138 protein-coding genes and 1 pseudogene are annotated in these 162,199 nt (G+C 68.3%); 73 read left to right on the top strand and 66 right to left on the bottom strand.

Translation table 11 applies throughout. The features are described from left to right. Positions 1-20,601 (top strand): non-ribosomal peptide synthase/polyketide synthase (locus ACFXN1_RS07555; RefSeq protein ID WP_379463523.1); only part of this gene is annotated, 20,601 nt, incomplete at its 5' end. A 312-nt stretch (positions 20,602-20,913) separates the two neighbouring features. Further along, entirely contained in the window at positions 20,914-21,813 is a 900-nt protein-coding gene (locus tag ACFXN1_RS07560; RefSeq protein ID WP_379437863.1) for a hypothetical protein, read from the top strand. Between the two features lie 82 nt (positions 21,814-21,895). On the opposite strand, the gene ACFXN1_RS07565 is transcribed toward ACFXN1_RS07560, so the two are convergent. Then, complete coding sequence (locus ACFXN1_RS07565) at positions 21,896-22,198, bottom strand: putative quinol monooxygenase (RefSeq protein ID WP_379437862.1); 303 nt, start codon at positions 22,196-22,198, stop codon at positions 21,896-21,898. Between the two features lie 195 nt (positions 22,199-22,393). Between ACFXN1_RS07565 and ACFXN1_RS07570 the strand changes: the two genes are divergently transcribed. The 4 genes from ACFXN1_RS07570 to ACFXN1_RS07585 all read left to right on the top strand — a co-directional run bounded on the left by ACFXN1_RS07570 (position 22,394) and on the right by ACFXN1_RS07585 (position 26,706). Further along, complete coding sequence (locus ACFXN1_RS07570; protein ID WP_379437860.1) at positions 22,394-23,554, top strand: epoxide hydrolase family protein; 1,161 nt, start codon at positions 22,394-22,396, stop codon at positions 23,552-23,554. 131 nt (positions 23,555-23,685) lie between these two features. Further along, entirely contained in the window at positions 23,686-24,255 is a 570-nt protein-coding gene (locus ACFXN1_RS07575) for a Uma2 family endonuclease (RefSeq protein ID WP_379437858.1), read from the top strand. A gap of 130 nt (positions 24,256-24,385) precedes the next feature. After that, the gene (locus ACFXN1_RS07580; RefSeq protein ID WP_379397238.1) at positions 24,386-25,153 is read left to right on the top strand and encodes an ABC transporter ATP-binding protein; all 768 of its coding nucleotides are present in this window, start codon (positions 24,386-24,388) and stop codon (positions 25,151-25,153) included. Continuing rightward, positions 25,138-26,706, top strand: coding sequence for a hypothetical protein (locus tag ACFXN1_RS07585; protein ID WP_379437857.1), 1,569 nt, complete (start codon positions 25,138-25,140; stop codon positions 26,704-26,706). Before ACFXN1_RS07580 ends, ACFXN1_RS07585 begins: the two co-directional genes overlap by 16 nt. Positions 26,707-26,810: 104 nt before the next feature. On the opposite strand, the gene ACFXN1_RS07590 is transcribed toward ACFXN1_RS07585, so the two are convergent. Beyond that, on the bottom strand, positions 26,811-27,938 hold the full coding sequence (locus tag ACFXN1_RS07590) for a GDSL-type esterase/lipase family protein (RefSeq protein ID WP_379437855.1): 1,128 nt from the start codon (positions 27,936-27,938) through the stop codon (positions 26,811-26,813). Positions 27,939-28,048: 110 nt separating this feature from the next. On the opposite strand from ACFXN1_RS07590, the gene ACFXN1_RS07595 reads away from it, so the two are divergent. Together ACFXN1_RS07595 and ACFXN1_RS07600 are read left to right on the top strand one after the other, a co-directional pair. Then, the gene (locus tag ACFXN1_RS07595) at positions 28,049-28,519 is read left to right on the top strand and encodes a MarR family winged helix-turn-helix transcriptional regulator (RefSeq protein WP_379397244.1); all 471 of its coding nucleotides are present in this window, start codon (positions 28,049-28,051) and stop codon (positions 28,517-28,519) included. A 100-nt stretch (positions 28,520-28,619) separates the two neighbouring features. After that, on the top strand, positions 28,620-29,462 hold the full coding sequence (locus tag ACFXN1_RS07600) for a patatin-like phospholipase family protein (protein WP_379437854.1): 843 nt from the start codon (positions 28,620-28,622) through the stop codon (positions 29,460-29,462). Between the two features lie 7 nt (positions 29,463-29,469). Here ACFXN1_RS07600 and atzF read toward each other — a convergent pair whose 3' ends face one another. The 5 genes from atzF to ACFXN1_RS07625 all read right to left on the bottom strand — a co-directional run bounded on the left by atzF (position 29,470) and on the right by ACFXN1_RS07625 (position 36,167). After that, complete coding sequence (atzF, locus tag ACFXN1_RS07605; protein WP_379437852.1) at positions 29,470-31,083, bottom strand: allophanate hydrolase; 1,614 nt, start codon at positions 31,081-31,083, stop codon at positions 29,470-29,472. A gap of 42 nt (positions 31,084-31,125) precedes the next feature. Next, entirely contained in the window at positions 31,126-33,060 is a 1,935-nt protein-coding gene (locus tag ACFXN1_RS07610; RefSeq protein WP_379437871.1) for a 5-oxoprolinase/urea amidolyase family protein, read from the bottom strand. A 74-nt stretch (positions 33,061-33,134) separates the two neighbouring features. After that, positions 33,135-33,752, bottom strand: coding sequence for an urea amidolyase associated protein UAAP2 (locus ACFXN1_RS07615; RefSeq protein ID WP_379437851.1), 618 nt, complete (start codon positions 33,750-33,752; stop codon positions 33,135-33,137). Continuing rightward, the gene (locus tag ACFXN1_RS07620) at positions 33,749-34,495 is read right to left on the bottom strand and encodes a DUF1989 domain-containing protein (RefSeq protein WP_379437849.1); all 747 of its coding nucleotides are present in this window, start codon (positions 34,493-34,495) and stop codon (positions 33,749-33,751) included. The genes ACFXN1_RS07615 and ACFXN1_RS07620 overlap by 4 nt, the downstream gene beginning before the upstream one ends. Before the next feature lie 91 nt (positions 34,496-34,586). After that, positions 34,587-36,167, bottom strand: coding sequence for an amino acid permease (locus ACFXN1_RS07625; RefSeq protein ID WP_379437848.1), 1,581 nt, complete (start codon positions 36,165-36,167; stop codon positions 34,587-34,589). Positions 36,168-36,393: 226 nt separating this feature from the next. On the opposite strand from ACFXN1_RS07625, the gene ACFXN1_RS07630 reads away from it, so the two are divergent. Further along, a complete protein-coding gene (locus ACFXN1_RS07630) occupies positions 36,394-37,083 on the top strand; it encodes a helix-turn-helix domain-containing protein (protein ID WP_379437846.1) in 690 nt (229 codons plus the stop codon). A gap of 6 nt (positions 37,084-37,089) precedes the next feature. Here ACFXN1_RS07630 and ACFXN1_RS07635 read toward each other — a convergent pair whose 3' ends face one another. Then, positions 37,090-38,409 carry a TerD family protein gene (locus ACFXN1_RS07635; RefSeq protein WP_379437845.1) on the bottom strand — a complete coding sequence of 440 codons (1,320 nt, stop codon included), beginning with the start codon at positions 38,407-38,409 and terminating at the stop codon, positions 37,090-37,092. A gap of 173 nt (positions 38,410-38,582) precedes the next feature. Here ACFXN1_RS07635 and ACFXN1_RS07640 point away from each other — a divergent pair, with 173 nt between their 5' ends. Then, positions 38,583-40,211: an MFS transporter gene (locus ACFXN1_RS07640; protein WP_379437843.1), complete on the top strand. Its 1,629-nt coding sequence runs from the start codon at positions 38,583-38,585 to the stop codon at positions 40,209-40,211. Here the strand turns inward: ACFXN1_RS07640 and ACFXN1_RS07645 are convergent. From ACFXN1_RS07645 to ACFXN1_RS07660, 4 genes are all read right to left on the bottom strand, one after another. Further along, entirely contained in the window at positions 40,199-40,687 is a 489-nt protein-coding gene (locus ACFXN1_RS07645) for a hypothetical protein (protein WP_379397262.1), read from the bottom strand. The two genes, ACFXN1_RS07640 and ACFXN1_RS07645, sit on opposite strands and share 13 nt — an antisense overlap. 114 nt (positions 40,688-40,801) lie before the next feature. Continuing rightward, positions 40,802-41,197 carry an NUDIX domain-containing protein gene (locus ACFXN1_RS07650; protein WP_379397264.1) on the bottom strand — a complete coding sequence of 132 codons (396 nt, stop codon included), beginning with the start codon at positions 41,195-41,197 and terminating at the stop codon, positions 40,802-40,804. Between the two features lie 64 nt (positions 41,198-41,261). After that, a complete protein-coding gene (locus ACFXN1_RS07655) occupies positions 41,262-41,708 on the bottom strand; it encodes a hypothetical protein (protein WP_379437842.1) in 447 nt (148 codons plus the stop codon). 163 nt (positions 41,709-41,871) lie between these two features. Beyond that, complete coding sequence (locus tag ACFXN1_RS07660) at positions 41,872-42,402, bottom strand: hypothetical protein (RefSeq protein ID WP_379397267.1); 531 nt, start codon at positions 42,400-42,402, stop codon at positions 41,872-41,874. 87 nt (positions 42,403-42,489) lie between these two features. Here ACFXN1_RS07660 and ACFXN1_RS07665 point away from each other — a divergent pair, with 87 nt between their 5' ends. Both ACFXN1_RS07665 and ACFXN1_RS07670 read left to right on the top strand, forming a co-directional pair. After that, a complete protein-coding gene (locus tag ACFXN1_RS07665) occupies positions 42,490-42,867 on the top strand; it encodes a glyoxalase (RefSeq protein WP_379437840.1) in 378 nt (125 codons plus the stop codon). A 113-nt stretch (positions 42,868-42,980) separates the two neighbouring features. Next, a complete protein-coding gene (locus ACFXN1_RS07670) occupies positions 42,981-44,351 on the top strand; it encodes a serine hydrolase domain-containing protein (protein WP_379437839.1) in 1,371 nt (456 codons plus the stop codon). A 24-nt stretch (positions 44,352-44,375) separates the two neighbouring features. Here the strand turns inward: ACFXN1_RS07670 and ACFXN1_RS07675 are convergent, their stop codons facing one another. After that, positions 44,376-44,966: an isochorismatase family protein gene (locus ACFXN1_RS07675; RefSeq protein ID WP_379437837.1), complete on the bottom strand. Its 591-nt coding sequence runs from the start codon at positions 44,964-44,966 to the stop codon at positions 44,376-44,378. A 129-nt stretch (positions 44,967-45,095) separates the two neighbouring features. Here ACFXN1_RS07675 and ACFXN1_RS07680 point away from each other — a divergent pair, with 129 nt between their 5' ends. Continuing rightward, positions 45,096-46,082: a GlxA family transcriptional regulator gene (locus ACFXN1_RS07680; protein WP_379437835.1), complete on the top strand. Its 987-nt coding sequence runs from the start codon at positions 45,096-45,098 to the stop codon at positions 46,080-46,082. 20 nt (positions 46,083-46,102) lie between these two features. Here the strand turns inward: ACFXN1_RS07680 and ACFXN1_RS07685 are convergent, their stop codons facing one another. The 5 genes from ACFXN1_RS07685 to ACFXN1_RS07705 all read right to left on the bottom strand — a co-directional run bounded on the left by ACFXN1_RS07685 (position 46,103) and on the right by ACFXN1_RS07705 (position 49,752). Beyond that, positions 46,103-46,900, bottom strand: coding sequence for a family 1 encapsulin nanocompartment shell protein (locus ACFXN1_RS07685; RefSeq protein ID WP_354836349.1), 798 nt, complete (start codon positions 46,898-46,900; stop codon positions 46,103-46,105). A gap of 40 nt (positions 46,901-46,940) precedes the next feature. Further along, a complete protein-coding gene (locus tag ACFXN1_RS07690) occupies positions 46,941-47,951 on the bottom strand; it encodes a Dyp-type peroxidase (RefSeq protein ID WP_379437834.1) in 1,011 nt (336 codons plus the stop codon). Between the two features lie 62 nt (positions 47,952-48,013). Then, a complete protein-coding gene (locus ACFXN1_RS07695; protein WP_354836345.1) occupies positions 48,014-48,340 on the bottom strand; it encodes a cupin domain-containing protein in 327 nt (108 codons plus the stop codon). A gap of 105 nt (positions 48,341-48,445) precedes the next feature. Further along, positions 48,446-48,949 (bottom strand): dihydrofolate reductase, encoded by a 504-nt coding sequence (locus tag ACFXN1_RS07700; RefSeq protein ID WP_379437832.1) that lies wholly within the window; start codon positions 48,947-48,949, stop codon positions 48,446-48,448. Continuing rightward, a complete protein-coding gene (locus ACFXN1_RS07705) occupies positions 48,946-49,752 on the bottom strand; it encodes a thymidylate synthase (protein ID WP_379397283.1) in 807 nt (268 codons plus the stop codon). Before ACFXN1_RS07705 ends, ACFXN1_RS07700 begins: the two co-directional genes overlap by 4 nt. A gap of 20 nt (positions 49,753-49,772) precedes the next feature. Here ACFXN1_RS07705 and cobF point away from each other — a divergent pair, with 20 nt between their 5' ends. Both cobF and ACFXN1_RS07715 read left to right on the top strand, forming a co-directional pair. Further along, entirely contained in the window at positions 49,773-50,546 is a 774-nt protein-coding gene (cobF, locus tag ACFXN1_RS07710) for a precorrin-6A synthase (deacetylating) (RefSeq protein WP_379437830.1), read from the top strand. A 68-nt stretch (positions 50,547-50,614) separates the two neighbouring features. Next, the gene (locus ACFXN1_RS07715; RefSeq protein WP_379437829.1) at positions 50,615-51,481 is read left to right on the top strand and encodes an Fpg/Nei family DNA glycosylase; all 867 of its coding nucleotides are present in this window, start codon (positions 50,615-50,617) and stop codon (positions 51,479-51,481) included. Between the two features lie 3 nt (positions 51,482-51,484). Here ACFXN1_RS07715 and ACFXN1_RS07720 read toward each other — a convergent pair whose 3' ends face one another. Further along, the gene (locus ACFXN1_RS07720) at positions 51,485-52,174 is read right to left on the bottom strand and encodes a pyridoxamine 5'-phosphate oxidase family protein (RefSeq protein WP_379437827.1); all 690 of its coding nucleotides are present in this window, start codon (positions 52,172-52,174) and stop codon (positions 51,485-51,487) included. Positions 52,175-52,253: 79 nt separating this feature from the next. Here ACFXN1_RS07720 and ACFXN1_RS07725 point away from each other — a divergent pair, with 79 nt between their 5' ends. The 4 genes from ACFXN1_RS07725 (at position 52,254) to ACFXN1_RS07740 (ending at position 56,388) form a co-directional block, all read left to right on the top strand. Beyond that, positions 52,254-52,949 (top strand): DUF4184 family protein, encoded by a 696-nt coding sequence (locus ACFXN1_RS07725; protein WP_379437826.1) that lies wholly within the window; start codon positions 52,254-52,256, stop codon positions 52,947-52,949. A 70-nt stretch (positions 52,950-53,019) separates the two neighbouring features. Beyond that, the gene (locus ACFXN1_RS07730) at positions 53,020-54,414 is read left to right on the top strand and encodes a PLP-dependent aminotransferase family protein (RefSeq protein WP_379437869.1); all 1,395 of its coding nucleotides are present in this window, start codon (positions 53,020-53,022) and stop codon (positions 54,412-54,414) included. Continuing rightward, positions 54,411-54,656 (top strand): DUF2630 family protein, encoded by a 246-nt coding sequence (locus ACFXN1_RS07735; RefSeq protein WP_354836333.1) that lies wholly within the window; start codon positions 54,411-54,413, stop codon positions 54,654-54,656. The genes ACFXN1_RS07730 and ACFXN1_RS07735 overlap by 4 nt, the downstream gene beginning before the upstream one ends. Positions 54,657-54,774: 118 nt before the next feature. Beyond that, positions 54,775-56,388: a carboxylesterase/lipase family protein gene (locus tag ACFXN1_RS07740; RefSeq protein WP_379437824.1), complete on the top strand. Its 1,614-nt coding sequence runs from the start codon at positions 54,775-54,777 to the stop codon at positions 56,386-56,388. 7 nt (positions 56,389-56,395) lie between these two features. On the opposite strand, the gene ACFXN1_RS07745 is transcribed toward ACFXN1_RS07740, so the two are convergent. Together ACFXN1_RS07745 and ACFXN1_RS07750 are read right to left on the bottom strand one after the other, a co-directional pair. Next, positions 56,396-57,655 (bottom strand): hypothetical protein, encoded by a 1,260-nt coding sequence (locus ACFXN1_RS07745; protein ID WP_379437822.1) that lies wholly within the window; start codon positions 57,653-57,655, stop codon positions 56,396-56,398. 86 nt (positions 57,656-57,741) lie between these two features. Further along, a complete protein-coding gene (locus tag ACFXN1_RS07750; protein ID WP_379437821.1) occupies positions 57,742-58,503 on the bottom strand; it encodes a crotonase/enoyl-CoA hydratase family protein in 762 nt (253 codons plus the stop codon). 65 nt (positions 58,504-58,568) lie between these two features. On the opposite strand from ACFXN1_RS07750, the gene ACFXN1_RS07755 reads away from it, so the two are divergent. The 6 genes from ACFXN1_RS07755 (at position 58,569) to ACFXN1_RS07780 (ending at position 64,979) form a co-directional block, all read left to right on the top strand. Then, complete coding sequence (locus tag ACFXN1_RS07755) at positions 58,569-59,219, top strand: TetR/AcrR family transcriptional regulator (RefSeq protein WP_379437819.1); 651 nt, start codon at positions 58,569-58,571, stop codon at positions 59,217-59,219. A gap of 12 nt (positions 59,220-59,231) precedes the next feature. Next, complete coding sequence (locus ACFXN1_RS07760; RefSeq protein ID WP_379437817.1) at positions 59,232-60,854, top strand: acyl-CoA dehydrogenase family protein; 1,623 nt, start codon at positions 59,232-59,234, stop codon at positions 60,852-60,854. Between the two features lie 253 nt (positions 60,855-61,107). Then, positions 61,108-61,584 (top strand): hypothetical protein, encoded by a 477-nt coding sequence (locus ACFXN1_RS07765; protein ID WP_364614348.1) that lies wholly within the window; start codon positions 61,108-61,110, stop codon positions 61,582-61,584. An 80-nt stretch (positions 61,585-61,664) separates the two neighbouring features. Next, positions 61,665-63,047 carry a DUF1731 domain-containing protein gene (locus ACFXN1_RS07770; protein ID WP_379437816.1) on the top strand — a complete coding sequence of 461 codons (1,383 nt, stop codon included), beginning with the start codon at positions 61,665-61,667 and terminating at the stop codon, positions 63,045-63,047. 91 nt (positions 63,048-63,138) lie between these two features. Next, on the top strand, positions 63,139-64,743 hold the full coding sequence (locus tag ACFXN1_RS07775; RefSeq protein ID WP_379437868.1) for a cytochrome bc complex cytochrome b subunit: 1,605 nt from the start codon (positions 63,139-63,141) through the stop codon (positions 64,741-64,743). After that, positions 64,740-64,979, top strand: a complete 240-nt coding sequence (locus ACFXN1_RS07780) for a hypothetical protein (RefSeq protein ID WP_379437814.1) — start codon at positions 64,740-64,742, stop codon at positions 64,977-64,979. The genes ACFXN1_RS07775 and ACFXN1_RS07780 overlap by 4 nt, the downstream gene beginning before the upstream one ends. Here ACFXN1_RS07780 and pcrA read toward each other — a convergent pair whose 3' ends face one another. Further along, positions 64,980-67,427, bottom strand: coding sequence for a DNA helicase PcrA (pcrA, locus tag ACFXN1_RS07785; protein WP_379437813.1), 2,448 nt, complete (start codon positions 67,425-67,427; stop codon positions 64,980-64,982). Positions 67,428-67,770: 343 nt separating this feature from the next. Between pcrA and ACFXN1_RS07790 the strand changes: the two genes are divergently transcribed. Further along, complete coding sequence (locus ACFXN1_RS07790; RefSeq protein WP_379437811.1) at positions 67,771-68,076, top strand: chorismate mutase; 306 nt, start codon at positions 67,771-67,773, stop codon at positions 68,074-68,076. A gap of 217 nt (positions 68,077-68,293) precedes the next feature. Here ACFXN1_RS07790 and ACFXN1_RS07795 read toward each other — a convergent pair whose 3' ends face one another. Next, a complete protein-coding gene (locus tag ACFXN1_RS07795; protein WP_379437809.1) occupies positions 68,294-69,745 on the bottom strand; it encodes an NAD-dependent succinate-semialdehyde dehydrogenase in 1,452 nt (483 codons plus the stop codon). Between the two features lie 154 nt (positions 69,746-69,899). On the opposite strand from ACFXN1_RS07795, the gene pgi reads away from it, so the two are divergent. Then, positions 69,900-71,540, top strand: a complete 1,641-nt coding sequence (pgi, locus tag ACFXN1_RS07800) for a glucose-6-phosphate isomerase (protein ID WP_379437808.1) — start codon at positions 69,900-69,902, stop codon at positions 71,538-71,540. Between the two features lie 383 nt (positions 71,541-71,923). On the opposite strand, the gene ACFXN1_RS07805 is transcribed toward pgi, so the two are convergent. Then, a complete protein-coding gene (locus ACFXN1_RS07805) occupies positions 71,924-72,901 on the bottom strand; it encodes a M23 family metallopeptidase (protein WP_379437866.1) in 978 nt (325 codons plus the stop codon). A gap of 813 nt (positions 72,902-73,714) precedes the next feature. Here ACFXN1_RS07805 and sucC point away from each other — a divergent pair. The 6 genes from sucC (at position 73,715) to purH (ending at position 81,100) form a co-directional block, all read left to right on the top strand. Beyond that, positions 73,715-74,881, top strand: coding sequence for an ADP-forming succinate--CoA ligase subunit beta (gene sucC, locus ACFXN1_RS07810; RefSeq protein WP_379387302.1), 1,167 nt, complete (start codon positions 73,715-73,717; stop codon positions 74,879-74,881). Between the two features lie 14 nt (positions 74,882-74,895). Next, positions 74,896-75,810, top strand: coding sequence for a succinate--CoA ligase subunit alpha (gene sucD, locus ACFXN1_RS07815; protein WP_379437806.1), 915 nt, complete (start codon positions 74,896-74,898; stop codon positions 75,808-75,810). Between the two features lie 290 nt (positions 75,811-76,100). Then, positions 76,101-77,096 (top strand): DUF5336 domain-containing protein, encoded by a 996-nt coding sequence (locus tag ACFXN1_RS07820; protein ID WP_379446764.1) that lies wholly within the window; start codon positions 76,101-76,103, stop codon positions 77,094-77,096. 123 nt (positions 77,097-77,219) lie between these two features. Continuing rightward, positions 77,220-78,791, top strand: a complete 1,572-nt coding sequence (locus tag ACFXN1_RS07825) for a DUF6350 family protein (protein WP_379463524.1) — start codon at positions 77,220-77,222, stop codon at positions 78,789-78,791. 105 nt (positions 78,792-78,896) lie between these two features. Then, positions 78,897-79,529, top strand: coding sequence for a phosphoribosylglycinamide formyltransferase (gene purN / locus ACFXN1_RS07830; protein ID WP_379397730.1), 633 nt, complete (start codon positions 78,897-78,899; stop codon positions 79,527-79,529). Continuing rightward, entirely contained in the window at positions 79,526-81,100 is a 1,575-nt protein-coding gene (purH, locus tag ACFXN1_RS07835; RefSeq protein ID WP_379442268.1) for a bifunctional phosphoribosylaminoimidazolecarboxamide formyltransferase/IMP cyclohydrolase, read from the top strand. The genes purN and purH overlap by 4 nt, the downstream gene beginning before the upstream one ends. 122 nt (positions 81,101-81,222) lie before the next feature. Here the strand turns inward: purH and ACFXN1_RS07840 are convergent, their stop codons facing one another. Next, a complete protein-coding gene (locus ACFXN1_RS07840; RefSeq protein ID WP_379442266.1) occupies positions 81,223-81,684 on the bottom strand; it encodes a hypothetical protein in 462 nt (153 codons plus the stop codon). A gap of 215 nt (positions 81,685-81,899) precedes the next feature. Here ACFXN1_RS07840 and ACFXN1_RS07845 point away from each other — a divergent pair, with 215 nt between their 5' ends. Continuing rightward, positions 81,900-82,460, top strand: a complete 561-nt coding sequence (locus ACFXN1_RS07845) for a LysM peptidoglycan-binding domain-containing protein (RefSeq protein WP_379442265.1) — start codon at positions 81,900-81,902, stop codon at positions 82,458-82,460. A 220-nt stretch (positions 82,461-82,680) separates the two neighbouring features. Here the strand turns inward: ACFXN1_RS07845 and rpsR are convergent, their stop codons facing one another. From rpsR to rpmB, 4 genes are read right to left on the bottom strand one after another with little or no spacing between them, the layout of a single operon-like run. Then, positions 82,681-82,935, bottom strand: coding sequence for a 30S ribosomal protein S18 (gene rpsR / locus ACFXN1_RS07850; protein ID WP_011211513.1), 255 nt, complete (start codon positions 82,933-82,935; stop codon positions 82,681-82,683). Positions 82,936-82,968: 33 nt separating this feature from the next. Beyond that, a complete protein-coding gene (gene rpsN, locus ACFXN1_RS07855) occupies positions 82,969-83,274 on the bottom strand; it encodes a 30S ribosomal protein S14 (RefSeq protein ID WP_379397327.1) in 306 nt (101 codons plus the stop codon). A 1-nt stretch (position 83,275) separates the two neighbouring features. Continuing rightward, positions 83,276-83,446 carry a 50S ribosomal protein L33 gene (gene rpmG / locus ACFXN1_RS07860; RefSeq protein WP_354836290.1) on the bottom strand — a complete coding sequence of 57 codons (171 nt, stop codon included), beginning with the start codon at positions 83,444-83,446 and terminating at the stop codon, positions 83,276-83,278. 11 nt (positions 83,447-83,457) lie between these two features. Further along, the gene (gene rpmB / locus ACFXN1_RS07865) at positions 83,458-83,694 is read right to left on the bottom strand and encodes a 50S ribosomal protein L28 (protein ID WP_354836567.1); all 237 of its coding nucleotides are present in this window, start codon (positions 83,692-83,694) and stop codon (positions 83,458-83,460) included. Between the two features lie 111 nt (positions 83,695-83,805). Here rpmB and mrf point away from each other — a divergent pair, with 111 nt between their 5' ends. Genes mrf through rpmF form a run of 3 tightly spaced genes read left to right on the top strand, consistent with a single transcriptional unit; the run spans position 83,806 to position 85,560 of the window. Beyond that, complete coding sequence (gene mrf / locus ACFXN1_RS07870; RefSeq protein ID WP_379442263.1) at positions 83,806-85,095, top strand: ribosome hibernation factor-recruiting GTPase MRF; 1,290 nt, start codon at positions 83,806-83,808, stop codon at positions 85,093-85,095. 4 nt (positions 85,096-85,099) lie between these two features. Then, a complete protein-coding gene (locus ACFXN1_RS07875; RefSeq protein ID WP_379442262.1) occupies positions 85,100-85,384 on the top strand; it encodes a type B 50S ribosomal protein L31 in 285 nt (94 codons plus the stop codon). 2 nt (positions 85,385-85,386) lie between these two features. Beyond that, complete coding sequence (gene rpmF, locus ACFXN1_RS07880; RefSeq protein WP_379397333.1) at positions 85,387-85,560, top strand: 50S ribosomal protein L32; 174 nt, start codon at positions 85,387-85,389, stop codon at positions 85,558-85,560. A gap of 326 nt (positions 85,561-85,886) precedes the next feature. Here rpmF and ACFXN1_RS07885 read toward each other — a convergent pair whose 3' ends face one another. Further along, a complete protein-coding gene (locus ACFXN1_RS07885) occupies positions 85,887-86,906 on the bottom strand; it encodes a DUF1906 domain-containing protein (protein WP_379387312.1) in 1,020 nt (339 codons plus the stop codon). Between the two features lie 217 nt (positions 86,907-87,123). On the opposite strand from ACFXN1_RS07885, the gene ACFXN1_RS07890 reads away from it, so the two are divergent. Continuing rightward, a complete protein-coding gene (locus ACFXN1_RS07890; RefSeq protein WP_379397335.1) occupies positions 87,124-87,924 on the top strand; it encodes a VOC family protein in 801 nt (266 codons plus the stop codon). A 103-nt stretch (positions 87,925-88,027) separates the two neighbouring features. Here the strand turns inward: ACFXN1_RS07890 and ACFXN1_RS07895 are convergent, their stop codons facing one another. From ACFXN1_RS07895 to ACFXN1_RS07915, 5 genes are all read right to left on the bottom strand, one after another. Beyond that, complete coding sequence (locus ACFXN1_RS07895) at positions 88,028-88,861, bottom strand: hypothetical protein (protein ID WP_379442261.1); 834 nt, start codon at positions 88,859-88,861, stop codon at positions 88,028-88,030. A 47-nt stretch (positions 88,862-88,908) separates the two neighbouring features. Beyond that, positions 88,909-89,520 carry an ATP/GTP-binding protein gene (locus tag ACFXN1_RS07900; protein WP_379397732.1) on the bottom strand — a complete coding sequence of 204 codons (612 nt, stop codon included), beginning with the start codon at positions 89,518-89,520 and terminating at the stop codon, positions 88,909-88,911. A 64-nt stretch (positions 89,521-89,584) separates the two neighbouring features. Continuing rightward, on the bottom strand, positions 89,585-89,962 hold the full coding sequence (locus ACFXN1_RS07905; RefSeq protein WP_040812792.1) for a DUF742 domain-containing protein: 378 nt from the start codon (positions 89,960-89,962) through the stop codon (positions 89,585-89,587). Between the two features lie 11 nt (positions 89,963-89,973). After that, positions 89,974-90,381, bottom strand: a complete 408-nt coding sequence (locus ACFXN1_RS07910) for a roadblock/LC7 domain-containing protein (protein ID WP_154789962.1) — start codon at positions 90,379-90,381, stop codon at positions 89,974-89,976. Continuing rightward, positions 90,378-93,347, bottom strand: a complete 2,970-nt coding sequence (locus tag ACFXN1_RS07915) for an ATP-binding protein (protein WP_379442259.1) — start codon at positions 93,345-93,347, stop codon at positions 90,378-90,380. Before ACFXN1_RS07915 ends, ACFXN1_RS07910 begins: the two co-directional genes overlap by 4 nt. Before the next feature lie 330 nt (positions 93,348-93,677). Between ACFXN1_RS07915 and ACFXN1_RS07920 the strand changes: the two genes are divergently transcribed. From ACFXN1_RS07920 to ACFXN1_RS07955, 8 genes are all read left to right on the top strand, one after another. After that, a complete protein-coding gene (locus ACFXN1_RS07920) occupies positions 93,678-94,367 on the top strand; it encodes a response regulator transcription factor (protein ID WP_354836271.1) in 690 nt (229 codons plus the stop codon). Positions 94,368-94,456: 89 nt separating this feature from the next. Further along, positions 94,457-95,842 carry an ATP-binding protein gene (locus tag ACFXN1_RS07925; RefSeq protein ID WP_379387503.1) on the top strand — a complete coding sequence of 462 codons (1,386 nt, stop codon included), beginning with the start codon at positions 94,457-94,459 and terminating at the stop codon, positions 95,840-95,842. A gap of 461 nt (positions 95,843-96,303) precedes the next feature. Then, the gene (locus ACFXN1_RS07930; RefSeq protein ID WP_379442270.1) at positions 96,304-97,758 is read left to right on the top strand and encodes a trypsin-like peptidase domain-containing protein; all 1,455 of its coding nucleotides are present in this window, start codon (positions 96,304-96,306) and stop codon (positions 97,756-97,758) included. Between the two features lie 98 nt (positions 97,759-97,856). Continuing rightward, a complete protein-coding gene (locus ACFXN1_RS07935; RefSeq protein WP_354836561.1) occupies positions 97,857-98,351 on the top strand; it encodes a MogA/MoaB family molybdenum cofactor biosynthesis protein in 495 nt (164 codons plus the stop codon). A 98-nt stretch (positions 98,352-98,449) separates the two neighbouring features. Then, the gene (locus ACFXN1_RS07940) at positions 98,450-98,596 is read left to right on the top strand and encodes a hypothetical protein (protein WP_379397343.1); all 147 of its coding nucleotides are present in this window, start codon (positions 98,450-98,452) and stop codon (positions 98,594-98,596) included. A gap of 327 nt (positions 98,597-98,923) precedes the next feature. After that, positions 98,924-99,610, top strand: coding sequence for an MspA family porin (locus ACFXN1_RS07945; RefSeq protein ID WP_379442258.1), 687 nt, complete (start codon positions 98,924-98,926; stop codon positions 99,608-99,610). A gap of 300 nt (positions 99,611-99,910) precedes the next feature. Beyond that, positions 99,911-100,588, top strand: a complete 678-nt coding sequence (locus tag ACFXN1_RS07950; RefSeq protein ID WP_379442256.1) for an MspA family porin — start codon at positions 99,911-99,913, stop codon at positions 100,586-100,588. A 66-nt stretch (positions 100,589-100,654) separates the two neighbouring features. Beyond that, positions 100,655-101,335 carry an MspA family porin gene (locus ACFXN1_RS07955; protein WP_379442255.1) on the top strand — a complete coding sequence of 227 codons (681 nt, stop codon included), beginning with the start codon at positions 100,655-100,657 and terminating at the stop codon, positions 101,333-101,335. 89 nt (positions 101,336-101,424) lie between these two features. Here ACFXN1_RS07955 and mscL read toward each other — a convergent pair whose 3' ends face one another. The 5 genes from mscL to ACFXN1_RS07980 form a co-directional block, all read right to left on the bottom strand. Then, positions 101,425-101,823, bottom strand: a complete 399-nt coding sequence (gene mscL / locus ACFXN1_RS07960; protein ID WP_379397351.1) for a large conductance mechanosensitive channel protein MscL — start codon at positions 101,821-101,823, stop codon at positions 101,425-101,427. Between the two features lie 78 nt (positions 101,824-101,901). After that, the gene (locus tag ACFXN1_RS07965) at positions 101,902-102,549 is read right to left on the bottom strand and encodes an SAF domain-containing protein (protein ID WP_379442253.1); all 648 of its coding nucleotides are present in this window, start codon (positions 102,547-102,549) and stop codon (positions 101,902-101,904) included. An 87-nt stretch (positions 102,550-102,636) separates the two neighbouring features. Continuing rightward, entirely contained in the window at positions 102,637-102,936 is a 300-nt protein-coding gene (locus ACFXN1_RS07970; RefSeq protein WP_354836259.1) for an FmdB family zinc ribbon protein, read from the bottom strand. A gap of 70 nt (positions 102,937-103,006) precedes the next feature. After that, positions 103,007-103,591, bottom strand: coding sequence for a 5-formyltetrahydrofolate cyclo-ligase (locus ACFXN1_RS07975; protein WP_379442252.1), 585 nt, complete (start codon positions 103,589-103,591; stop codon positions 103,007-103,009). 23 nt (positions 103,592-103,614) lie between these two features. Continuing rightward, positions 103,615-105,270 carry a fibronectin type III domain-containing protein gene (locus ACFXN1_RS07980; RefSeq protein WP_379442251.1) on the bottom strand — a complete coding sequence of 552 codons (1,656 nt, stop codon included), beginning with the start codon at positions 105,268-105,270 and terminating at the stop codon, positions 103,615-103,617. Between the two features lie 199 nt (positions 105,271-105,469). On the opposite strand from ACFXN1_RS07980, the gene ACFXN1_RS07985 reads away from it, so the two are divergent. The 4 genes from ACFXN1_RS07985 (at position 105,470) to glpR (ending at position 109,893) form a co-directional block, all read left to right on the top strand. Further along, the gene (locus ACFXN1_RS07985; protein WP_364614446.1) at positions 105,470-106,432 is read left to right on the top strand and encodes a UTP--glucose-1-phosphate uridylyltransferase; all 963 of its coding nucleotides are present in this window, start codon (positions 105,470-105,472) and stop codon (positions 106,430-106,432) included. A gap of 97 nt (positions 106,433-106,529) precedes the next feature. Beyond that, positions 106,530-107,789: a gephyrin-like molybdotransferase Glp gene (gene glp / locus ACFXN1_RS07990; RefSeq protein WP_364614449.1), complete on the top strand. Its 1,260-nt coding sequence runs from the start codon at positions 106,530-106,532 to the stop codon at positions 107,787-107,789. Between the two features lie 64 nt (positions 107,790-107,853). Beyond that, positions 107,854-108,522 (top strand): GNAT family N-acetyltransferase, encoded by a 669-nt coding sequence (locus ACFXN1_RS07995; RefSeq protein ID WP_379442249.1) that lies wholly within the window; start codon positions 107,854-107,856, stop codon positions 108,520-108,522. Between the two features lie 273 nt (positions 108,523-108,795). Then, complete coding sequence (gene glpR, locus ACFXN1_RS08000) at positions 108,796-109,893, top strand: gephyrin-like molybdotransferase receptor GlpR (protein WP_379442248.1); 1,098 nt, start codon at positions 108,796-108,798, stop codon at positions 109,891-109,893. 225 nt (positions 109,894-110,118) lie between these two features. Here the strand turns inward: glpR and ACFXN1_RS08005 are convergent, their stop codons facing one another. Further along, the gene (locus tag ACFXN1_RS08005; RefSeq protein WP_379442246.1) at positions 110,119-111,171 is read right to left on the bottom strand and encodes a hypothetical protein; all 1,053 of its coding nucleotides are present in this window, start codon (positions 111,169-111,171) and stop codon (positions 110,119-110,121) included. Beyond that, on the bottom strand, positions 111,171-111,917 hold the full coding sequence (locus ACFXN1_RS08010) for a ParA family protein (RefSeq protein ID WP_379397364.1): 747 nt from the start codon (positions 111,915-111,917) through the stop codon (positions 111,171-111,173). Before ACFXN1_RS08010 ends, ACFXN1_RS08005 begins: the two co-directional genes overlap by 1 nt. 299 nt (positions 111,918-112,216) lie before the next feature. On the opposite strand from ACFXN1_RS08010, the gene ACFXN1_RS08015 reads away from it, so the two are divergent. Next, positions 112,217-113,128, top strand: a complete 912-nt coding sequence (locus ACFXN1_RS08015; RefSeq protein WP_379442245.1) for an NlpC/P60 family protein — start codon at positions 112,217-112,219, stop codon at positions 113,126-113,128. Here the strand turns inward: ACFXN1_RS08015 and ACFXN1_RS08020 are convergent, their stop codons facing one another. Further along, positions 113,129-114,628: a family 20 glycosylhydrolase gene (locus tag ACFXN1_RS08020; RefSeq protein WP_379442243.1), complete on the bottom strand. Its 1,500-nt coding sequence runs from the start codon at positions 114,626-114,628 to the stop codon at positions 113,129-113,131. 165 nt (positions 114,629-114,793) lie between these two features. Between ACFXN1_RS08020 and ACFXN1_RS08025 the strand changes: the two genes are divergently transcribed. After that, positions 114,794-115,744, top strand: a complete 951-nt coding sequence (locus tag ACFXN1_RS08025; protein WP_379442242.1) for an SMP-30/gluconolactonase/LRE family protein — start codon at positions 114,794-114,796, stop codon at positions 115,742-115,744. On the opposite strand, the gene ACFXN1_RS08030 is transcribed toward ACFXN1_RS08025, so the two are convergent. Then, on the bottom strand, positions 115,693-116,346 hold the full coding sequence (locus ACFXN1_RS08030; RefSeq protein ID WP_379397372.1) for a TetR family transcriptional regulator: 654 nt from the start codon (positions 116,344-116,346) through the stop codon (positions 115,693-115,695). The genes ACFXN1_RS08025 and ACFXN1_RS08030 overlap by 52 nt on opposite strands. Positions 116,347-116,478: 132 nt before the next feature. Between ACFXN1_RS08030 and ACFXN1_RS08035 the strand changes: the two genes are divergently transcribed. Next, on the top strand, positions 116,479-117,561 hold the full coding sequence (locus ACFXN1_RS08035) for a substrate-binding domain-containing protein (RefSeq protein ID WP_379397374.1): 1,083 nt from the start codon (positions 116,479-116,481) through the stop codon (positions 117,559-117,561). 236 nt (positions 117,562-117,797) lie between these two features. Beyond that, a complete protein-coding gene (locus ACFXN1_RS08040; RefSeq protein WP_379442241.1) occupies positions 117,798-118,508 on the top strand; it encodes a helix-turn-helix domain-containing protein in 711 nt (236 codons plus the stop codon). A 55-nt stretch (positions 118,509-118,563) separates the two neighbouring features. Here the strand turns inward: ACFXN1_RS08040 and ACFXN1_RS08045 are convergent, their stop codons facing one another. After that, positions 118,564-118,827, bottom strand: coding sequence for a hypothetical protein (locus ACFXN1_RS08045; RefSeq protein WP_379397378.1), 264 nt, complete (start codon positions 118,825-118,827; stop codon positions 118,564-118,566). 53 nt (positions 118,828-118,880) lie between these two features. Continuing rightward, positions 118,881-119,756, bottom strand: coding sequence for an alpha/beta fold hydrolase (locus ACFXN1_RS08050; protein WP_379442239.1), 876 nt, complete (start codon positions 119,754-119,756; stop codon positions 118,881-118,883). A 187-nt stretch (positions 119,757-119,943) separates the two neighbouring features. Here ACFXN1_RS08050 and ACFXN1_RS08055 point away from each other — a divergent pair, with 187 nt between their 5' ends. Continuing rightward, positions 119,944-120,900 carry an undecaprenyl-diphosphate phosphatase gene (locus ACFXN1_RS08055; RefSeq protein WP_379387505.1) on the top strand — a complete coding sequence of 319 codons (957 nt, stop codon included), beginning with the start codon at positions 119,944-119,946 and terminating at the stop codon, positions 120,898-120,900. A 91-nt stretch (positions 120,901-120,991) separates the two neighbouring features. On the opposite strand, the gene ACFXN1_RS08060 is transcribed toward ACFXN1_RS08055, so the two are convergent. The 3 genes from ACFXN1_RS08060 to ACFXN1_RS08070 all read right to left on the bottom strand — a co-directional run bounded on the left by ACFXN1_RS08060 (position 120,992) and on the right by ACFXN1_RS08070 (position 125,514). Next, positions 120,992-122,647, bottom strand: a complete 1,656-nt coding sequence (locus tag ACFXN1_RS08060; RefSeq protein WP_379442688.1) for a cutinase family protein — start codon at positions 122,645-122,647, stop codon at positions 120,992-120,994. Between the two features lie 247 nt (positions 122,648-122,894). Further along, on the bottom strand, positions 122,895-123,995 hold the full coding sequence (locus tag ACFXN1_RS08065) for a hypothetical protein (RefSeq protein WP_379442686.1): 1,101 nt from the start codon (positions 123,993-123,995) through the stop codon (positions 122,895-122,897). Positions 123,996-124,110: 115 nt separating this feature from the next. Then, positions 124,111-125,514 carry a lipase family protein gene (locus tag ACFXN1_RS08070; protein ID WP_379442684.1) on the bottom strand — a complete coding sequence of 468 codons (1,404 nt, stop codon included), beginning with the start codon at positions 125,512-125,514 and terminating at the stop codon, positions 124,111-124,113. Between the two features lie 184 nt (positions 125,515-125,698). Here ACFXN1_RS08070 and ACFXN1_RS08075 point away from each other — a divergent pair, with 184 nt between their 5' ends. Next, on the top strand, positions 125,699-126,517 hold the full coding sequence (locus ACFXN1_RS08075; protein WP_379442682.1) for an SDR family oxidoreductase: 819 nt from the start codon (positions 125,699-125,701) through the stop codon (positions 126,515-126,517). A gap of 166 nt (positions 126,518-126,683) precedes the next feature. Beyond that, complete coding sequence (locus ACFXN1_RS08080; RefSeq protein WP_379442680.1) at positions 126,684-127,223, top strand: DUF4822 domain-containing protein; 540 nt, start codon at positions 126,684-126,686, stop codon at positions 127,221-127,223. Between the two features lie 170 nt (positions 127,224-127,393). Here ACFXN1_RS08080 and ACFXN1_RS08085 read toward each other — a convergent pair. The 4 genes and pseudogenes from ACFXN1_RS08085 to ACFXN1_RS08100 all read right to left on the bottom strand — a co-directional run. Continuing rightward, positions 127,394-127,759, bottom strand: a pseudogene (locus ACFXN1_RS08085) (alpha/beta fold hydrolase); the annotation flags it as partial. Positions 127,760-127,767: 8 nt separating this feature from the next. Continuing rightward, positions 127,768-128,220 carry a MaoC family dehydratase gene (locus ACFXN1_RS08090; RefSeq protein ID WP_379442678.1) on the bottom strand — a complete coding sequence of 151 codons (453 nt, stop codon included), beginning with the start codon at positions 128,218-128,220 and terminating at the stop codon, positions 127,768-127,770. A 10-nt stretch (positions 128,221-128,230) separates the two neighbouring features. Beyond that, entirely contained in the window at positions 128,231-129,940 is a 1,710-nt protein-coding gene (locus ACFXN1_RS08095) for a PHA/PHB synthase family protein (RefSeq protein ID WP_379442676.1), read from the bottom strand. Between the two features lie 131 nt (positions 129,941-130,071). Then, on the bottom strand, positions 130,072-131,346 hold the full coding sequence (locus ACFXN1_RS08100; protein WP_379442674.1) for a PucR family transcriptional regulator: 1,275 nt from the start codon (positions 131,344-131,346) through the stop codon (positions 130,072-130,074). Positions 131,347-131,513: 167 nt separating this feature from the next. On the opposite strand from ACFXN1_RS08100, the gene ACFXN1_RS08105 reads away from it, so the two are divergent. The 3 genes from ACFXN1_RS08105 to ACFXN1_RS08115 are packed head-to-tail and all read left to right on the top strand — an operon-like array spanning position 131,514 to position 136,238. Continuing rightward, positions 131,514-132,971 carry a class I adenylate-forming enzyme family protein gene (locus tag ACFXN1_RS08105; RefSeq protein WP_379442672.1) on the top strand — a complete coding sequence of 486 codons (1,458 nt, stop codon included), beginning with the start codon at positions 131,514-131,516 and terminating at the stop codon, positions 132,969-132,971. Between the two features lie 31 nt (positions 132,972-133,002). Then, on the top strand, positions 133,003-134,823 hold the full coding sequence (locus tag ACFXN1_RS08110; RefSeq protein ID WP_379442670.1) for a DUF3556 domain-containing protein: 1,821 nt from the start codon (positions 133,003-133,005) through the stop codon (positions 134,821-134,823). Then, positions 134,820-136,238 carry a phytoene desaturase family protein gene (locus tag ACFXN1_RS08115; protein WP_379442668.1) on the top strand — a complete coding sequence of 473 codons (1,419 nt, stop codon included), beginning with the start codon at positions 134,820-134,822 and terminating at the stop codon, positions 136,236-136,238. Before ACFXN1_RS08110 ends, ACFXN1_RS08115 begins: the two co-directional genes overlap by 4 nt. A gap of 18 nt (positions 136,239-136,256) precedes the next feature. On the opposite strand, the gene ACFXN1_RS08120 is transcribed toward ACFXN1_RS08115, so the two are convergent. Further along, on the bottom strand, positions 136,257-136,511 hold the full coding sequence (locus tag ACFXN1_RS08120; protein ID WP_379442666.1) for a hypothetical protein: 255 nt from the start codon (positions 136,509-136,511) through the stop codon (positions 136,257-136,259). A gap of 3 nt (positions 136,512-136,514) precedes the next feature. On the opposite strand from ACFXN1_RS08120, the gene ACFXN1_RS08125 reads away from it, so the two are divergent. From ACFXN1_RS08125 to ACFXN1_RS08135, 3 genes are all read left to right on the top strand, one after another. Next, the gene (locus tag ACFXN1_RS08125; RefSeq protein WP_379442664.1) at positions 136,515-136,721 is read left to right on the top strand and encodes a hypothetical protein; all 207 of its coding nucleotides are present in this window, start codon (positions 136,515-136,517) and stop codon (positions 136,719-136,721) included. A 124-nt stretch (positions 136,722-136,845) separates the two neighbouring features. Next, complete coding sequence (locus ACFXN1_RS08130; protein ID WP_379442662.1) at positions 136,846-137,238, top strand: hypothetical protein; 393 nt, start codon at positions 136,846-136,848, stop codon at positions 137,236-137,238. A gap of 168 nt (positions 137,239-137,406) precedes the next feature. Beyond that, the gene (locus ACFXN1_RS08135; protein WP_379442660.1) at positions 137,407-138,600 is read left to right on the top strand and encodes an MFS transporter; all 1,194 of its coding nucleotides are present in this window, start codon (positions 137,407-137,409) and stop codon (positions 138,598-138,600) included. Here the strand turns inward: ACFXN1_RS08135 and ACFXN1_RS08140 are convergent. The 3 genes from ACFXN1_RS08140 to ACFXN1_RS08150 all read right to left on the bottom strand — a co-directional run bounded on the left by ACFXN1_RS08140 (position 138,569) and on the right by ACFXN1_RS08150 (position 139,891). Continuing rightward, positions 138,569-138,880 (bottom strand): hypothetical protein, encoded by a 312-nt coding sequence (locus ACFXN1_RS08140; RefSeq protein ID WP_379442659.1) that lies wholly within the window; start codon positions 138,878-138,880, stop codon positions 138,569-138,571. The genes ACFXN1_RS08135 and ACFXN1_RS08140 overlap by 32 nt on opposite strands. Beyond that, positions 138,877-139,434, bottom strand: coding sequence for an RNA polymerase sigma factor (locus ACFXN1_RS08145; protein WP_379397412.1), 558 nt, complete (start codon positions 139,432-139,434; stop codon positions 138,877-138,879). Before ACFXN1_RS08145 ends, ACFXN1_RS08140 begins: the two co-directional genes overlap by 4 nt. Before the next feature lie 202 nt (positions 139,435-139,636). Further along, positions 139,637-139,891, bottom strand: coding sequence for a hypothetical protein (locus tag ACFXN1_RS08150; RefSeq protein WP_379442657.1), 255 nt, complete (start codon positions 139,889-139,891; stop codon positions 139,637-139,639). A gap of 834 nt (positions 139,892-140,725) precedes the next feature. On the opposite strand from ACFXN1_RS08150, the gene ACFXN1_RS08155 reads away from it, so the two are divergent. The 4 genes from ACFXN1_RS08155 to ACFXN1_RS08170 all read left to right on the top strand — a co-directional run bounded on the left by ACFXN1_RS08155 (position 140,726) and on the right by ACFXN1_RS08170 (position 143,753). Next, a complete protein-coding gene (locus tag ACFXN1_RS08155) occupies positions 140,726-140,872 on the top strand; it encodes a hypothetical protein (RefSeq protein WP_379442692.1) in 147 nt (48 codons plus the stop codon). Between the two features lie 29 nt (positions 140,873-140,901). Continuing rightward, complete coding sequence (locus ACFXN1_RS08160) at positions 140,902-140,979, top strand: 50S ribosomal protein bL37 (protein WP_379463528.1); 78 nt, start codon at positions 140,902-140,904, stop codon at positions 140,977-140,979. A gap of 219 nt (positions 140,980-141,198) precedes the next feature. Further along, positions 141,199-141,624: a hypothetical protein gene (locus ACFXN1_RS08165; protein WP_379463525.1), complete on the top strand. Its 426-nt coding sequence runs from the start codon at positions 141,199-141,201 to the stop codon at positions 141,622-141,624. 224 nt (positions 141,625-141,848) lie between these two features. After that, positions 141,849-143,753: a potassium transporter Kup gene (locus ACFXN1_RS08170; RefSeq protein ID WP_379442690.1), complete on the top strand. Its 1,905-nt coding sequence runs from the start codon at positions 141,849-141,851 to the stop codon at positions 143,751-143,753. 15 nt (positions 143,754-143,768) lie between these two features. On the opposite strand, the gene ACFXN1_RS08175 is transcribed toward ACFXN1_RS08170, so the two are convergent. The 6 genes from ACFXN1_RS08175 to ACFXN1_RS08200 form a co-directional block, all read right to left on the bottom strand. Continuing rightward, positions 143,769-143,975, bottom strand: coding sequence for a hypothetical protein (locus tag ACFXN1_RS08175; RefSeq protein WP_379397422.1), 207 nt, complete (start codon positions 143,973-143,975; stop codon positions 143,769-143,771). 141 nt (positions 143,976-144,116) lie between these two features. Then, entirely contained in the window at positions 144,117-144,680 is a 564-nt protein-coding gene (locus tag ACFXN1_RS08180; RefSeq protein ID WP_379442652.1) for a dihydrofolate reductase family protein, read from the bottom strand. Between the two features lie 29 nt (positions 144,681-144,709). Beyond that, entirely contained in the window at positions 144,710-145,072 is a 363-nt protein-coding gene (locus ACFXN1_RS08185) for a DUF1048 domain-containing protein (protein ID WP_379442650.1), read from the bottom strand. Between the two features lie 2 nt (positions 145,073-145,074). Then, positions 145,075-145,404, bottom strand: coding sequence for a PadR family transcriptional regulator (locus ACFXN1_RS08190; protein ID WP_379387362.1), 330 nt, complete (start codon positions 145,402-145,404; stop codon positions 145,075-145,077). A 319-nt stretch (positions 145,405-145,723) separates the two neighbouring features. Continuing rightward, positions 145,724-146,575, bottom strand: coding sequence for an LLM class flavin-dependent oxidoreductase (locus ACFXN1_RS08195; protein ID WP_379442648.1), 852 nt, complete (start codon positions 146,573-146,575; stop codon positions 145,724-145,726). Between the two features lie 776 nt (positions 146,576-147,351). Beyond that, positions 147,352-148,248 (bottom strand): LysR family transcriptional regulator, encoded by an 897-nt coding sequence (locus tag ACFXN1_RS08200; protein ID WP_379442647.1) that lies wholly within the window; start codon positions 148,246-148,248, stop codon positions 147,352-147,354. A 48-nt stretch (positions 148,249-148,296) separates the two neighbouring features. Here ACFXN1_RS08200 and ACFXN1_RS08205 point away from each other — a divergent pair, with 48 nt between their 5' ends. The 4 genes from ACFXN1_RS08205 (at position 148,297) to ACFXN1_RS08220 (ending at position 152,973) form a co-directional block, all read left to right on the top strand. After that, complete coding sequence (locus tag ACFXN1_RS08205) at positions 148,297-149,022, top strand: SDR family oxidoreductase (RefSeq protein ID WP_379442645.1); 726 nt, start codon at positions 148,297-148,299, stop codon at positions 149,020-149,022. Between the two features lie 72 nt (positions 149,023-149,094). Continuing rightward, complete coding sequence (locus ACFXN1_RS08210; RefSeq protein ID WP_379442644.1) at positions 149,095-150,018, top strand: NADP-dependent oxidoreductase; 924 nt, start codon at positions 149,095-149,097, stop codon at positions 150,016-150,018. Positions 150,019-150,970: 952 nt separating this feature from the next. Next, the gene (locus ACFXN1_RS08215; protein WP_379442642.1) at positions 150,971-151,546 is read left to right on the top strand and encodes a hypothetical protein; all 576 of its coding nucleotides are present in this window, start codon (positions 150,971-150,973) and stop codon (positions 151,544-151,546) included. A gap of 59 nt (positions 151,547-151,605) precedes the next feature. Continuing rightward, positions 151,606-152,973, top strand: coding sequence for a hypothetical protein (locus ACFXN1_RS08220; protein ID WP_379442641.1), 1,368 nt, complete (start codon positions 151,606-151,608; stop codon positions 152,971-152,973). A 557-nt stretch (positions 152,974-153,530) separates the two neighbouring features. Here ACFXN1_RS08220 and ACFXN1_RS08225 read toward each other — a convergent pair. Further along, entirely contained in the window at positions 153,531-154,133 is a 603-nt protein-coding gene (locus ACFXN1_RS08225; protein ID WP_379442640.1) for a hypothetical protein, read from the bottom strand. Positions 154,134-154,682: 549 nt separating this feature from the next. Here ACFXN1_RS08225 and ACFXN1_RS08230 point away from each other — a divergent pair. After that, positions 154,683-156,032 carry a restriction endonuclease gene (locus tag ACFXN1_RS08230; RefSeq protein ID WP_379442638.1) on the top strand — a complete coding sequence of 450 codons (1,350 nt, stop codon included), beginning with the start codon at positions 154,683-154,685 and terminating at the stop codon, positions 156,030-156,032. Positions 156,033-156,573: 541 nt separating this feature from the next. Here the strand turns inward: ACFXN1_RS08230 and ACFXN1_RS08235 are convergent. After that, positions 156,574-159,645 (bottom strand): tetratricopeptide repeat protein, encoded by a 3,072-nt coding sequence (locus ACFXN1_RS08235; RefSeq protein ID WP_379463526.1) that lies wholly within the window; start codon positions 159,643-159,645, stop codon positions 156,574-156,576. 24 nt (positions 159,646-159,669) lie between these two features. Beyond that, positions 159,670-160,065: a hypothetical protein gene (locus tag ACFXN1_RS08240; RefSeq protein WP_379442635.1), complete on the bottom strand. Its 396-nt coding sequence runs from the start codon at positions 160,063-160,065 to the stop codon at positions 159,670-159,672. A 679-nt stretch (positions 160,066-160,744) separates the two neighbouring features. Here ACFXN1_RS08240 and ACFXN1_RS08245 point away from each other — a divergent pair. Beyond that, the gene (locus tag ACFXN1_RS08245; protein ID WP_379442634.1) at positions 160,745-161,722 is read left to right on the top strand and encodes a hypothetical protein; all 978 of its coding nucleotides are present in this window, start codon (positions 160,745-160,747) and stop codon (positions 161,720-161,722) included. Positions 161,723-162,199: the final 477 nt, after the last annotated feature.

The raw sequence follows: 162,199 nt of genomic DNA on the forward strand, positions 1-162,199 counted from the left end.
GTCACCTGGACCGCGGACGGCGAGCTGGAGTACATCGGCCGCACCGACTTCCAGGTCAAGCTGCGCGGTCTGCGCATCGAGCTCGGCGAGATCGAATCCGCGCTCACCGCACTGGATTCCATCGCGCAGTCGGTAGTCGTGGTGCGCAGCGACGTGCACACCGGCGATCAGCTGGTCGCCTATGTCATCCCGGCGGCGGACCACACCGTGGACGTCGAGAAGGTGCGCCTGGAGATCGGCGAGAGCCTGCCCGCGTACATGGTGCCGTCGGTCGTGATGGCGCTCGACGAGTTCCCGCTCAATGCCTCCGGCAAGCTGGACCGCAAGGCGCTGCCCGCACCGGTGTTCGAGGCCGCGGTGTTCCGCGCTCCCGTCACCCCGGTCGAGCAGATCGTGGCCGGCGTGTTCGCCGAGATCCTCGGCCTGGAGCGGGTCGGCCTCGACGACGACTTCTTCGCGCTCGGCGGCAACTCGCTCATCGCCACCCAGGTGGCGGCGCGCCTGTCGGCCGCGCTGGACACCCACCTGGGTGTGCGCGAGATCTTCGAGGCGTCGACCGTGGCCGCCCTGACGGCGCGCGCCGAAACCCATTCCGGCGCGGGCACTCGCCAGGCGCTGATCGCGCAGCAGCGGCCGGAGCGGCTGCCGCTCTCGCTGGCTCAGCAGCGCATGTGGTTCCTCAACCGGTTCGATCCCGAATCGGCCGTGGACAATATCCCGGCGGCCGTGCGCCTGTCGGGTCTGGTGGACCGCCAGGCCCTGCAGATCGCCGTCGCCGACGTGCTGGCGCGGCACGAGTCGCTGCGCACCCGCTACCCGGAGATCGACGGCCAGGCGTTCCAGGAGATCGTCCCCACCGCACAGGTCATTCCTGACCTGACCCCGGTCGAGGTCTCCGAAGCCGAACTGCCGCAGGCGCTCTCGGAGCTGGTGCTGAGCGGCTTCGACGTCACCGTGGACGTGCCGTTCCGGGCCCGCCTGTTCGAGGTCAGCCCCACCGAGCACGTGCTCGCGCTGGTGGTGCACCACATCTCGGCCGACGGCTTCTCCATGGGCCCGCTCACCCGGGACGTCATGACCGCCTACGGCGCTCGCGTCGAGGGCGGCGAGCCCGGCTGGCAGCCGCTGGATGTCCAGTACGCGGACTACGCGCTGTGGCAGCGCGCGGTGCTCGGCGACGAGACCGACGCCGAATCCGTGATCTCCCAGCAGATCTCGTACTGGCGCGACTCGCTGCGCGGCCTGCCCGACCAGCTGGACCTGCCCGCCGACCGGCCGCGTCCGGCCGTCGCGTCGGGCCGCGGTGCGACGCACGTCTTCACCGTCGATCCCGACACCCACGCCAAGCTGACCGAACTGGCCCGTACCCGCGGCGCCACGCTGTTCATGGTCATGCACTCCGCCCTGGCTGCGCTGCTGTCGCGGCTGTCGGGTGAGGCGGACATCGCGATCGGCACCCCGGTCGCCGGTCGTGGTGAACGCGCCCTCGACGACCTCATCGGCATGTTCGTCAACACCCTGGTGCTGCGCACCGAGGTGGACGGCGGCGCCGGCTTCACCGAGCTCCTGGACACGGTGCGCGCCACCGACATCCAGGCCTTCGGCCACGCCGACCTGCCCTTCGAGCGCCTGGTCGAGATCCTCAACCCGGCCCGCTCGCAGGCGCGGCACCCGCTGTTCCAGGTCATGCTGTCGTTCCAGAACACCGGCATCACCGAACTGGAACTGCCCGGCCTGACCGTGAGCGCCGTCGATCTCCCGATCGATACCGCCAAGTTCGACCTGCAGCTGGTCCTCACCGAGCAGCTCGGCACCAGCGATGTCGCGGGCAACGGCCACGGCGCGACCCCGTCCGGCATCACCGCCGAACTCATCTACGCCACCGACCTGTTCGACGCAGCCACCATGGAGCGGTTCGCCGACCGGTTCGACCGGCTGCTGAAGGCCATTGCCGCACAGCCGGAACGGGCCATCGGCGATATCGACCTGCTGATCTCCGGCGAGCGCACCCGGGTGCTGCGCGACTGGAACCGCACCACCGCCGACGTCTACTCGGTGCTGGCGGAACTGACCTCGGGCACCCTGTCGGGCGAGACCACCGCCGAGGGCGAGATCGTGCGCAGCGCCTCCGGCGACGCGGGCGAGACCCTGGTCGCGCTGTTCGAGGCCCAGGCCGAGCGGACCCCCGAGGCGACCGCGGTCAGCTTCGAAGGGACAGGTCTGTCCTACGCCGAGTTCGCCGGACGGGTGCATCAGCTGGCCCGCAAGCTCATCGAGGCCGGGGTCGGCCCGGAGAGCCTGGTGGGCTTGGGCATTCGCCGTTCGGTGGACCTGGTGGTCGCGATGTACGCGATCGTCGAGGCCGGTGGCGCGTACGTGCCGCTGGACCTGGACCAGCCCGCCGACCGCATCGACTACGTGCTCGAGACCGCTCGGCCGGTGTGCGTGCTCACCACCGAGCGGGACGGATTCACCCACGCGAGCGTCCCGGCCGTCGCGGTCGACACCGTCGACCTGTCGGGTTACTCCGACGCCGTGCTGACCGACGCGGATCGCAGTGCGCCGCTGCGTGCTTCGAACACCGCCTACGTGATCTTCACCTCGGGTTCGACCGGTCGCCCGAAGGGTGTGGCGGTGCCGCACTCGGCGATCGCGAACCGCCTGGTGTGGATGCAGGCCGAGTACGGCCTGACCGCCGCCGACGTGGTGCTGCAGAAGACTCCGGCCACCTTCGACGTGTCGGTGTGGGAGTTCTTCTGGCCCTTGCAGATCGGCGCGAAGCTGGTCGTGGCCAAGCCCGACGGGCACCGGGATCCGGTGTACCTGGCCGAGACCATTGCCCGCGAAGGCGTCACGACCGCGCACTTCGTGCCGTCGATGATGGCCGTGTTCGTCTCGGAACCGGCCGCCGCGGACTGCACGAGCCTGCGCCTGGTCTTCGCTTCCGGTGAGGCGCTGCCCGCGACCACCGCCCAGCAGCTGCGCCGGGTCACCGGCGCCGCCCTGCACAACCTGTACGGCCCGACCGAAGCGGCCGTCGACGTCACCTATCACCAGGTCACCGACGCCGACACCGAGACCGTGCCGATCGGCCGCCCGGTGTTCAACACCCAGGTGTACGTGCTGGATTCGCGCCTGCACCCGGTCGCGCCGGGCATGGCGGGCGAGCTCTACCTGGCGGGTGTGCAGCTGGCGCGCGGCTACGTGGCGCGCCCCGACCTGTCGTCGGATCGCTTCGTGGCCAACCCGTTCACGCCGGGCAAGCGCATGTACCGCACCGGTGACCTGGTCACCTGGACCGCGGACGGCGAGCTGGAGTACATCGGCCGCACCGACTTCCAGGTCAAGCTGCGCGGTCTGCGCATCGAGCTCGGCGAGATCGAGGCCGCGCTGACCGCCCACGAGTCGGTCGCCCAGGCCGTCGTGGTGCTGCGTTCCGATGCCCGCACCGGTGACCAGCTGGTCGCGTACGTGGTTCCGGCGCAATCGGCTTCGACCGAACCGGTCGCTCTCGGCGCGGACGCCCTCGACGTGGAGGCCGTGCGCGAGCATCTGGCCGCGCAGCTGCCGTCCTACATGGTCCCCGCCGCCTTCGTGGCCCTGGGCGCGTTCCCGCTCAGCGCCAACGGCAAGCTGGACCGCCGCGCGCTGCCCGAGCCGGAGTTCGCCGCCCGCGAATTCCGTGCCGCCGCAACGCGTGCCGAGGAGATCGTGGCCGGCGTCTTCGCCGAGGTGCTCGGACTGGCGAGCCCGGTCGGCGCGGACGACGACTTCTTCGAGCTGGGCGGCAACTCGCTGATCGCCACCCAGGTCGTCGCGCGACTGGGCGCGGCGCTCGACACCCGCATTCCCGTCCGCGCCCTGTTCGACGCCCCGAGCGTGGCCGCCCTGGCCGCGCGGGTGGAAGCGCAGGCGGGCACCGGTGGCCGCCGCGCGCTGGTGGCCCAGGACCGGCCGGACGAGATCCCGCTGTCGCTGGCCCAGCAGCGCATGTGGTTCCTCAACCGCTTCGACACCGCCTCGGCCGTCAACAACATCCCGCTCGCGGTGCGCCTGACCGGCGACCTCGACGTGGACGCCCTGCTGGCCGCCGTCGGCGACGTGCTGGAGCGGCACGAGGTGCTGCGCACCGTCTACCCGGAGAACGCCGAAGGCCGTGGCGTGCAGGTCATCCTGCCCGCCGACCAGGTCCGCCTGGACTCGGCCGCCAATGCCGGCATCCACGGCGGCGGCGCCGGCCTGGCCCCGGTCGAGGTGGCCGAGGCCGACCTGCGCGAGCGCATCGCCGAGCTGGTCCTCACCGGCTTCGACGTGACCGCCGCGGCCCCCGTACGCGCCGGACTGTTCCGGGTCTCGGATGCCGGGCAGCCCACGCACGTACTGGTTTTCGTGGTGCACCACATCTCCGGCGACGGCTGGTCGGTGCGCCCGCTGGCCCGCGACGTCATGGTCGCCTACGCGGCCCGCGCCACTGGTGAAGCGCCGCACTGGGCGCCGCTGCCGGTGCAGTACGCCGACTTCGCGCTGTGGCAGCGCGAAACCCTCGGCGACGAGGACGACGCGGACTCGCTGATCGCCCAGCAGGTCTCCTACTGGAGCAGCGAACTGGCCGGGCTGCCCGACCAGATCGACCTGCCCTCGGATCGCCCGCGCCCGGCGGTGGCGTCCAATGCCGGTGGGGTGCACGAATTCTCGATCGACGCCGACCTGCTGACCGGACTCAACGGCCTGGCCCGTGAGCACGGCGCCTCGCTGTTCATGGTCGTGCACGCGGCCTTCGCGGCCCTGCTGGCGCGCCTGTCCGGCGGCGAGGACATCGCCATCGGCACCGCGGTCGCGGGCCGTGGCGAGCAAGAACTCGACGACGCCATCGGCATGTTCGTCAACACCCTGGTGCTGCGCACGGCCGTCGACTCCGGGGAGAAGTTCGCCGAGCTGCTGGCCCGCACCAAGGACACCGACCTGGCCGCCTTCGGCCACGCCGATCTGCCCTTCGAGCGCCTGGTCGAGATCCTCAACCCGGCGCGCTCGCAGGCGCGGCACCCGCTGTTCCAGGTCATGCTGTCGTTCCAGAACACCGGCGCGGCGACCTTCGCCCTGCCCGGGCTGGAAGTGGCGGGCGTGCCGCTGGACGTGGTCACTGCCAAGTTCGACCTGCACCTCAACCTGACCGAGCGGGCCGACGGCGACGGCATGACCGCCGAATTCGCCTACGCCACCGACATGTTCGACCCGGCCACCATCGCCGCCTTCGGTGAGCGCCTGGTGCGCCTGCTGTCGGCCGTGGTCGACGAGCCGACCGCGCTGGTCGGCGATATCGAGCTGCTGGACGCGGCCGAGCGCCGCCAGGTGCTGCGCACCTGGAACGCCACCGAGTACGACGTCAAGCGGGTCGCCCTGGGCGGCAAGAAGATCGAGGCCGAGGTCACCCTCGCGTCGATGTTCCAGACCCAGCTGAAGCAGACCCCCGACCTCACCGCGCTGGTGTTCGAGGGGACGAGTCTGTCCTACGGCGAGTTCGCCGCTCGCGTGCACAAGCTGGCCCGCCACCTCATCGCCGAGGGCGTCGGACCGGACACCTATGTGGCCCTGGGCATGCGCCGCTCCTTCGAGTTGCTGGTCGGCATGTACGCCGTCACGGTCGCCGGTGGCGCGTACGTGCCGCTGGACCCGGACCACCCGGCCGAGCGCAACCAGTACGTGCTCGACACCGCGCAGCCGGTGTGCGTGCTCAGCACCGGCGGGGACCGGTTCGAAACCACCACGCGCACGCTGCTGATCGACGAGCTGGACCTGTCGGGCTACTCCGACGCCCCGATCACCGACGCCGACCGGACCGCCCCGCTGCGCGGCGACAATGTCGCGTATGTGATCTTCACGTCGGGTTCGACCGGCCGCCCGAAGGGTGTGGCGGTGAGCCACACGGCCATCGTCAACCGCCTGGTGTGGATGCAGACCGAGTACGGCCTGTTCGACGACGATGTCGTGCTGCAGAAGACCCCGGCCACCTTCGACGTGTCGGTGTGGGAGTTCTTCTGGCCCCTGCAGATCGGCGCGGCCCTGGTGATCGCCAAGCCGGACGGCCACCGCGATCCGGGCTACCTGGCCGACCTGATCATCGAGACCGGTGTCACCACCGCGCACTTCGTGCCGTCGATGATGTCGGTGTTCGTGGCGGAGGAGAAGGCCGCCGAATGTGTTTCGCTGCAGCAGGTCTTCGCCTCCGGTGAGGCGCTGCCCGCGCCGACCGCGCAGAAGCTGCGCGAGCTCACCGGTGCGCGCCTGCACAACCTGTACGGCCCGACCGAGGCGGCCGTCGACGTCACCTACCACGAGGTGGAGGACACCGACACGCTGTCGGTGCCGATCGGCGCGCCGGTCTTCAACACCCGTGTGTACGTGCTGGATTCGCGCCTGCACCCGGTCGCCCCGGGTGTCGCGGGTGAGCTGTACCTGTCGGGCGTCCAGCTGGCGCGCGGCTACGTCGCCCGCCCGGAGCTGACCGCCGATCGCTTCGTCGCGGACCCGTTCCACGACGGCGAGCGCATGTACCGCACCGGCGACCTCGTCAAGTGGACCGGTCGCGGCGAGCTGGAGTACCTGGGCCGCACCGACTTCCAGGTGAAGCTGCGCGGTCTGCGCATCGAGCTCGGCGAGATCGAGGCCGCGCTCACCGCCATCGACGCCATCGCCCAGTCGGTGGTCGTGGTCCGCAGCGACGAGCGGCTCGGTGAGCAGCTGGTCGGCTATGTCATCCCGACCGCCGGCCACAGCGTCGACCTCGACGCCGTGCGCGCCGAACTCCAGGACGGCCTGCCCGGCTACATGGTCCCGACCTCCTTCGTGGTACTGGACGCCTTCCCGCTCAATGCCTCCGGCAAGCTGGATCGCAAGCGGCTGCCCGCGCCGGTGTTCGAGGCCAAGGTCTTCCGCGCCCCGTCCACCCCGATCGAGGAGATCGTGGCGGGCATCTTCTCCGACGTGCTCGGCGTCGGACGGGTCGGCCTGGACGACGACTTCTTCGAGCTCGGCGGCAACTCGCTGATCGCCACCCAGGTCACCGCCCGCCTCGGCGCGGCCCTGGACACCCAGCTCGCGGTGCGCGATCTGTTCGAGGCGTCCACGGTCGCGGCGCTGGCCGCGCGAGTGGAGCGCAATGCCGGTTCCGGCCGGCGTCCGAGCCTGGTCGCCGGCGAGCGGCCCGCGCACCTGCCGCTGTCCCCGGCGCAGCAGCGCTACTGGTTCCTCAACCAGTTCGACACCAGCACCTCGGCGGTCGACAATATTCCGCTCGCGGTCCGCTTCACCGGCGCGCTCGACCTCTACGCCATGAAGCAGGCCATCGGCGACGTGATCGCCCGCCACGAGGTGCTGCGCACCGTGTACCCGCGCTCGGCCGCGGGCCCGCACCAGGTCGTGCTGCCCGCCTCGCAGACCGATCTGTCGCTGGTGCCGGAGGAGGTGACCGAGGGCGATCTGCTCGGCAAGGTCATCGAATTCGCCATGACCACCTTCGACGTCACCGTCGAGGTGCCGCTCGCGGTCAAGATGTTCCGTATCGCGGACAGTGAGACCACCCAGCACGTGCTGGCCTTCACCGTCCACCACGTCTCCGCCGACGGCTCCTCCATGGGCCCGATGGCGCGCGACATCATGGCCGCCTATGTGGCCCGGGTGAACGGCGATGTGCCGCAGTGGGCTCCGCTGCCGGTGCAGTACGCCGACTACGCGCTGTGGCAGCGCGAGGTGCTCGGCCGCGAGGACGACGCGGAATCGCTTGCCGCCAAGCAGGTCTCGTACTGGACCCGGACGCTGACCGGGCTGCCGGACCAGCTGGAGCTGCCCACCGACCGGCCGCGCCCCCCGGCGCAGTCGTTCCACGGCAAGGCGCTGCGCTTCGATATCGACGCCGAGCGTCACGCCAAGCTGCACGAGCTGGCGCGGGCCAACAACGCCTCGCTGTTCATGGTCGTGCACGCCGCCCTGGCGGTGCTGCTGGCCCGCCTGTCCGGCACCGACGACATCGCGGTCGGCACCCCGATCGCGGGTCGCGGTGAACGCGAACTCGACGACATGATCGGCATGTTCGTGAACACCCTGGTGTTCCGGACCCAGGTCGACGGCGCCGCGAGCTTCGCCGACCTGCTCTCCGAGGTGCGCGAGCGCGACCTGGAAGCCTTCGCCAACGCCGACGTGCCGTTCGAGCGCCTGGTCGAGGTGCTCAACCCGGTCCGCTCCACCGCGCGCAACCCGCTGTTCCAGGTGGGCCTCTCGTTCCAGAACCTGGCCGAGACCGCCTTCGAGCTGCCGGGCCTGCACGTGGCCGCGGTCGAATTCGACTCGCAGCTGGCCAAGACCGACCTGCACGTCACGCTCTACGACCGGTACACCGAGGACGGCACCCCGGCCGAGATCCTCACCGAATTCGGTTATGCCACCGACCTGTTCGACGAATCGACCGTGCGGTCCTTCGCCGACCGGTTCGTGCGGGTGCTGGACGCCATCCTGGCCGACACCACCGTCGCGGTCGGCGACCTCGACCTGCTGGACGAGGACGAGAACGCGCGAATCCTGCAGCGGTGGAACAACACCGCGCAGGACCTGGAGTCGGTCATGGACGGCGATTCCGAGGCCACCCTGGTCTCGCTGCTCGACCGGTCGGTGTCCGAAGACCCGAAGGCCGTTGCCATCGTCGCCGACACCGCCGAGGGCACCGAGCAGCTGACCTACGCCGAGCTCGACGTCCGCGTGAACCAGCTCGCCCGCGAGCTCATCGCGCGCGGCATCGGCGCGGAAGACCGGGTGGCCCTGGCCATTCGACGGTCCACCGACCTGGTGGTCGCCATGTACGCGGTCGCCAAGTCCGGTGCCGCCTATGTGCCGATCGATCCGGATCAGCCCGCCGAGCGTGTCGGCTACATCCTGGAGACGGCCGCGCCCAAGGCCGTACTCACCACGGCGGCAGTCGGTTTCGAATCCGAGCTGGCCGAGGTGCTGCGCATCGACGAGCTGGACCTGTCCGGCCACTCGGCCAAGCCGATCACGGCCGCCGAGCGGGTGCGCGAGCTGACGGCCGCGAACACCGCGTACGTCATCTTCACCTCCGGTTCCACCGGCCGCCCCAAGGGTGTGACGCTGCCGCACGGCGCGGTCGTGAACCAGTTGCTGTGGAAGGTCACCGAATTCGGCCTCGACCCGGCCGACGCGGTGCTGCTCAAGACCGCCGCGACCTTCGACCTCTCGGTCTGGGAGTTCTGGTCCGCCGCCGCCTGCGGTGGCCGCATGGTCATCGCCGCGCCGGACGGCCACAAGGACCCGGCGTACCTGAACGAGCTCATGGCCCGCGAATGGGTGACCACCCTGCACGTGGTGCCGTCCATGCTGGACGCGCTGCTCGCCGACGGGCTGCCGGATTCGCTGTGGCGCATCCTGGCCATCGGTGAGGCGCTGCCCGGCCCGCTGGCGCAACGCGTGCTGCGGGAGCGGCCGCGCACCGAGCTGTTCAACCTGTACGGCCCGACCGAGGCCGCGGTGTCCATCACCAACCACCGGGTCACCACCCGCGACGAGCTGTCGGTGTCCATCGGCTCGCCCGAGTGGAACTCCCAGGTGTACGTGCTGGATGCGCGCCTGCGGCCGGTGCCGGTGGGCGTCTCCGGCGAGCTGTACCTGGCCGGCGCGCAGCTGGCGCGCGGCTACCACGGCCGCCCGGACCTCACCTCCGACCGGTTCGTGGCGAACCCGTTCGCCGACAACGGTTCCCGCATGTACCGCACCGGTGACCTGGTGGCCTGGCAGGAGAACGGGGAGCTGGAGTACCGGGGCCGCACCGACTTCCAGGTGAAGATCCGCGGTTTCCGCATCGAGCTCGGCGATATCGAATCCGCGCTGCTGCGCCTGGATTCCGTCGCCTCGGCGGCCGTGGTCGCGCACACCGATCCGGTGCTCGGCGACCGCCTGGTGGCCTACATCGTCGGCAGCGACGGCGACCCCGACAAGCAGCAGCTGCAGTCGGCGCTGGCCGCCGAACTGCCGTCGTACATGATTCCGTCGGTCTTCATGCCGCTGACCGCGTTGCCGCTCAACGCCAACGGCAAGCTGGACCGTAAGGAGCTGCCGCAGCCCACCTTCGAGAAGGCGGTCTTCCGCGCCCCCGTCAGCCCGATCGAACAGATCGTGGCGGGAGTGTTCGCCGAGGTGCTGCGTGTCGAATCCGGCCGCATCGGCCTGGACGACGACTTCTTCGCGTGGGGCGGCAACTCGCTGCTCGCCACCCAGGTGGCCGCGCGGCTCGGCGAGGCGCTCAACACCCGGGTGCCGGTGCGACTGATGTTCGAGGCGTCCACCGTGGCCGCGCTCGCGGCCCGCGTGGAACGCGACGCCGGCGCCGGTGGCCGCAAGGCGCTCACCGCCGGACCGCGGCCGGACAACATTCCGCTGTCACTGGCCCAGCAGCGCATGTGGTTCCTCAACCGCTTCGACACCGCCTCGGCCGCCTACAACGTGCCGGTCGCGGTGCGGTTGTCGGGCCTGCTGGACGAGGACGCACTGCGTGCCGCCATCGCGGATGTGGTTGCCCGCCATGAGATCCTGCGGACCATCTACCCGCAGACCGAGGACGGGCCGGTGCAGGTCATCCTGCCGCCGGCGCAGGCCGTGCCGGAGCTCGAGGTGCGCACCGTCACCGCCGACGAGGTGGTGGGCGCGGTGGTCGAGCTGACCACCACCGCCTTCGACGTGACCGTCGAGGTGCCGATCAAGGTGGCGCTGTTCAAGATCGAGGGTGAGGTCCCGGCTCCCGCGGCCGAGTCCGGTGCCGCGACGCGCGGGCCGTCGGAAGCCGCGGCGCACGCGGCGGCCTACACCTTCGACTTCGCCGATATCGAGCCCACCGGCCAGTTCCCGGTCGTGGACCCGGACGGCCCCGCGCCCGCGGAATACGTGCTGGCCCTGGTGATCCACCACATCTCCGGTGACGGTTCCTCGGTGGCCCCGCTGACCCGCGACCTGATGACCGCCTACGCGGCGCGCTCCATCAAGCAGAAGCCGGGCTGGACCCCGCTGGCGGTGCAGTACGCGGACTACTCCATCTGGCAGCGCGAACTGCTGGGCAGCGAGGACGATCCGGAATCGCTGGCGTCGAAGCAGGTCGCCTACTGGGCGCAGGCGCTCGCCGGCCTGCCGGATCAGCTGGACCTTCCGGCCGACCGGCCGCGTCCGGCGGTGCAGACCTTCGCGGGCGGCAAGATCGACGTCCGCATCGACGCCGAATTGCACGCGGCGCTGGTCGAATTGGCCCGCACCGAGGGCGCGACGCTGTTCATGGTCGTGCACACCGCGCTGGCCGTGCTGCTGTCGCGCCTGTCGGGCTCCGACGACATCGCCATCGGCACCCCGATGGCCGGTCGTGGCGAGGCCGTCCTGGACGACCTCATCGGTATGTTCGTCAACACCCTGGTGTTCCGCACGCTGGTCGACGGCGGGCAGCCGTTCGCCGAGCTGCTGGCGCGCCAGCGCGAGACCGACATCCAGGCCTACGCCAATGCCGACGTGCCGTTCGAGCGCCTGGTCGAGGTGCTCAACCCGGCCCGCTCGACCGCGCGGCACCCGCTGTTCCAGGTGGGTCTGTCCTTCCAGAACCTGACCCGCTCCACCCTGGAACTGCCGGGCCTGAGCGTGTCCGGCCTGGACGTCGACACCGAGCTGTCGCAGTTCGACCTGCACCTGATCGTCTCCGACCTCTACGGCGAAGACGGTGCGGCCCAGGGCATCACCGGCATCCTGACCTACGCCACCGATATTTTCGACCGGGACACCGTGCGCGACTTCGCGGATCGTTTCGTGCACCTGCTGCGCGAGATCGTGACCGCACCCCGCACCGCGGTCGGCGAGATCGAGCTGCTGGCCGGGGCCGAGCGGACCGAGATCCTGGAGCGGCGCAATACCACCGCGCACCAGGTGGATTCGGCCGCGACGCTGGTGTCCATGCTCGATGCGACGGTGGCGGCCAAGCCGACCGCCATCGCGCTCATCGGACCGGACAGCGAGACGCTTACCTACGCCGAACTCGGCGCCCGGGTCAACGGCCTTGCCCGCCACCTGATCTCGCTGGGCGTGGGCCCGGAGGCGCGGGTCGCGCTGGCGCTGCGGCGCTCCGTCGACCTGGTCGTGGCCATGTACGCGGTCTCGGTCGCCGGTGGCGCGTACGTGCCGGTGGACCCGGACCAGCCGGCCGAGCGGACCGGGTACATCCTGGAAACCGCCGCGCCGGTGTGTGTGCTGACCAATGCCGCGGCCGAGTTCACGACCGATATCGCGCCGCTGGTACGGATGGACGAGCTCGCGCTGTCGGGTGCGAACCCCGGCCCGGTCACCGATGCCGAGCGGGTCGCCCCGCTGCGGCCCGAGCACACCGCCTACGTCATCTTCACCTCCGGCTCCACCGGTCGCCCGAAGGGCGTGGCGCTGCCGCACGCGGCCATCGCCAACCAGTTGCATTGGAAGAGTGCGGAATTCGAGCTCGGCGCGGACGACGCGGTGCTGCTCAAGACCGCCGCCACCTTCGACCTGTCGGTCTGGGAGTTCTGGTCGGCCGCCGTGTCCGGTGGCCGCCTGGTGATCGCCGCGGCCGACGGGCACCGGGATCCGGCGTACCTCAACGAGCTGATGGCGCGCGAGCGGGTCACCACCCTGCACGTGGTGCCGTCCATGCTGGACGCGCTGCTCACCGCGGCCGAAGGGACGCTGAACGATTCACTGCGGCGGGTCCTCGCTATCGGTGAGGCGCTGCCCGCGACAGTGGCGCAGCGCTTCCGCGCGGGCAATCCGGACGCCGGGCTGTTCAACCTGTACGGCCCGACCGAGGCTGCGGTGTCCATCACCAGCCACCGGGTCACCGATGCCGATCAGGGTTCGGTGTCCATCGGTGCGCCGGAATGGAATTCGCGGGTCTACGTGCTCGACGCGCGCCTGAACCCGGTGCCCGACGGCGTCTCCGGCGAGCTCTACCTCGCCGGTGCGCAGCTGGCCCGCGGCTACTTCGCGCGTCCGGACCTGACCGCGGATCGCTTCGTGGCCAACCCGTTCGCCGTCGGCGAGCGCATGTACCGCACAGGTGACCTCGTCGCCTGGTCCGCCAACGGCGAGCTGGAGTACCGGGGCCGCACCGACTTCCAGGTGAAGATCCGTGGTTTCCGTATCGAGCTCGGCGAGATCGAGGCGGCGCTGCTGGCACTGCCGGAGATCGCCCAGACCGCGGTGCTGGCCAAGCAGGATGCCAAGACGGGTGACCGGCTGGTGGCCTACCTGGTGCCGTCCGGCTCGGGTGTCGATGTGCCGCTGGTGAAGTCGGCGCTGTCGGCGGCGCTGCCGTCGTACATGGTGCCGTCGGCCTTCGTGGTGCTGGATGCCCTGCCGCTCAATGTGAACGGCAAGCTGGACCGGAAGGCGCTGCCGGAGCCCGAGTTCGAGACCACCGCCTTCCGGGCGCCGTCCACCCCGATCGAGGAGATCGTGGCGGGCGTCATCGCGGAGGTCCTGGGCGCCGAGCGCGTGGGCGCGGACGACGACTTCTTCGCCCTCGGCGGCAACTCGCTGCTCGCCACCCAGGTCGCCGCGCGCATCGGCGCGGCCCTGGACGCGCGGGTGCCGGTGCGCGCCGTGTTCGAGGCGTCGACCGTCGCCGGGCTGGCCGCCAAGGTCGAGCAGCACGCCGGCGCGGGAGACCGCAAGGCGCTCACGGCCGCACCGCGGCCCGACACTGTGCCGCTGTCGCTGGCACAGCAGCGCATGTGGTTCCTCAACCAGTTCGACACCGCGTCGGCCGCGTACAACGTCCCCGTGGCGGTGCGCCTGACCGGTGCGCTGGATGTGGAGGCGCTGCAGCAGGCCGTCGCCGACGTGATCGGCCGCCACGAGACGCTGCGCACCGTCTACCCGCAGGTGGACGGCGCGGCCGCGCAGGTGATCGTGCCCGTGGCGCAGGCGGTTCCGGATCTGACGCCGGTCGTCGTTTCGGCCGAGTCGGTGACCGAGCGGATCGCCGCGCTGGTCACCACCGGCTTCGACGTGACCGCAGAAGTGCCGTTGCACGCCAAGCTGTTCCGCGTCGAAGGCGTCGAAACGGAGTCCATTGACGGCACCGCCGCCGTCGAGCATGTTCTGGTCTTCGTCACCCACCACATCGCCGCCGACGGCTGGTCCATGGGCCCGCTCACCCGCGACGTCATGGTGGCCTACGCCGCCCGGGCCGCCGGTGTCGCGCCCGGCTGGGCGCCGCTGCCGGTGCAGTACGCGGACTTCTCGATCTGGCAGCGCGAGGTGCTCGGCTCCGAGGACGACGCGACCAGCCTGATCGCCGCGCAGGCCGAATTCTGGCGCACCGCACTGGCGGATCTGCCCGACGAGCTGAACCTGCCCTCGGATCGCCCGCGCCCCACCGCGCAGTCCTTCCGCGGCGGCCGGGTGCTCTTCCCGATCGGCAAGGACCTGCACCGCGGACTCCAGCAGATCGCGCGCACCAACAACGCGACCATGTTCATGGTCGTGCACACCGCCCTCGCGGTGTTCCTGGCGCGCCTGTCCGGCACCTCCGACATCGCCATCGGCGCGCCCATAGCGGGCCGCGGCGAGGCCGAGCTGGACAACCTGATCGGCATGTTCGTCAACACCCTGGTGCTGCGCACCGAGGTGAGCGGACAGGCCGGCTTCACCGAGCTGCTGGCCAAGGCCAAGGACAGTGACCTGCAGGCGTTCGCGCACGCGGACATTCCGTTCGAGCGGCTGGTCGAGCTGCTCAACCCGGAGCGGTCCACCGCGCGGCACCCGCTGTTCCAGGTGGCGCTGTCGTTCGAGAACCTGCCCGACAGCTCCTTCGAGCTGCCCGCGCTGCGGGCCGCGGCGGTCGACTTCGAGAACGAGATCGCCAAGTTCGACCTCATGCTCACCCTGACCGAGGCTCCGGCCGACGCGGACGCGGGTATGTACGCCGAATTCGGTTACGCCCGTGACCTGTTCGACCAGGAGACGGTGGAGGGCTTCGCGGAGCGGTTCCTCCGCCTGCTCGGCGAGATCATCGCCGCGCCGCGCACCGCGGTCGGCGACCTGGAGATCCTGGCCGCCGACGAGCGCGCCGACCTGATCTCCCGCACGGGCGGTCCGGCCATCGAACCGCGCGTGCTGCCCGAGCTGCTGGCCGAGGCCGTCGCCAACAACCCGGTCGGCGAGGCGGTCGTGTTCCAGGGCCAGGCCCTGGGCTACGCCGAACTCGACGCGGCCTCCTCGCGCCTGGCGCGCGTGCTCATCGAGCGCGGCGCCGGACCGGAAACCCGTGTCGCCGTGGCCATCCGGCGTTCCTTCGAATCGGTGCTGGCCATCTGGGCCGTCGCCAAGTCGGGTGCGGCCTTCGTGCCGGTCGATCCGTCCTACCCGGCGGACCGCATCGCGCACATGGTCAACGACTCCGGCGCGGTGCTCGGCCTCACGGTCGACACCGAGCTCGAGGGGCTGCCGCCGGTCAAGAGCCTGGCCGGCTGGATCTCGCTCGACGATCCCATGGTGCAGGCCGAGATCGCCTCGCACTTCGCCGAACCCGTCACCGACGCGGAGCGGTGGGCGCCGGTCCGGCCGGACCACGTGGCCTACGTGATCTACACCTCGGGTACCACGGGCATGCCGAAGGGCGTCGTGGTGACGCACTCCGGTCTCGCCAACTTCGCGACCGAGCAGATCGTGCGCTACCACCTCGACTCCGGTTCGCGGGCACTGCATTTCGCCTCGCCCTCGTTCGACGCGTCGGTGCTGGAGTACCTGCTCGCCATCGGCGCGGGCGGCACCCTCGTGGTGGTCCCGCCGGGCGTCTACGGCGGCGAGGAACTGGCCGAGCTGATCAAGCGCGAGCGGGCCACGCACGCCTTCATCACCCCGGCCGCGCTCGCCACCCTCGACCCGAAGGGCCTGGACTCGCTGCGGGTGCTCGTCGCCGGTGGTGAGGCCGTGCCGGCCGACTTGGTCGAAAAGTGGGCGATTCCGTTGGAGAACCGCACGATTCGTGCGTTCCACAACGGCTACGGCCCGACCGAGACCACGATCATGACCAACATCAGCGATGCGCTGGTGCCGGGCGATCTGGTCACCATCGGCGGTCCGATCCGCGGTATGCAGGCCCTCATCCTGGACGCGCGCCTGCGTCCGGTGCCGGTGGGCGTCGCGGGTGAGCTGTACCTGTCGGGTATCCAGCTCTCGCGCGGCTACCACGACCGCCCGGGCCTGTCGGCCGAGCGGTTCGTCGCCAACCCGTTCGTGGCCGGCGAGCGTATGTACCGCTCCGGTGACGTGGTCCGCTGGACCCCCACCGGCGAGGTGGAATACGTGGGCCGCAACGACTTCCAGGTGAAGGTGCGCGGTTTCCGCATCGAGCTCGGTGAGATCGACGCCGCGCTGGCCTCGCACGAGACGGTCGACTTCGCGGTCACGGTCGGTCACAAGACCGAGGCCGGGGCCACCATCCTGGCGGCCTACGTGCTGCCGGTGGCGGGCCGGACCGTCGACATCCCGGCGCTGACCGAGCATGTCGCGGGCCGCCTGCCGGAATACATGGTGCCGACGGCCATCACGATCCTGGACGCCATCCCGCTGACCCCGGTCGGCAAGCTGGATCGCCGGGCGCTGCCCGAGCCGGTGTTCACCGCGCGGGACTTCCGCGCGCCGGTCACCGAACTGGAAGCGACCATCGCCGAGGTCTTCGCCGACGTGCTCGGCGTCGACCAGGTGGGTGCGGATGACTCGTTCTTCGCGCTCGGCGGCGACTCGATTCTGTCCATCCAGCTGGTCTCACGGGCCAAGGCGCGCGGCATCGTGTTCTCGCCGCGCGATGTGTTCGAGAAGCGGACCGTCGCGGGGCTTGCCGAGGTCGCCACGCTGGGCGGAGACACCGCACAGCAGAAGCTGGCGGAACTGCCGGGCGGCGGGGTCGGCGACATTCCGCTGACGCCGATCATGCACGCGATCCTGTCGAGTGGGTCGTCGTACGAACGGTTCTCGCAGACCATGCCGCTGCGGCTGCCGGACGGCATCACGCGGACGGTACTGGTCGGGGCCATCGGTGCGCTGTTCGACCACCATGATGTGCTGCGGTCGCGACTGCGCGGCAGTGCCCATCCGAAGAACGCAACGGAGGGCTTCGAATTCGAGGCGCTGCCGCGCGGGGCCGTCGACGTCGACGCGCTGGTGCACCGGGTCGAGCTGGCCGCGGACATCTCCGACGAGGAGCTGACCCGGGTCGGCAGCATCGAATTCGATGCGGCGCTGGGCCGTCTGGATCCGGCGAATGCCGCCATGGTGCAGTTCGTCTGGTTCGCCTTCGCCCCCGAGGGTTCCGACGAGGCACGCGTCCGCCGGGACGTGCTGCTCATCGTCGCGCACCACATGGTGGTCGACGGCGTCTCCTGGCGCATCCTGATTCCGGACCTGGGCCTGGCCTGGTCGCAGGTGGCGTTCGAGCAGCCGCTGGCGCTGCCCGAGACCGGCACCTCCATGCGGCGCTGGGCGCACGCCCTGGTCGAAGAGTCGCGCAGCGAGGCGCGGGTCGCGGAACTGCCGTTCTGGCAGCGGGTTACCGAGACGCCGGATCCGCTGCTCGGGTCGCGGGCGTTCGACCCGAAGGTCGACACCTTCGCCACCGTCGAGCGGATCGAGGTCACGGTGCCGGCATCGGTCACCGAGGCCGTGCTCACCGCCGTCCCGGGCCTGTACCGGGGTGGCGTCAACGACGGTCTGCTGTCGGCGCTGGCCCTGGCGGTCGCGCGCTGGCGCGGGGAGACCACCGGCGGCTCGGCGCTGATCAAGCTCGAGGGCCACGGCCGTGAAGAGGACATCGTTCCGGGCGCGGATCTTTCGCGCACGGTCGGCTGGTTCACCGCCGCCTTCCCGGTGCGACTGGACCTCAACGACGCGGATCTCGCCGATGCCTTCGAGGGCGGAAACGCCCTGGGCGACATCGTGAAATCGGTCAAGGAACAGCTGCTGGCGCTGCCCGACAAGGGTCTGGGCTGGGGTCTGCTGCGCTACCTCAACCCCGAAACCGCCACGCAGCTGCGCGATGTCGGCCAGATCAGCTTCAACTACCTGGGCCGGATGTCCGCGGGCGAGGTGCCCGAGGGCATGGCCGAACTGGGCTGGGTGCCGGTCGACGACCTGGGCCGCCTCGACGGCGACATGGACGCCGACATGCCCGCCAACGCCACCCTCGACATCAACGCCATCGTCACCGACGGCGCGGACGGCCCGGAGCTGGGCGCGGCCTTCTCCTACCCGAGTGGGCTGCTCGAGCGCGAACGGGTGCAGGAGTTCGCCGACCTGTTCGTGGCGGCGCTGACCGCGCTGGCCGCGCACGCCAAGCGGCCGGAGGCAGGCGGCTTCACGCCGTCCGACCTGCCGCTGGTGCGGGTGGAGCAGTCCGACATCGAGGTGTGGGAGCGGACGTACCCGGCGCTGTCCGACGTGTGGCCGCTCTCGCCGCTGCAGTCGGGTCTGCTGTTCCACGCGCTGCTCACCCAGAACACGGTGGACGTCTACACCATTCAGACCGTGCTCGACCTGAGCGGTGTGGTGGATGTGGATCGGCTGAAGGTGGCCGCGCAGGCCATCCTGGACCGGTACCCGAGCCTGCGGACCGCGTTCGTCACCGACGCCGACGGCCAGGCCCACCAGGTGGTGCTGGACAAGGTCGAGGCGCCGTTCACGGTCATCGATCTCACGGATCTGCCGGAGGCCGAACGCAATCCGCGCATGCGGGAGATGATCGAGGCCGATCGGGCCGATCACTTCGATCTGTCCGCGGCGCCGCTCATGCGGTTCAACGTGTTCCGGATCAGCGACGACCTGGTGCACCTGGTCATCACCACCCACCACATCCTGGTGGACGGCTGGTCCATGCCGCTGCTCATGCAGGACCTGCTGGTGCTGTACGCGGTGCGCGGCGACATGTCGGTGCTGCCGCGGGTGCCGTCGTTCCGGAACTACCTGGCCTGGCTGGCCGGACGGAACCGGGACGAATCGCTCGCCGCCTGGCAGCGCGCCCTCGCCGGAGTGAGCGAGCCGACCCAGCTCGCGCCCGCCGCGACCCGCGACGAGAACTACGAAATCGGCCGCTACACACTGGATATCGACGCCGACCGCACCCGCGCGCTCACCAAGCGCGCCGGGGAGCTCAATGTCACGCTGAACACGCTGATCCAGACCTCGTGGGCGGTGCTGATCGGCCGCCTCACCGGGCGCAGTGACGTGGTGTTCGGCGCGACCGTCTCCGGTCGCCCGGGCGATCTGCCCGGTGTCGAGTCCATGGTGGGTCTGTTCATCAACACGGTGCCGGTGCGCATCCGGGTCGACGACCGGCTGACCATTGCGGGGCTGCTGCAGCGGGTTCAGCACGATCAGGCCGATCTGCTCGAACACCACCACATCGGGCTCACCGAGATCCAGCGATTGGCCGGTGCCGGAGCGGAATTCGACACCATCATGGCGTTCGAGTCCTACCCGGTGGACAAGGACGCCATCGCCGCGGCAAGCTCCATCGACGGCATGTCCGTCAGCGGTGTGGGCATCAACGACAACACCCACTACCCGATGAGCCTGGTCATCATGGCGGGCGAGACCATCGACATCTCCATGCGCTACCTGGGCAGCCGGTTCACCGCCGACGAGGTCGCCATCCTCGCCGCGCGCTTCAACCGGATCCTGGACGCGCTGGTCGGGGACGCCGAGGGCCTGGTCGGTGACATCGACATCCTCGATGCCACCGAGCGCGCCCGCATCCTGGCCGAAAGCGCCGTCACCCCCGCCGATTCCGCGGCGGACGCGGCGCGCGTCGGCACCGCGACCGTGGCCAATGTGCTGGCCGAAGTGGTCGAAGAGGACCCGCAGGCGCCCGCCCTGCTGTCCGACGGCCAGGAGATCGCGTACGCCGTCCTGGACCGCCGCAGCTCCCAGCTGGCGCGCCTGCTCATCGAGCGCGGTGCGGGCCCCGGCGACGTCGTCGCCGTGGCCCTCCCGCACATGGTGGACGCGGTGGTCGCGGTCTGGGCGATCCACAAGGCCGGTGCCGCGGTGCTCTTCGCCGACGGCCTCTCCTTCGGCGACATCCTCGCCGCCGGAGCCGGTTTCGGCATCGCCCAGGAACCGGCCGCCAGCTCGGTCCGCTGGCTGGTCCCGTCGGACCCGAAGGTCCAGTCCGACCTGGCCACCCGCCCCGCGCACCCGGTCTCCTACACCGACCGCGTCCGCCCCCTGTCCGAATCCGACCCCGCCTTCGTCTACCGCGACGCCGACACCTGGGCCACCCTCACCCAGTCCGAGGCCCTCGACCGCGCAGCCACCCTGCGCGCCGACAACGACGTCGACTACGAGTCCACGACGTACACCACCGCCTCCACCGACCAACCCGCGATCGACGAATTCCTGGCCTCCGCCACCGCAGGCGCCCTCTCCGTCCTCCCCACCGGCAACACCCCCGCCGACCTGGAAGACGGCGAAGTCACCCACTGGTTCACAACCCCGGCCGACCCAACAGCCGAAGCAGGCGAGGACATCCACCTCATCAACTAACCCCGCCCCGCCGGTGACGAACACCCCGTTCGTCACCGGCGCCAAGCGCTGGCCGAGGCGAAGGAAATGCCCGGGTCGCGACCCGTACGGTCTTCGGTGACCTGAACGTGGAACAGGTCAACGCTGTCGGACCTGCTGTCCCGAATCATCAACGCGCCCTGGCGAACTCGAACCGCGGTCCCGGACCGCCCGGGATGCGGTGAGGATCCGAGTATTCGTCTGTGGGACACGCCGGACGTCGGGCACGCGGGCGAAACGGACAGTTTGCTGGAACTCGAAATACGCACTCGGGCAAGGCGATACGTTGCTGTGGTGCCGTCCATCCGCCACGAAGTTCCGCTGCAACTGCTGCGTCACAGACCCGAGGTGGCACCCCGGATCGCCCGCAACGTGCTCGGCCTGCCGGTACCGGATCTGCCGTGCTGGCGACCAGGACCCGAGACAGTCACCCTGCTCTCTCCCGGCGAACTGCATCTGGACATCGTCCTCGTCGGCACCACCGCCGACAAACCGGAGTTCGCCATCATCCACGAGGTCCAAAACTCGGGTTGCACGGACGAACTGGAACGTATCGCCCTGAGCTGGCCTGCCTACGTCACCCACGTGCGTCAGCGCCTCGGTTGCCCGGTCGTACTGCTGGCGTTCTGCCCCGACGAACGGATCGCCCTCAAGGTGGCCACACCTGTCGAAACCGGGCATCCCGATTTCGTTTTCCGAGCACGGACCTATTGGCCGGGCATGTTGCCGGCGATCACCACGGTCGCCGAGGCGGACCAGTGGCCGGAGTTAGCACTGCTGTCAGCACCGGGCCATCTCGGCGATGCCGAGCGTCGCCGCGTGCTCACAATGGCCCTCGAGGCCATGCAACACCTCGAGCCGGACCTGCGTGTCCACTACCATGACTACATCAGCAAATGCGTACCTTCCCGGTACCGGAAGGAGTGGGAGGAGCTCGTGGCCATCGCAATCGAGAACTACCACTGGGAGAGCGACTTCGCCCGCGAACACCAGGCCATCGGCCGGGCCGAGGGGCGGACCGAGGGCCGGGCTGAAGCGCTGGCCGGGTCGGTGTTGCGGATTCTCGAACGTCGTGGGCTGGCTGTCGACGCTGCCGTTCGAGCGCGCATCGTGGGCTGTTCGGATCCCGATCTGCTCGCCCATTGGCTGGATCGGACGCTCGAGGTGGATTCCGCCGAGCAGGTTTTCGACTGATTCAAGATCAGGGAGCTCTGGGCGTGGGTTTGTCTGGATTTCCGCGCTCAGGGCTCCCTGATCTTGGTTGGTGGGTGGAGAGTTACGACCGGGGGTCTTCGATTCGGGTGCCCTTGATGAGCCAGGTGGGGCCGGTGGCGAAGGAGTTGATGATGTCGAAGAAGCGGGCGAAGTGGGGGCCTTTGGCGTGGAGGTTGAAGGCGGGCTCGTCGTCGTAGGCCTCGTTGAGGTAGAAGCGGTTGGGGTTGTCGGCGTCGGTGATCAATTCGAAGCGGCGGGTGCCGGGTTCGTCGGCGGCGGAGTTGCGGCCGTCTTCCAGGGCGGCGGCGATGAACTCATCGCGGCGGTCGGCGGGGACGTCGAAGCTTACGGCGATGTGGTACATGGTGTTTCGTCCTCTGCGGGTGGTCGGGATGCGGTGACGAATCGATATTGCGGCGGCGGGGCTCGCCGACCCGGTGCCGAGCCGAGCCTAGGCATCGGATGCCTACCGAGTTGGGCTGTCGCGGGTAGGTGCGGCGCGGGGAATAACGAATTGTCGTGATGTGGAGGGCCCCTCTTTATCGGAAAACTCGATGTCATGAGCGACACCGGCATCCGCCCCTTCCGCATCGACATCCCGCAGGCCGACCTCGACGACCTGAACCAGCGCCTGACTCGCACCCGGTGGATCGACGAGGTCCCGGGCACGGGCTGGGAACGCGGCGTCCCCACCTCCTACCTGCGTGAACTCGCCACCTACTGGGCCGAGAAGTTCGACTGGCGCGCCATCGAAGCCAGCCTGAACGCCCACCCGCAGTTCTCCACCACCATCGACGGGCAGCACCTGCACTTCCTCCACATCCGCTCCGAACGGCAGGACGCGACGCCGCTGCTGCTCATCCACGGCTGGCCCGGCACCCCCGCCGACTTCCTGGACATGATCGGCCCGCTGACCGATCCGGCCGCCCACGGCGAGGCCGACGCCCCGGCCTTCCACCTGGTCATCCCGACCCTGCCGGGGCACGGCTGCTCCGGGCCGCTGACCGAAACCGGTTGGGACGACGGGAAAGTCGCTGCCGCGCTGGCCGAGCTCATGACCCGGCTCGGGTATGTGCGGTTCGGGGTGCACGGAGGCGACCACGGCGCATTCGTCGCGCCGCGCGTGGCCCGAGATTTCAGCGACCGCGTGATCGGGGTGCACGTCAACGCGCTGGTCACCTTCCCCACGGGCGACCCGGCCGACATGGCCGCGCTCACCGAGGCGGAACAGCAGCGGCTGGCGGCGATGAAGCAGTTCCAGGACGACGGCTCCGCCTATATGAACCTGGCCGGGTCGCGGCCGAACACGATCGCGCAGCTGCTGGCGGATTCGCCTGCGGGACAGCTGGGTTGGATCGTGGAGAAGTACAAGGAGTGGACCGACGCCGGCCACGAGCTGCCCGAGGACGCGATCGATCGGGACAAGATCCTGACCACCGTCGCGATCTATTGGCTCACCGACACCGCCCGCAGTGTCGCCAACTACTACTACGAACGCTTCCACGACTACACGATGTTCGCCCCGAAGCCGAAGGGCACGGTCCCGACCGGCGTCGCGGTGTTCACTACCGCGGACTTCGCCATCCGCCGCTTCGCGGAGAAGGCCCACAACATCGTGCACTGGTCGGAGTTCTACTCCGGCGGCCACTTCCCCGCCCTGGAAGTCCCCGACCTGCTCACCGGCGACATCCGCGAATTCTTCACCACCCTCACCCGCTGATCGGAGCGCGCCGCAACTCGCCGTCGGGGTCGAGCTACCGTTCAGCCTTGTTGGCGGTGGTGTGCAACCAGATTGGGGAAAAGGGGGTGTTTGCCTTGGCGATGCCGGTACTCGAGCCAGACAATTCGTCTATGCATGTGCCTGCTTCCGATCGTTGGACCGCGGCCGATCTCGATCACCTTCCCGAGAACGGACTCCGGTACGAGGTCGTGTATGGGCAGCTTGTCGTGAATGCCGCGCCGAAACCCATCCATCAGCTGATGGTGTCCCAGCTGGGGCGGATACTCGATTCGGCGCTACCGGACGGGCTCTTCATGATCCCCGGGGTCGGGGTGCTCATCGGCGACGACGAGCCGATCCCGGACCTGCTGGTGTGTGCGGGCCCGGTTCCCTGGGACGAGCGGGGGATACCTGCGGCGCAGGTCGTACTGGCGGTGGAGGTCGTCTCGCGCTCGACCGCCGCCATGGATCGCCGGATGAAACCGGACCTCTACGCAGACGGCGGGATCCCGAACTTCTGGCGGATCGAGACCAATCGCTTCAAGGGGCAGTTGTCCAGCGAAGAGCTCCCGGTCCTGTTCGCGTACGCGCTGACGGAGAGCGGCGAATACGAATTGGTCGCTCGGTGCCCGGCCGGCCGGGTTGCCGCCCTGAACCTCCCCTTCGACATCGCCTTCGACCCCGCATTGCTGCGGCCGTAGCGCGCCCTGATGCGCGAGCGCCGGATTCGAGCTCCCGGTTGCGGTGGAGTGCGGGTTGAGCGATATGTCTGGCAGTGGAGCAGCATGCTTATCGTGAAAGGGCGGTAGGTGGGGGTTCCGAGGAGGGCATATGACTGTCGATGGGCAACTGGCGCTCGAGCTGGACGGGCTCTACAAGAAGTTCGGCGGGCCCTGGGTGGTCGAGGGGGTGAGCCTGGCGGTGCCGCCAGGATCGTTCTTCGGGTTGGTGGGGCCGAACGGGGCGGGGAAGACGACGACGTTGTCGATGGCGGTGGGGTTGTTGCGGCCGGATCATGGGGCGGCCCGGATCTTCGGGCACGAGGTGTGGGCGGATCCGGTGCGGGCGAAGACCGTGGTGGGGGTGTTGCCGGATGGGTTGGCATTGCCGGAGCGGCTCACCGGGCGGGAGTTGTTGAATTTCACCGGGTTGCTGCGCGGGATGGACAAGGCGACCGTGGTCGGGCGAGCGGACGAGCTGCTGCACGTGCTCGAGCTGGATGGCGCGGAAAACACGGTGGTGGTTGATTATTCGGCGGGTATGCGGAAGAAGATCGGCCTCGCCACCGCTCTGCTGCACGCACCGAAACTGCTGGTGCTGGATGAGCCGTTCGAGGCGGTGGATCCGGTGTCGGCGGGAACAATTCGAACGATCCTGCAGCGGTTCGTGGCCGCGGGCGGATCGGTGGTGCTGTCGAGTCATGTGATGGCACTGGTGGAATCCATCTGCGACCGGGTCGCCGTGATCAACCGGGGACGGGTGGTGGCGGGCGGGACGCTCACCGAGGTGCGCGGCGAGGGCACCCTGGAGGAGGCCTTCGTGCGGCTGGTGGGCGGACGCGTGGGCGGCGAGGAGGGGCTGTCGTGGTTGGCGTCCTGATCCGCATGCGGTTGCGTATCACCGCGCGGCACATGCGGGAAGGCCGTGCGGCACTGAACTTCTGGACCGGCAGCATCTTCGGCCTGATCGCCGCGGTGGCCACCGCGCTCATCATCGCCCGCGCGCACGAGACCGTGCACGGGGGAGTGACGGTGGCGGCGGCGATCTTCGCGGCCTGGACCCTCGGCTGGATCTGCGGCCCGGTGCTCACCGGCAGCAGCGACGAGACCCTGCAACCCGAGCAATTCCGCCTGCTGCCCTTGACGACTCGGCAACTGGCCTATGGGCTCGGCGCGGCGGCCTTCGTCGGGCCGGCACCCATCGTGAACCTGATCGCGTTCGGCGGCCTGGTCCTGCTCGCCGCGCCGATCGGCCTGGGCGCCACCGCGATCGCGGCGCTCGGCGCGGTCCTGCAACTGGTATTCGTGGTCCTGCTGTCGCGGGTCGTGGTGGCCTGGCTCGGCGCGGCCATGCGGTCCCGGCGCGGCAAGGACCTGGGCGTGCTCTTCGCCGCCCTCATCGGCCTGGCGTATTACCCACTGAACCTGCTGGTTTCGGCCGTCGGCCCGAAACTGGAGGGCGACCACAGCGGTCTGTCGGTGACGCTGCGCGCGGTCCCGTCGGGCTGGGCGCCCTACGCCGTCGAGGCCGCGGCCCGCGGCAATTACCTGCTCGCCCTGCTGCCCCTGCTGGGCCTGGTGCTGCTGTCGCTGATCCTGTGGCAGTCCTGGGCGGTCCTGCTGGAACGCCGCCTCACCACCCCGGCCGCACCCGCCGGCCAGGTGGTCGACACCGGTGGCGGTCTGCTCGACCGTTTCATCCCCGCCACCGCGGTCGGCGCCGTTGTCGCCAAGGAGCTGCGCACCTGGTGGCGCGACGGCCGTCGCCGGGCCGCGCTGCTGCCGCTGCTGCTCATCGGTTTCGTGCTGCCGATCTTCCTGTCGCTCCGCACCGGCGGTAGCGGAACCATCCCGTTCTCGGGCGCTTTCGTGGTGTGGCTGGCCACCATGTCCAGCACCAACCTGTACGGATTCGACGGCACCGCGATCTGGCAAACACTGGTGACGCCCGGCGCGCCACGCGCGGATGTCCGCGGCCGCGCCTATGCCTGGCTGCTCCTGGTCACCCCGCCGTCGGTGCTCGCCACCCTCATCCTGCCCGGCGCGCTCGGCCGGCCGTACCTGTACGTCTGGGCGCTGTCGACGCTGCCGGTGCTGGTCGGCGTCGGTGCGGGAGCCGTGGTGTTCCTGTCCACGCATGCCGCCTTCGCCCTGCCCCCGCAGCGCGGCAACCCGTTCGCGGGCTCGGGCAATCCCGGCTGCCTGAAGATCCTCATGCAGTTCGCGGTGGGCCTGGTGCAGTTGCTGACGGCGGCCCCGGTCCTCGCAATACTGGGAATCGGTGTGGCACTCCACAACTCGCTGCTCCAGTGGGCGGCATTGCCGATCGGCATACTGCTCGGCGGGGTGGGAGCCGCACTCGGAATCCGCTGGGCGACCACCCGGTTGGAGGCCCGTGGACCCGAGCTGCTCGCCGAGGTCAAACCGCGCTGAACGGCGTGTGCGGCTGGGCCGGGATGTGGCGGATGACCTGTGGGCCAGTGGATTACGGCAGGATCAGGCCGCCGGGCCGCGCCTGTCCTGACCCGCCCGGCCGCTCACCGGAAGGCGGGCGGCAGCGCGGTGAGATCCACCGCCTCCGCCATGGCCCGGGCCCCGTCGTCATTGAGATGCATGCCGTCGCCGCTGTCGAACTCGGGCCGGATGAAGTCCGGATCCGCCGGATTCTCCACGGCCGCGGCCACATCGAAGACGGCGTCGAACACCGTGGTGGTGCGCAGCCACTCGTTCACCGCGCGCCGCACCGGAGTGCCCTCGGCCACCGCCAGGCCCGGGTAGATGGCCCCGCCGAACGGTCCGATGGTGTTGGCGTAGATCGGCAGTCCGGCCGCGTGCGCCCGCTCGGCCAGCGCGGTGAAGCCGGCGATGAGCGCCCCGGCGGTCGCGGTGCCGGCCAGGATCAGGTCATTGATGCCGAAGTTGGCCCACACGGCCGCGACCCCCGGCACCGACGGCACGTCCCGCTCGAACCGGGCCAGCCCGTGCTCGCCGATCTCGTCGGTGAGCAGCCGGTTGCCGCCGATGCCCTGATTGACCGCCCACCCGGTGGCCAGCCGCCGGTTCAGCACATCCACCGACCGGCGGTTCGCGCCGTGGGTCGAGCCGAAGCCTTCGAACCACGAGTCGCCGAAGGCCACCAGCACCGGAACCTCGGAGTCGACAGCGACGTCGATTCCGGTGAGGAGGAACCGCGCCGCGGTCTCCTCGGCATCGGACGGAGCAGCGTCGCCCGTCCGATCGCCCGCGCTGATCCAGCTGCTCTCGACCGGGAACTGCGCGAACGCGGGCAGCGCCGGTTCGGGCAGGTACACGCTCAGCGCGAGTTCGGTTCCCGCCTCGACGGCCAGGTCCACCGGGTCGCTGACGATATCGGCCCCGGCCGGGATCCGGATGGACGCGGACCCAGCGAACCGCACCGCGGTATCGGTCTCGGGCACGATCTCGACACCCGTCTTGCGCACGGCGATCCGCGCCGCGCCGATCACGAGTTCGTCCGTGCCGTAGCGATTGGTCAGGCGCACACGCAGCCGTGACCCGCCGCCGGCCACCCGCACCACCTGCCGCACGGTCTCGCCGGCGAAGGCCCGCGGCTCCGCGAGCTTGATCTCCTCGGCCGGATTCACCAGCGGCGCACGGAATCCCGCCACCCAGCGCTCGGTCGTCATCGGAACCTCCATGTAGTTGCATTGCGGAATATTGCGTCAGCAACAAGATATCGAAAATGTTCCGCATGTCAACTATCCGCACTGAAAATGTCTGGTCTAGGCTGGTCACCGTGGATCCCAATCTCTTCGACGACCCCCGGCTGACCGCGATCGGCCTGCTCTACGAGGCTCACGACGGGCTCATCGCCCGGCTCGAGGAGACCTGGAAGCGCAATGGCCTCTCGGGACTCGACCTGAATGCCCTGCTGCGCCTGAGCCGTTCATCCGGCCGCAAGCTGCGCATGACGGATCTCGCCACCCAGACCAGCCTGTCCACCTCCGGCGTCACCCGGCTGGTGGACCGCCTGGAGCGCAACGGCTTCGTCCGCCGCGAGGCCGATCCCGCCGACCGGCGCAGCTCGTACGCGGTGCTCACCGCCGCCGGGGCCACCCGCGTGGCGCGCGTGCTGCCCGCGTACCTCGACGGCGTGGACCGCTGGTTCACCGGCCTGCTCAGCCCCGAGCAACTCGACCAGCTCACCGCGAGCCTGCGCATCATTCGCGACGCCACCAATCCCGACGCGACGCACGTCTCGGAATGAGTGGTGGAAATCAGGGCCATCGCCGCCGTTCCGGCGGCCCAGCCGGTAGTTTTCGTACCGCAGGGTGTCTTTCTCAGCGGGTAGGAAAGTGAGAGCGGGTATGACGACGGAACGTGCGCTGGTGATCGGCGGCGGCGGGGTGGCCGGGATCTCCTGGGCGACGGGCATTCTCGCCGGGCTGGCGGATGCGGGCACCGACGTGACCGGGGCGGATCTGCTGCTCGGCACCTCCGCCGGATCCAATGTGGCCGCCCAGGTGGGCAGCGGGCTCGAACTCGCGGAACTGGTTCGGCGGCAGGTGGATCCGGCGGTACAGAGCCGCGAGATCGTGCCCTCGATGGAGAAGTTCGCCGGGCTCTGGGAGACGCTGGCCGCCATCATCGAGGAACTGCAGGTGGATTCGGTCGAGCGCCGCCAGCGCATCGGCGCGCTCGCGCTGCAGGCGGAGTCGGTCCCGGAGCCGGAGCGGCGGGCCGTCATCGAGACCCGGCTACCGGTGCACGAATGGTCCGATCGGGATGTCCGGATCACCGCGGTGAACGCCGAGACGGGCGAGCTGCGGGTCTTCGACAAGGATTCCGGTGTCGCACTGGTCGACGCGGTGACCGCCAGCTCCGCGGTGCCCATGGTGTGGCCCTGCGCCACGGTCGACGGCGCGCGCTACACCGATGGCGGCGTCCGGACGTCGGTCAACGCCGATCTCGCCACCGGCTACGCCCGGGTGCTGGTGATCGCGCCCATGCCGGACGCGGAACTCGAGGCCCAGGTGGCGGGCCTGGTCGCGGCCGGCGCCCGGGTCGAGGTGATCGCCCCGGACGAGGCGGCCACCGCGGCCTTCGGCCTCAACCCGCTCGACACCGCCACCCGGGTCCCGTCACTGGAAGCCGGTCGCGCGCAGGGCAAGGCGGACGCGGACCGCGTCCTGGCGCTCTGGCAGAACTGACGGACCGTCAGCTCACCGCCCCGGCCGCCAGCGCCGCGCGCCAGCCGCCGTATTCGCTGATGTCCTTGGCGGATTCGGCGGCCGCGCCGGTGCACCCGAACCCGGTGTGCCAGGTGCCGTCGGCGAGTTCGACCGCGCCCAGCTGCATGGGGGCGGGCAGGGCCGCGAGGAATCGGCCGAGGGCGGCGGGCGAGAGCAGCCAGCGTTCCCCGGCCACCGCGACACCGGATTCCATTGCGGGGACCCGGGTTACGGCCGGTTTGGGCGGCACCGTGTCCAGCGCGCCCAGGCGGTAGTGCGGAGCGGTCTCGACCGGGCCGCACCAGCGCGCGCCCAGGTCGGTCAGCTGGTGTTCGAGGGGCTGGCCGCGCAGGTGCGCGCCGAAGACGATCAGATCGTGCGCGGCCGCGGCCGTCACGGGCCAGCACGGCTCGCCCGGGTCGAGCGGGGCGCCGGTGACAAGGGCCGCGATATCGAGCGCGACAGCATCCTCGAAGGCGCGGGCCAGCACGGTCACGCCGAAATGCGGCTCATCCGTGGGGATTGCGACCGCGCAGAGGTCGAAGAGATTGCAGAAGTTGGTGTAGGTGCCGAGCCGGGTATTCACGGCAATGGGATCGGCGGCGACCTCGGCAATGGTCGGGTGGGCCGGTGCGGTCGGGGTCAGCAGCGCGTCCGCCCCCGCGAGGCTCGCCATGGCGGTCGCGCGCAGGCGTTCGAGCGCGGCCAGATCGGTGACCAGTCGATGCGCGGGTAGCTCGCGGGCGGCACGGATGATGGATCCGACTGTGGGATCGGCCGATTCGGGGTGCGCGTCGATGAATTCGCCCACCGCCGCATAGCGTTCGGCGACCAGCGCGCCGTCGTACAGCAGTCGGGCGGCGGCCAGGAAAGGCTCCGGATCGACTTCCATGATGGTCGCGCCCCGATCGCGCAGTGTCGCGACCGTCCGCTCGAAGGCGCTGTGCCACTGCGGATCCAGCTCCGGCAGCGCGCTGAACACCGCGATCACCGGCTGCGGCGGCGCGGCCAGCCGGGCGTCGGCGGGCCACGGCCGGCCCGGCGCACCCGCGGCCATGACGCCCATGGCCCGACTTGCCAGGCGCAGATCGGCGGCGAAGATCGTCACACAGTCATAGGAGCGGCAGGCGGGGACGACGCCCTCGGTGGAGATCACGCCGACGGTGGGCTTGATACCGGCCAGGCTGTGGAACGCGGCCGGAACGCGCCCGGACCCGGCCGTGTCGGTGCCGATGGCGATATCCGCCTCGCCGGTCGCGACCGCGACCGCCGACCCGGAACTCGAACCGCCCGGGACATATCCGGGTCGCAGCGCGTTCTCGACGACGCCGTAGGGCGAGCGGGTGCCGACCAATCCGGTGGCGAACTGATCGAGATTGGTCTTGCCGACCACCACCGCACCGGCCGCGCGCAGCGCGGCGACCGCGGGCGCGTCCCGATCCGGCGTATACGCGAAGTCGGGACAGGCGGCGGTCGTCGGCAGGCCCGCGACATCCACATTGTCCTTGACGGCGAGGCGCAGTCCGGCCAGAGCGCCTGCGGCGGTGGCGATTTCGGCGTCCACCTCGGCGTCCGGGCGGTGGTGGATCCACACGGTCATGGGGTCTCCTAGATCTGGGATGGAGCGAACAGGCCGAGGCGCTCAGGGTGTTTCGGCGAGTTCGCCCGCCTCGCGCCAGGAATTGCGTTCGGCGGCGAAGGCGTCGGCCTGCCGGGCACGGAACTCGTCGATGGATGCGGCATTGTCCGACAGGAACTTCCGGTAGTCGACGAGACGGAACTCGCCGTCCTCGGCCGGCAGCGCGCCGCGGCCCGCAGCGGTGTCGGCGCGCAGGTCGAGCAGCTCCTCGGCGCTCACCGGATACCAGCTGATGCGGTCGAAATACCGCAGCAGCCACGGGTCTTCGCCGACACCGCTGGAGCGGTGGTTCCACACCTGGGTGGTGCGCCCGACGAACTGGTAGCCGCCGGGACCCTCCATGCCGTAGATGCAGAGGTAGGCGCCGCCGATGCCGACCGCGTTCTCCGGCGTCCAGGTACGGGCCGGGTTGTATTTGGTGGTGACCAGCCGATGCCGCGGATCGGTCGGCGTGGCCACGGGCGCGCCCAGGTACACGTCGCCCAGACCGAGGACCAGGTATTCGGCCGCGAACACGGTATCGAAAACCTCGTCCACGGAGGCCAATCCGTTCATCCGGCGGATGAACTCGATATTCCACGGGCACCACGGGGCATCCGCGCGCACGCCGTGTATATAGCGGGTGATGGCCTCGCGGGTGGATGGGTCGTCCCATGACAGCGGCAGCCGCACGGTGCGGCTGGGGACCACCAGCTCGTCGGCGGGCGGCAGCTCGGCCTCCACCTCGGCGAGCAGGCCCAGCAGGGTACGGGTGGGCAGCCGGCCGGGATCATGGCGCACCTGCAGCGATCGCACGCCCGGGGTGAGTTCGGTGATCCCCGGTTCGGACCGTTCCAGCAGCGCCTGGTGCAGGGCGTGCGCGCGGGCGCGCAGCTCCAGATCCAGTGTCATGTCCCCGTATTCGACGAGCAGGCCGTCATTGCCCGCGCGCCGATAGGTGACCGCGGTGTCCGCGCCGTCGCGGCGGGCCAGGACGCCGTCGTCACCGTCGCCGCCCGTGGACAGCACGACCGGCCAGGCGGCCCGGCGCTCGGCCCCGAGCTCGCGCAGCGAGGCCGCGTGCTCGGCGCGGACCGGGACGAAGCGCACGCGGTCGCCCGGCGTGAGCTGGCCCAGCTTCCAGCGCTCGGCCGCCACCACGGTGACCGGGCAGACGAAGCCGCCCAGGCTGGGGCCGTCCGGGCCGAGCAGGATCGGGGTGTCGCCCGTGAAGTCCAGCGCGCCAACGGAATACGCGTTGTCGTGGATGTTGGACGGGTGCAGTCCCGCCTCGCCGCCGTCCCGCCGCGCCCACTGGGGTTTCGGGCCGATGAGCCGCACCCCGGTCCGATCGGAGTTGAAGTGCACCTCGTAGTCGGTGCCGATGATGGTGTCGAAATCGCTGCGGGTGAAGAACTCCGGTGCGCCGTGCGGTCCCTCGGTGACCGCCAGCTCCCAGCGCCGGGTCAGCACGGGCTGATCGTCGCCGGTCACCCCGGCCGTCACCCGCCCGGGCGCCCCGAGCGCGAACTCATCGCCCGCCGCCAGCGCCCGGCCGGTACCGCCGCCGAACTTGCCGAGGGTGAAAGTCGCACGGCTGCCCAGGTATTCGGGCACCTCGATACCGCCGGCCACCAGCAGGTAGCACCGCATTCCCGGCCCGCGCACCATGCCGATGTCCAGCACGCCGCCCGCCGGCACCAGCACACTGCGCCACTGTCGCGCCGCGCGGCCGTTCACGCTCACGGGCACCGGCGCACCGGTGACGCACACCCAGGTGGCGGCGTCGAAGCGCAGGGCCGGTCCGCCCAGGGTGCACTCCAGCCCGGCCGCGCCCTCCGGATTGCCGAGCGCCCGATTGCCCAGCCGGAACGACAGGTCGTCCATCGGGCCGGACGGCGGCACCCCGACATGCCAGTAGCCCACCCGGCCCGGCCAATCCTGCACGGTCGTCTGCATGCCCGGCCGGATCACCTGGAATATCGCGGCGGGGGACGAGTGCTCGGGTGCGGTGAGGTCCGGCAGCACGGCGGTCATCGGGTCACCACCATGCGCACCGGGGTGGGGTCGAAGCCATTGCAGGGGTTGTTGATCTGCGGGCAGTTGGAGACCAGCACCAGGGTGTCGTTCTCGGCGCGCAGCGTGATCTTCTTGCCGGGCGCCGAGAGCCCGTCCACGATGCCGAGCGTGCCGTCCGCCTCGACGGGAACGTTCATGAACCAGTTGATGTTCGAGACCAGATCACGCTTGCCCAGCCCCCACTTCAGACCCTCGGCCAGGAAGTTCTCCACACAGGCGTGCTGGTGGCGGGTGTGGTGGCCGTAGCGCAGGGTATTGGACTCCTGCGAGCACGCCCCGGCCACGGTGTCGTGATTGCCGACCTCGTCGGCGACCACCGTCATGAGCGGGGTGCCCGCCTCGGTCAGCAGGACGCTGCCGGTGGTCAGGAAGATATTGCGCTGGGCCGTGATCGTCGCCTGCGCGCTGTACCGGTCGGTGTGATCGGCGGCGTTGTAGAGGAGGCAGTCCACCGCCTGATTGCCGTGCAGATCGATGATGTCCAGCTGGTCTCCCGCGCGTACCACGGCCGACCAGGGGGCGCGGGCGGGGACGGTCTCGTCGAGTACGACGGTGCGGGCGGTGGTGATCATGCGCGGGCCTCCAGAGTGCGTGCGTGCCAGTCCTGTTCGGTGTTCTCCACCGCGCGCAGGTATTCCGGGTCGGTACCGTGGGCGAGCGCGAGCTCTTCCGGGGCGGACCACGCCACGAGGTCGAGCTCGGTCGGCGGAGTGGGGTCGAGCGGGTGTTCGGCATTGGCGACCAGCAGGGTCACCGGCAGCTGCACGAGCAGGTCGACCGCCGCGCCCGCGGCCGCGCCGCCGGTGATCGTCAGCGCGCCATCGGATTCCACGCGCACACCCCGGAAGAACGACACCGTCGGGCCGATATCCCGCGGCTCGAGCCCCTGCTTGACCCCGGCCAGCCGCAGGCCCTGGCGCGCGGCGGGCGACGGACCGCACAGGGTGTCGTGACGGCCGGAGGAGTCCGCGATCACCGTGGCCAGCACCCGCCCCTGATCGGAGAGCAGCGGGTGGCCGACGCCCAGATACGCCTGCCACGGCACCTTCACAGTGTCGGCGACATTCAGCCGTTCCCAAGGCGATTCGGCTCGCAGCAGCAGCAGATGCGCACACGCCGCGCCGAACGGATCCGACAACCGCACCCGGGTACCACGCGCGAGCACCACATTCGCGTATCCACCCGCCGGAATCCGCTGGGCGAACGTGATTTTCGCGATGTCGACGTCCACGGGGAGCTCGGGCCCGACGCGTTCGGCGGCGGCCGCCTGGGAGCGGGCATGATCCCGCGCGCCGGTGGTGTTGGCTGTGCTCATTGCTACTCCGTTTCTCGGGAATCGCCGGAGGCCCCGCCGGCGGTGCAGGCGTTGGCCGGGCTCCGGCGGTGTCATCGGAATGTCCTGTGGATCAGGCGATTTGGGGAATGGGATCGGTGACTACGCCGCGCGCGGGGGTCACCACCCGGTGCACCACCGCGCCGACCGCCACCGTGAGCAGCACGAACAGCGGTGCGGCCCAGAGCATCCACCAGCCGCCGCCGGTCGGGGTGTAGACCGCGGCCCGCGGCCAGGCCAGGTTCACCGCCATGGCGATGCCCCAGATCACCGCGAGCGCATTGATCGCAATGCCATAGCGGCCCAGCGCGAACAGCTTCGTGCCGGCGGCGTCGCCGGCGATATCGGCGGGCCAGCCCTTGACCCGGCGCACCAGCAGCGGCACCGTGACCAGTAGGTACGCGAGGTAGAGCATGACGATGCAGACACTGGCCAGCGTCGCGAAGATGGCGGCATTGCCCAGGTTCACCACCAGCAGGCCGATACCCAGCACGCCGATCACCACAGCGGGCCACACCGGAGTGCCGAAGCGCGGATGCACCGTCGACAGCGGCTTGGCGAACGGCAGCCGCCCGTCGCGGGCCATCGAGAACAGCAGCCGCGAACCGGCCGTCTGAATCGCCAGGGTGCACACCGTGATCGCGCACGCCACGCAGGCCAGCACCACCTTGCCGGGAACGCTGGTCAGCTTGGCCTCGATCACGTACGCCAGCCCGCCACTGGCCAGCGAGCCGTCGGACAGGCTCGGTGCGGCCATGAGCGCGCCCAGCAGGATGAGCCCGCCGCCCAGCGCGGACACGGCCAGCGCCGACAGAATGGTGCGCGGCGCGACGTGCCGCGGATTCCTGGTCTCCTCGGAAAGCTCACCGGCGGAATCGAATCCGACCATGACGTAGGCGGCCATCAATCCGGAGGCCAGGAAGGCGGCCCAGTACGGCCCGGCCGCGGCTTGATCGGTGTGCGTGACCACGCCCGGCCCGCGGTCGGTGTGGGTGAAGAACACCGCGATCACCGCGATCACACCGATGATCTCGATGGTCACCCCGAGCGAGTTGATGCGCGCCATCCAGTCGATGCCCACCACATTGATGAGGGTGGTGATCACCAGCAGCACGCTGCCCAGCAGCACCGCGTTCGACGCCCCGTCGCGGGAGGTGAGATCGCTGTTCGTGCCGATGAGCTGGAATCCGGTCCAGATGGTCGGCAGTACCACCTGCAGCGCGATCGCGGCCGCCGCGGCCGTGACGATCTGGGCGATGATCATCATCCAGCCCGCGAACCAGCCGACGACCTCCCCGGCCAGCCGGCGCGACCACTGATAGATGCAGCCCGAGATCGGGTAGCGGGCGGCCAGTTCCGCGAAGTTCGGCGCCACCAGGAACTGGCCCGCGAACACGATTGGCCAGGTCCAGAAGAAGGCCGCGCCTCCGAAGGAGTAGCCGAAGCCGAAGAACTGGAAGATCGTGGTCAGGATGGAGACGAAGGAGAACCCGGCCGCGAAGGAGGCGTAGCGGCCGAGCTTGCGGTGCAGCACCGGCTGATAGCCGAAGCGCGCCAGATCGGCGCTGTCCGAGCTGGTTTCGGCGCTGCTCGTGCTGGTTTCGGCGGTGACCGGCGGGGGCTGGGAAATGATGGCGTCGGCGGAGGCAACCATGGCGGTGAGTCTTTCGCGAGGCGAATATCTATCGCTTGAAAGTTTTCCGGTCGCGATCGCGGCTCAGGTGACGCCGCTGTATCGGTCGGATGGCCCGCCGTAACTTCTGCATTGCCGGTATTTCTGTCAAATGACAGGAACCTCACTGTGCAGGTCGGCCGCGCGGGTAGGCGGGCCGACTATGCGCGTAAGCGGGCCGATGGTGCGGGTAGGACAGAATGGCAGGGTGACCCAACTCGGACCCGGCCGTCCTCGCCTCGAACCGCGCCGGCGCGCAGGCCAGACGCCGCGCGCCGAAATCCTCGACGCCGCCGCCGAGTTGTTCACCAGTCACGGCTACGGCAATACCTCCACCCGCGCGGTCGCCGACGCCGTCGGCATCCGGCAGGCCTCGCTGTACCACCACTTCGCCGCCAAGGACGACATTCTCGACGCCCTGCTCGCCGAAACGGTCACCACGCCACTGGAATTGGCGGGCGTGCTGGCCGGGCGGACCGAGCCCGCGGCCGTGCGGTTGTACGCGCTGGCCTGGTACGACGTCAGCCAGCTGTGCGCCAGCCGCTGGAATCTCGGCGCGCTGTACCTGCTGCCGGAACTGCGCAGCGAACGCTTCGCCCGCTTCCGGGAACGCCGCGACGAGCTGCGCGGCCACTACGAGACGCTGTCCGCCGCCGTGATCGCCGAGGCCGGGTCCGTCATCGCTGCGGCCGGCGCGGGCGCGGTGGCCGGGGCCGAACTGCTGCCGTTCCGGCTGGTGGAGTCGGTCATCAATATGCGCTCCGACGAGGGCGCGGCGCCGGAGTACGCCGAGCAGCTCATTCCCGACGCCATCCTGCGGCTGCTCTGCTGGCCCGGTTCGCTGGCCGAAACCCGGGTCGCCGCACTGGAATTGGCGCGGCGACTCGCTCCGGAGTGATCCGCGTCAGGACTTGCCCTTCGAGGTGCCCCACTTGAGGCCCCAGCCGTAGGCCTGGTCCACCGCCAGCTTGCCCCAGAACCGGCGGCCCTCCGGCGGGCGCACGAACCGGCCCTCGCGCCGCACCACCAGCTCGCCGTGCACGTTCTCGATCAGCGCCAGCACCATCTCGCGCGAATCATCCTGGCAGCCACCGACTTCCATCTCGATCGGCGGCGTATTGCGGGGGAACAGGGTCGCGGTGGCGTGCACGCCACGGAAGTCCTGCGCGCCCTCGTAGAGCGAGGCGAATACCAGGATGCGGCGGAAATCCGCGATGTGATCGAGGTTGATGGACAGGTTCTCGCCGGTCGCGCTGCCGCCGGTGCGATCGTCGCGATCCAGCGCGATGAACGGTGGCTTGTGCAGATCGCCGAAGGTGTCCAGCGCGCTGACACAGCCCCTCGACCCGTCGGCCAGCTCCCAGAACGCGCACAGATCCAGGTCGAGGCCGCCGTTCGCCCGCTTGCGCCCGAACAGACCGCCCGAACTCGGCACCGACCAGTTCAGGTTGACCCGCATGATCCCGCCGGTCGCGCCCTGCTTGGTCAGCGAGACCGCCGGAGCCTCCTTGGTCAGCGAGATCTTGCCCGTATCGGGCCGGGGCGCAGGCGTCGGCGGCGGCCCGAAATTGTGCTGCTGCTGCGCCGGCACCGGCTGCGGGGGAGCGATCGGCGGCGGGGCGGCCGCGGGCTGGAGCGGGGTGACCGGGGGTGGGGGTGCGAGCGGCTGCGAGGGAGCGACGCGCTGCGGAGTATTCGGCTGCGGGGCAGGCGCTTCATCGACCGAGATGCCGAAATCGGTTGCCAGCCCGGCCAGTCCGGAGTCGTAGCCCTGACCGACCGCGCGGAACTTCCAGCCGCCGTCGCGGCGATACAGCTCGCCGAGCACGAAGGCGGTCTCCGAGGTGGCGTCGGTGCTGTCGAAGCGGGCCAGCTCCACGCCGCCCATATCCACCAAACGCACGTGCAGGCCCCGGAATTGGGCGAAGGTGCCGCCGTCGGCCGAGGCCGCGAGCACGATGGCGTCGATCTGCGGTTCCACCCGGCCCAGGTGCACCGAGAGGGCGTCCACGATCACCGGTCCCGTCTGCTTGCCGTGGTGGCGGACTGCGCCCGAGGCGTGCAGCGGCTGGTTGTAGAAGACGAAATCGGCGTCCGAGCGCACCCGGCCGCTCGACAGCAGCAGTGCGGAGGCGTCGGCGTCGGGAACCCCGGGTCCCGACTGCCACCCCAGTTCGATCCGAATCTCGGACACCACCACCGGAACGTTGGAACCCTTCAGCATCGACACACGATTCAAGGTATCCGATTCGGACATCCGCCGTTCAGAGGTCGCCTGTCGGCAAATATTCGGCTGCCCAGCCGCCTCGACATACACTGTTGAACGGACAATTGGCGCATAGGCGGCTAACGGATAATCGGACTCTTCGGACGGCTGTTCAGCGGCGGGAGCGACGAATGACGGAAACGCAGCTCGACCTGGGTCGCAACAAATGGACCACCCTCGGTGTCCTGGCGCTGGGACTGTCCATGGTGGTGCTGGACGGCACCATCGTCGCGGTCTCCCTGCCCGTCATCATCGACCAATTGCAGTTGAATTTCACTCAGGCGCAATGGATCAACAGCATCTACGCGGTCGTGCTGGCCGCGCTGCTGATCACCAGCGGCCGCCTCGGCGACCGGCTCGGACGGCGCAGGATGTTCGCCCTGGGCGTGGTGATCTTCGTAGTCGGCAGCGTGCTCTCCGCAGCGGCGCACAGCGCCTGGCCCCTGCTCCTGGGACGCACCGTGCAGGGCATCGGCGCGGCCGGTGTCCTGCCCGGCACGCTGGCCACCATGAACGCCCTCTTCCGGGGCCGTGACCGGGTGATCGCCTTCGCGGTCTGGGGCTCGGTCATCTCCGGTGTCGCCGCCATCGGCCCGCTGCTGGGCGGCTGGCTCACCACCTACTTCACCTGGCCGTGGATCTTCCTGGTGAACCTGCCGCTGGGCGCGGTGGTGCTGATCGGGCTGGTGCGGTACGTCCCGGAGACCCGCATGGGCAAGGCCGCGCCGGGCCTGGACGTGGACGGATTCCTGCTCAGCGCAGCGGGTTTCGCGCTGCTGGTGTTCGCGCTCATCGAGGGTCAGACCTACGGCTGGGGGAAGCCGCTGCGGGAATTCCCGCTCGTGGGGTGGAACTGGCCGGCGAGCGCGCCGGTCTCGCTGATCCCGATCCTGCTGGTGCTCGGGGTGGTGGCGCTGTACCTGTTCATCCGCTGGGAGCAGCACCGCCGTCTGATCGGCCGATCGGCGCTGCTGGATCCCGCGCTGTTCCGGATCCCCAGCTTCCGCTGGGGCAATATCACCGCGTTCCTGGTGGCGCTGGGCGAATTCGGCCTGCTGTTCGTGCTGCCGCTGTTCATGGTGAACGTGCTCGGGCTGTCCACCCTCGGCGCGGGCTATGTGCTGGCCGCCATGGCGGTCGGCGCGTTCCTGGCCGCGGGGCTCGCCGAGGGGCTGGTGCGCCGGTTCGGGCCGGTGCGAGTGGTACAGCTGGGCCTCGTCTTCGAGGCCGTCGCCGTGGTGCTGGCCGCGCTGTTCGTCACCCCGCACATTTCCGGCTGGTGGCTGGCGGTGCTGCTGATCGGGTACGGCATCGGGCTGGGGATGGCCTCGGCGCAGTTGACCGGGACCGTGCTCGCCGATGTGCCGCCTGAGCATTCGGGCCAGGGATCGGCCGCCCAGTCCACGGTGCGGCAGATCGGTTCGGCCTTCGGTACCGCGGTCATCGGTGCGCTGCTGTCGGCGGCGCTGGCCCACGATCTGCCCAAACGGCTCGCACACGTGCCCGATCTGCAGAAGCCGGCCGCCGACACCCTCGCCACCGCGACCCGGCAGTCGGCCGGTGGGGCCATCAGCGGGTTGCGGGACCACCACGGCGCCGCGGCCATCGTGGACGCGCTGAGCCGGGCCTTCACCGACTCCACCCGGACCGCGCTGCTGGCCGCGGCACTGTTCCTGCTCGTCGGCCTGGCCTCGGCCGCCCTCATCCCGAACCGGCCCTACCCGGCGGCGGACGAGGACGAGGATGCTCAGAGCAGCTGACCGTCGAGGCACATCCCGGACGAGCGGGTCGACGTCTTCGGTTGCACCACACCGGGGTCGAAGGTCCACTGCGAGACCGGGCCGGCCGACTTCCACAGCAGGCCGCCGCTGGTCGGGACCGCCTCGAAGACGTCCCCGACACCGGGGATGAGCTGATCGCCGACGCAGTAGTCGTCGTAATCGGTCCCGGGCTGGCGTGCCCCCGCGCTGAAGCGCCCCGCCGGATTGGCATCCGCCCCGGGATTCGGCACGGTGCTCCCGCCTGCCGCGCCGCCCCGGTACCAGTGCGGACCGGCCGCGTCGCTGCCGCAGGTGAAGGCCGAGCCGCCCGCCACCACCTGCGACCCCTGCGGGTGCGTGCCGCCCGCCCACAGGCAGTCGGCGCCGGAGTCGAAACGGGTGTCCGCCACGGTGCCGAAGCCGAGGCCACCCGCGGCCATCACGGCCGTCGCGAGCAGAGTAAGCGGTTTGATCACTGCAATCACCCTTGATTCGGTGCGATCCGGAATCCGGACCGGCACATCTCGGGGCGCGGATCCGGTTGGCGTAGTTGCCATTCAGAAATAGCGCGGGTGGTTACAGTGCGAGGGTCAGTCGATCAGGCCGAGCGCGTGCAGCCGCCGGAAGACCAGCAGCGAGCCGGGGGCGACCGCGTTCATGGCGGCGTATTCGCCGAGGGTGAACCAGCGCAGTTCGGCGATCTCCCCGGAGGGGCGCGGCTCGTCGGTGAGCTCGCCGAGGAAGCAGGTCATGTGCAGGCGGGTGCCGGGCGCGTGCCCGTAGGCCTCCGCCTCGAACACGCCCAGTTCGCTGACGCCGGTGGCGGCCACCCCGAGTTCCTCGTGAATCTCCCTGTGCAGGGCCATCTCCGGGGTCTCACCCGGATCGATCTTGCCGCCCGCCATATAGAAGACGTCCTTGCCGGTGGACCGGGTCTGCAACATGCGACGATCCCGGATATGCGCCAGTGCCGCGGTGCGAATCACCCGTCCCACCCTAGCCAGCGGCGGTAGCGCGGGAGGCGCGGGCGCCCTTGTCGTCGGGCCGGTGTCAGCAGGCCACGGTCCGCAGCCGCGCCCGGTCGCTGGCCGCGACGGCGCGCACGGCCGCGGCGATGGCGACCACCGGCGGCACCCAGCGCGCCTCGTGGGGCATGACGCTCCACGCGGTCCCGCGGCCCGGCTGCGGCAGCGGGACCCGGTCACCGTCGGTGTGCACGGTCGCCCCCGCGGCGCGCAGGCTCTCGATGGCCCGCGCGGCCTTGGCCACGCCGACGACCAGATGGATTTCCCGCCGCTGCGGACCCGGGACCTCGATGACCGGGCCGGAGAGGTTGTTGGCGCGCAGGTATCGGCGCACCCCGGCAGCGACGGACCCGGTGAGTTCGATGGCCGCGATCTGCTCGCCGGTGATCAAGTCGACGCCGTCGCCGGTCGTCTCGATCGTCCATCCATACTGGCGGAAGTCCTCCGCCACAACGCTCAACGCCACGATCATCACCCTCACACCTGCGGCTGTGCATCCGATCCGCCGTGGCTGTGAGGTTCCGTAGAGGACGCTGCGATCACCAGCCACACCAAGGATTCTCGGGCTGTGACCGGGGCGGATGCATCGTCCTGTGGTCGCCGGTCGCTCCGGGAGATCCCCTAGGTGTGCGGGCTCAGCGGGTGGGCGGGGCGATCTTCCAGTGCCGCTGTAGGGCATCGGCGATCTCCGGCAGGATGGTCACCGGAATCCGCCTGTGCCGCAACATGGTTCGAATCTCGTCGACCTGTTCACGCTTGCGCATGTCGTAGGCGCTGGCGATGGGCCGCTGCACCGGCGGGATGGACAGCAGCACCAGTTCCCGATGCGGCTCGTCGCCGCCGTTGAGATCCAGTGCGAGGGTCCAGCGGCCCTTCTCGTCCAGCGCGAACCGTCCGGCCACCACCCGATCCCACGCCACCGTCGAGGCACCCCACGGGGTCCGCCGCACGATCGCATCCTCGGTCAGCTCCACCCGGTCCCGCCCGAACAGCGCGACCATCAGCCCCACCGCGGCGGCCGCGCCGAAGAACAGCCCGGTGAACACTCGATTCAGCCCGAAAACCCCGACGGTGCCCGCACAGACGACGGCCACCACGAGTATCCCCGCGGCCACGTACCCGGCCATGCGCCGCCCCGGCACCACGCCCGCCCGCACCATCGTCATTCCGCCTCCCGAAACCGACTGCCGGTCACCGTACCCGCCGGTGCGCATCGCCGATGAATTCGACGCGGACGGATCGTCTTCATTCGCATGACGCAATCGACCTTCACCGCCGTCGTCAATATCGCGGTGCCCGTGACCGATCAGGACCGGACCAAGGCGCTGCTCGAGCGGCTCGGGCTGGCGACCCGCATGGACGCCGAACTGCAGCCGGGCTTCCGCTGGATAGAGATGTCGCTGCCCGGCGGGACGGCCTCCTTGGCGCTGGTGCGCGCGTCCGCGGAACTGCCCGCGGGCATCGACACCGGGATCCGGCTCGCGACCACGGATGCCCGCGCCGCCCATGCCGCGCTCGCCGGCCTCGGCCTCACCGTCGGCGCGCTGCTGGACTGGGATTCCGCGCCGCTCATGTTCGCCTTCCGGGACCCCGACGACAACCGCTTCTACGTCATGCAGATGGACTCCTGAGGGGGGTCGAAACCGGAGGATTCCCAGCCGATCTCGACATCGGCACCCTTGTCGACCTACCGTGCCTCTACCACCGCCTACCGGTGGTCCCGCAGCACCTGAAGGAGCGACCGATGCCGCACGCCGTCGACCTCGAGCGCCGACTGGCCGACTCGATCGAGGAGCACGGAGTCCCCGGCGCGCAAGTGGCGGTGCTGGTCGGCGGCGAGATCAGGGACGCGGCGGCCGGGGTGCTGAACACCGCGACAGGTGTTGCGGCGACCACGGATTCGGTGTTCCAGATCGGCTCGGTCACCAAGGCGTGGACCGCGACGCTGATCATGCAGCTTGCCGCCGAGGGGCTGATCGAGCTGGACGCCCCGGTGCGCCGGTACCTGCCCGAGTTCCAGGTGCGCGACGCGGCGGCCGCGGCGGTCATCACGGTCCGGCAGTTGCTCGGCCACACCTCGGGCATCGACGGCGACCTGTTCCTGGACACCGGGTGCGGTGCGGACGCGGTGGAGAAGTTCGTGCCCGCCATCGCGGACGCCGGGCAGGTGCACCGGCCCGGCGACATGTTCTCCTACTGTAACAGCGGCTACGTGCTGCTCGGCCGAATACTGGAAGTGTTGCGCGGCAAGCCTTTCGACGCGGTGTTGCGGGAGTGGCTGGTGACCCCGCTCGGGCTGACCCGGGTGGCCACCGACGCCGACGAGGCCATCCTGTTCCGCGCCGCGGTAGGGCATATCGGTTCCGCGCCGGGCGCCGGCCCGGAACCCACGCCGGTCTGGGCGCTTCCGGCCTCCAATGCTCCGGCCGGCGCGCGGCTGGCGATGTCCGCGCGCGATCTGCTGGGATTCGCCCGGCTGCACCTGTCCGGCGGTCGCACCGTGGAGGGCGTCCCCATCCTCCCGGAGACCGCGGTACAGGGGATGACCCGGCCGCACGTCGAGGTGCCCGATATCGGCTACGGCACCCACTGGGGCCTGGGCTGGCAGCTGTTCGATCCCGCCGGAACCGGATTGTTCGGGCACGACGGCAGCACTATCGGCCAGAACGCCTTCCTGCGCATCGCGCCCGCCGCCGGCGTCGCAATCGCCTTGCTGGCCAACGGCGGTGACGCGTTCGCGCTCTACCAGGATCTGGTCGGAGACCTGCTGTGGGTGAACGCGGGTATCCGGTTGCCCGCCCGGCCCGTGCCGCCCGCCCGGCCCGAACCGGTGGATGCGGCGCGGGTCAGCGGACGGTACCGCTCGGTCATGTACGAGCACGCCATCGACGTCGACCCCGATGGCCGGGCCTGGCTGTCCACGATTCCCCTGACGGCGGAAGCGGCCCTGGTCTCCGCCCCGGACCGCATGGAACTTCTACATCTCCGCTCCGACGCCCTGATCGCGGCGCGCCCCGTCCGTGGCCGCCACGCCGTGTACGGCCTGATCAACGGAGACGGTGACCCCGCTGCCCGCTACCTGCACACCAGCCGCGCGATGCCCCGTCAGCCCTGACGCGGCACCCGGCGGGCCCGAGGGTCAGTTCAGCTCGGCGGCGGAGGCCACGACGACACCGTAGAGGTCGGCGATGGTGGCCAGGGCGCTGTCGTGCAGCTGTCCGGCAGTCACCTCGCCGACGGCCGACTTCAGGGGGCGGGTGGCGCAGGCATCGGCCACGACGGTGGGGTGGTTGCCGCGCAGGAAGGCGCCCTCGGTGGTGAAGGTGACGCACATGTGGGTCATGAAGCCGGCGATGATCAGGTTCTTGTTGCCCGCGGCGTCCACCCGGGCCGCCAGGTCGGTGTCGTGGAAGGCGTTCGGAACCTGTTTGACGACAACGGGTTCGCCGTCGACCGGGGCCACGGCGGGGTGGATCGCGCCGATGTCGGCGGTGATGTCGTAGGGGGTGCCGGGGCCGCCGTCGTTGACGATGTGGATGATCGCCGAGCCGGCCCGGCGGGCGCGGGCCAGCAGGTCGGCGGCGGCGTCGAGGGCGGGCTGCCAGCCGGTCAGCTCCATCACGCCGCGGGTGTAGGTGTTCTGGTAGTCGACGAGGATCAGGGTCGCGTCGGCCAGGGTGGCCGGGGTCTGATCGAAGCCGCTGAGGTCACGCAGGGTCTGCGCGGGCATGGAGATCCTCCTGGGTTTGCACATCCGAACCGCCCTGTGCGGTGGACGTTTTCCACGCTATGGGCCGGCGGGAGTGTCGGAAATGTCATGTAGCCTGCAGATTCGGACATGCCGAGGGAGGGAGGAACCGTGGCTGCACCGGCGCGATTCGTCGTCATCGTGCTGTTCGACCGGGTCGATCTGCTGGATGTGACCGGGCCACCGGAGGTTTTCGCGCTGCTCCAGCGAGAGATGAACGGGGACACCGGGTATCAGGTGGCGCTGGCCGCCGAGACCCTCGACCCCGTCACCACCTCCGCCGGAGTCCGAGTGCTGCCCGACATCACCTTCGCCGACCTCGCCGGGCGCGCGATCGACACGCTGGTGGTGCCCGGCTCGGTGGAGGTGGACGGCGACGGCCGGGTGCGCGCGCTCAGCGACCCGCGGGTGGTGGCGTGGGTGGCGAAGCTGGCCGCCGACAGCCGCCGCGTCGCCTCGGTCTGCGTCGGCGCGCACATTCTCGCCGCCGCCGGGCTGCTGGACGGCAAGCGCGCCACCACACACTGGTCCACCGCACAGCAGCTCGCGGCGGAACATCCGGCCGTCACCGTGGACGCCGATCCGATCTTCATTCGCGACCAGAACGTCTGGACCGGTGCGGGACTCACCGCCTGCCTGGATCTGGCCCTGGCACTGGTCGCCGACGATTTCGGCGACGCCCTCGCACTGCGCGTGGCGCGGCAGCTGGTCATGTTCCTGAAAAGGCCGAGCGGGCAGAGTCAGTTCAGCGTGTCACTCGAACCCATCTCGACCACGCGCCGGATCGACGACCTGCGCCACCACATCGCCCGCCATCTCGCCGAGCCGTTGACGGTCGCGGATCTGGCGGCGCAGGCCCATGTCAGCGAACGGCAGCTGACCCGCATCTTCAAGACCGATCTCGGCGCCACCCCGGCGGCCTATATCGAGTCCGCCCGAGTCGAATTCGCGCGCAATCAGCTCGAAACGTCCGATCACACGCTCGAACGGGTGGCGACCCTGAGCGGTTTCAACACCACCGACACCCTCACCCGGGCCTTCCGGCGCGTACTGGACACCACGCCGACGGAGTATCGAAACCGCTTCCGGCTCACCTAGTCTCGCCTCGGATCAGCTGGTCACGCCTCGAGCGGGACCGCCGCCTCGGCCGTGTACACCAGGAACGTCAGGCTCTCCTGGAAGTACAGCTGCACCGTCTCGGCATCGTGCGAGAGATAGCCGATGGACAGATCCTGGCCGATCTGCAGATCGAAATCGCCGCCGCGCGTGGACAGGACGAATGCGCCGTCGATGGCCGGCGCCCAGATGATGTCACCGTCGATGAGCCGCTCGATATGGGTGCGGATCGGGTGCCCGTGATCGGAGGTCTCGCTCACCGCGGTGTACAGATCCGCCGACAGCAGCACCGAGTACGGCCCGTCCACACCCGCCAGCCGCAGCTTGCTCAGCGCCTGCGCCACCGCCTCCGGGGCCAGGCGCGGGTCGCCGGGCAGCTTCACCGGCTCGCAGGAGGTGGAGGCCCGGACGCCGATGATCCCGGCCGCCGGATAGCCCTCGAAAATGGCGCGGTCCTCGGCGAAGGCGATCTTCTTGGCCGCGGTCTTCACCGGATCCAGATCGGCGTCGTGCGCGCCGCGCTCGATATTGTCCAGCTCCTCGCGGGAGAGCGTGAACGGCACCCGCAGCTCCACCAGCGGCAGCACCACGCGCTGGCGGGCCTGTACACCGTCACCGGGGGAGGTGATGGTGGAGGTGCGGCCCAGTCCGGCGGCGGAGTAGTCGGTGCCGTGCGGGCCGGACAGATCGACCACGCGGCGACCGGCGATGTGCCGCTTGAAGGTTCGCGTCGCCTCCTCCTCGATGGCCGACCAGGCCTCCGAGGTGATGGGCGCGAGTTCGCGATGCAGGTTGTTCATGCGTCAGCTCCGTTCGGTTCAACGATTCCGTAGCGCCGGTTCAACGATTGCGTAAGGCTCCGATGCCCAGGGACCCGTCCCCGGACGCAACGCCATTGCCGTCGGGGGATTCCCGCTGGGTGGCCGCCGCCGGCGCGGGTGCGTCCGGCAGCGCGTCGAAGAATCCCGCGGGCGGGGCGAAGAACGAGGTGCCGGTGACCGCGGTGGAGAAATCCAGGATGCGGTCGTAGGCGGCGTCGGCCGTGCCCAGGAACATGCGGACCAGCATGTTCTCGGTAATGGCCGGGTCGTCGGCGTAGGCGATGTAGTAGGTGCCGAATTCGCCGTCCTGGATCGAGCCGAACGGCATATTGGCACGCACGATATTGCCGATCTCGTCCTGATCGTTCACGGCCACATGCGAATTCGCGGGCTTGTCGGCGTCGGAAAGTTCGAAGTCGTCGAGTTTCGTTCGCCCGATGACCTTTTCCTGTTCGGTGGTGGACAGCGCCTTCCACGAGCCCAGATCGTGCAGGTACTTCTGCACGATGACGTAACTGCCACCGGCGAACTCGGGATCCTCGTCGCCGACCAGCGCGGCGGTGGCGGCGAGCTGTCCCTCCGGATTCTCGGTGCCGTCCACGAATCCGAGCAGATCACGCTGCTCGAAATAGCGGAAGCCGACCGTCTGATCCACGATGGTGGCCGCGCCGGACAGCCGCTCGGCGATCTTCATCGCCAATTCGAAACAGGCGTCCTGGGTTTCGGCCTTGAGGTGGAACAGCAGGTCGCCCGGCGTGGCGGGGGCCTGGTGCCGCTCACCGATGAAACCCGGAAACTCGTGCAACTGTGCGGGTTTCGGCCCGGAGAAGAGGCGGTCCCAGGCGGCGGACCCGATGCTGGTGATGCACGCGAGGCCGGATCCGGGCACCCGGAATCCGACGGAGCGACGCAACCCGGGCAGATCTGCGAGCAAATCCCGCGCCACCGTCTCGCCACCCTCGTCGATGGTGACGACGAGGAAGATCGCGGCCGGTGTGAGCGGGTCGAGGATCGGCTGTGGCTCACCCATGGGCACCACCTTATGCGCTGCGGCCGACCACCGACCCGTCCGGTATGCCCGCGTCCCCCGGGCTACTTGGCGACGGTCAGCAGAAATGCCACGTCATCGATGGCTTTCACGCTGTGGCGGGCGTTGGGGATCACAATCAGGTCACCCGCCGAGCCCTTCCACTCGTTGGTGCCGCTGATCACCACCAGCACCCCGCTCAGCACCACGAGGGTTGCCTCGCCCGGATTCTCGTGCTCGGCCAGCGTCTGTCCGGCCGTCATCGCGATGACCGTCTGGCGCAGGGTATGGGTGTGGCCGCCATAGATGGTCAACGAACTGCGCCCGCTCGAGGCGGTGGCCGCCAGCTTCAGTTGCTGGCGGGCAACCGCGGTCAGCGATTTCTTGTCCATGGACTGCCTTTCGCCGGAATATCGCTGAGTATGCCGGACGCACCCGGGCCGATCGGCGGTTTCGGGGCGGTGTTTGCAGGAATTGCCGGACTAGGAATACAGGCGTTACCGCAAGCCCGGGGCGGCGCGGCGATAACGGCGGAAGCGATACCGCAGACCCGTCGACGACTCGCGCCAGTCGGCCGCATCCGTCTGCCACGCGCGATCGATGGCCGGCGCCAGAGTGTCGCCGTCGATGTCGGCGTCGATCTCGGTGACCATCAGCTCGGTCGCGAAAGGCATTGCGGCACGGTAGATCTCGCCGCCGCCCATGATCCACACCGACTTCTCGCCGGTCATGTGCAGGGCCTCGGAAAGCGAGCCCGCCCGCTCCGCCCCGGCGTCGGACCAGTCCGGCTGCCGGGTCACGACGATATTGCGGCGGCCGTCGAGCGGACGGAAGCGCACCGGCAGCGAATCCCAGGTCTTGCGGCCCATGATCACCGGATGCCCGAAGGTGACGTCCTTGAAATGCGCCATGTCCTCGGGCACGCGCCACGGAATCGTGTTGTCCCGCCCGATGATTCCCCGCGGCGTCTGGGCCCAGATCAGCCCGATGGTCCGGTTCATACCGCGACCGGCGCCTTGATGGCCGGATGATGCTGGTAGCCCTGGATTTCCACGTCCTCGTACGCGTAGTCGAACAGCGTGGGCGCGGGCCGCAGGTGCAGCTGCGGGAACGGGTAGGGCTCGCGGGTCAGCTGCTCGCGAACCTGGGCCAGGTGATTGTCGTAGATGTGCACATCGCCGCCGGTCCAGATGAAGTCACCGGGCAGCAGCTCGGTCTGCTGGGCCACCATGTGGGTCAGCAGCGCGTAGCTGGCGATATTGAACGGCACGCCCAGGAACAGGTCCGCGCTGCGCTGATACAGCTGGCACGACAGCTTGCCGTCGGCCACATAGAACTGGAAGAAGGCGTGGCAGGGGGCCAGCGCCATTTTGTTCAACTCGGCCACGTTCCACGCCGAGACGATGATGCGCCGCGAATCCGGATCGGTGCGCAGCGTCTGCAGCACCTGCGAGATCTGATCGATGTGGGTGCCGTCCGGGGTCGGCCAGGACCGCCACTGCACGCCGTAGACCGGGCCCAATTCGCCCTGCGCGTCGGCCCATTCGTCCCAGATGGTGACGCCGTGCTCCTGCAGCCACCGCACATTGGAGTCACCGCGCAGGAACCACAGCAACTCGTAGACGATCGACTTGAGGTGCACCTTCTTGGTGGTGATCAGGGGAAAGCCCTGCGACAGGTCATAGCGCAGCTGATGCCCGAAAATGCTGCGGGTGCCGGTTCCGGTCCGATCCGCCTTGGGCGTGCCGGATTCCAGCACCAGTCGGAGCAGGTCCTCGTACTGGGTATCTCGGGCGCTCTCCACGCCTGGCAAGCTTACGCATCGTGCGGAAGTTGTTTGTGATCGGAATCGGGGCGGGGGACCCGGACCAGGTGACGGTGCAGGCCATCAAGGCCATGTGCCAGGTAAACGTGTTTTTTCTCATCGGCAAGGGGGCCGAGAAGCAGGAGCTCACGGATGTGCGGTCGGCCATCCTGGCCGAGTACGCGCGCCAGCCGCACTCGATAGTAGAGATCATCGACCCGCCGCGCGACCGGGGCGTGCCCGCCAGCGGCGCGGACGCCGTCTACCAGGGCGCGGTCGCGGACTGGCACGAGGCGCGGGCCGAGCTGCTGGAGCGGGCCTTCGCCGAAACCGACGGGGTGGGCGGCATTCTCGTGTGGGGCGACCCGTCGCTGTACGACAGCACGCTGCGCATCGTCGAGCGGGTGCTCGAACGCGAGCGCATCCAGTTCGAGTACGAGGTGGTTCCGGGCGTCACCAGCGCGCAGGCGCTGGCCGCCGCGCACCGCATCGTGCTGCACGAGATCGGCGAACCGCTGCACATCACCACCGGGCGGCGGCTGCGCGAGGAGGGGCTGGTCCCGGGGCAGTCCACGCTGGTGATGCTGGACGGCGAGTGCTCGTTCACGCAGGTGCCGGGCGACGACGTCTACATCTGGTGGGGCGCGTACCTGGGCATGCCCGACGAGGTGATCGTGGAGGGCCCGCTGCGCGTGGTCGAGGGCCGCATCGCCCGCCGGCGGGCGGCCCTGCGCGAGGCCAAGGGCTGGATCATGGATATCTACCTGCTGCGGCAGGCGGGCGCCGCGCGCTGAATCCGCCGGGTGTCGGGGTGTGCGGTTAGGGTGGACGACGGAAATGGTCGCCCATTGGAGGAGATCCGTTGCCCGAACTACCGGAGATTGTGGCGCTCGAGCAGTTCCTGGCCGAGCATGCGGTCGGGGCGGTGGTCGGGCGGGTCGACGTGGCGGCCCTGAGCGTGCTGAAGACCTTCGATCCGCCGGTGACCGCGCTGTCGGGGCGCGACGTGACCGGGGTGGGGCACTGGGGCAAGCACCTCGGATTGGATTGCGACGGGCTGTGGTTGATCACACACCTGTCGCGCGGCGGCTGGCTGCGGTGGATCGACGAGCCCGGGGTCGATCCGCCCAAGCCCGGCAAGGGACCGCTGGCCCTGCGCGTGCATTTCTTCACTCCTGAAGGCGCCACCCCCGCTTTCGATCTCACCGAGGCCGGTACCAAGAAGCGGCTGGCCGTGTGGATCACCGGCGATCCGCTCTCGGTGCCCGGCATCGCGCGGCTGGGGCCCGACGCCCTGGCCGTGAGCGAACCGGAATTCGCCGAGATCCTGCGCGGCACCTCGCAGCGCGTGAAGAACGCGCTCACCGATCAGAGCCTGCTGGCCGGCATCGGCAATGCCTACTCCGACGAAATCCTGCACACGGCAAGGCTTTCGCCGTTCGCCAGCTCCGGCTCGCTGGACGCCGGACAGGTGGCGCGCCTGTATGCGGCCATGCGTGCCACGCTGTCCGACGCCATCCTGCGCTCGGTGGGCCAGGACGCCGCCCGCCTCAAGGGCGAGAAGCGTTCCGGCTTCCAGGTGCACGCCCGCACCGGCCTGCCGTGCCCGGTGTGCGGCGACACCGTTCGAGAGGTCTCTTACGCGGACAAGTCGTTCCAGTACTGCCCGACCTGCCAGACCGGCGGCAAGATCCTGGCCGATCGCCGCATGTCCCGGCTGCTGAAGTAGCCCCTAGACCACGGCCACCACATCGGTGCGGCGGTCCAGCACGTGCGCCGGAATCTCCACTCCCGCTTCCAGATCCGCGGCCGGGATCGGGGCGTCGAAGACCTGACGCAGCGGCAGGACGCCGGCCCAGACGCCACCGGTGTCGATATCGGCCTGCTCGTCGCGCGGGCCGCCGGTGCGGACCTTGACCGAGGCCTCGGTGAGGTCGAGGGCCAGGACCATGGTCGCGGCCATCTCCTTCTTGTTCGGCGAGCGGACCGCGTCCCACGCGCCGGGTGCGGCCTGTTCGACGATGACGCGCAGCGCGCGCATGCGCTCGTCCGGGTCGGTCAGCTCGACCGGCCGGGCGTGGATGACCGCCGAGCGGTAGTTCATGGAGAAGTGCATGGCGGAGCGGGCGTAGACGATGCCGTCCACGTGCGTCACGGTCAGCGCGACGTCGCCGGTCATGGCGGCCCGCAGATTGCCGGAGCCGGTGGAGCCGTGCAGGTACAGCGTGTCGCCGTCGCGGCCGTAGATGGTCGGGAGGACCACCGGGCTGCCGTTCAAGACCACGCCCAGGTGGCAGATGAGCCCGGCGTCGAGGACCGCGTCCAGTTCGACGCGGTCGGTGCGACCCCGCTCCCTGGACCGGGTGAGGCTGCTGCGCGGGGTGGGTGACAATGGGGTCCGGTTCGAAGCTGTCTCACTCATGGGACCAGTTTCGAGCGGGAAATGGCATTCCTGAATAGCCAATTCTCCGCAAGATCTACAGACCACTTCGGGGGGATCCGTGCCGTTCACGCTCGCACATCCGGCCGCCGTGCTGCCCATGCGTCGGGTCCTCTGGTTTCCAGGACTTGTCGCGGGGAGCATCGCGCCCGACATTCCGTACTACCTGTGGATCGGTGTGGACGGCGAGCTGACGCATGCGCTGCGGGGGCTTCCGGTGGACGTGCTGCTGGGCGCGATCCTGGTGGCCATCGGGTGGGCGCTGCGCGGCACCGTCTCGGGCATGATCGGCAAGGAGATCATCGCGCGCAGGCCGGGACCGGTGGCGGCCGTAGCGGCTCTCCTCATCGGGGCGCTCACCCACCTCGCCTGGGATGCCTTCACTCACACCGACGGTCCCGCCGTGCGCCACTGGGACGTGTTGCGGGAGTCCGTGATCGGACCGCACCGGGTGTACAACGTGATCGGCTACATCTCCTCGATCGGCGGAATATTGTTGCTCGCGGGCTTTTTCGCCGCTTGGTACCGGCGAGCCCGGCCGGTCGCGCCGGATCCCCGGCGCGTCCTGGCGCTGGCTGCGTTGCTCGCGGTGGCGGTGCTCGCCGGTCTCGTCGCCCGAACCGATCCGGTGGCGCACGTCGGTCTCTACGACTGCGTTCGGCACATGCTGGTCTACGCAATCACCAGCGCTGCAACGGGTTTCGTGGTGTATGCGTTCGTTTCCGCGGCAGCTTCGGCCGCCAGGGGACATCGTTGATCGCACTGTCGTGCGCGGAGTGGCATTCTGATATCCACCAGTTGCCGGATGATCAGGAGGCCACTTGCGGGTGAATCGGCTGGTCGACGATGATCTACCGTTCATCGTCGAACGGGACAGCGGCGTGCCGCTGGCTGTTCAGGTGGCCGACGGACTGCGCCGGGCCGCGACCACCGGTGCGCTGCGCGGCGGTGATCGGCTGCCTTCCTCCCGTGAGCTGGCCAGTCGGCTGGGGGTGAGCCGGACCGTCGTCACCGCCGCCTACGACCAGTTGCACGCCGAGGGCTGGCTGGACGGGCGGCACGGCTCGGGCACCTACCTGACGGCCGCGCCCGCACCGGTGGGCGCGCAGACCGGCGGGCCCGAACTGCCCGAACCGCTGGCGGGACTGCTGGATCTCGGCGCGGGCGCGCCGTCCATCGAGGCCATCGACCCGGCCGCCTGGCGGCGGGCGTGGCGGGCCGCCTCGGATCGAATGCCGTTGATCCGCAAGGACCGGCGCGGCGAGACCGACTATCGGGAGGCCGTCGCCGAACACCTGCTGCGGCATCGCGGGCTGGGCGCGGGCAGTGGGACCGCGGTGCTGGCCACCGCCGGAACCAGCGCGGCCGCAGGCGAACTCGCGGCGGCTCTGCTGCGGCCCGGCGACGTGGTGGCCATCGAGGATCCCGGCTATCAGCGGGCGGCCGGGGCGTTCCGGGCGGCGGGCATGCGGCTGGTCCCGGTGCCCGTGGACGCCGAGGGCCTGCGGGTGGAGCTGCTGCCCGAGGATGCGAGCCTGGTGTATTGCACTCCCGCGCACCAGTTTCCGCTCGGCGCGCGCATGCCCGCCGCCCGCCGGGTCGAGCTCATCGAATTCGCCCGCCGCACCGGCGCACTCGTGGTCGAGGACGACTACGACGGCGAATTGCGGTACGACACCGCGCCGCTGCCACTGCTGGCCACCCTGGCCCCCGATGTGGTCGTGCATCTGGGCACCACCAGCAAGATCCTCACGCCCACCCTCGGTATCGGCTGGCTGGTGGCGGATCCGGCCGTCGCCGCGGCGGTGCTCGCCCATCGCGAACTCACCGGCACCGGCCCGGCCCCGGCGGGTCAGCAGGTGGTGGCCGAACTGGCCCGGCACGGTGACCTGGCCCGCCATCTGCGCCGCCTGCGCCGCGACATGCCGGCCCGCCGCGCCCTGGTGGTGGACGAGCTGCGCGGCCGCGGCCTGGACGTGCGCGGCGACGACGCCGGATCACACGTCTTCGTCCCGCTCGCCACCCCGGAGCAGGAGGACCGCGCGGTGGCCGCCGCCCGTGAGCTCGGCGTCCACCTCGACGCGCTGGCCCGCCACCATCTGGGCGCCCGGCACACCTTCGGCATCGCCCTCGGATATGCCGCGCTGCCTGCGGCGGAGCTGCCACGCGCGGTTCGGTTGGCGGGGGCGGCGCTGGCCCGGGTCGTAGAGTGGTCCGCATGACCGAAAAGGACATCCACGCGCGCATCAAGGAACTCGTGGATCGTGAGCACGAGCTCCGGGCCAAGACCACCGGTGGCGAACTCGACCCCGAGGCCGAGCGCCGCCAGCTGGCCGAGATCGAGGTCCAGCTCGACCAGTGCTGGGACCTGCTGCGTCAGCGCCGCGCCCGCATGGACCAGGGGCGCAACCCCGACGAGGCCCAGGTCAACCCCGCCCGCCAGGTCGAGGGCTACCTGCAGTAACCGCCCATCCGCCGTCCGGCCGTTCCCGCCCGGCCGGCGGGTCGGCCGTTCCCGCCACCTTCGGGGTCCGTGGTCCGAGACCCTGGGAGCCCCCGAGAGTTGGGACTACCCTTTGTGAATGGTGGCAACGACAGACATCACGACCGCGGACGGCACGGTTCGCGGACTCCGGGGCCGCCGCGTTTCACGCTGGCGGTCCATTCCTTTCGCGGCGGCTCCGGTCGGGGAGTTCCGTTTCCGGGCACCGCAGCCGGTGCAACCATGGAGCGGGGTGCGCGACGCCACCGACTTCGGTTATGCCGCAATGCAACACCGGAACGGCGCGCGGATCGGGCCGCGGCAGGCGCAGCCGACCGGCGAGGATTGCCTCACGCTGAACGTGACCGCGCCGAACGCGCCGTCGGCCACGCCCCGCCCGGTCATGGTGTTCATCCACGGTGGTGGCTACATGATCGGAACCTCCGCGCTGCGGCTGTATTCCGGCGCCCGGCTGGCGCTCCGCGGCGATGTCATCGTGGTGTCGGTCAACTACCGGCTCGGCGCCTTCGGCTACGTCGACTTCGGTGAATACTCCACGCCCGACAGCCGATTCGACTCCAACCTGGGCCTGCGCGATCAGGTCGCGGCCCTGGAGTGGGTGCAGCGCAATATCGCCGCGTTCGGCGGCGACCCGAACAATGTCACCATCTTCGGCGAATCGGCCGGGGCGCACGCGGTGCTGGCCCTCATGGCCACCCCCGCCGCGGCCGGGCTGTTCCACCGCGGCATCGCCCAGAGCGCGCCCGCGGACTGGGCCCCGAGTCAGACCGAAGCCCGGCTGTTCGCCCGCCGCTGCCTCGACGACCTCGGCATCGCCCCCGGGGACGCCGCCAAGGCGCTGCGCACCGCCGGTGCGAACGACATCCGCAAGGCCGTCGATCACGCGGTCGCCCGGATCATGCACCAGCAGCCGGGCCTGTTCCCGCTGGCCCCGGTGGTGGACGGCGAATTCCTGCCCGCCGCACCACTGGCCGCGTTCGCCGATGGCACCGCGCACCGGGTGCCGCTCATCATCGGGACCAACCGGGACGAGGCCACCTTGTTCGTGCGCTTCGACGACACCCTGCCCACCACCCCCGATCGCATGCGCTGGCTGCTGCGCCATGTGGACCAGGCCCTGGGCGAGGGCGGCGACAGCCCCATCTTCACCAGACTCGGCCAGTCCATGCCGACCTCGCAGGAGCGCCTGCACGAGACGCTGTCCGAGTTCGGCGCGGCCGTCGAATCCCGGGTCACCGCGGCCTATCCCGGTTTTCCGGGCAAGCGGGCCTCCGTCCGCATGGGCGGCGACTTCACCTTCTGGCGGCCCTCCGTCCGCGTCATGGAGGCGCACAGCCGATACGCGCCGACCTACGCGTACCGCTACGACTTCGCCCCGCGCGCAATCCATCTGAGCGGTTTCGGCGCCACGCACGCCCTGGATCTGATCCCCGTCTTCGGCGCGGTCGATTCGTCCTTCGGCCGTGCCATGACCGCGCTCGGCGGCCACCGCGGCTTCCGTGAGGTGTCGAGCCAGTTCCAGGACAACTGGCTGGCCTTCGCCCGCACCGGAACTCCGCTGCCGGCCTGGCCCGCCTACACCGAGGAGCAGCGCGCGACGCTGATCATCGATTCGCCCGGCCGCGTCGAACTCGACCCGGACCGCACCAAACGCCTGGCGTGGCAGGGGGTTCGGATCCCCGCCCTCACCTGAGCGGCGGTCACCAGGCCGTGCAGGACAGGCCGAGCGCGGACAGTTCCGTCTCGGCCAGCGCGGTGAGCGCGGCTGAGGTCGGGATGGCGTTCGGATCCAGGCCGATCAGCGACAGCGTGTAGGTGTCGGCGATCCGGGTCAGGTACCCCGAGAGCCGGGTCCGGGGCAGGGCGTCGGGCCGGAGCCCGGGGTGGATGGCGCGGGCCGCCACCCCGGTGCACGAGTGCGGGCCCAGCGCCAGCAGCGACTCGGGCAGGTTGCCGATATTGGAGCACAGGACATCTCGCTCGCCCGCGCCCCGCGCCAGCCGATACGCCCACCGGTCGGGCATGACCTGGAGGATCTCCTCGGGGATGCCGCCCGGGCTGGTCATGCGGTGCTCGTAGGCCGCACGGGCCTTGCGGCGCAGGGTCGCCGGGGTGTCGTCGCGGGTGATGGCGACCTCGGTCATGGACATGTCGTTGTCCACGCGCGGCTCGTCGCGGGTGTCGACCGGGAGGCTGGCGGCAATGGTGTCGGCGGGAAAACCGCTGGACCACAGCATCTTCGCGATCAGATGGACGAACAGGCTGTTGGCGGTGCCCGCGTGCGCGACCGCGACGCGGTTCCAGTCCCGGGCCGGGATCTCGAGCACCGTCCCGCAGGTGGTGGCGGTTCCGGGAAGCGCCGGGGCATTCGAGGTGCCCGGTACCGCCTTTCGCACCTCGGGTGCGGCCGGGCGTGTGGGAATGCCGTGCCGCAGCGCGCGAGCGGTCCCTCCCAGAACCGTGGCCCACATCCGCCGGGCATCGGCCCAATCCGAATGTCCCGCAAGGGGTGCCGCAAGGGGGATGCCGGACAGCGCGTTGTCGATGGCCAGGGTCAGCGCGCGGCCGTCGGCCAGCGCGTGCGAACAGGTCAGCGCGACCAGGCAGCCGCCGTCGGCGAGGCGTGCCGCCGACAGCCGCCAGCCCGGCCCGGCCTCGGGATCGAGGTCCGCGCCCTGGCGGTCGGCCCAATCCAGGACGGCCGCACGCGGAATCGGCTCCGGCGTCATGGTGAACGGGTGCGCGGTCTCGTTCGGCTGCCAGCGTGGCCGTGCCCCGGGAACCCGCGAGCGCACCACCCGGCGGCCGAGCGGCCCGGTGCGCAGATCGCGGTGGACCCGCCAGAGCAGGGCCGGATGAACCGGTTCGGCGGTACGCCAGAGTCCCTGCAGGACGATCGGGGTGCCCATGCCCCGATGCGACCGCAGGAAGATCTCGTCCAGCACGCTCAGCCGATCCATCGAACGGCTAGCGTACCGATCGGTTCCATGGCGTGCTGCCGCGCGTATTCGGGGCTTTCGCGCGACCGATCGAACCGGAGCCCGAATCAGGCCGGGCGGCCGTGGCGGCCCTCGCCCGAGGCGAAGCGCTGCGCCCCGTCCAGCGCACCGTCCATCAGGGCCTTCATGCCGTGGCGCAGCTCGTTGGCGATGGCCTCGGACTCCTCCAGGCCGTTCTGCTCCAGCACCGACATGCGGTCCGAGCGCAGGCAGGTCTGCGGCAGCGTGGCCAGCTCGAGCGCGAGTTCCTCGGCGGCGCGGCGGGATTCGCCGTTCGGCACCACCCGGTTGACCAGTCCGATCTGCAGCGCCTCGGTGGCGCCGACGGCCCGGCCGGTGAGAATCAGGTCCATGGCGCGGCCCTCGCCGATGATGCGGGGCAGCCGCACGGTGCCGCCGTCGATGAGCGGCACGCCCCAGCGGCGGCAGAACACGCCGAAGGTGCTGTCCTGCTCCGCGATTCGCAGATCACACCAGAGCGCCAGCTCGATGCCGCCCGCGACCGCGTACCCGGAGACCGCGGCGATGACCGGCTTGGACAGCTTCATGCGGGTCGGGCCCATGGGTCCGTCGCCGTCCTCGGTGACCTGGTTGGAGCGTTCGGTGCCGAGGGCCTTGAGGTCGGCGCCGGCGCAGAAGGTGCCGCCGTCGCCCCACAGCACGGCGACCGCGGCGGTGGGGTCGGCGTCGAAGTCACGGAAGGCGTCGGCCAGGGCTTTCGCGGTGGGGCCGTCGACCGCGTTGCGGGCTTCGGGGCGGTGCAGGATCACGGTGTAGACGGGTCCGTTGCGCTCCACTCGTACTGTCACGACGCCGACAGTACGCCGTAAACCGGGGCTTGCGTCAAGAAATGAATCAGTGGTTCACTTCTTGTATGGCCTATCGCAGAACCCCCGCTGTCCAGGCCCGGCTGGATGCTCAGGCGGGGTCGATCGTGCGGGCCGCCATGACCGTGCTGTCCCGGGACGGGTTCGCCGGACTGTCCATGGCGGCGGTCGCCGCCGAGGCCGGAGTCGCCACCGGGACGGTGTACAAGAACTTCAGCGGCAAGGCCGAACTCGTCACCGCCGTCTTCCGCGAGGTCGTCACCCGAGAGGTCGACGCGGTCGCCGCGGCCGGAGCTGCGGGGGAGGGGCGCACCGCCCCGGACCGGGTCACCGCCGCCGTCGAGACCTTCGCCGGCCGCGCCCTCAAGAACCCCAAACTCGCCTACGTGCTGCTCGCCGAACCGGTGGACGCCGCCGTCGACGCCGAACGCCTGCGCTTCCGCCGGGCCTTCGCCGAGACCTACGTGTCCGCCATCTCCGACGGCATCGCCAGCGGTCAACTGCCGCCGCAGGATCCGCGCACCTCCGCGACCGCGCTGGTCGGGGCCATCGGCGAGGTGCTCGTCGGCCCGCTCTCCGAACAACTCCAGAGCGAATCGGTGCTGCCGGAACTGGTCGCCTTCGCCCTGCGCGCCCTCGGTGTCCAGCCGGCCGCCCCCGGCGACCACCCCGAATCACGCGGCGTCCCACACGAATAGGAGTCACCCGCAATGCACACGCACGACGTCTTCAACCAGGTGCCGCCCATCGTCCCCTTCGACAATTCGCGCAATCCCGCGCTGCTCGAGGGCCTGCACCGGGAAGGCGCGGGCTGGGCCGAGGCCGAGGTGCGGGAGCTGGGCGTGCTCGCGGGCGGCGCGGCCGCGCAGGAGTGGGGCCGGCTGGCCAACGAGAACCCGCCGATCCTGCACACCCACGACCGCTACGGCAACCGCATCGACGAGGTGGAGTTCCACCCGTACTGGCACAACCTCATGGACACCGCGGTGTCCCACGGCCTGCACGGTTCGCCCTGGCAGGACGACCGGTCCGGCGCGCACGTGGCCCGCGCCGCCAAGTTCTTCACCTGGGGCCTGGCCGACGCCGGGCACATGTGCCCGATCTCCATGACCTACGCCGTGGTGCCCGCACTGCGCCACAATCCCGAACTGGCCGCGAAGTTCGAGCCGCTGCTGGCCTCCCGCGTCTACGACTTCGGCCTGCGCGAGCCGTCCGGCAAGGCCGGTCTCATCGCGGGCATGTCCATGACCGAGAAGCAGGGCGGCTCCGACGTCCGCGCCAACACCACCACCGCCACCCCGCTCGCCGACGGCACCTACCGCATCGTCGGCCACAAGTGGTTCACCTCGCACCCCATGGGCGACCTGTTCCTGACCCTGGCCCAGGCGCCGGGCGGCCTGTCCTGCTTCCTGCTGCCCCGGGTGCTGCCCGACGGCACCCGCAACGCGCTGCGCATCCAGCGGCTCAAGGACAAGCTGGGCAACAAGTCCAACGCCTCCTCGGAACTGGAGTACGAGAACGCCATCGGCTGGCTGGTCGGCGAGGAGGGCGCGGGCGTGAAGACCATTATCGAAATGGTCAATATGACCCGGCTGGACTGCGTGATCGGCTCGGCCACCGGCATGCGGGCCGGGGCCGTCTACGCCACCCACCACGCCCGGCATCGCCAGGTGTTCGGCAAGTACCTGGTCGACCAGCCCGCCATGCGGAATGTGCTGGCGGACCTGGTGATCGAATCCGATGCCGCGACCACCGTCATGATGCGCCTGGCCGGGGCCACCGATCGCGCCGGCACCGATCCCGCCGAGGCGGCGCTGCGCCGCATCGCGCTGGCGGTCACCAAGTACTGGGTATGCAAGCGCGCCCCAGCGCACGCGGCCGAGGCGCTGGAATGCTTCGGCGGCAACGGTTATGCCGAGGAGTCCGGCATGCCGCGGCTGTACCGCGAGGCCCCGCTCATGTCCATCTGGGAGGGCTCGGGCAATGTGGCCGCGCTGGACGCGCTGCGCGCCATGGGCCGGCAGCCGGAGACGGTCGAGGCGTTCTTCACCGAGCTGAACCTGTCCCGCGGCGCCAACCGCCACCTTGACGAGGCCATCGACCGAATCGGCAAGGAGCTCACCGACTTCGCCGATATCGAGTACCGCGCGCGCCGCGTGGTGGAGCTGATGGCGCTGGTGCTGCAGGGCGCGCAGCTGGTGCGGCACGGCCACCAGGCCGTCGCGGACGCCTTCTGCAGCACCAGGTTCGGCGGCGACTGGGGCATCGCCTTCGGCACGCTGCCGACCGGCGTGGACACCGAGGCGATCATCCAGCGCGCCTACGTCGACTGAGCCGACACGAGGTCATGGCCGTGGGCGGCGATCGATAGTCGCCCACGGCATCAGCCGAACCAGATCTGTGCCTCTGTTGTTCGGAATGCGTCTGCGGCGCACGACTATTGTGCTCCACCTTCGGGAGGTGCGGGGACATTCATCAATTAGTGAATCGGGTGGATCGAGAAGCCTCGTTAATCGATGTCCGAATTGCGAAATACGCGAATTCGCGCTGGTGCCAAGCGGTTCCGGTGGTCTAGGGTCGATGATCATGAACGTGCGTAGTGTTATCGGCAGTGCGATGGCAGCGGTCGCGCTCACAATTCTCGGCACCGGCGCCGCCTCGGCGGACTCGGGTGTCATCGAGGCGGACAACTCGGATTTCCTGGTGGGCGACACCCTGTATTTCAATGATTTCGCCACCCAGTGCGCCATTCACGCGAATGGCGATGTCGCCTGCGATCTCGGTCAGGGAAACAAATTGTGGGGCCTGATTCCCATCTCCGACATCGTGATCGACGGCTCCTTCCTGCCCGCCCACCCGACCTTCGGCCTCGGCGGCCAGCACGGCAATCCGAATGCCCGTCAGCTCTGGGACGTGCCGCGCCCGCCCGGAAACGTGTACGCCGGCACCCAGTTCGACTACGCGGGCGCGACCTGCCTCGGTGGGCGTCCGCACGGCGGCGGCATGACCTGCACCTCGCACGGCCACACCTTCACCCTCGGCACCCAGACCAGCATCGGCTGACACCCGCCCCGACGACACCGCGCGGGCTGCGACCAAGACCACGCTTCCCGCCGCAGCCCGCCGGTAATAGCGTCGGAATCATGCCTCGTACAACGACGTACACCCAGTGGATCGCCCTCCCGCCGCAGCAGCTGTGGGCCGTCCTCGGCGATCCCGCCCGCTGGCCCGAGTGGAATCCCGCCGTCACGGCGGTGGCACTGCACGGCACACCCGCGGCGGGCGTCACCGGCGACTACCTGCCGCGCGGGCGCGTCACCGAGGCAGTGCACGGGCGGCTGGCGAAACCGTTCGTCGTCTCCACCTTCGTGCCCGACCGCGAAATCACCTTGGAGCAGCCGGAACCCGCCGGCACCATGCGACTGCGCTGGGTGCTCACCCCGCGTGACGGCGGCACCGAACTCCGCCAGCAGCTCACCTTCACCGGCGCCTCGGCCGCGGTCATGCGCAAGGTCGTCGGGGACCTGCCGCAGACCGACACCCACACCTGCTTCACCCGCCTGGCCCAGCTGGCCGGGCTGCGGCCCGCCGCGGACGCGCTCACCGTCGTGATCGCCGGCGGCACCGGCGCCCTGGGCCGCACCCTGGCCGCCGACCTCACCTGCCGGGGCCAGCGGGTCGTCATCCTCACCCGGCGCACCGCGCTGGAACTGCCCTACCCGCAATACGAATGGGACGGCCGCACCGTCGGCACGTGGGCCGACGCCCTGCGCAATCCGGGCCGCACCGCGGTGATCAACCTCGCCGGCAAGCTCGTCGACTGCCGGCCCACCGCCCGCAATATCGCCGAATTGCGCCGCAGCCGCGTCGATTCCACCCGCGCGCTGGTGGGAGCGTCCAAGACACTGGATCGGCCCGTCGACTACTGGATCCAGGCGAGCACCACCGCCATCTGGGCCGATGCCGGGGAACTCCGCTGCACCGAGGGCACACCCCTGCCCGAGCCCGGACTGCCACAGATGACCGGCGTGGCCGCACCCTGGGAGGCGGCCTTCGCGGGGGCGAATGCCACGCACTGGACCATCCTGCGCACCTCCATCGTGCTGGACCCGGATGCTCCCGCGCTGCGGCGACTGGTGGGCCTGACCAAGGCGGGCCTGGGCGGCAGTGTCGGCAGCGGCCGGCAGTGGTTCAGCTGGATCCACGTCGAGGACTGGCTGGCCATCGTGCGCGCCGGGCTGGGCCTGGACCCGCGGGTCGGGCTGCCCACCGGCGTGGTGGTCGCGGCCACCGACTTCCCGGTGCGCAACAAGGAGCTCATGACCACCCTGCGCAGGCAGCTGCGCCGCCCGTGGTCGCCGCCCACCCCCGCAGCCGCCCTCACCGTGGGCGCGGTCCTCCTGCGCACCGATCCGGCGCTCGGGCTGACCGGCCGGCACGCCACCTCGGAGGTGCTGCGGCACAGCGGGTTCCGCTTCCGCTACCCGACCCTCGACGAGGCGCTGTCGGACCTGCTGCCGCGCTGACCCGGCAGCCCCGGACCATGCCCAGGGTGTGATCCAGGACAACCCCTCGATCCAGGTGTCACGTTTCGGCCCGCTCCGGCGTCTCATGTTCATGAACGCCACCGCGAACCGCGCCGATGCCGCCGACCAGCGGTATCACCTGGCCGCGGGCCTGAAACGCTCCATCAACAAGGTCTTCCCGACCCACTGGTCGTTCCTGCTCGGGGAGATCGCGCTCTACAGCTTCATCATCCTGCTGCTGTCCGGGATCTACCTGACGCTCTACTTCGAGCCGTCCATGACCGAGGTGACCTACAACGGCAGCTACCAGCCGCTGCGCGGCGTCCAGATGTCGGCCGCCTACCGCAGCGTCCTGGACATCTCCTTCGACGTGCGCGGCGGGCTGTTCGTGCGGCAGGTCCACCACTGGGCCGCCCTGCTGTTCGCGGCGTCGATCATCATCCACATGTTCCGGGTGTTCTTCACCGGCGCCTTCCGCAAACCCCGCGAGGCCACCTGGGTGATCGGCGCGGTCCTGCTGATCCTGGCCATGTTCGAGGGCTACTTCGGCTACTCGCTGCCCGACGACCTGCTCTCCGGCACCGGCCTGCGGTCACCGCTGGGCGGCATCACCATGGCGGTCCCGGTGGTGGGCACCTGGCTCCACTTCTTCCTCTTCGGCGGGGAATTCCCCGGCACCGTCCTGATCCCGCGGCTCTACATCACCCACGTGCTGCTGTTCCCGGGAATCATGCTGGCGCTCATCGGCGCTCACATCGCACTCGTCTGGTACCAGAAGCACACCCAGTTCCCCGGGCCCGCCCGCACCGAGCGAAATGTGGTGGGCGCGCGCATCGTTCCGGTGTTCTCCCTGGACCAGGGCGCGTTCTTCGCCTTCACCCTGGCCACCGTCGCGCTCATGGGCGGGCTCTTCCAGATCAACCCGATCTGGAATCTGGGGCCCTACAACCCCGCCCAGGTGTCGGCCGGATCCCAGCCCGACTTCTACATGATGTGGACCGACGGCCTGGCCCGGCTCATGCCGCCCTGGGAGATCTACCTGGGCCGCTACACCATTCCCGCGCCCTTCTGGGTGGCGGTGGTGATGGGCATCGTGCTGGCGGTGATCCCGCTGTACCCGTGGATCGAGAAGCGGCTGACCAAGGACACCGCGCACCACAATCTGCTGCAGCGGCCGCGAGATGTGCCGGTGCGCACCGCGATCGGAGCCATGGCCATCGCCTTCTACCTGGTGCTCACCTTCGCCTGCGTGAACGACATCATCGCGCTGAAGTTCGACGTCTCCCTCAACGCGACCACCTGGTTCTTCCGGATCGCGCTGCTGACCCTGCCGCCGCTGGCCTACGCCGTGGCCTACCGGTTCTGCCTGGGCCTGCAACGCAGCGATCGGGCGGTGCTCGAGCACGGCATCGAGACCGGCATCATCAAACGGCTGCCGCACGGAGAGTACATCGAGGTGCACCAGTCGCTCGGGCCAGTGGACCGGCACGGTCATCCGATTCCCCTGGAGTACCAGGGCGCGGCTGTCCCGAAGAAGATGAGCAAGCTCGGCTCCGCGGGCAAACCCGGACCCGGCGGGTTCCTCACCGCCGACCCACCCGAGGAGCGCGCGCTCCTCGCCGCCCGGCATCATGATGACGAGTACGCACAGCTCACCATGCTGAAAGCCAAGCAGGACAACGGGAGTCGAGGATGAAACTCCGGACACGCACCGACGACGAGGAATACGGGCTGCTGGTGCCCGCCGCCACCGTCTACGACATGCAGTCCGCGCGCGCCGTCCAGCAGCTGCTGCACTCCCACGGGGTACGCGCCACCATGGGCCGGGCGCGCATCCATCGCTGGCGAAATATCAAGGACCGCTTCCGGATCCTGGTCTTTCCCGAGGACGCCGTGCGCGCCTACGACGTCCTCAGCGGCCACACCAGCTGATCAGAGTTTGGTCAGGGTCCGGCTGTACTGCGGGATCAGCCGGATCTTGCCGGCCGTGCCGAAGTCGATGGTGACCGTCGCCAGCGAGCCGAAGCCCTCGGCGGCGATCACCCGGCCCAGGCCGTACTTGTCGTCGTTGACCCGGTCGCCGACGGCCAGCACCAGACCGGTGTTGTTGCGCTTGACCCCCGCGGCGGCCGGCGCGGGCCGTCGCTCGCCGCGATCGCGCAGACCGGGGCGCGGCTCCGACCAGCCGTCACCGCGGGTCCAATCCCGTTCCAGCCCTTCGTCTTCGCCGCGCCGGCGGAAACCGCGCGAGGTCTGCGACGGGGCCGGCTCCAGCCGCCGCCAATCCATCAGATGGCCCGGAATCTCCTGCAGGAAGCGGGATTCCGGATTGGAGACCGGCTGCCCCCAACCCGAACGGACCACGGCGCGGGTCAGATACAGGCGCTTGCGGGCGCGCGTGATGCCCACATACGCCAGCCGACGCTCCTCCTGCAGCTCCGTCGGATCGCCCAGGGCGCGCATGTGCGGGAACTGGCCGTCCTCCCAGCCGGTCACGAACACGACTGGGAACTCCAGGCCCTTGGCGGTGTGCAGGGTCATCAACGTGACCACGCCGGAACCCTCTTCGGGAATCTGGTCCGCGTCGGCCACCAGCGAGACCCGCTCCAGGAACGCCGCCAGCGAACCCGGTTCCGGTTCGCCCTCGGCCTGCTCGGGCAGCATGCCCTCGGCCCGCGCGGCCTCCACATTGTTGCGCGCCTCGGAACTGAATTCGCGTGCGACGCTGACCAGTTCGTTGAGGTTGTCCAGGCGCGCGCCGTCCTGCGGATCGTCGGAGGCCTCCAGCTCGGCGCGATAGCCGGTGCGGTCCAGTACCGCCTCCACCACCGAACCCACATCCGGGAAGTCCATGTCGGCCTGCGCGCCCGCCGCCCGGATCTCCTCCAGCAGCTCCAGGAAGCCGGCGATGGCCCGCTGCGAGCGGCTGTTGAGCAGAGCCACCTTGCCCGCGGCCGCGTCCCGGAGCGCCTGCGCGAAGCCGATATTCCGCTGCTCGGCGTGCACGGCCACGCAGGCCTCCGCACGGTCGCCGATGCCGCGGCGCGGGGTGTTGAGCACCCGCCGCAGGCTCACCGCGTCATCCGGGTTCTCCAGGACGCGCAGGTAGGCCACGATGTCGCGAACCTCCTTGCGCTCGTAGAAGCGCACCCCGCCGACCACCTTGTAGGGCAGTCCCATGCGGATGAAGATCTCCTCCAGCGCCCGCGAATTGTTGTTGGTGCGGTAGAAGACCGCCACATCCGCGTAGTTGGCGTCGCCCTGGTCCACCAGCCGGTCGATCTCGCGGGCCACGAACGAGGCCTCGTCGTGCTCGTTGTCGGCCACATAGCCGACGATCAGATCGCCGTCGCCCTGATCGGTCCACAGCTTCTTCTCGCGCCGGCCCTCGTTGCGGGCGATCACCGCGTTGGCGGCGGTCAGAATGTACTGGGTGGAGCGGTAGTTCTGTTCCAGCAGAATGGTTTCCGCATCCGGGAAGTCGCGCTCGAACTCCTCGATATTGCGGATGGTGGCGCCGCGGAAGGCATAGATGGACTGGTCCGCGTCACCCACCACGCACAGCTCCGAGGGCGGCACCCGATCCTCGGCAGCGGCATCGTCGCCCCGCCCGTCCCGATGGTGGCCCACCAGTTCACGCACCAGCACGTACTGCGCGTGGTTGGTGTCCTGGTACTCGTCGACCAGCACGTGCCGGAAGCGCCGCCGGTAGTACTCGGCCACCTGCGGATGCCGCTGCAGCAGCGACACCGTCTCACCGATCAGATCGTCGAAGTCGAGGGCATTGGCCGCGCGCAGCCGCCGCTGGTACTCGTCGTAGACCCGGGCCACGATGCGCGGCAGCTCGCTGTCCTCGGTCTCGGCGTCGGCCGCGGCCTGTGGCGGGTCGATGAGCTCGTTCTTGAGATTCGAGATGGCGGTGGCCAGCAGGCGCGGCGAATACTTCTTCGCGTCGATCTCGAAGTCGCGAATGATCATGCCCAGCAGCCGCCGGGAATCGTCCGCGTCGTAGATGGAGAAGTTGGAGTTCAGCCCCGCCAGCAGCGACGCCTGGGTACGCAGGATGCGCACGCAGCTGGAGTGGAAGGTGGACACCCACATGCCGGCCGCGCGCGGGCCGACCAGCCCGGCCACCCGTTCGCGCATCTCGGCGGCGGCCTTGTTGGTGAAGGTGATGGCCAGCACCTCGCCGGGCCGCACCCCGCGAGCGTCGAGCAGATAGGCGATGCGACGGGTGAGGACAGCGGTCTTTCCGGACCCGGCCCCGGCCACGATCAGCAGCGGGGTGCCGGTGTGCATCACCGCGGCGCGCTGTTGCGGATTCAATCCCTCGAGCAACCGCTCGGTCTTCTGCTCGTCCTGTGCCACCGTCGTATTCATCGCCCATCCACGCTACCGGCGCGCACCGACAGGCGGCGGGGCGGACCGCGCAGGTGTCCGATAAGTGCCGGTCCGGCGAACATCCGGTGAACCGCGCCCGGTCGGGAAACTCAGGAGATTCACAAACGTACCTGTTTTGCATAGGTCCCTATGCATGGCACACTCGTCGCATGACCGGCTCCAAGGCGACGCATTGCACCTGAGCCCGATCCCGGGGGGACAATGTGGTGCAGTCCCAGGGGGACAATGTATGGCCAACAGGTCTGATTCTTGGTGAAGAACCGATCGGTAACAGGTTGGGTCCACCCGCCGATCGACGTTCTGGACCACGAGGAGTTGAAGAATGAGCATCTCGACGACGGGACATTCCGAGTCTGCCACCGACTCGGACTCCGCCCTGCCCTCCGAGGCTGAGATCGACAAGCTGCGCTTGGAAATCGACAAGCTGGACGCCGAAATCCTCGCCGCTATCAAGCGCCGCACCGAGGTCTCGCGCATGATCGGGCGAACGCGTATGGCGAACGGCGGGCCCAAGCTCGTCCACTCCCGCGAGATGAAGGTGCTCGAGCGATTCAGCGAGCTGGGCCAGGAGGGTCACACCCTGGCGATGTTGCTGCTGCGCCTGGGCCGCGGCCGCCTCGGACACTGACAACTCTCGTAAGGCCCTCGGAGGCCGGCCGCGCCCCCGAAACCCTCGGACCTGCCGCCTTCGGCACGGCCCGTTAACGCCGGGCACCGCATGCTCGATACAACATGCGGTGCGTCGCGAAGTGCGGCCCCACACAGACCGCGCTGCATGCGTGCCACGGATGCAGCCTCCCCAAGGCCGCCCCGGGTGTCTCGACCCCGGGGCGGTTCTTTCCTGTCTAGGGCAGGGCGATGTACTTGGTGTCGAGGTATTCCTCGATGCCCTCGAAGCCGCCCTCCCGGCCGAAACCGGATTCCTTCACGCCGCCGAAGGGCGCGGCCGGGTCGGAGATGACGCCCCGATTGACCCCGACCATGCCGCTCTCCAGGCCCTCGGCCACCCGCAGCGCCCGGTCCAGACTGCGCGTGTACACGTATGCGACCAGGCCGAATTCGGTGTTGTTGGCCGCGGCCAGACCCTGCTCCTCGGTGTCGAAGCCGACGATCGGGGCGACCGGGCCGAACACCTCCTCGCGCAGGATGCGGGCCTGCGCCGGGATATCGGTGAGCACCGTGGCCGGATAGAACCAGCCCGGGCCGCCGGGGGCCTTGCCGCCCAGCTTCACCTGCGCGCCCGCCGACACCGCGTCGTCGACCAGCTCGCTCACGGTGTCGAGCTGGTTCTCGTTGACGAGCGGGCCCAGCGTGGTGTCCGGGTCCACGCCATTGCCGAGCCGGTACTCCGCCATGGCCGCCACCAGCTTGTCGGTGAATTCCTGGCGAACCGAATTCTGAACGTGGAAGCGGTTGGCCGCGGTGCACGCCTCACCGCCGTTGCGCAGTTTGGCCAGCAGCGCGCCCTGCACGGCGGCATCCACGTCGGCATCGTCGAAGACCACGAACGGGGCATTGCCGCCGAGCTCCATCGAGGTGCGCAGCAGGCCGTGCGCGGACTGCTCGACCAGCTTCTTGCCGACCGGGGTGGAACCGGTGAAGGTCAGCTTGCGCAGCCGCGGGTCGTTCAGCAGCGGCGCGGTGACCGCACCCGAGTGCGAGGTGGTGATGACCGACAGCACGCCGTCGGGCAGGCCGGCCTCGCTGCAGAGCTGGGCCAGCAGCAGCATGGTCAACGGGGTCTCACCCGCGGGCTTCACGATCATGGTGCAGCCCGCCGCCAGCGCCGGGCCGATCTTGCGGGTGCCCATGGCCAGCGGGAAGTTCCAGGGCGTGATGGCCAGGCACGGGCCGACGGGCTGCTTGTGCACCAGGATTCGCCCGGTCCCGGCCGGGGCGGGCTGGTAGCGGCCGTGGATGCGGACGGCCTCCTCGCTGAACCAGCGGAAGAACTCCGCGCCGTAGCGGACCTCATTGCGGCTCTCCGGCAGGGCCTTACCCATTTCGAGGGTCATGAGGAGGGCGAACTCCTCGGCCCGCGCCGTGATCGCCTCGAACACCGCGCGCAGGATCTCCCCGCGCTGCCGGGCCGGGGTGGCGGCCCATTCGGCCTGCACGGCCGTGGCCGCGTCGAGGGCGCGCATCGCGTCCTCGGATGTCGCGTCGGCGACCTGGGCGATGACCTCACCCGTCGCCGGATTGTGCACCGGGAAGGTCGCGCCACCGGTGGCATCCACCGGTCCGCCGATCCAAAGTCGCGTGGGAATGGACGAGAGTAGGGCGCTTTCGGTCACCATGAGACGAGCCTAGGCGCGTGTGCGTCCGAGCCGCCGGAGTCCGTGGAATCCGCACCCCCGCGGCCGGCCGAAAATCGCTCTGCGCTGGGAGAATCCCGCGAACGACCTCTTGTTACCTGCGCGTCGCAAGGTGAAGGTTGTAACCTCGGCGATCGTGAGCAGCGACATCACCGCATCGGCGGTCTGGCGGAAACTGCACGATCACCACGCCTCTCTCGCCGGGCGGCATCTGCGTGAGTTCTTCGCCGAGGATCCCGAGCGTGGTCGTGAGCTGACCGTGCAGGTCGCCGACCTGCACATCGACTACTCCAAGCATCGGGTGACACGCGAAACCCTGGATCTGCTGGCCGAATTGGCGCAGACCGCCGGGGTCGAGCAGCGCCGCGACGCCATGTTCGCGGGCGAGCGCATCAACACCTCCGAGGACCGCTCGGTCGGGCACGTGTGGTTGCGCCGGCCCGTCGGCGAGCCGCTCACGGTGGACGGCCAGGACGTCGAGATCGACGTGCACGAAGTGCTGCGGCGCATGGGCGAATTCACCGACCAGGTGCGCTCCGGGCAGTGGCGCGGCGCCACCGGCGAGCGCATCGCCACCGTGGTGAACATCGGCATCGGCGGCTCGGATCTGGGCCCGGCCATGGTGACGCTGGGCCTGCGGCACTACGCGGACGCGGGCATCTCGGCGCGGTTCGTCTCGAATGTCGATCCGTCGGATCTGGTGGCGAAGCTGGACGGCCTGAACCCGGCCACCACGCTGTTCATCGTCGCCTCCAAGACCTTCTCCACCCTGGAGACGCTCACCAATGCCACCGCGGCCCGCCGCTGGCTGGTGGCCGCGCTCGGCGAGGACGCTGTCGCAAAGCATTTCGTCGCGGTGTCCACCCACGCGCAGCGGGTGGCGGACTTCGGTATCGACACCGCCAACATGTTCGGCTTCTGGGACTGGGTCGGCGGCCGCTACTCGGTGGACTCGGCCATCGGCCTGTCGGTCATGGCGGTCATCGGCAAGGAGCGCTTCGCCGAGTTCCTGGCCGGAATGCATGCCGTGGACGAGCATTTCGCGAATGCGCCGCTGGCGGAGAACGGCCCGATCCTGCTCGGGCTGCTGGGCGTCTGGTACTCGAACTTCTTCGGCGCGCAGTCCCGCGCGGTGCTGCCGTACTCCAACGACCTGGCCCGTTTCCCGGCCTATCTGCAGCAGCTGACCATGGAGTCCAACGGCAAGTCCGTGCACGCCGACGGCACCCCGGTCACCACCTCCACGGGCGAGATCTTCTGGGGCGAGCCCGGCACCAACGGCCAGCACGCCTTCTACCAGCTGCTGCACCAGGGCACCCGGCTGGTGCCCGCCGACTTCATCGGATTCGCCCGTCCTGTCAGCGATCTGCCCACCATGGACGGCTCGGGCAGCATGCACGACATCCTGATGAGCAACCTCTTCGCCCAGACCAAGGTGCTGGCCTTCGGCAAGACCGCCGAGGAGATCGCGGCCGAGGGCACCGCCCCGAACCTGGTGCCGCACAAGGTGATGCCCGGTAACCGGCCCTCCACGGCCATCCTGGCGCCGCAGCTGACCCCGTCGGTGCTGGGCCAGCTGATCGCCCTCTACGAGCACCAGGTGTTCACCGAGGGCGCGATCTGGGGCATCGACAGCTTCGACCAGTGGGGCGTGGAACTGGGCAAGCAGCAGGCGCTAGCCCTGGAGCCGCTGCTGACCGCGGCGGAAGAGCCCGCGCCGCAACCGGATTCGTCCACCGACGCGCTGATCCGCTGGTACCGCTCCAACCGCAGCTGATCGGGCCCGGACCGCGCTGATCGGGCGTCACTCGTCGGCGCGGCCCGAGCAGAGCCGGTCGAGGGTATCGATCCGTCGCCGCCACCCGGTTTGACCCGGCGTGGCGGACGATGCCCCGCCGGCGTCCAGAATCGCCCGTACCGCAACGGGATCCAATCATCCCGACCGTGACCTCGGCGCGCAGCGGCCGGACCCGCTCCGGGGCCGTCAAGACCGCGCGATGGGGCCGGTCCGCCCGCCGCCTCCGCGTCGTCGGCGATCTGCACGGTCCGCATGACGGGTTCGATCCGGTCTGCGGTCAGCCCGATTCCGCCGGGAGCCGCCCGGAACGCCGAAAGGCGCGCCCTGCCGGGCGCGCCTTTCGGATCGGGTTCGGTTGCGGGTCAGTCCCGTTCGGGGCCGAGCGAGATGCCGCGCGAGGCCAGCCAGGGCAGCGGGTCGATCTTGTCGACGCCGTTCAGCCAGACCTCGAAGTGGCAGTGCGGGCCGGTCGAGAAGCCGCGGTTACCGACGGTCGCGATCTGGTCGCCCGCCAGCACGCGCTGGCCCTGCGAGACGGTCGCGGTGTCGATGTGGCCGTAGATGGTGACGGTGCCGTCGTCGTGGAGCAGCCGGACCCACATGCCGAAACCGGAAGCGGGACCGGCCTCGAGCACGGTGGCGTCGGCCACCGCGTAGATCGGGGTGCCGATCGGGGCGGCGATGTCCACGCCCTGGTGGGCGACGCCCCAGCGGATGCCGAAGCCGGAGGTGAAGGTGCCGGCGGCGAACTTCGTCCACAGCGGCCGGTTCTTCGACGCCTCCTGGTTGGCCATGTCGGCGGCGAACTGCTTGCCCTTGGCCAGAATGTCGTTGAACTGGTCCAGGCTCGCGGGCGCGTTCGGGCTCACCACCTGGGGCGATCCGGGGGCGCCGTCGCCGACCACCGAGGTCGCAGCGACCTCCTTGACCTGGTTGGCGGCCTGGTAGTCGACATTGCTGTTGTCATGGCCCGTGGACTCGATGGTGGCCTGGCCCGCGGCCACGACCGCACCGGCGGCGACCGCGACGACCGCGGCGCGGCCCTTGAGCGCGGTGGGCGGGGCGGGTAGGCGGTGGGTGCCGCCGGAGCGGCGCTTGCCGCCGGAGCGGGTCGGGCGCGGCTCGTCGTCGTAGTCGGCGTCGTGCTCGGCATCGGCTTCCCGCGCACTGCGATTCAGGCGGGCGCCGTCGCCGGAGAACTGGAGCTTCTCGCCGGACGCGGTCTTGAACGTGTAGACCGGCCTGTACTCGTCGGAGGGGGTCGGGTCCGCGGTCGGATCCCAGTTGGTCCGCGACTGCGGGGCCCAATCACTCGGATTCGGTGCGGCCCAGCCGTTCACGGTGGTCTGGGCGTTGTAGTCCCAGCTCGGTTCGGGCTGCCAGTCGGCGGATTCGTCCCACTGCGGGGACTCACCCCACTGCTGACCGCCGTTCCAGTCCGCATCGGAATTCCACTCGGAGCCGGAATCCCACTGCGTGTCGCCGTTCCAGGCCTGGGTGGCATCCCAGTCGCCGTGGGCGACCCCGCTGTGCGTCGGGGCGGGGGCATCGAAGGTGGTCGCGCCGCCGTAATTCTCTGCGTCCTCGCGATAGCGGTGTCCGCGGCTGGCGCGGGGCTGCGAGGGGAAGGGGCCGTCGCTCATTTGCGCCGGTCCGGAGAGTGCTGCGGGGCCGACAAGTCGCCTGCGGAGCGGCTCATTTCCTTGGGAGCGCTGTGCTGCGTCAAGCCTGCCGTCCTCCTGTCCGTGACCGGGTTGTGACATCGACCGCAACGACGGTAACGAAACGATTGCGGCTCAGCAAGCGATGGACTTGGTTCGACACGCTGCTGTGATATTGATCACGTTCCCAGCGGGAATGCGCTCACTGTGCTTCGGGTAACCGGGTGAGGTTTTTCAACGACACAACGTCGTAGCCAGTAGCACTGTCCGGGATTCGTGTGTCCCACCTGGCGCGGGGTCAACAAGCTACCGATGAGTAGCATTGACGAGGGCTTTTAGGACCGCGGAGACAGTACCGTGACCTGCGCCACTTAGGCTGTATGCGGCTGATTTCCGCTCCATGTGACTGATTAGAGTCCGAGCCAACCCGCCTCCGACGACGGGCCGCCAACCAAGACGTTGTCACAACAACGCAGACGAGACGGTGAGTACATGGATCTCTTCGAATATCAGGCGAAGGAACTCTTCGTGAAGCACGGAGTGCCTTCGTCGGAGGGCCGCGTCACGGACTCGGCCGAGGACGCCCGTGCGATCGCGGAAGAAATCGGCAAGCCGGTGATGATCAAGTCGCAGGTCAAAGTCGGTGGCCGCGGCAAGGCCGGTGGCGTGAAGTACGCCGCCACCCCCGACGACGCCTTCACCCACGCGAACAACATCCTGGGCCTGGACATCAAGGGCCACATCACCAAGAAGATCCTGGTTGCCGAGGCCAAGGACATCGCCTCGGAGTACTACATCTCCTTCCTGCTCGATCGCTCCAACCGCACCTACCTGGCCATGTGCTCGGTCGAGGGCGGCATGGAGATCGAGGAGGTGGCCGCCACCAAGCCGGACCGCCTGGCCAAGGTGCCGGTCGACGCCGTCAAGGGCGTGGACCTGGCCTTCGCCCGTTCCATCGCCGAGCAGGGCCACCTGCCCGCCGACATCCTCGACGCCGCCGCGGTGACCATCCAGAAGCTGTGGGAGGTGTTCATCAAGGAGGACGCGACCCTGGTCGAGGTCAACCCGCTGGTGCGTACCCCCAACGACGAGATCCTCGCCCTCGACGGCAAGGTGACCCTGGACGAGAACGCCGAGTTCCGCCACCCCGACCACGCCGAGTTCGCGGACATCGACGCCACCGACCCGCTCGAGCTCAAGGCCAAGCAGAACGACCTCAACTACGTGAAGCTCGACGGCGAGGTCGGCATCATCGGCAACGGCGCCGGCCTGGTCATGTCGACCCTGGACGTCGTCGCCTACGCCGGTGAGAACCACGGCGGCGTCAAGCCCGCCAACTTCCTCGACATCGGCGGCGGCGCTTCGGCCGCCGTCATGGCCGCGGGCCTGGACGTCATCCTCAACGACGAGCAGGTCAAGTCGGTGTTCGTGAACGTCTTCGGTGGCATCACCGCCTGTGACGCGGTCGCGAACGGCATCGTGCAGGCCCTGGAGATCCTGGGCGCCGAGGCCAACAAGCCGCTGGTCGTCCGCCTCGACGGCAACAAGGTCGAGGAGGGTCGCAAGATCCTCGTCGACGCCAACCACCCCCTGGTGACCCTCGCTCAGACCATGGACGAAGGCGCCGACAAGGCCGCCGAGCTGGCTGCGGCCAAGTAAGGACACGAACCAACATGTCTATCTTCCTGAACAAGGACAACAAGGTCATCGTCCAGGGCATCACCGGCGGCGAGGGCACCAAGCACACCGCCCTGATGCTGAAGGCGGGCACCAACGTGGTCGGCGGTGTCAACGCGCGCAAGGCGGGCACCACCGTCAAGCACGTCGACGCCCAGGGCAACGAGGTCGAGCTGCCGGTCTTCGCGACCGTCGCCGAGGCCATGGAGAAGACCGGCGCGGACACCTCCATCGCGTTCGTTCCCCCGGCCTTCTCGAAGGACGCCATCATCGAGGCCATCGACGCGGAGATCCCGCTGCTCGTGGTCATCACCGAGGGCATCCCGGTGCAGGACACCGCCTTCGCGTGGGCCTACAACGTGGACAAGGGCAACAAGACCCGCATCATCGGCCCGAACTGCCCCGGCATCATCACCCCGGGTGAGTCGCTGGTCGGCATCACCCCGGCCAACATCACCGGCAAGGGCCCGATCGGCCTGGTCTCCAAGTCCGGCACCCTGACCTACCAGATGATGTACGAGCTGCGGGACTTCGGTTTCTCCACCGCCATCGGCATCGGCGGCGACCCGGTCATCGGCACCACCCACATCGACGCCATCGAGGCGTTCGAGAAGGACCCGGAGACCAAGCTCATCGTCATGATCGGCGAGATCGGCGGCGACGCCGAGGAGCGGGCCGCGGCCTACATCCAGGCCAACGTCAGCAAGCCGGTCGTCGGCTATGTCGCGGGCTTCACCGCGCCGGAGGGTAAGACCATGGGCCACGCCGGCGCCATCGTCTCCGGCTCCGCCGGTACCGCCCAGGCCAAGAAGGACGCCCTCGAGGCCGCGGGCGTGAAGGTCGGCAAGACCCCGTCCGAGACCGCCGCCCTGGCGCGCGAGATCCTCGAGAAGGCCAGCATCAGCGCTTGATGAGTTCTCGTGCCCCGCTTCCTGGCGGAAGCGGGGCACAGGGCGAGATCTGATTGGCTGAATACGAAGGCCGCCTGTCGAATTCGACAGGCGGCCTTCGTGATTCGCGGGACTGTGACGAACCTGGCCGGGGTGGGGTTTGCGGGTGCGACGGGCCGGGTAGGGCGGTCGTGTACTGCGCCGATTCGGGTATTGCGGTCGGGCCACGGCTGGTGGTAGATGGTGCCCGCTGCCGTCGAGTGCAGTAGCGTCGGTGGAGGTTCGTGAACGACTCGATAGGAGACGACGACATGTCATACCCGACCGGGGGCTCGGGATACAACGCGCCCCAGCCGACGCCCTCCTCCGTACCCGGCTACGGCTCGCAGCCCACGGGCGCTCCTGCTGCCGGGTCGGGCACGTCGCCCGCTGCGGGCAAGGGCCTGCCGTTCTTCCTCGCCGTGGGCGTGGCCGCGCTCGGCGTCATCAACTTCCTGCTCGGCTTCGCGCCCTATATCGGCACCAAGGCCGTCGAGATCGGCAACACCCGGGTCGGCGGTGACACCAGCTTCAGCCTGTTCGAGAGCACCGGTTCCGCGGCGCTGGTGACGATCCTGCTGATCGCGGGTCTGCTGGCCGGCCTGTCGCTGCTGCCCAAGCAGAGCGGCAACACCGGCATCGTGGCGGCCGCCTCGTTCGGCGCGTTCCTGGGCATCCTGTTCGGCTCCTTCGACCTCGGCGACAGTGTGACGCTGAAGTGGGGCGGCTGGGTGATCCTGTTCCTGTCGTTCGTGCAGGCCGTGGTGGCCGTGCTGGCACTGCTGTTCGAGCTCGGCATCGTCAAGGTGCCGGAGCCGAAACCGGCTGCGCCGCAGGGTGGTTACGGTCAGCAGCCGCAGCAGCCGTTCAGCTCCACCGGGCCGCAGTACCAGCAGCAGGCGTTCGGTCAGCAGCCCGGCTACGGTCAGCAGCCGTCGTTCGGTCAGCCGGCGGGGTACGGTCAGCAGCCGCAGCAGCAGTCCTACGGTCAGCCGGCCGGTTACGGTCAGCAGCCCGCGGGCTACGGCACCGGTTCCCAGCCGACCTACGGTCAGCAGCCGCCGTCCTACGGCCAGCAGCCCGCCCAGCCCGGTTACGGCCAGCAGTCGCCGTACGGCGCGCCGCAGCAGCCGGCCGGGAGTGCGGACGCGACCCAGCATTTCGGCGCTCAGCCGCAGCGCCCGGCGCAGCCCTTCGGCGGCGAGCAGGCGGCGGATCCGTCGGCGGACGCCACCCGGGCCTTCCGGCCGGGCCAGGACGACAAGTAGTTTCGCCTCCCGTCAGGAGCGGCCTCCGGTATGCCACCGGGGGCCGTTCTCTTTTGCCAGCGCGCCGGTCGTTCCGGCGCGCCTGACCCCACGGTTTCCGAGATGCTGCCACGCTGGATGTCCATGAATGCCCCCAGAACTGCCCTGGCTCGCCTGAGCGACCCCGATCTCCGGGAGCCGCCGCGGCCCCCGGTCCGGCGGCGCGGCGGGGGCGGCGGGGGTTTCGGATCGCTGACCCCGGAACGCGCCCGGGTGCTGATGCTGGTCGCCGCGCGCGCCTCGGCCATCACGCTGCTGGTGATCTTCGTGCTGGTGTACGCCACCCTGTTCGCGGCGGGCAGCGGGATGAGCGGTTCGTCGGGCGCGATCGCCGCGAGCTGGCTTGCGGTGCACCAGGTTCCGCTGGTGATCGGCAAGACCGGGATCGGGCTGTGGCCGCTGCTGCCGACCCTGCTGATGCTGTGGCTGGTGGCGCGGGACAGCGCGCAGGCGGCCGGGCCCGAGTGCGAGACCGCCGAGCTGGGCTGGGTGCTGGGCGCCGCGGTGGGCGGCCCGCTGCTGATCACCGCGGTGTGCCTCGCGGTGGCCGAGGACGCGGCGGCGGTGGTGTCGCTGCAGCCGCCGGACACCCTGGCCGCCTTCGCCTGGGTGCTCGGGCTGAATCTGCTGGCGGCGCTCGTGGGCATCGGTGCGCGGCGCTGGCGCGACTTCGCCGATCTGCTGCCGATTCCCTTGCCGGACTGGGTGGTTCCCGGTTTCCGGGCGGGGCTGCGGGCGGTGGGCCGCCTGCTGCTGGCGGCGACCGCGGTGACCGTGGTGTCGTTCCTGCTGCACTGGTCCCGCCTCGGCGAGACCTACCATGCGGCCGGAAACGCGGTCGGCGCACTGGGTTTGACGCTGCTGTCGCTGGCCTACCTGCCGAATGTCGCGGTCGACGCGGTGAGCGTGCTGGCCGGCGGGCAGGTACAGATCGGCCCGGGATCGTTGAGCCTGTTCGCGATTCAGGGCGCGCCGGTGCCCGCGGTGCCGGTGGCGGCCGCGGTGCCGTCGGGTCCGGTGGCGGTGTGGTGGCTGGTGCTGCTCCTGGCACCCGCGGCGATCGGGGTGCTGTCGGGCCTGGACTGTGGTCGCACATCGCATGATCGGGCGACCGCGCCCTGGGCGACGCTGACCGCCGCCGGGGTGGCGGCCGTCGTGGTGGCGCTGCTGGGCGTGGTGGCCGGGGGCGAGCTGGGCACCTTCGGCCGGATCGCGCCGAACGCGGTGGGCGCGGCGCTGGTGTTCGTCTGGCTGGCCGTCGCCGGATACGTGGGCATGCTGGGTGCCCGGTTCTTCGGCGGCCCGGCCGTGGTGGCCCCCGCGGCCTTCGACGATGCCTATGACGACGAGTACGAGTACGAGGACGACTACTACTACGCGGACGACGACGCCGAGTACGCGGACGACGACTACGACGATGACGAGTACGACGACTACGACGAGGATTTCGACGACGAGGCCGCCGCTGACGCCCGGCCCGGCGCCGGCCACGACGACGAGAGCCGCTGGTACGAGGAGCAGGATCTCGACGGCGCCCTCGACGCCGAACTGGTCGACGACCAGGACGAGCGCGCCGCCGATTCCGCTGTGAAATCCACCGACAACACCGACATCGTCGACGCGGAAGTGGTAGAGGGAGACCTGCCGGACAAGTAGCAAGTGGACGGTCGTTAGGCTTGAGGCGGCGGGTTCGTTTCCGCCGTCCCCATCCCGCTCCGATCGACAGGGAGTAGTGCGCTGACGTCCACGCCCGCCCCGCAGCTGCCGCCGACCGCGCCCGCGAGCGTCGTGGTGCTGGCTTCCGGCACCGGATCCCTGTTGCGTTCGCTGCTGGAAGCGACGCAGCAGCCGGGTTATCCGGCCACCGTGGTCGCCGTCGGGGTGGATCGCGATTGCGCCGCCACCGAGCACGCCGAGGCCTTCGATGTCTCGTCGTTCAAGGTCGCGCTGCGCGATTTCCCGGACCGCGCCGCATGGGATGTCGCGCTCACCGAGGTGGTCGCCGCCTTCGAACCCGATCTGGTGGTGTCCGCGGGCTTCATGAAGATTCTCGGCCCCGCTTTCATGGACCGTTTCGGCGGTCGCATCATCAATACCCATCCCGCGCTGTTGCCCGCCTTCCCGGGCGCGCATGGGGTGCGGGACGCGCTCGCCTACGGCGTGCGGGTGACCGGTTCCACCGTGCATCTGGTCGACACGGGTGTCGACACCGGGCCGATCCTGGCGCAGGAGGCGGTCACGGTGCTGCCCGATGACGACGAGGACACCCTGCACGAGCGCATCAAGGTCGTGGAGCGCCGGCTGCTGGCGGAGGTCGTCGCCGCTGTCGCTACCCGAGGCATTGTCTCCGATGGACGAAAGGCAGTTATCCCAGATGAGCGAGTTCTCCGGTGAGTGAACGCAAGCCGATCAAGCGGGCCCTCGTAAGCGTCTACGACAAGACCGGTCTGATCGAACTGGCCACCGGTCTGCACCGTGCGGGCGTGGAGCTGGTGTCGACCGGCTCGACCGCCGGCAAGATCGCCGACGCCGGCATTCCGGTCACCAAGGTCGAAGACCTGACCGGTTTCCCGGAGACCCTGGACGGCCGGGTCAAGACGCTGCACCCGCGGGTGCACGCCGGCATCCTGGCCGACACCCGCAAGGAGGAGCACGTCGACCAGCTCGTCGAGCTGGGTGTCGAGGCCTTCCAGCTCGTCGTGGTGAACCTGTACCCGTTCACCCAGACGGTCGCGTCCGGCGCGAGCGTCGACGAGTGCGTCGAGCAGATCGACATCGGCGGGCCGTCCATGGTGCGCGCCGCCGCCAAGAACCACCCGTCGGTCGCGGTCGTGGTGAACACCGGTGACTACGCCGATGTGATCGCCGCCGTGCAGCAGGGCGGTTTCACCCTGGCCGAGCGGACCGCGTTGGCGGCCAAGGCTTTCCAGCACACCGCCACCTACGATGTGGCCGTCGCCAGCTGGATGACCAGTGTGGCGGTCCCGGCCGTCGCTCCGGAACCCGAAGACGCGCAGCAGTTCCCGGAGTGGATCGGCGGCACCTGGCAGCGCGCGGACGTGCTGCGCTACGGCGAGAACCCGCATCAGGCGGCCGCGCTGTACACCAACCAGGGTGGCCCGGTCGGGCTGGCGCAGGCGCAGCAGTTGCACGGCAAGGAGATGTCGTACAACAACTACACCGACGCGGACGCCGCCTGGCGCGCCGCCTACGACTTCGACGAGCCGGCCGTGGCGGTCATCAAGCACGCGAACCCGTGCGGTATCGCGGTCGGCGCGGACATCGCCGAGGCGCACCGCAAGGCGCACGCCACCGACCCGGTCTCCGCGTACGGCGGCGTGATCGCGGCCAACCGCGAGGTCTCCGTGGAGATGGCCGAGCAGGTCGCCGACATCTTCACCGAGGTCATCGTGGCCCCGTCCTACGCCAATGGTGCGGTCGAGGTGTTGCAGCGCAAGAAGAACGTGCGCGTGCTGGTGGCCGAGCCGGCCCGCCGCAAGGGTGCGGAGCTGCGTCCCGTCAGTGGCGGTGTGCTGCTGCAGGAGCGCGACATCCTCGACGCCGCGGGCGACAGTGCCGCCAACTGGACGCTGGCCGCGGGTGAGGCTGCCGACGAGTCCACCCTGCGCGATCTCGAATTCGCCTGGCGCGCGTGCCGTGCCGTGAAGTCCAACGCCATCCTGCTGGCCGATGACGGCGCGGCCGTCGGTGTCGGCATGGGTCAGGTCAACCGGGTCGATTCCTGCAAGCTGGCGGTGGAGCGGGCCGGTGACCGCGCCAAGGGTTCGGTGGCGGCCTCGGACGCGTTCTTCCCGTTCTCGGACGGCCCGCAGATCCTGGTGGCCGCCGGCGTGCGCGCCATCGTGCACCCGGGCGGTTCGATCCGTGACAAGGACACCATCGAGCTGTGCCGTGAGGCCGGAGTGACCTTGTACCTGACCGGTTCCCGGCACTTCGCGCACTGAGCGTGAGCCCCCGCTGACGCGAGTCGTGCAGCGGGACAACAACATCGGGGCAGGGGCCCGGATCGTCCATCGATCCGGGCCCCTGTCGCGTGCGCGGACCGCCTCCGCCGCGGTGCCGGGAACTAGTTGGCGCTGAGGACTTTTCGATCACCCAGCGGGGACTTCAGCTGGATTTCGAGGGTGCCGAAGACGGCGATCATGGTGCACATCTTGCCGACCGCGTCGGGCAGGGTGCCGGACTTCAGGTCGACGGTGACGGTCGAGGAGGTTTCGGTGACGGTGGCGTTCACGCCGTAGCACTCGGGGGAGCCGATCTGGAAGTTGACCGCGATCCGGTCGGGTGCGACCCGGGTCCAGCTGTCGAACGAAATGCCGTGTGGGCTCACGATACTCGGATCCGCCGTGAAAGCCCGTCCGATCTGCCCGCTGGGCGCCTCGGTCGGCGTGGTCTTGGTGCTGGTCGCGGCGGCATTGGTCTTCGATTGGTCGCCAGTGCTTTCCGTGCTTCCGCACGCAGTAATGGTGAGCCCGATCAGCGTGGCTGCGGCGGCAGCGATCAGGCGGCGTCCCCGTGTCCCGTACATGGCTGACACCCTAGTGTCCGCGACCGCACGGCAGGCGCACGCGCCGGATTCGGCCCCCTGGCGAATTTCTGGCGAAGACACGCCGAAATCTTCGCAGAACCGGCGCGTAACCGTGCGGTGACCGGCGCGGGATCGGTAGTGTCGTGACAGATGTGCGAATGCAGTTCCGCGCCATCGGCTTATCTCATGATCACCCCCTCCCGAAAGGACGCACCGTGGGCGACTCGTTGAAGGTCGGCGAAGAACTCGGTCGTGGAGAGGCGCTGCAAAGCGGTGCCTACACCCTGACTCTGCAAGATGATGGCAACCTGGTGCTGTCCGAACCGAGCGGCAATGTCGTGTGGGCCACCGGCACCAACGGCCAGGGCGTCGTCCGGGCCACCCTGCAAGACGATGGCAACTTCGTTCTCTACAAGGAGGACGGCGCCGCCTGGTCCACCGAGACCAATGGCAAGAACGTGGACCGTCTGGTCGTCCAGCCCGACCGCAATGTGGTGCTGTACGGCTCCGAAGGCGCCGTCTGGTCGTCGGGCACCAACACCGACAACCCGCTCCCCGCACCGGAGCCGGTCCAGGCCCAGGCCGCCGCGGTCGTCGAGGACGTGCCCCCGCCGCCGCCCGCCGCCCAGACCTACACCGTCGAGCCGGGTGACACCCTGTGGGCCATCGCCGAGCGCTTCTACGGCGACGGCAACCGCTACCAGGAGATCGCCAACGCCAGCGGCATCGACAACCCCGACCTCATCCAGCCCGGCCAGGTGCTGACCATCCCGTAAGGCGCGGCCCTGCCGACGTTTACGAGAAATGATGCCCCCGAGTGCTAATGCACTCGGGGGCATCGTATTTGGGTGGGTGGGGATCCCGCGCTGACAAACAGGAAAGCCCCGACCGAGGCGGCGCGGGGCTTTCCTGTTGTAGTTGGGGTTTCAGGGGCGAAGCCCCTGGGAGTCCGAGAGTTGTTTCAACTCTTGGGTTTTCGTCCGGGGATGTGGCGAGCTATCGGCTCGTGAAGGGCAGCAGAGCCATCTCGCGGGCGTTCTTGACGGCCACGGCGACCTGGCGCTGCTGCTGCGGGGTCAGCCCCGTCACGCGGCGGCTGCGGATCTTGCCGCGGTCGGAAATGAACGTGCGGAGCAGGTTCACATCCTTGTAGTCGACGGTCTCGATGCCGGCGGCGATCAGGGGATTCTTCTTCGGGCGACGGGCCTGCTCGGCACGGACCTTCTTCGACGGTGCTCGCTTCACTGCCATGTCAGCGGTTCCTCACTCACGAATCGTGGATGCTTACCAGCTCGATTTGTGCACACCGGGCAGCTCTCCTCGATGGGCCATCGCGCGAACGCGCACGCGCGAGAGACCGAACTTGCGGAGATGACCACGCGGGCGTCCGTCCGCGGCGTCCCGATTGCGCAATCGTACCGGACTGGCATCCCGCGGCAGCTGCTGCAGGGCGGCCTGCGCGGCCGCCCGTTCGCTGTCGCTGCTCGCCGGTTTGCGGATGATCTCCTTCAATTCCGCGCGCCGCTGCGCCCACCGTGCCACGACGAGTTTGCGTGCTTCGTTCTTGGCGATCTTCGATTTCTTGGCCACGTCACCGGTCCTCGCGGAAGTCGACGTGCCTGCGGGCGACCGGGTCGTACTTCTTCAGGATCATCCGGTCGGGATCGTTGCGCCGGTTCTTGCGGGTGACGTAGGTGTAGCCGGTCCCGGCCGTGGACTTCAGCTTGACGACGGGCCGGATGTCGGTCGATTTCGATGCCATTGTTCTCCCTTTCAGATCTTCTCGCCGCGGGCGCGCAGCCGGGCTACCACTGCCTCGATGCCGTCGCGGTCGATGGTCTTGATGCCCTTGGTGGAGACGGTCAGCGTGATGCGCCGGTCCTCGCTGGGCAGGTAGTAGGTCTTGCGCTGGATATTGGGGTCCCAGCGCCGGTTGGTCCGCTTGTGCGAGTGCGAAACGGACTTGCCGAAGCCCGGCTTGCGGCCGGTGACCTGGCAGATGGCCGACATGGGCACTCCCTTCCGGTGGTAGATGTACATGACAATCGTTTTCGACAAAGAATCTATTCCACGGTACCCTCGGTCCTCGGTAATTGAAAATCATTGTCGAAAGGGGGACCGGTGCCGTCCCAACGCAAGCCAGTGCTCGTCCTCGCGGGACTCCCCGGACGCGCCGCCGAGGGTGTCGAGCAGGCCGCCCGCCTGCTGGGCGGGAAGCCCGGAACGGTCGTGGTCCGGCACGACCTGAGCGAGCTACGCCAGGGCGTGGTGCGGCGCATCGTCCGCATCGACGGCCGGGAGACCACGACCGTGTTGGAACTCGCGCACGGCTGCGTCTCCTGCACCCTGCGCGCCGACCTGCTGCCCTACCTGTGCCTGCTGGCCGAGCGGGATTCGGTGCGGCGCATCGTGCTCGCGCTGGACCCGGCCTTCGAGGCGGAGGCGGTGTGCCAGGCCATCGCCGACGTGACGGTGACCGGCGTGGTCGGCCGGGTCGACGGCCCGGCCGGGCGCAGCGTGCGCATCGACACCGTCCTCACCTGTGTCGACGCCCGCGACTGGCTGGCCGACGCCACCGGCGACGAGACGCTGTCCGAACGCGGCCACGCCACCGCGGAGGACGAGCGCACGGTGGCGCAGCTGGCCGTCGGCCAGGTCGAATTCGCCGATGCCCTGGTGGTTTTCGACGGCGACGCCGATCCGCTGGACCGCGAGCGCACCGCCGTCGTGCTGGCCCGGCTGGCCCCGCGCGCCCCCGTCGCCTGGGTGGCCGGGCCGCCCGGGCTCGGCGTGGATGACCTGACCTGGCTGCTGCGCCGGGTACCCACGGACGCGCGCCGCGGCGTACCGTTCGATCCGCACGCCCCGCTGCTGGCCGGCGGTCCGCCGCTGGAGCCGGATTGCGGTGTGGCACTGGTGGAATTCGCCACCGACCGCCCCTTTCACCCCGATCGGCTGCACTCGGCCATCGACGTGCTGCTGGACGGCGTGGTGAGCGCCCGGGGCCGGGTGTGGCTGGCCACCCAGCCGGACGAGGTGGTGTGGCTGGAGTCGGCGGGCGGCGGGCTGCGGGTCGGCGGCGCGGGAAAGTGGCTGGCGGCCATGGCATCCGGGGAACTGGACGAGGTGGATCCGGAGCGGCGCGCGCTGGCCTCGCTGCGCTGGCACGAGCACTTCGGCGACCGCCACACCTCGCTGGTGATCCTGGTCGCCGACGCCGATCCCGAGGAGGTCCGCCACGCGCTGCACTGGGCGCTGGTGGACGAGGACGAACTGCGGCAGGTGCGCTTCGCGCCCGAACGGGTCGCGCTGTGGCCGGACCCGTTCGGCGATCAGCACGAAGAGCCGTGTGACACAACCCGATCCGCGCCCGTCACCGGGGACGGCGCCACTCGCAACAACGAAAGGTGAAGTGATGAAACAGGGAATTCACCCCGACTACCATCCGGTGGTCTTCCAGGACGTGAGCACCGGAAAGTGCTTCCTGACCCGTTCCACCGCGGTGTCCACTCGCATCATCGAGTGGGAGGACGGCAATACCTACCCGCTGCTGGTGGTCGATGTGACCTCGGATTCGCATCCGTTCTGGACCGGGAATCAGCGTGTGCTCGACACCGCGGGCCGCGTGGAGAAGTTCGAGCGCCGCTACGGCAAACGCGTTCGCGGCAATCGCAATTCGATCACGGATGAGGAGAACTGACCATGGCCGTTCCGAAGCGCAGAATGTCGCGGGCCAATACCCACAGCCGGCGCTCGCAGTGGAAGGCGACCCCGCCGGATCTGATTCCGGTCAAGGTCGGGGGAGCGGTGTACCAGGTGCCGCGCCGACTCGCGCGGGCGGTGGAGCGCGGCCTGATCGATCCGGCGAAGCTCTGATCGATCAGAAGATCGGACGATCCAGACAATAGCCCCGAAGTTGCTGTCCCGCCAGGCATCTGCTCGAGTGTTGCCCGTACCGGACTCGGTCGTCCGAATGTGGCGTGGGTGCTAAAAAGTTTCCCCGAAGTTGTGAACTCGTGGCCTGGCGACGGTATTCTCGTGCCTTGAGGGCGGGTTCTTCTGATCACAGAAGAACCCGCTCATCGCCACTTCAGGGCCGGTTCAGGCTCGCTTTCACGCCAGTTCACGCACTGTTCCGCAATAACATGCGGTCCGGTCGGTCGCCGGCCGTGTGCTGGAACAAATCCGACAAATCGGCCAAATCAACTGTCGGATACCACTTTCGGCTGCTGCTCCGCCGGAGCTTGTCCCGCGGCGGCCGGATGGCCGTTCGGGCCGGTGCCCCAGCCGGGCAGCGGCACTCCGGGCAGCAACTGCTCGAGCTTTGCCAGCTGATCGGCGATCGCCGTGGCCGGACCCTCCACCAGCGAGAAGGGAAACGGCCAGCGATGCTGACCCGACAGCCGCGCCACCTCGTCCTTGAGCTCGGCCGTCGTGGTCTCCAGATCGCTGATCTCGGTACGCAGTTCGTCGATCTGGGCGAGTGCCGCCGCCAGCCCGTCCACCACCGTCCGGTCGCGGCCCTGAGCATCGGTGCCCAGCTGCGGCCAGCCCTGCAGACCGGGACCGCGCAGCTGAGTCTGGATGTCGCGCAACACCTCGTCCTGTTCGGGAGTCAAGTCGGGTTCCTCCGTTTCCACATCCCACTGGCCGAAGTCGGCTCGGTCGGTTTGGTTCACATCGCATTGCACGCCGTCGACCGTGACCTGCTCGCCGGTCTGATAGAGGGCGATACGCGGATCGATATTCCCGCCGGACCAGGCCACCGTCTGCCACGCCCAGGTCGCGGTCCCGCTGTCCAGCGCCCGGCTCACCGGCCAATATCCGCCGTAGATCCCGACATTCGCGCGTCCGATGACGCTCGCCGCGCCGTCCAGGTAGGCGTCGATGGGCACCTGCTGCTGCGGGGTGGCGTCGAAATCGGCGGAGAAGTAGATGGGCCGGTCGGCCCGGCCCCCGCAGCGCAGCACCTGGGCCAGCGCGGCGCGCGCATCGGTGACGCCCGCGCCGTAGCCGTCGAGCATGCGGGCGGCGGTGGTCTCCCAGTTGGAGACGATGGAAATGCCCTGTGCGCGCAGTCCGTCCGCCTCGGCGGGAGTGAGGAGCTTGCCCGGCAGGGTGGGCCCGCCGTCGGACAGGTAGCGGATGACGAAGTCGTATCCGGCCGCCCTGATGGCACTCGGCGCGGGACGACCTGCGGCGTAGTCCAGCCCGAAACGCATGGTTCCCACTGTAATTCGGCGGACACGCCGACTGTGCCGGATTGCGGTGGTTGACTGGTCGGCTATGAGCGAACGCGACAACTGATTTCGTACGATCGGGGTAACTCGCCGGGGACGTCCAGAGTCGGGTTGGCTCTCAACTTCACTCCGCATGCATGCCTGTCAACGGCTCTCAGCCGGGCGCTGAAGTCGCGGAGAGGCGGAAAGGTGATGACCGATGCCGATACGCAATGAGGCCTGGCCCCCGGGTACACCGTGCTGGGTCGATTGCCAGGTCGACGATCCGGCGAAGGCCGGTGAGTTCTACGCCGCGCTCTTCGGCTGGGACATGCAAGGCGGCGGCGAGGACGCCGGGGGATACCTCATGGCCCTGCGCAACGGACAGGCGGTGGCGGGCATCGGGCCCAAGCCGGAGGCCGGGGTGCCGTCGGTGTGGACCACGTACCTCGCGGTCGCCGACGCCGACAAGGCCGCCGAGCAGGTGACCGCGGCGGGCGGCAGCCTGCTGGTGCCGGCCTTCGACGTGATGGAGTCCGGCCGCATGTTCGTGGCCGCCGACGCCTCCGGCGCGCCCTTCGCGGTCTGGGAGGCCCGCGCGCACGACGGCGCGGCGGTGTACAACGAACACGGCGCCTACGTCTGGAACGACCTGCACACCGGCGATTTCGCGGCCGCCAAGGCCTTCTACGGCGAGGTCTTCGGCTTCACCTTCACCGAATTCGACGACGAGGCCATGCGCTACGCCACCTTCACCCCGCCCGGCGGGACCGAGTCGGTCGGCGGCATCAACGACGACAGCGTCAACGGCGTGGCCGCCGCCCAGCCCTACTGGCTGACCTGGTTCCAGTTCGAGGGCATCGACTCCGGTCTCACCCGGGCCGTGGAGCTGGGCGCGACCGTGCTCATGTCCGCCACCGACGGACCCTTCGGCCGGATGGCCATCATGGCCGCGCCGCAGGGTGAACTGTTCGGCCTGCTCGATCCCACCACCGCCGGGACGCCCGCGGCCGCAGGCTGATCCGGAGACGAGTCGAGCCGGGTCGATCGGCATCGACCCGGCCCGGGACCCACTCACGCGTCACGCGCTCCGAGAAGGAACGGTCGCGCCGCGACAAGAACGTTCAGCGCACCGATTCCGGCCGCCGCTGACCCTGCTGCGCCGCGGCCTGCTGCGAGGCCGCCTGCAGCGAAGTGCCGTGCGTCGCCTGCGGATCCGCTGTCCTCATCGGGGTACGCGCCGCGCGCCGGTCCGGCGCGACCAGAATGGCCGTGATCGGAATCGCCAGCGACAGCGTGCCGATGATGAAGGTCGGCACGAAGAAGTTGAACAGCACATTGCCGTGCGGAGTGGCCGCGGCCGGGTCCAGGTGCACCTCGAGCCCGGTCAGCCCGGCGTAGTGCATGCCGATCACCAGGATCGCGTACAGCACCGCGCCGGCCAGCACCATCGGCACCGAGCCGACCCACAGGCTGAACCACAGCATCAGCGCCGAGAGCACGAAGGCGATCACGTATACCGCCACCGAGGACACCAGGCTGCGATCGACACTGCCCTGAATCCGGATGGCGCCCAGCAGCAACTGGTGGACGTCACCGAAACCGAAGGCCATCACGGCCGCCGCCACCAGCAGCCGCCACCAGACCAGCCGTCGGCCGTTGATGAGCAGCGCCGCGAACACGGTGGCCGCCGACAGTACCGAGAACAGGGTGATGGACACGTTGTCGTAGCGCAGCTGGCTGCCCCGCACGTCGAAGCCGAGCATCGACACGAAGACCGGCATGGCGACGCCGACGCCGCCGATGGACACCGCCGCCACGAACAGCCACACGATCCGGAACCGCTGGGTCACCGACTTGGTGGACTGGCGAATGCAGGCCAGACCGCACGCCGCGCCCGCGAACGACACGATCAAGGCCAGCGCCAGCACCCAGTAGCCCATGGAGAAGTAGATCATCCCGACACCTCTGTCTTCGTCTGCTGCGACCCTGGACGCGCGAACCGCTAACCGTGCTGCGCGGTTTCGCGCTGTGCGGTCGTCAGCCGTTCGATCGCGTACTCGGTGACGGCGGCCAGTGCCCGGCGCACCTCGGCCGGGTCGCGCGCGTCGATGTCCACGATCGGCACGCCCTCGCGCACGCTGAGCGCCTCACGAAGCTCGGTGACCGGGAAACGCGGCGCGTCCGGGAAGCGGTTGACCGCGATCAGGAACGGCAGCGACTTGGCCTCGAAGAAGTCCACGGCCGCGAAGCTGTCCTCGATGCGGCGGGTGTCGACCAGCACCACCGCGCCGATGGCGCCGCGGATCAGGTCGTCCCACATGAACCAGAACCGCCGCTGCCCGGGCGTGCCGAACAGGTACAGCACCAGGTTGCCGGGCAGGATGATGCGGCCGAAATCCATGGCCACCGTGGTGGTTTCCTTGCCCGGCGTGGCGGCGAGGTCGTCGACCCCGTCGGAGTAGCCGGTCACCATGGCCTCGGTGCGCAGCGGCACGATCTCCGAGACCGCGCCCACGAAGGTCGTCTTGCCGGCGCCGAAACCGCCGGCTACGACGATCTTGGTCGACGCCGTGCGCGATTCCTCACCCGGTCGCGGTGGGTACTGCAGCGCCAGGTTCGGGAACTGCCCGGTTGTGTACCCGGGGCCCCCGTGCGGGCCACCGGGGTAGCCTCCGCCGTCATAGGGCGCGGAGTCCATGCAGTGTCCTCTCCATTAGTGACCGGCGCTCGTCGAAGGTCGCCTGATCGCTCAAAGTCGAATGCACACGCAGGGTTCCGGCGACGACGAGATCGCCGATCACGACCCGCACCATACCCAGTGGCCGGCCCAGATGGGCCGCGATCTCGGCGACCGAGAGCCGCGCCGTACCGAGCCGCAGGATCTCGGTGCGCACGTCACCGGCCGGCCAGTCGAAATGGGCGGTATAGGACAGGGTTTCGACGACCGCCTCGAGCGGTAGCTCCACCGCCGGCTCGGTGCGGCCGGAGGTCAGTGCGTAGGGACGAACACGTGTGGTCGGTGGCCGGTTACCGCCGCCGCCAAGGGGATTGGTCATGCGCAGCTCATCTAGGCAGTGCGGGCGGTGGCCGAGACCACGGACCCGACCCGGTCGACCAGTAGGGCCATTTCGTAGCCGATGCGGCCGATGTCGTGCTGCTTGTTGGCCAGCACCGCCAGGTGCGAGCCATTGCCGACACTCATGACCAGCAGGTAGCCGCGCTGCATCTCGACGATGGACTGCATCACCTTGCCGCCCTCGAAAAGCTGTGCGGCCCCGGCGGACAGGCTGGCCAGACCGGCGGTCACCGCGGCCAGCTGCTCACCGCGGTCGGCCGGCAGGTGCGGGCTGGTGGCCTGCAGCAGACCGTCCGCGGAGACCAGGACGGCGTGCGAGACGCCCGGTACCTCCCGGGTGAAGCGGGTGACCAGCCAGTTCAGATTCTCATCGGTAGTGGTGCGCTGGGTGTCGGTCATGCATGCCCTCCGTCGTTGTACTGGGAGTCGGCCCGCCCGGAGCGGACACCGCTGAGATGCCTGGAGAGGCTGTCGCGGATCTCGTCCGGATTGCGGCCGCTGCCGTCGTCCTCCTGGGCGACGGCACCGGGCACCAGCTGGGCGCCGGGTCGCCGAATCGGCAGGCCGCCCTCGGTGCGACTGGTTGTGGTCGGATTGGCCGCCTCTTCGGCCGCGGCCCAGCCGCTGTCCGAACTCGACGACCAGGCAGCGCCGTCCTCGTTCCCGTCGGCCGGTTCCACCAGCCACTCGGAGACCATGCGCTGATAGATCGGGGTCGGGGCCGCGCCGACCGGACGCAGGCCGGGCGGGGGAGCGACCGGGCGCGCGGCGGCGGGTGCGGCCTCGTCGCCGCGAACAATGGTGTCGGCGTTGCCGTTCGCGCTGCCGTTGCCGTTCGTGCTGCCGTTGGTGTCGGCGGCCGGGATCGTGGGCCGATCGTTGTCGCCGAAGGCGCTGTACCCGTTGCCGAAGTAGCTGCCGGTGTCGGGCCCGTTCGGATTCCAGCCCCGCGCCGGCTCCGCGATCTGCGGCTCGGGGGCGGGCGCGACGGTCTCGGGCATCCAGACGGACTCGGGAGCCGGCTCCGGCTCGGGCGTGCGCGCCTCGCCCCAGTAGTGCATCGGCGCGGGACTCTGCTGCGGCGCAGCCGGTTCCGGCCGCAGCGCGGACACGCTGTAGGCACGCGCGTCCTCGGGTTCGCTGAAGGCGTCGGTGAAGCCGTCCGAGAACCGGTCCTGCACCTGCGCCACCGGCGGCGGCTCGGTGAACGTGGGAACGATCGGCTGCTCACCGGTGTCGGGGCCCGGCTTGCGCTGCGGCAGGCCGGAACTGGTGAAACGCGCGGTGGTAGTGGCCGCGGCGGGCTCGGGCAGGTTCGGCACCGGGGTCAGCCGCGGCGGGGCGAGCACGGGCTGCGGGCCCGTGATCGGGCCCGAGGGCACCGGAATCGGGCCGGACGGTACCGGAATCGGCCCGGACGGCATTGCGATCGGGCCGGAGGCCAGGGCCGCCGGGGGCACCGGCAGCGGGGAGGCGACGGGGTACTGACCGGTGGGGTCGCCGACGCGCTCCGGCGCGGGCGAGACGAGGCTGCCCGGCAGGTGCACGCTGCCGGTGATGCCCGGCTGCTGCACCATGGCGGAGGTGCGGCGCAGGCTGACGGTGATGTTGTGCCGCTTGGCCAGGCGGCCGACGACGAAAAGACCCATGCGGCGGGCGGTCTCGACATTGACCTCGCCACCGGAGGCCAGGCGGTCGTTGATGCCCTGCAGGTCCTCGGCGTTCATGCCGAGGCCGCGGTCGGTGATCTCGATCAGGTAGCCGCCGTCCACGGCGCGCGCCACCGACACCGCCACCGGGGTGGTGGGCGGGGAGTAGCGCAGCGCGTTGTCGATCAGCTCGGCCAGCAGGTGCTCGATGTCGACGGCGGGCTCACCGGCGACGATGCCGTCGGGCACGGTGCCGATCTCCACACGCTGGTAGTCCTCCACCTGGGAGACCGAGGACCACAGCATGTCCGACAGCGGCACCGGCGCGAGATGGCCACGGCGCAGCGCGGTTCCGGCCAGCACCAGCAGGTTGTCGCCGTTGCGGCGCATGCGGGTGGCGAGGTGGTCGAGGCGGAACAGCGACTGCAGGCGCTCGGAGTCGTCCTCGTCGCGCTCGAGCTCTTCGATCAACGACAGCTGCTGCTCCACGAGGGATTGGCTGCGGCGCGAGAGGGTTTCGAACATGTTGCCGATCTGCAGGCGCAGTCGCGCCTGTTCGGCGGCCAGGTGGAGGGCCTGGGAGTGGATGTCGTCGACGGCTCGGGCCAGCTGCCCGATCTCCTCGGTGGTGTGCACGTCGACCGGTGAGATCTCCGGGGTCGCGCCGCCGGCGCGCACCACCTCGAGTTCCTGCGGCAGGTCGATGTGGGCCACCTGCAAGGCGTCTCGCCGCAGGCGGCGGACCGGGACGACCAGCGAGCGGGCCACCACCAGCGCCAGCGCGAGACCGGCCAGCAGCATGCCGATCACGATGGAGGTGTCGCGCAGCACGTTGTTGCGCGCCTCGGTGGTGAGCGCGGCCAGCTTGGAGTCCATCGAGTTCGCGACCGTGGACACTTCCTTCTCGTAGGCGTCGGCACTGCCGCGCAACGAGTCCTGCATGGCCGGCAGGCTGCCCGGATCGGGCACGTTCTGCATCAGGATGCCGACACGCGCGCCGGCATTGTCCTTCAGCGTGTTCGCGTTCTGCGCCGCGTCCGGCGCCATGCCGCGATACACCTCGATCATGGTGATCTCGGCGCCGATGGCGGTGAGCAGCTTGGTCCGCAGCGCCGGATTGGAACCCGCCCCGGGCGCGGCGAGCATGATCCGCTCCTGGGTGAGCAGGCGGGAGGCGGTCTCGGCGGCACCGAACTGCAGGAAGGACTGCTGCACCCGGAGGTCGCCGACGGTGGGCGCGCCCGCGAGCGCGTTCTGCGCCCGGGTCTGCACCTCGTCGACCTGATCGCCGATGGTCTGGGGGGAGCTGGTGCGCAGGCTGTTGCGCATGGTCTTGGCGACGGCGATGGAGGCGCCGAGTTCCTTGGTGACACCCGGATCGGCGTTGGAGGACTTGAGGACTGTTTCGAGTTCGGCCTCGGCCTGATCGAACTTGGCCGTGGCGGTGTCGAGGTCGGGGTCGACGTCCTGATTGCCGCCGGTGATCGCGGCGACCGCGAGTTCGTTGCTGCTGACGAGGAATTTGATGGTGGGGCGGAGCACGTCCATCTGCTCGCTCGCCGCGCTCAGTTTCGAAATGGTCTGCAATTCGCTGTTGATGCGCAGTACCGCGAACGTCGCGGCGAGGAGCACCGGGAGCACCAGCACGATCCCGACCTTGCGGGTAACGGGCCAGTTGGACAGGCTGAATTGCCAGGACCGGGGTGCTGCTTCCATCCCGCTTCCGTCGCCTCCGCTTCACGATTGACCCTCGGGTACGTATGCGGTTGTGCGGCTTTGGGGTCGAACCCGCGCGGAACCAACTAAGGGTCTTCTTTTACGGCCTGCAACATACCGCGTGAGCTGTCCAACGGCAATTCGTAGGACTTTGAGGTTTAGTTTCCGAATGCGGCCTTCCCGCAACGGGTTTCGCGCGAATTTGGGTGACACCGCAACCACTTGGCGTCGGCCCTCCGTGAAACACGCAGGTCATCTGCCTCGCTCGTCCGGCGTGTCGAAGGGGACCTTCTCAGTCACCTCTCAGTCGCTGTGGGCAGACTGGTTGCCATGCGCATTCTGGTAGTCGACGACGATCGCGCGGTCCGGGAATCGCTGCGTCGCTCGCTGACCTTCAACGGGTACACCGTCGACCTCGCGGTCGACGGTCTGGACGCCTTGGAGAAGACCGCCAGTCAGCGACCCGACGCCCTCGTCCTGGACGTCATGATGCCCCGGCTCGACGGGCTCGAGGTGTGCCGCCGGCTCCGCAGCACCGGCGACGATCTGCCGATTCTGGTACTCACGGCACGGGATTCGGTCTCCGAACGCGTTGCCGGACTGGACGCCGGCGCCGACGACTACCTACCCAAGCCCTTCGCCCTGGAGGAACTGCTGGCCCGGCTGCGCGCGCTGCTGCGCCGCACCGCCGGCGATCCGGCCGACGCCTTCTCGGAGGCCATGGCCTTCGCCGACCTGTCGCTGGATCCGGTCACCCGCGAGGTCACCCGCGGTGAACGCCAGATCAGCCTGACCCGCACCGAGTTCTCGCTGCTGGAAATGCTGATGGCCAACCCCCGTCGTGTGCTCACCCGCAGCCGCATTCTCGAGGAGGTGTGGGGCTACGACTTCCCCACCTCCGGCAATGCGCTCGAGGTGTACATCGGCTATCTGCGCCGCAAGACCGAGGCCGACGGTGAACCGCGTCTCATCCATACCGTGCGCGGCGTCGGCTACGTGCTGCGCGAGACCCCGCCGTAGGAGCCGTGCTCGTGGGAAGAACCGTTCCCCGGCGGCCGGTGGTCGCCGGACTCGGGTCGCGTCCGGAGTCGGCCGAGCTGCGGCCGCCCATGCCGCTGACCCGGTCGGTCTCGCTGCGCTGGCGGGTCACGCTGCTGGCCGCCTCCGTGGTGGCCGTCGCGGTCGCCTTCACCTCCATCGCCGCCTACGCCATGGTGGCGCGCTCGCTGTACGCGGACGTGGATTCGCAACTGCGGGCGCGGGCTTCGGTGATGATCGACAACAACCTCGACAGCCTCGGCTTCCAGTCGCTGGTGTTCGCCGGGCTGTACTCCAGCGATGTCGGCGTCGCCCTGGTCTTCCCGGATCAGTCGCAATACGTGCCCCCGCAGACCACGCTTCCGCCGATCGGCAATCAGGAGCGCGCGGTGGCCCGCGGCGAGATCAGTTTCTCGCTGCGCACCGTCGAGGATCAGCGAGTGCTGGCGCGGCGCACGCACTCCGGATCCACCCTGGTCGTCTCGCAGCGACTGCAGCCCACCAAGGAGGTGCTGGACCGGCTGGCCTGGCTGCTGTTCGTGGTCGGCGGCTGCGGGGTCATCGTGGCCGCGGCGGCCGGAACCACCGTGGGCCGCACCGGCTTGCGGCCCATCGCCCGGCTCACCGCGGCCACCGAGCGCATCGCCCGCACCGACGACCTGACCCCCATCCCGGTCACCGGCGACGACGAACTCGCCCGGCTCACCGAGAGTTTCAACGCCATGCTGCGGGCCCTGGGCGAATCCCGGGAACGGCAGCGCCGATTGGTCGCCGACGCCGGCCATGAGCTGAAGACGCCACTGACCTCTTTGCGCACCAATATGGAACTGCTCATCGCCTCCTCCCGGCCGGGCGCGCCCCGCATCCCGGACGAGGACATGGCCGAACTGCGCTCCGACGTGATGGCCCAGATCGAGGAGTTGTCCACGCTGGTCGGCGATCTGGTCGACCTGGCCCGCGAGGACGCGCCCGAGACCGTCTACGAGCAGATCGACCTCGGCGACGTGGCCGAGCGGGCGCTGGAACGAGTCCGGCGGCGGCGCACCGGAATCGAATTCGATGCCCAGCTGCGCCCCTGGTTCATCTACGGCGACGAACCGGGACTGGAACGCGCACTGCTCAATGTGCTCGACAATGCGGCCAAATGGAGCCCCGAGGGCGCCAAGGTCTTCGTCGCCATGCGCGAGAGCGGACGCGGGCTGCTGGAGTTCGCCGTCGACGACGCCGGGCCCGGCATTCCGCCCGCCGAGCGGGAACTGGTGTTCGAACGCTTCTACCGGACCACCGCCTCGCGCTCCATGCCCGGCTCCGGACTCGGGCTGGCCATCGTCAAGCAGGTGGTGACCAAGCACGGTGGCACCATCAACATCGATACTTCCGACCGCGGCGGCGCTTTGATCCGTATCGTGCTGCCTGGAGAAGGCGCACCGCCGCTGCCCGACTCGGCGCCGGACTGAGCGCCGGAAAGCTCGGCGAAAAGCAAGCACGGTCTCAGTCCACTCTCAGTCGTTACCGCCAGGCTTGGCGACGAGACTCGAGGAGAAAACGAGAAATGACCGAGGATTCGACAGTATCCCCCTCAAGCGGGCAGGGCCCCGAGCCCGAAGGCGATGCCCCGGATACCACCGCCTCCGGCCTGCCCAAGCGCGACCCCGCAGGCTCCTCCACCCCCGAGGCCGGATCCCAGCCCTTCGACGGCTTCGCCGCCTCCGCGGCTCCGCAGCCGGGCGCACCCGCCCCCGGCGGAATGACGCCACCGGCGCAGCCGGGCCAGCCCGCCCCCGCCGGACCGGCCGCAGCCCCCGGATCGGCCGGCCCCGCACCCGCGGCTCCCTCCGGATTCGGTGCGGCGCAGTCCTTTTCCACCGGCACCGCTCAGGGGCCGGGCCCCGGAGTCCCGGCCGGACCCGGTTCCGGCATTGCTGGACAACCGGTTCCGGGTCCCGCGGCACCGGGCCATCCGGGTGCCGGCGGCCCGGCCTACGGCGCGGACCCGGCGACCCAGATCCTGCCCGGCGCGGGTTACGGTGCGCCGCAGGGTGCCCCGGCCTACGGCGCGACTTTCGGTGGGGCACAGCCCTATTCGGCGCAGTACGGGGCCGGGCAGCATCCGACCGAGGAGATTCCGGCCGGCCTCTACGGTCAGGCGTACGTGGCGTCGGGGGCCGGGTACGCCACCGGACAACATCCGACACAGGTGATTCCGGGTGCACCGGGCATGCCGGGCGCGCCGGGGATGCCCTACGCGGGCGCGCCCGCGCCCAAGCGGTCCGGGCGCACCGGTCTGGTCGCGGGTGCGGTGGTGCTGGCGCTGCTCAGCGGCGGTATCGGCGGCGCGGTCGGCGCGCTGGCCACCCACCACAACGACACCCGCTCCACGGTGACCAACGCGCTCGATCAGCCGGTCGGCAATGGCAAGACCGCGCCCGCGCCGGAAGGCTCGGTGCAGGCGGTGGCGCAGAAGGTGCTGCCCAGCGTGGTCATGATCCGGGTCGCCGGCGCGCGGGCCGAGGGTGAGGGGTCGGGCGTGATCCTGTCCTCGGACGGCCTGATCCTCACCAACAACCACGTGGTCAGCGGCGCGGGCCAGAACGCCAAGATGGATGTGGCCTTCAGTGACGGCACGACCGCCCCGGCCACCGTGGTGGGCGCGGATTCGGTGTCGGACATCGCGGTCATCCGGGTCACCGGCAAGACCGGTCTCCAGCCGATCGATCTGGGCCAGTCGGCGAACCTGCAGGTCGGCCAGGGCGTGGTGGCGATCGGTTCGCCGCTGGGCCTGGCGGGCACCGTGACCAGCGGCATCGTGTCCTCGCTCAACCGCCCGGTCTCCACCAGCGGTGAGCCGGGCTCGCAGGGCACCGTCATCGACGCCATCCAGACCGACGCGGCCATCAACCCGGGCAACTCCGGCGGGGCGCTGGTCGATATGAGCGGCAAGCTGATCGGCATCAATACCGCCATCGCGACCATGGGCACCGCCGAGTCGGCGGGCGCGCAGAGCGGCTCCATCGGCCTCGGCTTCGCCATTCCGGTGGACACCGCGCGCCGGGTGGCCGACGAGCTGATCAAGAACGGCAAGGCCACCTACGCCCAGATCGGGGTGACCGTGCGGGCGCAGGACGAAGTCAACGGCGCGCGCGTGATGGACGTGTCGCCCGACGGCCCGGCCGCCAAGGCGGGCATTCCGAAGAACGCGATCATCACGAAAATCGATGATCAGATTGTGGATTCGGGTAATTCGCTGATCGCCGGGGTGCGCTCGCACCGGCCCGGCGACAAGGTCAAGGTGACCTACACCGACGACCAGGGCAAGAACCCCAAGACTGTCGAGGTGACCCTCGGCGAGGCAGCTGCGGAGGGCGGCCGATGATGATTCACGAGAGCGGTAGAGAACCGACCCCGGCGATTCGCGTCACCGGGGACGGGGGATGGGAGCTGTTGTCGGACAAGGGCGCTACGGTGAGCACCATGGAAATCGATACCGCTGTCGCGGGCCGTGCTCTTGTCGTGGTCGTCGACGATCGAACCGCCCATGGCGGGGTGGACTCGCTGGGTCCGCTGGTCACCGAACTGCTCACCGAGGCCGGGTTCCTGGTGGACGCCTCGGTGTCGGTGCAGGCCGATGAGGTGGAGATCCGCAATGCGCTCAATACCGCGGTGATCGGTGGTGTCGACCTGGTCATCTCGGTCGGCGGCACCGGCATGTCGCCGCGTGACGTGACCCCGGAGGCCACCGAGGAGGTGCTGGACCGGGTGCTGCCCGGCATCAGCGAGGCGCTGCGTTCGTCCGGACTGGCCTCGGGTTCGCTGGACGCGGGGCTGTCCCGCGGTCTGGCCGGGGTCTCCGGCAGCACGCTGGTGGTGAACCTGCCGGGTTCGCGCGCCGCGATCCGGGACGGCATGGCCACCCTGGGCCCGCTGGCCAGCCGGGTCATCGACGAACTGTCCGGTCTGTCGGAATGATCGACGCCGAGCAGCCTTCCGAGTCATCCGAGACCTCAGGGTCATCCGAGACCTCGGAACCACCCCGTCCGGCCGAGCGCCGGGCGGGGTCTCGTCGTTTGACACCCGCCGAGCGCGCCCGGCTGGCGCGCATCTTCGGTGACGAGCTGCCGTCCACGACCACGGACGAGCGCACTCCCGAGCCCGAATCCGGCCGATCCTCCGATGATTGGCTGCGCTCCCAAGTTCCGCCACATCACGGCTGAGCCTGCTGCCGTATCGCGGTCGAGCCGCGTTCGCGACGTATTCATATCCGGCTATACGCCGTAGATCCCGCATGCCTGTTCACGGTCCGACGGTTCCATTCGCCAGATAATTGCCACGTCCCCTGTTATCTGACTTGATGCGTCCGTTATAAGATTGTTGCCAGATAATAGCTGTCATGGCTAAAGCCTCTCGCTGGTCACTAAAGATGGCGTTCGAGCGAGTTTGAGTTGCGTGCTCGATCGTTGCTTCTATCGGATTCCTGTGTCGTATTAGGCTCTTCAGCCCCAGTGGTCGGGGTTGTCCGCAAGCAAACTGATGAGGGAACTATGAGCGAGAACCGGAACGCCGGTTTGCGTCGCGCCGCCCGTGTCGCGGGCGTTGCCGCGGCGGCCTCCGTGGCTTCCGGCCTGCTGTCGACCGGCGCCGCCAATGCCGACACCTTCGTGCCGCTGCCCGGCGGCTCCATCACCGAGACCCTGGACGACGGCGCCGTCGTGACCATCACCATGACCGGCGAGTCCGCCAACATCAACCCGTCCATGGGCGCCACCCCGCTGCACCGCAATGCCTGGGTCTCGGGTGGCGCGCAGGTGCAGCTGTCCGGCGCCAACAGCAGTGTCGGCGGCAAGATCGTGCCCGGTTACGTGGTCGGCTGCCAGGTCGACATCGCCGGTGGCGGCGCCAACAGCGGCCCCAGCGTGTGCGCCGACTACGACGGTTCCAGCCCGACCGCCGGCGCCAATGTCGGCGGCAACCTCACCCTGGGCCCCGGCCAGTCGAAGGCGTTCTACCTGCTCGATCAGGAAGCGCCGGACGACTACGGCCAGGAGGCGCACTACGTGCGCAACAAGTTCCAGGGCAACTCCGGCTCGGTGACGTGGTCCGACGAGACCATCAACCTGAGCGGCTGCGGCGGCTACGCCCAGGCGCGCTCGTTCGTCGCGGTCCAGGTCGAGACCGACAACGTCATCACCGCCTACCCGCTGTGGGGTCAGCCCTTCAGTCTCGGCTGATCAGTTTCCGCCCAGCGGATTCCGAAGGGGTCCGGTGCGATTAGCGCCGGGCTCCTTTTGCTATCCGCGACTTTCTCGACATACCTGCGGGTTTGTGTTGGCCAGTGGTCAACTCTGTTCGCTCACGTCTCAGAGCCCACTCCTGTGATGTAAAGTGCCCTCCGTCGCTACGCCAAAAGAATTTGTGACCAGTAACACGGTGGCAACAATGTGGCGACAAACTCAACCGGGGATTCGGAAGGGTCCCATTTCAACCTCGGTGGTCGAGGTTGAACTGCTTGAAACCTGATGAGGGGAAGTATGAGCGAGAACCGCACCCACGGTGCGCGTACCGCTGCCCGCATTGCGGGCATCGGCGCGGCTGCGGCCGTGGCCTTCGGCCTTTTTTCCACTGGTGCCGCTAACGCCGACACCTTCGTGCCGTTGCCGGACGGCCAGAAGGTGAACCCGGCGGGCACCGTCACCATCACCCGCACCGGTGAGCACGCGATCGTGTCGCCGTCGCTCGCCGCCAATGGCGCGGGTCGTGTCGTATGGGTCAGCGGCGCCGCGAGCGCCGTCGTCGACACTCCGGATGGCACCGTCGGTCCGTGGAACGGCCCGACCAACAGCCCGGGTTCGAACAATTCGTCCACCCACGGTTCGTCGATCATCAGCACCGGCTACATCGTCGGCTGCCAGATCAGCATCGGTGAGGACGCCATCTCCGCCGGTATCTCCGGCAATGTCAGCCTGAACAGCGCGGGCGTCGGTGGTTCCATCGGCGTCAACCTCGGCCCCGGCCAGGTTGCCTTCGTTCAGATCGACTCCAAGGACATCACCAAGTCCGGCACCTACTCGGTCGAGTACCGGGATGCGGAGATGCAGATTCAGGGTTGCGCGGGGTACGCCCAGGCGCGTGCGTACACCACTGTCGAAATCATCGGCAACGACTACTCGAAGACCACGCTCTACGGACAGCCGTTCAGCATCGGCTGACCGTGGTCTCGACCCGCCAAATCCTTTCTCGCATAAGCGAATTCGACCCACGAGGGACAAACAGAAATGAGTATCCGTAAGACCGTGGCGCGGGCGGCCGGTGTAGGTGCCGTTGCCACCGCCGCCCTTGGCCTGCTCTCCACCGGTGCGGCGAACGCCGACACCTTCGTGCCGCTGCCGGGCGGCGAAATCACCCAGACCCTGTCCGACGGCACCGTTGTCACGGTGAAGCTGGTCGGCGAGTCCGCCAACATCAGCCCGTCGCTGGGTGCCACCCCGGTGCACCGCAATGCCTGGGTCTCGGCGTCGGCGCAGGTCCACATCGACGGTGACACCACCGCCACCGGCGGCAAGATCTACCCGGGTTACGTGGTGGGCTGCCAGGTCACCATCGATGGCGGCAACGTCAACGGTGGCGCGACCGGCGGTGCCAGCTGGGACAACTCCGGCAATGTCACCCCGCAGGCCGGCGCCAACACCGGCGCCAACCTGACCCTGGGTCCGGGCCAGGCCAAGTCGTTCTACATCCTCGACCTGGAAATGCCGGACGACTACGGCAAGGAAGCCCACAAGACCCGCAACGCCTTCAAGGGCACCGACGGTTCGGTGACCTGGTCGGATGAGACCATCGGCCTGAACGGCTGTGCCGGTTACGCCCAGGCGCGCTCCTTCGTGAGCGTCGAGGTCGAGACCGACAACGTCATCAGCTGGGTCACCCTGTGGGGCCAGCCCTTCAGCCTGGGGTAAAACCCGCTAGCTGGTAATGGCAACGGGCCCGGCGCTTTTCGCGCCGGGCCCGTTCGCTGTATCCCGCTCCGATATTGCTATGTCCCCGTTCACATCTCGTGCTTGCCACCCGCGCTGCGCGTGGCCAGCAGGTCCCGAATCTCGGTCAGCAGTTCGGTGTCGGTGACCGGGTCCTCCGCGGTGCCCCACAGCTTCTTGGCTCTGCTGTACGGCAGCACCAGGACGAAGTAGAGCAGTGCCGCGATGATCACGAAGTTGATGGCCGCGGTGATGATCGGGCCGACGGCCACATAGGTCGCCGGTTTGTCGGCCACCAGCTGGAAGCCCAGGCCGAGCTGGCTGGTGCCGCCGAATGCGGCGAGCAGCGGGGTGATGATGCCGTCGCTGAACGCGGTGACGATGGCGACGAAGGCGGTACCCATGACCACGGCCACCGCCAGGTCGATGACATTGCCGCGCATCAGGAAATCCTTGAAACCCTTGAGCATTGCGGAAGCTCCTCTACCTGAGGGATCGAACGCAGAGTAATGGGGGTATACGGGATGCTAGTTCACCCGCGGGCCGGTTCAGTGGAACACGACGGTGAGTGCCGTCCGCAGCGAGGCCGCGGCCACCGCGGCGGCCCGCCGGGAATCCAATGCCACCAGCACGATCCGGTCGGTGCGCCCGCGCGAGTTCTCCGTCCCCGACACCAGCACCACGGCCGCGTCGGCCGCGAGCAGCCGCGCGGGCCGCCCGCCCCCGCCCGAGTCCTCACCGGCCACCACGTCCACCCGGTCCCCGGCCCGCAGGATTTCGGCAACGGCATTGTCCGCCAAGCGAATCGGGACGATGCGCGCATCGGCGGACTGCGCCGCCACCGCCGCCAGCCGCGGTCCCACCACCCGGACCTCGGTGACGATCTCACCCGCCGCCAGCGCGCCCGCGAGCGTGGCGCCGCGCAGCCGTGCGGCCTCCCGCACGACGCCGGCGGGCAGGGTCGCCGTCTCCCGCGCCGCGATCCGCACATCGCCGTCGCCCAGCACCTGTCCGGGTGGCAGATCCCGGGTGGCGACCAGGACCTGGGTGTGTCCTGTCGCGGGGTCGGCGCGCATGGCCAGAAACCCCGCCAGAACGAGCAGCGCGACCGCCCCGGCCCGCCGCAGTAGCACCGCGTCCGCCCAGATCAGGCGGCTACGGAACTCCTGCAGGATGGCTCGATACGGTCGCGTCATGCGGGGCAGCGTACGGTCGCCCCGGTACCGACAGGCCCGGGCGGAACCCGGGCTGTGGATAACGAAAAGCCTGTGGAGAAACTCGGATCAGGCGGCGGAGGTGCTGGAGCCGCTGGTCGACGCGGCCGAGGTCGAGGAGCTCGAGGCCGTGGAGCTGGAGCTCTCCGAGGAGGTGGACGAGGACTTGGCCGGCTCGGAGGAGGTCGACCCGTTGCGGCTGTCGGTGCGGTAGAACCCGCTGCCCTTGAAGACGATGCCGACCGAGTTGAACAGCTTGCGGAGCTTGCCGTTGCACTGGTCGCAGGTGGTCAGCGCGTCATCGGAGAAGGACTGCACGATGTCGAACTTGTTGTCGCACTCGGTGCATGCATACGAGTAAGTAGGCATCGGGAAACCTCCACGCTCTTCGTCGAATTAGCACTCTACAGCTGGCAGTGCCAACGCTGCCAATCGGGTGTCAATTCCCGACCCGATCTTCGAGCCGTCGCAGGCCCCCGAGCGGGGTCAGTGCCCACCCCATTCGGTGGTCGTGCGACTCTTCCGGCAAACGCTCCACCAGTTCGTCGTCGCGCACCACCGCGATCAATCGCGCGTCGGCGCGGCAGGCGCTCAGACTTCGATCGTAATAACCGGCCCCGCGCCCCAATCGAACCCCGCGGCGGTCCACCGCCAATGCCGGAACCAGAATCGCCGCGGCCTTCGCGATCCCATTCGCGACCGGCGCGCCTTCCGGTTCCCGGAGTCCGAACCGCCCGCGCCGCAGCCCCGCCGGACCGGTGTACTCGGCCCATTCCAGCGGACCGGGTTCGCCGGTGACGGGCAGCAGCACCCGCGCCCCGGCGGCCCGCAGCGCGTCGAGCATGGCGAGCGAGCCGGGCTCACCGCCGACGGGCACATAGGCGCACACCCACTCCGCGTCGGCGAGCGCCCCGGCCGCCGCGGCCAGTGCCGCCGCCTCGCGCTCCCGGTCGGCGGCGGGCAGTGCCTTGCGCCGCGCGAGGATCTCCTCGCGCCAGGCGCGCTTGTCCCGCTCGTCGGTCACGCTTCCACCCTAGGGCGGGCGGGTCAGCGGTCCGAGCGCGGCCGGGTGAGGGTGAAGGTGTCGATGGCCTTCAGGTCGCTGGTCGGCCCGGTGAGGGCGTAGTAGGTGCCGGTGATGGTGGTGTTGCCGCCCGGCTGACCCGGGTCCACGTCGAAAGCGCAGAAACCGTAAGGGTGTTCGGCGTCCTTGAAGGCCGACCAGGGCGCGTCCTCGAGGACGTACACCGGCGCCTTCTTGCCGGTGGCCGGATCCACCTCGCCGACCGCGGTGATGACCCGGCACTTGTCACCGGGGAAGAACAGCTGATTCGACGGCGAGGAGGTGCCGCCGCCGCCGATCACCAGGTGCACGGTGCCCTTGCTGGTGTCGACGACGTCCTTGCGCGTGTCGGCGGGCCTGGGGGTCAGCGTCTCGGACCCGGTCACCCCGCGCACCGGATGCGAACGCTCGTAATGGTGTTCGTGCCCGCACAGCACCAGATCGACCTGGTATCTGTCGAACAGCGGCAGCCAGTCCTGCCGGATGCCCAGGTCCGCGCCATTGAACTTGTCGGCCGAGGAGATGGCGACCTGGTGCATGAACACCACCACCCAGTCGATGCCCCGGTCGGCCCGCGCCCGGGCCAGTTCGCCCTCCAGCCAGCGTTTCTGGGCGCCGCCCGAGTAGCCCCTGACGTAGGAGTTGCCGCCGTCCTGCAGGCAGATGTCGTCATTGGCGACCGCGATCACCCGCACGCCGCCGACGGTGAACGAGTACCAGAGGCCCTTGGCGTGGTCCTCGCTACCGGAGTCCGGGACGGTGAAATAGGTCTGGAACGCCTGGTATCCGATGGGCCCGTTGCCGAGCTCGTTCTCGTGGTTGCCGGGCGCGGGCATCCAGGGCCGGTAGCGGGCGGAGCGAGAGTTGTTGGCCCACCAGTCGTTCCAGGTGCGGATGCGGTCGGTGGCGATATTGGCGTAGCAGAGGTCGCCGTTGACCAGGTTGAACAGCGGGGCCAGCGATTCCACCGCCGAGGTGACGTCGCCGGCGTACTGGGAGCCGAGGTTGTCGTTGAGGGCCTTGCCGTCGACGATCTTGCCGACGGTGGGCGTGCCCTGGTCGCCGAAGCTGGTGAACCGGAACTTGGCGCGGCCCGCGGGCGCGGTGCGGATGGTGCCGAGTTCGGGCGGCGCGCCGTCGTGCCCGGCGGCGTACACGTAGTCGGTGTCGGGGGACAGGCCGGTGATCCGGGCGTGGTGGGCCTGAATCTCGATGCCGGACTTGGCATCCCGGTAGGTCCGGGTCTCGGCCTGCACGCTCTTGCCGAAGCCGGCGTCGGCGGTGCCGTAGCGCACGGTGGGCTTGGTGACCGATCCGGTGGTGTGCCAGCTGACCACCACCTCGCGGGTGGTGTCGGATCCGAATTGCAGGTGCAGGCCCGCGACCCGGGGCGCGGCCGCGCGGTCGGGGGTGGTCACCAGTTCGGCCGAGCGCGGCCACGCCTCGGCGTTCGATGCGCCGCCGCGCAGCGCGACCGTTCCGCCGGTGCCGACCGCGAGCCCGGCCAGACCGGCCACCGCGGACGCGCCGAAGAGCCGGCGGCGGCTCAGCCCGCGCGCGGCGTCGGGCGAGTTCGCAGCGGATGCGGCCGGGTTGTCCGAGGTGGAATCGGGGCTGTGGGAATCCTCACGATCGGTCATAGGTGTCAGCTAACAACCGTTGGGTACGTCAGAGGTCACAGTGCGGCGAACTTGAAATGAAATGAACAGGTCGGTCTGCCAGTTCCGCTCCGGTCCGGCGTTCGGTGGGCTCCCGACGCTCCCGCCCCTTAGGCTCTCGGGGATATCGAGGCGGCCCTGAGCCGGTCTCGGGCGTGTGACGGATGGATAGGGTGAATTCATGACAGCTAATGGCGGCGGAGCCGAGTCGTCGAACGGCGGCGCAGCCGAGTCGTGCTTCCGTACCGCGGTGGTTCCCGCGGCGGGGCTCGGCACGAGGTTCCTGCCCGCGACCAAGACGGTGCCCAAGGAGCTGCTGCCGGTGGTCGACACCCCGGGCATCGAATTGGTCGCCGCCGAGGCCGCGGAGTCCGGCGCCAATCGGCTGGTGATCGTGACCTCGCCCGGAAAAGACGGTGTGGTCGCACATTTCGTCGAGGACCTGGTGCTGGAGAGCACCCTGGCCGAGCGCGGCAAGTTCCATCTGCTGGAGAAGGTGCGCAAGGCGCCCGCGCTGCTGGACGTGACGTCGGTGGTGCAGGAGGAGCCGCTGGGCCTGGGTCACGCGGTGGCACAGGCGGAATCGGTGCTCGACGCGGACGAGTCCGCCATCGCGGTGCTGCTGCCCGACGACCTGGTGCTGCCCGGCGGCGTGCTCGAGCTGATGGCCAAGGTGCGCAGCACCTACGGCGGCTCGGTGCTGTGCGCCATCGACGTGCCGAAGGAAGAGGTCAGTGCCTACGGCGTTTTCGACGTCGAGGAGCTGCCCGGCGGCCCGCAGGACGTGCTCAAGGTCAACGGCATGGTGGAGAAGCCCGCCATCGCCGACGCCCCGTCCACCTTCACCGCGGCCGGGCGATACCTGTTGGACCGCGCCATCTTCGACGCGCTGCGCCGCATCACCCCCGGCGCGGGCGGTGAGCTGCAACTGACCGACGCCATCGCGCTGCTGATCGCCGAGGGCCACCCCGTACACGTCGTGGTGCATCGTGGGTCGCGACACGATCTGGGGAACCCGGGCGGTTATCTTCGAGCGGCGGTCGATTTCGCTCTGGAACGCGAGGAATACGGTCCCGCCCTGCGGGAGTGGCTCGAGCAGCGGCTCGGGTCCGGCTGGAATCCCCAGCTGACCTCGTACGAATAGCCGCAACGGGCAGAAGTGAAGGACAGGCGCCGGGGTCGCGTGGGCGGCCCGGCGGGCGACACGTCGACGGCGGCGGGCGAGACAACGGAAGGGCGGCATGCGCTCGGTTGAGGATCAGCAGATCAAGGTGACCGCTGCGGCCGTGGCCCCGCGGCCGGTCCGGGTCGCGATCAGCGAGGCCCAGGGACTGCTGTGTGCCGAGGACGTGGTGACCGAGCGTCCACTGCCGGGCTTCGATCAGGCCGCCATCGACGGATACGCCGTGCGCAGTGTGGATGTGGCCGGCGCGGGCGCGAATATCCGTGACGAGGACGGTAATTCGGTGCACCTGAGCCTGCCGGTGGTGGGTGAGGTGGCCGCGGGCTCGCGGCAGCCGATCCGGCTGCAGCCGCGCCAGACCGTGCGCGTGGACACCGGCGCGCCGCTGCCCACCCTCGCCGATGCCGTGCTGCCGCTGGAGAACACCGACGGCGGCCGGGCCCGGGTGAAGGTCTACGAGTCGGTGCGCTCCGGTGATTACGTGCGCCGCATCGGCGACGATGTGCAGCCCGGCGATCTGGCCGTGCGCGCGGGCACCATCATCGGCCCGGCCCAGGTGGGTCTGCTGGCCGCGGTGGGCAAGGACAAGGTGCTGGTGCATCCGCGGCCGCGGCTGTCGGTGCTGTCGGTCGGCGGCGAGCTGGTCGACATCGACCGCACCCCCGGACCGGGCCAGGTCTACGACGTGAACTCCTACGCGCTGGCCGCCGCCGCGCGCGACGCGGGCGCGGACGTGAACCGGGTCGGCATCGTCAGCTCCGATCCCAAGCGGCTGCGAGATGTGGTGGAGGGCCAGCTGGTTCGCTCCGAGGTGGTCGTGATCGCGGGCGCGGTCGGCGGCTGGGCGTCGGAGCAGGTGCGCGAGGCCCTCGAGGGCCTGGGCGAGCTGGAGATCACCCGGGTGGGCATGCATCCGGGCTCGGTGCAGGGTTTCGGCCTGCTCGGCCGCGACGAGGTGCCGACCTTCCTGTTGCCGTCGAATCCGGTTGGCGCGCTGGTGGTTTTCGAGGTCATGGTGCGTCCGTTGATCCGGATCGCGCTGGGCCGCCGCCATCCCATGCGGCGCATGGTGCGGGCGCGCACCATCCTGCCGATCGCCTCGATTCCGGGCCGTCGCGGGTATCTCCGCGCGCAGCTCATGCGCGACGAGCAGACCGGCGACTACCTGGTGCAGCCGCTGGGCGGCCCGAACGGCGCGTCCTCGCATCTGCTGGCGACCATGGCGGAGGCCAACAGCCTCATCGTGATCGATCCCGAGGTCACCGAGGTGCGCACCGGTGACGAGGTGCAGGTCGCGTTCCTTGCGCAGCGAGGGTGAGGCCCGACATGATCGGTCAGGGCCCGGAGGCGGCAGCGAGCGTAACCATGGAGGGCCTCCGAGCATGTCGAACGGGCACAGCGTGAATGTCTTCCGGACCGCCCAGCATCCGGGCTGGCCGGCGCATCTGGGGCCGGTGCGGGTCGCCGCGGGCATCGTCACGCTGCGCCCGATCCGTTTGCGTGATGCCTCCACCTGGAGCCGGATTCGCATCCGGGACAGAGACTATCTGGAGAAGTGGGAGCCGACCGGCCGCGGCCCGTGGGAGGCGCGCAACCACTCGAGCAACTGGCCGGCGCTGTGGTCGGCGCTGAAGGCCGAGGCCCGGCGCGGCGCCATGATCCCGTTGGTCATCGAGGTCGACGGCGTGTTCAGCGGGCAGCTCACGGTGGGCAATATCGTGCGCGGCGCATTGCGTTCGGCGTGGATCGGCTACTGGGTGTCGAGCGAGCTGAGCGGGCAGGGCGTGGCCACCGCGGCGCTGGCGCTGGGCCTGGACCACTGCTTCGGTGAGGTGGGCCTGCATCGGGTGGAGGCCACGGTGCGGCCGGAAAACCTTGCGAGCCAGGCGGTTCTGCGCAATGTCGGCTTCCGCGAGGAGGGCCTGCTGGAGCGCTACCTGGATGTCGACGGGGCCTGGCGCGATCACCTGCTGGTCGGCATGACGGTCGAAGAGGTCTCAGGAACGGTGGTGGACAGGCTGATTCGCGCCGGACGCGCCACCAGAGCCTGATAACTCGCTGTGTATTTCGGCGGCCCGACTACCGCCTCTGCCTGCGCCTCACCGGAATTGCCCCGCGAAATCGGGCTTCCGGGGCCCGACCCGGAGAACAACCGAAGGGTCGGCTGTTACTAGTGTTACTTGTGTGGTCGGCGCGCCTGTGGGGAATTACCCCGGTGTGGAATTAACCTACGGACGCCGGTGGTGCGTCTGTGCACCCACCGGTAGGCGCTGCGGTGCACGTCGAAGGGACTATGAGCTGGGCGGGACGGAGGTGTGACGGCAATGCCGAATTCGATCTTGTGGATCGGTTTGGTGGTGCTCTGGGTCTTCGTCCTGTTTCCGATGCTGGCCAACCGTCATCCCCGTATCCGGCAGCACACCGACGCCGCGCTCTCCACGCGGATCCTGCATCGCGGTGGTGCCGCACAGCGCACCAGGAAAGGTCCGGCGACCGGACATGACACCGACCCGGACTACGTGCCGGTTCGCAGAAAGCTTCAGCACCCGAGCGAGGATCCGGAGGATCGGATGACCAGATCGGACGACGCCGCTGCATCGGACGAGAAGGAAGTCGACACCGAGGCTGCGCCCATCGCCGAAGCGCAGACGCCGACCGCCGAAGTGCCCGGGCCCGAGGGGGATTCGGCCGACCGTGTCGAGGCGGCGGATATCGCGGCCGAATCCGAGTCCGAGCCGGCCGAGTCCGAGACGCTCCCCGAAACCGCCACGGCCGAGGGTGAATCCGAGAACGATGGGGCGGTGGCAGACGACGCCGACCGCGAGGCCGAGCGCGAAGAACGGCAGGAGGCGCCCCAGCGCGCCCGCACCCCCGCGCTGCGCGAGCCCGATCCGGCACCGGAACCGGAGCCCGAATCCGACGACGAGGATGCGGATTTCGTGCCGTCCCGGCGTGGCCGCGGCGGTTTCGACCCCGAGGCCGACGCCGCCGCCCGGGCGGCCCGCTACACCTTCCGTCAGCGCGCCGTGCTGGGCCTGGTGCTGTCCACCCTGGTCCTGGCCGCCGCCGGTGTCGCCGTCTCGGCGGTGCTGTGGTGGCTGTGCGCCCTGTCCAGCACGGTTCTGGTGGCGTACCTGGGCTACCTACGCAGACAGGTCCGCATCGAGGAGGACATCCGCCGCCGCCGCGCCGCCCGCCTGGCCCGCAAGCGCGCCGAGGACGACGAGGAGGAGTCGCGTCGCGCCGAACGCCCACGCCCGGATCGCGAGCAGACCCGTACCCAGCTGCGCCGGGCGGTCCTGGTCGAATCCGATGACGAGGACCCGCTGTTCGAGCACCTGGAGCTGTTCGACGCCGCGGCCGCCCGTGCCACCCGCCAGCGCGCCGCCGGCGCCCGGGAACGCCACGCGGTGGGCGAGTAGACCTACTGGACACAGTGCCAGGGCTCCCCGAGCGATCGGGGAGCCTTTTGCTATGCGGGCAAGTCTTGCTGTGTGGGCAAAGTCCACGTTAATAGGTTTTTACTATTTCAGAAAGACTCTGTTCCTATCGAATTCGCGGTGGCGGGCGCGGACATCGAAAAGGCCCGGCACTCGGCCGGGCCCTTTCGACGATGCGGAGCAGCGCTGTGACGATGCGGAGTAACGCTATTCGGTGTCGGGCATTCGCCCGGCAAGCGGAATCTGGCGCTCGATGAGTTCGGCCAGTGTCCGCAGTTTGGCCGCGAATTCGCGGGCCGCGACCGGGTGGTCGGTGGAGCCCTTGACCACCTTCTGGGTGAGTGCGGTGAGGCGCGACTCCACCGAGCTGAACAGATCGGGTGTCTGCGTCTGCTCCTCGATGAGCTCGCCGCGCAGCCACGCCCGCAGCCGCTGGACCACCGTGCCCTCGTCGTAGTCGTCGGGCAGTACCGCGACCGCTTCGCGCAGCTTGCCCGCGGTGACCTTCACGTCGGCGGCCAGCGTGGTGTAGACGGTGACCGCCGCGTCCTCGCCGTGGGCCGCGGCCACCGGCAGCAGCTCGCGGATCTGTCCCTCGTTGATGGCGGGCGCGAGCGGGTGCAGGCGGGAGGCCAGCGGCCAGGCCCGGATCAGCTTGTGCGCGTAGGACCGCTGCATGTCCCACCGCTTCTCGACGTACTCGTCGAAGGTGGCGTGATCGGCGCGGTAGAGCCGCCCGTCGCGCACGATCTGCAGGGCGCGCCCGGCGGTCCAGAAGGCCACCCGCAGCGCGTCGATGGAGGACTCGCAGAGCTCGAGCTGATCGGATTCGGTGCGGCTGAGCGGTCCCTCGCCACCCGCACTGGGCAGCGGCAGGTCGAGCACGCTCGGCGCGGGCTCGACCTCCGGCGGGGCGACCGCCCGGACCGGCGCGGGGCCGGATGGTGCCGAAGCGGCCGGGGCGGCAACCGGTTCGGGTGCGCTCGCCACCGGTTCGGGCTTTGCCGGTGCGGGTGCGGCCCGCTCCGGAGCCGGTGTCGACTGCGCTGGTTCCGGTGCGGATATCGCCGAGTCCGCCTCCGGCTGTGCGGGTTTGGCGGGCGCCATGAGCACCGTGGTCGCGGCCTGGGACAGTTTGGGGGTCCGCGGCCATTTCGCGTCGCGCAGCGGCGAGACCGGGGGAGTGTGCTCGGCCTCGTCGGAGAGCGGGTTGCGGCCCAGGCCCCCGCCGATGGAACTCTTGCGGCGCTGGGGCGGCATCAGGCCGACACCTCCGCCGGCATGCGAGCGGACTGCGCGGCCTCCAGATAGGGCCGTATCAATTCGTCACCGACGGCGCGGTATTCGCCGAGATCCTCGATCGGATTCTCGGCACCGTCGCCGACTTCACCGTCGGCGGCTTCGCGGTACCACTTCCAGGCGCTCACATAGGATTCGAATACGTCGTATTCGGCGCCCTCCAGATTGGCGCGCTGCGTGCGGTATTCGGTGGAGACATTGACGCCGTTCTTCATGGTGACCGGCACCTTGGTCATGAGCACCCGCACCCGGATGGCCTTTTCGTGTTCGGCGGCCGCCTCTTCCGCGGCGCGATAGGTACTGGGCACGCGTTTGACCTCCGACGGGCTGACGCTGGTGACGAGAACGAGCTCATCGCTCACCGGGACGGCGGCCTTGAAGATGTCGGCCGATTCACCGCCGGCGTCGACGATGATCACGTCGTAGTTCGCGGAATTGTCGGTGATGCAGTCGTTCACGTGCCGGGACGGGAAGGCGAGCAATTCGAAGGGAATGCCGACCTCGGCCCGCTGTAGCCGCCGATACCAGGAGTAACCGGTCTGGCTGAGCGGGTCGGCGTCGATCACGAGCACCCGAAGTTCGTGCACGGTGGCGAAATACGAGGCGAGAAAGAAGGCGGAGGTCGTTTTACCCACGCCGCCTTTGAGATTCCCCAGTGTGACAACCAGGGGCTCGGGAAGATTCGGTAGCGCACCGGATTTGGTCATCGATCATCCTCCTGATGATGGGGAGGGCTGTTTTTCCGTCGATCAGTCTCACACGGGCGCGCGTCCAGGCGCGCGAAGGCTCGCGCGATGTCGTCGAAATCGATGAAAATCGGCTGTGTCCAATTGGACACAGCCGTCAATGTTTACTGTTTCGTTATCGATAACACGCATGTCACTCATTGCACCCTGTGCAATTCCGGCGAAATATGCACTCTCGGATCTGCTGCAGTACCGAAGAGTTCGATTGTGATGGACGGAAACCGAATAGCTTTCACGGCTTGATCGGAGGACGACCGCTCATGGAAACCAACGGTGATAGACAGAAGGTTCGAGTTCTACCGCGGCTGAGCCTGCGGGCCCTGGCGACAGGAGTCCTCGGCGCGGCAGCCGTCGGAGCAGCCCTGCTGTTCACAGCGGGCCAGGCGCACGCAGCGCCGGTCTCGGTCCCCGGTATCGGGGAGATCGAGATTCCCACCGAGATCGCGACCCAGCTCGGCCTCGCTTCCGTGCCGAGTGTGGATATCACGCTGCCGAATGTGGATATCGCGCCGCCGAGTGTGGATATCGCGCCGCAGCCCGCGGTCGGCGAGACCTCCGCCGTCGGCGCGGCGGATGCCTCGCGCATGGTCGGGATTCCGGGACATATCACTATCGCCCCGGCCGACCCCGTACCGGATCAGATTCCGGTCCAGGCGTTTTCGCCCGTGCCGCTGTACCCCGTGATCCCGGCTCCGGAATCCCGCTCGGTGGTGGTGGCCGGTCTCGGCACCTTCGCGGTGCCCAGCAGCCTGCCCCCGCTGGTCGGAATACCCGGCGTGACCGATCCCGCGGCGCCCCGTGCGCCGGTACCCGCGGCCATGCCGAAGAAGACCGTCGGCGAACGCGCCGTGGATGCGGCCCGCACCAAGCTCGGCGCAACCTACAGCATGGGCGGTGATGGCCCGGACACCTTCGACTGCTCGGGTTTGGTGCAGTGGTCGTATCGTGAGGCCGGAGTCGAAGTGCCGCGCACCAGTTATTCACAGTTGGCCGCCGGAACGCCGGTGTCGGTGGACGATCTGCAACCGGGTGATCTGGTCTCCTATTACGGCGGCGGCCATTCCGCGCTGTATCTCGGTGACGGAAAGGTCATCCACGCCAGCGATTACGGTTCCGGCGTGAAGGTCTCACCGCTGACCGCCATGCCGATGGCCGGCGCCAGACGCTTCTGATCAGGGCCATCCGACCGCGGACGCGCGGCCGAGGAAGTCCGGATACCCGATCCCGCCGGTGCCCGCCCACAACTGCTGGGCCATGACCGGCAGCCGGGCCCGCAGCGGAGCTGCGATCTGCTCCGGAGTCAGGGCGGCAGGATCATCGCACCAGAGGAAGAGCATGGAGCCACGCAACAGCGGGCGATCGGAATCGGGCAGCCGCTGCCCGTTCACGAAAAGCCCCGGGTCCCAGGCCCACAGCAGTTCCGGTGGAGCATTGAGCGCAGCGGCCGGCCCGCCGGTCGTGAAGTACGTGGGCGTGAAGGCCGCATTGAGGACGGGATGCCCGTCCCGGGTGAAGTCGGCGGGTGTGCGACCGCCGGGCAGCCACGGCAGCCCACCGGCGCCGGCCGACCAGTACTGCACCACCAGTTCGGGTTTCGGTGCCAGGACACCCGGATGGTCGAAGCCGTCGTTCCAGACCCTCGGCGTCTTGCCGAGCGATTCGACGAGATCCGCTGCCCAGTTGGCGAAGTCGATGATGATATCGCCGGGTGCGGCTCCCGGGCCGAAAGTCCGTGTGGCGTAGTCACCCAGCTGGGGATAGCGCGTGTAGTCGGAAATGTACTCGTCACAGCCCAGGTGCCAGTAGCGCCCGGGGAACAGAGGTACGAACTCGTGCAGAATGTCGCTGATCAACTGGTGAGCACCGGGATTGGTGAGATCGATCTTGCCGCCGGCCCCGCCGCCGATCGCGCTGTCCAGTACCGCGTCCTGCGGTGTGGTGCGGGCCGGGCGCAGAACCAGGTCCTGATGCTGGGCCAGGATGGCGTTCATGTGGCTGGGCATGTCGATTTCGGGCACGATCTCGATGCCGAAAGATCTTGCATAGGAGAGGATTTCGCGAATGTCGTTGGCGCTGTAGTGCTCGGGCGAGGTGATCTCCGGGTGCATGACGCTCGCCAGCCGGAAGCCCTGTGAGTCCGACAGGTGCAGCTGCACCAGGTTCATCCGGAGGTACGCGGCGTCGCGGATGCGGGCCTTCACCCAGTCGACGGGAAAGAACTCGCGCCCGGTGTCGAGCATGAGCCCGCGCTCGCTGTAGTCCGGCCGGTCCTCGGCGACGCCGCCGGGCAGGGTGCTGGTCTGCCGCAGCCATTGCAGGGCGGTCTGGGTGCCGTGCACGATGCCGGTCGGGCTGTCGGCGGTAATGGTGAGCCGGTCGCTGACGGCGATGCGATACGACTCCGCGGCCGGGTCGTCGATATCGCCTGTGCGCAGTACGATATCGCCCGGCCGGTCGCTTCCGGTGGCCAGGGAAATCGGCTTTCCGGCCCGGATCAGGTCCTCGGCAAGGTGTTCCGCGATTTCGGTGGAGCCGCCGTCGGCGATAATTCGGGGTTCGGAGCCGAGAACGAATCCGGGCTTATCCGATCCGGTCGAAGCCCAATGCTGAATACTCGGGACAGTTGCTGGAAGTGGTTGTGCTGCAACAGCGTCCGCGTGAATCACGGACATATGGACGAAAGTCCAGGAGGTTGCCGGCGCGAGACCGGCGGCGAGGCGGCGGAAATCGCGACTGGGGCGAATCGAAATCCCGGGCACGGCCACAATTGAACCCTCCGAACCCCTGATACGTCATACGATGCAGGGATTTACCGGCCGACATGGACGAGGTGCGACATGGGGATCAGGAAACCCGCTGCGCTCGCCTGCGCGATGCTCGCCTGCGCGGCGCTGTCGTCTTTCGCCGCGGCGCCGGCCTCGGCCGCGCCGGTCTGTCCCGGCGCGGGACAGCCGACCGCGGTGGTGGCCTCGCTGCCGGGCACCGCGCTCGAGGGGCTGAGCATCGACCCCGCCGGGCGGGCGTTCGTCACCGATCTGGTCAGCGGGCAGGTCTTCCGCATCGACGCGCCGGGTGCGCCCGCAGTGCCGATCGCCAAGGTGCCCAGTGGCGGCGCGGGCGCGCTGGCCTGGCTGCCGGACGGCCGGCTGCTGGTCGGCTACGGCGCGGATCCCCGGGTGTTCGTGGGTGATGCGTTGCGGCAGGCCGGGATCGTCACCGTCGACCCGGACACCGGGGCCGTGGCTCCCTTCGCGACGGGCCTCTCGGCGGCCGACGGCATGGACGTGGCGCACGACGGAACCGTCTATGCCACCAATGATTTCGGTTCCCTGGTGGGCCGGGTGTACCCGAATGGCGTGGTGCAGTCGAACTGGGCGAGCTTCCCCAGTGCCAACGGCGCGGTGCTCGATCAGGACGACTCGTACCTCTACGTGTCGCGCACCTTCGTGAACCCGGGCGTGAGCCGGATCCCCACCAATGCCCCGTGGGCCCCGCAGTCGCTACTGGACCTGCCCGGCGGTGACTTGCTCGCCGCGCCAGACGGGCTGACGCTGGATTCGCTGGAACGCCCGGTGCTGCCGTTCAATTCGTCCGGCCAGGTGGTCCGTATCGACGCCCCGGGGCAGTACTGCGTGCTCGGCTCCGGGCCGCAGCTGACCAGTGAGGTGCAGTACGGCCGTGGCGGCCAGGGCTTCTCGGCCGGGCGACTGTTCGGCATCACCTTCAGCGGGATGGTCTACGAGATCCCCGGCGGCTTCGACCCGGATGCCCGGACCGCGGCGTCCTGACCGACCGGTTCGGTCAGTAGCCCGACGATCATGGCGATGATGCTGTCCCGGGCGTCGGCGCGCTCGGCCGCGGTGGGCAGGTCCTGGCGTTCGTAGTCGGCGAGCAGGGCGAACATGACGGTGGTCATGGCCTGTAGCCGGTACCGGCGCTGCGCCGGGGTGCTGTCGGGCATGGCGCGGTAGAGCCGCGCCACCAGGACTCGTGTTGCGGCCCAGCGCTTCTCGTGCAGGTTCGGTCCGGTCACGGCGGGATGCGCGCGCGCCTGCTCGAGGAATCGCGCGTAGTGCGTCGACCCCTCGGCGTAGGGCACGTCGAACATGGGCCCCACCAGAATCGCGACCAGCGCGGCCACGCTGTCCGGCGCACCCGCGGCCTCGTGCTCGGCCAGCAGTTCGGTGCGCCGGGATTCCAATGCCGGTTGATGCCGTTCGATGATGGCCGCGATGAGCCCGTCCCGGGAACCGAAGTGGTAGTGCACGGCGGAGTTGTTGCGCTGTCCCGCCGCCACCGCGATATCGCGCAGGGCCGCGTCCGGTCCGCGTTCGGCGATGGTGCGCTCACCGGCGAGCAGGATCAGCTCGCGCGCGTCAGGACTGTTCACCGGGGTCACTATAGGGCGGGGCCGGGCTGTAGCGATTTCCCGGTTCGCGGCGAAACGGTACTATCGTGCCCCTTCGGCATGTACCGCCCCGTACCGGGCGGACGCAGGCAGCGATGACGGTGGTGATATTCGATGACGCGACGGGATTTCCGGTCGCGCCGGGCCACGGTGGACCTCGCGCTGGTGGTGCCGCTGAGCGGTCCCGCGGGCATCTTCGGGCCGTCCTGTGAGGCCTGTGCGACGCTCGCCGTGGAGGACATCAATGCCGTCGGCGGCATTCTGGGCCGGCCGGTCCGGCTGCACCCGGTGGACGCCGGCGCGCCGCTGCCGGTGCTGGCCGCGCAGATCGACCGGATGGTGAGCCGGGGCATGATCGACGGGGTGGTCGGCTGGCACCTGTCCAATGCCCGCAAGGTGATCACGCCGCACACCGCGGGCCGGGTGCCCTACGTCTACACCACCTTCTACGAGGGCGGCGAGGATTCCGACGGCGTCTACATGGTGGGGGAGACGCCCGACCAGCAGTTGTTCCCTGCGCTGCGCTGGTTCCGCTCCGAGCTGGGGGTGCGGCGCTGGTGCGTCGTCGGCAACGACTACGTGTGGCCGCGTGAAACATCGAGGGCCACTTGGGAATTCGTGCGCAGCACCGATATCGACGTGGTCGGCGAGGTGTTCGTCCCGCTGGGCGGCCGCGATTTCACCGCCGCCCTGAACCTGATCCGGCGCTCGCCCGCGCAGGGGGTGCTGGTGTTCATGGTCGGCGCGGACTGCGCGGCCTTCAATCAGGCGTTCGCGGCGGCCGGGCTGGACGACGGGCGGCTGCGGCTGAGCATGATGATCGGCGAGGACGTGCTGTACGCGGGCGGTCCGGACAGCGCGCGCGGATTGTTCACGGCCTGTGGCTATTTCGAGAGTCTGGTGTCGCGCGAGGGCATGGCGTTCGGCGGCCGTTACACGGCCCGCTTCGGGCAGCTGGCCCCGGCGCTGAACAATATCGGCGAATCCTGCTACGAGGGCCTGCTGCTGTTCGCCTCGCTGGCGGAAGCGGCGCGCAGCCTGGATGTGCGGGTCATCGAGCGCGAAGCGGCGCGGGTGAGTTACGGGGGTCCGCGCGGCGAAGTGCGGGTGCGCGGGGCGCACACGACCCAGCCGGTGTACCTGGCGGGGACGGATGTCATGGACTTCAGCGTGATCGCTGATCTGACCGGGCTCTGAATCGGCTGTCCTCGTCCGCCGTTCGCCCCGGGGCGGCTCGTTCGAATGAGGGCGAACGCTACGTTGCGTTCACAACGATGGCAATGCGGAGATGCCGTCATGGACAGGATAACGACTGTGTTACAAGGGAATTCGTGTCTCGCCGCGACCATATCCCAGGCCGATTCTGCACGTGGTGTGTTGCAATAGGGTGAGCCGCGCCGCCTCGGCGGCATCTGACGAAGGAGCCGCTTCCGATGCCCGGAGGAAGACTCAGCCAGGAGGATCGCCGTCTCATCGCCGCGGGGCTGGCCCATGGGCTCGGCTATGCCGAGATCGCCCGCCGCCTCGAACGGCCGACGTCCACCGTGAGCCGCGAGGTGACCCGCAATGGCGGGCCCGGTCGCTATCGCGCCGATCTGGCGCAGGCCGCCACCGTGGTGCGCTCACGCCGGCGCGTGTCCCGGCCCAGACCCGTCGAAAAGCCCGCTGCCGTCGATGAATACGGCCGCAACCCGGTGTTGCTGTCCGATTTCAGCGCCCAGTTCGCGGCGCTGTTCGCGCAGTCCGGCATGCCGCGCATGGCGTCGGCGGTGCTGGCCCGCCTGTACGCCGCGGACTCGGGCAGCCTCACCGCCGCCGAGCTGGTGGCCCGGCTGCGGGTGAGTCCCGCGACGGTGTCCGCGGCCGTGGGCTACCTGCAGGAGCAGGCGCTGATCCGGCGGGACCGGGATCCGGGCAGTCGTCGCGATCGCTATGTGATCGACGAATCCGCCTGGTACCGAGCCACTCTCGCGGGTGCGCGCACCAATGAGCGGCTGGCCGCCACGGCGCGCGACGGCGCCGACGCACTGGGCTCGGCCACGCCCGCCGGGGTGCGGCTGCTGGGCATGAGCGAGTATCTCGAGCGGGTGGGCCTGGATATGGTCCGCTCCGCCGAACGCTGGCGCGCACACCTGGCCCGGTGAGCCGCAATCGAGGCCTATCGGTTGAGCCGCAATCGAATCCGGCCCGGTAGCCGGCCTAGAGCGCGGATGCTCCGGGTGGTGAGCCGCGAAATGGATTCGCGACGGCAATTCCCGGGAATCTGCGGTGAATGCGATCCACATACCGGCGCACCGTGGAGAGTTCGGCACTGATCGACTGCCGGGCTTCGAGGGTGGGTGCGGTCTGCAATCGCCGGGTCAGTTTGACTACATGCCTTTCCAATTCGTCCAGGAAGATGCGGGCCTGAGCTAACTCGGGATCCTCGCCGGCGTCGGGATTGTCGAATCCCCTGTACTGCATATCGCGGAAGTATTCCACGCAGCCGGGCTCCGCGTCGCGCAAATGGATTGCGTCTAGGCCGAATTCGCGGCGCGGAGGAATGCGTGCGCCGCATCGAATACCCCGGCGGGGTCTTCGAGCTGCGGCCAGTGCCCGATCCGGTCCAGGCTCACCACATCCGGGTCGGCGACCAGTTCGCGGTAGCGGGCCACCATGTGCGCACCGGAGTTCGGGTCGAGCGGGCCGTTGATCAGCCGCATCGGAATCTCCTTGCGCAGCAGCGGTTCGACCCAGCGGTCGCGGTAGGTGGTGCGCTCGGCCACGAAGCGGCCGACCAGATGATTGACGAAGCGGCCGTTGCCGTAGAACAGCACCTCCTGCAGTGTCCGCATCTCGTCGTCGGTGGGCTTGGTGTCCGGGCCGAACACCTCGCGCACCGCGGGCGCGATGACCCCGCCGGTCATGAGCGGGCCCACCAGATGACCGAGGGGTGTGCCCAGCAGCTTCTGCACCAGGCGCGGGCGATACGCCTCCACGAACAGCCCGCCGTTGAGGAACACCACGGCCCGGATGTCGGCCGCCGCGGTGCCGTCGAGGCGGCGGGCCAGCAGCTCCTGCGCCACGCTCACGCCGAGATCGTGTGCCAGCAGCAGGGTTTCGCCGATGCCGAGCCGCCGCAGCAGGGCCTCGTGCATATCGGCGTGCTCGAGCACGCTGTAGTGGTGGCGAATGGGCTTGTCGGAGAAGCCCATCCCGAGCATGTCGGGCGCGATGACGTCGTAGTGGGCTGTCAGATCCGGCCAGATGCGATGCCAGTCGTAGGAGTTGAAGGGATAGCCGTGGATCAATAGCAGCGTCGGTCCCTTCCCCTCCCGGATGTAGAAGATCCGATGCCCGTCGAAGTCGAAGTAGCTCCCCCGCGACATCCACTCCGTGAGTTCCGCTCGCATTTCCGTCTCCCGCCCATCGCCGGTATACCGATCGTTCTCATCCTGCCGCATCCTCCGCCGATCCACCACGTGTGCGCATGCCGACACGGCATCGAGTAGCCTCGCCAAGCGAGCTGCCCCGGCGCGATCACACAATGCCCGTGTATCGGCCCGGGGTGTTCGGATCCCCGCACCGCCCCCGACAGGAATTCGAATGGCCATCAGTTACCTGGAATCGATCATCGTCGGCGCGCTCCAGGGGGTGAGTGAGCTCTTCCCGGTATCCAGCCTGGGACACAGCATCCTGCTGCCCGCCTGGGTCGGCGGTAAATGGGCCGACGATCTGAGCATGTCCGCCAAGGACTCCCCGTATCTGGCACTGCTGGTGGCCATGCACGTCGCCACCGCGCTCGCCCTGGTGATCTTCTTCTGGCGGGACTGGGTACGCATCGTTCAGGGGCTGTGGGATGTGGTGCTGACACGCCAAATACGCACGCCCGAAGCGAGATTGGGCGTACTGCTGGTGATCGCCACGATTCCGGTCGGCCTGGCCGGACTGCTGCTGGAGAAGGCGGTCCGCAACTATCTCGGCACGCCCGTTCCGACATCGATCTTCCTGGCGATCAACGGCTTCGTGCTGCTGTCGGCCGAGCTCATGCGCAAGCGTGAACACGAACCCGAGTTCCAGCTCGCCAGCCCCACCGGCCGCACCGGCGACCTCTCCATGGAGGACACCGTCGTGCTCCCCATGACCGACCCGGCCCGCGCCTCCGATGTCCGGCTGTCCCGCCTCGGCATGCGCGACGCCACCCTGATCGGCGCCGCGCAGATCGCCGCCCTCTTCCCCGGCATCAGCCGCTCCGGCAGCACCATCGTCGCGGGCCTGTTCAAGGGCATGCGTCACGAGGATGCCGCCCGCTTCGCCTTCCTGCTGGCCACGCCGGTGATCCTGGCGGCGGGCGTGCTGAAGATGCCGGAGCTCTTCAAGCACGAGAACCACGCCATCCTCGGCCCGGCCTTCGCGGGCAGCGTGGTCGCGGGCGTCCTCTCCTATATCTCGGTCAAGTTCCTCACGGCCTATTTCGAGACCAAGACCCTGACCCCGTTCGCCATCTACTGCCTGGTCGCGGGCCTGGGCAGCCTGGTCTGGTTCACCATCCGCTGAGCCGGAACCGGCGAGCTCCTTCGGAAACGAGCATGCGCTGGGGCGCCACCCTTCCGGGTGCGCCCCAGCGCATGCTCGTTTCGCCGGTGGCTCAGTGCGTGGGAGTGGTGGTCGGCGGTGTCGTGGTGGTCACCGGGGGAGTGGTGGTGACCGGAACCGTCGTGGTGGTCACCGGCGGGGTGGTCGTGACCGGCGGCGTGGTCGTCGCCGGGGTGGCCGCGTCCGGGGTGACCGTGGTGGTCGGCGGCGTCGCCGTCGTCGTGGTGGCGGGCGTCGTCGTGGCCGGGGTGGTGGTTCCGGCCGCCGGTGTCGTGGAACCGGTTGCGGGAGTGGTGGTTCCGGACGTGGCGCTCGTCGGCGCCGCGGCCAGCACGTTGGGGGCCGTGGTGGCGGTCGGGGTCAGCGTCTTCGGGTTCAGCTGGCCGGCCTGGGCCTCCTTGGCGAGCTCGGTGAGCCACGCTGCGGCGTACTCCGCGGAGGTCAGGGGCTTGCCGTTGTCCGGGTTGGAATCCCGCCAGTAGTCGAAGTGGTGACCGGTGCCGTTGGGGCCGAGGGTCAGGTTGTACGGGTCGTTCAGGAGCACCGGGATGGTGTTCTGGTTGGTGGTGATCAGGCCGACGACCTCGTTGAAGACCTTCTGCGGCAGGTACGCCAGCGGCGACATGGTCTCGGCCTGAATCGAATCCGCGGCCACCGGGGTCGGGTTGTCCTGATTCGGCTTGTAGCCCGGCTGCGAGACCTTGAGCAGGACGTCGAGGAAGGTCTCCTTGCTCGTCCACCAGCCCGGGTCGTGCGCGATGTCGGCGAAGGCGTCACCGGCGATCTTGCCCAGCACCACCGCCACATCCATGCCCGTGGTGGGGGTGAGGCCGTCGCTCTGCATCTGGTCGGCATTGATCTGGCGGCCGACATTGATGGCCAGCTGGAGCAGCGAGATGTTCTTCGGCGCGGCGCAGGTGAGGTCGCCGTCGGAGCAGAAGGAGGCGATCCGGCCGTTCAGCGCGCCGAAGTCACCGGACTGGTCCGGCAGTGCGCCCTGGCCGCCGGCGACGTCCTTGCCGGTCTGATAGCTCTGGTTGAAGTTGTCGGGGTGGCTGGGGTCCTTCGCGCCCGGGAACGGACCCTCACCCGCTGTCCGGCCCGAGTCGGCGAGAATGACGACACCGGCCACATTGCCCGGATCGACGATCCCGTACTTGCCGTCCGCCCCGGCGCTCTGGTGCCCGACATCCATGGCGACCCGGCGCGCGACATCCGCGCCCTCGCTGTAGCCCACGATGGCGTACTTGGTGTTGGGGCAGGCCGCGGAGATGTCGCGCATCACCTGCTCGGTATTGGCGACACCGGTGTTCACGGCGTCCTCGTAGCTGTTCAGGTTCGCCGGATAGGAGACGTACACGGCCCAGTACGAGTTGGAGTCGACCGATCCGCCGGGCGCGTTCACCACCGGATCCACCCAGTGGCTCTGGTAGTCGTCCGACAGGGCCGCGGGCAGCTCGTTGCCATTGGCGTCGACCAGCATCTTCGTGGTGCCCTGCTGCGGCGAGTCGTTGCGCCCGGCCACCGAGATGGTCACCATGTCGTGACATTCCGTGACCGAGGCCTTCAGCGCCGGATCGGCCTGCTTCGAGTCCGGCGACGACGTGATCGCGAACGTGGCCGCGACTGCTACCGCCACGCCCAGCGTCGCCGGCGCCGCCACCGCCGACGCGATCTTATGTCGTTTCATGAAGCCACGAATATCCATGCCCGAATCCCCATCTCACCCCGACAAGTGAACTGTCAGGCCCTGCGCGCACCCGGGCCGTCTACCACCGGAGACGTCGTCACAGGAGATTCGAACGTTACTTGATCGAATGAGTCGTTACCGCACCAGGACCTGGGCCGGGCCCGGCGCCGGGGCTGGACCAGCGAAAACGCGGTTACCCGCACCCGGTTCCGGTGGACCGGTCGGGTGCGGGTAACGGGTGTGATCCCGGCGTAATCGGGCGGGACTAGGGCGCGTAGCGGAGGACGGCCGCCGCGTGTGCGCCGTCGGGAATGTCGTCGCCGCGGACGGCCAGCACGCGGCCATTGGAAAGGAGCACGCGCCTGGAGATTTCGTCGAGGACGCCCGGGGCCTCGCCGTCGCCTGTGGCGGCGGCGAGCGCGCCGTCCTGGGTCACGGCGCCGGGAACCGACGCGTCGATATCGACGAAGAGGGTGTGCACGATGCCGTAGGTGGCGGCGCGGGCGATGTCGGAGAGATCGATGACGCCGCGGCCGTCGCTGCGGCGCTTCTCGAATTCGCTTCGGACATCGGCCAATTCGGCGGCGTAGTGCTGATCGAGCAGCTGCCGGGCGCGGGCCGCGAGGTCGCCGTCGGAGAGGTGCTCGGGATTGCCGGGAATGCCCTCGGCCAGCAGCAGCGGGTAGCTGTCGACCGAGCGGTACAGCGAATCCGTCGGTTCGGCGGCAGCCAGGATGAGCGGGATGTCGTGACCGGCCAGCACCGGCCGCAGCGCCTGGTCGACGGCCCGGCAGAACTGCCGCACCCGCACCTTGCGGCCCTCGCTGCCCTGCAGGCGGCCGTGCGGGCTGCGGCCCAGCGGCGGCAGATCCAGGTACTTGTTCAGATCGGTCGGGAGTCCGGCGACCGCCACCTCCTGGGCCGGGCCTTCGGCCGCGACCTCCACCAGCCGCACCGCGTTCTCGGACAGGGCCAGCACGAAGGCGGTTTGCGGGAAGGTCACCGCCCGCAGCAGCGGTTTGATGTAGAAGCGGTCGCCGAGGGTGGCGCTGGGTTCGAGCCGGTTCGGCAGGCGGTAGGTGCGCATGCCCTCGGGCGTGGCGTGCACGGCCAGGGTCCGGGACTGGAAGCGCCAGTAGTCCTCGTCGTCGACGAGGTCCGCGAAGGCGTCGGTCAGCGCGATCCGGGCCTGCTTGTCGGTGACCCGGTCGAGCACCTCTTTCACCTGGTTCTCGAAGGCCAACCGGTTCTTGTCCGGGGTCGGGGTATCCGCCTCGGTCGGGGTGTAGACGGATACGCACCACGGTCCGGTGGTCGACGCCAGCGCCAGTATCTCGCCGCGCGTGGGGATATCTGTATGCAGCATGCTCACCCTCCACGGAGTCGATTTCCTCTGCCCAGTCCAAGGTAGCTGACACATTGCTACACCTGGACTGGGCCCGCACCGCCGGCGTCGGCCGGGCCCCGATGGGCCGGGTCGGTCAGGCCCCGATGGGCTTGCCGAAGAAGGAGGCGAAGGTCTCGCCCAGGGTGTCGCCGAGGGTCTGCAGCTCGCCCGGGGTGCCGAGCATGGACGGCATGTCGGTGGTGGAGCAACCCGGTTGCGCCGCAACGCCGTTCAGCCGATCGAAGAGCCACATGAGAGCTGCGGGGCCGCCGGTGACCTCGGCCAGGATGTGCTCGCTGGCCCAGTCCCGGGTGTAGGTCACCTGCGCGTCGGGCTGCTGGCAGTAGGTGTCGACGAGCTGGTTGGTCGAGGACAGCGGGAGGATCTCGTCCCAGTGCGAGTGCCAGATGAACAGCGGCATATCGGGCAGGCTCTTACCCAGGCGGGTGTCCTCGAGCATGGCCTGCACCGCCGGTTCCTGCAGCGGGTCGGGCGAATTGATCATGCCGGTGATGTTCAGGAACGGCAGCAACGCCGTCTGGTACTGCACGCAGAACGGGGCCTTCACCGTCCGCAGCAACTGCCCGAGCGGATTGAGCTTCTGATCGAGCAGGGCGTTGAAATCCGGATACTCGCGCGACAGGCCCAGCACCGCGCCGAGCACCAGGCCCGCGGTCGCCTGGTTGTTGGCCATGAGCAGGGTCGCGCCCAGATCCGCGCCGGTGCCGCCGGACGCCGCGCCGACGATATTCAGTTCCGGCGCATAGGTTTTGCGCAGTTCGGCGGCGTGCATGGTGGGCATGGATCCGCCCGAGTAGCCGTAGAGGGCCACCGGCGCGCCCGCGCCGACCTCGAGCGGCGCGAAGGAGGTGGCGGCGCGAATGCCGTCGAGGGTGATGCGGCCGCCCAGCGGGCCTGCCGCATAGGCCGAATTCGGGCCCTCGTGATCGGGGATCACCACCGCGAAGCCCTGCTGCAGCGCGGCCTGCGCGAACAGGAACTCGGCGGGCGCGACGATCTGCCCGACGAACGGCGCGGCCGAAAGATGTTGCAGCGCATAGGAAGGACTGCAGTATCCCTGGGTCGAGTCCTCGGCGATCTGCACCGAGAGCAGCTTGCGCGGCGCCGGCGCGACCCCGCGCGGCTTGATGAGGGTGGCCACCGCCGGGATCGCCTCGTCGCGACCGTTGTTGGAGCGGTAGGAGACCTGCCAGGCATCCACATTGAGCGGGATCAGGCCGAAGTTGGCGAGGTTGACCTGCCGGGCGGCGATGATCTCACCGGGTGCGGCGGCCGCCACCACGTCGGCGGGCGGCTGGTAGAAGCCCGGATCGAGTTCCGGTGGCAGCGGCAGGATCTGCGCCGGCTGAATCGAGGGCAGGACGGGCGCGGCGGGATCGGCCGGCGCCGGTCCCACGGTCAGTCCCGTCACCACCAGTGCACTGATGGACACCGTCCCGAGCCGCAGTAACCGCCCGGTCAGTCGCCTGGTCTTCATCGACCCACTTCCTCACCCTGATCCCCATTGTGAGACCGAATAGTCTCAATATTGCCGAGCTCACTTTGCCACAGTTGTGACCCGGCTCGCAATATGCGCGCGTGGCGGAATCGGCATATATATCCGGGCGCAACCATCTCGACCCTTGCTTGGAGTGCACTCCAGCTGTTTAGGGTCGGAGAACATGAGCAAAGTGTGGTTCATCACCGGTGTATCAAGGGGTTTCGGGCGGGAATGGGCGCTCGCCGCACTGGAGCGGGGGGACCGGGTCGCGGGTACCGCGCGCGATCTGAGCACCCTCGACGAGCTGGTCGCCAAGTATCCGGAGACCTTCCTGGCGCTGCGGCTCGACGTGACCGACCGCGCGGCCGACTTCGCCGCCGTGCAGCAGGCGGCCGACCATTTCGGACGCCTCGACATCGTCGTGAACAATGCCGGCTACGGCCAGTTCGGCATGATCGAGGAACTCACCGAACAGGAGCTCCGGGATCAGCTGGAGACCAATGTGTTCGGCGCGGTGTGGGTGACCCAGGCCGCGCTGCCCATCCTGCGCGCGCAGGGCAGCGGCCACATCCTGCAGGTCTCCAGCATCGGCGGCATCTCCGCCTTCCAGAATCTGGGCGCCTACCACGCCTCGAAGTGGGCACTCGAGGGCCTGTCCCAGTCGCTGGCCCAGGAGGTCGCGCCCTTCGGCATTCATGTGACCCTCATCGAGCCGGGCGGCTTCGACACCGACTGGGCCGGTCCGTCCTCGCGGCACGCCACCCCGAATCCTGCCTATGACGGTTCCCGTGAGGCCCGCGCCGCCCAGCGTTCATCGGTTCGCCGCGGTGACCCCGGCGCCACCGGTCAGGCCATTCTCGCCGTGGTCGACGCCGACGAGCCCCCGCTGCGCATCTTCCTCGGCGAGATTCCGCTGGCCATCGCCACCGCGGACTACGAATCGCGCTTGGAGACCTGGCGTAAGTGGCAGCCGATTTCGGTTGCCGCCCAGGGCAACTGAGTCGACGAACCCGACCCGGCCGGTCAGGCGGCCGGGCCCATCCTCCGGAGAGGCATCTCCGGCGGGGCCCGGCAGCTGACCGGCCGGCCTTGTCCAGCATGGCCCGAGCCTTCGCGGTGCGATTCGTTGAACGGAGTCTCACCGCCGGATAACTACAGTGAGTCCGATGACAGGTAAAGGGATGACGAGAAAGATCGCGACTCTTGCCGTGGCCCTCGCAGCGGTCGGCCTGCTCGGCGCTTGCAGTAGCAACAGTAGCGAGCCGATCCCGGCCACCACCTCCGGTGCGGCGCCCACCTCGGCATCCGCGGCGGTCACGCCGGGCTCGCCCGCCGCCATACTGGCCGCCACACCCTGGGAGACCACCTCCGCGACCGACGCCCACGGCGCCGCGGTCCCCCTCACCGACGACAATGTCAAGAACTACGTCGGCTTCGCCTACTTCAAGCCCGACGGCACCTTCACAATGTTCAACCTCGACGACACCCCGAAAATGCACGGCGACTGGTCCGTCTCCCCGGACGGCAGAACTCGCACCATCATCGCGAAAAATGATGCGGGCCGAGAACAATTCACCCGCGTGGTCGACATCGTCACCTTGAACGACAAAGACTTCACCTACCGCGTCTATCCCACGGCCGACGACAAGACCGTCTACTTCGACATCGTCCACACCCCGACGACCCACCCCGAACCCGCCAGGTAGTCCGCGGTCCGGCCGACGAATGCCGCCCGCGTCGTCTCTTGATGCCGCGGGCGGTGCGGTCGATTCGGACCGCTGTGTGCCCTATCGGGACGTCGTTGCCGCCCAGCAATTCCCGTGCCCGGTCCGCCGGTTCAGGTCGGCGCGGAAGGACTCGATGACCGGCGCCAGCTGAGGGCGCGGCACCGGCGTGGATGCTGGAAGGCGAACTGCTGGGCCAGCGCGCCACCCCAGGAGAGGCCGAGGACATCGACCTGCCCGTGGATGCCGAGTTTGCGCAGCAGCTCGCCCAGTACCGCGGCGAGATACGGAAATCCGTACGGCAGCGGCGAATCGGGCGAGCCGCCGGTGCCCGGCACATCGAACCGCACCACGGTGGTCCGGGGGTCGAGGGCGGCGACCAGCGGATCGAGCACCTCGAACGCGGCCCCGATCCCGTTGCACAGCACCAGCGGAACACCCTCGCCCCAGTGCACCCGGACCCGAATCTGCTGTCCCAGTGCGGGAATGAGCCGCTGCTCGACGTCGTCGGCGGGCATCGGCGTGCTCACGGGTAGAGCACCACGACATCGGCGACGCAGGCGGGGCGGTTGCTGCCGTCGATCTCATAGGTGAGGCCGAACACCGCCTCCACGCCGGAGGTCTTCCGCTGGGCCGTGTTCAGCGTCACCACCGCCCGAATCTTGGACCCCACCGGCACCGGCGCGGGGAAGCGGACCTTGTTCAGGCCGTAGTTCAGCGCCGCGGTGAGGTCGCGGATCTCGAGGACGTCGGCGATCATCACCGGCGCCAGCGAGAGCGTGAGATAGCCGTGCGCGATGGTGCCGTGGAAGGGCCCGTCGGCGGCCCGCCGCGGATCGGTGTGGATCCATTGGTGATCGCCGGTGGCGTCGGCGAACAGCTGCACCTGTGGCTGGGTGATCTCGATCCATTCGGTGGTACCGAGCTGCTGTCCGGTCAGGCCGATCAGGTCGGCGGGTGAGTCGAGTCGTGTTGTCACGGTATGCCTTTCAGTGAGTGAGCACGTAGGTGCCGGGGGCCGGGTCCTGCGCCGGCAGATCGGGGGCGCCGAGTGTCGCCGGTGCGTCCCTGTCCGGTCCGCTGCGTTCGGCGAGCCATTGTGCAAAGTCCGGCCACCACGAATCGGCTTGCTGCGCAGCGTTGTCCACCCAGGCGGCCGGATCGGCGTCGTCGGGCGCGCCGACGCGATAGGCGGCCTTCGGATTTCCGGGCGGATTTACCAGCGCGGCGATATGGCCACTGGTGGACAACACGAATCGGCAATCCTTGCTGCCCAGCAGCCGGGCGCTGCGATAGCAGGCCTGCCACGGCGAGATGTGGTCGGCGAGCCCGGCCACCACGTAGGTGTCCACGGTCACCCGCGACAGGTCCACGGGCGTACCGAGCATGTGCACCCCTCCGGGGACGGTGAGCGAGTTGTGCACACCCATCAGCACCATGTCGCGGTGCAGGGCGGCGGTCATGCGGGTGGTGTCGGCATTCCAGAACAGCACATCGAAGGGCGCGGGCGCGCGGCCCTGCAGATAGTTGTTGACCCAGTACCGCCAGACCAGATCGGTGGGCCGCAGCCAGGCGAACACCTCGGCCAGCGCGCGGCCGTCCAGGTAGCCCCGGCGCTGCGAGACCGCGATGGCCGTCTTGGCGGTCTCCTCGTCGATGGCGGCCGCGGCGAATCCGGCGCGGGCCTGGTCGAGGACGGTCACCATCAGGGTCAGCCCGGCCAGCCGGTGATCCTGCCCGATCTCGGTGAGGTGGGCCGCGGTCATGGCCGCCAGAATGCCGCCGGAGCACGACGCCTGCAGGTGGGTGCGCTCGGAACCGGTGATCGTCTCGACGGCGCCGAGCGCGTCGATGATGGCCTGGCCGTAGGTGTCGAAGCCCCAATCCCGTTGCGCAGCCGAGGGATTACGCCACGATATGGCGAACACCTGCTGGCCCTGCGACAGGAAGTACTCGATCATGCTGCGGTGCGGCGCGATATCCATGATGTAGTACTTGTTGATCACCGGCGGCACCATGAGCAAGGGGACCGTATGCACTCGCGGGGTCTGCGGTGCGTACTGGATCAGCTCGAAGACCTCGGTGCGCAGCACCACCGAACCCGGCGTGACCGCGACGTTCTCGCCCACCGTGAAGGCGTTCGGCTCCACCATGGCGGGAACCCGGGGCGCCCGGGCCATATCGCCGACGAAGCGCCGCAGTCCGCGCACCGCGCTCGCCCCGCCGGTGTCGACCAGTGCCCTCCAGCCCAGCGGATTGAGCAGCGGATTGTTGCTCGGCGACACCCCTTCGAGGACATTGTCGATCACGAAGCGCATCCACTGCTCGTCCTTCCAATCCAGGTGCGCATCGGTGAGCAGTTCCTCGGCGGTGTCGCTGGCGGCCAGATACGCCTGCATGCTGCGCTTCAGGATCGGATTGCTCTGCCAGGCCGGATCGGCGAAGCGCTTGTCGGCCTTGGCCGGAGCCCGTTCGGACCGTCCGCGCGCGATATCCGTCAGCTCGTGCCGCAGCGCCGACACCCGCCCGCCCACCGCACGGGGCCGCCGGGCCAGGTGCACGGCCAGCCGGCTCCAGGAATTGTTGGGCAGCATCCGGCGGCCGATGCCGACTGCCGAGCCGGTCAGCAGTAGATCCAGCGGCGCGGCCAGTTCGTCGGCCTGTGCGGGTTCGGCGGCGTAGTCGGAATTGGTCACCATGAGTCACTCCTCGTGGAATTGGGGGAATTCATGGCAAGGAAGGTAGGCCGCCGGCGCGCCGCTGCCATTGTGTCGCGGAGACGAAGATGAGTCGCGGTCTTGTCCTCCGCGTGCGGCGGCCGCTCGCGATCTCAGCCCTGCGGGTGCAGCACCGCCGGGCCGTACCAGTGGCAGGCCAGCAGGGCGAGTTCGACATCGAGCCGATCGCCGGTGATCGGCCGGCCGCGGCGCTCGATGGCCCGGCCGACGCGGTACTTCACGGAATTGAAATGCAGATCCAGTTCACCGGCCGCGGCCTTGAAACTCGAACCGCTGCGCAGGAATACGCGCAGGGTCTCGCGCAAGCGTTCGTCATTGCCGGTGTCGCAGGCCAGATTTCCCAGCACCTCGCCCACCCACTCGCGGGTTTCGCCGAGATCGCCGCCCAGCAGCGCCGCCGCCGCGAGACCCGGTTCCCACGCGGCCAGCAGCGGATTCGGCAGTCCGCGGGCGAGCGCTACCCCGTGGGCTCGCTCGGCCTGCCGATGGGACGCCCGGAAGCCGTCGAGGCCCGGCTGGGCCGGACCGATGGCGATACCGGGCGGGCCGGACTCGGCGGAGACCCGGGCCCGAATGCGCGCGACGGGATCGCCGGGATCCGCGCGATAGGGCAGCCAGGCCCACGCGCTGGCCGGATCGGTGGCGACGAACAGGGGATTCGCCTCCACGGTCAGCTCCTGCCCGAGCTCGCGGGCGAACTGCTGCAGGCGGGGGATCTCGTCGTCCTCGGAGTCCGAATACCAGAGCACCAGCGCCACGTGATGCCAGCGCAGCGGATACCGGAGGGCGGTGGAGACGGCGTCCACGTCGACGGTCTTGCGGCTGGTCAGCAATTCGCGGACGCGTAGCGCGCGCAGGCTGTTCCGGCTCTCCAGCCAGCGCTCGCGCTCGTCGTCGTAGATCAGCACGACCTGCTCGGTGATGCGGTCGATGTATTCGAACAGGATCGCCGTGATGCGCTCGATGGCGGCGACACGCTCGGCCGCCGGAATGTCCATGGTGTGCAGCTCGGTGAACACCATCTCGGTCATCCGGCGCTGCCCGAGCCGATAGGCACGCACCAGCGCATTGGCCGGAACACCTTGCTGCGCAAGACGTCTGGCGTACTCGACGGCCGCGCCGGGGGCCTGGATGCGGTCCACCGGAATGTCGTGGCGCATGGCGTGCAGCACGGTGTCCACATTGGCCTCGACGCTCGCGCCGAGCAGGTCCACCGTGCGGATATCGCCACGCAGCACGACGATGTCGTCCTCCAGCGCGTCGCGAATGGCGGCGCTCACCTGCGTCACCCTGGCATTCAACCGGGCGGCGATCGCTTCCACATAGCGGCCCACCGCGACATCGCCGTCGCGCCGCGCAACCGTCACCCCTCCACGGTAGATCCGGGACCGCGCGGTGGCGGCCGATTCGCCGAGCGGGTTTGTCTCCCGGCGACAAATACGGTCCGGAACTTCGTTCACACACGACGGTGGCGCGGGGGCCGGCGATTTCTACCGTGGTCGCCATCACTTTTTCTCCCGCAAGGACATAACTCATGAACCTCCCGGCACTACCCGATCGCAGGGCCGCTGCCCGTCCGACCGCCCCCGCCCTCGCCGACGACTGGGCCGATCTCGACAACGCCCGGTTCCTCGCGGCGGTGCAGCGGGCCGCCGCGGCCCTGCGCGGCCACGGTGTCGGCGCCGGCGACGTGGTCGCGGTGCGGCTGCCCAATACCGCGGACCTGGTGGTGACGCTGTTCGCCGCGTGGCGGCTGGGTGCGGCGGTCACACCGGTGAATCCGGCGCTGGTCGCCGACGAGATCGCCTTCCAGGTGGCCGACGCCGGCGCGAAGGCGATGGTCACCGATGCGCCGTTCGATGGCCCCGCGTGCGCGGTCGTCCCGCTGGGCGAGCTGCTCGCGGGCCCTGGCATCGGCGTCGAGCCGATCGACGCGGACCCCGGCGCGCCGGCCCTGCTCATCTACACCAGCGGCACCACCGGGCGGCCCAAAGGGGTCATGCTCGACCACGCCAACCTGCTCGCCATGTGCGGCATGGTCATCGACGCGCTGGATCTCGACGAGAGCGACCACAGCCTGCTCGTCCTGCCGCTGTTCCACGTCAACGGGATCGTGGTGAGCGTGCTGTCCCCGCTACTGGCTGGCGGGCGCACCACCGTCGCGGGCCGGTTCGACGCGGGCAGCTTCTTCGACCGGATCGAAAAGGCGCGGCCCACATACTTTTCCGCCGTGCCGACCATCTACGCCTTGCTGGCCGATCGGCCAGTGGACGTACGCCCGGACACCTCGTCGGTGCGTTTCGGCATCTGCGGGGCCGCCCCGGCGAGTATCGGGATACTGGCGAAATTCGAGGCCCGCTACGGCATCCCGGTCGTGGAGGGCTACGGCCTGTCCGAGGGCACGTGTGCCAGCACGATCAATCCGATCGCCGGACTACGTAAGCCGGGCACGGTCGGTCTGCCGCTGCCAGGCCAGCGCATCCGCATCCTCGGTCTGGACGGTGAGGACGCGCCGGTAGGGGAGGCCGGCGAGGTCCTGATCTCCGGCCCGAATGTCATGCGCGGCTATCTGAATCGGCCCGAGGTCACCGCCGCCACCATCGTGGACGGCTGGCTGCACACCGGCGATATCGGGCGGCTGGACGAGGACGGCTATCTGGTCCTGGTGGACCGGGCCAAGGACATGATCATCCGCGGCGGCGAGAACATCTACCCCAAGGAGATCGAGACCGTCGTCTACCAGCTGCCCGAGATCGCCGAGGCGGCCGTCGTGGGCCGGCCCGACCCGGTCTACGGCGAACAGCCGATTCTGTTCGCCGCCCTCACCACCGGCGCTGCCCTGGACGCCGACGGCATTCGAGAGCACGCCCGCCGGGGATTGGCGAAATACAAACTGCCGGTATCCATCTCGATTCTCGACCAGCTGCCCAAGAACGCGGTCGGCAAGATCGACAAACCCGCGCTGCGCCGACTCGACGCGCAAACGTTCTGATTCCCACCACTTTTCAGCAAGGAGCATCGTCATGGGATTCATCGAACCCGATCTGCCCGCCGTGGAGCCCGAGCACTTCCTGCGGCTGCCGCTCATGGAGCGCATGCGGATCCTGGCCGTCAACTGGGCCGAACACGGCTTCGGCTCGCCGCGCATGGTGCACACGATCTACATCCTGAAGCTGATCGTGCTGTACGCCCTCGGCGGCATCGTCGTCGCCACCACCACCTCGCACCTGCCCGCGTTCTGGCACGTGAGCGAGTGGTGGAACCAGCCGATCGTCTACCAGAAGGTCATCCTGTGGACCGTCCTGCTGGAGAGTATCGGCATCGCCGGCTCGTGGGGGCCCTTGGCGGGCAAGGTGAAACCAATGACCGGAGGCATCCGGTTCTGGGCGCGGCCGCGCACCATCCGGCTGCGGCCGTGGACGTGGGTGCCGTTCACCGCGGGCGACCGGCGCGGCTGGTTCGACATCACGCTGTACATCGCGCTGCTGGTGAGCGTCGCAGTCGCGCTGTTCTCGCCTGGCGTGCACAGTGATTCGCTGTCGGCGGCGGTACCGGGCAACACCTCCGGCCTGGTGAATCCGGCGCTGCTCATCGCGCCGATCGTGCTGCTCGTCCTGAACGGGTTGCGGGACAAGACCATTTTCCTGGCCGCCCGTGGCGAACAGTACCTGCCCGCACTGTTCTTCTTCGCGGTGCTGCCCTTCGTCGACATGATCATCGCGCTGAAACTGCTCATCGTCGTCGTGTGGGTGGGCGCGGGTGTCTCCAAGTTCGGCAAACACTTCTCGCAGGTGGTGCCGCCCATGGTGAGCAACAGTCCGTCGGTAGCGTTCACCTGGTTCAAACGAGCGCACTACCGGGACTTCCCGCGCGATCTGCGCCCGTCCCGCATCGCCGATGTGATGGCGCACGTCGGCGGCACCACGGTCGAGGTGATCACGCCGCTGGTGCTGCTGTTCTCCACCAACCGCTGGCTCACCCTGGCGGCCGTCGCGGTGATGGTGATCTTCCACCTGTTCATCGTGTCGACCTTCCCGCTGGCGGTGCCGCTGGAATGGAACGTGCTCTTCGCCTACGCGACGGTGTTCCTGTTCCTGGGCTTCCCGAACTGGCACGGCTACGGCGTCTTCGACCTCTCCTCGCCGTGGCTGGCACTCGGGTTGATCGCCGGGCTGCTGGTCTTCCCGATCCTCGGCAATTTCCGGCCCGACAAGGTGTCGTTCCTGCCGTCCATGCGGCAGTACGCCGGTAACTGGGCCTCGGCGGTGTGGGCCTTCGCCCCCGGCGCGGAGGGCAAACTGGATAGGGTGACGCGCTCCGCCAAGAACCAGGTCGACCAGTTCGTCGAATTCGGCTACGAGCCCGCGTGGGCCGAGGTGACCATGCAGCAGGTCGTCGCCTGGCGCACCATGCACAGCCAGGGCCGCGGCCTGTTCTCGGTGCTGCTGAAGAACCTGCCCGACATCGATGCCCGCACCGTGCGCGAGGGCGAATTCCTCTGCAACTCGGTGATCGGCTTCAACTTCGGCGACGGGCACCTGCACAATGCGGACTTCATCGCCGCCGTACAGCGCGAAGCCCGCTTCGAACCGGGCGAGGCGATCGCCGTCTGGGTGGAATCGCAGGCGTGGGGCAGCAAGGTGCAGCACTACCAGGTCATCGACGCCGCACTCGGGGTGATCGAGCGGGGCACCTGGAGGGTCGCCGACGCCGTGGCGGAGCAGCCGTGGCTGCCCAACGGCCCGATTCGGCTGGCGGTCACCTGGACCCGGCCGCAGCCGGAAGTGCGCGGCCCGGCGGAGATTCGCGACCAGCGGCAGCACGGTTACGGAGCGCTGGCATGACCACCGCGACCGTTGTCGGCGGCGGGCCCAATGGACTCGCCGCCGCCGTGGCCCTCGCCCGGGCGGGCGTGCGGGTCACCGTCCTGGAGGCCGACCAGGAGATCGGGGGCGGCACCCGCACCGTCGAGGCCATCGTTCCCGGACTGCTGCACGACCACTGCTCGGCGGTCCACCCGATGGCCGCGGGCTCGCCGTTCCTGCGTGAACTCGGACTCGACCGATACGGATTGTCCTGGCGCACACCGGAGATCGACTGCGTACACCCCCTCGACGGCGGCCGGGCCGGCGTCCTGCACCGGTCGGTCGAGCGCACCGCCGCCGGACTCGGCCGCGACGGGCAGCGGTGGACGTCGTTGTTCGGCAGGCCCGCCGCCCGCTACGACGCCCTGGCCGAGGACATCCTGCAACCCCTGCTGCGGGTGCCCCGGCACCCGCTGACCCTGGCCCGCTTCGGCGCACCGACCCCGCTGCCCGCCTCGGCGCTGGCCCGGATCTTCCGGACCGAGGAGGCGCGGGCGCTGTTCGGAGGTATTGCGGCGCATGCCTTCCGGCCGTTGCACCTGCCGATGACCTCGGCCATCGGCCTGGGCATCCTGACCGCGGGGCACCGCTACGGGTGGCCCGTGGCGGCCGGCGGCTCGCAGGCCATCGCCGACGCGCTGGCGGCCCTGCTCGCCGACCTCGACGGCAAGATCGAGACCGGCGTCCGGATCGAGACGGCCACCCATCTGCCGCAGGCCGACCTCACCATGTTCGATCTCGCCCCGGAATCGGTGGCCGAGATCCTCGGCGACCGGCTGCCGTCGCGAATCTCCCACGCGTACCGGCGATTCCGGCGCGGACCTGGCGCGTTCAAGGTCGACTTCGCGGTCGCGGAGGGTGTGCCCTGGACCAATCCGGACGCCCGCCGCGCCGGGACCGTCCATCTGGGCGGTCCGTTCGCCGAGGTCGCCGCTGCGGAGCGCGATATCCATGCCGGTCGGCTGCCCGAGCGACCGTTCGTCCTGGTGGGCCAGCAATATCTGGCCGACCCGCAACGCTCGGTGGGCGATGTCCACCCCGTGTGGGCCTACGCGCATGTCCCGCACGGCTATACCGGCGATGCCACCGAGGCGATCATCGGGCGCATCGAGCAGTTCGCTCCCGGCTTCCGTGACCGTGTCATCGGCTACACCGTCAGCCCGACCGCCGAATTCGCCACCCACAACCCGAACTTCACCGGCGGCGACATCATGACCGGCTCCAAGGACATTCGCCAGCTCGTCTTCGGCCCACGAATCACCTTGTCCCCGTATGCGATCGGGATTCCAGGCATGTACATCTGCTCCGCCGCGACCCCACCCGGCCCGGGTGCCCACGGCATGTGCGGCGCCAACGCCGCCGAGGCAGCCCTGGCTCATCTCGGATCCGTGTGAGGACTGCGACTGCGCCGACTACCGGGAGTTCCGCGTCGAACCGTCGATGCGGGCGATGACCGCGTCGAGCGCCAGATCGATCGCGTAGTCGAATTCCTCCCGCTTGTCGAATCGCGCCAGGTAGGGAGCGACTTCCGCGACGGCGGGCAGTCCCGACTGTTCGAGCGTCGCCCGGCGCGCGGCGATCCCGGCGATGTCGCTGGTTCCGTAGGTGGGGCCGGCATTGACTTCGCGCAGCAGGGTGCCGATGAGGGCGGCCACCATCGTCCGCATCAGATGGACCGCTCGACACCGAGCTCGCGTGCGACCGCGCGCATCCCGACAGCGTCGATTCCGTCGCCGTCGATCACCGTGAGCGTCGCAGCGACGATCCCCGCGCGGGTGAGCTGGAATAAAACCCACGCTGTGGATATTGGAGTCCGGCATGCGATCGAGCGGATCTATTTCGACCAGCTCACCGTCCTCGAGCAGCGCACCACGTAACCGATTTGAGCGATGCCGCCGAACAGTTCATCTCACTGCCGATGAAGCGAACGCGGCCCGGCAGCCGGCAGGTTTCGTCGAAAAGCCCCGCTACCTGCCCACCCACCGCGACCACCACCCGACCTTGGTCTGCCACACCCCCGGCGACGGCGATCCCTGGTACGGCTTCGCCGCCGCCAAGGAACTCACCGAGATCACCCCCGGCCTCGTCATGATCAGCCTGCCCGGCCACACCCGCGGCCACGCCGCCATCGCCGTCGACACCGGCGAACGATGGATCTTCCACGCCCGCGACTCCTTCTACCACCACGGCCAGATCGACGGCCTCACCCCGGTGCCCCTCGCCCTGACCGCAATGGAACGTTTTGTCGCACACGACATGAACGCAGTTCGCGCCAACCACGAACGCCTCGCCGAGCTATGGACCAGACAGTCGCCCGACCTGCTGCTGATCAACGCCCACGACCCTCTCCTACTGCGCCGTGCCCAGCAGATCGACACCGACGCCGGACGATGACATGCCGTCACCGACCACCTGGGCGACACCCCCGTCGTCGCGAAACAGACACACCCGCACCGGAGTAAAAGGAATGCGCTGACGCACCGCCGTCACGCCGCTGCCGGCCTGACGGTGCTGTCTGATTCTCGCCAGCCGTACGGGTGGGGTGTTCGTAGCGTCAGGAGTATGGAAACGGAACTGATTGCCGTTGAACGGGTTACGGGCCTGCGGACGCCGGTGGTGTGGTTCATGGCCGTCGCGGCCGCGTTGGGGACTGCCGGCATCTATCCGCTGCAACCGGCCATCGCGGCGGTGGCCCGGTCGTTCGGGGCGTCGCTCGCCGAGGTCGGGGGAGCGTTGGCGTGCGGGCCGGTGGGGTACATGGTGGGGCTCGCGCTGCTGGTGCCGCTGGTGGATCGGGTGGCGCCGCGGACGGTGGTGGCGGTGCAGTTCTGGGCGCTGGGGGTCGCGCTGGCCGGGGCGGCGGCGGTGCGGTCACCATGGCTGCTCGGCCTCGCCATCGGCGTGATCGGGGCGGGCTCCACGGTCGGGGCCCAATTGAGTTCGGTGGCAGGCCGATTCGCGGAACCGGCGCGGCGGGCGACCGTGCTGGGGGCGGTCACGGCAGGGATCTCGGCGGGAATTCTATTGGGGCGCATCGTGGGCGGGTGGCTGGCCGATGCCATCGGGTGGCGCGGCATGCTGCTTCTGCTGGCGGCGGCCTGCGCGGTGGTGGCGGTCGCGGCGCGCGCGGTGCTGCCCGCCGAAACCGGGAACGCCGGCACCAGCTACCTGGGGCTGCTGCGTGGACTGCCGGCGCTGTACGCGCGGTTCCCGGTGTTGCGGCTGGCGGCCGGGCGAGGTGCGTTGTGGTTCTTCGCCTTCTGTGCGGTGTGGGCCGGAGTGGCGGTGGCCCTGTCGGAACCGCCGTTCTCGTATTCCGCCGAGCGCATCGGGCTTTACGCCTGCGCCGGACTGCTCGGCATCGTGGCGACACGGGTCGCTGGGGCCTGGACCGATCGGGTCGGGGCACGCCGGGTGATCCTGGCCGGGCTCGGGCTCGCGGCCGCCGCGACCGTGATTCTCGCGACGAGCCTGTCGAATACCGTTGTCACGGTGGCGTGTTTGGGCCTGTTCGATGCCGGATTGTTCGCCGCGCAGGTCGCCAATCAGAGCACCGTGCTCGCCATCGATCCGGACGCGACAGCTCGCTTCAACAGCGCGTACATGCTGGTGTACTTCGTCGGCGGCAGTGTGGGGACCGCGTTCGGCGCGGCAGCGGTGAGCTGGTTAGGCTGGGCGGCAACGGCTTTCATTGCCGCCGGCGCGATCGTGGGCGCGGCCGCGATCACCGTGTCGGTGCGCGTGGCCCGCGCCTGACGCTCCCTTCGACGCGGGTCAGGTGGCAGGCGTCGTCGGTGCAGGAGCGTTGCAGGCGGCCTCGCGAGATCGTCTGCATCAGGCCGATCGCCCAGCACATGGGACAGCCGCGCAGGGCCAGGACACCGATCGGCAGCAGTAGCAGACTCGGTATGCCGAAAACCGGTGCCAGGGCGAGCGATCCGGCGAGCAGCCCGAATCCGATGACTCCTCGCGCCAGATGGGCAGGAAGGGACTTGCTGGCGAAAGACCTTTCACCGGAGGTGAGACGACTGGTCATTCCGCTGCCGCCTCCTTCCAGGCATCCAGTTCGGAGCGCACGGTGGTGCGGGCACGGTGCAGCCGAGACTTCATCGCCGCCGTGCTCAGCCCGACCGATTCGGCCACCACACTTCCCGGCAGGCCCTGAACGTCACGCATGATCAGTACCCGGCGCTGATCGGCGGGCAAGGCCGCGATGGCCGCGGCCACCCGCTCGATCTCCAGCCGCGCCAGCACGTCGTCCTCGGCCGAGGCGGTGCACGCCTCGGCACTCGTTTCGGAGCGCCGGGCCATGTCCGCGACTCGCCGCAAGCATTCGTTGCGCACGATCCGAAACATCCAGGAGGCCAGCGCACCCGTGGCCCGCAGGGTTCCGATCTTGCGATACAGCACGATCATCGCCTCCTGCGCCGCATCCTCGGCATCCTGGCTACTCGCGCACAGCGAATACGCGAACCGCCGCACATGCGGATGCGCACCGGAAACCAACGCCGCAATCGACGCCTCATCCCCGCCCTGGGCCGCGACCACAATGTCCGCCGCAGGCCACGAGGCCGGCGTGCCCCTACCCACGCGACCGCTTCCGATTACGCAGGAACAGCACACAACTACAAACCGACACAGCCGCAACAACCACGGCAACGACCACTACGGTCATGAGAACCCTTCCTCCACGTGCCGACCCGGATGCCCGCACCCCCATAAGAGCAACCAACCGCGAAAAGGATTCACCACCCACCCGATTCGATCGATCCATGCCGAGGGGCCAGGAGGTTCAACGTCGCCGCCGCTCCCGCCGCTCCCGCTGGCTGTCCAGTCGTTGCTGGATCCGTGGCCATACTCTCGGGGTTACGAAGCGTTGGAACCCTGCGACCAGTAGCCCGGCCAGTCCGCCCCACTCGTGTGCGGGGTCGTTGTCATTGTCGGCGACGTCGGCGCCCAGGCCTCGATTCCGGGCGGGCCACAGCCGCCGCGACACAGTGATCACCGCAATGCCCAGCAGCGCGATGAGCACCAGTTGCAACCACATTCAGCGCTCTTCTCAGAGGTATCGGTACAAGGCGGCGCTGTCCATTTTCACCGATAGCTATCGGCGGTTCAATCGCCCTGAACAGGACCCAGGGCGGCGATGATGGCCTGTGCGCCGGCGATGAAGCAGCTCACCCCTCATACGCCTTGCCGAGCATGTCCTCACTGTCGGCAGCGAACCGAGGATCGCCGGAATCGAACGACGACCACGGGCGGCCGGGGCGGACCGTATGCGCTCGCAACAGTACGAGGTCGATACCCTCGCGGATCAGATCGGCCTCCGACCCCCATCGTTTCGGCGGCTTCCTTCAGACGGGCGGCCTGTTCGCGATCGAGATGCACGCTCGTCTCGGCCTGCATCAACGTAGGGTATGGCGTAGGGCACACGGCCGTTGCCATCTCAATTCATGAACCACCCGATCCGCCCGGTCGCGGTGTTTCCGGCGGTTCGCTCGGCCGCGTTGGTCCAGTGTTCTCCAGCGCGGCCGCGGGATGAGCAGCAACGGTTTCCGGGGTGTGAGTTCGGTGGAATTCGGCTTCCAGAGTGAGGACGAGCCGCCGAGTCCGGCCTAGCTGGTTCGTCATATTCCTTGCGGCGCAGCGTATCTGCGCCGCGGTGTCGCCAGTGTCAGTGCGACGTTCCACACCTTTCCGCGAGTGTCATCGCGAACTTCTCGTGTGCTTCCGCGCCTCGGCGCGGGCCACCCCTTCCTTGATCGGAGAGCTATGTCCGCAACCCTGTCCAGTGCCCGTACCGTCCTCGTGACCGGGGCCGATACGCGCCTCGGTTTCGCGACGGCGCAGCGGGTGATCGCCGACGGCGATAGCCCTACTGGTGCAGCTGGCCACACCCAGCACGCCGGTCATGAACGGCGGCTACTACGAGGGCACGGAGCCTACGAAAGCTGCAGCGCTGGTGCGTAATTCGCGTGCCCGCACCCGGCTCGCCGCATGGAGCAACCAGCTCACCCACACTGCCTGACCCGGTCAGGGATCCTCCGGGAGGAATACATGTCCAAACGAGCCGGTAAGAAGCGCGCCCGCCGCAAGACGAAGGCGAACCACGGCCACAAGCCCGGCCAGCGCTGACCGACCTCCGGCGTAGCCCGTCACCGGCATGTCACGGGTGCGCCGAGGACAGGAGCCGCCGCGATCCCGAAAGGGCCGCGGCGGCTTCGTCATCAGGTCGTATAGATCCTGCAAAGAACCAGGTCGACAGCGCCAAGGGTGCGTCAAAGCAGCTGTTGCCACCGCCCGAACGCGCCTAACTTCCATCTTCCGTCCGGAGTATTTCCGGGCAACGAGGAGATGGTTCGAATGGTCGGCGATCACGATGACCCGATGCTGCTCGACGAGCTGGCAACCCATTGCCACGTCGTCGAGATCCTCGACATGCTTTCCGAATCCGGTTGCAATACAGCGCTGCTGCAGAGATTCGTGCCGGCGCAGGGCGTGGATCTGGCGTCGGCTCTCCGCCTGATCGCGGCGCGTGGACTCCTCGCCACAGATGACCACGGCAGTTGGGACGAGCCCCTGACGATTCCCGGGCCGCTGCGGCTGACCGACAGGGGCGAGGCGGTCGCACGAGCACTGTCGAACACCGCCGCAAGCAGGACTCCTCACGATGGTGGCCGACCTGCAGAGCATCGCTCGGTCCTGGGAAGAGCCGCCGGCCGAGTGCTGAGCTTGCGCCGCATCAGGGCGGGAGGGCTTGCCGCGACGTCTCGAGCTTGACCGTGGCACCACGGTCGCGTTGGCCGACACCCGTTTCGGCCGTTGCAGTGGTCACCGCCGCGCTGGAATAAGGGCGTGTCGGACGTCGTGCCCGCGAGCCGGTAACGTCCGGCACGATTCGCGGGCATCCGCACGGCCGCCCGCTCGGAGGAGGTACCACTGTGACCGAGCAGCGACCTACGGGGACAACGGGTGACACCCCCGCGCCGCAGTCGACACCGGGCATGTCCGCCGCGCACGACACGGCCCGGCTGGCGGTCGTGGTCGGTGCGCTCGGTGTGGTGTTCGGCGATATCGGCACCAGCCCGATCTACACCCTGCAAACGGTGTTCGATCCCGGTGACCCGCATCCGGTTCCGGTGAGCCGGGACAACGTGTTCGGTGTCGTGTCGCTGGTGTTCTGGTCGGTCATGATCATCGTCACCGTCACCTACGTCCTGCTGGCGATGCGCGCCGACAATGAGGGTGAGGGCGGCATCATGGCGCTCATCACGCTGCTGCGGCGCTGGGTCGCGCCGGGCGGGCGGCGCACGGCGCTCGCGCTGTCGGCGCTCGGAATCTTCGGTGCGTCACTGTTCTTCGGCGACAGCATGATCACTCCGGCGATCTCGGTGCTGTCGGCCGTCGAGGGTCTGAAGGTGGTACAGCCCTCGCTCGCGGAGCTGGTCGTGCCGATCACGGCGGTCATCATCATCGGGCTGTTCCTCGTACAGCGGCGCGGCACCGCGGCGGTGGGCCGCATGTTCGGACCCGTGATGATCGTGTGGTTCGTGACCATCGGCGCACTGGGCGTCACCGGCATCGCCGAGCATCCGGAAATCCTGAAGGCGCTCTCACCGACCTATGCGCTCGGATTCCTGTTCGGCCACTTCGGAATCGCGTTCTTCGCACTCGCCGCGATCGTGCTCGCGGTCACCGGCGCCGAGGCGCTCTACGCGGATATGGGGCATTTCGGCCGGCGCGCCATCACCCGTGGCTGGCTGTTCCTCGTCTTCCCGGCGTGCGCGCTCAGCTATCTGGGACAGGGGGCGCTGATCCTCGACGACCCGGCCAATGCCGGCGCACCGTTCTTCCTGCTCGTCCCCGGCTGGGGCCGGCTGCCGATGGTCGTGCTGGCCACCGCGGCCACCGTCATCGCCTCGCAGGCGGTGATCACCGGCGCGTATTCCGTTGCCGCCCAAGCCGCCCAGCTCGGCTACCTACCGCGGCTGCGGATCGCGCACACCTCCGAATCGACCATCGGGCAGATCTACGTGCCGTGGATCAACTGGCTGCTGATGGTGTCTGTCCTGACGCTGGTGTTCGCCTTCCGCAGCTCGGCCGCATTGGCCTTCGCCTTCGGTATGGCGGTGACCGGCACCATCACCATCACCACCCTGCTGTTCTTCTATGTCGCACGGGCACGATGGCATACACCGATGTGGCTCATTGCCCTCGGCGCGATCCCGCTGCTGATCGTCGACCTGCTGTTCGTCGCCGCGAACCTCACCAAGCTCGTGCACGGAGCCTGGCTGCCGCTGCTGATCGGCATTACCGCGTTCACCATCATGACCACCTGGCAGCGCGGCCGCGAAATCGTCACCACAGACCGTGAACAGCGCGAAGGATCACTGCGCGTGTTCATCGACCAGTTGCAGGACGGCGTACCGGCAACGGTCACCGTCCCCGGCACCGCGGTATTCCTCAACCGCGGCAAGGAAACCGCTCCCCTGGCCATGCGCGCCAACGTCGAGCACAACCACGTACGGCACCAGCAGGTCGTATTCCTGTCCATCAAAACCGAACCGGTCCCGCGAGTTCCGGTCGACCAGCGCATCATCATCGACCACCTGGACTACCGCGAAGACGGCATCATCCACGTCACCGCCCGCTACGGCTACATGGAAACCCCCGACGTTCCAGCCGCACTCGCATTGCTCGACCCCGCCGAAACCGAAGGCCCGCTGGACTTGGCGCAGGCTTCGTATTTCCTGTCCACCATCGAACTCCGCCCCGGCCCCGAACCGACCATGGCCCGTTGGCGCAAACGCCTGTTCATCGCCACCAGCCACATCACCGCCGACGCCGCCGAATACTTCGGCCTGCCCCGGGGCCGCACGGTCATCATGGGCTCACAGATCGAGGTGTAGGCGGGCCCGCGTGTGTCACGCGGCCGGCCGCCCCGACCAATCATCATGCTGCCCTTGATGTTCGATCAGATCCATCAGGGTGTCGACGGCGGCCAGGGAGGACCACTCATCGCGAGCGGCGAGACCGGGATGCCGATCGGACCGCGCGATGTACACCTCCTCCGTCGGCGACCACTGCACATGGAACGACGACAGGCAGACTTCCCCGCCGATGATGCCCATAACCTCGCCTCCAGCTTCGACATGGCCTGAGCTCCCATTGGATATCCAACCGATAGTCGCCCCCCGGTCCTTGACGCTTCCATCACTGGCGCGCGCACGAAATTGTCGAGTTCTTAGCAGCGGCAGCGCAGTCGAGGCGAATCACGATGCCCCGAGCCGTTCGTGGCGCAACAGGGTAACTTGTTCGTCCAGCACCCGCGATCCGGTCAATCGCAGGGCCGCACCGACATTCACATCGGTGAAAACGGGCTTGCCGCCGCCGAACAGGACCGGGTGCACGAAAATGTGGTACTCGTCGATCAATCCGTCGCGAGTCAACGACGACGCGAGTTCGGACCCACCACACAGGAGGAAGTTCCCCTGCTCACGAGCCGCCGCATCGGCCAGGGACCCGGAGTCGGAGAACACGCGGGTATTCCACGGCGCAGTGTCGAGCGTGCGTGATACGACGGCCTTCGGCTTGGCCAGCCAGACCGGCGCGAAGTCGGCATCGCCGGGATGGAAGGCGCATTGCTCGGCGCGGGGCCAGTACTCGGACATGAAGTCCCAGGTGACCCGGCCGTAGAGGAAGGTCCCCGCCGCGTCGGCGAGTCCGCGCCAATACGCGTCGACGTCGGAATCCATGGTGGGCCAGTAGAATTCACCGTTCGGCCCTTCTATGTAGCCGTCCAGGGACTGGTGGACGACATGAACGATCTTCCCCATCGGGTTGCTCTCCCTTCAGACTGCGATGGTCAGCTGCCGGTGTCGTCGCCCATGGCGCGCTCGATGGCGTCGACCAGCCGCTTCCGTTCGCGGTTGACCCACGCGTCCTCCTGGTAGTTTCGTGCGAACGTCTCGATGAATTCCACCGGGTCGTCGCCGACGACCTCGCGGATCGGGGTGCGATCCGCCGCACTCTGCTCGAAAAGATCGGCGAGGTCCTCGAACATGGCGACGCTGCCGCCCGGCCCGTACACCATCAGGTACCGCTCGAACGCGTCGATCGCCGTGCGGTAGTTCGCCGGAAGCCGTCGTACGCGCTCCTTGTACTGCCGCCACCGTCGCTTGTCGCCGAGGTCGCCGATCACCTTCGCGGTGAGTTTCGAGATACCCATGACTATTTGCCGCCTTCGTGGAGTTGTTCGAGCCGTTCGGAAAGGAAGTTCCAGCTCCTGCGGAACTCGTCGAGATAGTCCTGCCCCTGCGCATTGAGGGTGAACACCTTGCGCGGCGGCCCCTTCTCCGAGGCGACCTTCTCGACGTCGACCAGACCCTTCTTCTCGATCCTGATCAGCAGGGCGTAAATGGTGCCCTCGGCGATATCGGAGAACCCCTGGTCCCGCAGCCACGCCGTGATCTCGTACCCGTATGCCGACCGCACGGACAGGATCGCCAGCACAATGCCTTCCAACGTGCCCTTGAGCAGCTCCGTCATCTGCTTGCCCACGGATCACCTCCTCGTACTACTCAGTGTCGCTGACTACTGGTAGATAGTATCACTGAGTAGTGAACCTGCAACCCCGAAGCCGCGCTGCCCGTTTGTGAAAAAGCTTCTCGCTGGAATCTGTTGTGATGGACCATTGATGTTGGGTCGGGGCACAGCCCGGCTCGCAGCACGACAATCACGCTCGGACGACCTCGAGTCGGCAACCGCGATCCCCAACAGCCCTGAAACGACGATCGCCCGCGACCTCTGCCGAGGTCACGGGCGGTCGTTCGGGAGTGGAGCGGATGCGAACCTACTCGAATCGGCGCACCTTGGATGGTCAGGCGCACAGGGCGCGGGTGGAAGGAACGACGTCACCGATCCAGCGGTGGAGTTGGGTATCGTCGGCGGACTCCGGCCAGTACACGAAGGTGTCGAAGCCGGTTTCCGTGGCGAGATCGGCCAGAATGCGGGCCCAGCCCGCAGCGTCGGTGCGAATCGGTTCCTCGCCGCGGAGTGTGACCGGCCCCGGAGTGTCGGTAATCGTTCCGACGAGTTGTGCCATCCGGGTGATGTCGGCCGGTTTACGTCCCGCGTCGATGGCGGCGGCAGAGATGATGTCCTGTGTCGCTTGCCATTTCTCGTACGGTAGGTAGTGCGGGATGGGTGCCGCCCAGCCGTCGGCGATGCGCCCGGTGAGCGCGTTGGCCTTGGGGCCGACGCTGCCGAACCAGATCCCGACCGGATGCGCGGGCGCGGGTCCGGACTGCACGCCCTTCACGGTGTAGTGCGTGCCTTCGACTTTCGCCTTCGTTCCCGGATGCCACATGGCCCGAATGATCGCCGTGGCCTCCTCGAGCGCCTGCAGCGCTTCGGGATTCGACCGCATCGGGCCGCCCATGGCGCCGATCGCCGGCCAGAAAGCGCCCGCGCCCAAGGCGAGTTCGAATCGTCCGCCGCTGAGGAGATCCAAGGTCGCAGCCTGCTTCCCGAGCATTGCGGGCCCGCGCAGTGGCAGGCTCGCCACATCCGGAAACACCCGCAGCCGTTCGGTTTCCGCCAACACGGTGGCGATCACCGCGAAGGTGTCGGCCAGCCCGCCGGAGTACGGGTGGTCCTGGATGCCGAGCAGATCCAGGCCTTCCCGGTCCGCCACCTTGGCCATCGCACGCAGCTGAGACAGCTCGGTCACCGTCGGCGCCAACTGAATACCGAATCGTAGGTCCACCCCGCGATCATGCCAGCCGTGTCAGTGGACGGTGACCCTCGTTGTGCGTGGACGTGTCGTTCGATCTGGTCGCGGATGGGGCCGGACGGCCTTGAGGTTCTGGCCCGCAGGGTCGTCGAGTTTCCAGTCTCGGCAGGAGATGCCGGGGAAGTAGGGGCAGGCTATTGGTTGCCGGGGCGGACGGGCAGGAGACGTTGGCGCTCGGATATCAGGTGGTCGTAGGAGTCTCGAACGTGACGGACGAAACGGTCGGCGGGGTGACGGACCAGCGGCGGTGCGGTGATGCCGTCGGATTCGGCCGCCAGGGCTACTTCCAGCGATGCGACGTGGGCACAGAAGTCACGGAGATCGGGAAAAGCAAGAGGCCGGTCCTCTGCGAGCAACCGGCCTTCACCTGCGGTGATTGTGGAGCTGAGGGGAATCGAACCCCTGACCTTCTCGGTACCGCCGAGGATGACTACCGCGAGCAACCGCCGACCGTCAATAGCATGCGAGAAAGGTGCTCTGAGCAGGCGTTAGGTCAACTATCAATGATCTTCGACAACCGAACATGTCTTCGATGGCCCTGTGTGCTCAGATGATTTGTTAGGACTTAGTTGGACCCCCGAGTCTTCTTCGTCCGGCGTGTCGGTCGCTGGACACACCGGACAGCGAAATCCGCCAGTGATCGTGTGGCCCGAATCCGGATGTTTTCCGAAAGATTGGTGATGCTCGATACGGCCGGCGAACAGTGGTGTCGGTTAGAGGCGTGTCGCGGTGTGGACGAGGTCGGCAACGGCTTTGGATCTGCAGTGTGGTGGCCAGGCGATGACGGTCGTGACGGCCGGTGCGTCTGGCACCGGCACGACGGCATGATCGTCGCGTAGCTGGGTTCGCAGCGACTCGGGCACGACCGCGCAGGCCAGTCCGAGCGCGATCAGTTGGAATAGTTGGGTATGGTCGCGCACCTGCGGGCCGGGGCCGTCCGGATAGCTGCCATCCCGTCCAGGCCAGCGCGGCAGGGGCAGGTTCGTCAGGGTGTTGACCTCGGCCAACGGCACTTGCGTCCGGTTGGCGAGGGGATGACCCGCAGGCAGGACCACGACCTGCTGTTCGGTGTGCAGATCCTCGGTGTCGAATCCGGCTGTCGTGTCGTAAGGCCGGTGGAGCAGAGCAACGTCGGCGCGCCCGTTGCGCAGCAGACTTTCCGGCTGGCCTGGCCCGCACAGCATCACCTCGACTGCCACGGCGCCCGGTTCGGCGGCGTAGGCGTGCAGCAGCTTCGACAACAGTTCGCTGGACGCTCCGGCCTTGGTGGCCAGCACCACACCGGGCTGGTCGGCCGCGGCACGGCGGGTTCGCCGCTCGGCGGCTTCGACCGCGTCGAGCGCGGTCCGGGCCTCCCGCAGCAGCACCGCCCCGGCCTCGGTCAAAATGATTGCGCGAGCGGTGCGGTGCAGCAGGACGACTCCGAGCCGCCGTTCGAGCTGCTGGATGGCTCGCGATAGTGGTGGTTGCGCGATCGCGAGCCGTTGTGCCGCCCGCCCGAAGTGCAACTCCTCGGCGACGGCGACGAAGTATCGCATCTCCCGCGTCTCCACCAGGTCATGGTATCCGGCGATGACCACGACCAATACCCGTGCGGTATCGCCGCCCACCCGATCGGTCTTGGACGCTGCACCCGGAGCCGCAGCAGGATCGGAGGTGTGAGTGAACAGACGATTGCGCTGGTGACCGGCGCGAACAAGGGAATCGGATACGAGATCGCCGCTGGCTTGGGCGCGCTCGGCTGGCGAATCGGTGTGGGTGCGCGCGATCGCCAACGCCGCGACACCGCGGTGGAGAAGCTGCGCGCGGCCGGGACCGATGTGTTCGGTGTGCCGCTCGACGTGACCGACGACGCAAGTGTGGCCGCGGCGGCCGAATTGATCGCCGACCATGCCGGAGGGCTCGATGTTCTGGTCAACAACGCCGCGATCACCGGCGGTATGCCGCAGACACCGACCACGGTCGATCCCGCGACCGTGCGAGCTGTCGTGGAAACCAACGTGATCGGGGTCATCCGGGTCACCAACGCGATGCTGCCGATGCTGCGCGCCTCGGCCTCACCGCGAATCGTCAACATGTCCAGCAGCGTCGGCTCGCTCGCCCTGCAAACCACGCCCGGCATCGACATGGGCCCGGTTCCCGCCGCCTACTTGGCCTCGAAGACCTTCCTCAACGCCCTCACTATCCAATACGTCAAGGAACTGGGTGATACCAACATCCTGATCAACTCCGGCTGTCCCGGTTTCACCGCCACCGACCTCAACGGCTTTCGCGGCGTCCGTACACCGCAACAGGGTGCGGCCATCGCGATTCACCTCGCGACCCTGCCCGACGACGGACCGACCGGCGGATTCTTCGACGACGCCGGAACGGTGCCCTGGTGACGGGCACACCGGCGCCACCATTCCCGTTCTCGAGATCAGCCGCGCGTCACATATCGGAGGACAAGAAAGAGCATGGCAAAGGCAGTCAGATACGACGAGTTCGGCGGAATCGAGGTCTTGCGGGTCGACGATGTCGACCGCCCCGTACCTGACGACGGGCAGGTCCTCGTTCGGGTGAAGGCTGCCGGCATCAACCCCGGTGAGGCGGCCATTCGAACCGGCGCGATGGCCGGCATCTTTCCCTCGACGTTTCCGTCCGGGCAAGGCAGCGATCTCGCCGGGGTTGTCGCCGAGGTCGGCGTCGGAGTCGACCGATTCTCGGTCGGCGACGAGGTGATCGGGTTCTCCGAGAAGCGGGCCGCCCAGGCCGAGTTGGTCCTGGTCGACGTCGACAACCTCACACCCAAACCGAACGGCGTCCCTTGGGAGGTGGCTGGCGGCCTGTACGTCGCCGGGGTGACCGCTTGGGGGGCAGTACATTCCGTGCAACTCGACAAGGGGGAGACCGTTGTCGTCTCCGCAGCAGCCGGAGGAGTCGGCTCGCTCGCCGTTCAGCTCGCTCGCCGTGCCGGAGCCACGGTCATCGGCCTGGCGAGCCATCACAACCACGAGTGGCTGCAAAGCCACGGCGTGATCCCGGTCGCATACGGTGACCACGCCATCGACCGGATCAAGGCCGCCGCACCGGGCGGCATCGACGCCTTCATCGACACCCACGGCGGCGGGTACGTCGAACTGGCCCTTGCCCTTGGCGTCGCGGTCGAGCGGATCGACACCATCGCCGATTTCGCAGCGGCCGCGAAGTACGGAGTCAAGACCGAACCCGGAACCGACGCCAGGCCGGGCGCCGAGGTACTCGCCGAATTGGCCGCCCTGATCGCCGAGGGACACCTCGAAGTTCCTATCGCGAACGTCTACCCGTTGACACAGGTCCGCCGGGCCTACACCGAACTCGAACGCCGACACACCCACGGCAAAATCGTGCTCGAGCCCTAACCTGTACCAGCACAATGCAGCCCGCTCCAAGAACCGCAGGATGAATCCCGTCGGGACTGTCCAGTCGGCCACCCTGGGGACCGCTACAACCCGACGACCGGTACGACGTGCGAACTGTTCAACACCGCGTTCGGTGAACGCCGACTCCTGGAGGTCACCACCTCGTCGGTTGAGGCGTTTCTGAAAGACCTTGGTGTGGCGAAAGGTCCGTCGTCAATGCGGACGGGCCGCAATGTGCTGTCGGGAATGTTCCGGTACGCGGTGAACCATGATGGCCAGCGGAATTAGTTGGGAGTTAGTTGGAAGATCCGGAAAAGCAAGAGGCCGGTCCCTGACGAGGAACCGGCCTGCACCTGCGGTGATTGTGGAGCTAAGGGGAATCGAACCCCTGACCTTCTCGATGCGAACGACGGGCCGGGGCGTTTTGCCTGGTTCGGGTGGGAGCTAGCCGTGTTGGATGTGTGGGCTGACCAGGCGTTCCGGTTGTTGGTGGTGTTGGCCGGAATCGGAGCGTAACGGTCCTGCTGCGGACGGACTGCGGACGGAACGGCCCCGGCCCGGAACCGCTCCGCACCGCCGCACCGAGCCTCCGCACCGTACGCACCGAGTGCACCAACGCTGACGAGAGCGGATACAAAGCGCTTTGCGACGCGGCCGTGCGTACTGGGGTTGCCTGTATCTGAGCACTAGCTGCTCATGAGGTTGGTGGCGCGGGCCGGGTCGGCAGTTCGTCAGCAGTGGATCCCGGCGACGGTGCATCGGGTGCTCGTCCGGCAAGGCTTGAACCGTCTCGCGGCGCTACGAGCATCCGGAACCCGCCGGCTGGTCTGCGTCGAGCCAACGACGGATAGTGAACCCAGGCAACTGCAAACGAATTTGCGGTCGTTTCACAAGAAATGTCTGTAAACTACATGAGTTCAGATCAGATGCATTTACTTTCATTAGGAAAATCATGAACGTTGCGTCAAATGAGAGCCGATGGTCGACTGCGCTTTCCTCTGAATTTTCAGCCTCTCGCCTAGGCGCTCTGAGCTTGATTATTGACGACGTAGCTGAGAGGGAATTTAGCGGTTCAATAGGCACACCTCCAGACACGCGCTTTGACGCCAAGAAAGGAGGGGAAACCAACGGTCGAAAAATTGAGAATGTTGCACGAAATCAGATTCTCGCCGACGCGGCAGATGATTTGCGATTGATGCGGAAGGATATCAGATCGCGGGCCAATCGTTCGTTCGACTATATCGTTGCATTCAGTGCAATCGCCACCATTACCATTCTTGTTTCAATTGGATTCTCAATTGCTGGCGCTGTCCCAGCAGCCTCGTTGAGCGCTGTGGCTGCCGTCCTGTCCGGCGGTGCCGCCTCAGCCTTTTGGAAGGTTTATCAAATAGAGACTAGACGAGCCGATAGTTTGATGACCGACCTTCAGAAGATCGAGGTCGCTAGAGTCAACTATCTGCTCGCGGAACGTGCAGGCAATGGCGCTAACAGGATCTTCCTGGATCGACGAACTTCCGAGTCGGAGTAGCGGTCATGATAATATTTCCCGAGATTGGACAGCTCTGTTCTGCAGATAACGTTCAGGAAGTGCTCGCCTCGTTCAACGCGGCCACAATGGGAATCCATTTCGATGGCAGATATCTCGGTCCGGGCAACCATTCCACGTCAGCTGACCCCCGTACGCTGTTTTCCGAATGGGTAGGCGGAAATGTTCCACATGGTATTATGGCGCATGAAATTGCCCATTTGTATCACACAGCTACTACTTCCGTAGGGCTGAAGACATTCTTTAGCTCATTTCTTTCGGAGTATCTATCGCGGCGTGTATTAACCGAGGCTGCGGATATCGGACTGTCTGTTCCCGAGGGTGGTATCCGTCGATCTGGGCAGATGAATCCAGCAAATCCTAAACTGTGGCACGCATATTCGGATTCACATAACTTCAACGCAGCATTGGCATTGATTGCTGGCGGAGTCGAGTTCGAGCAAGGTGTTCCGGATTTGTCACAGTTCAGTGACACTCCATTTCGAGACTTGATGTTCTACTCGCGGGAAGACTGGCCAGCTGAACGATGCGGCGTCCTTGGCACGAAGCATCTTTTCGAGGGATTCGCAACAGCTGTGGAGCTAATGTGTAGTCCACCCGTCACGGGAGTATCAGATCTGCCGCCGGCGGATCCCTATCTTGTTTGCATTAGGTCCTATAATAAGTCGTGTCAGTCCCGCGGCTCATCTGGGTCACTGCTCCAATTCGCTGCAATCATCGATACCGCACTTATGATGGACGCATGGACTTGGAGCAACGAAGAACCGAATATTCTACCTTTTCCAAATTTCATTAAATTGGTAGATATTGTGACTGAAGACCCCCAGCTGCTGCGATCTCCGGTATTCGATCGCGAATTCGAAGGAAGCGCGGAGGACGGCGTTCGGGAATTCCAGGACAGCCTACTTGAGAGCGCGGGATTTTCAATTCCGTCAGTACGTAGGATCACTGAAAATATGATCGCCCGTGTTCCCCACTTGAATACTGAAATAAAGCTGTACGCGATGCTGCCCGGCAGTATCGTAGATGAATTCACCGATCTAATTTTGCTGCTACTTAAGATAAGGCTTGAATTATATGGCGGCGGCTGCCCGCTTGGGGGATACGCTAATAAAGAATTTTTGGTGAATATTCTTTCCCGATTACCGACTGTTACTTCCGGATTTCCGGTGGTAGGTGATTTTAAAAAGAGTGAACAGGCAGACGCCAAGATGTTGATGACATTCGGTTCCGGCTTCCATAAAATCGCTATTGATGAACTGGTCTACGGGCGTCGTCAATGTCCATCTCGGGAAAGTTGCCATCTTACGTATCGGCCTGCATGCGATGGTGTGACAATGATGTTGCGCCCGGAGTTGGAGCAATGCGCGCGGGAGGTCGCGGTCGATTATGTTTTGAGCCTGCGCTAGATGTGGTGACTCATGACGTTGACCCTTGGGGTTGATGCGTACGCCTCAATGCTGTTAGGGCGTACGCATCAACAACGATAGGCTATCGATGAACGGGGCAGCGGCCCATCGTATTCGAACATCCACTATCGAGCGCTCTGGCTAGCCTACTGTGTCCAGGAAGCCGTTGATATCGCAGGTAGCCTGAGCTGGATCAGTCTTCGGGAGCCGGTACTTTGGGAAGTCCTTGTGGATAGCAAGGGCGCTAGTACGTTGGACGCTGCAATCAACGACTGTGGGTTTCGTCGCCTCCTGCTTGTCATTATGGGCTATTACGGCTCCGGCGAAGGTCAATACGGCGGCAGTCACCGCCGACAGGAATGGAGCGATCACCGCCCACTTTGACTTCGACCAATCCTTCGGCTGTGCGGTCTGCGGGTCGGGTTGAGGTGGCATGACTGGGGCGGCCGGCTGAGCTGGTGCCTGGGCCGATGGCTGAGCCGGGACGATGGTGCCCGTCGTTGGCAGGTACAACCCGAGTGGCGTCGTTACCTGGTAGTAGACGGGTGGATCTTGCCTCACGCTATCGCTCCCGGCGGCGCTATCGCTCCCGGTGCGCGAGGGGGAGAATTCAGCTCCCGGGTTTTATCACGGTCGTGTATTAGGTCGAAAAGTTCTCCTGCGTAGAAGTAATAGCCAAAGGTTTCAAAAATTCTGAGTATCTGAATGATGCGGCTTCTGCTCTCCAGCCAACGATCCTCTGCCTCATCAGGATCTTCAAAACGGCGGGACATGGAGACGCTGAATGCGAGACTTCTAGCCTCAAACATGAGCCATTCAGCGTTCGGGTCTATGTGGCCGCGCTGGGGGCGACTCCCTGATCGGCTTGTCAACCGGCGGAGAATTACTTGCCGGTATGACCACATCCCATAAAAGAGTATCAGGTAGCTGATGGCAAAGCTTGCCCCAATCAGTAGCACTGTGACCGGGTTAGCCCAGATGTAATGGCCAAATTCAATTATTGCATAAATATTCGCGCCAATGATGAGAAGGGCAAGGGTTAAAGACGCGAAGGCTATGGGCCGCGCATCCGTGCCTGTATTGTCATCCGGCGTGTAAGGCTTCAGATGGATTGTCAGGGGCGGTTGCGCCTCGACTTCTCCTCCTAGTTCATTCGGCATGGGCAAACAATACAGGGGAACCGAACTCGTGGCTGTGGAACTGCTTGGCAACACAGCTATTGATCGGTGTTTCGCCGTTTGACGAATCTCTGTTGCGGTTCAACTACCCGAGGTGCGATAGCTCAGGGCCTACCAGGTAAGGCGTGTCGCTACTCCCAGGTGAGGGGCGACCGGATGAGGTCACACCCCAGCGGCCTGGTTCAGCTCGGATTGCGACCTAGGGTTTTGTAGCCGATGGGAGCGTTGAAACACAGCGCCGACCTGCGGATTGTCCGTTGGTCAGGTTTGGCAGATCGGGGCGGTTACTGAATCCGCTGTGTACTCGGTGCGTACCGGATCAGCTACCTCGCGCCCCGGCGGTCCGCTCGGCCGACTTCGGACCCAACACCCACTCCGGCCACTTCGACGGGAACCGGTAGTGCGAGCTCCATTCCGGTGGTCGGCGGCCTTCTGATCGGCCTGTCGGCTCAGAAGTAGCACCACTCCGTTGAAAGCCCCGACTTGCTCCTTACCAGTACGCGTAGGGGCACATCAAGGCATGCTTACTACATGAGCGATCTCCCTTCGCCAGACCCTGTTACCACCTCGGTGCTGTGGGACTCAGTAGTTGGCACTCAGTTGGAGGAGTTGCTGTACGGACTCATGGAGGCGCTGGGCGCGCACGACCTAGTTTGGCGATCGGGGTCGAACGTCGGCGTCACTGCATCTGACGGCGGGCGAGATCTTGAGGCGACGTTCGACCGAGCGACGCCAGACGGTGAGTTGGATCGCACGCGTTGGTGGATCGAAGCGAAGGGCCGAGAACGCACCGTAGCCAAGGCTGACGTTATGGAGTCTGTACACAATGCGGCTGGTAGATCCGATATCGACGTTCTAGTGTTCTGCACGAATAGTCGTTTTTCGAATCCGACCCGTGACTGGGTTGCTCAATGGCAGGTCAATCATGCGCGGCCGAAGATTAGGCTCTGGGACCGGGATAAGTTGGCTAGCCTCGTAAGGGAGCATCCTACGGTCGCTGCACGTGTACTTCCCGATGCATTGGATGATTCGATTCGACTAGCGCTATTGTTAGGTCGTTTCCGGCGCCTTGGGGAGACTCCGACTGAACTTGATTTAGAATATTTCTGGGAACGTCAAGAGATAATATACGGCAATAATAAAGTCCACTACATAGTGGCTATGTTTGCATACGCTGAGGTTGGGACTGGGTTAGTCGATAGGCCATGGTGCTCGTTGATACCTAAAGGTCCCATACAGGCGATCTGGACCGTTCATAATGCCATCTTTGACCTACCGGCGATCGCATTTGCACCCTTGCCGCGGCCGCTTAGCAGTGCGCGTGTCACCGAGGTGGCGGCATATCTGATATTGTCAGCTATGCCGGAACTTTCTGGTGAAATGTTGTACGATGTCCTGACTGATCCGGGTAAAGTGATAGATGACGATCGCTTGCGGCAAATGGGTAAAGGCTCGGTCTGGTTCGAAGGTGTGACGGCCCCCATATTGGGCAGGGTTCAGGCCGAACTTGGCGATATCTGTGCGGCTGACTGTGTTCGAGTGTACGCCGACCCGAAAGTCCTACCTATCCCGCTTACTGGTAAAGAATATTGGCGCCAGTTTGGCATCGGTGATCCAATAAAAGACCCTGGGTTACTCGTCGCGGAATGGTTTGGTCGGCCATGTGCAGTGGGCTTCGATCTTGATGAAGATATCCGCTGCCCGCTATTTTTAGAATTAGAGTCTAGTGTGGATATGCTCCGGAAATTGCGGCAGGTTGTAGAGTTTCGGCGCAACCATCCGGACGGCCAGTACAGACTTTTGAATGATCCGGATGATGAAGTTAATCGCCTTGCACGCAAAGTTATTCCCGACCTGTTCTCGGACAGAAATGACATCTAGATGAGTCCGGTGTCTTTTCGGGGGCACATGTTGCGCTGTGGGCCGCGGTCAGTGATGGCGGCCGCTATCACAACGGCAAGTACAAGCAGATCGCCGAGTAGATCGGCCTCATCGCCGAGCGGCATCCCTGTACGGGCTGGTCGGTGACTGTGCTGCTGGAAGGGACGGCGGGCGAATCCCGGCGCGAGATCGGCATTTTGGCAAAGGCGATCGTGGCTCACCGCCTGCCGGAACCGGCTGCCGAGGCTGCTGACCCAACTGACGAGGCTGCCGAGGGCCTCGACGGCCCGCTGCCGGGTCCGAAGTCGGCTGATCGCAACGGCGGCCCCAGACCTGCCGGTGCGACCCGCCGCGCGCACAAGAAGATCATTGCTGCCGGGCCGATCCTATGTGGCCTGTCCCCAGCGTCCGTTCGCCTAAGAGCTCAGCCTCCCCCGCGTAGGAGGTGAATTCCCTGCCTACGAGGGAGCTGACTCCGCTGGAGCTGGGACGGCGTTGTCAGCGTTCTGGCCGGTTCGGTCAGCGCGGAATTGCAACACATTCAATCGGCAAGGTCTTTGTGTCCAAGACGCTGCAGGCCGGACTGCGTCCGCAGCTCTTCTGCTTCGGCACCGCGACCAAGAGCTTCCAGAATCTCGGCCAAGCTGCGAACGGAAGCAGCCAATTGAGTGGCGAAGACCAGGGGGTGAGCCCGGTGAAGGCGACGATGAATTTCGACCGCCTGCTGGGCTGCGCTGAGAGCGTCAGGGTGGTGTTCTGCGACGGTACGCCGCGCCCTAGCGTAAATCCGGAACGACTTAGCGAGGTCGGGTTCGAAAGCCTCCGGGTTGGCTGCGGCCAGCTGGCGTCGGATATCTACAGCTTCCTCTGTCGGCGCTAGCGCCTCCCTGCGTCGTCCCTGTGCCAGCAAAATGACCCCGAGGTTGTGCAGCGCGCTCGCGAGGTCGGGTTCGAAGGCGGTCGGGTTGGCCACGGCCAGTCGGCGTCGGATGGCAACGGATTCCTCGCCCAGTGCCAGTGCCTCCTCACGTCGCCTCAGCTCCGACAACAGGGTCCCCATGTTGCTCAGCGCCCTCGCGAGGTCGGGTTCGAAGGCGGTCGGGTTGGCCACGGCCAGTCGGCGTCGGATGGCAACGGATTCCTCGCCCAGTGCCAGTGCCTCCTCACGTCGCCCCAGCTCCGACAACAGCACCCCCCAGCTGTTCAGTACCCTTGCGAGGTCGGGTTCGAAGGCGGTCGGGTTGGCCACGGCCAGTCGGCGTCGGATGGCAACAGCCTCCTCGGTCGGTGCCAGTGCTTCCTCACGTCGCCCCAGTTCCGCCAACCGGATACCCAGGTTGTTCAGCGCCATCGCGAGGTCGGGTTCGAATGCAGCAGGGTTGGCCGCGACCAGACGACGATGGACAGCAACAGCTTCCTCGCTCGCTGCCAGTGCTTCCTCACGTCGCCCCAGTTCCGCCAACCGGACGCCCTGACTGTTCAGCGCCATCGCGAGGTCGGGTTCGAAAAGGGCTGGGTTGGCCACGGCCAGCCGACGTCGGATAGCAACAGATTCCTCGCCCAGGGCCAGTGCTTCCTCACGTCGCCCCAGCTCCAACAACCGGTTCCCGAGGTTGTTCAGCGCCATCGCGAGGTCGGGTTCGAAAACGGCTGGGTTGGCCGCGACCAGCCGTCGATGGACAGCAACGGATTCCTTGCTAGCTGCCAGCGCCTCCTCACGTCGCCCCAGCATCGACAGTTGGACCGCCAAGTTGTTCAGCGCCATCGCGAACTGAGGTTCGAATGCAGCAGGGTTGGCCGCGACCAGCCGCCGATAGACAGCAACAGCTTCCTCGCTCGGTGCGAGTGCCTCCTCACGTCGTCCCACCTCCGACAACCGGATTCCCAGGTTGTTCAGCGCCCTTGCGAGCTCGGGTTCGAAGGCGGCCGGCCTGGTCACTGCCAGCCGTCGATAGACAGCTACCGCTTCCTCGGTGGGTGCCAGCGCTGCGACACGGTGGCCGGCGTGGGCTAATCGCGACGCATGTTCCAGTTGAATCTGAGCACGTTGGGCGGGATCGTCGGAGTGGGCCAGTCGATGTTGAAATAACGCTGAGCTTATCGCCGCTGCGGCGACATCGAGGTCGGTATGTCTGGTCCTTGGCAACGCCGTGTCTACCGCAGTCAGCGTGGTCACAGCAATTCCAGGAAGGTCTACCAAGCGCAGTAGTGCAGCGCCGCCGGAGCCTACTACTGACGCAGGATGGGCTCGTAGCAATGGTTCGAGCACGGTCGAGGTGATGTGGGGGGCATGGTGGGCAGCCTCGACGAGAACGATGACAGCATGCCGCTGATATTCCGGCACCGCCGCGAGCGATTCGTTGGTATCTCCGACAGCCAATAAACGCCTGGGTATCCGGCTTGCCCAAGGATCCCCCGAGGATGGAATGCCAGGGTCAGGGATGATGCGGGCAAGGAAGTCTTCGGCCAACCGGTCAGGCAGTAGCGATTGCAGCGCGGTCCCGGACAACAAGGGGGGATAGCACATTCGGTGATCGTCAACGAGTTGATCGACTGCGTCGGTGGCGAATCCGACGCGGCTCAGAACGTCGGTAGCATCGTCGTAGGCGACAGCGCCGACCAGCGCCGCGACTGCAACAAGTCGCGCCATCTGCGCTGTGCTGGTGGTGATGCGATGGTTGTCGAGCATCGCCGCCCAATGATCGACTTCCCGATTGAGCAGGTATCCCGACAGATCCGCCGGGCTGCCGGGCGGGGTGATGCCGCGGCCAGCGGCGTCGACAACGACCAGGGCGGCCATCTGCACGGTCAACGTGAGCCGGTAGGCGGGGTCGGTCAGGAGCCCGATGGGCCGAAGTCGCTGCGGTTCAGGAACGTTCCGAAGTTCGGCGAACCGGTCACGTGCGGCAGCGAACAAAGCCTGCCGATCGGCGATGTCCGGTTCGGTCAGCACCACCTCGTCGACGGCAAAGCCGAGTTTGGACAGCGGGTTCGCCAGCGACGTCCACCACAGCCCGGAAGGCCGGGCCAGCAAGAGCACTCGTACCGGCACGATATGTTCCGGCGATGCGCCGGGCTGGTTACAGGCAAAATCACGAACCAGTGATTCCAGATCATCCCGCCGCCAACGTTCGGCGTAGTCGACCAGCAGCAGCAGTCCTCGTGCCGTCACCGCGCCGGTCGGGGTCACCGTGGCGGGTTCGCTGTGCTGATGCGCGACCGCGACCGCCCACCCGTTTTCTTGACTCTCGTAGGCAAACTGCATCGCCAGCCGGGTCTTGCCCATCCCACCAGGACCATGTAGCAACCGAATCGAGCGCGCAGTGTCCAGCGCGTCACGCCAGCGCACCAGATCTGCCTGCTCCTCTAAGCGGCCGACGTAGGGGACGATCTGAAAATGTGCCCCTAGCAGTGCACTGACACCCAACTCATGCAGGTGCTCAAGCGACGGAGGAGGCGGCGGGCTCAACGGTTCGGTCCAAAACCTGGCCGTGAGGGCAACCAGAGTGACCGAGAAATAGTTCAGCTGGAACTCGGGATCGCCTATTGCCCCAATGTTCGCTCCACGGGCATCAACCGCAGGGCGTTGTGGACTCGACTCCGTCTCGGTCACAGTGGATTCCAATGATGCATGGCGTCAGCTCTGGGCCGGCGGTGCCCCGAAGACGTTGTGCTGCTTCGCGTGGTCGCCGATGGCGCCCACGTTCGCGCCTCGGGCATCGACCATGTACTTGCCGGACTGGCTGCCTTGCGGGTCGGTCAACTCCAGCAATCTCTGCGCTGCGGTGACGACCTGATCGTCTTGCCCTGCACCGCTTTCCCGCAACGCGGCAAGCAGGGGTGCCTGCCAGATGTCGGGATCGGCCTCGTGTTCGGCCAACACCAACTCCGCGCGCGGGTCCGAGTTGAAGCGTCGAGTAACCAATGCCTTCAACCCCTGATATGCATCCGCCACCGCCGCGGTTGCCGTTTCCCCGACGCCCTTCAATGCTCCCGCCGCCAACGCCGCAGCGATGATCGTCAACGGATCCACCCCATTTACCTCCCGTCCAACACAACCTCTCGACCGAGAGGCCCCCCAACTGAACCAGGCCTCCCGCCAGCGAGACAAGAGCACGAAGAAGCGAAACAGCAGGTCTCATACCCCGACGTGCCAGGGCCAAGGCACATCGTTCAATGCTATACGGATACCTGGTACGTGCAGCCGATGACTCGCCGCATAAGAGGTGATCCCCTCGTTGCAATCCTTCCCTGTACGTGCCTGCATCGCTCCGACGCCTGTGCTCTCAACCCCGCGTAAGAGGAGGAGATCGGACTCATCACCGAGCGGCATCCCCGCCCAGGCTGGTCGGTGACTGTGCTGCGAAAGGCAGCATAGGTGAATACCGTCGCAAGATCGGCATTCTGGCAAAGGCGATCGTTGCCCACTGCCTGCCGGGACCGGCTGCAGAGGACGGCGACGGTACGGCGCCGGGTCCGAAGTCGGCCGATCGCACCGGCAGCCCACTCATCTGCCGGTGCGAGCCGCCGCGCCGGATCCGCGCGCACAAGAAGATCATCGCCGCCGGGCCGATCCTGTGCGGCCTATGGCCAGCATCCCTTCGTCCAAGAGCTCTGCAGCACAGAGATGTTCGCCCCGCTTCGGGGCGCCGCGTTGGACTGCGGCCGAAATTTTCGTGCGTACTGTAGTGATGTCTGCTACCCATGAGCGAATGTCTACCAACTCGGATGAGAGCGTCTCGCAGCAAGCCCTTTTGGCTGTTCAGGAGATGCTGCTCAATTACAAGACCGGCGGCGCGTTGGACCGGATCGACCAGCGAGCAGAACGTGGAGGCACGCTGCGCCCGTGGGGCGTAAACATGCATATGCCGGTACCCGGCAGCGTGCTCGCCGATGACGATACCTTCTTCCGGTCTACCTACCCGGATGCGGACTTAAGCAATACTCCGGTTACTGCTGCGGCCCTGTTCCCGATAGCGAACGCGACCGAAAATCTCGCCGCGGTCGGGGTTCTGGTGCAGGAGCGTAAGAATCGCCAGCTGTACTCAAGCGCAACGATGCAGTTGTGCCGGTCGGCGATGGAGGGATCGGCACGAGCGATCTGGTTGCTCGGCGACACCTCCCGGCAGGTACGTGTCGATCAATGCCTTGCTCTGCTGGCTCAAGAGCTCGGTGAACAGAAGAGGTTCGTCGGCCTTCAGAAGGCTTCCATTCACGCGGCTGCGACACCACCGACGCCTGAGGAACTCAATGACCTGGCCGATCATAGTCAGAAAGTCGACCAGTTCCTGACCGACCTCAATAAGACGTACACCGTTCCGAAAGCCAAGGGGTACACCGAGACCGTCAAGCTCGCGGCGACATGGATCGATGACAATCGGCCAGCGCATGCCACAGGCGATCTGGCATCGATATCTTTTGCGCCGATCGCGCGGGAGTTCTACTCATACGGCTCGAGCTTCGTGCATGGGCTTCAATGGGCGGTCGACTACGGGCTTAATGACCGGCTGTACGGCATGATCGCTGACGGGATCTTCAGCGCGCTCATTATGACCGAATGCGCGGTCGCGCTCTTCGAAGCACTATCCCGCGATCCCGCGGACGCCGGCACCTCGCACAAGGATGCTCGCGTGCCCGCCCATCTGGAACCGACGATCCAAGCCTGGGCGCAAATGTACGACGCCCCCTAAATCCACTTCCCCTGTTGTGGTCTAAATCCCCTGCGTCCCCATGTAAGCGGTAACTTCTGCTCACCTCTTACGCGGTAACTCCGGTCCAGGTTTCGTAACAGGGCATCGCTGCTGTTACAGAACTCTCGGGTCGCCACATATGAGGTGAGTTGGTTCCCTGCGCAAGAGGCGAGATGTCTTCCCGCGTAAGAGGTGATCCCTTCGTTGTGGTCCCTCCCTCACACGCACCTGCATCGCATCGTGACTTGCGCTCGCAACCCCTCCCCTTGTGGTCACTCTCCCAACGCAACCCACATGCCAACGCAACATCCGCGCCCAACGCACCCCCTTGTGGTCCTCCCTTGTGGTCCTTCCTTTATCGCCTGACACTCCCAAATCCCTTGTCCTCCATCACACACCCGCCCCATCTTTTGACTCTGGTCTGGTCTGGCCGAGACTATGTCCTCCGAAGGCGGAGGTAGTTTCGGCCAGACCAGA

This window comes from Nocardia sp. NPDC059154 (assembly GCF_042755705.1).
In the GTDB taxonomy this organism is placed as follows: domain Bacteria; phylum Actinomycetota; class Actinomycetes; order Mycobacteriales; family Mycobacteriaceae; genus Nocardia.

Coding starts and splice junctions, on each gene's coding strand:
- ACFXN1_RS07565 (WP_379437862.1), bottom strand. CDS start 22,198: ATGTACCACATCGCCGTAAGCTTCGACGTCCCCGCCGACCGCCGCGAT.
- ACFXN1_RS07570 (WP_379437860.1), top strand. CDS start 22,394: ATGAGCGACACCGGCATCCGCCCCTTCCGCATCGACATCCCGCAGGCC.
- ACFXN1_RS07575 (WP_379437858.1), top strand. CDS start 23,686: ATGCATGTGCCTGCTTCCGATCGTTGGACCGCGGCCGATCTCGATCAC.
- ACFXN1_RS07580 (WP_379397238.1), top strand. CDS start 24,386: ATGACTGTCGATGGGCAACTGGCGCTCGAGCTGGACGGGCTCTACAAG.
- ACFXN1_RS07590 (WP_379437855.1), bottom strand. CDS start 27,938: ATGACGACCGAGCGCTGGGTGGCGGGATTCCGTGCGCCGCTGGTGAAT.
- ACFXN1_RS07600 (WP_379437854.1), top strand. CDS start 28,620: ATGACGACGGAACGTGCGCTGGTGATCGGCGGCGGCGGGGTGGCCGGG.
- atzF (WP_379437852.1), bottom strand. CDS start 31,083: ATGACCGTGTGGATCCACCACCGCCCGGACGCCGAGGTGGACGCCGAA.
- ACFXN1_RS07610 (WP_379437871.1), bottom strand. CDS start 33,060: ATGCAGACGACCGTGCAGGATTGGCCGGGCCGGGTGGGCTACTGGCAT.
- ACFXN1_RS07615 (WP_379437851.1), bottom strand. CDS start 33,752: ATGATCACCACCGCCCGCACCGTCGTACTCGACGAGACCGTCCCCGCC.
- ACFXN1_RS07620 (WP_379437849.1), bottom strand. CDS start 34,495: ATGAGCACAGCCAACACCACCGGCGCGCGGGATCATGCCCGCTCCCAG.
- ACFXN1_RS07625 (WP_379437848.1), bottom strand. CDS start 36,167: ATGGTTGCCTCCGCCGACGCCATCATTTCCCAGCCCCCGCCGGTCACC.
- ACFXN1_RS07635 (WP_379437845.1), bottom strand. CDS start 38,409: ATGCTGAAGGGTTCCAACGTTCCGGTGGTGGTGTCCGAGATTCGGATC.
- ACFXN1_RS07640 (WP_379437843.1), top strand. CDS start 38,583: ATGACGGAAACGCAGCTCGACCTGGGTCGCAACAAATGGACCACCCTC.
- ACFXN1_RS07655 (WP_379437842.1), bottom strand. CDS start 41,708: ATGATCGTGGCGTTGAGCGTTGTGGCGGAGGACTTCCGCCAGTATGGA.
- ACFXN1_RS07660 (WP_379397267.1), bottom strand. CDS start 42,402: ATGACGATGGTGCGGGCGGGCGTGGTGCCGGGGCGGCGCATGGCCGGG.
- ACFXN1_RS07665 (WP_379437840.1), top strand. CDS start 42,490: ATGACGCAATCGACCTTCACCGCCGTCGTCAATATCGCGGTGCCCGTG.
- ACFXN1_RS07670 (WP_379437839.1), top strand. CDS start 42,981: ATGCCGCACGCCGTCGACCTCGAGCGCCGACTGGCCGACTCGATCGAG.
- ACFXN1_RS07675 (WP_379437837.1), bottom strand. CDS start 44,966: ATGCCCGCGCAGACCCTGCGTGACCTCAGCGGCTTCGATCAGACCCCG.
- ACFXN1_RS07685 (WP_354836349.1), bottom strand. CDS start 46,900: ATGAACAACCTGCATCGCGAACTCGCGCCCATCACCTCGGAGGCCTGG.
- ACFXN1_RS07690 (WP_379437834.1), bottom strand. CDS start 47,951: ATGGGTGAGCCACAGCCGATCCTCGACCCGCTCACACCGGCCGCGATC.
- ACFXN1_RS07695 (WP_354836345.1), bottom strand. CDS start 48,340: ATGGACAAGAAATCGCTGACCGCGGTTGCCCGCCAGCAACTGAAGCTG.
- ACFXN1_RS07700 (WP_379437832.1), bottom strand. CDS start 48,949: ATGAACCGGACCATCGGGCTGATCTGGGCCCAGACGCCGCGGGGAATC.
- ACFXN1_RS07720 (WP_379437827.1), bottom strand. CDS start 52,174: ATGAGTGAGACAGCTTCGAACCGGACCCCATTGTCACCCACCCCGCGC.
- ACFXN1_RS07735 (WP_354836333.1), top strand. CDS start 54,411: ATGACCGAAAAGGACATCCACGCGCGCATCAAGGAACTCGTGGATCGT.
- ACFXN1_RS07740 (WP_379437824.1), top strand. CDS start 54,775: ATGGTGGCAACGACAGACATCACGACCGCGGACGGCACGGTTCGCGGA.
- ACFXN1_RS07745 (WP_379437822.1), bottom strand. CDS start 57,655: ATGGATCGGCTGAGCGTGCTGGACGAGATCTTCCTGCGGTCGCATCGG.
- ACFXN1_RS07755 (WP_379437819.1), top strand. CDS start 58,569: ATGGCCTATCGCAGAACCCCCGCTGTCCAGGCCCGGCTGGATGCTCAG.
- ACFXN1_RS07760 (WP_379437817.1), top strand. CDS start 59,232: ATGCACACGCACGACGTCTTCAACCAGGTGCCGCCCATCGTCCCCTTC.
- ACFXN1_RS07765 (WP_364614348.1), top strand. CDS start 61,108: ATGAACGTGCGTAGTGTTATCGGCAGTGCGATGGCAGCGGTCGCGCTC.
- ACFXN1_RS07770 (WP_379437816.1), top strand. CDS start 61,665: ATGCCTCGTACAACGACGTACACCCAGTGGATCGCCCTCCCGCCGCAG.
- ACFXN1_RS07775 (WP_379437868.1), top strand. CDS start 63,139: ATGAACGCCACCGCGAACCGCGCCGATGCCGCCGACCAGCGGTATCAC.
- ACFXN1_RS07780 (WP_379437814.1), top strand. CDS start 64,740: ATGAAACTCCGGACACGCACCGACGACGAGGAATACGGGCTGCTGGTG.
- pcrA (WP_379437813.1), bottom strand. CDS start 67,427: ATGAATACGACGGTGGCACAGGACGAGCAGAAGACCGAGCGGTTGCTC.
- ACFXN1_RS07790 (WP_379437811.1), top strand. CDS start 67,771: ATGAGCATCTCGACGACGGGACATTCCGAGTCTGCCACCGACTCGGAC.
- ACFXN1_RS07795 (WP_379437809.1), bottom strand. CDS start 69,745: ATGGTGACCGAAAGCGCCCTACTCTCGTCCATTCCCACGCGACTTTGG.
- sucC (WP_379387302.1), top strand. CDS start 73,715: ATGGATCTCTTCGAATATCAGGCGAAGGAACTCTTCGTGAAGCACGGA.
- sucD (WP_379437806.1), top strand. CDS start 74,896: ATGTCTATCTTCCTGAACAAGGACAACAAGGTCATCGTCCAGGGCATC.
- ACFXN1_RS07820 (WP_379446764.1), top strand. CDS start 76,101: ATGTCATACCCGACCGGGGGCTCGGGATACAACGCGCCCCAGCCGACG.
- ACFXN1_RS07825 (WP_379463524.1), top strand. CDS start 77,220: ATGAATGCCCCCAGAACTGCCCTGGCTCGCCTGAGCGACCCCGATCTC.
- ACFXN1_RS07840 (WP_379442266.1), bottom strand. CDS start 81,684: ATGTACGGGACACGGGGACGCCGCCTGATCGCTGCCGCCGCAGCCACG.
- rpsR (WP_011211513.1), bottom strand. CDS start 82,935: ATGGCAGTGAAGCGAGCACCGTCGAAGAAGGTCCGTGCCGAGCAGGCC.
- rpmG (WP_354836290.1), bottom strand. CDS start 83,446: ATGGCATCGAAATCGACCGACATCCGGCCCGTCGTCAAGCTGAAGTCC.
- rpmB (WP_354836567.1), bottom strand. CDS start 83,694: ATGTCGGCCATCTGCCAGGTCACCGGCCGCAAGCCGGGCTTCGGCAAG.
- ACFXN1_RS07875 (WP_379442262.1), top strand. CDS start 85,100: ATGAAACAGGGAATTCACCCCGACTACCATCCGGTGGTCTTCCAGGAC.
- rpmF (WP_379397333.1), top strand. CDS start 85,387: ATGGCCGTTCCGAAGCGCAGAATGTCGCGGGCCAATACCCACAGCCGG.
- ACFXN1_RS07885 (WP_379387312.1), bottom strand. CDS start 86,906: ATGCGTTTCGGGCTGGACTACGCCGCAGGTCGTCCCGCGCCGAGTGCC.
- ACFXN1_RS07890 (WP_379397335.1), top strand. CDS start 87,124: ATGCCGATACGCAATGAGGCCTGGCCCCCGGGTACACCGTGCTGGGTC.
- ACFXN1_RS07895 (WP_379442261.1), bottom strand. CDS start 88,861: ATGATCTACTTCTCCATGGGCTACTGGGTGCTGGCGCTGGCCTTGATC.
- ACFXN1_RS07905 (WP_040812792.1), bottom strand. CDS start 89,962: ATGACCAATCCCCTTGGCGGCGGCGGTAACCGGCCACCGACCACACGT.
- ACFXN1_RS07910 (WP_154789962.1), bottom strand. CDS start 90,381: ATGACCGACACCCAGCGCACCACTACCGATGAGAATCTGAACTGGCTG.
- ACFXN1_RS07915 (WP_379442259.1), bottom strand. CDS start 93,347: ATGGAAGCAGCACCCCGGTCCTGGCAATTCAGCCTGTCCAACTGGCCC.
- ACFXN1_RS07920 (WP_354836271.1), top strand. CDS start 93,678: ATGCGCATTCTGGTAGTCGACGACGATCGCGCGGTCCGGGAATCGCTG.
- ACFXN1_RS07925 (WP_379387503.1), top strand. CDS start 94,457: ATGCCGCTGACCCGGTCGGTCTCGCTGCGCTGGCGGGTCACGCTGCTG.
- ACFXN1_RS07935 (WP_354836561.1), top strand. CDS start 97,857: ATGGAAATCGATACCGCTGTCGCGGGCCGTGCTCTTGTCGTGGTCGTC.
- ACFXN1_RS07945 (WP_379442258.1), top strand. CDS start 98,924: ATGAGCGAGAACCGGAACGCCGGTTTGCGTCGCGCCGCCCGTGTCGCG.
- ACFXN1_RS07950 (WP_379442256.1), top strand. CDS start 99,911: ATGAGCGAGAACCGCACCCACGGTGCGCGTACCGCTGCCCGCATTGCG.
- ACFXN1_RS07955 (WP_379442255.1), top strand. CDS start 100,655: ATGAGTATCCGTAAGACCGTGGCGCGGGCGGCCGGTGTAGGTGCCGTT.
- mscL (WP_379397351.1), bottom strand. CDS start 101,823: ATGCTCAAGGGTTTCAAGGATTTCCTGATGCGCGGCAATGTCATCGAC.
- ACFXN1_RS07965 (WP_379442253.1), bottom strand. CDS start 102,549: ATGACGCGACCGTATCGAGCCATCCTGCAGGAGTTCCGTAGCCGCCTG.
- ACFXN1_RS07970 (WP_354836259.1), bottom strand. CDS start 102,936: ATGCCTACTTACTCGTATGCATGCACCGAGTGCGACAACAAGTTCGAC.
- ACFXN1_RS07980 (WP_379442251.1), bottom strand. CDS start 105,270: ATGACCGATCGTGAGGATTCCCACAGCCCCGATTCCACCTCGGACAAC.
- ACFXN1_RS07985 (WP_364614446.1), top strand. CDS start 105,470: ATGACAGCTAATGGCGGCGGAGCCGAGTCGTCGAACGGCGGCGCAGCC.
- glp (WP_364614449.1), top strand. CDS start 106,530: ATGCGCTCGGTTGAGGATCAGCAGATCAAGGTGACCGCTGCGGCCGTG.
- ACFXN1_RS07995 (WP_379442249.1), top strand. CDS start 107,854: ATGTCGAACGGGCACAGCGTGAATGTCTTCCGGACCGCCCAGCATCCG.
- glpR (WP_379442248.1), top strand. CDS start 108,796: ATGCCGAATTCGATCTTGTGGATCGGTTTGGTGGTGCTCTGGGTCTTC.
- ACFXN1_RS08005 (WP_379442246.1), bottom strand. CDS start 111,171: ATGCCGCCCCAGCGCCGCAAGAGTTCCATCGGCGGGGGCCTGGGCCGC.
- ACFXN1_RS08010 (WP_379397364.1), bottom strand. CDS start 111,917: ATGACCAAATCCGGTGCGCTACCGAATCTTCCCGAGCCCCTGGTTGTC.
- ACFXN1_RS08015 (WP_379442245.1), top strand. CDS start 112,217: ATGGAAACCAACGGTGATAGACAGAAGGTTCGAGTTCTACCGCGGCTG.
- ACFXN1_RS08020 (WP_379442243.1), bottom strand. CDS start 114,628: ATGTCCGTGATTCACGCGGACGCTGTTGCAGCACAACCACTTCCAGCA.
- ACFXN1_RS08025 (WP_379442242.1), top strand. CDS start 114,794: ATGGGGATCAGGAAACCCGCTGCGCTCGCCTGCGCGATGCTCGCCTGC.
- ACFXN1_RS08035 (WP_379397374.1), top strand. CDS start 116,479: ATGACGCGACGGGATTTCCGGTCGCGCCGGGCCACGGTGGACCTCGCG.
- ACFXN1_RS08040 (WP_379442241.1), top strand. CDS start 117,798: ATGCCCGGAGGAAGACTCAGCCAGGAGGATCGCCGTCTCATCGCCGCG.
- ACFXN1_RS08045 (WP_379397378.1), bottom strand. CDS start 118,827: ATGCAGTACAGGGGATTCGACAATCCCGACGCCGGCGAGGATCCCGAG.
- ACFXN1_RS08050 (WP_379442239.1), bottom strand. CDS start 119,756: ATGCGAGCGGAACTCACGGAGTGGATGTCGCGGGGGAGCTACTTCGAC.
- ACFXN1_RS08060 (WP_379442688.1), bottom strand. CDS start 122,647: ATGGATATTCGTGGCTTCATGAAACGACATAAGATCGCGTCGGCGGTG.
- ACFXN1_RS08065 (WP_379442686.1), bottom strand. CDS start 123,995: ATGCTGCATACAGATATCCCCACGCGCGGCGAGATACTGGCGCTGGCG.
- ACFXN1_RS08070 (WP_379442684.1), bottom strand. CDS start 125,514: ATGAAGACCAGGCGACTGACCGGGCGGTTACTGCGGCTCGGGACGGTG.
- ACFXN1_RS08075 (WP_379442682.1), top strand. CDS start 125,699: ATGAGCAAAGTGTGGTTCATCACCGGTGTATCAAGGGGTTTCGGGCGG.
- ACFXN1_RS08080 (WP_379442680.1), top strand. CDS start 126,684: ATGACAGGTAAAGGGATGACGAGAAAGATCGCGACTCTTGCCGTGGCC.
- ACFXN1_RS08095 (WP_379442676.1), bottom strand. CDS start 129,940: ATGGTGACCAATTCCGACTACGCCGCCGAACCCGCACAGGCCGACGAA.
- ACFXN1_RS08105 (WP_379442672.1), top strand. CDS start 131,514: ATGAACCTCCCGGCACTACCCGATCGCAGGGCCGCTGCCCGTCCGACC.
- ACFXN1_RS08110 (WP_379442670.1), top strand. CDS start 133,003: ATGGGATTCATCGAACCCGATCTGCCCGCCGTGGAGCCCGAGCACTTC.
- ACFXN1_RS08115 (WP_379442668.1), top strand. CDS start 134,820: ATGACCACCGCGACCGTTGTCGGCGGCGGGCCCAATGGACTCGCCGCC.
- ACFXN1_RS08120 (WP_379442666.1), bottom strand. CDS start 136,511: ATGCGGACGATGGTGGCCGCCCTCATCGGCACCCTGCTGCGCGAAGTC.
- ACFXN1_RS08125 (WP_379442664.1), top strand. CDS start 136,515: ATGGACCGCTCGACACCGAGCTCGCGTGCGACCGCGCGCATCCCGACA.
- ACFXN1_RS08135 (WP_379442660.1), top strand. CDS start 137,407: ATGGAAACGGAACTGATTGCCGTTGAACGGGTTACGGGCCTGCGGACG.
- ACFXN1_RS08140 (WP_379442659.1), bottom strand. CDS start 138,880: ATGACCAGTCGTCTCACCTCCGGTGAAAGGTCTTTCGCCAGCAAGTCC.
- ACFXN1_RS08150 (WP_379442657.1), bottom strand. CDS start 139,891: ATGTGGTTGCAACTGGTGCTCATCGCGCTGCTGGGCATTGCGGTGATC.
- ACFXN1_RS08160 (WP_379463528.1), top strand. CDS start 140,902: ATGTCCAAACGAGCCGGTAAGAAGCGCGCCCGCCGCAAGACGAAGGCG.
- ACFXN1_RS08165 (WP_379463525.1), top strand. CDS start 141,199: ATGGTTCGAATGGTCGGCGATCACGATGACCCGATGCTGCTCGACGAG.
- ACFXN1_RS08170 (WP_379442690.1), top strand. CDS start 141,849: ATGTCCGCCGCGCACGACACGGCCCGGCTGGCGGTCGTGGTCGGTGCG.
- ACFXN1_RS08175 (WP_379397422.1), bottom strand. CDS start 143,975: ATGGGCATCATCGGCGGGGAAGTCTGCCTGTCGTCGTTCCATGTGCAG.
- ACFXN1_RS08180 (WP_379442652.1), bottom strand. CDS start 144,680: ATGGGGAAGATCGTTCATGTCGTCCACCAGTCCCTGGACGGCTACATA.
- ACFXN1_RS08185 (WP_379442650.1), bottom strand. CDS start 145,072: ATGGGTATCTCGAAACTCACCGCGAAGGTGATCGGCGACCTCGGCGAC.
- ACFXN1_RS08210 (WP_379442644.1), top strand. CDS start 149,095: ATGGCAAAGGCAGTCAGATACGACGAGTTCGGCGGAATCGAGGTCTTG.
- ACFXN1_RS08215 (WP_379442642.1), top strand. CDS start 150,971: ATGAACGTTGCGTCAAATGAGAGCCGATGGTCGACTGCGCTTTCCTCT.
- ACFXN1_RS08225 (WP_379442640.1), bottom strand. CDS start 154,133: ATGCCGAATGAACTAGGAGGAGAAGTCGAGGCGCAACCGCCCCTGACA.
- ACFXN1_RS08230 (WP_379442638.1), top strand. CDS start 154,683: ATGAGCGATCTCCCTTCGCCAGACCCTGTTACCACCTCGGTGCTGTGG.
- ACFXN1_RS08245 (WP_379442634.1), top strand. CDS start 160,745: ATGTCTACCAACTCGGATGAGAGCGTCTCGCAGCAAGCCCTTTTGGCT.